Origin of the sequence: Paenibacillus sp. FSL R5-0473, from assembly GCF_038004565.1 — a bacterium.
Taxonomy (GTDB): domain Bacteria; phylum Bacillota; class Bacilli; order Paenibacillales; family Paenibacillaceae; genus Paenibacillus; species Paenibacillus amylolyticus.
In genome coordinates, this window is sequence record NZ_JBBORL010000001.1 from 6,689,882 (window position 1) to 6,871,458 (window position 181,577).

133 protein-coding genes, 14 tRNA genes, 7 rRNA genes and 1 other annotated feature (1 of these 155 cut by a window edge) are annotated in these 181,577 nt (G+C 47.2%); of the genes, 142 read left to right on the top strand and 12 right to left on the bottom strand.

Going from position 1 to position 181,577, the window contains the following annotated elements; genetic code table 11:
- Positions 1–107: the start of a response regulator transcription factor gene (locus MKY28_RS29270; RefSeq protein WP_340937729.1), read on the bottom strand. The gene continues 583 nt to the left of window position 1, outside the view; only the first 107 of its 690 coding nucleotides appear in the window; it begins with the start codon at positions 105–107; its stop codon lies off the left edge, out of view.
- Between the two features lie 20 nt (positions 108–127).
- Complete coding sequence (locus MKY28_RS29275; protein WP_340937730.1) at positions 128–1,339, bottom strand: sensor histidine kinase; 1,212 nt, start codon at positions 1,337–1,339, stop codon at positions 128–130.
- A 211-nt stretch (positions 1,340–1,550) separates the two neighbouring features.
- Between MKY28_RS29275 and MKY28_RS29280 the strand changes: the two genes are divergently transcribed.
- Genes MKY28_RS29280 through MKY28_RS29290 form a run of 3 tightly spaced genes read left to right on the top strand, consistent with a single transcriptional unit; the run spans position 1,551 to position 4,866 of the window.
- A complete protein-coding gene (locus tag MKY28_RS29280) occupies positions 1,551–2,486 on the top strand; it encodes an ABC transporter ATP-binding protein (protein WP_340937731.1) in 936 nt (311 codons plus the stop codon).
- Positions 2,487–2,498: 12 nt separating this feature from the next.
- Positions 2,499–3,695, top strand: a complete 1,197-nt coding sequence (locus tag MKY28_RS29285; RefSeq protein ID WP_340937732.1) for an ABC transporter permease — start codon at positions 2,499–2,501, stop codon at positions 3,693–3,695.
- A complete protein-coding gene (locus MKY28_RS29290; protein ID WP_340937733.1) occupies positions 3,688–4,866 on the top strand; it encodes an ABC transporter permease in 1,179 nt (392 codons plus the stop codon). The genes MKY28_RS29285 and MKY28_RS29290 overlap by 8 nt, the downstream gene beginning before the upstream one ends.
- 100 nt (positions 4,867–4,966) lie before the next feature.
- Here the strand turns inward: MKY28_RS29290 and MKY28_RS29295 are convergent, their stop codons facing one another.
- Together MKY28_RS29295 and MKY28_RS29300 are read right to left on the bottom strand one after the other, a co-directional pair.
- Positions 4,967–5,800 (bottom strand): flagellar motor protein MotB, encoded by an 834-nt coding sequence (locus tag MKY28_RS29295; RefSeq protein WP_340937734.1) that lies wholly within the window; start codon positions 5,798–5,800, stop codon positions 4,967–4,969.
- On the bottom strand, positions 5,784–6,581 hold the full coding sequence (locus MKY28_RS29300; protein WP_036612388.1) for a flagellar motor protein: 798 nt from the start codon (positions 6,579–6,581) through the stop codon (positions 5,784–5,786). The genes MKY28_RS29295 and MKY28_RS29300 overlap by 17 nt, the downstream gene beginning before the upstream one ends.
- Before the next feature lie 169 nt (positions 6,582–6,750).
- Between MKY28_RS29300 and uvrB the strand changes: the two genes are divergently transcribed.
- The 8 genes from uvrB (at position 6,751) to galU (ending at position 24,229) form a co-directional block, all read left to right on the top strand.
- On the top strand, positions 6,751–8,742 hold the full coding sequence (uvrB, locus tag MKY28_RS29305) for an excinuclease ABC subunit UvrB (protein WP_036612386.1): 1,992 nt from the start codon (positions 6,751–6,753) through the stop codon (positions 8,740–8,742).
- Between the two features lie 790 nt (positions 8,743–9,532).
- Positions 9,533–12,391: an excinuclease ABC subunit UvrA gene (uvrA, locus tag MKY28_RS29310; protein WP_076254108.1), complete on the top strand. Its 2,859-nt coding sequence runs from the start codon at positions 9,533–9,535 to the stop codon at positions 12,389–12,391.
- Positions 12,392–12,729: 338 nt separating this feature from the next.
- Positions 12,730–12,942, top strand: coding sequence for a hypothetical protein (locus MKY28_RS29315; RefSeq protein ID WP_017692026.1), 213 nt, complete (start codon positions 12,730–12,732; stop codon positions 12,940–12,942).
- Positions 12,943–13,220: 278 nt separating this feature from the next.
- Positions 13,221–14,390, top strand: a complete 1,170-nt coding sequence (locus tag MKY28_RS29320; protein WP_340937735.1) for a S1C family serine protease — start codon at positions 13,221–13,223, stop codon at positions 14,388–14,390.
- Entirely contained in the window at positions 14,377–16,329 is a 1,953-nt protein-coding gene (locus MKY28_RS29325; protein WP_340937736.1) for a stalk domain-containing protein, read from the top strand. Before MKY28_RS29320 ends, MKY28_RS29325 begins: the two co-directional genes overlap by 14 nt.
- A 496-nt stretch (positions 16,330–16,825) precedes the next feature.
- A complete protein-coding gene (locus MKY28_RS29330; RefSeq protein ID WP_340937737.1) occupies positions 16,826–19,339 on the top strand; it encodes a U32 family peptidase in 2,514 nt (837 codons plus the stop codon).
- A gap of 104 nt (positions 19,340–19,443) precedes the next feature.
- Positions 19,444–23,094, top strand: coding sequence for a DEAD/DEAH box helicase (locus MKY28_RS29335; protein ID WP_340937738.1), 3,651 nt, complete (start codon positions 19,444–19,446; stop codon positions 23,092–23,094).
- Between the two features lie 256 nt (positions 23,095–23,350).
- Positions 23,351–24,229 (top strand): UTP--glucose-1-phosphate uridylyltransferase GalU, encoded by an 879-nt coding sequence (galU, locus tag MKY28_RS29340; protein ID WP_076254112.1) that lies wholly within the window; start codon positions 23,351–23,353, stop codon positions 24,227–24,229.
- A gap of 99 nt (positions 24,230–24,328) precedes the next feature.
- On the opposite strand, the gene MKY28_RS29345 is transcribed toward galU, so the two are convergent.
- Positions 24,329–26,794 (bottom strand): O-antigen ligase family protein, encoded by a 2,466-nt coding sequence (locus MKY28_RS29345; protein ID WP_340937739.1) that lies wholly within the window; start codon positions 26,792–26,794, stop codon positions 24,329–24,331.
- Between the two features lie 108 nt (positions 26,795–26,902).
- Here MKY28_RS29345 and MKY28_RS29350 point away from each other — a divergent pair, with 108 nt between their 5' ends.
- From MKY28_RS29350 to ligA, 22 genes are all read left to right on the top strand, one after another.
- On the top strand, positions 26,903–27,697 hold the full coding sequence (locus MKY28_RS29350; RefSeq protein ID WP_076254116.1) for an ABC transporter permease: 795 nt from the start codon (positions 26,903–26,905) through the stop codon (positions 27,695–27,697).
- A gap of 19 nt (positions 27,698–27,716) precedes the next feature.
- Positions 27,717–29,000, top strand: a complete 1,284-nt coding sequence (locus MKY28_RS29355; protein WP_076254118.1) for an ABC transporter ATP-binding protein — start codon at positions 27,717–27,719, stop codon at positions 28,998–29,000.
- A 15-nt stretch (positions 29,001–29,015) separates the two neighbouring features.
- Positions 29,016–29,897: a class I SAM-dependent methyltransferase gene (locus tag MKY28_RS29360; protein ID WP_076254120.1), complete on the top strand. Its 882-nt coding sequence runs from the start codon at positions 29,016–29,018 to the stop codon at positions 29,895–29,897.
- Between the two features lie 12 nt (positions 29,898–29,909).
- Complete coding sequence (locus MKY28_RS29365; protein WP_076254122.1) at positions 29,910–33,173, top strand: glycosyltransferase; 3,264 nt, start codon at positions 29,910–29,912, stop codon at positions 33,171–33,173.
- Positions 33,174–33,184: 11 nt separating this feature from the next.
- Positions 33,185–34,561: a mannose-1-phosphate guanylyltransferase/mannose-6-phosphate isomerase gene (locus MKY28_RS29370; RefSeq protein WP_076254124.1), complete on the top strand. Its 1,377-nt coding sequence runs from the start codon at positions 33,185–33,187 to the stop codon at positions 34,559–34,561.
- The gene (locus tag MKY28_RS29375; protein ID WP_076254126.1) at positions 34,554–36,320 is read left to right on the top strand and encodes a hypothetical protein; all 1,767 of its coding nucleotides are present in this window, start codon (positions 34,554–34,556) and stop codon (positions 36,318–36,320) included. Before MKY28_RS29370 ends, MKY28_RS29375 begins: the two co-directional genes overlap by 8 nt.
- Positions 36,321–36,341: 21 nt before the next feature.
- Positions 36,342–37,277, top strand: a complete 936-nt coding sequence (locus tag MKY28_RS29380; protein ID WP_076254128.1) for a glycosyltransferase family 2 protein — start codon at positions 36,342–36,344, stop codon at positions 37,275–37,277.
- A gap of 99 nt (positions 37,278–37,376) precedes the next feature.
- Positions 37,377–38,078 (top strand): WbqC family protein, encoded by a 702-nt coding sequence (locus MKY28_RS29385; RefSeq protein WP_076254130.1) that lies wholly within the window; start codon positions 37,377–37,379, stop codon positions 38,076–38,078.
- Complete coding sequence (locus tag MKY28_RS29390) at positions 38,068–38,433, top strand: DMT family transporter (RefSeq protein WP_076254131.1); 366 nt, start codon at positions 38,068–38,070, stop codon at positions 38,431–38,433. Before MKY28_RS29385 ends, MKY28_RS29390 begins: the two co-directional genes overlap by 11 nt.
- Complete coding sequence (locus tag MKY28_RS29395; protein ID WP_076254133.1) at positions 38,430–38,759, top strand: EamA family transporter; 330 nt, start codon at positions 38,430–38,432, stop codon at positions 38,757–38,759. Before MKY28_RS29390 ends, MKY28_RS29395 begins: the two co-directional genes overlap by 4 nt.
- A gap of 40 nt (positions 38,760–38,799) precedes the next feature.
- Entirely contained in the window at positions 38,800–39,927 is a 1,128-nt protein-coding gene (gene rffA / locus MKY28_RS29400; protein ID WP_076254135.1) for a dTDP-4-amino-4,6-dideoxygalactose transaminase, read from the top strand.
- An 18-nt stretch (positions 39,928–39,945) separates the two neighbouring features.
- Positions 39,946–40,689 (top strand): sugar phosphate nucleotidyltransferase, encoded by a 744-nt coding sequence (locus MKY28_RS29405; RefSeq protein WP_076254137.1) that lies wholly within the window; start codon positions 39,946–39,948, stop codon positions 40,687–40,689.
- Between the two features lie 18 nt (positions 40,690–40,707).
- Entirely contained in the window at positions 40,708–41,262 is a 555-nt protein-coding gene (rfbC, locus tag MKY28_RS29410) for a dTDP-4-dehydrorhamnose 3,5-epimerase (RefSeq protein WP_076254139.1), read from the top strand.
- Between the two features lie 24 nt (positions 41,263–41,286).
- Positions 41,287–42,312: a dTDP-glucose 4,6-dehydratase gene (gene rfbB / locus MKY28_RS29415; protein ID WP_076254141.1), complete on the top strand. Its 1,026-nt coding sequence runs from the start codon at positions 41,287–41,289 to the stop codon at positions 42,310–42,312.
- Complete coding sequence (rfbD, locus tag MKY28_RS29420; RefSeq protein ID WP_076254142.1) at positions 42,309–43,175, top strand: dTDP-4-dehydrorhamnose reductase; 867 nt, start codon at positions 42,309–42,311, stop codon at positions 43,173–43,175. The genes rfbB and rfbD overlap by 4 nt, the downstream gene beginning before the upstream one ends.
- A gap of 348 nt (positions 43,176–43,523) precedes the next feature.
- Positions 43,524–44,108 carry a PglD-related sugar-binding protein gene (locus MKY28_RS29425; protein WP_076254144.1) on the top strand — a complete coding sequence of 195 codons (585 nt, stop codon included), beginning with the start codon at positions 43,524–43,526 and terminating at the stop codon, positions 44,106–44,108.
- A gap of 283 nt (positions 44,109–44,391) precedes the next feature.
- The gene (locus MKY28_RS29430; RefSeq protein WP_083685081.1) at positions 44,392–45,381 is read left to right on the top strand and encodes a glycosyltransferase family 2 protein; all 990 of its coding nucleotides are present in this window, start codon (positions 44,392–44,394) and stop codon (positions 45,379–45,381) included.
- A complete protein-coding gene (locus tag MKY28_RS29435) occupies positions 45,378–46,778 on the top strand; it encodes an undecaprenyl-phosphate glucose phosphotransferase (RefSeq protein WP_340937741.1) in 1,401 nt (466 codons plus the stop codon). Before MKY28_RS29430 ends, MKY28_RS29435 begins: the two co-directional genes overlap by 4 nt.
- A 125-nt stretch (positions 46,779–46,903) precedes the next feature.
- On the top strand, positions 46,904–47,779 hold the full coding sequence (locus tag MKY28_RS29440) for a phosphatidylinositol-specific phospholipase C/glycerophosphodiester phosphodiesterase family protein (RefSeq protein WP_339195764.1): 876 nt from the start codon (positions 46,904–46,906) through the stop codon (positions 47,777–47,779).
- A gap of 115 nt (positions 47,780–47,894) precedes the next feature.
- The gene (locus tag MKY28_RS29445) at positions 47,895–48,590 is read left to right on the top strand and encodes a heptaprenylglyceryl phosphate synthase (protein WP_340937742.1); all 696 of its coding nucleotides are present in this window, start codon (positions 47,895–47,897) and stop codon (positions 48,588–48,590) included.
- A gap of 437 nt (positions 48,591–49,027) precedes the next feature.
- Entirely contained in the window at positions 49,028–51,382 is a 2,355-nt protein-coding gene (gene pcrA / locus MKY28_RS29450; RefSeq protein WP_340937743.1) for a DNA helicase PcrA, read from the top strand.
- Positions 51,383–51,669: 287 nt separating this feature from the next.
- Positions 51,670–53,691 (top strand): NAD-dependent DNA ligase LigA, encoded by a 2,022-nt coding sequence (gene ligA, locus MKY28_RS29455; RefSeq protein ID WP_340937744.1) that lies wholly within the window; start codon positions 51,670–51,672, stop codon positions 53,689–53,691.
- Positions 53,692–53,825: 134 nt separating this feature from the next.
- Here the strand turns inward: ligA and MKY28_RS29460 are convergent, their stop codons facing one another.
- Positions 53,826–55,199 carry a molybdopterin-dependent oxidoreductase gene (locus tag MKY28_RS29460; RefSeq protein WP_340937745.1) on the bottom strand — a complete coding sequence of 458 codons (1,374 nt, stop codon included), beginning with the start codon at positions 55,197–55,199 and terminating at the stop codon, positions 53,826–53,828.
- Positions 55,200–55,910: 711 nt separating this feature from the next.
- Here MKY28_RS29460 and MKY28_RS29465 point away from each other — a divergent pair.
- From MKY28_RS29465 to pssA, 12 genes are all read left to right on the top strand, one after another.
- Positions 55,911–57,463: ribosomal RNA gene (locus MKY28_RS29465) — 16S ribosomal RNA — on the top strand.
- A 108-nt stretch (positions 57,464–57,571) separates the two neighbouring features.
- Positions 57,572–57,647, top strand: a tRNA-Ala gene (locus MKY28_RS29470).
- A 154-nt stretch (positions 57,648–57,801) separates the two neighbouring features.
- Positions 57,802–60,727 (top strand): 23S ribosomal RNA (locus tag MKY28_RS29475).
- A gap of 143 nt (positions 60,728–60,870) precedes the next feature.
- A 5S ribosomal RNA gene (rrf, locus tag MKY28_RS29480) occupies positions 60,871–60,987 on the top strand.
- Together the 16S, 23S and 5S rRNA genes with 1 tRNA gene alongside form the textbook arrangement of a ribosomal RNA operon.
- 178 nt (positions 60,988–61,165) lie before the next feature.
- A complete protein-coding gene (locus MKY28_RS29485; RefSeq protein ID WP_340937746.1) occupies positions 61,166–62,341 on the top strand; it encodes a GNAT family N-acetyltransferase in 1,176 nt (391 codons plus the stop codon).
- 461 nt (positions 62,342–62,802) lie between these two features.
- Positions 62,803–63,264, top strand: a complete 462-nt coding sequence (locus tag MKY28_RS29490; protein WP_036671579.1) for a CtsR family transcriptional regulator — start codon at positions 62,803–62,805, stop codon at positions 63,262–63,264.
- A gap of 31 nt (positions 63,265–63,295) precedes the next feature.
- The gene (locus tag MKY28_RS29495; RefSeq protein ID WP_036607138.1) at positions 63,296–63,820 is read left to right on the top strand and encodes a UvrB/UvrC motif-containing protein; all 525 of its coding nucleotides are present in this window, start codon (positions 63,296–63,298) and stop codon (positions 63,818–63,820) included.
- A 28-nt stretch (positions 63,821–63,848) separates the two neighbouring features.
- On the top strand, positions 63,849–64,919 hold the full coding sequence (locus MKY28_RS29500) for a protein arginine kinase (RefSeq protein ID WP_036607140.1): 1,071 nt from the start codon (positions 63,849–63,851) through the stop codon (positions 64,917–64,919).
- A 184-nt stretch (positions 64,920–65,103) separates the two neighbouring features.
- The gene (locus MKY28_RS29505) at positions 65,104–67,566 is read left to right on the top strand and encodes an ATP-dependent Clp protease ATP-binding subunit (RefSeq protein ID WP_036607223.1); all 2,463 of its coding nucleotides are present in this window, start codon (positions 65,104–65,106) and stop codon (positions 67,564–67,566) included.
- A 272-nt stretch (positions 67,567–67,838) separates the two neighbouring features.
- Positions 67,839–69,206, top strand: a complete 1,368-nt coding sequence (gene radA, locus MKY28_RS29510) for a DNA repair protein RadA (RefSeq protein ID WP_036671578.1) — start codon at positions 67,839–67,841, stop codon at positions 69,204–69,206.
- 13 nt (positions 69,207–69,219) lie between these two features.
- On the top strand, positions 69,220–70,296 hold the full coding sequence (gene disA, locus MKY28_RS29515) for a DNA integrity scanning diadenylate cyclase DisA (protein WP_036607144.1): 1,077 nt from the start codon (positions 69,220–69,222) through the stop codon (positions 70,294–70,296).
- A 45-nt stretch (positions 70,297–70,341) separates the two neighbouring features.
- On the top strand, positions 70,342–71,073 hold the full coding sequence (pssA, locus tag MKY28_RS29520) for a CDP-diacylglycerol--serine O-phosphatidyltransferase (RefSeq protein WP_017692048.1): 732 nt from the start codon (positions 70,342–70,344) through the stop codon (positions 71,071–71,073).
- Between the two features lie 126 nt (positions 71,074–71,199).
- Here the strand turns inward: pssA and MKY28_RS29525 are convergent, their stop codons facing one another.
- Positions 71,200–71,595 (bottom strand): hypothetical protein, encoded by a 396-nt coding sequence (locus tag MKY28_RS29525; RefSeq protein WP_017692049.1) that lies wholly within the window; start codon positions 71,593–71,595, stop codon positions 71,200–71,202.
- 173 nt (positions 71,596–71,768) lie between these two features.
- Here MKY28_RS29525 and MKY28_RS29530 point away from each other — a divergent pair, with 173 nt between their 5' ends.
- The 59 genes from MKY28_RS29530 to rpsI all read left to right on the top strand — a co-directional run bounded on the left by MKY28_RS29530 (position 71,769) and on the right by rpsI (position 115,655).
- Positions 71,769–72,854: a PIN/TRAM domain-containing protein gene (locus MKY28_RS29530; RefSeq protein ID WP_100528521.1), complete on the top strand. Its 1,086-nt coding sequence runs from the start codon at positions 71,769–71,771 to the stop codon at positions 72,852–72,854.
- 82 nt (positions 72,855–72,936) lie between these two features.
- Complete coding sequence (gene ispD, locus MKY28_RS29535; RefSeq protein ID WP_076320294.1) at positions 72,937–73,632, top strand: 2-C-methyl-D-erythritol 4-phosphate cytidylyltransferase; 696 nt, start codon at positions 72,937–72,939, stop codon at positions 73,630–73,632.
- A complete protein-coding gene (gene ispF / locus MKY28_RS29540; protein WP_017692052.1) occupies positions 73,629–74,105 on the top strand; it encodes a 2-C-methyl-D-erythritol 2,4-cyclodiphosphate synthase in 477 nt (158 codons plus the stop codon). The genes ispD and ispF overlap by 4 nt, the downstream gene beginning before the upstream one ends.
- Positions 74,106–74,138: 33 nt before the next feature.
- Entirely contained in the window at positions 74,139–75,596 is a 1,458-nt protein-coding gene (gene gltX, locus MKY28_RS29545) for a glutamate--tRNA ligase (RefSeq protein ID WP_036607153.1), read from the top strand.
- 538 nt (positions 75,597–76,134) lie between these two features.
- Positions 76,135–76,794 (top strand): serine O-acetyltransferase, encoded by a 660-nt coding sequence (gene cysE, locus MKY28_RS29550; RefSeq protein ID WP_221825254.1) that lies wholly within the window; start codon positions 76,135–76,137, stop codon positions 76,792–76,794.
- A 42-nt stretch (positions 76,795–76,836) separates the two neighbouring features.
- Entirely contained in the window at positions 76,837–78,237 is a 1,401-nt protein-coding gene (gene cysS / locus MKY28_RS29555; RefSeq protein WP_340028284.1) for a cysteine--tRNA ligase, read from the top strand.
- Complete coding sequence (locus MKY28_RS29560; RefSeq protein ID WP_307415964.1) at positions 78,234–78,713, top strand: Mini-ribonuclease 3; 480 nt, start codon at positions 78,234–78,236, stop codon at positions 78,711–78,713. Before cysS ends, MKY28_RS29560 begins: the two co-directional genes overlap by 4 nt.
- A gap of 43 nt (positions 78,714–78,756) precedes the next feature.
- Positions 78,757–79,503: a 23S rRNA (guanosine(2251)-2'-O)-methyltransferase RlmB gene (rlmB, locus tag MKY28_RS29565; protein ID WP_017692057.1), complete on the top strand. Its 747-nt coding sequence runs from the start codon at positions 78,757–78,759 to the stop codon at positions 79,501–79,503.
- Between the two features lie 5 nt (positions 79,504–79,508).
- Complete coding sequence (locus MKY28_RS29570; RefSeq protein WP_036607162.1) at positions 79,509–80,030, top strand: NYN domain-containing protein; 522 nt, start codon at positions 79,509–79,511, stop codon at positions 80,028–80,030.
- A 171-nt stretch (positions 80,031–80,201) separates the two neighbouring features.
- Positions 80,202–80,846: an RNA polymerase sporulation sigma factor SigH gene (gene sigH / locus MKY28_RS29575; RefSeq protein ID WP_017692059.1), complete on the top strand. Its 645-nt coding sequence runs from the start codon at positions 80,202–80,204 to the stop codon at positions 80,844–80,846.
- A 304-nt stretch (positions 80,847–81,150) separates the two neighbouring features.
- Complete coding sequence (gene rpmG / locus MKY28_RS29580; RefSeq protein WP_072735843.1) at positions 81,151–81,300, top strand: 50S ribosomal protein L33; 150 nt, start codon at positions 81,151–81,153, stop codon at positions 81,298–81,300.
- 17 nt (positions 81,301–81,317) lie between these two features.
- Entirely contained in the window at positions 81,318–81,509 is a 192-nt protein-coding gene (secE, locus tag MKY28_RS29585) for a preprotein translocase subunit SecE (protein ID WP_017692060.1), read from the top strand.
- Between the two features lie 21 nt (positions 81,510–81,530).
- Positions 81,531–82,064 (top strand): transcription termination/antitermination protein NusG, encoded by a 534-nt coding sequence (nusG, locus tag MKY28_RS29590; RefSeq protein WP_017692061.1) that lies wholly within the window; start codon positions 81,531–81,533, stop codon positions 82,062–82,064.
- A 68-nt stretch (positions 82,065–82,132) separates the two neighbouring features.
- Positions 82,133–82,558 carry a 50S ribosomal protein L11 gene (rplK, locus tag MKY28_RS29595; protein ID WP_017692062.1) on the top strand — a complete coding sequence of 142 codons (426 nt, stop codon included), beginning with the start codon at positions 82,133–82,135 and terminating at the stop codon, positions 82,556–82,558.
- 94 nt (positions 82,559–82,652) lie between these two features.
- Positions 82,653–83,345 (top strand): 50S ribosomal protein L1, encoded by a 693-nt coding sequence (rplA, locus tag MKY28_RS29600; RefSeq protein WP_017692063.1) that lies wholly within the window; start codon positions 82,653–82,655, stop codon positions 83,343–83,345.
- A gap of 68 nt (positions 83,346–83,413) precedes the next feature.
- Positions 83,414–83,560: a sequence feature (ribosomal protein L10 leader region), on the top strand.
- 24 nt (positions 83,561–83,584) lie between these two features.
- Entirely contained in the window at positions 83,585–84,088 is a 504-nt protein-coding gene (rplJ, locus tag MKY28_RS29605) for a 50S ribosomal protein L10 (protein ID WP_047841127.1), read from the top strand.
- 73 nt (positions 84,089–84,161) lie between these two features.
- Positions 84,162–84,521, top strand: a complete 360-nt coding sequence (gene rplL, locus MKY28_RS29610; protein WP_017692065.1) for a 50S ribosomal protein L7/L12 — start codon at positions 84,162–84,164, stop codon at positions 84,519–84,521.
- 96 nt (positions 84,522–84,617) lie between these two features.
- Positions 84,618–85,220, top strand: a complete 603-nt coding sequence (locus MKY28_RS29615; RefSeq protein ID WP_047841126.1) for a class I SAM-dependent methyltransferase — start codon at positions 84,618–84,620, stop codon at positions 85,218–85,220.
- Between the two features lie 412 nt (positions 85,221–85,632).
- Positions 85,633–89,178 carry a DNA-directed RNA polymerase subunit beta gene (gene rpoB / locus MKY28_RS29620; RefSeq protein WP_047841125.1) on the top strand — a complete coding sequence of 1,182 codons (3,546 nt, stop codon included), beginning with the start codon at positions 85,633–85,635 and terminating at the stop codon, positions 89,176–89,178.
- Between the two features lie 113 nt (positions 89,179–89,291).
- Positions 89,292–92,906 (top strand): DNA-directed RNA polymerase subunit beta', encoded by a 3,615-nt coding sequence (gene rpoC, locus MKY28_RS29625; RefSeq protein ID WP_036607173.1) that lies wholly within the window; start codon positions 89,292–89,294, stop codon positions 92,904–92,906.
- 204 nt (positions 92,907–93,110) lie between these two features.
- Complete coding sequence (locus MKY28_RS29630) at positions 93,111–93,362, top strand: ribosomal L7Ae/L30e/S12e/Gadd45 family protein (RefSeq protein ID WP_036607175.1); 252 nt, start codon at positions 93,111–93,113, stop codon at positions 93,360–93,362.
- A gap of 150 nt (positions 93,363–93,512) precedes the next feature.
- Positions 93,513–93,935, top strand: coding sequence for a 30S ribosomal protein S12 (gene rpsL / locus MKY28_RS29635; RefSeq protein WP_017692070.1), 423 nt, complete (start codon positions 93,513–93,515; stop codon positions 93,933–93,935).
- Positions 93,936–94,022: 87 nt separating this feature from the next.
- A complete protein-coding gene (gene rpsG, locus MKY28_RS29640) occupies positions 94,023–94,493 on the top strand; it encodes a 30S ribosomal protein S7 (RefSeq protein WP_017692071.1) in 471 nt (156 codons plus the stop codon).
- Between the two features lie 49 nt (positions 94,494–94,542).
- A complete protein-coding gene (gene fusA, locus MKY28_RS29645; RefSeq protein ID WP_036607177.1) occupies positions 94,543–96,621 on the top strand; it encodes an elongation factor G in 2,079 nt (692 codons plus the stop codon).
- A gap of 95 nt (positions 96,622–96,716) precedes the next feature.
- Complete coding sequence (gene tuf / locus MKY28_RS29650) at positions 96,717–97,907, top strand: elongation factor Tu (protein WP_017692073.1); 1,191 nt, start codon at positions 96,717–96,719, stop codon at positions 97,905–97,907.
- A gap of 436 nt (positions 97,908–98,343) precedes the next feature.
- Positions 98,344–98,652, top strand: coding sequence for a 30S ribosomal protein S10 (rpsJ, locus tag MKY28_RS29655; RefSeq protein ID WP_017692074.1), 309 nt, complete (start codon positions 98,344–98,346; stop codon positions 98,650–98,652).
- 46 nt (positions 98,653–98,698) lie between these two features.
- The gene (rplC, locus tag MKY28_RS29660; RefSeq protein ID WP_017692075.1) at positions 98,699–99,322 is read left to right on the top strand and encodes a 50S ribosomal protein L3; all 624 of its coding nucleotides are present in this window, start codon (positions 98,699–98,701) and stop codon (positions 99,320–99,322) included.
- 25 nt (positions 99,323–99,347) lie between these two features.
- Positions 99,348–99,971: a 50S ribosomal protein L4 gene (gene rplD / locus MKY28_RS29665; protein WP_017692076.1), complete on the top strand. Its 624-nt coding sequence runs from the start codon at positions 99,348–99,350 to the stop codon at positions 99,969–99,971.
- Positions 99,971–100,261 (top strand): 50S ribosomal protein L23, encoded by a 291-nt coding sequence (rplW, locus tag MKY28_RS29670; protein WP_017692077.1) that lies wholly within the window; start codon positions 99,971–99,973, stop codon positions 100,259–100,261. The genes rplD and rplW overlap by 1 nt, the downstream gene beginning before the upstream one ends.
- Positions 100,262–100,291: 30 nt before the next feature.
- Entirely contained in the window at positions 100,292–101,122 is an 831-nt protein-coding gene (gene rplB / locus MKY28_RS29675) for a 50S ribosomal protein L2 (protein WP_017692078.1), read from the top strand.
- 71 nt (positions 101,123–101,193) lie between these two features.
- The gene (gene rpsS, locus MKY28_RS29680; RefSeq protein WP_017692079.1) at positions 101,194–101,472 is read left to right on the top strand and encodes a 30S ribosomal protein S19; all 279 of its coding nucleotides are present in this window, start codon (positions 101,194–101,196) and stop codon (positions 101,470–101,472) included.
- A 35-nt stretch (positions 101,473–101,507) separates the two neighbouring features.
- On the top strand, positions 101,508–101,840 hold the full coding sequence (gene rplV, locus MKY28_RS29685; RefSeq protein ID WP_036607180.1) for a 50S ribosomal protein L22: 333 nt from the start codon (positions 101,508–101,510) through the stop codon (positions 101,838–101,840).
- A gap of 15 nt (positions 101,841–101,855) precedes the next feature.
- Complete coding sequence (gene rpsC, locus MKY28_RS29690) at positions 101,856–102,521, top strand: 30S ribosomal protein S3 (RefSeq protein ID WP_036607182.1); 666 nt, start codon at positions 101,856–101,858, stop codon at positions 102,519–102,521.
- 2 nt (positions 102,522–102,523) lie between these two features.
- The gene (gene rplP / locus MKY28_RS29695) at positions 102,524–102,958 is read left to right on the top strand and encodes a 50S ribosomal protein L16 (RefSeq protein WP_017692082.1); all 435 of its coding nucleotides are present in this window, start codon (positions 102,524–102,526) and stop codon (positions 102,956–102,958) included.
- Complete coding sequence (gene rpmC, locus MKY28_RS29700) at positions 102,948–103,145, top strand: 50S ribosomal protein L29 (protein WP_017692083.1); 198 nt, start codon at positions 102,948–102,950, stop codon at positions 103,143–103,145. Before rplP ends, rpmC begins: the two co-directional genes overlap by 11 nt.
- Positions 103,146–103,193: 48 nt before the next feature.
- Complete coding sequence (gene rpsQ, locus MKY28_RS29705; protein ID WP_017692084.1) at positions 103,194–103,460, top strand: 30S ribosomal protein S17; 267 nt, start codon at positions 103,194–103,196, stop codon at positions 103,458–103,460.
- Positions 103,461–103,495: 35 nt separating this feature from the next.
- The gene (rplN, locus tag MKY28_RS29710) at positions 103,496–103,864 is read left to right on the top strand and encodes a 50S ribosomal protein L14 (RefSeq protein WP_017692085.1); all 369 of its coding nucleotides are present in this window, start codon (positions 103,496–103,498) and stop codon (positions 103,862–103,864) included.
- A 39-nt stretch (positions 103,865–103,903) separates the two neighbouring features.
- Positions 103,904–104,257, top strand: coding sequence for a 50S ribosomal protein L24 (rplX, locus tag MKY28_RS29715; protein WP_017692086.1), 354 nt, complete (start codon positions 103,904–103,906; stop codon positions 104,255–104,257).
- A gap of 32 nt (positions 104,258–104,289) precedes the next feature.
- Entirely contained in the window at positions 104,290–104,832 is a 543-nt protein-coding gene (rplE, locus tag MKY28_RS29720; protein WP_017692087.1) for a 50S ribosomal protein L5, read from the top strand.
- A gap of 73 nt (positions 104,833–104,905) precedes the next feature.
- Positions 104,906–105,091, top strand: coding sequence for a type Z 30S ribosomal protein S14 (locus tag MKY28_RS29725; RefSeq protein WP_013312154.1), 186 nt, complete (start codon positions 104,906–104,908; stop codon positions 105,089–105,091).
- A 32-nt stretch (positions 105,092–105,123) separates the two neighbouring features.
- Entirely contained in the window at positions 105,124–105,522 is a 399-nt protein-coding gene (gene rpsH / locus MKY28_RS29730; protein WP_017692088.1) for a 30S ribosomal protein S8, read from the top strand.
- 30 nt (positions 105,523–105,552) lie between these two features.
- Complete coding sequence (rplF, locus tag MKY28_RS29735) at positions 105,553–106,095, top strand: 50S ribosomal protein L6 (RefSeq protein ID WP_017692089.1); 543 nt, start codon at positions 105,553–105,555, stop codon at positions 106,093–106,095.
- A 117-nt stretch (positions 106,096–106,212) separates the two neighbouring features.
- On the top strand, positions 106,213–106,581 hold the full coding sequence (gene rplR / locus MKY28_RS29740; RefSeq protein ID WP_017692090.1) for a 50S ribosomal protein L18: 369 nt from the start codon (positions 106,213–106,215) through the stop codon (positions 106,579–106,581).
- 27 nt (positions 106,582–106,608) lie between these two features.
- Positions 106,609–107,106, top strand: coding sequence for a 30S ribosomal protein S5 (gene rpsE, locus MKY28_RS29745; RefSeq protein WP_017692091.1), 498 nt, complete (start codon positions 106,609–106,611; stop codon positions 107,104–107,106).
- A gap of 13 nt (positions 107,107–107,119) precedes the next feature.
- Complete coding sequence (gene rpmD, locus MKY28_RS29750; RefSeq protein WP_017692092.1) at positions 107,120–107,305, top strand: 50S ribosomal protein L30; 186 nt, start codon at positions 107,120–107,122, stop codon at positions 107,303–107,305.
- Positions 107,306–107,348: 43 nt separating this feature from the next.
- Positions 107,349–107,789, top strand: coding sequence for a 50S ribosomal protein L15 (gene rplO, locus MKY28_RS29755; RefSeq protein ID WP_017692093.1), 441 nt, complete (start codon positions 107,349–107,351; stop codon positions 107,787–107,789).
- The gene (gene secY, locus MKY28_RS29760) at positions 107,789–109,087 is read left to right on the top strand and encodes a preprotein translocase subunit SecY (protein WP_017692094.1); all 1,299 of its coding nucleotides are present in this window, start codon (positions 107,789–107,791) and stop codon (positions 109,085–109,087) included. Before rplO ends, secY begins: the two co-directional genes overlap by 1 nt.
- Before the next feature lie 90 nt (positions 109,088–109,177).
- Positions 109,178–109,822 (top strand): adenylate kinase, encoded by a 645-nt coding sequence (locus MKY28_RS29765; protein WP_036607188.1) that lies wholly within the window; start codon positions 109,178–109,180, stop codon positions 109,820–109,822.
- Positions 109,823–109,825: 3 nt separating this feature from the next.
- Positions 109,826–110,578, top strand: a complete 753-nt coding sequence (gene map, locus MKY28_RS29770; protein ID WP_076320288.1) for a type I methionyl aminopeptidase — start codon at positions 109,826–109,828, stop codon at positions 110,576–110,578.
- A 10-nt stretch (positions 110,579–110,588) separates the two neighbouring features.
- Positions 110,589–110,897, top strand: a complete 309-nt coding sequence (locus tag MKY28_RS29775) for a KOW domain-containing RNA-binding protein (RefSeq protein WP_036607194.1) — start codon at positions 110,589–110,591, stop codon at positions 110,895–110,897.
- 3 nt (positions 110,898–110,900) lie between these two features.
- Positions 110,901–111,116 (top strand): translation initiation factor IF-1, encoded by a 216-nt coding sequence (gene infA / locus MKY28_RS29780; RefSeq protein WP_017692098.1) that lies wholly within the window; start codon positions 110,901–110,903, stop codon positions 111,114–111,116.
- 152 nt (positions 111,117–111,268) lie between these two features.
- Positions 111,269–111,382 carry a 50S ribosomal protein L36 gene (rpmJ, locus tag MKY28_RS29785; RefSeq protein WP_003333770.1) on the top strand — a complete coding sequence of 38 codons (114 nt, stop codon included), beginning with the start codon at positions 111,269–111,271 and terminating at the stop codon, positions 111,380–111,382.
- 20 nt (positions 111,383–111,402) lie between these two features.
- A complete protein-coding gene (rpsM, locus tag MKY28_RS29790) occupies positions 111,403–111,771 on the top strand; it encodes a 30S ribosomal protein S13 (RefSeq protein WP_036607200.1) in 369 nt (122 codons plus the stop codon).
- A 19-nt stretch (positions 111,772–111,790) separates the two neighbouring features.
- A complete protein-coding gene (rpsK, locus tag MKY28_RS29795) occupies positions 111,791–112,186 on the top strand; it encodes a 30S ribosomal protein S11 (RefSeq protein ID WP_017692100.1) in 396 nt (131 codons plus the stop codon).
- A gap of 136 nt (positions 112,187–112,322) precedes the next feature.
- Positions 112,323–113,267: a DNA-directed RNA polymerase subunit alpha gene (locus MKY28_RS29800; protein ID WP_017692101.1), complete on the top strand. Its 945-nt coding sequence runs from the start codon at positions 112,323–112,325 to the stop codon at positions 113,265–113,267.
- Between the two features lie 34 nt (positions 113,268–113,301).
- The gene (gene rplQ, locus MKY28_RS29805; RefSeq protein ID WP_017692102.1) at positions 113,302–113,667 is read left to right on the top strand and encodes a 50S ribosomal protein L17; all 366 of its coding nucleotides are present in this window, start codon (positions 113,302–113,304) and stop codon (positions 113,665–113,667) included.
- Between the two features lie 159 nt (positions 113,668–113,826).
- Positions 113,827–114,600 carry a tRNA pseudouridine(38-40) synthase TruA gene (gene truA, locus MKY28_RS29810; protein ID WP_076216861.1) on the top strand — a complete coding sequence of 258 codons (774 nt, stop codon included), beginning with the start codon at positions 113,827–113,829 and terminating at the stop codon, positions 114,598–114,600.
- Positions 114,601–114,805: 205 nt separating this feature from the next.
- Positions 114,806–115,243, top strand: coding sequence for a 50S ribosomal protein L13 (gene rplM / locus MKY28_RS29815; protein WP_024633564.1), 438 nt, complete (start codon positions 114,806–114,808; stop codon positions 115,241–115,243).
- Positions 115,244–115,262: 19 nt separating this feature from the next.
- Entirely contained in the window at positions 115,263–115,655 is a 393-nt protein-coding gene (gene rpsI, locus MKY28_RS29820; protein ID WP_017692105.1) for a 30S ribosomal protein S9, read from the top strand.
- Between the two features lie 407 nt (positions 115,656–116,062).
- On the opposite strand, the gene MKY28_RS29825 is transcribed toward rpsI, so the two are convergent.
- Entirely contained in the window at positions 116,063–116,254 is a 192-nt protein-coding gene (locus tag MKY28_RS29825) for a hypothetical protein (RefSeq protein WP_076329932.1), read from the bottom strand.
- A gap of 202 nt (positions 116,255–116,456) precedes the next feature.
- Here MKY28_RS29825 and MKY28_RS29830 point away from each other — a divergent pair, with 202 nt between their 5' ends.
- The 4 genes from MKY28_RS29830 to MKY28_RS29845 all read left to right on the top strand — a co-directional run bounded on the left by MKY28_RS29830 (position 116,457) and on the right by MKY28_RS29845 (position 120,346).
- Positions 116,457–117,149, top strand: coding sequence for a phosphoadenylyl-sulfate reductase (locus tag MKY28_RS29830; protein ID WP_076320297.1), 693 nt, complete (start codon positions 116,457–116,459; stop codon positions 117,147–117,149).
- A gap of 23 nt (positions 117,150–117,172) precedes the next feature.
- Positions 117,173–118,342, top strand: a complete 1,170-nt coding sequence (gene sat / locus MKY28_RS29835) for a sulfate adenylyltransferase (RefSeq protein ID WP_047841118.1) — start codon at positions 117,173–117,175, stop codon at positions 118,340–118,342.
- A 68-nt stretch (positions 118,343–118,410) separates the two neighbouring features.
- On the top strand, positions 118,411–119,166 hold the full coding sequence (gene cwlD, locus MKY28_RS29840) for an N-acetylmuramoyl-L-alanine amidase CwlD (protein ID WP_036607212.1): 756 nt from the start codon (positions 118,411–118,413) through the stop codon (positions 119,164–119,166).
- A gap of 79 nt (positions 119,167–119,245) precedes the next feature.
- Positions 119,246–120,346, top strand: coding sequence for an Mrp/NBP35 family ATP-binding protein (locus tag MKY28_RS29845; RefSeq protein WP_340937759.1), 1,101 nt, complete (start codon positions 119,246–119,248; stop codon positions 120,344–120,346).
- 88 nt (positions 120,347–120,434) lie between these two features.
- On the opposite strand, the gene gerD is transcribed toward MKY28_RS29845, so the two are convergent.
- Positions 120,435–121,184 carry a spore germination lipoprotein GerD gene (gerD, locus tag MKY28_RS29850; RefSeq protein ID WP_076254717.1) on the bottom strand — a complete coding sequence of 250 codons (750 nt, stop codon included), beginning with the start codon at positions 121,182–121,184 and terminating at the stop codon, positions 120,435–120,437.
- 125 nt (positions 121,185–121,309) lie between these two features.
- On the opposite strand from gerD, the gene MKY28_RS29855 reads away from it, so the two are divergent.
- Complete coding sequence (locus MKY28_RS29855; RefSeq protein ID WP_340937761.1) at positions 121,310–121,942, top strand: KinB-signaling pathway activation protein; 633 nt, start codon at positions 121,310–121,312, stop codon at positions 121,940–121,942.
- 98 nt (positions 121,943–122,040) lie between these two features.
- On the opposite strand, the gene pdaB is transcribed toward MKY28_RS29855, so the two are convergent.
- Positions 122,041–122,817, bottom strand: a complete 777-nt coding sequence (gene pdaB / locus MKY28_RS29860; protein WP_036607219.1) for a polysaccharide deacetylase family sporulation protein PdaB — start codon at positions 122,815–122,817, stop codon at positions 122,041–122,043.
- Between the two features lie 122 nt (positions 122,818–122,939).
- Here pdaB and MKY28_RS29865 point away from each other — a divergent pair, with 122 nt between their 5' ends.
- From MKY28_RS29865 to MKY28_RS29955, 19 genes are all read left to right on the top strand, one after another.
- Positions 122,940–123,557, top strand: coding sequence for a stage II sporulation protein M (locus MKY28_RS29865; protein ID WP_036607221.1), 618 nt, complete (start codon positions 122,940–122,942; stop codon positions 123,555–123,557).
- Between the two features lie 155 nt (positions 123,558–123,712).
- Complete coding sequence (locus MKY28_RS29870; protein ID WP_017692114.1) at positions 123,713–123,943, top strand: hypothetical protein; 231 nt, start codon at positions 123,713–123,715, stop codon at positions 123,941–123,943.
- A gap of 479 nt (positions 123,944–124,422) precedes the next feature.
- Positions 124,423–125,975 (top strand): 16S ribosomal RNA (locus MKY28_RS29875).
- Between the two features lie 158 nt (positions 125,976–126,133).
- Positions 126,134–126,250 (top strand): 5S ribosomal RNA (gene rrf / locus MKY28_RS29880).
- Between the two features lie 36 nt (positions 126,251–126,286).
- Positions 126,287–126,363: transfer RNA gene (locus MKY28_RS29885), tRNA-Ile, on the top strand.
- Between the two features lie 22 nt (positions 126,364–126,385).
- A tRNA-Ala gene (locus tag MKY28_RS29890) sits at positions 126,386–126,461 on the top strand.
- Positions 126,462–126,669: 208 nt separating this feature from the next.
- A 23S ribosomal RNA gene (locus MKY28_RS29895) occupies positions 126,670–129,595 on the top strand.
- A 78-nt stretch (positions 129,596–129,673) separates the two neighbouring features.
- Positions 129,674–129,790 (top strand): 5S ribosomal RNA (gene rrf, locus MKY28_RS29900).
- Between the two features lie 83 nt (positions 129,791–129,873).
- Positions 129,874–129,949 (top strand) — tRNA-Asn (locus tag MKY28_RS29905).
- A gap of 3 nt (positions 129,950–129,952) precedes the next feature.
- A tRNA-Thr gene (locus tag MKY28_RS29910) sits at positions 129,953–130,025 on the top strand.
- 10 nt (positions 130,026–130,035) lie between these two features.
- Positions 130,036–130,107 (top strand) — tRNA-Glu (locus tag MKY28_RS29915).
- Between the two features lie 7 nt (positions 130,108–130,114).
- Positions 130,115–130,190, top strand: a tRNA-Val gene (locus tag MKY28_RS29920).
- Between the two features lie 9 nt (positions 130,191–130,199).
- A tRNA-Gln gene (locus tag MKY28_RS29925) sits at positions 130,200–130,274 on the top strand.
- Positions 130,275–130,283: 9 nt separating this feature from the next.
- Positions 130,284–130,359, top strand: a tRNA-Lys gene (locus MKY28_RS29930).
- A gap of 6 nt (positions 130,360–130,365) precedes the next feature.
- Positions 130,366–130,446 (top strand) — tRNA-Leu (locus MKY28_RS29935).
- Between the two features lie 10 nt (positions 130,447–130,456).
- Positions 130,457–130,531, top strand: a tRNA-Gly gene (locus tag MKY28_RS29940).
- 8 nt (positions 130,532–130,539) lie between these two features.
- Positions 130,540–130,616, top strand: a tRNA-Arg gene (locus tag MKY28_RS29945).
- 15 nt (positions 130,617–130,631) lie between these two features.
- A tRNA-Pro gene (locus MKY28_RS29950) sits at positions 130,632–130,705 on the top strand.
- An 11-nt stretch (positions 130,706–130,716) separates the two neighbouring features.
- Positions 130,717–130,787: transfer RNA gene (locus MKY28_RS29955), tRNA-Gly, on the top strand.
- A 235-nt stretch (positions 130,788–131,022) separates the two neighbouring features.
- On the opposite strand, the gene MKY28_RS29960 is transcribed toward MKY28_RS29955, so the two are convergent.
- Positions 131,023–131,370, bottom strand: coding sequence for a WGxxGxxG family protein (locus tag MKY28_RS29960; RefSeq protein ID WP_076328832.1), 348 nt, complete (start codon positions 131,368–131,370; stop codon positions 131,023–131,025).
- 577 nt (positions 131,371–131,947) lie between these two features.
- Here MKY28_RS29960 and ppc point away from each other — a divergent pair.
- The 12 genes from ppc (at position 131,948) to MKY28_RS30020 (ending at position 166,445) form a co-directional block, all read left to right on the top strand.
- Entirely contained in the window at positions 131,948–134,740 is a 2,793-nt protein-coding gene (ppc, locus tag MKY28_RS29965; RefSeq protein WP_340937764.1) for a phosphoenolpyruvate carboxylase, read from the top strand.
- A gap of 260 nt (positions 134,741–135,000) precedes the next feature.
- Entirely contained in the window at positions 135,001–135,567 is a 567-nt protein-coding gene (sigW, locus tag MKY28_RS29970) for an RNA polymerase sigma factor SigW (RefSeq protein WP_036614044.1), read from the top strand.
- Between the two features lie 136 nt (positions 135,568–135,703).
- On the top strand, positions 135,704–136,318 hold the full coding sequence (locus tag MKY28_RS29975) for a zf-HC2 domain-containing protein (protein WP_036614042.1): 615 nt from the start codon (positions 135,704–135,706) through the stop codon (positions 136,316–136,318).
- Positions 136,319–136,633: 315 nt separating this feature from the next.
- Positions 136,634–137,470, top strand: coding sequence for a diadenylate cyclase CdaA (gene cdaA / locus MKY28_RS29980; RefSeq protein ID WP_017692119.1), 837 nt, complete (start codon positions 136,634–136,636; stop codon positions 137,468–137,470).
- Positions 137,463–138,956 carry a CdaR family protein gene (locus tag MKY28_RS29985; protein ID WP_076328833.1) on the top strand — a complete coding sequence of 498 codons (1,494 nt, stop codon included), beginning with the start codon at positions 137,463–137,465 and terminating at the stop codon, positions 138,954–138,956. The genes cdaA and MKY28_RS29985 overlap by 8 nt, the downstream gene beginning before the upstream one ends.
- Positions 138,957–139,029: 73 nt before the next feature.
- Positions 139,030–140,370, top strand: coding sequence for a phosphoglucosamine mutase (gene glmM, locus MKY28_RS29990; protein ID WP_017692121.1), 1,341 nt, complete (start codon positions 139,030–139,032; stop codon positions 140,368–140,370).
- 700 nt (positions 140,371–141,070) lie between these two features.
- Positions 141,071–142,903 (top strand): glutamine--fructose-6-phosphate transaminase (isomerizing), encoded by a 1,833-nt coding sequence (gene glmS / locus MKY28_RS29995; protein WP_036668148.1) that lies wholly within the window; start codon positions 141,071–141,073, stop codon positions 142,901–142,903.
- Between the two features lie 1,246 nt (positions 142,904–144,149).
- Positions 144,150–145,433 (top strand): diaminobutyrate--2-oxoglutarate transaminase, encoded by a 1,284-nt coding sequence (gene ectB / locus MKY28_RS30000; RefSeq protein WP_340937766.1) that lies wholly within the window; start codon positions 144,150–144,152, stop codon positions 145,431–145,433.
- 440 nt (positions 145,434–145,873) lie between these two features.
- Complete coding sequence (locus MKY28_RS30005; RefSeq protein ID WP_340937767.1) at positions 145,874–145,996, top strand: hypothetical protein; 123 nt, start codon at positions 145,874–145,876, stop codon at positions 145,994–145,996.
- 126 nt (positions 145,997–146,122) lie between these two features.
- Entirely contained in the window at positions 146,123–161,185 is a 15,063-nt protein-coding gene (locus tag MKY28_RS30010) for an amino acid adenylation domain-containing protein (RefSeq protein WP_340937769.1), read from the top strand.
- A gap of 165 nt (positions 161,186–161,350) precedes the next feature.
- Positions 161,351–164,629 carry a non-ribosomal peptide synthetase gene (locus MKY28_RS30015; RefSeq protein WP_340937772.1) on the top strand — a complete coding sequence of 1,093 codons (3,279 nt, stop codon included), beginning with the start codon at positions 161,351–161,353 and terminating at the stop codon, positions 164,627–164,629.
- Entirely contained in the window at positions 164,619–166,445 is a 1,827-nt protein-coding gene (locus tag MKY28_RS30020) for an ABC transporter ATP-binding protein (protein ID WP_340937774.1), read from the top strand. Before MKY28_RS30015 ends, MKY28_RS30020 begins: the two co-directional genes overlap by 11 nt.
- 17 nt (positions 166,446–166,462) lie before the next feature.
- Here MKY28_RS30020 and MKY28_RS30025 read toward each other — a convergent pair whose 3' ends face one another.
- Positions 166,463–166,594 carry a hypothetical protein gene (locus MKY28_RS30025; RefSeq protein ID WP_340937777.1) on the bottom strand — a complete coding sequence of 44 codons (132 nt, stop codon included), beginning with the start codon at positions 166,592–166,594 and terminating at the stop codon, positions 166,463–166,465.
- On the opposite strand from MKY28_RS30025, the gene MKY28_RS30030 reads away from it, so the two are divergent.
- Entirely contained in the window at positions 166,583–168,175 is a 1,593-nt protein-coding gene (locus tag MKY28_RS30030; RefSeq protein ID WP_340937779.1) for an ABC transporter ATP-binding protein, read from the top strand. The two genes, MKY28_RS30025 and MKY28_RS30030, sit on opposite strands and share 12 nt — an antisense overlap.
- Before the next feature lie 85 nt (positions 168,176–168,260).
- Positions 168,261–181,577: non-ribosomal peptide synthetase (locus MKY28_RS30035; protein ID WP_340937780.1), on the top strand; the 13,317-nt coding region annotated here is incomplete at its 3' end.

The following is a 181,577-nucleotide window of genomic DNA, read 5'->3' on the forward strand; positions in this document are numbered from 1 at the left end:
ACTTTCAGGCTCTCACGAATGAAGTAATCATCGTCTGCGAGAATCAGCCGAATAAGTGGGAGCTGGCCTGAATCATTCTTGTTGTTCACATCATTACGTTCGGACATGAGAATATTCACTTCCTTTTTCAGAGTATATTCAACTGGTTCGTTATTGGAATGCGTGTAATCACTGTATACGGATAAGCCGATTGGATCTCCAACGTTCCTCCCACCATTTGTGTGCGAAGAAGCATGCCTTCCTGTCCTATGCCATTTCGCTTGGAAGAATGAGGATTGATTTTGCCATCATTACTCACACTCATACACACTTCTTGATCCCCGAATACCAACTCCACTGTGATCGAAGAAGCATTTCCGTGTCGCAGGGCATTGGTCAGGGCTTCTTTGGCATTTTTGAACAAAACGATTTGTATGCTGGGATACAGCACATGGGATGGGCCATGAACTTCATAATTTGTCTTCACGCCGGTATCTCTGCCCACTTCCTCTAGGAGACGATCCAGGGCGTAGACTTCGGATGCATAGGAATTAGGTTGCAGTTTGTGCAGTGTGCTGCGCATATCATCCATACTATCGGCCAATTGATCGCGAATCTGTCGCACCATTTCCGTTCCTTGTTCCATATCGAGGGGGAGGGTCAGCAGGGCGGCTTCCGACATCATTTTGGTGCGAATCAGTCGATGCCCGATATCGTCATGAAGCTGTCTGGAGATACGGGTACGTTCCTCTGTCTGAGCCACTCCTTCAAGTTGCTTTGTAAATAACAGCAGCTGCGCACGAGTTTCTTGTAGCTCGTAATGTTTGCTGCGAAGTTCGTCATAGACTTGTTCCAGTTGTCCGCGGCTGTTCGCCGTTCTTGATCCCTGCCAGGACAGAGCAGCTGTGATGAGCAGAAGCAGGTTGCCGAGAACCATCGCAGTTGTCTCTGTGGAGAGTAATGTAGTGTCGGTTGTAGTTAGTGTGGTTAACCCTGGCTGCGATGCCTGTGGGACAGAATAATGCCAATGCAAAGCGACATTGTTAGCGACAAGCTGAATTGCAAACATCAACCATCTCCGACTTCCCTCTAGTCTGTATATATACACGTAGAGCACGGATAGAGAGAGGAAAAACATAAATGGTCCATACGAAGCAATCAGCCAGCAGCTCCAAAGTATTTCGGCCAGCAGCAACAGCCATTGCTGTGTACTTGAACGGTTAAAATCTTTCCACACGGAGAGTACAAGCGCGATGATGATATACAAGGTGTAGATGGCTTCGTTTTCCAAGGGCAGCATCAACATGTACAGTACTGCTGGAACAATAATTAATCCGTATTGCAGAAACCGCATGGGCATATGTAAATGACATCCTTTATATAAAAAGTGGAGTAGAAAATCTCTTGGTAATGCGCCCTTGATTATACCATAAGCAGCATTCGAATCAGGAGATGACTTAAGTCACCTTCGATTCATGACTTTTTGTACCTTCGCTACAGATTGCGATCCGTTACAATACAAATATGAAATCCAGCGGCGGAAGCCGAAACGGAAGAGGGGCGTAAAAGGGATGGGTATACTTGAAGTGGATCATGTTGTGAAACGATACGGCAGCAAGCTGTCCGTGGATCATTTGAACCTTAGCGTTGGCAAAGGCGAGATTTTTGGATTGCTTGGTCCCAATGGAGCAGGAAAAAGTACCACCATCAGCATGATTGCAGGGCTCCTGAATATGGATCAGGGTGAAATCAGATTAGATGGGATCTCGGTCAAGGAGCGACCGCTTGAAGTAAAGCGCAAGATCGGACTCGTTCCGCAGGATCTGGCTTTATACGAAACCATGTCTGCTGCGGAGAATGTGACCTTTTTTGCCAGACTGTATGGACTGCGTGGAAAATTGCTTAAGGAAAGAGTGCAGGAGTCCCTAGAATTTGTAGGGTTGCAGGATAAAGCAAAGGATGCCCCCTCGACCTTCTCTGGCGGTATGAAACGCAGGTTAAACATCGCATGTGCGATTACACATCGCCCGGATCTAATTATCATGGACGAACCGACAGTTGGCATTGATCCGCAATCCCGGAATCATATTCTTGAATCGGTACGGACACTCAACAAGATGGGTTCAACGATCATATATACAAGTCATTACATGGAGGAAGTGGCGGCGATTAGTCACCGGGTTGCGATTATGGATCAGGGGCGAATTATTGCCTGTGGGACTGAAGCAGAGCTGAGAGAACGTGTAGCATCGGAGGAAAAAGTAGTGCTATCCACTTCCGGTATCGGTCCCGACGTCGTGGAAGAACTGAAACTTCACCCCCGTGTGCGGATGGTAGACGTTTCAGAGAATACACTGATCATTACGCTGCCTTCGGCACAGCAGGATCTCCAGGATCTGCTCTTCATTTGCAGCAAACATGAAGTATCCATTCAGTCGCTCAAGGTCGAAGAGCCGGATCTGGAAACGTTGTTCCTCAATCTGACCGGGCGTACACTTCGGGACTAGGGGGAGCGAGAGATGAATATATGGCATATTTGCATCTTTGAATTAAGGCGTATTCTTAAGATTCGATCTGTGGTGTTAAACCTGTTTATTTTGCCGTTGTTACTGATTTTTATATTGGGCACGGCACTTTCCAGTACGATGGGTACGGCGGCGGATGTTATTCCGGATACTGTACGTGTGGGAATCATCCATTTGAATACCGAATCTGGTGGAGGATCAAGTACAGTTAATCAAGCGCTGGATACATTCGTTAAATCCCCGGAAGTGGCTGAGATGGTCAAGGTGCAGAACTTTACGACTGAAGAAGAGGCCGTTCATGCGTTGCGTACCGACAAGCTGGACTTTGCTGTAATGATTCCTTCGGATTTTGAGCAAAACGTGATGATGGGGAAAGAGGCCAGGTTACAGTGGATACGAGGAAAGGACAACACACTTAATACCTTGGGTGAAACTTTGTTCACACGTTTTACGGATGAATGGAACCGACAGATGGCGATTACCAAAGTGCTCGGTCCGGAAGTAATTGCTGCCATGGCCTCTGCTTCGGAGTCCGGTGCGGCGAATTCCACCTCCATTGCTGTCACTAATCCAGGTAAGACAGGTACGGCGTATAGTGCCTCCCAATACTATGCAGCTTCCATGCTGGCGATGTTCATGTTGTACTCAGGCATGACAACCAGTACCAGCCTTTTTGGAGAGCGTGATAACAAAACGTTAATTCGCCTTCAGGCTGCGCCGATAGGTAACGGAGTTATTTTCGCTGGAAAAATTGCAGGCAATAGTCTACTCGCTTTCTTACAAGCAACAACGATCATCCTTATGACATATTGGCTCTACGGTGTAGATTGGGGATCGCATCCTTGGTATATTGTGCTGACTTGTGTATGTATCACATTGGCCTCCATGACCCTTGGTGTAATCGTCGCACTGGTATGCAAAAGCACAGCATCGGCCAGTGCAACCATCCAAGGTATCATCGTTGCCATGACATTTATTAGCGGTGGGTTCACGCCCATTCCAATTTATTTTGTACAACGGCTTAGCGAATTTACGGTTAACCACTGGGCGCTCCAAAGTTTTCTGAGAATGATGCTGGATGCACCTGTACGAGAGATTGTATATAACATTCTAATGTTAGGCGTGGTATGCGCTGTATTACTGTTCATCTCAGGATTGATCTATAGAAAGGCAGGATACCGATATGAATAGTCTACACATCGCCTGGTTGATGATTAGACGTACACTTGGCCGTAAAATGGGCTTCATTACGTTTCTGCTTCTGCCTTGCCTGGTGGTTACAGGAGCAGTTGCTCTATTTGGAAGCGAGCAGAGTACACGTACTGTTATTCCCTATGTCAATGAGGATGGAGGGGTGGCAGGGACATGGATGATTCATGAACTTGCTGGCAAAGAGGAGTATCTGCTCAAACCGATGACAAACGAAGCAGAAGTGAAGGAAGCCATCGCTCAGCAAAAAGGAAGCTCGGGTATCATCATTCCGGCACATTATACGGAGGATCTGTTACAAGGAAAGCCAACCGAGATCCAACTGGTGGAACTGCGTATAAGCGAAGATTCCTATACCCTACGAGCAGCAGTTGAAGGTTTGACGAGCGGATTGTTACAATCTGCTTCAGCTGTTAAGGTGGCGGCAGGTCCTGTCTCAAGTGAGACGGACATACTATCGAGTATACAGAAGCCCTTTGAACAGCTTTTACAGGAGATAGGAAAACATCAGGTTGCTGGTGAAGTCACCGATCTTCAGATTTATCCCAAGCCAGGCCTGAACAATGTGACTGGATTTACAATCATGTTTATGATGGGGCTGCTGACCAGTGCAGTGGCTGTGATAATGGAAGATCGCAGGAAACGTACGATGGCCAGAGTATATACGGCACCCGTCCGTGCATATGAGATTGCGCTTGGTAATTTCCTGGGTAGCTTTGTCATTGGCATGATTCAGATTGTTCTCGTTTTGGGAGTCAGCAGGTGGCTGCTGCATTATGATGCCGGTATTCCTTTTGGCATTCATTTCATCATCTTGGCCGCATTCATGCTGGTCTCCATGGGGATCGCAAGTACCGTGGCAGGATTAATCCGTAATCCCAAAAATGCCAACATGCTGAATTCACTTGTCATTATGCCAACCTGCATGATAGGTGGTTGTTTCTGGCCGATCTCGTTGATGCCGAATTATATGCAAAAGCTCGCCAACTTTGTTCCACAGAAATGGGCGATTCAGGCGGTGGAAACGATCTCTGCTGGTGGTACATTGTCGGATATCATATTGCCACTATTGATATTGTTTGGCATGGCTGCCATTTTGCTGACTGTAGGCTCTGCGATTCTACGCCCTAGCCAGCCAGGAGTAGAGGCATAAGGTAATACGACATAAAAGAAAGCACGCTCTGCTGAATTGAATTCAGTTAGAGCGTGCTTTCTTTGCATAAGGAATGATGCATTATGGGAGATATTGATGATTAAGGTTGAAGTTGACGCAGGACCGTTATTTCAACCCGACGGTTCTTTTGTCTTCCGGCGGCAGTGGTGTTGTCACCCGTTGGGCGAGTATCCGCATATCCGGCATACTGGAAGCCGTCCGGGTTAAGTTTCTCTGTATCCAAAAAGAATCGTAATACAGACAGTGCACGTTCTCCAGAAAGTTCCCAGTTGTCTTTGTACGTGGAGTTGGCCCCGACCGGAATATTGTCCGTATGTCCTTCGATGCTGACAACGGTATTCAGATCCCGAAACAGGCTGGCAAGTTTACTGAGCGTTGGTGCTGCACCATCCTTTAGAGCGGCCTGTCCCTGATCAAACAGGAAGCGGTCACTGAGGGTAATGGATAGGCCCTGTGGCTTGTCCGCAACAAAAATCTGATTTTCCAGTTTATTATCCTCGATATATTGGGTAATCACATTGAATAGATTTTGCAATTCCTGCTCCTGTGATCTGAACTGTTCTTCCCGTTCTGTGAGGGGCTTGTTGTCATCATCTGGTGTTGCAGTCCCTGTATCGGAAGGGTCATTTGAAGGATCTTCACCCTGAACCTCAGATGGTGGAGTCTCTGTAATCGTTTGACCGGGTTTCTCACCGAGTCCCTCACCAAGCTCAAGGATTGAGTCGGACGCATTAAATGTATTTTGTAACGATTGAGTAACGACGTCATATTTACTGGAATCCAGATTGCTCATGGCATACATGATGACAAAAAAGATCAAAAGCAGAGTTATGAGATCGGCATAAGTAATCATCCAGCGATCCCGATGATCGATAGTTTCACGTTTTCCGCGCCGTTTACTGCGCCGACTCATCCAATCCCTCCTTTGCTAGGGGGCGTATATGCTGACGATGCGTAAGGGTGAAGGACTCCAGTCTTTTGCGTACAAGCTGGGGATTCTCACCGTTCTGAATGGCAAGTACACCTTCGAGAAGCATTTCCATGGTCTGTACTTCATCGGCACCTCTGGATTTGATCTTAGAGGCAATGGGCAAAAAGATAAGATTGGCACTGGCGACCCCATACAGGGTTGCGGTAAAGGCAACAGCAATGGCAGGTCCGAGTCCGGTTGGATCGGTCAAACTGCCAAGTACCTGAATAAGTCCCATCACGGTTCCGATGATCCCCATGGTTGGAGCGTACCCACCAGCGGATTCGAATATTTTGGCGTAACCCTCATGTTTTTGTTCAATGGAATCAATCTCCATCTCCAGGATCTGGCGAACCACATCCTGATCGGTACCATCAACAACCATCTGGATACCGTCTTGCAAAAATGGATGCGGATGATCCATAACCTTGCGTTCCAATGCAAGTACACCTGAGCGGCGTGCGATTGAAGACATCTCCACCAGTTCTTCAACCCACAAGCCTGAATCATTATTGTTACGTCCAAAAGCCATACGCAGGGCAGCTGGAATCGTACGAAGGCGATGCGCCGGGAAACTGGCAACCACAGCAGCAATCGTTCCACCGAATACAATTAAAGCAGCCGTTTTTTGCAGGAGACCAGACAATTGGCCGCCTTCCCACAAAAAACCGCTAATGACTGCGGCAATTCCGGCAATAATACCGATAAGTGTCGCAATATCCATAAATTAACCCACTCCTATCTTCATTTCACGTTTGCATCACTAAAACGAACGAGGTATAATTAAACGGGAACAAATATTCCTATTACTATAAGTTTTCCCATATGAAAATTCGGGGAACTTCGACAATATATAGTGACTATTATTTTAGACGATAGGGTGAGATACGGCAATGAGCGATATTATAATGAGCGACAAAACGTTCGAAATCGAGTCAGAGTTTTCTCCCCAAGGTGATCAGCCTGCAGCCATTATAGAATTGGTGAAGGGTGTTCAGGAGGGGAAGAGATACCAGACACTGCTGGGTGCAACGGGTACGGGTAAGACGTTTACGATAGCCCAGACGATAGCCCAACTGCAACGTCCGACGCTGATTATTGCACACAATAAAACGTTGGCAGCGCAGCTTGCAAGTGAGTTCAAAGATTTTTTTCCTAATAACATGGTTGAGTATTTCGTCAGTTATTACGATTATTTTCAGCCAGAAGCATATATCCCGTCCTCCGATACGTATATCGAGAAGGATTCAAGTATTAATGAAGAGATAGACAAACTGCGGCACGCAGCGACAAGTTCGTTGTTTGAGCGCAGGGACGTCATCATTGTAGCGAGTGTTTCCTGCATTTATGGTTTGGGTTCACCGCACTCGTATTCAAGCATGTTGCTGTCACTTCGGGTAGGCATGGAGAAACCGCGCAATCAGATTTTGTCTCGTCTGGTAGAGATCCAGTATCAGCGGAACGATATTAACTTTGTGCGGGGTACATTCCGTGTTCGTGGGGATGTTGTTGAGATTTTCCCTGCCTCCAAGGGTGAACATGCAATTCGGGTTGAATTGTTTGGTGATGAGATCGAGAAAATTACGGAGATTGATGTGTTAACCGGAGAACTGATTGGTGAACGTGAACATATTGCCATCTTCCCGGCGTCTCACTTCGTAACGCAAGAAGAGACAATGAAGGTTGCGCTGGTGAACATTGAGCGTGAACTGGAGGAGCGTCTTGAAGTGTTGCGTGAACAGGGGAAACTGCTGGAGGCTCAGCGACTGGAGCAGCGCACAAGGTATGATATCGAGATGATGAAGGAAGTTGGATTCTGTTCGGGGATTGAGAACTATTCCGGTCCGCTGACTTTCCGCGAACGCGGCGATACCCCATACACACTGATGGATTACTTCCCGGATGACATGTTGATCGTGGTCGATGAGTCTCACGTGACTCTGCCACAGATCCGTGCGATGTACAATGGTGACCAGGCGCGGAAGACGGTATTGGTTGAGCATGGTTTCCGTCTGCCGTCAGCGCTGGATAATCGTCCACTCAAATTCGATGAGTTCGAAGGCAAGATGGATCAGATCATCTATGTATCGGCCACACCAGGCCCGTATGAGATAGAGCATACCGATACGATGGTGCAACAGATTATCCGTCCAACCGGACTGCTTGATCCAATCATTGAACTGCGTCCAACAAAAGGGCAGATCGATGACTTGATTGGTGAGATTAACGACCGGATTGCCAAAGACGAGCGTGTGTTGATCACAACATTAACGAAGAAGATGTCGGAGGACCTGACGGATTATCTGAAGGAAGTTGGAATTAAGGTTCGTTATCTGCACTCTGAGATCAAGACGTTGGAACGGATGGCAATTTTACGTGATTTAAGATTGGGCGTGTTCCATGTCCTAATCGGAATCAACTTGCTCCGGGAAGGTCTCGATCTGCCCGAAGTTTCCCTCGTCGCTATATTGGATGCCGATAAGGAAGGATTCCTGCGTTCCGAACGCTCACTGATCCAAACGATTGGTCGTGCGGCACGGAACAGCGAGGGTCGCGTTATTCTATACGGTGACAAAGTAACGGATTCGATGGATAAAGCGATAAAGGAAACAGAGCGTCGCCGCGCAATTCAGATCGAGTACAACGAGAAACATGGAATTACACCACAGACGATTCGCAAAAAAGTGCGTGATGTGATTGAGGCAACCAAAGTTGCCGAATCCAAGAAAGACTATCTTACAGGCGCAGCCGAGAAGATGTCGAAGAAAGATCGCCAGGCGCTTATTCAGCGCCTAGAGGTAGAGATGAAAGATGCAGCCAAAAACCTGCAGTTTGAGCGTGCTGCCGAGCTTCGCGATGCGTTGCTGGAACTTCGCGCTGAATAAGATACAGCTCATTCATATGCTCCGGTAAAGATGGATCTGTAACAAGAGAACGGCCAATTGGCCGTTCTCTTGTTGAGTAAGGAAATTGATGATATCTACCGATAATAAGAGATGTTGAAATCTTGAATTCAAGTCTATACTGATAGAAATGTTGAAATTGGTTAAAAGGTTTATAGGAAAGCAATTGGGAGTCGAGAGTGCCCCAGTGTTGACCTCGGAGCCGAGCCGAAGGCAATGGCGACCTGACGCGACCAGGGCGAAGCCGAGAGCGTCCGCTCTTGACCTTGGAGCCGAGCCAAAGGCAATGGCGACCTGACGCGACCAGGGCGAAGCCGAGAGCGTCCGCTCTTGACCTTGGAGCCGAGCCAAAGGCAATGGCGACCCTGTCGCGACCAAGGCGAAGCCGAGAGCGTCCCGCTCTTGACCTTGGAGCCGAGCCGAAGGCAATGGCGACCCTGTCGCGAACGTGGCGAAGCCGAGAGCGTCCCGGTATTGACCTTGGAGCCGAGCCGAAGGCAATGGCGACCTGTCGCGAACGTGGCGAAGCCGAGAGCGCACCCTCGCAGTAGAGCGGCCGTATAAGGTTCCGGCAATGAGCCGGAACCTTATACGGAGCCGCGGGCACACGACCACCCTTCACATAGCAAGACCCGACCCCTCACCGTTGCACCGCTTGTTTCGGGTGTCCAGAGGGCTGCGCCCTCTGGGGCCCTCCCTTGGAAGGGAGGGTTTGGGAGGGATCGAAAAGCCTTTAAAGGTTTGGATTAACACACTGAGAGGATGAATACTATTGGCGAGCGATAACATTGTCATTAAAGGCGCACGAGCGCATAACCTGAAAAATATCGACATTACCATCCCGCGTGACCGGTTTGTTGTATTGACCGGCCTGAGTGGCTCAGGCAAGTCCTCGCTGGCTTTTGACACCATCTATGCCGAAGGACAGCGGCGTTATGTAGAATCATTGTCAGCTTATGCACGCCAGTTTCTGGGACAGATGGAGAAACCGGATGTGGATTCCATCGAAGGATTATCTCCTGCCATTTCAATAGATCAGAAAACAACAAGCCGTAACCCGCGTTCCACGGTTGGAACTGTGACCGAAATTTATGATTATCTGCGTCTGTTATTTGCACGTGTGGGCCATCCACATTGTCCAGACCATGGCGTAGAGATCAGTTCCCAGACCGTAGAACAAATGGTTGACCGCATTATGCAATATCCAGAGCGTACCCGGTTGCAGATTTTGGCACCCATTATCTCGGGCCGCAAGGGCGAGCATAAAAGTGTATTTGCTGATGTGTCCAAGCAGGGCTTTGTCCGTGTACGGGTGAACGGGGAACTGCGTGACCTGTCAGAGGATATTCAATTGGAGAAAAATAAAAAACATACGATTGAAGTCGTTGTTGACCGGATCGTTGTTAAAGATGATGTACAGGCGCGTCTGGCCGACTCTATTGAAACAGCACTTAATTTGTCCGGTGGACAACTACTTGTGGACATTATGGGCGAAGAAGAGCTGCGCTTCAGTTCCAACTTTGCCTGCCCGGTGTGCGGATTCAGTATTGAAGAGCTGGCACCGCGGATGTTCTCATTTAACAGTCCTTTCGGGGCTTGCCCGGATTGTGATGGGTTAGGTGTGAAAATGATCGTTGACCCTGATCTGCTCGTACCGGATCGGACTAAGACCATCGAAGATGGAGCTTTTGATGCTTGGACAGGTGGCACATCCACCTATTATCCGCAGTTCTTGAAGTCAGTATGTGAACACTTCAACATTCCGCAGAATGTACCTGTCGAAGATCTGCCAGCTGAGCAGATGAACAAGTTGTTGCAGGGTACAGGTACGGAGAAAATCCGTTTCCGCTATGAGAATGACTTTGGACAACGGAAGGAAGCACTGGTTACCTTCGAAGGTATCGTGAATAACCTGGAGCGTCGTTACCGGGATACAGCATCTGAAGGTATCCGTGAGTTTATTGAGGGTTACATGAGTGCGAAGCCTTGTGGTACATGTAAAGGTCAGCGTCTGAAACGCGAGAGTCTTGCGGTTACGATCAATGATCACAACATGGCCTATGTGACTAGTTTGTCCATTGGTGAAGCTGGCCGATTCTTTGATACATTGGAATTGTCGGAGAAAGAGCAGACAATTGCCAAGCTTATTCTGAAAGAAATCAACAGTCGTCTCGGCTTCCTGGTGAATGTTGGTCTGGATTATCTTACACTAAGTCGTGCTGCCGGAACATTGTCCGGTGGGGAAGCGCAGCGGATCAGACTGGCTACACAGATTGGTTCCAGCCTGATGGGTGTGCTGTATATTCTCGATGAGCCAAGTATTGGCTTGCATCAACGGGATAATGACCGTCTGATCTCAACACTTGCGCATATGCGAGACATTGGTAACACCTTGATCGTGGTTGAACATGATGAAGATACGATGATGGCTGCCGACTATATTATTGACATTGGTCCTGGTGCGGGTATTCACGGAGGTACCATCATGTCACAGGGTACACCGGAGGAGATCATGAACGATGAGAACTCCTTAACCGGTCAATATCTGAGTGGACGCAAATTCATTCCGATTCGTACAGAACGTAGAAGTGTAGGAGACCGTTGGCTGGAAGTACGTGGAGCCAAAGAAAATAACCTGAAGAATCTGAATGTGAAGATTCCTGTAGGTGTATTTACTGCGGTAACGGGTGTGTCTGGCTCAGGTAAATCCACATTGATCAATGAGATCCTCTACAAAACGCTGGCACGTGATCTGAACCGTGCTCGGGTACGTCCGGGTCAACATAAAGAGATTCGTGGTCTGGAGCATATCGATAAAGTTATCGATATTGACCAGTCGCCAATCGGGCGGACACCACGTTCCAACCCGGCTACGTATACAGGTGTCTTTGATGATATCCGGGATCTGTTTGCTCAGACGAACGAAGCCAAGGTACGTGGATACAAGAAAGGCCGGTTCAGTTTTAATATCAAAGGTGGACGTTGTGAAGCCTGCCGTGGAGACGGCATTATCAAGATCGAGATGCACTTCTTGCCGGACGTCTATGTTCCTTGTGAAGTCTGCAAAGGCAAACGATACAACCGGGAAACGCTTGAAGTGAAATATAAAAACAGAAATATTTCCGATGTGCTGGAAATGACGGTTGAAGATGCAACCCAATTCTTCGAGAACATTCCGAAGATCCATCGTAAAATGCAGACACTGATGGATGTGGGTCTGGGTTATATCAATCTGGGACAACCTGCAACCACATTGTCTGGTGGTGAAGCCCAGCGTGTGAAGCTCGCTTCCGAGCTGTATCGCCGCAGTACCGGGAAAACCATTTACATCCTCGATGAGCCGACTACGGGTTTGCATGTCGATGATATCGACCGTTTGCTGAACGTATTACATCGTCTGGTTGATTCTGGGGAATCGGTGTTAGTGATCGAGCATAACCTGGATGTGATCAAAACGGCAGACTATGTTGTTGATCTGGGTCCAGAAGGCGGTAGCGGTGGAGGAACCATTGTTGCAACCGGAACACCTGAGGATATCATCAAAGTAGAAGCTTCCTATACAGGCAAGTACTTGAAGCCGGTTCTGGAGCGGGATACCGAGCGGAGCAAGGCACTGCAATTAGTAGACTAAGGTCCTCTAACCAGTAGTTATATCAATATGAAGTGGCAGTATTGGCTCTTCTTCTCGAAAAGGTAAAGACGTTGGATTACGATCTGATGTGCTCTGCTTCCGAGAAGAAGGGCTTTTCATTTTGAGTTATGCACAGTGTTTCCTTCGGACTAAGGTTATTTCATGAGAGTGTTTACATATGCGTTATGACGAGCATTACAGGAATATTCAGCCAAATTGTCTTTTTTTCATTTTTATGGATGATAGGGCTTGCATTACAAGCAGGGTACAGATAACATAGAGGAAGATATTAGGGTATGCGTTAGCTGTTCAACTATGGTAAGGAGGTCTGTCTATCCATGCTGTTTGCAGAAGCTGCCACGGCGAGTACATCGAATTTTAATGCATTTGATATTTTTGTCATCTTATTTACGATCCTGATTTTCATCGGAGTTGTTCGGCTTCTTCGGGCACCGAAGAAGAATCTGTTTGCGATCGGATTTGCAGTAGTCAGCCTACTGGTATTTCTGATGACAGACTATGCGATGATAACGGGTTGGTTTGCTCAGTAGGAATGCTGCTGAAGTGAATGGAATTTAAGCCAAAAGAGATATGGAGGAACACTTTCCATGGGAGACATGGAGGGTGTTTTTTTTCGTTTATATGGAGCGATTGAACAAGATTCTACCTTCTCTACTAAAATAGGACTTAAAACAATTGTATATCCAGATTCTGTATGATACATTGAGGGATACCGGAATTGCAGATGAGAGAAAAAGAGAATTGATTCAGCGATGAATCCGATGTCGAGTCGCGCAAGAAGGATGTATAGAGAGGGTCAGGTGAGAATATGAGCGTGTTGGGTAAAAAGGGGATAGCCATACTGATGGCTGCTGTACTCTCGATTAGTGTAGCGGCAACGGCCGGTGCAGCTGAATCCAAAGCGGCGATGCAAGCGAAAGTGGTAGACGGTCAAGTCTATGTGAACACCAAGGATCTGCTCGAGGCAGTTGGTGGAAGTGGACAATATGATGCCAAATCAGGAACGTACACGTACAAGGGAAGTGAAGCCATCCCCAAAGTGATCGAAAAGGTATCTCCTTCGGTCGTAGGCATTATTGGGAAATCTACCGAAGTGCAGGACGGTGCAACATCAGACGACCGTTATAATCTTGCACATGGTACAGGTGTCATTATCCGGTCGAACGGATGGATCGTAACGAATGCTCATGTGGTGGACGGATTAACGAATCCGGTGGTCGTAACGACGGATGGCAATACATACAAAATTACGAAAACATACAGTGATGCACTCAGTGATCTGGCTCTAATCAAAATCAATGCCAAATCACTCAAACCGGCGAGCTTTGCCAAAGCTTCACAAACCACTGTTGGAGAAACGGTGATTGCCTTGGGTACGCCGATTTCCTTTTCTTTGCGCAACTCGGCAACGGTAGGGGTAATTAGCGGCTTGAATCGTGGTGTTGAGGCGACCTATCGGTTGATTCAGACCGACACGGCCATTAACCCAGGAAATAGCGGAGGACCACTGGTCAACCTGAAGGGTGAAGTGGTTGGTATCAATTCCATGAAATTCTCTGCAGTAGGCGTAGAGAGTTTGGGGTTTTCGATTCCAGTGGATACCGTTCAATATATCATCGATCAGTTTTTTAAATATGGAAAAATAAAACGTGCAAGTCTGGGGCTACAGCTGGAAGAAAGCTGGTCTGCGATTGTGGGCCTGCCTACAGATGATCCCTTAACGATTACGGGCGTACTGTCTCCAGAAGCCAAGAAAGCCAAAATCAAAGAGGGCGATGTCCTTTACAGTGTCGCGGGCACACGTGTCTCTTCAGTAGTGGATATCAATGAGTTGCTCAAAAAGTATCTACCTGGACAAAAGGTAAAGCTGTTGATGCAATCGGATGGCGATATCGTCACCCGCACGTTAATGCTTGCTGATCGCGCAGACATCGTAGACGAGGAAGATGAAGCGTTCCTTGCAGATGAAGAACAATAAAGCCCGGCGATCAGCCCGGATGGAGAGAGGACGAAAGAACGGAATGAAAAAGTCATGGATACGTGTGCTAAGCACAGGTGTATTAACCGGGATGTTGACCATTGGTGCGGCATTGCCTGTATGGGCATCTGATCTGACAACAAGTGAGCTACGGGTCAAAGCGGGTAGCACGAGCGCCTACATTAACGGCGATAAGCAGGCCATAGCCAAACCGTACAAGGTCAAGGGTGTAACGATGGTGCCTGTTGGTGTATTCAAGAAAGCATTTGGCAGTGAAATCCGGCTGGAGAAAAATGATGTTGTCAAAATCAAGGAAGGTCCGCACACGGTCACCCTAACGATTGGCATTTCAATTGCCTGGGTGGATGGTGTAAAACATGAGATGGGTGCCGCCCCCAAGATGGTGAATGGCGTACTTATGGTTCCACTTCGGCCGGTTGCTGCCGGTATCGGAGCGACGCTAGCTCCAACCAGTTCCGGAGAAATGGTCATTCGTCTGTTGCAAACGGATGATTCGGTGGATGATGAGGATGGTATTCATCCGGATGAAGGCAAAACCAGAATTGGCAACAGTTTTTACGGTTGGTCCATTAACTACCCGGCAGACCTTATAGTTTTCCAGACCGGTGAGCAGGAGCGTATGATGACTTTTGGCGCTGCGGACAACAGTTATTATCTTGAAGTGTATGTCAGCGATCAGGATGTGGCTTTGGATGCAGATGATTTGTTGCAGCAACTTGTCCAGGAGGCCAAACAATCGGGAGATACGGTGCTGGATCGTGAAGCGGTGTCGAAAGGCAAAACTCCTTATGCACGGATTATCGTGAAAGATGTAGACGGCATGTTATGGGAGATGCGACAGTATCTGAGCGAAGGTCGTCAATATGATGTGTACCTCGCGGATTACGAAGCCCTGAATTATAAAGATCTGGGCAAACGTGAAGCGCTGCTCAATTCATTCCAGCCAACCTATGCGGAATCGGATCGAACGATCAAGGACCTGTCCACCGTAGATAATGGCATGCGCTCCGCGTGGAACGATGACTATGGTATTGAATTGAAGATTCCTGCCGGCTGGTCGATCGACAACAATCAGATGATCTATGAAGCCAAGGATGGTGCATATCTGCAATGGCGTGTCACATCGGCGAAGGCAGGTACTACGGTAAAAGACTGGAGCGGCCAACTGGATAAGTGGATGCGGGAGACATTTACACCAGAGAGTTACGAGCCAATTGGTTCATATACGATGGATATCTCGGGAGAGACTTCCGAGGTGAATGAATTCCGTTATAACTTTGGCGGGGGCTGGCAGACCGAGTTCGATGTTCTTTTGCAGAAGAATGGGTATCGATACTATGCAGAGTATACGTTCCCTGAGGAGCAGGTTGCAGATCGGGCATGGTTTGAACGGATTATGAAGAGCGTGGAGATTGATTTTGATACGGTTGCCGATAATTTTGGTCAGCTGGATGAAGATCCTTATTTGACAGACAAAACGAAGACACTTACACGTACGTCCAAACGTTATAAATACAGTGTAGATATTCCGCGTTACTGGACGCCGTATAGTGATCGATTCGAATATTCACCTGTGGTGTACACCTTTACTGGCGGAGAATTCTCCATTGCGGCGAGCGAAGACAAGTCGATCGAGATGACGGTCAGCCAATTGAGAGAAGCCTATGCCGAAGCCACCAAAACCCGTAAGAACTTCAAGTTGCTTGGCAGTGAAGAGCTGACGTTTGCGGGTGTGCCTGCATTTTCCTTTACGTATCATGAGCTGGACAAAGGCGTGCCATATGCGGGTCGTCAGATCGTGTTTGAGAAGGACGGAACAACCTATACGATCACAAGTGGGCTGAATGATGCCAACAAGACAGAAGTTCAGGCGGCAGCCTTGGAAAAAGCAGTGAACTCATTTACTTTTATTAAATAAATGTAGTGGAGCCGGAGGGTCAAAAGACCTTTCGGCTTATTTGTTTTCTGTATAAGATAAATTAAATATTTACACTGGGACGAAGAGTGCAGAACCGATCTGAAGAAGCGAAGCGTGCGCGTTTATCACCAGATTTTTCCCCTTTAGAAAAGGAAATAAAAAAAATCTGGGGGTAACAGCGATCGGAAGATGGTACTGCAATCGAAGTGTCTAGTGTAAATCTTAATGGAAATGAAAATGGTTTTTTCAGGAAAACGTAGAAGAGTCGGTGCAGAAGTGGTACACTATACTAGTTCAGGAGTTATGACTACTGATCTGATGAATAGGAATGACTGTAAGCTTGGAGTTCAGGCAATACAGACATAATAGATAGATATTGTAATACCGTGACAATGCAGGTGTACCCGATAAGGTGCAGTCTTAGGCTTAGTATGTTCAGACGTTTAGGGATATAGGGATGAAATCCGGCGGATAGCCGGTTATGGGGAGGATCTACATGAAAACAGCAACAATACGAAGAGAAGACGTTGAACTTCTGGCACCGGCTGGTGACTGGGATTGTATGCGTTCGGCGGTAGCTAATGGCGCAGATGCAATTTTCTTCGGAGTCGAAAAGTTTAATGCACGGGCACGGGCGAACAATTTCCGTATGGACGAGCTGCCGGAGATAATGGCGTTTTTGCACAGTTATGGCGTAAAAGGTTTTTTGACCTTTAATATATTGATTTTTGAAAATGAATTGACGGATGCCAAAGAACTGATTGACGCTTGTGTCGATGCAGGTGTGGATGCTGTAATTGTTCAGGATTTGGGTTTGGTGAAGATGATCCGCGAGATATCACCGGATTTCCCGATTCACGGTTCAACACAGATGACAATTACGTCTCCGGAAGCGGTAGAGTTTACGAAGCCGTTTGATATGGAACGTGTCGTTCTGGGACGGGAGAACAACCTGAAGCAGATCCAGAAGATCGGTGAGCAGGCAAAACTTCCAATGGAAGTATTTGTTCATGGTGCGCTGTGTGTATCCTACTCGGGGCAGTGTCTTACTTCCGAAATGTGGGGAGGACGTTCGGCGAACCGTGGGGAGTGCGCACAAGCTTGTCGTCTTCCATATGACCTGATGGTGGATGGGGTACACAAACCGATGGGTGATGTAGCCTATCTGTTGTCTCCGAAAGATCTGGCAGCGATTGACCTGATGCCGGAACTGATCGAAGCAGGAGTAACTTCTTTCAAAATTGAAGGACGTCTCAAAACGCCGGAATACGTAGCAAACGTAGTAAGCAAATATCGTAAAGCGATTGACCGTTATTTTGATGGAGATAACACACCGCCAAGCAAGGAAGAAGTTCGCGAATTGCAGCAAAGCTTCTCCCGTGGATTCACACATGGTTTCCTGAGCGGTACAAACAACAAAGAACTGGTGGATGGAACGTTCCCGAAAAGCCGTGGTGTCTACCTTGGTCGTGTAGATCAAGTGTTGCGCGATGGTGTGGTCCTGAAACTGGATGCACCTGTGAAACGTGGAGACGGAATTGTATTTGACGCCGGAGACCCGACTCAGAAGGAAGAGGGCGGACGGGTATACGATGTGCGTCGCAAAGGCGTAAAACTCGAAGGCGAAGCCGAAGAGGGCTGGATCGTTGACGTTGTGCCAGGCCGCAGTGACGTAGATCTGCGCCGCGTGAAAGTTGGCGACAAAGTGTGGAAAACGAATGACCCGGCGCTGGACAAACGTCTGCGTCAAAGCTTCGAGACCGAGAAGCCGTACCGTGTATTCCCGGTGAAGGTGAAGGTCATCGGCAGCCCGGGGCAGCCGCTTAGCACATGGTGGACAGACGTGCAGAAATGCACGACCGTCCGTATTGATTCCGAGATGGAACTGGACATCGCGCAGAAACGTCCAATGACACATGAATTGCTCGAAGAGCAGTTCGGACGTCTGGGAGGCACCGTGTTCCAGTTGGAAGGAATGGACGTCAACTTGCACGGTGACGTCATCATCCCAATGCGCGAGTTGAATAACATTCGCCGTCAGGCGGTAGAACAACTCGCGGGCGAACGCCCTAAACCACCCGTCTACGTCAAACGGGCGGTAGATGTGTACGGCGATTCGGTTAAACCGGCATCTCCAGTCGCTCGCGGTCAAGCAGAACTGACCGCACTCTGCCGCAGCCTGCCACAAGTGGAGGCAGCGATTGAAGCAGGAATCGGTATGATCTATGCCGACTTCGAGTTTATCAAACAGTTCCCGGCAGCCGTGGGAGCTGTGCATGCCGCTGGTCGCAAGATCGCGCTGGCAACACCGCGTATTCATATGCCTGGGGAGAACGGATATCATAACAACATCCTGCGTCTGAAGCCGGATGCGGTATTGGTTCGTAATACAGGCGCACTGTACTTCTACCTGCGCCACCGGATGGAAAACCCGGATGCGAAGCACCCGGAACTGATCGGCGACTTCTCATTGAACATCGCCAATCACAAAGCAGTAGAATTGTTCCTGGAAGCCGGATGTGACTGGATTACGCCATCCTATGACCTGAACATTCAACAAATGGTTGATTTGCTGGGTCACTCCCGTACAAGTCAGACCGAAGTGGTTATCCATCAGCATCTGCCGATGTTCCACACCGAGCACTGTGTGTATTGTACGTTCATGAGTGAGGGTACGGACTTCACGAACTGTGGCCGTCCTTGTGAGGAACAGCGTGCATCACTGCAAGACCGGATTGGCATGTCCCACCCGGTACGTGTGGATGAAGGTTGCCGTAATACGGTGTACAATGCAGTGGAACAGTCAGGTGCCGAGTATCTGACCAACTTTATGGATCTGGGTGTATCCCGTTACCGTGTGGAATTCCTGGAAGAGACACCGGAGCAGGTACGCGAAGTAATTGATCTGTACAACCGCGCACTGCGCGGCGAGATCAGTGGTACACAAGTGTGGAAAACACTCAAAGCAACAAACCAACTGGGCGTTACACGTGGCCAATTGGTGAAATAACGATTGTATGGTACAACAACAGTTACAAGCATGAAGGAACCCCAAACTCTGCTTCAAGGAGCTCTTGGGGTTTTTTTACATCATGACACAGGAGGCGAAGAAGCGTGGCGCCATTCACAATTATGGATATCAAATTGCTGTGCGGGGTCACGGCATTCAAGCGCGGAGAAGATTATAACCAATCTGGCAGGGTGACCAATCTGGTGGTCGGTGAGGATCAGCTTCATTATGAAGCTCAGGTACGTGGATCGGAGCGTTATCAGGTGACGGTGGATATAGATGGATCAGGTGAGATTGTGGCAGGCTGCAGTTGTCCGGGTGACGGCAGGCATTATGACTATTGCAAACATGTCGCTGCTGTCCTATTGGCTATTCACGAATGGGGTGAGCAGCAGGAGCGTAATGCCACGATTGCTTCGGGGAAGACCTCTCCGCCTTCTACAGGCCAAGGAGCCAATACCGGTTCCAGCTCAGGTTCCAAGTCCAGGGTTGGAACGTTGGTCGAAGAAAGCATATGGGAGCGACCACAGTCCGCTTCACAACGAGAGCAACTGAATGATGCTCCAGAGCGTTCTCCGGTTCATTTTGCCCAAGCAGGTCGGCCAAGCTCAGCTTCGGGGTGGGGCCGCTCGGCAGATAAACCTTCTTACCGTACGGCGGATCAGATTCTGTCCATGTTTGCCAAGGATCGGAGACCGCTGCATGGAAATGATCGTAAATACACTGCCCCTGTCAGCCGTTCCTCCCTGCGGGAAGAATTGCAGGTTCAGTTTATATGTAAGCTGACACAGGTTCACAAGGGTGGTGGGAAACTTGCTCTTGAATTGAAAGTGGGTAACAAACGTCTGTATGTGGTGCAGAAAGTGAAGCAATTCCTGAACTGTATCGAGAAGGGCGAGCCAATGTCATTTACCAAGCTGTTCCACTATGATCCATTGATGCATGTTTTCACTCCGCAGGATCAGGCCATTCTCTCGATGCTTATTCGAATGAGACAGAGTGAGGAGGCCTATCGCCAATCCATCTCCGGTTATCTGGGAGCTTCGGACGGACGGGATATACTGATTGCTCCGCTCGTATGGAAGCCATTGCTGGAATTACTACTACAGGCTGACAGCCGGATGGAGGGAACAGGATTTGCCAATGGACCACTCACACTGGGTGAGGGGGTACTTCCTTTATTTTACCGGATCGCCCAGGGAGCGAATGAAGGATATCAGCTTGAAATTTCGGGACTGCGTGAGCTGATTCTTCTTCCTGCTTATGATGCCGCCGTGGTGGAAGGACAGTTGCATATGTTGGAGCCGATGCAGATGCGAAGTCTGGAGGACTTGAGTGGGGCACTCACGTCGTATGGAATCAAGGAAAGCATCGATATTTCGACTCAGCAGGTGGATGAATTCGTACAGCATGTCGTGCCAGAACTGCGTACGCTCGGACATCTGTCCATTGATTCGCAGGTGCGTGAACAGATCGCGGAACCGGAACTTTCACCGAAGCTGTACATCGACTTCTATCGTGAACGTATTACAGCGCGTCTGGAATTCGACTATGAGGTCATGGTTATTAATCCGCTTGCCGAGTATTTGATAGATGAAGAAGAGAAAAAGGTTATTTTGGTGCGTGATCGATACAAAGAACGGAATCTCATTGAACGGCTCGATCGTTCTTTCCTGGAACGTGAGGGTAGCGTCTGGGCGAGCGAACGGGAAGATGCCATCTATGATGTTATGTATCATCTGTTGCCTGAGCTTGAGAAACAGGTAGATATCTATATGCCAAACGCCGTGAAGGCGATGGTGCAATCCTATCCAACACCGCCGAAAGTACGGGCAGATTTGGGAAGAGGATTGGACTGGCTGGAGATTTCATTTGAGATGGAAGGTGTGGACGAGCAGGAGCTTCAAGAACTCATGCGTCGCATTGTGGAAAAGAAACCGTATTTCCGTCTCAAGAGCGGTGTCTTTCTTTCACTTGAAAATGAAGGTGCAGATAGCTTCGCTCACATGGCCGATTCACTTGGGCTGGGAGAAGATGACATCAAGAGCAGCCATATCCGGCTGCCAGCTGTTCGGGCGTTACAATTGCCGGGTAGGGATGAAGTCTCCGCTCATGTGAAATGGGGAGGTTCTCTGAAACGTTTCCTCGATGATCTCCGTGATCCCGAGCGGATGGATTTTGCATTACCAAAAGCGTTGACGCCCATCTTGCGGGATTATCAGAATAGCGGATACCAGTGGCTGCGTACTCTCGCTTATTATCGTTTTGGCGGCATTCTGGCGGATGATATGGGACTTGGAAAAACATTGCAAAGCATCGCCTATATCACAGCGGTTCTTCAGGAGAAGCCTGAGTACAACATTGAACATACGGGCGGTGATAAATACCGGGAGAGCGGATCATTACGGGGCGGTGAAACGTTGGCGACTTCCAACATTGATTCCGAAACTGGGCTCCCATTGGATAAGATGGATTCAGAGAATACGGATGGCCTATGGTCCACGATGCAGCAGGATGGACTGACAATCCGAACGAGGGTCATTCATCCCCCGGTACTTGTCGTGGCGCCTGCCTCGCTAACCTATAACTGGGCTAATGAGTTTGCACGGTTTGCCCCGCATCTGAAAGTCCTGATCGCAGCCGGTCAGAAAGAAGAGCGAGCCAATATGCTTTCTGGAATGGATGAGGCAGATGTGATTGTGACGTCGTATCCTCTGTTGCGACGGGATTTGGATACCTACCTGGGCCGAACCTTTCATACGCTCATTCTGGATGAAGCTCAGGCAATCAAAAATGCTTCTTCTCAGACAGCGCAGGCAGTCAAACAGATTCAGGCCCCGCGTCGTTTTGCACTCACAGGAACACCTGTGGAGAACTCGCTGGATGAATTGTGGTCCATTTTTGAAGCGGTATTCCCTGGGTTGTTTCCAAGTTACAGAAGATTCCGCGACCTTCCTCCGGAACGGATCTCCCGGATGGTGCGTCCGTTTATTCTGCGCCGCTTGAAGAAGGATGTGTTGGAAGAATTGCCTGATCGAATTGAAACGGTACAGCGGTCAGAGCTTACGGTTGAACAGAAGAAACTGTACGCCGCATATCTCTCCCAGCTTCAGGATGAAGCATCGAAGGACATGGAGGATAACGGATTCCAGAAGAATCGTATCAAAATTCTGGCAGGCATCACGCGCCTGCGTCAGTTGTGTTGTCATCCGGCCCTCTTTGTTGAAGGCTATCAAGGCGATTCTGGCAAAATGGAACAGTTGCTTGAAACGGTCGAAGATTGTTTGGCTTCAGGGAAACGAATCCTCATCTTCTCCCAATTTGCGAGCATGTTGAACCTGATTCGTCAGACCCTTGCGGCACAGGGAAGGAATCTGTTCTACCTCGATGGTCAGACACCTGCACAGAGCCGGGTTGAGATGTGTCACAGATTTAATGAGGGCGAAGCTGAACTGTTCTTAATCTCCCTGAAAGCTGGAGGTACCGGATTAAACTTAACAGGGGCAGATACCGTTATATTATATGATCTGTGGTGGAATCCTGCCGTGGAAGAACAGGCCATTGGGCGAGCCCATCGCATGGGACAGAAACAAGTCGTGCAAGTTATCCGTCTGGTTACCGAAGGTACGATCGAAGAGAAGATTTTGGAACTCCAGCAGCGGAAGAAGGACTTGATTGCCGAAGTGATCGAACCGGGAGACGGAGGATCGACGACCTTATCCGAACAGGATATCCGCGAATTGTTGATGGTATAATGGAGTCCAAGCATCGTAGCAATAAGAATCATTAAATATATGAATCTATACAAGTTGAACTAATCATTTACACGAGAAACGTAGAGGACAAAAAAAGCTGGAGAAGCGTAGCGTTCGCCTTTATCACCAGATTTCACCTTTGTAAAAGTGAATTAAAAAATCTGGGGATAACAGCGATCGGAAGGTTGTTCTGTCATCGTAGTGTCATTGTAAATAATCTTTAGTTCAACTTGTTTAGCAAAAGGAGTGGGTTCGTGTGCGTATTCGCAAAGCGATTATTCCAGCCGCAGGGCTGGGTACCCGGTTTCTGCCTGCCACCAAGGCGATGCCTAAGGAAATGCTGCCCATCGTGGACAAGCCAACGATCCAGTACATTATTGAAGAAGCCGTAGCTTCTGGCATTGAAGATATCATTATTGTGACAGGTAAAGGGAAGCGGGCCATTGAAGATCACTTCGATTATTCTTTTGAGCTGGAGCAGAATCTGGCGGACAAACAGAAGTGGGACTTGCTTAACGAAGTACGCAAACCCTCCGAGATGGCAGATATCCATTATATCCGTCAAAAGGAACCGAAGGGACTTGGTCACGCCATCTGGTGTGCCCGCAAGTTTATCGGCAACGAACCTTTTGCCGTCCTGTTAGGGGACGATATTGTGGAAGCGGAACATCCCTGCCTGAAGCAGATGATCGATGTCTACGATGAACTGCAATCTCCGATTGTAGGTGTACAGCCTGTTGATTGGAGCGAGGTATCCCGCTATGGGATAGTGGACGGAGAGTTGCTGACCCCTACCGATGATCGTGTCTTTCGGGCCCGCCGCTTAATTGAGAAACCAAAGACTGAAGATTCCCCGTCTAACCTTGCTATTATGGGACGTTACATTCTTACACCGGATATCTTTGAGATACTAGGTCAACAATCTGCTGGCGTTGGGGGCGAAATTCAGCTAACGGATGCCTTGTCCCGATTGAATGAACAGCGACAAATTCTTGCTTATCATTTTGATGGGTTACGTCATGATGTTGGTGAAAAGTTGGGCTTTATTGAGACATCGATTCACTACGCAATGCAACGCCCGGATCTGAGGGAGGATTTGTTGGCGTATTTAAAGAAGATAGTGGCGTCGAACTAACACATCCCTAATGAATTAGATCACAAAAAAGGTGTGCCCTTTGATGAAGGCAAACCTTTTTTGTGTGGAATTATAGAGGACCACTAGTGCATTTTGTTATTAGAAATTCAGTTCTGCTATCTGTTTAATCTCGTCTGCTTCGTTAGGTGCGACAGCGATAAGCTTATCATATATAGCTTGATCTTGTTGCCCATCCTTCGTTAGAGCGGCAAGGTACCAACGAGCAATTTCACGGTTGGTAGCATCGGTCAGATCCTCTGCAATCCCACCCTTAAGGATAGTAGCTGCTCCAGCAGAATCGTTTAACATGTATTTTATTTTCCCCGCGTTCAGAATCATTGTTGGAGTCAGCTCGAACGGCTGTCCTTGAAGTTGTCCTTCAGGGAGGGTCTGTAGATGTTCTACTCCATCAACAACATGCTGATAGGCTTCCAGACCTGAAGTGAAATAAGATTCCTTCTTAGCTGCATCGCCTTGTCCAAGTGCTTGATAACCAAGATCGAATGAACGGCTTATCAGTGTTTCGTACCAAGCCATATCCCAGACATAATTGGCCGCATATTCTTTTTGGAGTGCATACGCTTGGTCAAACTCACCCTTCAATTCGTCTAAACTTATGAGTTGCTTAACCATACCTTTATTAAAGGGCTCTGCTTCAAGACCACGCTGGAGCAACTGTGCTGAGGCTGTATAGAACTGATCATCTTTTGTTTGCTCATAGCCTTGTTGATACAGGGAAGCCAGCATCAGCAAGGAGTCTGAATGTGTGCTTCGAATCGAAAGATCTTTTTCCAGTGGAGCTTTGATCATCTGGAAGTCTTGGCTCGTTTGAGCTACCTCCTTAGCCTCGTAGGCATATTGATTCGCTTGCAGGAAACGAATAGACATAATGAGCAGAACGATTACAGCTACTCCCGAAATCGAACTGTAGATTCCGCGTGCGGTGGAGTCGCTCATCTTCAATCGACGCATCGGCTTGGGGTCCATGGCAGCAGCCATACCGCCGAGTCCAAGGAATACCAAGATTCCAATAAAGACATAACTCATATTGAAATCGAGAAGGCTCAATACCAGAATGGACATCGATAGAATGAAGTACACAAAATGCGATTCGCGTTCTTCCTCACTCCGTTTTAAATAAGCACGCACATATTGATAGAATACAAAGAGAATAAATGCCATAAAAACAACAAAGCCTATGATCCCGACCTCAACCAGATATTGCATGAAGAAGTTGTGAGCCTGGGCGCTAATATAAGGATTGTTCTGGTACTTCTCATACAAGGCGGTCCAAGCGCCACCGCCCGCACCAATGACTGGGTAGTCTGCAAATAACTTTGTAGCATCTTTATAAAATGTAATCCGCTCCAGCACACTGTGCTGTTGGAAATTGATATTTTCAAGCCGTGTGCTGATGCTATCAGGTAAAATATTTCGCACACTCGTACCGAGCAGAAGCACGGAAACAACAACTGTGAGAATAACCGATCCTAGTGGAATCCATAAACTGGAGCCTTTTCGAGCTGACCAGGATTGAATGCCATGCTCTAGTTGTGGTGCGATCCAACGCTGGATAACCCAACTTACTATTGCCACAATGATGGATGCTGCTAACAGATAAATCCAACCCTTGGCTGCGAGTGAGCCGGAAAATTGTAGTTGCAATTCAAGTCCTGCTGTATTTATTGGATTCAATACAACCAGTGTGCCGATTGCGGCTACTCCGCTATAGATAAACCATAGAATTTGTTTAGCGGGTTTTAACAATAATAACAGTATAACGAACACAATCGGAAGCATGACAAGCCCAGTCCGGGAAAGTGTCAGCAGTAGCGACAAAATAATAGGTACAAGCATAAAACTATGTAGAAACTGCGTGTACACTTTTTTGGAACGGATCATACTAAAAATGGTGATAAATAAAAATGCCATCAGGAATGCGGCGTATGTATTAGGATACTGAAATACTGATGCAAGTCGTGGTCCATTTGAATCATTCCAGATCGCTTGGTTGTATACACCGTTAATAACTCCTGCAGAAAACCACCCCACCAGCTTGCCTGCGAAACTGAAGGCTCCCAGCCAGTTTAACAAACCAAAACCAACAATAACATATGCAATTCCTATTAAAGAAGATTGTATGATATGATTGATTTTGTTGTTTTGAAGCAGGTACATCGTCATCACAAAAATTATCGCATAAATGCACTGGATGAGGATCATATTGACTGCCAAATATTCCGATGCAGCATTGATGAGGGATAGTACATAGGTAAGTGGAATCAATAGCACGGCCACTTTGAGCCAATCTTGCTGTGTTTCTAACTTGATTTGTTTGAAGTAAATGGCCACCCAGATGATAAATAGGAGGATAGTGATTGCAACCGCCCAATAAATGGGAGCTTCAAATTGCAGCAATTGCCCATTGAATAGCGCAACTTGAAAAGCGGACCAGAGTAAAAATAAGATAAGTCCTATGGTTAATGACCTTTTTAGAAGTGGAGACGAACCAAGCGTGGCTTTGTTCGACGTCTTCTTCGTTTTCCCGTATACTGGATTCGACAAGATTGAAGTCTCCTTTGCTTGTAGATACGACATTATTTTAGCATAGGTATGTAAACACCGCTACTTTCTAAAGGCTGTTAAATTTATAGAAATGAGGTTCATGTGTGAATGTTATCTAGATGGAATGATGAGTTTATTACAAAATATAGATTTGTTGCTGAACTTACAAAGAAAGATTTTAAAACAAGATATGTCGGATCTTTTTTAGGAATACTGTGGGCCTTTATCCAACCTATGATTCAAATCATTATTTTTTGGTTTGTTTTTCAAGTTGGATTCAAATCAACACCGATTGATGATTTCCCATTTATATTATGGCTAATTTCAGCTATGATTCCGTGGTTTTTTATTTCAGATTCTATTCAAGGAGCGACTACATCTATTACAGATAATAGTTATTTGGTGAAAAAGGTCGTTTTCAAAGTGAGTCTCTTACCGATTGTAAAGATTTATTCTGCCTTATGGGTTCATCTGTTCTTTGTTGCAGTTATTTTTTTAATGTTTAGTATCTATGGTTACTTCCCGAATGTTTATAATGTCCAGGTGTTATATTATGTTTTTTGTATTTCAGTATTAGTGTTGGGGATTTCTTGGATTACATCATCTTTGATAATCTTTTTTAAAGATATGGGACAAATCGTATCTACAGTTCTACAGTTTGGATTTTGGTTAACTCCTATATTCTATTCACTGGATATTATTCCTCAGAAATATGCTTTTCTTTTGAAAATAAACCCTGCCTTCTATATTATTCAGGGTTACAGAGATACCTTTATTTATAAGTCATGGTTCTGGGAGCATCCAAAACTAACAGTCTACTTCTGGTTATGTACTATAGTTATATTAGTAGTGGGAAGAACCATGTTTAAAAAACTTCGTCCGCATTTTGCAGACGTACTTTGATAAGGGAGAAAATAAAAGCATGAATTCAGATGTTGCTATTAAAGTTGAGGGCGTAACTAAGACATATAAAATATATGAGAATCCTATTGATCGTTTAAAAGAGGGCTTGAATCCTTTTAAAAAAGATTATCATCGAGATTTCAATGCGTTGAATCAAGTGTCATTTGAACTCAAAAAGGGAGATGCACTTGCTATTATAGGTAAGAATGGTTCTGGTAAATCGACACTGCTTAAGATTATAACAGGAGTCCTTACGCCTTCTAGTGGGAAAGTTGCAGTTAATGGGAAAATATCAGCGTTGTTAGAACTGGGAGCAGGTTTTAATCCTGAATATACCGGCTTAGAGAATATATATTTAAATGGAACCATAATGGGCTATTCTAAAGAGCAAGTAGATGAGAAAATAGAGGATATTTTAAATTTTGCGGATATAGGCGAGTTTATTAAGCAGCCTGTCAAGTCCTACTCTAGTGGAATGTTTGCTCGACTGGCTTTCGCTGTTGCCATTAATGTCGACCCAGATATATTAATTGTTGATGAGGCTCTATCTGTAGGAGATATTCACTTCCAGGCTAAATGTTACAGGAAATTTGACGAGTTTAAGGAAAAAGGGAAAACCATTTTATTTGTATCTCATTCACTAGATAGCGTGATTCGATACTGTAACACCGCGATCCTACTTGATGAGGGCCAGCTTATAGATCAAGGTTCTCCTAAAGAAATGGTTGATATTTACAAAAGGATTCTTACCAAAAATTTCACTTCAACTACCACTACTTCTCAACCTGAGGTTCAAATGAATGAAGAGAGAAAAGAGATAAGTACGAACTGGAAACTTGAAATGGACATACATCCTGATTTTATAGACTATGGTGATAAAAAAGCTGAAATTATTGATTTTGGCATGTTTGATCAGTTAAATACATTGAATAATTCTTTTCAAAGTGATGAAATTACAACATTTAGAATTAGAGTTCGTTTTAACTCTAGTGTATCGAATCCTATTTTTGCCTTCGTTATCAAGGACATTAAAGGTATGGAGATTGCTGGAACAAACACGTGGTATAATGGAGAATTTACAGGTGATTACAATTCGGGTGATGAGGTAGTGGTTTCTTTCTCGCATCAACTGAATTTACAAGGTGGTACTTATACATTATCGTTCGGTTGTACGGGATATGAAAATGATGAACTGGTAGTTTATCACCGACTATATGATGTTATTTTTTTTAGAGTTGTTTTATTGAAATCTATCGTTGGAATAGCGGACTTAAATACTAAAATACAACTAGACCGATTATAGAAAGGAGAGTTAACGTTGAAACTCAACCTAGATTACTATAATGGGAAAGATCTTTATAGTGATGGAGAAGTAGAAGATAAACTGCTTCATATAACTAAAAATCATAAGTCCTTTCATAATGTTCTTAAAGAAAATTCCAGTTGGCCTATTCTATACCATCTATCTCCAATTAGATCCAACCTTCTTGAATGGTATCCATTTAATGAAAGAGCGTCTTTACTGGAAATCGGAGCGGGATGTGGAGCAATTACTGGACTTTTAAGTGAAAAGGTAAATAAAGTAACTGCTATTGAACTTTCAAAAAAAAGAGCAGAAATTCTTGCGAACAGATATGAGGACCGTGAAAATATAGAAGTAATTGTTGGTAATTTTGAAGATATACCTTTTGATAGGAAATTTGATTATATTACACTCATCGGAGTGTTAGAGTATTCTGGAAAATATGGGGAGGGGTCCTCCCCATATTTTGATTTTTTGAAAAAGGCAAAATCAATGCTTAGTCCTAATGGGACTCTTATTATTGCGATTGAAAATAAATATGGACTGAAGTATTGGGCTGGAGCTACTGAGGATCATACCGGGCAATGGTTTGATGGTATTGAGCATTATGTGGGAAATGATGAAGTTAGGACGTTCAGTAAAAAAGAGATTGAAGAGTTATTGAAAAAGGCTGGATTTTTTAATAATGATTTTTATTACCCAATGCCGGATTATAAGTTGCCATCTCAAGTGTTCTCTGACAGCTATTTACCAAAGCCAGGTGATCTTAAAATTACACCGAACTTCGACCGTGATAGGTTACTTTTATTTAACGAAAAAATTACCTTTGATAATATAATTCAGAATGAGATGTTTCCTTTTTTCTCTAACTCGTTTCTGATATTTTCGAAAGAATGAGGGGATTGTTTCATGAAAGTTATATATTCTAAATTCAATAGGGAACGGCTGCCCCAATACCAGACATCTACTATTGTGTATATTGATAAGGTGGGGGGGATATTCGCACAAAAAAAAGCTCTGACCAAAGAGGCTTATTCCCATATAAGCAGTATTCACGATAATTATATCAAATTAAGATTAATAATGAATGATATAAAAATAGCAGAATCGCATTTGGAAGAAAATGTTATTACCTTTGAGTATATTAATTCTCCTAGTCTTGATTCCTTATTGTTTGAGGAAATAATAGATGGTAACAAAAACAAGATATTTTCTTATTTGAACCAATACAAGTTGATGGTGCTTCAACAACCGCTTGTTTATAATGAAAGTTTTGAATCCGGAACAACGTTTAAAGAAGTGTTTGGACTCGAACCTCCGTTTTCTAATGTGATGTGTCAAAGGATATCCAACTTGGACTTAACTTTTGAAAATGTAACTCTTGATAAAGGACAATTTACTGTAATAGATTATGAATGGGTATTCGAAATGTTGGTACCTGTAGATTTTATTCTGTATAGAAGTATAAATGAATTTTATGCTAAGTACGCAGACTATCTGAGTCACCTTGCAAAAAAGGAAGAGTTCCTTCTCTTTTTTGGAATAAATTTGGATTATATTCAGATCTTTGAGCAAATGGAAGAAGGGTTCCAACGCTATGTCTTTGGAGAAGGTAGAGAATATCAAAATGCTCAAAGAGTACTAAAAGACACAAGCACTCTAGAAGATGTCCTTTCTGTCCAATTCGAGATTAATAAAAAAGATGAAGAACTACAGCTATTAAATGTAAAACTTAATCAAATTCAGAAGGATGTTTATCAACAAGTTTCTTCGCTACACTCAGAAATATCCTCAAAAGACAACACAATAAACGAGCTTACCAAACAAAGGGGAGAATCTGAGGTTCAACTTGTAGCAAAAGAAAAGGAAATAATGGATTTTAAACAAGAAATAAAAAATAAGGATGGCCACATCAATCAACTACTCGAAAGTGAACGGAAATTAGAGAATGTTTATTCCTCTCGTGGCTGGCGTATTTTAAGTAAATATTACTCTGTGAGAGACAGGGTGGTGCCACAAAATTCAAAGAGAAAGGTATTATTAAAACTTGCTTCAAAAACTTTGAAGAACCCAAGATTAATGCTTTCAAAGCTAAATAAAACAAATTTTAAAAAAATAAAATATTATTTGAATTCTGAAAAACCTTCCCAACTTATGAGTAGAATTGACTCCTATGTTGATCGTCATGATGACAATAACCAACAAACGGAACTGCAACTATATACTGTAACAAACTACGATGAGTTAGAGTTCAACCATTTTGAGAAACCTTTGGTATCTATTATTATACCTGTTTACAATCAATGGAAGTATACGTATTCTTGCCTCGCTTCTATACTGGAAAACACACCGGATCTAACATACGAAGTGATTATAGCAGATGACATGTCCACTGATGAGACAATTGATATTGAGAAAATAGTGAAAAATATTACTATAGTTAGAGATGGGGTAAATAGAGGGTTCCTGCTTAACTGTAATAATGCTGCCAAGTCAGCTCGTGGAAAATATGTGTTTTTTCTAAATAATGATACTAACGTCCAAGCAAATTGGCTGAGTTCTCTGGTAGAACTTATTGAGCCCGAACCTTCGATTGGTATGGTAGGGTCTAAACTTGTGTATCCAGATGGGAGATTACAGGAAGCTGGCGGAATTATTTGGAATGATGCAAGCGGTTGGAATTACGGCCGTTTGGATGATCCTGAGAAACCAGAATACAACTATGTGAAAGAAGCGGACTATATTTCCGGAGCTGCTATTTTGATTAGACACACGATATGGCAGGAGCTCGGAGGATTCGATGAAAGATATGTACCAGCTTATTTTGAGGATACAGATTTTGCATTTGAGGTTAGGCGCCTAGGCTATAAAGTGTTATTGCAACCTAAGTCTGTTATCGTGCATTTTGAGGGTATTTCGCATGGAACAGATACGAGTAACGGCATTAAAAGTTATCAAGTTACTAATAAAGAGAAGTTCATGGATAAATGGAAGGAAGAATTACTCAGAGATCAATTTCCTAATGCTGAACATATTTTTTGGGCCAAGGATCGAAGTAGGAATAGAAAAACCATTGTAGTCGTGGATCACTATGTGCCGCATTATGACAAAGATGCAGGTAGTAGAGCGACGTATTTCTATTTACAGTTATTTGTTTCGATGGGTTTCCATGTGATTTTCATAGGCGATAATTTCTTTAAACATGAGCCTTACACCTCGAACTTACAAGAACTTGGAATAGAAGTCTTATACGGAGACTATTATGCGAAAAATATAAACAAATGGATTAAAAATAATGGAGCCTATATTGATTATGTTTATCTTAATCGTCCACATATTTCTATAAAATACATGGAGACGTTTAAGAAATTCACTTCAGCGAAAATCATCTATTTCGGCCACGATCTTCATTTTCTTAGAGAAATGAGAAATTATGAATTAACGGGAAATACAAATCTTATGAAATCCTCAGAAGAGTGGAAGAAAACAGAGTTTTCCCTATTTAATGATGCTGATGTTATTCATGTAGTAGGTTCATATGAACAATCACTGCTTCAAAATGAGTTCCCGAATAAACCAGTAAGAAATATTCCGTTATTTCCGTATGAACATTCTTATAATTACGCTAAAAAGATTGAGGGCTTTGATGCTAGAAAAGATTTGCTATTTGTTGGCGGTTTTAACCATGCTCCGAATTATGACGGAATCGTATGGTTTTTGGATGAAATTTTCGATAGCATCAAAAGGTATATTCCAAATGTAAAGCTTTATATTGTGGGTTCCAATCCTCCTGATGATTTAAAAGCAAGATCCGCTGAGGATGTAATCGTTACTGGGTTTGTATCCGATGAAGAACTAGAGAGATATTATAATCAGTCCAAGCTTGTCATTGTGCCTCTACGTTATGGAGCGGGCGTTAAAGGAAAAGTAGTCGAAGCGATTTATTATCAAGTGCCTGTTATTACAACATCAATCGGTTCAGAAGGATTGGAAGAGTCTGAGATAGTAATGACAATAGCCAATGATGCGCAGCAGTTTGCTCATTCCGTCATTCAATTGTATCAAGACGAAACGATGTGGAATGCCCATTTCCAAGCATCAGTCCAATATATAGAAAAATATTTCACGCGAGAGGCTGCTAGTAAGATCCTTGCTCTCGATTTTAAAGACTAGGAGATACGAATATGATAAATGTTGTGTTATGCGGAGGGAATGGTACGCGGTTATGGCCGCTGTCTCGAACTTTGTATCCTAAACAATTTAATAAAATGATAGGAGACCGCTCTTTATTTCAAATGACCGCGGAGAGAAATGCCTCCCTTTGTGATCAAACATATATTGTATCTAACGAAGAACAGTATTTCTTGGCATTAGATCATCTTAATGAGTTAGAGATGAAAGCAGATAAATTTATCCTGGAGCCAGTCGGCCGGAATACCGCGCCGGCTATAGCTTTGGCTTGTTTTGCTGCAGAGGAAGATGAATTAGTATTGATTACACCATCTGATCATGTAGTTCAAAATCAGCAAGAATATAATCGTTGTCTTGAAACAGCCAAAGGACTGGCTCTTGAAGGATACATGGTAACCTTTGGGATCAACCCGAATTATCCTGAAACAGGTTACGGATACATAGAAGCGGATGGTCAGGATGTAGTTTCCTTTAAAGAAAAACCAGATCTATTAACTGCTGAAAGGTATTTGGAATCAGGAAACTTTTATTGGAATAGCGGAATGTTTCTATTCAAAGCAGGGGTATTCCTCAAGGAATTAGAGGCCTCAGCCAATGAGATTTATGATAGAACGCTCTTGGCTTTTAACAATGCAAGAGTCCATTACGACACCATTCGTATACTCAAAGAAGAGATGGAGGCCATACCTTCTAACAGTGTCGATTATGCGGTTATGGAGTACAGTACAAACGTAAAAGTGGTCTCTTCCGACATTGGATGGTCTGATCTTGGCAGCTTCGAAGCTTTATATGAACAACTGCCCAAAGATGAGGTAGGCAATTCTTTGGCTGATCATTATATTAGTGTTAATTCTTCACGTAATCTTATCCTGTCAAATGACAGGATGATTGCAACCATCGATGTGGAAGATCTTATGATTGTAGATACGCCTGATGCATTAATGATATCCAAACAAGGGTCTTCTCAAAAAGTAAAAGAAATCGTTACTGAACTGAAACGGAGAAAATCTAATCTTTGCGATAATCATGTTACTGCATACAGACCGTGGGGAAATCATACGGAGTTAGACATTTCACCGAACTATAAGATTAAAAAAGTGGTGGTGAAGCCAGGGGAAAAGCTTAGCGTCCAAAAACATTTCCACCGTAATGAGCATTGGATTGTTGTAAGCGGGACTGCTTTAATTACAGTGAATGGGGAACAGTCCCTGCTTCGAAGAAATGAATCTACCTTCATTCATATGGGCGATGAGCATACGGTCGAGAATCCAGGGAAGATCGATTTACATTTAATTGAGGTTCAAGTAGGGGAGTATATTGGGGAAGATGATGTTATAAGGTTGGAAGGAGAACGAGTTAACTTTGAATAAAAAAACAGGGAATTATCTAATTTTTACAGTTATATCTATACAATTTATTTTATATTTGTTATACGCATATAAGTCTTCAGCTAATATTTTTTTTCAAGATCAATTTGATCAAATACCCATCCTAGATGAGTTTTTCTCAGGAACTCTAACTTTCAATGATCTATGGCGTGCACACTTGGAACATCGGATTCTTGGGTATAACATTATTTCGCTAATGAACGCTATCTTTTTTAATTCTAATACCATGTATGAAATATACTTGGGTGCTGTGTGTTTGCTAATTACAGCATTTATTTTTTATAGAATTTATACAAGTTCAAGTGTCGAAAGAACGATGAGAACAGACATAACTTTTTCTGTAATCATATGTCTTATCTTTAGCTTGATTCAGTGGGAAAATATTGTTCTAAGCATTGGAATGAGTATAATGTTAAGAATGTTATTTTTTCTAATGGTTATGATTTCATTTGATCAGTATTTAAAAAAATACAATAATAAATCTTTAACTGTATTATTAATTTTTATCTTTTTTGCAATTCTGGTGTTTGGGGCAGGATATAGTCCTGCTTTGATTTTGAGTTTGGTTATAACTTTTGCAGTTATTCAGATTTCTGAGCATAAACTTTACGACAAAAGGAAGTGGTTGTTTTTAGGGGGGCTTACTCTTTATTGCATCCTATTATATGCCTTTTATTTCTATGGAATTTATGATGGAAATCATGTGTCGCAAAATACATCTATATTAGATAAGGCGCTAAATATATTAAGCCATCCTATAGATGCTACTAAATTCATCTTCGTCTCGATTGCTTCTAGCGTAATCGGAGTGAGCATATATGAAAAATATTTAAGTATTAACTTTATGATTTTTTTTGGTTTTTCTTTATTTGTTGCATATGTTTACTATATTTATTGTTTTTTCAAAAATAAGATCTATGAACGTACAATAGTGCCTTTTTTACTTATAGTATATTCTTTCATCATATTTGTTTTGATACTAGTTGCTCGCTTTAATTATGGATTAGATTATGGTGTCTCATCAAGATACACAACTGATACTCAATATGGAATAATTGGGTTGTTATGGATGTCTGCTACTATGTCGACAAATAGAAGTTTATCAAGATGGAACGTAAAGAAAATCATAAATCTAATGTTGGTTGCGGTAGTGTTCATTGCTTATTTATTTACTAATATCATTGAGTGGAAAACTTCCCCCTATAGAAAGATATATTTTGAAAACTTACAACAAATCGCACTTAACTATAGTAATTCTAGTAATGATGAGTTGAGTTTGTTCCAAAACCCTAATATAGAGGCTGTAATTAATGGGTTTAGGTTATTAGAAAAGAATCATTTGAATATTTTTTCGGAGAATAATAAAGTGAATTTCTTTAATGAATATCTAACCCCTAAATCGGGATGGTATGAGGAAGAGAATGGTGTAAGATGGACTAAAAAGGAGTTCGAGTTCCTTGTTAGACGGGATAGTATAACTACATTTAGTGAAGCTACCATATCTGGTTATATTCCTCCTGAGCAGAATAATGTGAAAATGTCCATTCTTATTGACGGACAACTCACTTTAGAGCAAGCAATGGATGAAGGAAGCTTTAGTATAAAGTTGCCGCTTAAACCAAACGTTGAATCCAATTCTATAAAAATTAAATTAAATTCCTCATTTACTCCCCAAAAGTCAGGAATCAATAATGACATAAGGGAACTCGGGGTATTGGTTACAAATATAACACCTCGATAGTGTTTAAAAGGAGTATCCTAAATGAAAATATCTATTGTTACTACAATGTACCGTTCCGCCGCCTATCTTCCTGAATTTTATTCAAGAATAAAAGGAAATATCACTAAACTTGGATTGTCCCATGAAATTATCATGGTAAATGATGGTTCTCCGGATAACTCACTAGATGTAGCAGTAAAAATTCAACAACAGGATCCTTGTGTGAAAGTAATAGATTTATCTAAAAATTTTGGTCATCATAAGGCCATTTTAAGTGGACTTTCTTATGCTAGAGGTGATTTGATATTTTTGTTGGATTGTGACCTAGAAGAGGAACCCGAGAATCTGGAATTGTTTTATAATGAATGGTTACGGGGTAACGGAGAATACGATGTTATTTACGGGGTACAGCGCGAAAGAGAAGGGACCTTCTATAGAAGGATCGCTGGGGATTTGTTTTATAAGTTCTTTAATTCGATTTCGGATGAAAAAATCCCTAAAAACCCTTGTACGATTCGTATAATGACTAAACGTTATGTGAGTAGTCTATTGGAGTTCAAAGATCAAAACGTTTTCTTGGCAGCGATGTTTGAAAAAGTAGGGTACAGACAGAAGTCTTATGCCATAAAAAAGACTTACAAAGGCTCAAGTTCCTATAATTTAATTAGGAAGTTGACACTCATGATGGATGGGGTTACTTCTTTTAGCAGCAGGCCTCTTCTGCTTATTATGGCAAGTGGTTCTTTAATTGCTTTTTTCTCGTTCGTCTATGCTATATTTTTAGTGTTCCGAAAGGTGTTTTTCCAATCGGTGATAGGTGGATGGACTAGTGTTATGGTTTCTATATGGTTAATGAGTGGTCTTATTATTTTTTCCGTAGGAGTAGTAGGGGTCTATGTATCCAAAATTTTCAATGAGACTAAAGATCGGCCAGTCTCTGTTGTTAGAAAAGTATATGAACAGGGAAGCAAAACGTGATTGGAATTAAAGGATTGTTTATCCAAATATATGGGATTGGTGTAAATGGGGATAAGTGGGCGTGAATGTTTTAAGTATAAAAATAAGTGAGGATGAATTATGAACAAAGTAGCTGTGCTTCAATCGAATTATTTACCGTGGAAAGGCTATTTCGATATCATTAATGATGTGGATACATTCATCTTCTATGACGATGTTCAGTATACAAAAAACGATTGGAGAAATCGCAATAAAGTCAAAAGCACGACGGGTGCTCAGTGGCTTACAATCCCCGTGAATAATTCGAATGATTCCTTGATCTGTGAAGTGATGTTGCCTAATTCGAATTGGAATGTAAAGCACTATAAAACGATAAGTGCGTTGTATTCAAAAGCGCCGTATTTTAAATTGTATAAAGATTTTCTTGAGCATGTTTATTTGGAACAAAAATGGAGCAGTCTATCCGAGCTCAATCAATATTTAATTCGATATATTTCTAAAGATATATTAGGTGTTTCAACAACGTTTAAGGATTCAAGGGAGTTTAGAAGTGAAGGGAAAAAATTAGACAGATTAATGGAACTGCTCCACAAATCTGAAACGGATCTTTACGTTTCAGGGCCCGCTGCCAAGGACTATATTGACGATGCTCGTTTTGAAGAAGAAGGGATTGAGTTAGTATATAAGGATTACAACCATTATCCAGAATACAATCAATTTCACCCTCCTTTTGATCACTATGTCACGATTTTTGATTTGTTATTCCAGACTGGATCGGATGCTTCCTATTATATTTGGGGCTGGAGAGAAAATGAAATTTGAAATAAGAAAAAGCTATCTTTTCCTTTTATTAAGCATAATTTTTCAATCTACTGCTTCCCTTTTTTCAAAGTTTGCAGCAGATACTGTGGGAGAAGGTCATGTGTTACTGGTTTTTACAAATAGTTATTATATATTGTCTGTAGCTTGCTTGTTTTTTCAAGCCATTTTTTGGCAGCGTACATTAAAGGATCTAGACCTGTCCTTTGCATATCCATTAACTGCACTAAACAATATTATTATTGTTGCCTTTAGCTATTTTTTGTTTCATGAAGAAGTTACTTTTAATAATATAATCGGAGTGCTTACTATTATGACAGGCATCATTATCCTAAATATAAAGAGCGAAAAATCATGATTCTATTGGTTAGTGCCTTATTGATTTTAATCAACAGCTTTGCTCAAATTTTGCTGAAGGTAGGTGCAGTAAAAGGAAAGAAGAATAAGGCTATAGTGTCTATTAATCTTCCTATAGTGGCGGGGTATATGCTCTTCTTGATATCGACCGTGTTGTCGGTATATTTGTTGAAATTCATAGCTTTGAAAAATTTCACTATAATCATTGCACTTAACTATGTGGGTACTCTGCTATTTTCATATATTTTCTTAAAAGAGAGGTTTACTAAACAAAAGATTATTGCAAGTTTCTTCATTATTGCCGGGGTAATTATATTTAATTTATGAGGTTGTTTGATGAATTTAAACGATAGGGGCTTTTTTTCTCATGATACTATTTAATGTACCTGGAGTTACTGGTAAAGAACAAGAGTATATCCAGAGAGTTGTTGAAAATCGCCGGTTTTCTGGGGATGGAGAGTTCACCAAATTAAGCAGCCAATGGATGGCATCTAAATTCGATACGATTAAAACATTGTTGACAACTTCTTGTACCCATGCCCTGGAGATGGCGGCTATATTAGCTGATATTAAAGAAGGAGATGAAGTGATTCTTCCTTCTTATACATTTGTTTCAACAGCTAATGCTTTTGCTTTAAGGGGTGCAAACATTGTGTTTGTCGATATTCGTCCAGATACGATGAATATTGATGAAACATTGATCGAGGCTGCGATAACTACACGAACTAAAGCTATAGTTCCCGTTCATTATGCAGGAGTGTCTTGTGAAATGGACACGATTATGGAGATAGCAAAGAAGTATAACCTGCTTGTTATTGAAGATGCAGCACAAGGGGTTATGAGTCGATACAAGGGCAGGTACCTAGGTAGTATTGGGCATTTGGGTTGTTATAGTTTTCATGAGACCAAGAACTACAATTGCGGGGAAGGCGGGGCCTTACTTGTGAATGATTCATCGTTCGTGGAACGAGCAGAAATAATCAGAGAAAAAGGAACAGACCGTTCCCTTTTTTTTAGAGGTCAAGTAGATAAATATACTTGGGTAGATATAGGGTCTTCCTATTTACCCAGCGAAATAAATGCTGCGTTTTTGTACGCTCAATTGCAAATGGCGGACGTTATTAATGACAGTCGCAAAGAGAGCTGGACTAAATATTACACTGGCTTAGAGCAATTACAACAGGAGGAATTAATCAAACTTCCTTTTATCCCCGTTGAATGTGAACATAATGCCCATATGTTTTATATCAAGTGTAAATCGCTGGAGGAAAGAACACGATTAATTCAATTTTTAAAAAGTAAAGAAATTCAAAGCGTTTTTCATTACATTCCGTTACACTCATCAGCTGGTGGCTTACAATTTGGCAGGTTTCATGGAGTGGATAAATTTACAACTTCAGAAAGCGACAAAATCCTAAGACTTCCAATGTATTATAATATAGATGACAATAATATTGGTAAAGTTATTGAAGCAATATATAATTTTTACCATTAATAGAAGGGTGTTTTTAAAATGAAGGGTATAATTCTTGCAGGTGGTACTGGTTCTCGCTTGTACCCCTTAACTAAAGTAACCAATAAGCACTTACTCCCCGTCGGTAAATACCCTATGATTTTTCATTCTGTTTATAAACTTAAATTGGCAGGGATAGAAGATATACTCATCGTCACGGGTAAAGAACATATGGGAGATGTAGTTAATCTACTGGGCAGTGGTAGCGAGATGAATGTTTCTTTTACTTACAAAGTACAGGATGAAGCTGGAGGAATCGCTCAGGCTTTGAATCTGGCTAAACAATTTGTAGCGAGTGAAAAAATGGTTGTCATTCTAGGTGACAATGTATTTGCGGATGATATAGGACCCTTTGTTGAAAATTTTAAAGCTCAAGCTAACGGTGCTAAAATTCTCATACAGGAGGTTAATGATCCAAATCGATTTGGAGTACCTGAAATCCAGGAAGATCGTATTTTATCTATCGAAGAAAAACCCGAAAAACCCAAAAGTAATTTTGCTGTAACAGGGATATATATGTTTGATCACAATGTGTTTGACATTATAAAGACATTAAAACCATCTGGAAGAGGTGAATTGGAGATCACAGATGTTAATAATGCATATATTGAAAAAGGGCAGCTTACATACGATGTCCTTCAAGGTTGGTGGACAGATGCAGGTACGCATGCATCACTGGCTAAAGCCAATGAACTTGCCCAAGATCTAATTTTTAGCGAAGAGTTTGGTAAACTGAAAATTTAAGTCAGGGGGAACCTGCTCATGAAAGTAACTCCTTTGAAGCTGCAAGGAGCCAGTCTACTGGAACCGATGGTTCACGGGGATCATCGTGGTTTTTTTATGGAAAGTTATAATGATCAGCACATGCAGCAGCATGGACTCAACTACCACTTTGTGCAAGATAACCAATCCTTGTCCGCACAGGCTGGCGTATTACGCGGTTTGCACTATCAGCTAAACCCCAAAGCACAGACGAAGCTCATTCGAGTCATTTCTGGAGGAATCTATGATGTAATTGTAGATATTCGTAGAGGTTCGCCAACATTTGGACAGTGGGAAGGGTTTATTCTAAGTGAGCATAACTATCGACAGTTACTTGTACCAAAGGGCTTTGCTCATGGATTTTGTACTCTCGTACCAAACACCCAAGTCTTGTACAAAGTGGACGAATACTATTCCCCGGAAGATGACCGTGGCATATTATGGAATGATCCGGCACTTGGAATAGATTGGCCTATTTCCAATCCTATTTTATCGGTGAAGGACGAGAAACACCCGATTTTGCATGATGCAGAGATCAACTTTAATTTTGGATAGTGAGATACAGGAGGTTTCGATGTTATGAAGCTGTTCGTTACCGGCGGTGCCGGATTTATTGGAAGCAATTTTGTGATGTATATGCTGCAGAGGCACCCGGATTATGAAATTATCAATGTGGACGCCTTGACGTATGCAGGAAATCTAGAAAACCTGAAGAAACTCGAGGGTAATACGCGGCATACCTTTATCAAAGCTGACATTACAGATACTGTCAAGATGGATCTCCTGATCGGTCAAGGCATAGATGTAGTTGTTAACTTTGCTGCGGAATCACATGTGGATCGAAGCATTCTGGAACCAGATGTGTTTGTGCGGACCAATGTGAATGGTACCCTAGCACTGCTAGAAGCAGCCAAAAAACATAACGTCACCAAGTTTGTCCAGGTATCAACGGATGAGGTCTACGGTTCGCTCGGTCCTACAGGTTTGTTTAAGGAGGAGACGCCGCTGCAGCCTAACAGTCCGTATTCGGCGTCCAAAGCAGGTGGAGACCTACTTGTAAGAGCGTATCATGAAACCTTTGAGCTGCCAGTGAACATAACTCGCTGTTCCAACAACTATGGTCCTTACCAGTTTCCTGAAAAGTTGATACCGCTGATGATATCCCGTGCCTTGGCAGATGAGGCCTTGCCTGTATATGGAGACGGCTTGAATATTCGGGATTGGCTCTATGTTGAAGATCATTGTAGTGCTATCGATCTGGTTATCCACCAGGGACGGGATGGTGAGGTGTACAATATTGGCGGCAATAACGAGAGGACCAATGTGCACATTGTAAAAACCATTCTGGAGCAGCTTGGCAAACCAGAGTCTTTGATTAAATATGTACAGGATCGTCCTGGACATGACCGCAGATATGGCATCGATCCGACCAAAATGATGTCCGAGCTCGGCTGGAAGCCGAAGCACACGTTTGAGACAGGTATCAAGGAGACCATTCAATGGTATCTGGACAACAAAGAGTGGTGGATGCGGATACAATCGGGTGTTTACCAACAGTATTACTCCAAACAATACGGCTCTCGCTTGGGAGATGCGAAGCAATGAAGGTACTAGTTACAGGGGCTAGCGGACAACTAGGACGGGATGTAGTGCTGCTTTTGGAAAAGGAGGGACATTCCGTTCTAGCATGCAACCGTGATCAGATGGATATTACTGATCAATCAAAGGTTAATGACGTCATCGTTTCATATGGACCAGAGGTGGTCATCCATTGTGCTGCTTTTACAGCTGTTGATGCTGCTGAAACAGATACAGATAGAGCTTATACGGTGAATGCGGTGGGAACCCGCAATGTTGCCGTAGCGTCAGAAAAGGTAGGAGCGAAGCTCATCTACATCAGTACAGACTATGTCTTTGACGGTAGTTCGAATAAGCCTTATCAGGAGTATGACAATACCAACCCACAAAGCGTATATGGGAAGTCCAAGCGAGCTGGAGAATTACTGGTACAGACGTTGTCGTCAAGATGGTTTATTGTGCGGACATCCTGGGTATACGGACTTCATGGCAATAATTTTGTCGAAACGATGCTGAAGCTTGGTCAAGAAAAGCCCAAACTGCAAGTAGTCGATGACCAAAAAGGATCACCAACGTATACCGTGGATTTGGTTGGGGTACTACTTGAGCTCATGGTGACGGAGAAGTATGGTGTATATCATGCATCCAACAGCGGGGCCTGCACTTGGTATGAGTTCGCGCAAGCAATTTTTGAGGAAGCGCAAGCTGTAGCGGGGATCTGCATTCAAGCAAAATTAGAGCCATGTACAACCGAAAATTTTCCGCGTCCGGCACCACGCCCACGCAACTCAGTGATAGACCATTTGTCTATTCGGACTAACAGTTTTAACGATTTGCGTCCTTGGCGTGAAGGATTGAAAAGTTTTTTGATTTCAAAATTAAAAGATTAAATCCATCATATTTAGTTGGTACTTTGTTTTAGTAGATCCTCCATGCTTTTTCCGAAGAGGTTAAAGTATGGGAGGATATTAATAAATAGCTACCGTAATCTATAGTTTAGTCACCAAACAAAATGGAGTGTAGTGAAAGAACTTTCTATAGTAGTTATCTTACACACCAAGTCTGGCACTGAGTAAAATGGTTTAGTGTTTGGAAGGCCGTGTAGATTGGGCAAATGGCGTAAGCAAGCTGTTAAAAACAATATATCTTATGCACCTTATTTTTAATGTGGTAAGGACCACGTATGAAATTAATAATATGCCAATATGTTATGGGATTTACTGAGGTGGTGGAAGTTGATGAAGGAAAAAAATGTGATTATTTATGGTTCACAAAGTTTTGCCTGTTATGTTAGAGAACTCGTTCTGGAGTGCGGGCATAATTTTATTGGATTTATTGATGATTTCAATGGAGGGACGGAAGTTCTCGGCTCTTTTGAGGATGTTATCAAAAAATATAGTCCAAATGAATATGAAATTGCAATAGCCATTGGATACAACAATTTGGCAGCCAGGTGGGATGTATACGAGAAAATCATCAATCAGGGTTACGAAGTGGTATCGCTGATTCACCCTAGAGCATATGTCAGTAAATCAGCTAGTATTGGAAGGGGAACCATAATTTCTGTTGGTTCAGTTGTAGATTTCAATGTTCAGTTGGGGGAAGCGAACTTTATTTGGCCAGGTGTAATCATAAATCACGATTCAACAATTGGGGATAATAGTTTCTTTTCACCAGGAGTAAACATTTGCGGGTTTGTTCATGTGGGTAGTAATTGTTTCTTAGGGGCCTCCTCTATAATTATTAACGGAAACACTATAGAAGACAATTCCTTTATTAAAGCAGGAACAACATATTACCAAAAAAGGATAGATAATAAATAAAGTAGGCCTTAATGCAATCCGATACATGCATGAATCCGTATTAGATCAAAATTCAGTTGGCAGAGTTAATAATATGACCAACCTTCAAAGATTAAGTGGAGAATGGTTTGTTTATTTTAGTATGATGTGGTAATTGCGATAGATCTCCTTTCCTCTCTTTCAGAATAATATGCTATACTTTCAATAAATAAGTATTAGTATTAGAATTCATAAAAAGGATTTTTATGATTCGTGAATATCAAATTCTGTTGTTACAGCAAAAAATGTCAGGAGTTTTTACACAATGACTGGATTCATAGGTGCTCCGCGGGTAGGATCGGAAATCAGCAACATAGTTCACCCCCCAGACGCCAGCATCATCATCGTCAACTACAACACCCGTCAGCTGACGCTGGATTGTCTGGCTTCAGTGTATGCTACTCACACCTCCTATCGCCTTGAAATCATTGTTATCGATAATGCTTCGCATGATGGCTCAGTGGAAGCTATCCGTGAGGTTTACCCAAGTGTACAATTGATTGCCAATAACCATAACACAGGCTTCGCTGTTGCCAATAATCAAGGAATGGAAGTAGCCAAAGGACGCTATATCCTGCTCCTCAATTCGGACACGGTCGTTCAGCTGGATACGCTGCAAACGATGATCGGATTCATGGATCGCCATCCTGAGATGGGAGCATCTGGCTGCAAAGTCATCCTGCCTGATGGCTCCTTGGATAAGGCTTGTAAGCGTGGATTTCCTACACCATCGGCTTCATTTTATTATGCATTCGGTATTTCTCGTCTTTTCCCTGATCGGCCGAAGTTTAATCAATATCAACTGGGACATTTGAGCCCGGATGATGAATATCCTGTAGACTGTCTTGTCGGTGCGTTCATGCTAGTGCGGCGTGAGACGATTGAGCAGGTTGGCGGGTTGGATGAGACGTTCTTTATGTATGGAGAAGATATTGACTGGTGTTATCGCATCAAAGAAGCGGGATGGGGCATTTTTTATTATCCGCGTACATATATTGTGCACTATAAGGGCGGCAGTGCTCGTCGTAAACCTTTGAAAATAACGTATGAGTTTCATAGAGCGATGTGGGTGTTCCACCGCAAACACTACGCGAAGAAGTACAATCTACTCAAGAATACAGCTGTGTGGGTGGGCATCTCTCTCAAATTTACTTTGTCCCTGCTGCGCAGCAAATTGTCCCTTCCTTCTCGACAAGGGCAGACTGCAACCCGCATGAGAGCGGAGAATGAAGCATCTTCCGAGGTGAACCCATGATTCGGCGTAATCAACGATTTCTAACTCAATTGTATATTGCGGCTGATTTTGGCGTGATTCAGATTTCATTTTTGCTAGCCTGGTGGCTGAAATTTGAGAGTGACCTGTTAACGAACCAAAATCCACTACCTATAGAGAAGTATATGATGTGGAGCTTGGTTTACGCAGTTCTTACCATTATCACAGGACTGATGTCCTCTCTGTATATAGCCAAGCGAAAAAAACGATTTGTAGACGAACTTTGGAAAATCGTCCAGTCTCATGGCATAGCCTTCTTCATGCTAATGAGCCTGATGTTCTTTTTCAAGGAAGTAAACATCTCTCGTGCATATCTTGCCATGTATATGATTGGCAATATATCATTCACACTGATCTATCGCTATATAGTGAAAGTGCAGCTGAAACGCTTGCGTAAAAAAGGCTTCAATCGTCAGTTTGTGCTCATCCTTGGTGCTGGATCACTGGGCAAGCGTTTCTATGACAACCTTAAAAATTATCCCGAACTTGGATATGAAGTAACTGGATTTATGGATGATTATCGTCACTGGGATCAGAGTGAACAGAAAAGATACAAACCCATTCTTGGCCGAATCGATGAACTGGAAGAGTTCTTGTCTATGCATCTTGTTGATGAAGTCATTCTGGCATTACCTCTGGATGCTCATGATAAGTATTCGCATATTATCAATGTGTGTGAGAAGGCAGGGGTCCGGACACTAATCATTCCTGATTTCTTTGATTACTTGCCAGCACGGCCTCATTTCGACAACTTTGCGGGTATGCCCATGATTAATGTCCGTGATATTCCGCTGGATATTGCGGTGAACCGATTGATGAAGCGAACCTTTGACATAGTGTTCTCGCTAGTGGCGATTCTGTTAACTTCTCCGGTAATGCTCGTTGTCGCGGTAGGAGTAAGATTGACTTCTGCAGGACCAGTCATCTTCAAACAAGAGCGAGTAGGACTTAACCGACGCAACTTCATGATGTTCAAATTCCGCTCGATGAAAGTCATTCCTGAGGGCACAATGGACACAGGGTGGTCCACCAAGAATGACCCGCGACGAACGGCTTTTGGAACTTTTATAAGACGCACAAGCCTAGATGAGCTACCTCAATTTTTCAACGTCCTATTAGGCCATATGAGTGTTGTTGGTCCTCGGCCAGAACGTCCATACTACGTGAATCAATTCCGGGATGAAATTCCTAAATATATGATCAAACACCATGTCCGCCCTGGAATCACGGGGCTGGCACAGAGCAAGGGACTACGAGGAGATACCTCAATCGAGGATCGAATTGAACAAGATATCTTTTATATTGAAAACTGGTCTTTATTATTCGATATCAAAATCATATGGGAGACTATTCGCAAAGGCCTTAAAAATGCTTATTGAGATTCATTATTCATTTAATCTTGCATACCACCAATTAACAGCCGCCTTCGGGCGGCTATTTTGTTTTGCACCTCCTCAATTCGGGTAGTTAGCTAACAAAAAGGTACTGAGGATGTGAATGTGATATGAAACGCATTGCCGCCGTGTTAATACTACTGATCGTTACCGTGGGCACACTCTTTTTCGCCTATGAAAGCGAGAGTGAGGAACAACGGGACGGATTTACCGCTTATAGATTAATCGCCCATGCGATGGGCAGCATTCGTGATCAACCATATACCAACGCCTATGAAGCGATGATTGCCAATTACGAGAAAGGCACACGTGTATTTGAGATCGACTTTATGTTAACATCGGATCGCAAAGCCGTAGCCAGACATGAATGGACCGCTAATATGAGCAAAATGCTAGGACAAGACGAAGAGCTTCCGGAGGATAAACAAGCCGGGGCACTGACACATGATGAATTTATGAATACGCCTATTTTAGGCATGTATCAACCCATGGATGCCGATGGCATTATAGATGTACTGGCCGAGTATCCGGATATGTATATCGTAACTGACACCAAGGAACAGAAGGATGAGGATATTCAGCAGGTGTTAAGATCCCTCGTGGATGCAGCCAAAGAACATGATCCATCCGTGCTGGACCGGGTGGTTGTACAGATCTATAACGAACCGATGCTCGAAACGGTGAAAGAAGTCTATGCATTCCCTTCCATTATCTATACGTTATATGCCACACAGGATACAGAAGCTCAGGTTGTTGATTTTGTACAAAAGAATGATATTGATGCCGTGACTATGCCGGAATATAAAGTAAACCAGAATTTCGTCGCCAAGCTGAATAGTGCAGGCTCAGTCACCTACGTGCATACTATCAATGACACTGAACAGGTGGCTAACTATGAGAAATGGGGCGTGTACGGGGTATACTCGGACGTGCTGACGGAGCAGGAACTGGATGAGATGAATACACGTTTTGCCTGGAAACCGTAAAAATACATGTTTTTCTGTTCCCCTTTTTATACGAACATTGACACTCACTGTCTGCTGACTTAGACTTAGTTTACAAGCTTTTTAGGATGCAGAAGAACCTCTGGAGGAATGTTCGTTGATAGACATGATTAAGCAGTGGAGACATGTATTTAAGCTTGACCCGGACCGGGAGATTACGGACGAAGAACTCGATCTGGTCTGCATGTCGGGGACCGATGCAATTATCGTCGGCGGATCTTCCGGAATTACCTATGATAACACGGTAGACCTGATGTCCCGTGTGCGTCGTTATGAGTTGCCATGCGTGCTTGAAGTATCCGACCTAGAGGCTGTTGTTCCCGGCTTTGATGGCTATTTGATCCCAATGGTCCTGAATGCAACGGACAGCAAATGGATGATTGGGCACCACCAGCAAGCCATAGAGCGTTATGGTTATCTTATTCCTTGGGATCTGCTTATTGCTGAGGGTTATATCGTCCTGAATGCAAACTCCACGGTAGCACGGTTGACTGGTGCAGATACGGATCTTACGACAGGAGCTGCGGTGGCATACGCCCAGGCTGCGGAGCGTCTGCTCAATCTTCCAATTGTATACATGGAGTACAGCGGAACGTTCGGAGATATGGAGCTTGTTGGTGAGACACACAGACAATTGGATCGGGCACACCTTATCTACGGCGGCGGAATTGATGATCCGGAGAAAGCCACGCAAGCTGCCCAGGTGGCAGATACTGTCGTGGTAGGTAACATTGTGTACAGCGATTTAACTAAGGCACTTGAGACGGTGTTGGCTGTAAAAGGAACCATTTAATCGGTTTAGTTTACCATTCCCCCATTTTCCCCTTATGATCTGTTAAAATAGAACTTTGCCCTTACTAATTAAAGAAGTTATATGAGCGTAATGTCGTTTACACGAGAACGAAGAGGAGAGAAGTGAGCTGGAGAAACGACATGCTCGTTAAAAGCTTTCTGTAAGAAAGCTAAATCCTAAGCATACTTCTATTACCTGATTTTGTTCTTTTTTTACTAAGAAATTCGTATAGAGGGACTATGTTTACACAGAAACGGAGAGTGCAGAAGCAATCTGAAGAAACGAAGTGTTCGTATTTATCACCGGATTTTCCCTTTCGATAAAGGGAATCAAAAAATCTGGGGATAACGACGATCGGAAGATGATGCTGCAATCGAAGTTCAAGTGTAATGGATAGATCATTTATACCGACCAACCAACGAAAGGAGCATGCATGCATGCAACCTGTAAATATACATGATGCCGTTGCACGGCTTAACACCCCTCAACGGCAAGCCGTCGAGGCGACGGATGGCCCGCTGCTGATTATGGCCGGAGCCGGCTCCGGCAAGACGCGGGTGCTGACACACCGGATTGCCTACCTTATTGCAACACGGAAGGCACCCCCGTGGGGCATTTTAGCGATTACATTTACGAACAAAGCCGCCCGTGAGATGCAAGATCGTATATCCCAACTAGTTGGTGGCTCCCAAGGCCGCGACATATGGGTATCCACGTTCCACTCCATGTGCGTGCGTATTTTGCGCCGTGACATTGAACGTATTGGCTTTACCTCCAACTTCAGTATTTTGGACTCATCGGACCAATTATCTGTAATTCGTAGCTGTATGAAAGATCAGAATATCGATACCAAGAAATTCGAGCCCAAAGCAGTTCAATCCATGATGAGCACGGCCAAGAATGAACTGATCAGTCCGGAGCAATATGAGAAGCAGTCGGGAGACTATTTCGAGGGTATTGTGGCGAAGGTATATAAGATGTATCAGAAAAAGTTAAGAGCCAACAACTCACTTGATTTCGACGATCTCATTATGCAGACCATTCAACTGTTCAAAGAAGTGCCGGAAGTCCTCGACTTTTACCAAAAGAAATTCCAATACATTCACGTGGACGAGTATCAGGATACGAACCGTGCACAGTACATGCTGTGCCGCATGCTCGCTGACAGTCACCATCACATCTGCGTTGTAGGGGATAGTGACCAGTCGATCTATCGCTGGCGTGGGGCGGATATCAGCAATATCCTGAACTTTGAGAAAGATTACCCTGAAGCAAGTACGATTTTGCTGGAGCAGAACTATCGTTCAACTTCCAATATCCTGAATGCAGCGAATGAAGTGATCGGCCTGAATACAGGGCGTAAACCGAAGAAACTGTGGACGGACAAAGAGGGTGGTTCGAAGATCAAGGTGTACCGTGCGGATTCCGAGCATGATGAGGGGTATTTTGTTACCTCTGAGATTAGTAAAAATGTGAAGAACGGCAAATCCTATCAGAACCATGCCATTTTGTACCGTACCAACGCTCAGTCCCGGGTTATAGAGGAAATTCTGATCAAGTCTGATATTCCGTATCAGATTGTCGGCGGCATCAAGTTCTATGATCGTAAAGAGATCAAGGACATTCTGGCGTATCTGCGCCTGTTATCCAACCCCGACGATGATATCAGTCTTACACGGATCATTAATGTACCAAAACGTAGCATTGGTGATACAACAGTAGCGAAGCTCGCGGCTGCGGCAGGGGAGCGTGGAATTTCTATTTTCCGTGTGCTTCAGGTCGTAGATGATCTTGGTTTTGCTGGTCGTACGCGGAATGCGCTGGTGGAGTTCTATGACATGATCGCTGCGTTGCATCAGATGGTAGAGTATCTGTCTGTAACTGAATTGACCGAGAAGATTCTTGAGATGAGCCAATACCGTCTTGAGATGCAAAATGAAAACACACTCGAATCCCGTGCACGGCTGGAGAACATTGAAGAGTTCCTGTCGGTAACGATGGAATTTGAGAAAAATAATGAAGATAAAACGCTCGTGTCGTTCCTCACCGATCTTGCATTGATTGCTGACATCGACAGCATGAACGATGATGAAGAGGATCAGAGCGACGCGGTTACCCTGATGACCATGCACAGCGCCAAAGGTCTGGAGTTCCCGGTTGTCTTTATCGTAGGTATGGAGGAAGGAGTCTTCCCGCATAGCCGTGCCTTTATGGACAATGAAGAGCTGGAGGAAGAACGCCGACTTGCTTATGTAGGGATCACCCGTGCGGAAGAGCAACTTTTCCTGTCTTGTGCACAGATGCGGACGTTGTTTGGACGTACAACAGCGAACCCGCCTTCCCGCTTCCTGGATGAAATTCCGGATGAGCTGAAGGAAGACACCTCCATGGCTCGTGATCGTTACCGCCGTGGCAGTAGCGGAGGAGGCTCATATGGTGGACGTGGGTTAGGCTCTAGTGGAGGAAGTAACTTCGGTGGTGGCACCAAGCTGTTCGATCACCAAAGTAAAAGCGGTTCATCTGCTACCTCATCCACGCCAACTTCGCGTGTGACCACAAGTGTCTCCCGCCCAACATATTCTACGCCATCCTCTGCTTCCAAGCCGGTAGCTTCTGATGGTGAAGCAGGATTCAAGGCAGGAGATAAAGTGCAGCATGGCAAATGGGGGACAGGCACCATTGTTGCGGTCAAAGGGACAGGTAATGATACCGAACTGCAGATTGCCTTCCCGGCTCCGGTGGGTGTGAAACGTTTGCTTGCCGGATTTGCCCCAATTACGAAAGTAGAATAAGAACGAAACCTCCTTTTGCACGATAACAGAGAGAGCAGAAATAACTTGAAGAAGCATAGCGTTCGCCTTTATCCCCGGATTTCCACCTTTTAAAATGGATTAAAAGAAGTCCGGGGATAACAGCGATCAGAAAGTTATTCTGTTATCGGAGTGTCAGTGTGGATATTCATTCATTGAAATTATGTAGTGATATCAACGATGGAACGTTATTCTGTTATCGGAGTTCACGTGCAATAGGAGTATTCGTTCTACATATATAGATCAAATTAACGGAGGGATGGCCCTGTATGGACCCGATGCACCGGATGGAGCAACTTGTTACCGAGCTGAACCAGCATAATTATCAGTACTACACGATGGATCAGCCACAGATCAGCGATAAGGAGTATGATCTTCTGTACGATGAACTGGTTACGCTGGAACAGGAAAGCGGCATGGTTCTGCCTGATTCTCCAACACAGCGTGTGGGCGGCGAACTGCTCAAGGGGTTTACCCCACATCGCCACTTATCCTCCTTATGGAGTCTGGACAAAGCACAGAATATTGAGCAGCTGCGCAGCTGGAATACCCGTGTACTGAAACTGATTAATGACTATAACAGTAAAAATCCCGATACGCCTTTACCGGAACCAGGTTATGTCATTGAGTTAAAGTTTGACGGATTGACGCTGAACCTGACGTACACCAACGGTGAGTTAGTGCAAGCCTCTACACGAGGGAACGGTACCGTAGGCGAAGGGATCTTGGCACAGGTGAGAACGATCCGATCCGTTCCGCTAAAAATTCCTTATACAAGCGGTACAATTGAAGTACAAGGTGAAGGTATCATGAATCTGTCTGTCTTGGAACGATATAATGAGACGGCGGCAGAGCCACTCAAGAATGCGCGGAATGCAGCAGCAGGAGCGCTGCGTAACTTGAATCCGAAGGCGACGGCTGAGCGTCGGCTAAATGCTTACTTTTATAACGTAGGTTATTCGGATGACATTCAGTTTGCCAATCATCAGCAGATGATGGACTTCCTGCGTGAGAACCGCTTCAAAGTGAATCCATCGATTACTTATTTCCATGAGTTTGATGATGTGATGGAACAATTGGCTGCGATTCAGGAGAACCGGGGTCAGCTGGACTATCTGATCGATGGAGCTGTTATCAAAATTACGGACATGCGCACCCGCGAAGTGCTGGGTTATACCGATAAATTCCCTCGCTGGGCGGTGGCATACAAATTCGAGGCAGAAGAGACCACGACGGTTCTTAACGCTGTGGTATGGAATGTGGGTCGTACTGGCAAAGTAACTCCGCTGGCACGCGTGGAACCGGTTGAACTTGCCGGGGTAACGGTACAGAACTGTACTCTGAACAATGTCGGCGATATTGAGCGCAAAAATCTGAAGTTTGCTCTGGGCACACGGGTCTTTATCCGTCGCTCCAACGACGTCATTCCTGAGATTCTGGGTAAAGTGACGGAGGAGAGTGATGGTGAGGAGATCGTCTTCCCTGAGCAGTGTCCAGCATGTGGATTCCCACTGGAGCAACGCGGAGCGCATCTGTTCTGTAACAATAGACTTGCGTGTAAACCACAAACGGTGGCACGTATTTCCCATTTTGCTTCCCGTGATGCTATGGACATCGAGACGTTCAGTGAGAAAACAGCGATTCAGTTGTATGATGAATTGAACGTACGTGAGCCTGCCGATCTGTATACGTTACAGTTTGATGATCTGGTGAAGCTGGAGCGGTTTGGGGAAAAGAAAGCGAACAACCTTATCGCTGCGCTTGAGCTTAGTAAAGATAGAGACTTGGCTTCCTTCTTATACTCACTGGGTATTCCGAACACAGGTAAATCGACAACGCGCATGCTCGCTGATCATTATCGAGATCTGCACGCCATTATGAATGCAACTGTGGAAGAACTGGTTGAACTACCCGACGTCGGTGGTATTGTGGCAGAGAGCATCGTAAACTTTTTTGCAGATCCGTTTACACAGGCTGCAATTGAGAAAATGCTCAACTTAGGTGTGAAAGCTCAGGCACCTGAGGCACCAGCCGTTGCTGTTGTGGAAGATTCCTTCTTCAGTGGTAAAACGGTCGTCTTGACCGGAACGCTGCATCAATTGACGCGGGAAGAGGCAACGCAAAGACTGGAAGCGCTCGGAGCGAAGGTGACTGGCAGTGTGTCGAAAAAGACAGATTTGGTTATTGCCGGAGAGAAGGCAGGTAGTAAACTAACCAAAGCCCATGATCTTGGCATTCCTACGATTGAGGATGAGGACGAACTTGTACGTCTTTTGAACCCACAGGGTTAAAGTGTAATCAGAGAGTTCATAATGAGGAAAAAGAAAAAAAGCCCCCGAAGACACGAATATGTGATCGGGGGCTTTTGCTATTTATTGAATTATTTTCACAACGAAAGAACGCTCACCAATCTTATCTTATCTCATCATGATCCACTTAAATTGTTAGGGATGCGCTGAGATGCGCCTGTAAGCCATGCATCCTTATCATATCCTCGTTCTTCCCAGTAACCGATATGTTCGCTGTCGATGAGTTCAATACGATTTAACCATTTTACCGATTTATAGGCATACATCTGAGGAATAACAAGCCGCACCGGACCGCCAAGATCAGCCGGGATGGGTTTGCCATCATGCATGACAGCGACCATAATATCTTCCATTTGCGCTTGATCCATCGTAATGGCATCCGTATACACACCATCACCGGAATAAAATTTCACACTGTGAGCTTCCGGTTTGACCCCGGCTTGTTTCAAAAGCTGTGCAAGAGAGATACCTTCCCAGGTATTCTTATATACAGACCAGCCCGTTACACAGTGAAAATCACTAACCTGTACGGTGCGCGTCAGCTTCACGAATTGTTCCCAATTCCAAACCTGTGCCCGTTCAACCAGTCCATCAATTCGGAAAAACCAGTTAGCATTGGAGAAGGACGGTATAGGCGTAACCGTATATACGCGGAAATGACCTTCAGCTCCGCCTCCAATGGGAGGTGAAGAGGCAGACAGCGGTTGTGGTAGAGGAACCATACGGTTAGGGTCGTTTTCCAGCATGCTATCAATACTGTTATCGATCTTGAGATTTCGTCCTACCCAGGATATAAAAGTAGGACCAAGAGTCACGGCGAGGCCAACCCCCACAGCAGAACGGATGAAAGCTCGTCGTGTATACAACGGTTGAGGTCGCTCCTCTGATTTGAGGGGATCTCTCTCGGAACTGCGATCAAACTGGGAAGAAGATATAGCAGCCGGAGTTTCTTTTTCATCCGATATTGAATCAGATGGGTCAGCTGTATTTTGAGTTCGTGTTGAAGTTGTAGTGGTTTTAACCGCACGACGTGCAGGATCCTTTAACCATTTGGTCCGAGTGATGGAGTGATAGATAATATAAGGTAGGCCCACCCAAGTCAGCAGGTCATGGATCAAAAGTGCAGCATTCGACCATCGAGGTCCAGCCAGCTTGAACTGCCATAATACAATACCCGAGAGTAGCCAGCCTACCAGCAGCGCAAGAACAAAGATGGTGTTCACCCTTTGCCAAGGTCTATTACGAAGCTGCTTCCAGTGCTTTCCGGCCAAAATTAAGTAATATACTACGGGTGCCAGCATAGCTAGCCCAACGATGATATGTAGCCATTTTAACCAGACACGTCCAATTCCGAGTATCTCTCGCCAAAAGCCGCCTACCAGCATAAGACCTGTTATAGCAAGGATCACAACAATCCAGGCATTCCACGCATGGATGGAAACCAACTTTTTGCCGTAACCTTTGCGTCTGTTCTTCAACCATTGCTTCAAGTGCGATCACCCCATATAGGTTAGTAATGAGTTTATTCAGAACTTTGATATGTAATAGCTAGCTGTGAATGGAGTACGTGATCTGTGTAAAGGTGCAATGCGAGATGGTTATACGATTGTTCATAGGCTACTTATGAAAGCAGTACACTTGACTGCTTAACCTTATCTCTATATCTATATACCTTATTATAGAGTTTTTGGATCACTTTCTTCAAACCATCAGAAGGGCAGGGATATTTATATCGATCGGTACTCTAACTAAAACTCATCTAGATCATTATTAATTGTGGTTATAGAAGGGAGTATTTATAGAATTGAGTTATTTCTGTTATATGTAATGCACTTTAAGGGTACCCTTCACTTGTTTAGAGAATGTGCTAATCTGTCGAATACAGGTTGGAAACAAGACACCGTAGATGAAGATATCATGATATCAAAAGGTTGATTAAAAATGCTTGCTAAATAAATCACTACGTGATATATTATTTCTTGTCGCTTCAAACGAATGATTGTCATAATCATTTGAAAGATGACGAAAACAAAGTGTTGACAGTAAGTTAGTTAACATGATATGATAATATTCCTGTCCGGTTGACAAACATCAACATAAACGGACATACAAGTTCCTTGAAAACTGAACAAATGGATAGTAACTTTTGATTCACAATGAATCGTCAGATTCAAAATGAGCTTATCGCTCTTTTCAATACTTTATTGGAGAGTTTGATCCTGGCTCAGGACGAACGCTGGCGGCATGCCTAATACATGCAAGTCGAGCGGACTTGAAGAGAAGCTTGCTTCTCTGATGGTTAGCGGCGGACGGGTGAGTAACACGTAGGCAACCTGCCCTCAAGTTTGGGACAACTACCGGAAACGGTAGCTAATACCGAATAATTGTTTTCTTCGCCTGAAGGGAACTGGAAAGACGGAGCAATCTGTCACTTGGGGATGGGCCTGCGGCGCATTAGCTAGTTGGTGAGGTAACGGCTCACCAAGGCGACGATGCGTAGCCGACCTGAGAGGGTGATCGGCCACACTGGGACTGAGACACGGCCCAGACTCCTACGGGAGGCAGCAGTAGGGAATCTTCCGCAATGGGCGAAAGCCTGACGGAGCAATGCCGCGTGAGTGATGAAGGTTTTCGGATCGTAAAGCTCTGTTGCCAGGGAAGAACGCTTGGGAGAGTAACTGCTCTCAAGGTGACGGTACCTGAGAAGAAAGCCCCGGCTAACTACGTGCCAGCAGCCGCGGTAATACGTAGGGGGCAAGCGTTGTCCGGAATTATTGGGCGTAAAGCGCGCGCAGGCGGTCATTTAAGTCTGGTGTTTAATCCCGGGGCTCAACCCCGGATCGCACTGGAAACTGGGTGACTTGAGTGCAGAAGAGGAGAGTGGAATTCCACGTGTAGCGGTGAAATGCGTAGATATGTGGAGGAACACCAGTGGCGAAGGCGACTCTCTGGGCTGTAACTGACGCTGAGGCGCGAAAGCGTGGGGAGCAAACAGGATTAGATACCCTGGTAGTCCACGCCGTAAACGATGAGTGCTAGGTGTTAGGGGTTTCGATACCCTTGGTGCCGAAGTTAACACATTAAGCACTCCGCCTGGGGAGTACGGTCGCAAGACTGAAACTCAAAGGAATTGACGGGGACCCGCACAAGCAGTGGAGTATGTGGTTTAATTCGAAGCAACGCGAAGAACCTTACCAGGTCTTGACATCCCTCTGATCGGTACAGAGATGTATCTTTCCTTCGGGACAGAGGAGACAGGTGGTGCATGGTTGTCGTCAGCTCGTGTCGTGAGATGTTGGGTTAAGTCCCGCAACGAGCGCAACCCTTATATTTAGTTGCCAGCACTTCGGGTGGGCACTCTAGATAGACTGCCGGTGACAAACCGGAGGAAGGTGGGGATGACGTCAAATCATCATGCCCCTTATGACCTGGGCTACACACGTACTACAATGGCCGGTACAACGGGCTGCGAAATCGCGAGATGGAGCCAATCCCAACAAAGCCGGTCTCAGTTCGGATTGCAGGCTGCAACTCGCCTGCATGAAGTCGGAATTGCTAGTAATCGCGGATCAGCATGCCGCGGTGAATACGTTCCCGGGTCTTGTACACACCGCCCGTCACACCACGAGAGTTTATAACACCCGAAGTCGGTGGGGTAACCGCAAGGAGCCAGCCGCCGAAGGTGGGATAGATGATTGGGGTGAAGTCGTAACAAGGTAGCCGTATCGGAAGGTGCGGCTGGATCACCTCCTTTCTATGGAGAATCGTTTCCTGCAACGGAAACATTCAAATAAGCAGGTTCTTAGAATCTGCAACAGCAACACAGTTACTTATCCATTTGTTCAGTTTTGATGGAATTTGAGGGGCCATAGCTCAGCTGGGAGAGCGCCTGCCTTGCAAGCAGGAGGTCAGCGGTTCGATCCCGCTTGGCTCCACCAAACAATTTCATCTATTTGGCTTGTTCTTTGAAAACTAGATATCGAAACGAAACAAACGCGAATTAGAACATTCCTTTAAGCTGATCTTGTGTAAACAAGTGAAGTGTTTTTATAAGGTAGATTGCTGGAGCGACAGCTCGAACACGAGCGCAATGGTTAAGCTACTAAGAGCACACGGAGGATGCCTAGGCGCTAGGAGCCGATGAAGGACGTGGCGAACAACGAAACTGCCTCGGGGAGCTGTAAGCAAGCTTTGATCCGGGGGTGTCCGAATGGGGAAACCCAGCTGGGGTAATTTCCAGTTACACCTAACTGAATACATAGGTTAGTGTGAGGCATACCAGGGGAACTGAAACATCTAAGTACCCTGAGGAAGAGAAAACAATAGTGATTCCGTCAGTAGCGGCGAGCGAACGCGGAGAAGCCCAAACCAGAGAGCTTGCTCTTTGGGGTTGTGGGACGTCTCACATGGAGTTACAAAGGAACCGGTTAAGCGAAGAGGTCTGGAAAGGCCCGCCAAAGAAGGTAAAAGCCCTGTAGTTGAAAGTTGGTTCCCTCCGAGACGGATCCCGAGTAGTGCGGGGCACGTGAAACCCCGTATGAATCCGGCAGGACCATCTGCCAAGGCTAAATACTTCCTAGCGACCGATAGTGAAGCAGTACCGTGAGGGAAAGGTGAAAAGCACCCCGGAAGGGGAGTGAAATAGAACCTGAAACCGTGTGCTTACAAAAAGTCAGAGCCCGTTTTAGGGGTGATGGCGTGCCTTTTGTAGAATGAACCGGCGAGTTACGTTCCCGTGCAAGGTTAAGGTGAAGAGCCGGAGCCGCAGCGAAAGCGAGTCTGAATAGGGCGAATGAGTACGTGGACGTAGACCCGAAACCGGGTGATCTACCCCTGTCCAGGGTGAAGGTGCGGTAACACGCACTGGAGGCCCGAACCCACGCATGTTGAAAAATGCGGGGATGAGGTGGGGGTAGCGGAGAAATTCCAATCGAACTCGGAGATAGCTGGTTCTCCCCGAAATAGCTTTAGGGCTAGCCTCGGAAAACAGAGTCGTGGAGGTAGAGCACTGATTGGGTGCGGGGCCCGCAAGGGTTACCAAGCTCAGTCAAACTCCGAATGCCATAGACTTACTTCCGGGAGTCAGACAGTGAGTGCTAAGATCCATTGTCAAAAGGGAAACAGCCCAGACCATCAGCTAAGGTCCCCAAGTGTGTGTTAAGTGGGAAAGGATGTGGAGTTGCACAGACAACCAGGATGTTGGCTTAGAAGCAGCCACCATTGAAAGAGTGCGTAATAGCTCACTGGTCGAGTGACTCTGCGCCGAAAATGTAACGGGGCTAAACACACCACCGAAGCTATGGCTTGATGCTTTGCATCAGGGGTAGGGGAGCGTTGTATAAGGGTTGAAGGTGTACCGTAAGGAGCGCTGGACATTATACAAGTGAGAATGCCGGTATGAGTAACGAAAAGATCAGTGAGAATCTGATCCGCCGAAAGCCTAAGGGTTCCTGAGGAAGGCTCGTCCGCTCAGGGTAAGTCGGGACCTAAGGCGAGGCCGAAAGGCGTAGTCGAAGGACAACAGGTCGAAATTCCTGTACCACCGTAAGCCGTTATGAGCAATGGGGGGACGCAGTAGGGTAGTGACGCGGACTGATGGATGTCCGTCTAAGCAGTGAGGCTGATGTGTAGGCAAATCCGCACATTGTAAGGCTGAGCTGTGATGGGGAGCGAAAATTATAGTAGCGAAGGTCATGATCTCACACTGCCAAGAAAAGCCTCTAGCCAGGTGATGGTGCCCGTACCGCAAACCGACACAGGTAGGCGAGAAGAGTATTCTAAGGCGCGCGGAAGAACTCTCGTTAAGGAACTCGGCAAAATGACCCCGTAACTTCGGGAGAAGGGGTGCCCCGGTAGTGTGAATAGCACGAGGGGGCCGCAGTGAAAAGGCCCAAGCGACTGTTTAGCAAAAACACAGGTCTGTGCGAAGCCGTAAGGCGAAGTATACGGGCTGACGCCTGCCCGGTGCTGGAAGGTTAAGGGGAGTGGTTAGGAGCAATCCGAAGCTGTGAACCGAAGCCCCAGTAAACGGCGGCCGTAACTATAACGGTCCTAAGGTAGCGAAATTCCTTGTCAGGTAAATTCTGACCCGCACGAATGGCGTAACGACTTGGGCGCTGTCTCAACGAGAGATCCGGTGAAATTTTAATACCTGTGAAGATGCAGGTTACCCGCGACAAGACGGAAAGACCCCATGGAGCTTTACTGCAGCTTGATATTGAATTTGGGTACGATCTGTACAGGATAGGTGGGAGCCTTTGAAACGTGAGCGCCAGCTTGCGTGGAGGCAACGTTGGGATACCACCCTGATCGTATCTAGGTTCTAACCTGGTACCGTAATCCGGTGCGGGGACAGTGTCAGGTGGGCAGTTTGACTGGGGCGGTCGCCTCCTAAAGAGTAACGGAGGCGCCCAAAGGTTCCCTCAGAATGGTTGGAAATCATTCGAAGAGTGCAAAGGCATAAGGGAGCTTGACTGCGAGACCTACAAGTCGAGCAGGGACGAAAGTCGGGCTTAGTGATCCGGTGGTACCGCATGGAAGGGCCATCGCTCAACGGATAAAAGCTACCCTGGGGATAACAGGCTTATCTCCCCCAAGAGTCCACATCGACGGGGAGGTTTGGCACCTCGATGTCGGCTCATCGCATCCTGGGGCTGAAGTAGGTCCCAAGGGTTGGGCTGTTCGCCCATTAAAGCGGTACGCGAGCTGGGTTCAGAACGTCGTGAGACAGTTCGGTCCCTATCTGTCGTGGGCGTAGGAAATTTGAGAGGAGCTGTCCTTAGTACGAGAGGACCGGGATGGACGTACCGCTGGTGTACCAGTTGTTCCGCCAGGAGCACCGCTGGGTAGCTATGTACGGACGGGATAAACGCTGAAAGCATCTAAGCGTGAAGCCCCCCTCAAGATGAGATTTCCCAGTATGTAAGACCCCTTGAAGACGACGAGGTAGATAGGCTGGGGGTGGAAGTGCAGCAATGCATGGAGCTGACCAGTACTAATCGGTCGAGGGCTTATCCAATAGCAAGTTGTAATTCGCATGTTTCGTTTCGAATCTAGTTTTCAGAGAACGATCTCTGAAATGAAAATTGGTACATCACAGAACGTGTGTATGATTTTCAGTTCCATATCTGATTTTAAGAAGCTATGCTTCGACAAATCGCGTTTGGTGGCGATGGCGGAGGGGTTCCACACGTACCCATCCCGAACACGACCGTTAAGCCCTCTAGCGCCGATGGTACTTGGACCGCAGGGTCCTGGGAGAGTAGGACGCCGCCAAGCGAAGAACCACTGCCGATGTTATTCGGTGGTGGTTTTTATTTGTTTATTTTAGGGGATGCGAAAGCATCTCCTATTTGACTTTGTAAGAATCCTCTGACACACTCTAAGGGGTACATATATCACATATCAGGCCATGATTTGGATTGATATAACTCTAGCGAATGGGGTGTAGGACAACATGGAAATTCAGAAATTGACGGTAGATGATTTTGAACCGGCGATGGCACTCTCCGAATATGCTTTTCAAGTAGTAATGAGTGAAGAACAGAAAGAAAAACGGCGGAGTCAATTTTCGTCACAGGATATATGGGGTGTATATGAGGACGGGCAGCTAGGAGCCAAACTTCACATCATTCCTTTTCAAACCTATATTCATGGCAGATCGTTCGAGATGGGCGGTATTGCGGGTGTTGCCACCTGGCCAGAGTATAGACGCAAAGGCTGGGTAGCGGGTCTGCTGAAGCATGCGTTGGAAGAAATGAATCGTAACAAACAGAGCATATCATTCTTGCATCCATTCTCTTTTGGTTTCTATCGGAAGTATGGATGGGAGACGTATGTTGAATTTAAACGTTATAAAGTACCTACAGCTCATTTGCCTCAGAAAAAAGCGACACCTGGAACAATTCGGCGTGGGGATCCGGGCCTCAGCATATTAAAGGAAGTATACAGTGCGTATGCTGAGCGTTATAACGGAACTCTGGTTCGGGATGATGCAAGGTGGGAGAATTCAGTTCTTGTTAATGGGACCAGCCAGAAGGCTGTATATTACGATGAAGCTGATGCAGCACAAGGTTATCTTTTATATGAGGTTAAGGAAAATAAGTTTACCATTAAAGAGATCATCTATCTGAATGAAGAGGCTAGGCTAGGGCTGTGGACCTTCATTGCTAACCATGATTCCATGATCCAGGAAGTTACGTTGCAGGCGCCTGCCAGTGACACGCTTGCCTTCCAATTGGATAACCCACGGATTCAGCAGGAGATTGTACCTTATTTTATGGCGCGTATCGTTAGTGTAGAGCAGTTTATATCCCAGTATCCCTTTGCAAGCCAGGACTCACCGGTGCAGATTGTACTTCAGGTAGAAGATGCCCACGCTCCATGGAATGAAGGGGTATGGCAATTAAACGTGGCAATGAACGGAACGGCGTCCATATGGAAAACATCGGAGCCAATTACTGATGATCAGATCATTAAGGTGGATATTCAATCCCTTACCGCGGTGCTCATGGGATATCGCAGACCAACGGAAATGGCACGAATCGGAAGAATTCACGGACCGAACACAGCAATCAAGGCTTTGGAACAAGCGATTCCTGAACGGGAAACCTATTTGCTCGATTTCTTCTGATGACTATTCCCACTGCTCCATTTAACTTGATTAGCTTATATAGAAATACGGCGTGATTGAAAGACAAATGGACTTCTCCAGCAATTTTGGGGAGGTTTTTTTGTGTCTGGGGAATATTTCGTGTAAAATCGTAAAAAATGAATAGTGACCCCACTTGGCAAAACCACAAAATATGCTATAATGGTTATAAAGTCAAAGAAAGTCAAAGTCAACTAAAGGTTTAATACTTAAGTAGCTTTCTTTCTACAATCTGATGCATGATCGCCAATATACGGGATTCATTTCATCGGAGGATCAAGGGAATGTTAAAGGACCTTCGTGCTTCCTTCGCTCTCCTGTTGGCACCTGTGGAAGCAAGATTCGCTGTTTCCATGATTGGTTAAATGGGTAGAGAAGGTGTACTCTGTGGGGGCGTGTGGGTCCTTATTGACTTAACGTTTCAGACAGTGGAGGATGATTGGATGCGTAATATCTCTGATATTATCGAACGATATCTGAAGAGTATTTTGCATGAAAGTCCCGAAGGAATGGTTGAAATTCAGCGTAATGATCTGGCAGATCAATTCTCATGTGTACCTTCCCAGATCAATTATGTCATCAGCACACGTTTTACACTCGAGAAGGGATACCTGGTAGAGAGTAAACGCGGCGGTGGTGGTTATGTTCGCATACAGCGCATTGAATTACCGGCCCAATCAGCTCTGCATAATCATTTGCACCATAGTATTGGTGAAGAGATCGGGCAGACAGCTGCCGAAGGTCTGATCTATCAATTGGAAGAAGCGCGCTTCTTGAACAAGCGGGAAGCCGGTTTGATGCGAGCTGCTGTATCTAGAGAGGTTATATTGGTCAAACTTCCTTACCGGGATCAAATTCGTGCCAGAATGTTGAAGGCGATGTTAATATCTTTGCTCGGTAAATGAAAACTATCGGGGTCAAAGGAGGTACATCAATATGCTGTGCCAAGAATGCAATAAACGTCCGGCGACACTTCATTTTACGAAGATCGTAAATGGAGAGAAGACGGAATTCCATATTTGTGAGTCATGTGCCCGTGAAAAAGGGGAAATGATCCCTGGAACAGCAGGTGGGTTTTCCATTCACAACTTGTTGTCCGGATTGCTTGATTTTGATCCAGCCGGCAAAAGTGGATCGGCAGGAACACCACCTGCAAAAGCTCTTCAATGTGAAGAGTGTGGTATGACGTACGCACAATTTAGTAAGATAGGCCGGTTCGGCTGCAGTTCATGTTATAAATATTTTGACAGTCGTCTGGATCCTTTGTTCAAGCGGGTTCATGGTAATACGTCCCATGTAGGCAAAGTACCTGCACGAGCTGGTGGTCGCATCAAGGTGAAACGGCAAATCGCTGATCTGAAGCGTGAGCTCCAAGAGAGCATCGCGCAAGAGGAATTTGAAGAGGCGGCCCAGATCCGTGACCAGATCAGAGGACTTGAAAAAGGAATAGCTCAGGAGTAAAGTTTGTCATGAGTAGGAGGGATGCGTAATGCCTAATCTGCGCTTTACAGAGAAGGCGCTCAGCGACTGGATGCGCAGTGATGCGGCTGATTCCGAAATTGTCATTAGCAGCCGTGTCCGGATTGCACGCAACCTTCAGCATGTTCCGTTTCCGATGCTGGCTTCCAATGAGCAATCGGAAGAGGTGCTGAATAAGCTGAGCGAAGTACTTCAATACGATGACGTTCATGCCTTTGGGGATTTTCATACGTTGGATCTGATCGATATTGACGAACTCGACAAACGGGTGCTGGTGGAGAAACATCTCATCAGTCCAAGTCTTGCGAATGAATCCAGGAATGGTGCGGTTATTCTCAGTGAGGATGAGTCAGTCAGTATTATGATTAACGAAGAGGATCATCTTCGTATCCAGTGCCTCTATCCGGGGTTCCAGGTGAAAGAAGCCTGGGAGAAAGCTTCCGCAATAGATGATGCTTTTGAAGCGCACGTGGATTATGCTTTTGATGATCGCAGAGGATACTTAACCAGCTGTCCTACTAATGTAGGTACAGGTGTTAGAGCATCGGTTATGATGCACTTGCCTGCCCTGGTGATGACACAACAGATAGGCCGTATTCTAACCGCAGTTTCCCAAGTGGGATTGACGGTAAGAGGAATATACGGTGAAGGTAGCGAGGCGATGGGTAACCTGTTCCAGATCTCGAACCAGATTACATTGGGACAGACCGAACAGGAAGTCATTGAGAACCTGCATGGTGTTGTGTTACAGATGATTGGTCATGAACGTACAGCCAGAGAACGGTTAATTACCGACTCCAGACTGCGGATTACGGATCGTGTCATGCGTTCTTATGGCATATTGTCTCATGCAGCTATTGTTGATTCCAAGGAAGCTGCACAGCGCTTATCGGATGTACGCCTTGGCGTGGATCTCGGATTGTTGGATGGACTGTCCATCACGGTAATGAATGAGTTGAATGTGATGACACAGCCGGGATTTTTGCAGAAAACATTCGGGGAAGATATGCGCACAGATGAGCGTGACATATACCGTGCTCAGTTGATTCGTGATACGATCAATGCAGCGAAGCAGTCCTAGTTTAGCCTGATATAGTATTGAATTATGGTTTCATGCCGCATTGCGGCTTTTATATAATAAGGCATGTACAAATGCCGAATGACTTTATTCGCAGCACGGCTGCAAACAAAAATGATATGAAGAATACGACGGTTATTTCATTACATGACCTCGTTTTATCCAAAACCATGGAGGTGCAGGAGATATGATGTTTGGAAGATTTACGGAACGGGCCCAAAAGGTGCTCGCACTCGCGCAGGAAGAAGCTGTCCGTCTCGGTCATAATAACATCGGTACTGAGCATATTTTGCTCGGCCTCATTCGTGAAGGCGAAGGCATCGCAGCCAAAGCACTGATCGGCCTGGGACTCGGATTGGAAAAAATTCAGGATGAAGTAGAAACGCTAATTGGCCGTGGCCAAGAGCAACCTACCAACATTGCATATACGCCACGTGCGAAAAAAGTAATTGAACTGTCTATGGATGAAGCTCGTAAATTGGGCCACACTTATGTAGGCACAGAGCATATCCTGCTCGGATTGATTCGTGAAGGCGAGGGTGTTGCAGCACGTGTGCTCAATAACCTAGGAATTAGCCTGAACAAAGCACGTCAACAAGTGCTGCAATTGCTTGGCAGCAGTGAAGCTGTATCCAGCCATAATGGCACACCTGCCAATGTAAGCACACCAACGCTGGACAGTCTGGCACGTGACCTCACGGCATACGCCAGAGAGAATAACCTTGACCCGGTTATTGGACGTAGCAAAGAAATTGAACGTGTCATCCAGGTGCTCAGCCGTCGTACGAAGAACAACCCGGTATTGATCGGTGAGCCAGGTGTAGGTAAAACAGCGATTGCTGAAGGCCTTGCACAAAAAATCATTGCAAATGAGATTCCGGAAACATTGCGCGACAAACGGGTAATGACCCTGGATATGGGTTCAGTAGTCGCTGGAACCAAATATCGTGGTGAGTTTGAAGATCGTCTGAAAAAAATCATGGATGAGATTCGCCAAGCAGGTAACATTGTCCTGTTTATCGACGAATTGCATACCTTGATTGGCGCAGGCGGGGCTGAAGGTGCCATCGATGCTTCTAACATTTTGAAACCGGCTCTGGCTCGTGGAGAATTGCAATGTATCGGTGCGACAACACTGGATGAATATCGTAAATACATCGAGAAGGATGCAGCGCTTGAGCGTCGTTTCCAACCGATTACTGTAGATCAGCCTTCTCCAGAAGAAGCGATTCAAATCTTGCACGGCTTGCGTGACCGTTATGAGGCGCATCACCGCGTGAAAATTACGGACGAAGCAATTGTGCAGGCCGTTAAACTGTCTGACCGTTACATTACAGACCGTTTCCTGCCAGATAAAGCGATTGACCTGATTGATGAAGCGGGTTCCAAAGTAAGATTGAACTCTTACACGATCCCACCAAACCTGAAACAACTGGAAAGCCGTCTGGAAGATATCCGTAAGGAAAAAGACGCTGCAGTTCAAAGTCAGGAGTTCGAAAAAGCAGCAGCTCTGCGTGATACGGAACAAAAAATCCGTGAAGAGCTGGATGTAACGAAGAACCAGTGGAAAGAGAAACAAGGTCGCACCGATTCCGAGGTTACTCCTGAGGATATCGCACAAGTGGTAGCCAGCTGGACAGGAATCCCTGTGAACCAACTGAAAGAAGAAGAGACACAGCGTCTGATGAATCTGGAGTCTATTCTACATGAACGTGTCATCGGTCAGGATGAGGCAGTGAAGTCTGTCAGCCGTGCGGTTCGTCGTGCTCGTGCGGGACTTAAAGATCCAAAACGTCCGATGGGTTCATTCATTTTCCTCGGCCCTACAGGGGTAGGTAAAACAGAACTTGCTCGTGCTCTGGCTGAAGCGATGTTCGGCGATGAAAATGCAGTAATCCGGATTGATATGTCCGAGTATGGTGAGAAGCACTCGACTTCCCGACTTGTCGGAGCGCCTCCAGGATATGTTGGGTACGAAGAAGGTGGCCAGCTGACAGAGAAAGTTCGTCGCAAACCATATTCCGTAGTCCTGCTCGATGAAATCGAGAAAGCACATCCAGAAGTATTCAATATCTTGTTACAAGTGCTTGAGGATGGTCGTCTGACGGATTCCAAAGGTCGCGTCGTTGACTTCCGCAATACGCTGATCATTCTAACATCCAACGTGGGTGCCGAAGCGATCAAACGTAACTCTACACTGGGCTTCACTGCAGTTGTAGATGCAGGAGCAGATTATGACAACATGAAGGGGAAAGTGATGGATGAGCTGAAGAAAAGCTTCCGTCCAGAGTTCCTTAACCGGATTGATGAAATTATCGTGTTCCACTCACTTGAAGAAAAACACATCGCTGAAATTGTTACGCTTATGAGTGAAGAACTTCGTAAACGACTGCTCGAACATGAGGTCGATTTCGAACTCACTGATAATGCCAAGTCTTTCCTTGCGAAGTCAGGCTTTGATCCAGCTTACGGTGCGCGTCCGCTTCGTCGGGCGATCCAGAAGCATATCGAGGACAAATTGTCCGAAGAGTTGCTCACAGGTAACGTAACCAAAGGGGATTCATTGCTCATCGACGAAGAGAACGGTGCACTGTCTGTTACGAAAAAAGACGTGGTCGTTCCGTCCAATGAGGAAATCGAAACTAAATAATATTTAGCAAGCTTTGGAGTTAAACTTCAGCTTGTATTGATCCATAATCCTTAATCAAATCCTTCCCGGCTTCGGCCGGGGAGGATTTTTTGCACTTTGGACAGAAGACGGACATGATTATGTCAGGAACATGTGTAAAGTTTGCAATAATCCTTTACGAAAAATCTCAAACAATGGTAAACTTTTAGTAACCCTGCACGTCAGGGAGTTTGGGTGAAATTCGTCGAATAATGCAAAATGCTGTTATAAAATTAAATTATAGGAGTGCTGAAGTGGCCAAAGTTAAAACCAAGTTTCAATGTACGGAATGCGGCTATGAAGCCCCCAAGTGGTACGGTAAGTGTCCGGGTTGTCAGTCATGGAATTCAATGGTGGAAGAAACAGAGACGGTGGTCAAAACACAAGGGAGAAATTCTCCTCTGTTTGACAGTAAAGATAAACCGCTTCCTATCATAGATATAGATAGCGGTCAGGAACCGCGTGTACAGACTGGAATCGGAGAGTTGAACCGGGTATTGGGTGGCGGAATCGTTCCGGGTTCACTCGTTCTGGTGGGCGGAGATCCGGGTATTGGTAAATCAACGTTGATGTTGCAGACGTCTCATGCTTTGACGCATTCGGGTTTGCGTGTGTTATATGTTTCCGGTGAGGAATCAGTCAAGCAAACCAAATTGCGGGCCGACCGTCTTGGGGCACTCTCTGCCGAGTTGTATGTACTGTGTGAAACGAATATGGAACGTGTAGAGGAAGCGGTGGATCAGATCCAGCCGCATTTTCTGGTCATCGACTCCATTCAGACGGTATATCTTCCCGAAGTTACCAGTGCGCCGGGTAGTGTAGCACAGGTAAGGGAATGTACGTCAAGGTTCATGCGGATTGCCAAAGGCAGAGGCATTGCAACGGTTCTTGTGGGGCATGTTACCAAAGAAGGTGCCATTGCCGGTCCACGTATGTTAGAACATATGGTGGATTGCGTGCTTTATTTTGAAGGAGAACGGCATCATACGTATCGCCTGCTGCGTGCGGTGAAGAACCGTTTTGGTTCCACCAATGAGATTGGCATTTTTGAAATGGGTGAGGATGGACTTCGTGAGGTGGGCAATCCGTCCGAACTCTTTTTGTCGGAACGTCCACTGGGTGTAGCAGGTTCAACGGTAGTTGCCAGTATGGAGGGGACACGTCCTCTGCTCGTGGAATTACAGGCGTTGATCTCAACCACCCATTTCCCTTCTCCCCGCCGTATGGCAACAGGGGTAGATCTGCATCGATTAAATCTGATCATTGCAGTGCTGGAGAAACGGATGGGGATGTTTTTACAGACCCAGGATGCATACTTAAATGTAGCTGGTGGAGTACGGTTGGATGAGCCCGCTGTAGACTTGGCGGTTGCTGTCAGCATTGCATCCAGTTTGAGAGATGTACCGACCAAGCCAGACGACGTCATCTTTGGCGAGATCGGTCTGACAGGTGAAGTTCGAGCCGTATCACGGGCCGAACAACGAGTGAAGGAAGCCGCAAAGCTGGGCTTCAAACGAGTCATTTTACCAGAAAAAAGCTTAAAGGGCTGGAAACATCCTCGCGGGATACAACTGATCGGTGTGAATACCGTGGCAGATGCACTAGCGGTTGCTTTAGATTAGGGGGCATAACAAGATGAAAGATATGAGCCAACTGGATAATATGAATGAGTTGTTAAGGCTGATCGCACCAGGTACACCTTTCCGCGAAGGTCTGGAAAATGTGCTGCGCGCCAAGACGGGCGCACTGCTTGTTGTAGGATACAGCCCTGAAGTAATGGAAGTGGTGGATGGGGGATTCTCGATTAACTGTGATTTCTCCCCAAACTATCTGTACGAACTCGCCAAGATGGATGGAGCCATTATTCTTAGCGAGGATTTGAAGCGTATTCTTTACGCCAATACCCAGTTAATCCCGGATTCATCTATCTCTTCATCAGAGACGGGGATTCGTCACCGGACGGCAGAGCGTGTAGCAAAGCAAACGGGTAAATTGGTGGTATCCATATCACAGCGCCGGAATATCATTACCTTGTATCAGGGAACACTTCGTTATTCCCTCAAGGAAATCGGGGTTATTCTGACCAAAGCGAATCAAGCGATCCAAACCCTGGAGAAATACAAAGCGGTATTAACACAGTCCCTTACGAATCTGAGTGCTTCGGAATTTGAGGAATTAGTAACGATTCCTGAAGTGGTTAATGTGATTCAGCGTACCGAAATGGTGATGCGGATCAAAACGGAAATCCAACGGTACATTCATGAACTCGGGAATGAGGGACGACTCATTTCCATGCAAATGGAAGAACTTGTGGGTACAACGGAAGAAGAAGCCTGGTTATTGTATAAAGACTATGCCCGTGACGACAGTGATGACAAAATCCGTGAAATTATCGTGGGACTGAAAAGATTGTCGGACGATGAGTTGCTGGATGCACATCATATTGTCCGTCTTCTCGGCTATCCATCATCAGCGGCTACTTCTGAGGATTCGGTTGCCCCTCGTGGATTCCGGGTATTAAATAAGATCCCCCGCCTGCCCAATGTTATTATCCATAATCTGGTGGATCAATTCGAACAATTGCCTCATGTTATTATGGCTACAATTGAAGAACTGGACGAAGTGGACGGTATTGGTGAAGTTCGTGCCCGGACCATTAAGGAAGGCCTCAAACGTTTGCAGGAGCAAATGTTTATCGACAGACAGATGTAAGGGTTTGCCTATATAAAGGCTTGAAATGGATGAGGTGAAACAACGATGCTAACCAGATTCATTCCGAATCTCTTTACCCTGGGTAATCTGTTTCTTGGAATGATGGCAATTTTGCTTGCGATTGATGGAAATTACAGTTTGGCTGCCATTATGGTCATTGTAGCGATGCTGCTGGATGGTTTGGATGGCCGAGTGGCACGTGCACTCAATGCTCAAAGTGAATTCGGTAAGGAACTGGATTCCTTGTCTGACATGGTTTCCTTTGGTGCAGCACCAGCCCTGATCATATTTATGGTGTCGTTTCAAGATTCGATGCCGATCCTCGCCTGGATCGCAACAGCGGCTTTTCCGATTTGTGGAGCCATTCGTCTTGCTCGATTTAATGTTCGTCCGGGAATTCCCGGGTACTTCACAGGTCTGCCGATACCGGCAGCCGGCGGGGTACTGGCCACACTGTCCTTGTTCAATAAGGATATTGGCCCGGTTAGCATGATGATTGCTACGTTGCTGTTATCGTATCTGATGGTGAGTTCGCTTAAATATCCCAATTTCAAAAAGGTCGGTTTGCCACGCAAGGCAATCTGGATTGCACCATGGGTTGTGTTATTTGCCATAGCTGTAGCCGTTATTTTCCCAGAGCAGTTATCCAAATTGATCTTTATTCCGCTGGTGTTATACGCCTTGTATGGAATGAAGCATAATGTGCGAACAGCGGCCTCGCGTAGTCGGGCGAAAAAGCGCAAGGATGAGAAATCTTCCCGTCCTTCCGATCGTTAAGTCGCCTTGGGGACAGACACTATACAAAGAAAGCACGTACTCTCCTGAACTGGAGAATGCGTGCTTTTTGTTTATTCAGATCTATTTACGGTAAAAGAGACCCTTACGGACGACATACATATCTTCTTACGACAGATTAAACATCCCTAACGTTGAACACTTCTGTGATTCGTGATTTACGACCTCTTCCATGTTAATGTCCAGCAGATTGCAGAGAGCCGACATGTAGAACAGGTTACGCCCTAGCTCAGAGCTGATGACCTCTCTGCAGTTCTCACACAACTCACCTTCCACATGCGTTTCCAGCAGGCCCTTGGTTTGAGCGATATCGCTCTCCGGGGCATATTTCTGCTTGGTGGCGTGCAGCTCGATGCAGCCGCATTCGGTAATGGCTTTGGACACGGCACGGTTAACAGACGCTCCGGCTTGTCCCGTTTTGGACAGTACATCAATCAGGCTGCGATGACGCAACAACAGTTCAGAAACTTGATCCTGGAAAGCCTGTAAACTTAGCGTACTCATTTTGCCACTCACCTCGGGATATGAATTGAATTCATTATATGCCAATAATTTACCTACTTTCAACTGACGATTGCAACATTTCCAAAAAGTTCTTCCAGATGGGATTAGCAATCTAGGAATTGGATCATACTGGATATAAAGTTCGAGATACATTGAAGGAGGTGCAGGGACTAATGTGGAAAAAAGGCATTTTAACTTTTACAGGATTGTGCGGTGCATGGTTCGGCTACACGGCATATCATCTGGCAGGAAAATCGGTCCCATGGATGGCGGAGTGGATTCAGTCAGCAGGATTACTGGGAGCTGGTATATCGACGCTGCTGGGAGCTGTAATGTTTATGGCTGTATGTAATATTGGTGGAACATTGATGGCAGATAGGCTGCATAGTGGAATTGACTCATTGGCAAAAGTACCTATGAACGAATTGGCTGCAGGTGCCGCAGGTACCGTTGCAGGATTGCTGGTGGCCTTGTTGCTCTACCCTGTTGTGGGATGGATGGGGACGGCAGGAGAAGTGCTGCAAGTAGCGCTGACGGTGATTAGTGCTTATTGCGGTTATACCCTTGCCATGGCGAAGAAAGACGATCTGGGGGCCTTCTGGATGTCTGGACGATGGGGTCATCCCGAGGTGGACGAGGATAGACGGATGGAAGAACATAAAATTCTGGATACCAGTGTTATTATCGATGGGCGTATCGCTGATATATGCAAAACCGGATTTATTGAAGGCACGATCGTAATTCCGGAATTTGTTCTGGAGGAGTTACAGCATATTGCTGATTCATCGGATCTGCTCAAGCGGAACAGAGGACGGCGTGGACTGGACATTTTGAACAAAATCCAGAAGGAACTCGATGTAAAAGTCCTGATCTACGAGGGGGATTTCGAGGAAATCTCCGAGGTGGACAGCAAACTGGTTAAACTGGCTAAAGTGCTTCAGGGCAAAGTGGTCACCAATGACTTTAACCTGAACAAAGTGTGCGAACTCCAGGGTGTATCTGTGTTGAACATTAATGATCTCGCCAATGCGGTTAAGCCGGTTGTTCTGCCAGGTGAGGAGATCATGGTGCAGATCATCAAGGATGGCAAGGAGCATGGTCAAGGTGTAGCCTATCTGGATGATGGCACAATGATCGTTGTGGAGGGCGGACGCGAGTATATCGGCATGATGATGGAAGTGCTGGTGACCAGTGTGTTGCAGACTTCAGCCGGACGAATGATTTTTGCCAAGCCGAAACTGTTGGAAAAAGCCCAATAAAGCGGTATGATGGGTAGTGTATCGTTGAATGATATTGTATATCTTTGGACGATAAACTGACAGACAAGGCAGGGATTGCGGCATGGATAAAGGGTGGGGCGTTGTCATTGTGGCAGCAGGTCGCGGAACCCGGATGGGGACGACCGAGAGCAAACAGTTTCTGTTGCTGCAGGACAAGCCCGTTTTCATACATACGCTTGAGGTATTTGCTGTGCTGGACGAGATCCGCGAGATGGTGCTGGTCACAGGAACCGCAGATGTTGAACGCTGCCAGGATTGGGTAAAAGAATACCAACTGGATTCACGTGTCCGTGTTATCCCCGGAGGGAAAGAGAGACAACATTCTGTCCATAAAGGTCTTGAGGCACTTGGGACGGATTGGGTTCTCGTTCACGACGGGGTACGTCCTTTTGTGAACCATGAGCAGATCAAGGGATGCATGGCGGCCGCCATAGCCGGTGGTGGAGCAGCTGTACTGGCGGTTCCCGTGAAGGATACGATCAAACAAGTGAATGCGGAAGGAGTCGTTACGGCGACGCCAGACCGCAGCAGTCTGTGGAGCATTCAAACCCCGCAGGCTTTTCGTCTTTCTTCCCTGCTCTCCGCCTACGAATCAGCTGAGCAGGACGGATTTCTGGGAACAGATGATGCCATGCTGGCTGAACGTCAGGGAATGTCGGTCAAGGTTGTGGAAGGCAATTATACCAATATCAAATTAACAACGCCGGAAGATTTGAAATATGCTGCGTTTTTGCTGGGGGGAGAGAAGAAGCGATGATACGTGTAGGACAGGGATTTGATGTACATCAGCTGGTAGAGGGACGCCCGTGTATTATTGGCGGAGTAACGATTCCTTATGAAAAAGGTCTGCTGGGTCACTCGGACGCAGACGTGCTGTTGCACGCGATCAGTGATGCCATTTTGGGTGCACTGGCACTTGGGGATATTGGAAAGCACTTCCCGGATACCGATCCGGAATTCAAAGATGCCGACAGCCTGAAATTGCTGGAGCATGTATGGCAGCTTGTGAAGGATCGCGGGTATAAGCTAGGGAATATCGATTCAACGATTATTGCCCAGAAGCCAAAGATGGCTCCTTATATCCCACAGATGGCTGAGGTTATTGCCAAGGCACTGGAAGCGGATGTAACGCAGGTGAACGTGAAAGCAACAACGACAGAGCAACTGGGATTCCCGGGACGGGGAGAGGGCATTGCCGCTCAATCCGTTGTTTGCCTTGTACGTGTGTGATATCATCAATCAATTAGTGACGGAGGGGATCATATGAGCACGGATATTCGTGTGCGTTACGCGCCGAGCCCAACGGGACACCTGCATATCGGGAATGCCCGTACGGCGTTGTTTAACTATTTATATGCCAAACATAATAACGGTAAATTCATTATTCGTATTGAAGATACGGACGTGAAACGGAATATTGCCGGTGGTGAAGAAAGCCAACTGAAATACCTGAAATGGCTCGGAATTGAGTGGGACGAAAGTATTGACGTGGGTGGAGAATACGGACCATACCGTCAAACGGAACGTCTGGACCTCTATCGTAAATATACGCAGGAATTGCTGGATAAAGGTCTGGCTTACCGTTGCTTCTGCACGGAAGAAGAATTGGAGCAAGAGCGCGAGGAACAGTCAGCACGTGGAGAAACACCGCGTTATTCTGGCAAACACCGTGACCTGACTCCAGAGCAAATTAGTGCGTTTGAAGCGGAAGGCCGCGTAGCGAGTATTCGTTTCCGTGTGCCGGAAGAGCGCACATATACGTTTGATGATATGGTTAAAGGCACAATCTCGTTCAACAGCAAGGAATCCGGTGACTTCGTCATTGTGAAAAAAGACGGCATTCCCACATACAACTATGCCGTTGCTGTGGATGATCACTTGATGAAGATCTCCCACGTCCTGCGTGGGGAAGATCACATCTCGAACACGCCGCGTCAACTGATGATCTATGAAGCGCTTGGCTGGGAGCCACCGCAATTCGGTCATATGACGTTGATCGTGAATGAAAATCACAAGAAGCTGAGTAAACGGGATGAGTCCGTTATCCAGTTTATTGAGCAGTATGATCAGCTCGGCTATTTGCCTGAAGCGATGTTTAACTTTATTTCCTTACTCGGCTGGTCGCCGGAAGGGGAAGAAGAGATCTTCTCGCAAGAGCAACTGATCTCCATTTTTGATACGAAACGTCTGTCCAAGAGCCCTGCGGTATTTGATACCCACAAGCTGGCGCACTTGAACAACCACTATATCAAACATGCTGACCCGGAACGTATTGCCGAAATGGCCATTCCGCATCTGCAAAAGGCTGGACGTATTTCTTCCGAGCTGTCTGCTGAACAAAAAGAATGGGCTTATACTCTGGTACACCTGTACCAAGAGCAGATGAATTCTGCCTCCGATATTGTCGAATTGTCGGAAGTATTCTTCCGTTCCAATCTGGAGCTTGAAAGTGAAGGAGAAGCAGTGCTTGCGGAGGAGCAGGTGCCAACTGTACTGAAGGCATTTGCGGATAAAGTACAGGCGAGCGAAGAGTTTACTCCAAGCAAAATGGCTGCATTGATCAAGGAAGTACAGAAAGAAACCGGCTTTAAGGGCAAACAGCTCTTTATGCCAATTCGTGTAGCCTTGACTGGACAGACGCATGGACGGGATCTGAACCAAACGATCGTGCTTCTGGGTCGTGATACGGTGATCGAACGTTTGCTTGCACAAGTAAAATAATCTTAGTCGAAGACATTCCGTTTATTTGGAATCTGAACACAGTCCTACGATGGATAGATTACGTAGGAGGCTGTTGTCAGTCTGAGGCCTTTTCGCTATAATAACAACACAACGAATAATTGATATGATTTATCTAATAGAACAGCAAAGATCGGGAGGAGTAGACTGACCCGTACAGATTCAGAGAGGATGGTCCCGTAGCAAAGAGAGATTTCTTTGGATGCGGTGGCTGTGAACCATCCACTGTCCATCAGTCGAAATGCGCCCGTGAGCTGCACAGCCGAATCCGGCCCCGCCTTTGTCGATCATGACATGGGAAAACGTTAGGATAGGTTGTGACGATTGGTTTCCGTTACCAAACCGCTTGAGGGCTCATTCTATTTAAGAATGGACCGAGCAGAGTGGGACCGCGATAAACGCCTCTGCAGCTAAATGCTGCAGGGGCGTTTTTTTGTTTAGGCGAGTGTGCAGTACACTACCAAGGAACGCGCCGTCCGGTAAGCCGGAGGACGGGAACCTGAACAAGAGGGGAACGAGCATGTTCAAGAAGATCAGATCAGATATCCAGGCGGTGTTTGAAAACGATCCGGCGGCCCGAGGTTGGTTTGAGGTGGTATTTACCTACTCAGGGCTGCATGCGATATGGGCACACCGGATGGCTCATTTTTTATACAAGCGAAGATGGTTCTCGGTTGCCCGGTTCATTTCGCAGGTTAGCCGTTTTATGACAGGAATCGAGATACATCCTGGAGCTACGATCGGAAATCGGTTGTTTATTGACCATGGAATGGGCGTCGTTATTGGAGAAACATGTGAGATTGGCGATGATGTTGTTATCTATCAGGGGGTTACCTTGGGCGGAACAGGGAAAGAAAAAGGAAAGAGACATCCGACCATTGGTAATAATGTGGTTATCTCATCCGGAGCCAAGGTGCTGGGTTCATTTAGCGTGGGGGATCAATGTAACATTGGTGCGAACTCCGTTGTGCTTAAGGAGGTCCCTTCCAATAGTACCGTGGTAGGTATACCGGGCAGAATTGTTAAACAGGATGGCCGACGGGTAGATCGCCTCAGTCAGCAATTGCCCGATCCGGTCGTTGACTCCTTGCGCAGTATGCAAAAAGAACTCGAACGATTGCAGAAAGAAGTACGTACACTGCAGAATGCCCGTGAAAATGAGACTGTGCGTGATACGTGATACAATAAATAAAGGCAGTATAGGATGAAAGGATAAGTGACCATGACGCTTCAGATTTATAATACGATGAGTCGTACCAAAGAGAAATTTGTTCCCCAAGAGCCAGGGAAAGTGAAAATGTATGTCTGCGGACCAACGGTATATGACTACATTCATATCGGGAATGCACGCCCGGTTATCTTTTTCGACACGGTTCGAGGATACCTGGAACAGACAGGACATGATGTGAACTATGTGGTGAACTTCACGGATGTGGACGATAAGTTGATTCGCAAAGCAGAACAACTTGGAACAGACGTTCCTCACGTGGCTGAGAAATTTATTGCTGCCTATTATGAAGACATTGAGGGATTGGGTATTCCCAAGGCAAGCAGCAATCCGAGAGTAACGGAAAACATGCCGCTGATCATTGACTTTATCCGTGAGTTGGTTGAAAAAGGATTTGCGTATGAAAATGGCGGTGACGTCTATTATCGTACAGGCAAATTCAGCGAATATGGCAAACTTTCAAAACAAAACCTGCAGGAGCTGCAATTTGGAATCCGTGTGGGTGTGGACGAGCGCAAAGAGCATCCCGAAGATTTTGTGCTCTGGAAGGCTGCCAAACCAGGTGAGATCTATTGGTCCAGTCCTTGGGGCGATGGTCGACCAGGCTGGCATATTGAGTGCTCCGCCATGGCTAGGGAGTACCTTGGGGATACACTGGACATTCACGGGGGTGGACAGGATTTGCAGTTCCCGCACCATGAGTGCGAATGCGCCCAATCCGAGGTATTAACAGGTAAACCACTTGCGAACTACTGGATGCATAATGGATTCATCCGGATTGATAACGAGAAGATGTCGAAATCACTCGGTAATGGTGTTCTGGTTAAAGACTTGCGGAATCAATATAAACGCGAAGCGATTCGTTATTTCATGTTGTCTACCCACTATCGCAACCCATTAAACTTTACGGATGATACGATGGAGCAGGCACAGAACAGTGTGGACCGGATTGCAAATGCGGTAGGTAACCTGAATCATCGTCTGAATGCGGTGACTGTAGATCAGGATATCACAGTAGAGTTTGCGGCAAGACTCGACCAAATTCGTCAGCAGTATCACGAAAAGATGCAGGATGATTTCAATACTCCTGATGCGATCACTGCGATGTTTGAGTGGGCAGGTGAAGCCAACCAACTGTTGCAGCAAGAAGTAGTTAATGCGGCAGACATTCGCGCGCTCCTCGAGTTGTTCAGTGAATTGAATGCTGTGCTGCGCATCTATACTGACGCAGAGCCAGAACTTCTGGATGAGGAAGTAGAACGTCTGATTGAAGAGCGTGTAGAAGCGCGCAAGTCCAAAAACTGGGCAAGAGCGGATGAAATTCGCGATGAATTGTCTGCACGTGGCATTCTGCTTGAAGATACGGCGCAGGGCATGAGATGGCGGCGCAAATGAGCGAAGGACATCCAAATACACCAAAACAACAGGAGCAGGTCACAGAGGGAGGGTGGTTCCCTTATCCTCCTTCCAGACCTGCGAGGTTGATTCCACCTATTGCACTGGCCTATATTGGTGATGCGGTATATGAGGTAGCTGTTCGTCAATATCTGTTGTCGAAGGCCAACATGCGTCCCAATCATTTGCACCGTAGTGCAACCGGGTTGGTATCAGCGAAGGCACAGAGCCGCATACTTACAACGATTGAGGATGAACTGTCAGAGGAAGAACGGGATATCGTCCGGCAAGGGCGGAATGCCAAATCGGGTAGTGTACCCAAAAATGCAGATGTATTGGAGTACAGACATGCTACGGCTTTTGAATGTCTCATTGGTTACCTCTATAGCAGTGGTCATCATGATCGCATGATTGAACTGATCGGGCTTGGCATTGAGCACGCGGAACAACAATCGCCATCGCCGACAAAAAAATAGAAATTTCAACAAAACAATGCATTACAGAGAGGATCGAACAACGATGGAAGAAGAATGGATCGCCGGTAAACACTCCGTGACGGAGGCGCTGCGTTCAGGCCGGACCATTAATAAAATATGGATTGCCGATACAGCACAGAAACATCTGACTCAACCTATTATCTCGGAAGCTAAAAAACTAGGTATTGTCATTCAACACGTGGACAAGCGTAAGCTGGATCAAACGGTACCAGGCATTCAGCATCAGGGGGTAGTTGCTCAAGCAGCACCTTACGCTTATGTGGAGGTAGAAGACATTCTTGCCGCAGCAAAAGCGAAGAATGAGCATCCTTTCCTGATTCTGCTGGATGAGATTGAAGATCCTCATAACCTGGGGTCCATTTTGCGGACAGCAGATTGCACGGGTGCGCATGGCGTCATTGTACCCAAACGTCGCTCGGCAGCGGTAACCGTGACAGTATCCAAAACATCAGCAGGCGCTGTGGAGTACGTGCCAGTGGCTCGGGTAAGTAATCTTGGACAGACCATCGATCGCCTCAAAGAGGAAGGTGTATGGGTTGTAGGGACAGATGTCACCGCTCACGAAGGTGTCTTTGGTAATGGAGTCTTTACTGGCCCTGTGGCATTGGTAATCGGAAATGAGAACAAGGGGATGGGACGACTTATTCGTGAGAAATGCGATGTGCTTATCAAATTACCAATGCAAGGTCAGATTAATTCCCTGAATGCTTCCGTGGCAGCGGGGGTTGTCATGTACGAAGTGCTCCGCTCGCGTCAAGCGCAGGAATAGAAGGTATGGCTGATTCCCGTGATGTGCTTCTTGTAGACGGGTACAACATGATTGGCGACTGGCCGGAATTAACCAAACTGGCGGAAAGTGGGCTCGAAGAGGCACGTAACAGGCTTCTCTTTCGTCTTGCAGACTACCAGGCTTTCTCCGGCCGTCGAGTCATTGTTGTGTTTGACGCCTACCTCGTGCCTGGACTCGGTAAATCCTTTACTCAGAGCAAAGTGCAGATCTATTTTACAAAGGAAAAAGAGACGGCAGACGAATGCATTGAAAGACTCGTTCGGGAACTAAGCATGCGAAGACGCCAAATCTATGTGGCTACGAGCGATATGGTAGAGCAACATGTCATTTTTGGACAGGGAGCGCTACGCGTATCTGCAAGGGAGTTGCTAATTGAAGTTGAGCAGAACGAAAAAGAATTAAAAAAACGACTGGAAGAAGATCAGGCGAAGACCACGCGTAACACACTCGGGGGTAAGTTAAGTCCCGATGTATTAAAAGAGTTTGAGCGATGGCGCCGGGAATAACAGCACGTTTTTACAAAATTTAGAATATTGAAACTCTTGACATTTATGTTATTGATGTTCTTTTTTAGGCAGAGCGTGGTTGACGGTGTGAGGTACCATCATATATACTGATCCTATATTTCATAGAGTAGAGTAACGGGGTACCTTGCGTTGCAGCCGGAGGGATTGTCTGTGAGTGTCGACCTCAAAGATATCATGTTATCTAAGTATGATTACCAAAGTGACGAAGACATTGTCGAAGCTTTCCGTGAAGGCGAAAGCGAAGCGTTAGAGTTTCTAATTAACAAATATCGTAACTTTGTACGCGCCAAGGCAAGATCTTATTTTCTGATTGGGGCAGACCGGGAAGATATTATTCAAGAAGGAATGATTGGCCTCTACAAATCCATTCGAGATTTCAAAGGGGACAAGCTGGCTTCGTTCAAGGCTTTTGCCGAACTGTGTATTACAAGACAGATCATCACGGCGATTAAGACAGCAACACGTCAGAAGCATATTCCGCTTAATTCTTATGTATCTCTGGACAAGCCTATTTATGACGAAGAGTCTGATCGTACGTTACTCGATGTGATTTGTGGAACCCAGGTCAGTGATCCGGAAGAACTTATCATCAATCAGGAAGAGTTTGTGGGCCTGGAAGATAAAATGTCCGAGATTCTGAGTGATCTGGAACGTAAAGTATTGATGTTGTATCTGGACGGGAGATCTTATCAAGAGATTGCAGTAGATTTGGACAGACATGTGAAGTCCATTGATAATGCACTTCAGCGCGTCAAGCGCAAACTTGAAAAGTACCTGGAAGTTCGAGATAATTAAACACATGTTGTCGTTGACGGAAAAGGCTCGGTGTTTGAGTCTTTTTTTAGTGTCTCAAGTTTATAAAATCTAAGAATGTTTATACTAGTAATCGCTCGGTCCAAGCAGGAGAAGAGAAAAACAGAGATGAGAAACGAATGTACGTTGTACGGAAGTAATACCCAATGAATGAAAGACTATTCTTTCATTGACATGGTTATACCCTTGTGATAAAGTGTTTTAGGTAGGCCTAAATTTATGGCTTTTTTTCAGGATCAATTTAGAGACTCTGCTTGAATGTGGAAGTCTTCGGGAGGTGTACATCATGCGGGTAATTATTACTTTGGCTTGTACTAACTGCAAACAAAGAAATTACACTACGACAAAAAACAAGCGTAATCACCCCGACCGCATGGAGATGAAGAAATTTTGCAAGTTTTGTAACGAGCAGACTTCTCATCGCGAAACCAGATAGTTTTTGGAGGTGTCGGCGTGAAACGAAGTTTCAAATCTCTGATTTCCTTTTTCTCAGAAAGCTGGGCTGAACTTAAAAAAGTTCGCTGGCCTAATCGTAAAGAGCTGACCAACTACACATTGATCGTACTTGGTACTGTTGTGGTTATGACGCTGTTTTTTTGGGTCATTGACATTGGCATCTCCTTTGTGATCGAAGCGATTATTTAAGAAGGGTTCCGGTGGCTTGATATGGAAAAAAGATGGTACGTCGTTCATACCTATTCAGGGTATGAGAACAAGGTCAAAGCCAATTTGGAAAAACGCGTAGAGTCTATGGGCATGGAAGACAAGATATTCCGCGTTCTTGTTCCTATGGAAGAAGAAGTGGTAAACAAGGACGGTAAGAAAAAAACCGTTATGCGTAAAGTTTACCCCGGTTATGTCTTGGTGGAAATGGTACAGACGGATGATTCTTGGTATGTTGTTCGCAACACACCAGGGGTTACAGGATTTGTCGGTTCGACAGGTTCTGGGTCCAAACCAACTGCATTGTTGCCTGAAGAAGTGGAACAAATTCTGAAGCACATGGGAATGGTTGAACCTAAGCCGAAAATTGAGTTCGATCTTAAGGAATCCGTACGTATTAAAGTCGGTCCTTTTGCGAATTTCGTAGGCTCCGTGGAAGAAATTTTGGTAGACAAAAGCAAGTTGAAAGTGCACGTGAACATGTTTGGACGGGAAACACCGCTTGAGTTGGAATACACACAAGTGGAGAAGATCTAGTTTCTTCAAGTTTCTTGTGGGAGGGTTGAAAAACCCGTTAACCACTATTTTGCAAGGAGGTGTCAATCATGGCGAAAAAAGTTATTAAAATGGTAAAACTGCAGATTCCAGCAGGTAAAGCAAACCCAGCACCACCAGTAGGTCCAGCTTTGGGTCAAGCAGGTGTCAACATCATGGCATTCTGTAAAGAATTCAACGCTCGTACAGCTGATCAAGCGGGATTGATTATTCCAGTTGAAATTTCTGTATTCGAGGACCGTTCCTTTACTTTCATCACTAAAACTCCACCAGCAGCAGTTTTGTTGAAAGTGGCAGCTAAAGTTGAAAAAGGATCCGGCGAACCGAACAAGAAAAAAGTTGCTACTGTTAAACGTGATGCGGTACGTCAAATCGCAGAAACAAAAATGCCTGACCTGAATGCAGCAGACGTTGAGTCCGCAATGCGTATGGTCGAAGGTACTGCCCGCAGCATGGGTATCACCATCGAAGACTAATTTTCATAAGAAACATGGCTTCGTAAAACCGGTCGATTCGCGACCGGTTGATGTGGGAGGTATATCCGCTAACACCACAAAGGAGGAATAAAACATGGCTAAACACGGTAAAAAATACCTGGAAGCTGCTAAGCTGATTGACAGCGAAGCAACTTACGAGCCTTCAGAAGCTGTAGAGCTTGTGAAAAAGGCAGCTACTGCAAAATTCGATGAAACAATCGAAGCAGCAGTTCGTTTGGGTGTAGACCCTCGTAAGCAAGACCAGGCTGTACGTGGTGTTGTTGTCTTGCCACACGGCACAGGTAAAACACAACGCGTATTGGTATTTGCAAAAGGTGACAAAGCGAAAGAAGCGGAAGCGGCTGGCGCGGACTATGTTGGTGATGCAGACATGATCAACAAAATCCAACAAGGCTGGTTCGAATTCGACGTCTGCGTAGCGACACCAGATATGATGAGTGAAGTAGGTAAATTGGGCCGACTGCTCGGCGGTAAAGGTCTGATGCCTAACCCTAAAGCCGGAACGGTAACTTTCGATGTAACTAAGGCTGTTCAAGAAATTAAAGCCGGTAAAATCGAATATCGTCTGGATCGTGCAGGTCAAATTCATGCACCGATTGGTAAAGCTTCTTTCTCTTCTGAGCAACTTAATGAGAACTTCAAAGCTCTCATGGAAGCTCTGAATCGTGCTAAACCAGCGGCAGCAAAAGGTGTTTATCTGAAGAATGTTAGTCTTTCTTCCACGATGGGCCCTGGCGCACGCGTGAACGCAGCAGCTTTTAGATAATATCTCTTGACAGGCTTGTCCTGTTTTTGATAAGATATAAAAGTTGTGAGTCCGAGTGACTGACCGTTGACATTTGAATATGCTTGCCGTAGACAGTAGGTGCCATTTGGCTTAATTTCCTGCCGAGGTGTGATTATAGAACTTAGAACGATGCAAATCGATGATGAGTATATATCAAGCCTTCGTGATTCTACGGAGGCTTTTCTTAATGGGATAAATTTGATCAGGAGGTGTACAGATTGGCAAACGCAAAAGTGATTCAAGCAAAACAAGAATCCGTTGATGCAGTAACAGCAAAATTGCGCGAGAGCGTTACAACTGTTGTTGTTGATTATCGCGGATTGAACGTTGCCCAAGTAACTGAGTTGCGTAAGCAACTTCGTGAAGCAGGGATCGAATTCCAAGTGCTGAAAAACTCGTTGCTTCGCCGTGCAGCTGCAGCAGCAGAACTGACAGAACTTGAAAATGTTCTTACAGGTCCTACTGCAATTGCATTCAGCGTAGATGACGTTGTGGCTCCAGCTAAAATTCTGAACGACTTCGCGAAAAAGAACGATGCACTGGAATTGAAAGGTGCAGTCGTAGAAGGTCGCGTAATCGGAGTAGAAGAAGTTAAGGCATTGGCAGAACTGCCATCCCGCGATGGACTCCTCTCCATGCTCCTCAGCGTGCTTCAAGCGCCAGTGCGCAACTTCGCGCTTGCGGTTAAAGCAGTTGCAGAAAAAGAAGAACAAGGCGCGTAAGCAACTTGATCTGAATGCTGCTTAGGCGGCAAATGAATTTAAAAAAAATAATATTATATATGGAGGTTCACTCATGAGTAAAGAGCAAATCTTGGAAGCAATCAAAGGCATGACTGTACTGGAATTGAACGATCTTGTTAAAGCAATCGAAGAAGAATTCGGCGTAACTGCAGCAGCTCCAGTAGCTGCTGCAGGTGCAGTAGCTTCTGCTGAAGCTGAGCAATCCGAGTTCGACGTAATCTTGACTAGCGCTGGTGCTTCCAAAATCAACGTTATCAAAGCAGTTCGCGAAATCACAGGTCTTGGCCTGAAAGAAGCAAAAGAATTGGTTGACAACGCTCCAAAAGCATTGAAAGAAAAAGTTGCTAAAGAAGAAGCAGAAGCGGTTAAAGCTAAGCTTGAAGAAGCAGGCGCTTCAGTTGAAGTTAAATAATTTAGCTATTACAAGCTAAATGAACAAAACAACAAACCCCTTGACTTATATCAAGGGGTTTGTTGCTGTAATTGTAAATGGAAAGTGAGTGAGGGCATGTCCAATCATTATTATTCGGACAAACCGCAAGTGGCGCATGATCGCAGAGCAACTGAAGCGGTTCTTCGCGGATTCAGTCTGCGATTCGTGACGGATGCCGGTGTGTTTTCCAAAAACGGAATCGATTATGGCAGCAGAGTATTGATTGATGCGATAGAGTTGCCATCAGGGGCTCATGTTCTCGATGTGGGCTGTGGATACGGGCCAATGGGTCTTACAGCAGCCAAACTTGTACCGGATGGGCATGTCACCATGATCGATATCAACGAGAGAGCCGTTGAACTTTCCAGGGAAAATGCAAAAGCGAACGGAATTAACAATGTTACGGTATTGCAAAGTAATCTACTGGCTGAAGTGAAAAAGCAAGATTTTGACGTTATCCTAACCAACCCGCCTATACGGGCTGGGAAAGAGACGGTTCATACTATTTTCGAACAGGCACATCGCCATCTGAAGGTAGGCGGTTCGTTGTGGATTGTCATTCAGAAGAAACAAGGAGCCCCGTCAGCGAAAGCGAAATTGGAATCTTTGTTTGGAAGAGTGGAAGAAGTGACGAAGGATAAAGGCTATCGGATTTTCAAAGCGGTGAAATCGGAATAGGTATCTACTAAAAGCTGAATCCGAGTTTGTAAAGTAAGCAGGGGATCATTTTTTTTGCAATAGGACTATTGACTTGAAATTCAGGTCGTGGTATAGTTGTAAAATGTCAGTATTAAGATGCCCTACTTGGCTTTAGCTAACTAAAAATGTCAACCTTTTTTTACGCCGAACGGGCTTATTATGCCTACGTTTGGCGTATAATATGTACATTTTGGGCAAACTGGGGATAAGAATGATTTGGAAAGACATCCGCCGATCAAAGTTGCTCTTTTTTCGAACGACATTTCGAGTAAGGGCTTTTCTTTATTTGTGGATGCATTGCTTTGCTCTGTATGTGTACCATTATAAGGTTACAAACAGAGGTTCGCAACGAAATTTTTAAAGTGAGTAGACATTGAGGGGTGAGTTTAAGTTGGCAGGACATCTTGTTCAATATGGTCGACGCACTCGGCGCAGTTATGCACGAATTAACGAGATACTCGAAGTTCCGAACCTGATTGAAATCCAACAAAAATCCTATGATTGGTTTTTGGAGGAAGGGTTGCGCGAAATGTTCCAGGATATCTCGCCGATCCAGGATTTTACAGGTAACTTGATTTTGGAATTTATCGATTACAGTCTCGGTGAACCGAAGTATACAGTAGACGACGCGAAAGAGCGTGACGTTACGTATGCAGCACCGCTTCGGGTCAAAGTCCGGCTCATTAATAAGGAAACCGGCGAAGTCAAAGAGCAGGAAGTATTCATGGGAGATTTCCCGCTGATGACCAACACGGGCACATTTATTATTAATGGTGCGGAACGGGTTATTGTCAGCCAGTTGGTTCGCTCTCCTAGCGTTTACTTCAGTACCAAAGTAGATAAAAACGCCAAAAAAACGTATACCGCTACAGTTATTCCTAACCGCGGCGCTTGGTTGGAACTGGAGATGGACGCGAAGGATGTTGTTTACGTCCGGATCGACCGTACACGTAAAATACCGGTTACGGTTCTCCTGCGTTCACTTGGTTTTGGCACAGATGCTGAGATTCTGGATCTGCTCGGTAATGACGAATATATCCGCAACACACTGGACAAAGACAACACGGATTCCACGGAGAAAGCACTCATTGAGATCTATGAGCGTCTTCGTCCGGGCGAGCCGCCAACGCTGGATAATGCGAAAAGCTTGCTCGTAGCACGTTTCTTTGATCCAAAACGTTATGACCTGGCTAATGTAGGTCGTTACAAAATGAATAAAAAACTGCACATCAAAAACCGTTTGTTCAACCAGCGCTTGGCTGAGTCACTTGTTGACGCTGAGACTGGTGAGATCATTGCTGAAGCAGGTCAAATGGTTGATCGTCGTTTGTTGGATGAAATCATGCCGTATCTGGAGAAGAGCGTTGGATTCCGCACGTATCACGTGGGTAACGGCGTTTTGGATGCCAATGATATCCCTATGCAAACGATTGATGTGTTCTCACCAACTGAAGATGGTAAAGTAGTCAAACTGATTGCCAATGGAATCATTGACAAGTCCGTTAAAAACGTGACGCCGGCGGATATCATTTCGTCCATCAGTTATTTCCTTAACCTTCTGCAGGGAATTGGTAGCACGGATGATATTGACCATCTGGGTAACCGTCGTTTGCGTTCGGTGGGTGAACTCCTGCAGAATCAGTTCCGTATCGGTCTTTCCCGTATGGAGCGTGTGGTTCGTGAGAGAATGTCTATTCAGGACGCTAACGTAATTACACCACAGGCATTGATCAACATACGTCCTGTTATTGCATCCATTAAAGAGTTCTTTGGTAGCTCTCAGTTGTCACAGTTTATGGATCAAACGAACCCGCTGGGTGAGTTGACACATAAACGTCGTTTGTCCGCACTCGGACCCGGTGGTTTGACACGTGAGCGCGCAGGTATGGAAGTGCGTGACGTCCATCCATCCCACTATGGCCGTATGTGTCCAATCGAGACGCCAGAGGGACCAAACATCGGTTTGATCAACTCCTTGTCTACGTTCGCCCGTGTGAATGAATATGGCTTTATTGAAGCTCCATATCGTTGGGTTGATCCGAAGACAGGTATTGTAACCGAGCAAATTGATTACCTGACAGCGGACGAAGAGGACAACTATGTTATCGCTCAAGCGAATGCGAAGCTGAATGAAGATAGTACATTTGAAGAAGAAGCGATCATTGTACGTTATAACAAACAGTCGGATAACATCCTTACGATGCCGAGTGAGCGCGTTGACTACATGGACGTATCTCCTAAGCAAGTTGTATCCGTCGCTACAGCGCTTATTCCGTTCCTTGAGAACGATGACTCCAACCGTGCGCTCATGGGATCGAACATGCAGCGACAGGCCGTTCCACTTTTGATTCCTAAAGCACCACTTGTGGGAACAGGTATGGAACACAAAGCCGCGAAAGATTCCGGTGTATGTATTGTCTCCGATTATGACGGAATTATTGAACGATCTACTGCGAACGAGATTTGGGTCCGTCGTGTTGAAGAAGTGGACGGTCAGGAAGTTAAAGGCGATATCGTTAAATATAAATTACACAAATTTATGCGTTCGAACCAAGGAACATGCATTAACCAACGTCCGATTGTCAAAAGAGGTGCCGCTGTCAAAGCTGGTGATATCCTCGCTGATGGTCCTTCAACGGAAATGGGTGAGTTGGCTCTGGGACGTAACGTTGTTGTTGCCTTCATGACTTGGGAAGGTTACAACTACGAGGATGCGATCTTGCTCAGTGAAAAACTCGTTAAGGAAGATGTATATACATCCATCCATATCGAGGAGTATGAGTCCGAAGCACGTGATACCAAACTCGGACCTGAAGAGATCACACGTGATATCCCTAACGTTGGGGAAGAAGCGTTGCGTAACTTGGATGAGCGCGGTATTATCCGCATCGGTGCTGAGATCAGTGCTGGCGACATTCTGGTTGGTAAAGTAACACCTAAGGGTGTAACAGAGCTGACAGCAGAAGAACGTCTCTTGCATGCTATCTTTGGTGAGAAAGCACGTGAAGTACGTGATACTTCCTTGCGTGTACCACATGGTACTGACGGTATCGTAGTAGACGTGAAAGTATTTACCCGTGAAAACGGTGATGAGCTGCCTCCAGGTGTCAACCAACTCGTTCGTGTATATATCGCTCAAAAACGGAAAATTTCCGAGGGTGATAAAATGGCCGGACGTCACGGTAACAAAGGGGTCGTGGCCCGCATCTTGCCGGAAGAAGATATGCCTTTCCTGCCAGACGGTACACCGGTTCAGATCGTTCTTAACCCACTGGGCGTACCTTCCCGGATGAATATCGGTCAAGTACTTGAGGTTCACTTGGGTATGGCGGCGATGCAACTGGGTATTCACGTAGCAACTCCTGTATTCGACGGAGCGAAGGAGTATGACGTCTTCGATACGATGGAAGAAGCGGGTATGCAACGTAATGGTAAAACTGTCCTGTATGATGGTCGTACAGGTGAAGAGTTTGAACGTGAAGTTACCGTAGGTGTCATGCACATGATCAAATTGGCACACATGGTTGATGATAAGATCCATGCCCGTTCCACAGGTCCTTACTCACTTGTTACGCAACAACCATTGGGTGGTAAAGCTCAATTCGGTGGACAGCGTTTCGGGGAGATGGAAGTATGGGCGCTTGAGGCATACGGTGCTGCTTATACACTGCAAGAAATCTTGACTGTTAAATCCGATGACGTTGTTGGTCGGGTTAAAACGTATGAATCCATTGTCAAAGGTGAGAATGTTCCGGAACCAGGTGTTCCTGAATCATTCAAAGTATTGATCAAAGAGCTGCAAAGCTTGGGTATGGACGTTAAGATTTTGAGTGAAGATGAGCAAGAGATTGAAATGAGAGAAATGGACGATGAAGATGACGCTGCGAGCGATAAGCTCAGCCTCAACCTTGAGGGTACAGAGGTCGGAGCGGAATAAACCGCTTCGAGCGCATGATGACCGGCGTTTTTCATCAGGCTCACGTCTTGCTCCGGCTTCGGCCGGAGTGGGCGTAACCTAGATTACAGGAATTGGTTAAGGAGGGTTGCTCCTTGTTGGACGTCAACAATTTCGAATACATGAAGATCGGGCTTGCTTCCCCAGAGAAAATTCGTTCTTGGTCCCGCGGAGAAGTGAAAAAACCGGAAACGATCAACTATCGTACGTTGAAACCGGAAAAAGAAGGGCTGTTCTGCGAAAAGATTTTTGGCCCTACAAAAGACTGGGAATGTCATTGCGGTAAATACAAACGCGTCCGTTATAAAGGCGTTGTCTGTGATCGTTGTGGCGTTGAAGTAACACGTGCGAAAGTACGCCGCGAACGGATGGGCCATATTGAGCTCGCTGCTCCGGTATCGCATATCTGGTACTTCAAAGGTATTCCGAGCCGTATGGGTCTTGCTCTGGATATGTCTCCAAGATCTCTTGAAGAGATTATTTATTTTGCATCATATGTTGTAACTGATCCAGGAGAAACTCCACTGGAGAAAAAACAGCTGTTGTCCGAGAAAGAATACCGCAGCTACCGTGAAAAATACGGCTATGGTTTCCATGCTGGCATGGGCGCAGAAGCGGTTAAAAAATTGCTTCAAGACCTTGACATAGACAAAGAGCTCGAGTTCCTGAAAGAAGAGCTCCGGACTGCGCAAGGACAACGTCGTAATCGTGCAATCAAACGTCTGGAAGTTATCGAAGCATTCCGCAACTCCGGCAACAAGCCAGAGTGGATGATCATGGATGTACTTCCTGTTATCCCGCCGGAACTTCGTCCAATGGTACAGTTGGATGGTGGACGTTTTGCAACGTCTGACCTGAATGACTTGTACCGTCGTGTAATCAACCGGAACAACCGTCTGAAACGTCTGCTTGATCTGGGCGCGCCAGATATTATCGTGCAAAATGAAAAACGGATGTTGCAGGAAGCTGTTGACGCATTGATCGATAATGGTCGTCGTGGCCGCCCTGTAACGGGTCCTGGTAACCGTCCATTGAAATCTCTCAGCCACATGCTGAAAGGTAAACAAGGACGTTTCCGTCAAAACTTGCTCGGTAAACGGGTTGACTATTCTGGTCGTTCCGTTATCGTTGTTGGACCTTACCTGAAAATGTATCAGTGTGGTCTGCCAAAAGATATGGCACTTGAATTGTTCAAGCCTTTTGTTATGAAAGAGCTTGTGAATAAAGGGCTTGCCCACAACATCAAGAGCGCGAAACGTAAAGTTGAGCGTGTAAGTCCTGAAGTATGGGATGTTCTTGAAGAAGTAATCAAGGAGCATCCGGTTCTGTTGAACCGTGCCCCTACGCTTCACAGACTCGGTATTCAAGCATTTGAACCGATTCTCGTTGAAGGTAAAGCAATTCGTCTTCACCCGCTCGTATGTACGGCATACAATGCCGACTTTGACGGTGACCAAATGGCCGTGCACGTTCCGTTGTCTGCTGAAGCTCAAGCGGAAGCACGTATCCTGATGCTTGCATCGGGTAACATTTTGAACCCGAAAGACGGTAAACCGGTTGTTACTCCTTCCCAGGATATGGTGCTTGGTTCTTACTACCTCACTATGGATAACAAGGAAGAAAAGGGCACAGGTATGATCTTACGTACAGTTAACGAAGCTGTATCGGCATACCAACGTGGTACTGCTGGTCTGCATGCGCGTGTAGCTATTCCTGTTAAGGCGCTTGGTAAAACAAGCTTCACGGAAGAACAACAAGAAGGAATGTTGCTGACAACTGTCGGTAAAATTATCTTCAATGAAATTTTCCCGGCAAGCTTCCCGTATATCAATGATGCGACTCGTGCTAACCTGTACCAAGGTACTGCAGATCACTCATTTGTATATGAAAAAGGTGCTGATCTCAGAGAAGCTATTATGAATGCTCCTCTGGCTGGCGGTGTCGGTAAAGAATACCTCGGCTCCATCATTGCACGTTGTTTTGAAATTTATCACACAACGGAAACAGCCGTTATTTTGGATAAAATCAAACAACTTGGTTTCACATACTCTACACGTGCCGGTATTACGGTTGCGGTATCTGATGTTATCGTTCCACCTGAGAAGTTTGAAATTCTTAGACAATCTGAGGAAAAAGCACAAATCGTTACGAATCAGTACCGTCGTGGTCTGATTACGAATGAGGAGCGCTATGACCGTATCATTGATATCTGGTCAAAATCCAAAGATGACATCACTGAGATTCTGATGAAGTCCATGGATCGTTACAACTCGATCATGATGATGGTAGACTCCAAAGCACGGGGTAACAAATCGCAAATCACCCAATTGGGCGGTATGCGTGGTCTGATGGCCAACCCATCCGGTCGAATTATCGAACTCCCAATCAAATCGAACTTCCGTGAAGGTCTGACGGTACTCGAGTACTTTATCTCCACTCACGGAGCGCGTAAAGGTTTGGCGGATACAGCCCTGCGTACAGCCGATTCAGGTTACCTGACTCGTCGTCTCGTAGACGTAGCCCAAGACGTAATCGTGCGTGATGATGATTGTGGTACAGATAAAGGCTTTACGGTAAGTCGTATCCAGGATGGTAAAGAGGTTATCGAAGATCTCTACGACCGTATTGAAGGCAGATACTGCTTCGAGACACTTCGTCATCCGGAAACGAAAGAAATCATTGTAGGTCGCAATGAATTGATTGACTCCGATAAAGCAGAAGCGATTATCAAAGCAGGTATTACTAAATTGCAAATCCGCTCCGTCCTCAGCTGCCGTGCAAGTCATGGTGTCTGCAAGAAGTGTTATGGTCGCAACCTCGCGACTGGTAAACACGTGGAGATCGGTGAAGCAGTTGGTATTATCGCAGCACAGTCCATTGGTGAGCCAGGAACACAGCTTACAATGCGTACGTTCCATACTGGTGGTGTAGCCGGAGACGATATTACGCAAGGTTTGCCACGTATCCAGGAGTTGTTCGAAGCTCGTAATCCTAAGGGTCAAGCAACGATCAGTGAAATCGATGGTGTGGTTAAAGAGATTCGCGAAGCGAAAGATCGTCGTGAAATCGAAATTCAAGGTGAAGCGGAATCCAAAGTATACGCCGTTACCTACGGTTCCCGTGTGCGCGTAAGCGAAGGCGCGGAAGTTGAAGCGGGTGACGAGTTGACAGACGGTTCCATTGATCCAAAAGAGATGTTACGGATTAAAGGTATACGTGGTGTACAAAACTACATTCTGCAGGAAGTACAACGCGTATATCGTAACCAAGGCGTAGAAATTAACGATAAGCACGTTGAAGTTATGATCCGTCAAATGCTGCGTAAAATCCGTATCGTAGATGCAGGAGATACAACGCTGTTGCCAGGATCGTTCGTGGATATGCATGAGTACGAAAGAGCTAACAAAATTGCGATTCTTAGTGATAAAGAGCCGGCGGTTGCTAAACCAATCCTCCTCGGTATTACGAAAGCATCCCTGGAAACAGACTCCTTCCTCTCGGCGGCTTCGTTCCAAGAAACTACACGTGTATTGACAGATGCAGCGATCAAAGGTAAAGTCGATCAGTTGCTCGGTCTGAAGGAAAATGTAATCATCGGTAAATTGATTCCTGCAGGTACAGGTATGCACCGTTACCGCAGCATCAAATTTGCTGAGCCAGAAGATGGCCAATCTTCAGTAGAAGAACTTGAGCCAGTTTCGGTTGATTAAATATATTTCTCCTCATTAGAGGAGAGTGAAAGTTTTGTGCGTCAGGAGACGGACGTTTGTATGATACAGGCGGACGAATCCTGATGTACGTAAACTTTTAAAAAATGTTTTAGGATTAGCATTGACAATGCTTGCGCTAGATGCTAATATATCAAAGGTGCGTGGGCAGCTGATTGTACATGGTTCTATTCGGAGGAATACACAATGTCTAATGAAAAAGCCTTGCAAGATGCTCATGTCAAAATAGGTACCAAACAGACCATGCGGATGGTGCAGACAGGTATGGCTTCTGAAGTCTATGTCGCAGAAGATAGTGATCCGCAGCTTACTTCCAAAATCATTGCTTTGTGTGAACAACACAATGTAAAATGCACGAAAGTGGATACAATGAAAAATCTCGGCAAGGCTTGCGGGATTGGAGTAGGAGCAGCTATGGCTGCTGTCGTAAAATCATAGGGTAAGGAACGTTTTTGTCCGAGAACTTTTAAGGATTCTCCAAGGCAAAAACTTTTCATTTGTCTTTTTATGAACCGCCTGGGTCTGTGGACTTAGTGCAAAGAGGTTTATAAAGAAACATGAATATTTGAGGAAGGGGGTGGCAATCACATGCCAACTATTAACCAACTGGTTCGTAAAGGACGTCAAGCAAAAGTTGAGAAGTCAAAATCTCCAGCTTTGCAAAAAGGATTCAACGCTTTGAAACGTGAATCTACTAACATCAGTGCCCCACAAAAACGTGGTGTCTGCACTCGTGTAGGTACAATGACTCCACGTAAACCAAACTCTGCACTTCGTAAGTATGCCCGTGTTCGTTTGACGAACCGTCTCGAGGTTACTGCTTATATCCCGGGAATCGGACATAACCTTCAAGAGCACAGTGTGGTATTGATCCGCGGAGGTAAAGTTAAAGACCTTGCAGGAGTTCGTTATCACATCGTTCGTGGAGCTCTCGATACTGCTGGTGTAAACAACCGTATGCAAGCTCGTTCGAAATACGGCGCTAAGCGTCCAAAAGCTAAAAAAGCCTAAACTATTATAGGCAGATAGCCTGAAAGCCTTCTGGTCTAAGTCTGGAAGGTACAGGATCTGCTGAACAAGAAAGAAAGGGGGATATCCATGCCACGCAAAGGTCCAGTTACGAAAAGAGACGTTCTGCCTGATCCGTTATATAACAGCAAGTTGGTTACTCGTTTAATCAACCGCATCATGATCGGCGGAAAACGCGGTGTTGCTCAAAGCATTCTGTATAATGCGTTCAAGTTGATTCAAGAACGTACGGGTAATGACCCTATGGAAGTATTTGAAGCAGCAATCAAGAACATCATGCCAGTCCTGGAAGTTAAAGCTCGCCGTGTCGGCGGTGCCAACTACCAAGTACCAATCGAGGTGAAACCAGAGAGACGTACTGCTCTGGGATTACGTTGGCTCGTGAACTACTCCCGCAACCGCGGTGAGAAAACAATGGAAGAGCGTTTGGCGGCTGAGATCATCGACGCTTCCAACAACACAGGCGCTTCCGTTAAAAAACGTGAAGATACGCACAAAATGGCTGAAGCGAACAAAGCGTTTGCTCACTACCGTTGGTAGGATTCAGTTCACAATAAAAAAACTTCAATTTTGAAGGGAGACCCATTTCATGGCTAGAGAGTTCTCCTTAAAAAATACACGTAATATCGGGATCATGGCTCATATTGATGCGGGTAAAACCACGACAACTGAGCGGATCCTGTTTTACACAGGACGTACGCACAAAATCGGTGAAGTACACGAAGGCGCTGCGACAATGGACTGGATGGAACAGGAACAGGAGCGCGGAATTACGATTACTTCCGCTGCAACTACCGCTGCTTGGAAAGGCCACCGCGTTAATATTATTGATACCCCGGGACACGTTGACTTCACTGTTGAAGTTGAACGTTCCCTTCGTGTATTGGACGGAGCAGTTGGTGTATTCAGTGCGAAAGAAGGCGTTGAGCCTCAGTCCGAAACCGTATGGAGACAGGCTGACAAGTACGGCGTACCTCGTATCGCATATGTAAACAAAATGGATATCATCGGTGCTGACTTCCTGAACGTTGTATCTGACATGCGTGATCGCCTTCAAGCGAACGCTGTTGCGATTCAACTTCCAATCGGCGCTGAAAATGATTTCAAAGGTATCATCGATATCGTTGCACAAAGAGCTCATATGTACAAAGATGACCTTGGTCAAGATATCGAAGAAACCGACATTCCTGCAGAGTTTGCAGATCAAGTTGAAGAACTTCGCAACGAGTTGATTGAGCGCGTTGCTGAACTGGATGAAGATTTGACAATGAAATACCTGGAAGGCGAAGAGATCACAATTGATGAGATCAAAACCGTACTCCGTAAAGGTGTTGTAGATGTTAAGATCTTCCCAGTTATCTGTGGATCCTCATATCGTAACAAGGGTGTTCAACTGATGTTGGATGCTGTTATCGACTACTTGCCAGCTCCAACAGATGTTGCATCGATCACGGGACATCTTGAAGATGGAACTGAAGCAATTCGTAAGTCATCCGATGAAGAGCCATTCTCCGCATTGGCATTCAAAATTATGACTGACCCTTACGTTGGTAAATTGACATTCTTCCGCGTATACTCTGGTGTTCTTCAATCCGGATCATATGTATTGAATGCCACTAAAAACAAACGTGAGCGTATCGGTCGTATCCTTCAAATGCATGCGAACAGCCGTCAAGAAATCACTGTAGTTTACTCCGGTGATATTGCAGCTGCCGTAGGTTTGAAAGATACAGGTACAGGTGATACACTATGTGATGAGAAAAATCCGGTTATCCTGGAGTCAATGAACTTCCCTGATCCGGTTATCGAAATCGCTGTTGAACCTAAAACCAAAGCTGACCAGGATAAACTGGGTGTTGCTCTCGGTAAGTTGACTGAAGAGGATCCAACTCTTCGTGCTCATACTGACGAAGAAACAGGCCAAACGATCTTGGCAGGTATGGGTGAGCTTCACCTTGATATCATCATCGACCGTATGCGTCGTGAGTTCAAGGTTGAAACTACTGTGGGTAAACCACAAGTAGCTTACCGTGAAACATTCCGTGCTCCAGCGCGCGTTGAAGGTAAATTCGTACGTCAATCCGGTGGTCGTGGTCAATACGGTCACGTATGGGTTGAATTCGAACCTCTCGAGCCGGGTACAGGCAGCCAGTTCGAAAGTAAGGTTGTCGGTGGTTCCGTACCAAGAGAATACATTCAACCTGCACTGTCAGGGATTGAAGAGCAAATGAAAAACGGCGTTATTGCAGGCTTCCCGCTTGTTGACGTTAAGGCTACAATCGTAGACGGATCTTACCATGATGTCGATTCCAATGAGATGGCATTTAAAATTGCCGGATCTATGGCGCTTAAAGCGGCTAAAGACAAGTGTAAACCAGTTCTGCTTGAGCCTATCATGAAAGTAGAAGTAACTGTTCCAGAAGAGTACATGGGTGACGTAATGGGTATGTTGAACTCCCGTCGTGGCCGCATCGAAGGTATGGATTCCCGTAGTGGAGCTCAAATCATCCGTGCTAAGGTACCTCTGTCTGAAATGTTTGGTTACTCTACAACTCTTCGTTCCGGTACTCAAGGACGCGGCGTATTCTCCATGGAACTCTCTCACTATGAAGAAGTTCCTAAGAGCATCGCTGAAGAAATCGTTGCCAAAACAAAAGGCACCGAGTAGTTTTCTCACACTGGATGCAAGTGCATAAGAATTAAATTCGGAGCACTTCATTCAGTGAAAACATAAAATTATAATTTTAAGGAGGCCACGTTCAAATGGCAAAGGCTAAATACGAACGTAATAAACCCCACGTTAACATCGGTACTATTGGTCACGTCGATCACGGTAAAACAACTCTGACTGCTGCAATCACAACTGTATTGTCCAAAACTTACGGTGGTGCTGCAATTGCATTCGACCAAATCGACAAAGCTCCAGAAGAGCGCGAACGCGGTATCACAATCTCCACATCACACGTTGAGTACGAAACTGACACTCGTCACTACGCTCACGTTGACTGCCCAGGTCACGCCGACTATGTTAAAAACATGATCACTGGCGCGGCTCAAATGGATGGAGCTATCTTGGTAGTATCCGCAGCAGACGGCCCAATGCCACAAACTCGTGAGCACATCTTGCTCTCCCGTCAAGTAGGCGTACCTTACATTGTTGTGTTCTTGAACAAATGTGACATGGTTGAAGACGAAGAGTTGTTGGAATTGGTTGAGATGGAAGTTCGCGACCTTCTTAACGAATATGAGTTCCCAGGTGACGATACTCCAATCACTCGTGGATCCGCTCGTGAAGCTCTGGCAAACCCAGATGGCGAATGGGCTCAAAAAATCGTTGAGATGTTCAAAGAGATCGACACTTACATCCCACTGCCTGAGCGTCAAACTGACAAGCCTTTCTTGATGCCTGTCGAGGACGTATTCTCCATCACTGGTCGTGGTACTGTTGCTACTGGCCGTGTAGAGCGTGGTACTGTTAAAGTCGGCGAAGAGATCGAAATCGTTGGTATCACTGAAGAAACTAAAAAATCCGTTGTAACAGGCGTTGAGATGTTCCGTAAATTGTTGGATTCCGCTCAAGCGGGTGACAACATCGGTGCATTGTTGCGTGGTGTTGACCGTACTCAAATCGAGCGTGGTCAAGTACTTGCAAAACCAGGTTCTGTTAAGCCACACACAGAATTCACAGCTCAAATCTACGTTCTGACTAAAGAAGAGGGCGGACGTCACAAACCATTCTTCACTGGTTACCGTCCACAGTTCTACTTCCGTACAACTGACGTAACAGGCATCATCAACTTGCCTGAAGGTACTGAAATGGTAATGCCTGGTGATAACATCACTGTTACTGTTTCCCTGATCTCCCCAATCGCGATTGAAGAAGGAACTAAATTCTCCATTCGTGAAGGCGGACGTACAGTAGGTGCCGGTTCCGTAGCATCTATCCAAAAATAATTTGGCTTAACGCTGAATAAAGCATATGTAACAGTGTACTGGAACGAGTAACATTGTATTGTAACGAAGCTTCGGAAGAGTTCTTTATCCGACATCGGATAGAGAACTCTTTTATTATGTTTAAAGTTCGGAACCTGCGTCATACGAAATGAACATCATTTACGTGTTTAGAAGGATTGGCAAGGCAGCCTGGATATTGAAGATTAACACTGCAATAAACGAAGTCATTTCATCAGAAAAGATAAGTTTAAATGTTTTTCTTAAATATGCTTGCAATACGCCTATCTTTTCTATATAATAATGAATGTTGTTCTGTGACGTTGCGATGATGTGAGAGGTTACTGGCACACCCGGCCCCTTTGCCATGGGAGAGTGGCTAGAAAATTTTCACGGAGTATGTCCGATAAAAAATTGGGCGATAGAAGGAGGGACTAAAATGGCAAAGCAAAAAATTCGTATTCGTTTGAAAGCTTACGACCACAGAATTCTTGATCAATCCGCGGAGAAAATTGTTGAAACAGCAAAACGTTCGGGTGCTGGTGTATCCGGTCCGATTCCGCTTCCTACTGAAAAACAAATCATTACTATTCTTCGTGCGGTGCACAAGTACAAGGATTCTCGGGAACAATTCGAACAACGTACACATAAACGTTTGATCGACATCGTTAACCCGACTCCACAAACTGTGGATGCCTTGATGCGCTTGGATCTGCCGTCCGGTGTAGATATCGAAATTAAATTGTAATATAAGCTACAACAAAGACCATGTATAAAGGAAAAGAGGTGTCAACATGAAAGCAATCTTAGGAAAAAAACTCGGAATGACTCAAGTATTTACTCCTGAAGGTAACGTCGTTCCAGTAACGGTTATCGAAGCAGGCCCTTGTGTTGTTTTGCAAAAGAAAGACATTGAGAACGATGGCTACGAAGCAATTCAAATCGGTTACTCCGATAAGAAAGAGAAAAATGCTAACAAGCCAGAAGCAGGTCACGCTAAAAAAGCGAACACTGCCCCTAAGCGCTACGTTCGTGAAGTTCGCGGTATCAACATCGCAGAATATGAAGTTGGCCAAGAACTGAAAGCTGACATTTTCGCTGAAGGCGAATTCGTTGACGTAACGGGTATTTCTAAAGGTAAAGGTTTTGCCGGCGTTATCAAACGTTGGGGACAAAGCACTGGACCTATGTCACACGGTTCGCGTTACCACCGTGGCCCTGGTTCAATGGGTTCGATCCAAGCTAACCGCGTTCCTAAAGGCAAACGCCTGCCAGGACACATGGGACATGATACTATTACAATCCAACGTCTTGAAGTAGTTAAAGTAGACGCTGAGCGTAACGTGTTGCTCGTGAAAGGTTCCATTCCTGGACCGAAAAACAGTCTCATTAGAGTTAAAGAAACGGTGAAAAAATAACCACTGAAGAAAGGAGGAACACAAAATGCCAAAAGTATCAGTTTACAATGTAGATGGTAGCCAAGTAGGCGAAGTTGAATTGAACGATGCGGTTTTCGGAATTGAGCCGAACCAACACGTTCTGTACGATGCAGTTCTTATGCAACGCGCTTCCCTTCGTCAAGGTACCCACAAAGTAAAAGGACGTTCTGAAGTTCGTGGCGGTGGACGTAAGCCTTGGAAACAAAAAGGTACAGGTCGCGCTCGTCAAGGTTCAATTCGTTCACCACAATGGAAAGGCGGCGGTATCGTATTTGGTCCAACACCACGGAGCTATGCGTATAAACTGCCTAAGAAAGTTCGCCGCTTGGCGATCAAATCAGCCCTTTCATCCAAAGTGCTTGACAATGACATTATCGTTTTGGACGCTCTCACGTTGAGCACGCCTAAAACTAAAGAATTTGCAGCCATCTTGAGTAACCTCAAAGTGGGACGTAAAGCTTTGATCGTAGCTCCTAGCTATGATGATAATGTAGCTCTTTCCGCACGGAATATTCCAGGCGTGAAATTCGTAGCTGCTGACGGTATTAATGTTCTTGACGTGCTTTCGCACGACAAATTGATCATTACGAAAGAAGCAGTTCAGAAGGTAGAGGAGGTGCTCGCGTAATGAAGGATCCTCGTGATATTGTAAAACGTCCGATTATTACGGAACGTACTGCTGACATGATGAACGACTTGAAATATGTATTTGAAGTCGATATCCGTGCAAACAAAACCGAGATCAAAAAGGCAGTAGAAGCTATTTTCAATGTAAAAGTGAAAAACGTGAACACGCTTCGTGTTCCAGCTAAGCCGAAACGGTACGGACGTTATTCCGGATATACTAGCGAATGGAAAAAAGCGTTTGTAACGTTGACAAAAGACAGCAAAACGCTTGAGTTCTTTGAAACTGTATAATTGAATTTTTGAAGTAAGGAGGGAAACCCAGTGCCAATCAAAAAGTATAAACCAACATCCCCGGCAAGACGGAACATGTCCGTTTCTACATTTGAGGAAATCACCACAAATCAGCCGGAGAAATCGTTGTTGGCCCCGTTGAGCAAACAAGCAGGCCGCAACAACCAAGGTAAAATTACAGTTCGTCACCATGGTGGTGGACACAAACGTAAATACCGTATCATTGACTTCAAACGTACTAAAGATGGAATACCGGGCCGCGTTGCTACGATTGAGTATGACCCGAACCGTACATCCAACATCGCTCTGATTCACTATGCTGATGGTGAAAAGCGTTATATCATCGCTCCTAAAGGTTTGAAAGTTGGAGATCAAGTATTCTCCGGACCTGAATCAGACATCAAAATCGGTAACGCACTGCCACTCGAAAACATTCCAGTAGGTACCGTTATCCACAACATCGAGTTGAAACCAGGTAAAGGCGGACAATTGGTTCGTGCTGCTGGTACAGAAGCTCAATTGCTTGGTAAAGAAGAAAAATACGTTTCCGTTCGTCTCTCTTCCGGAGAAGTTCGTCGTATTTTGAAAGTTTGCCGCGCGACAATCGGATCTGTAGGTAACCAAGACCACGAGCTCATCAAAATCGGTAAAGCCGGTCGTAGCCGTTGGTTGGGTAAACGTCCTGAGGTTCGTGGTGTAGTAATGAACCCTAACGATCACCCACACGGTGGTGGTGAAGGTCGTGCTCCAATCGGACGTAAATCGCCAATGTCACCATGGGGTAAACCTACACTTGGTTACAAAACGCGTAAGAAAAATAAAGCTTCTGATAAATACATCATTCGCCGCCGCACGAAGTAATACACACTGTGCATAACTTCGTGAGGCATCTGCGGATGCATAATAGCTATGTTTGAAGGGAGGATCTCCACATGGGTCGCAGTTTGAAAAAAGGGCCATTCATTGATGGCTACATGCTTAAAAAGGTAGAAGAGATGGAAGCTTCAGGTAAGAAGAATGTGATCAAAACCTGGTCCCGTCGTTCTACAATTTTCCCGCAATTCATCGGACACACATTTGGCGTTTACGATGGTCGTAAACACGTGCCAGTGTATGTAACTGAGGACATGGTCGGACACAAACTGGGTGAGTTCGCTCCAACCCGTACGTACAAAGGCCATACTGCTGATGATAAGAAAACAAGAAGATAAATGAATATCTTTAATGTTTGAAAGGAGGTTACACAATGGAAGCAAAAGCACATGCTAAGTTTATCCGGATTGCTCCTCGTAAAGCTCAACTCGTTGTTGACTTGATTCGTGGCAAGCAAGTAGGTGAGGCGGTTGCCATTCTCCGTCACACTCCGAAATCTGCTTCTCCAATCGTTGAGAAGTTGCTTAACTCCGCTATTGCGAATGCGGAACATAACTATTCTTTGGATGTTAACAAATTGGTTATCTCGCAAGCTTACGTGAACCAAGGACCGACAATGAAACGTTTCCGCCCTCGTGCAATGGGACGTGCAAGTCGTATTAACAAACGTACTAGCCACATTACTTTGGTGGTATCTGAGAAGTAGAAGGAGGGGAAATGTGTGGGCCAAAAGGTAAATCCAGTCGGACTCCGTGTCGGAATTATCCGTGACTGGGAATCTAAGTGGTATGCAGGCAAAGACTTCGGTGATCTTTTGATGGAAGACGTGAGAATTCGTGAATTCCTGAAAAATAAATTGAAAGACTCCGCTTTATCTCGTGTAGAAATTGAGAGAGCGGCTAACCGCGTAAACGTAACGATTCACACTGCTAAACCAGGTATGGTTATTGGTAAGGGTGGTTCGGAAGTTGAAAATCTTCGTAACCAAATTACGAAAATTGCTGGCGGTAAAAAAGTACACATCAACATTTCTGAAATTAAGAACCAAGACTTGGACGCTGTTCTTGTAGCTGAAAGCATTGCACAACAATTGGAACGTCGTGTTTCTTTCCGTCGTGCTCTGAAACAAGCAATTCAAAGAACTATGCGCTCCGGTGCTAAAGGTATCAAAACTCAAGTAGGCGGACGTCTTGGCGGTGCTGAGATCGCACGTTCTGAAGGCTACAGCGAAGGAACTGTTCCACTGCACACACTGCGTGCTGACATTGACTACGGTACAGCAGAGGCTCATACTACTTACGGACTTATCGGCGTAAAAGTATGGATCTATCGTGGAGAGGTTCTTCCTACGGCTAAGAAACAAGCTGCTAAGGAAGGAGGCAACTAATCATGTTGGTACCAAAACGCGTAAAACACCGTAAGCAACAACGTGGACATATGAAAGGCCAAGCTAAAGGCGGAACGACTCTGAACTTTGGCGAATACGGTCTGCAAGCTACGGAACCGGCTTGGATTACGAACCGTCAAATCGAAGCGGCTCGTATTGCGATGACTCGTTACATCAAACGTGGTGGTAAAGTTTGGATCAAAATTTTCCCAGACAAACCAATCACTCAAAAGCCTCTCGAGGTTCGGATGGGTAGCGGTAAAGGTAACGTAGAAAAATGGGTTGCAGTAGTGAAACCAGGTAAGATCATGTTTGAACTTGCTGGTGTACCGGAGGAAATTGCACGCGAAGCAATGCGTCTTGCCGCTCACAAACTGCCAATCAAAACGAAGTTCGTGAAACGTGAAGAATTGGGTGGTGAAGCAAATGAAAGCTAGTGAATTTCGCAACCTAACCTCTGCTGAAATCGAGCAAAAGATTGCCGGATTTAAAGAAGAACTCTTTAACCTCCGCTTTCAATTAGCTACCGGTCAGCTGGATAACCCGACTCGCATCCGTGATGTGCGGAAAGAAATAGCTCGTGCTAAAACCATTATCCGTGAGAGAGAATTGGGAATCGGTTAATTAGGGATAGGATGGACAATCCGTCCGTAATCAGGAAGGAGGCCAACAATGAGCGAAGAACGTAACGCACGTAAAGTGCAAACTGGTAAAGTGGTCAGCGATAAAATGGACAAAACGATTGTTGTTGCTGTAGAAACTTACAAAAAACACAACTTGTACCATAAACGCATTAAGGTTACTAAAAAATTCAAAGCGCATGACGAAGAAAACACTGCGAAAATCGGTGACACGGTGAAAATCATGGAGACTCGTCCGCTTTCGAAAGATAAACGCTGGAGACTTACTGAAATCGTAGAAAAAGCGGTTATCATCTAATGCATCAGCAGCATTGCTGAAAGGAGGAATACTAAATGATTCAACCATTTACACGTTTGACTGTGGCCGACAACTCCGGTGCGAAGGAACTGATGTGTATCCGCGTACTCGGCGGTACGGGACGTCGTACAGCTCAAATCGGTGATCTGATCGTTTGTTCTGTTAAACAAGCAACACCAGGCGGCGTTGTCAAAAAAGGTGATGTAGTTAGAGCGGTTGTCGTTCGTACGAAACGTTCTGTACGTCGTAAAGACGGTTCCTACATCGGTTTTGATGAAAATGCAGCGGTTGTTGTAAAAGACGACAGAAGCCCACGTGGAACACGTATTTTCGGACCAGTTGCTCGCGAACTTCGCGATAAAGACTTCATGAAAATCGTTTCCTTGGCTCCAGAAGTTATCTAAAGCTTAATCTCGTGATGTTAGAAACAGGAGGTGTACGAAATGCCAAGAGTGAAAAAAGTTCTGGAATCCCATAACAACAAACTTCACGTTAAAAAGGAAGATACGGTTATGGTGATCAGCGGTAAAGACAAAGGTAAAAAAGGCCGTGTCATCGCTGCTTATCCTCGTGAGAACCGCGTCCTTGTGGAAGGTGTTAACATGGTGAAAAAACACCAGAAGCCTAACCAGCAAAATCCGCAAGGCGGCATTATCGAGAAGGAAGCTCCGATTCACGTTTCCAACGTAATGCACATCGATCCGAAGAGCGGAAAAGTAACCCGTGTAGGTTACAAAGTTTTGGATAACGGTAAGAAAGTGCGCGTTGCTAAACGTTCCGGAGAAATTATCGACTAATTGAACCGAATGAGAAAGGAGGGCTATGATTCATGGCATCAAGAATGAAAGAACGTTACCTGCAAGAAATCGCTCCTGCTTTGATGCAGAAGTTTAACTATACAACGGTAATGCAAGTGCCGAAAATCGAGAAAATCGTTATCAACATGGGTGTGGGCGACGCTGTCCAAAACTCTAAAGTGTTGGATTCTGCAGTAAACGATTTGCAACTGATCGCGGGTCAAAAACCTGTAATCACTCGTGCTAAAAAATCTATCGCAGGTTTCAAACTGCGTGAGAATATGCCTATCGGTGCGAAAGTTACATTACGCGGTGAGCGTATGTACTTCTTCCTAGATAAGCTGCTCAACGTAACGCTTCCTCGTGTCCGCGACTTCCGCGGTGTATCGAGTAATGCTTTCGATGGACGTGGTAACTATACACTGGGTCTGAAAGAGCAATTGATCTTCCCGGAGATCGAATACGATAAAGTTGATAAAGTCCGCGGTATGGATATTGTCATTGTAACAACGGCGAAAACAGACGAAGAGTCCCGTGAATTGCTTACGCAAATGGGAATGCCTTTCGTTAAGTAATGTTGGCATAACGTTTCCGGGTGTCTGGAAAGACTCCCTTTTCTCCGAAATTATTTAGGAGGTGTCAGGCTAAGTGGCAAAAACTTCGATGAAAGTTAAACAACAACGTACACCTAAGTTTAAAGTACGTGCATATACACGCTGTGAGCGTTGCGGACGTCCACATTCGGTCCTGCAAAAGTTCAAAATTTGCAGAATTTGTTTCCGTGAATTAGCTTATAAAGGCCAGATCCCTGGCGTGAAAAAAGCAAGCTGGTAAAAAGTCCTGAACGGGAAGGAGGTTAACTCACAATGACTATGTCTGATCCAATTGCAGATATGCTTACTCGTATTCGTAACGCGAACACTGTTCGTCACGAAACGGTAGAAATGCCTGCTTCAACAATGAAAAAACAAATCGCCGATATCCTGAAGCGTGAAGGTTTCATCCGTGACGCTGAAGTTATCGATGATAACAAACAAGGGATTATCCGTGTTTTCCTGAAATACGGTCAAAATAACGAGCGCGTTATCACTGGTCTGAAAAGAATCAGTAAACCTGGTCTTCGTGTTTACACGAAAAGCAACGAAGTACCTCGTGTACTTGGTGGCCTGGGAATCGCGATCATCTCGACATCTAAAGGTATCATGACGGACAAAGAAGCTCGTCAATCGAAATCCGGCGGAGAAGTCGTTTGCTACGTTTGGTAATATAACGTCACAAGATAGGAGGTGCAACATATGTCTCGTATTGGTCGCAAACCAATCACAGTACCAAGTGGTGTAGACATCACCCTGGACAACACCGTTATTACGGTAAAAGGACCTAAAGGAACTTTGACTCGTGAGCTTCATAAAGACATGAAGGTTACAGTTGAAAATAACGAAATCACAGTTGTGCGTCCTTCCGATAACAAAACTCACCGTTCTTTGCACGGCACAACGCGTAGCGTTGTAAACAATATGGTGAGCGGCGTTACTGAAGGATTCGCGAAATCTCTGGAATTGGTTGGGGTCGGATATCGTGCAAGCAAATCCGGAGATAAAATCGTTCTGAACGTTGGTTACTCTCACCCGGTTGAAATTACACCGGAAGCGGGAATCGAATTCGAAGTACCTTCGAATACAAAAATCATCGTTCGCGGAATTGACAAAGAGCGTGTAGGTGCTTACGCTGCTAAAATCCGTTCCGTACGTGAACCTGAGCCGTACAAAGGTAAAGGTATTAAATATGAAGGCGAGCGTATCATCCGTAAGGAAGGTAAAGCCGGTAAGAAGAAATAAGATTTCTCTTACCGCCTTTGCGCGGCTTTCGGCTTGCTTGCTTCGTGTGTTTCTAATATACCCCGTGGCTTCTGCTTTGAAGCCAGCGAGGTAACCTGAAAGGAGTGAATCTTTGAGATGATTACGAAACCAGATAAAAATAAGGCTCGTCTGAAAAGACACCTTCGTGTTCGTAAGAAAATCCAAGGAACGGCAGCACGTCCTCGTTTGAACGTATTCCGTTCTGGTAAACATATGTATGCTCAAATCATCGATGATGTTGCTGGTGTAACAATCGCTTCCGCGTCTACCGTAGACAAAGAATTGAGCACTGACATCAAAAATGGTGCATCTGTTGAATCAGCTCGTAAAGTTGGCGAACTCGTTGCTAAACGTGCGAAAGACAAAGGTGTTTCCAACATCGTATTTGACCGTAGCGGTTATCTGTACCATGGTCGTATCGCAGCATTGGCTGAAGCGGCTCGTGAAGCAGGACTTGAGTTTTAAGATATTTTTCAAAAGGAGGTTAACGACTTGCGTGTAGATCCGAATACTTTGGAACTGACTGAAAGAGTTGTAAATATTAATCGCGTAGCTAAAGTAGTAAAAGGCGGACGCCGTTTCAGCTTTAGCGCACTGGTTGTAGTCGGCGACGGCAACGGCTGGGTTGGAGCTGGTATCGGTAAAGCGGGCGAAGTACCTGATGCAATTCGCAAAGGTATTGAAGACGCTAAGAAAAACCTTGTACACGTTCCACTCGTAGGAACATCGATTCCTCACTTGGTAACAGGTAAGTTCGGCGCAGGACGCGTGCTGTTGAAACCAGCATCTGAAGGTACTGGTGTTATCGCTGGTGGTCCTGTACGTGCGGTTCTCGAACTTGCTGGTGTAGGTGACATTTTGACAAAATCTCTGGGTTCTTCGAATTCCATGAACATGGTCAATGCGACTTTGGAAGGTTTGTCCCGTTTGAAGCGTGCTGAAGACGTGGCTAAACTGCGCGGAAAATCCGTCGAAGAGCTTCTGGGTTAAGGAGGGAATTCTCATGGCTAAATTAGAAATTACCCTCGTCCGCAGCTTGATCGGACGTCCGGAGACGCAAAGAACAACTGTGAAAACATTGGGTTTGCGCAAAATCAATAGCAAAGTGGTACAAAACGATAATCCTGCCATCCGTGGTATGATTAACAAAGTAAGCCACTTGGTTGCTGTTAAAGAAGTAGAAGCTTAATATCGGGTTAATCCCACAAATCTTTAAGGAGGTGCAACGAACGATGAAGTTACATGAGCTTTCACCATCTCCTGGATCCCGCAAAGAACGTAAACGTCTTGGTCGCGGTCCAAGTAGTGGTACAGGTAAAACATCAGGTCGCGGTCACAAAGGACAAAATTCTCGTTCTGGCGGTGGAGTACGTCCAGGCTTCGAAGGTGGACAAAATCCATTGTATCGTCGCTTGCCAAAACGTGGTTTTGTAAACCCAACTCGCAAAGAATATGCAGTTGTGAATACTGAAGACCTGAACAGTTTTGCTGCGGGTACTGAAGTAACTCCAGAATTCTTGATGACGAACGGCGTAGTTAAAAACGCTAAATCCGGAATCAAAATCCTGGGTAACGGTGATGTCACTGTGAAGCTGACTGTTAAAGCTAACAAGTTTTCTCAATCTGCTATTGAGAAAATTGAAGCTGCCGGCGGTACAACCGAGGTGATTTAATGTTCAAGACCCTAAAGAATATCTGGCGGGTTGAAGATCTGCGCAAAAGGGTATTATTTACCCTTTTTGTACTGATCATTTACCGCATCGGCTCCTTTGTTCCCGTACCGGGAGTTAACAAAGACGTGTTCGAAGCGACAAATTCTGCGGGTAAAGAAGTTTTTGGACTTCTCAATACGTTCTCGGGTGGAGCGCTCTTCCAGTTCTCGATATTTGCGCTCGGGATCGTGCCTTACATCACTGCGTCTATCATAGTACAGTTGCTTTCCATGGACGTTATTCCTAAATTAGCGGAGTGGGCAAAGCAAGGTGAACAAGGTAAGAAGAAATCTGCACAATTGACCCGTTATTTAACGATTGGCCTGGCATTGATTCAAGCGTTTGGTACGTCGATCGGATTCAACCGCTTGTACAATACAGACATGATTCCTAACGCTACATTTGCAGATTATATCTTGATCGCGATTGTACTTACGGCCGGTACTTCATTCCTGATGTGGCTTGGTGAGCAGATCACCGAGAAGGGCATAGGAAACGGGATTTCGATCTTGATCTTTGCGGGTATCCTATCTACGGTGCCTAACATTATCAAACAAACGATCGAATCCGACTTCATTCAACCTGACCAACTGTTTATGAATATTCTTAAAGGTGTTATCATCGCAATTGTTATTGTGTTGATCATCATAGGGGTCATTTACATTCAGCAGGCGATTCGGAAAATTCCGGTACAGTACGCTAAACGTGTCGTAGGTAACAAAATGTACGGTGGACAGAATACACATATCCCGCTGAAAATTAATGCAGCAGGTGTTATCCCTGTCATCTTCGCATCATCGCTGTTGATGTTCCCGACGATCATCGCCAACTTCTGGGCAGATCGCCTTTGGGCACAGTGGATCGGACAGAACCTGACTACACACAAGCCTCTGGGTATGTTGTTGTATGTCGTGATGATCTTCGGTTTCACATTCTTCTATACTTTCGTACAGATGAATCCACAGCAGATGGCTGATAATATGAAAAAGAACGGCGGTTACATCCCAGGCATTCGCCCGGGTAAAGCAACCGAGAAATATCTGACCCGTGTCATGACTCGTTTGACAATGGCCGGTGCCATGTTCTTGGCAGTCATTTCCGTTCTGCCTGTAATCTTGGGGGCACTGTCTGGTTTGCCTCAATCTGCGCAAATTGGAGGAACATCCCTCCTGATCGTTATCGGTGTTGCGCTGGATACGATGAAGCAAATCGAAAGCCAATTGATCAAACGCCACTACAAAGGTTTTATCAATAAATAGGCAATAGGTACCGGTCGAGTGAAGATTTACTTGCCGGCACCTATTGTGCTGTTTGTTGATGTAGGGTAGTCTTGGAGGGAGTGACATAACGTGAACATCCTATTCATGGGCCCTCCGGGGGCAGGAAAAGGAACGCAAGCAGACGTCATCGTGAAAGAGTTCGGTATTCCCCATATTTCAACAGGCGATGCATTTCGTCTCGCGATCAAACAGGGAACTCCCATTGGCATGAAAGCCAAGGAATATATGGATCAAGGATTGCTTGTACCAGATGATGTAACCATTGGCATCGTTGAAGAACGTTTGCAGCAGCCTGACTGCAGAGAAGGTTTCCTCTTGGACGGATTTCCAAGAACCCTTTCGCAAGCAGAAGCGCTCGATGGCATTCTGGATCGATTGAACTCAGGTCTCGATCATGTAATCAACCTGAAAGTGGATCGCAACAAATTGCTCGCTCGTTTGACGGGTCGTCGAATTTGTAAAAACTGTGGTTCCACTTATCATGTGGTATTCAATCCGCCTAAGCAGGAAGGTATTTGTGATAAATGCGCTGGTGAGTTGTATCAACGCTCTGATGATAATGAAGAGAGTGTAGGTACACGACTGGACGAGTATATCAACAAAACAGCACCACTCCTCACGTTCTATGAGACTAAAGGTCTTCTTCGTCAAATGAACGGAGAACAGGATATCGATCAAGTTTCTCAAGAAATCGTGTCCTTACTGAGAGGTTAATTGATGATCATTGGTAAGTCCGAAACGGAACTGGGCTTGATGAGGGAAGCAGGGAGAATTGTTGCGGAAACGCATCGTCTCTTGGCAGAGCATATCGCTCCCGGTATTACGACTGGAGAACTTGACCATATGGCTGATCAATATATCCGCAGTCAAGGAGCTGTGCCGTCTTTCCAAGGTTATAACGGTTTCCCTGCCAGTGTGTGCGCTTCAGTCAATGAAGAGTTGGTACATGGATTTCCCGGCAAACGCAAGTTGAACGAGGGCGATATCGTTACGTTTGACATTGGCGCGCAGTACCAGGGGTATCATGGAGATTCCGCCTGGACTTATCCGGTCGGCCGTATTTCCGAAGAAGCCCGTCGTCTTCTGGACGTTACCGAGGCTTCGTTATACGCAGGTCTGGCGCTGGTAAAACCGGACGTTCGCTTGTTTACAATATCTCATGCAATTCAGAAATATATTGAAGATGAAGGGTTCTCCGTAGTTCGTGAATATGTCGGTCACGGCATAGGCGCAGATCTGCACGAAGAACCACAGATTCCGAACTATGGTCTTCCCGATCGGGGACCACGGCTTAAAGCGGGCATGGTGCTGGCCATAGAGCCGATGGTTAACGTAGGTAGACGGTATGTGAAAACGTTGGAAGATAACTGGACTGTCGTCACGGTTGATGGTAAGTTATGTGCACACTTTGAACACACCGTAGCAGTTACACCAGATGGTATGGAAATTTTCACAAAACTGAATGCGTAGGTGATGAGGCATGAACAGTCAGTCTAATCCGCAGCTCGGTCAACTTGTGAAGATCCGTAAAGGCCGCAATGCGGACCAAGCCGCAGTAATTGTTGCTATAGCGGACGGTAAGTTCGTATATATTGCGGATGGAGACAAACGTAAGTTTGATCAACCAAAGAAGAAGAATCTTCTTCATCTTGAGCTCCAGCCCATGATTAGCAGCGAGGTTGTGAACAGTTTAAACGAGAGTGGTCGGGTGACAAATGGAAAGCTCCGTTACGCGGTTCATTCATTTCTGGAATCCACCAACATTCAAGCTGAAGAGAAAGGAGACTGACTAATGGCTAAGGAAGATGTCATTGAAGTGGAAGGTACGGTTCTCGAACCGCTACCGAATGCAACATTCAAGGTTGAGCTTGAGAACGGTCATCAAATTCTCGCTCACGTTTCCGGAAAACTGCGGATGCACTTTATCCGTATCCTGACTGGAGACAAAGTAGTTGTTCAGTTGTCGCCTTATGATTTAACAAAAGGTCGCATAACTTACCGTAAATAGTAGTAGACAGTTGCAATGAACTGTGAAGCTTATGTAGCGGGTTTTGCCCGGCAAAACTTGCGAAAGCTTCGAAGCCGGTTTTACAATAGTAGAACAAGGTCAATGCTTACGAAGAGGGTTTTGCTTAGCAAAACTTTGAGGAGGTAATTCACATGAAGGTAAGACCTTCGGTCAAGCCGATTTGCGAAAAGTGCAAAGTCATTCGCCGCAAAGGGAATGTTATGGTTATCTGTGAAAATCCGAAACACAAACAAAAACAAGGTTAAAGAAGGGGGTGTAGCGTAAAATGGCACGTATATCTGGTGTGGATTTGCCACGTGATAAGCGCGTTGAGATCGCCTTGACTTATATTTTCGGAATCGGTAAAACGACTTCCCAGAAAATTCTGAGCACAACAGGCATCAATCCGGACACTCGTGTTCGTGATTTGACGGAAGATGAAGTCAGCAAATTGCGTGAAAGTATCGATAAAGAGGTCAAAGTAGAAGGTGACCTGCGTCGAGAAATCTCTTTGAATATTAAACGTTTGACGGAGATCGGTTGTTACCGTGGAGTTCGTCATCGTCGTGGTCTGCCTGTTCGTGGACAACGTACGAAAACGAATGCTCGTACTCGTAAAGGTCCTCGTCGTACAGTAGCGAACAAGAAGAAATAATAAGGGGGGATAAGAGAAAATGGCTAAACCGAAAAAAGTCGTACGTACTAAACGTCGTGACCGTAAGAATATTGAATCTGGCGTGGCGCATATCCGTTCCACTTTCAATAACACTATCGTTACTATTACGGATCCTCACGGAAACGCAATTTCGTGGGCAAGCTCCGGCGGCCTCGGATTCAGAGGTTCCCGTAAATCGACTCCGTTTGCTGCACAAATGGCTGCTGAGACTGCTGCCAAAGCTGCAATGGAACATGGGATGAAAGCCGTTGAGGTTATGGTTAAAGGACCAGGCGCAGGCCGTGAAGCAGCGATCCGCTCTTTGCAAGCTGCTGGTCTTGAAGTTAACCTGATCAAAGACGTAACTCCAGTCCCGCATAACGGATGCCGTCCTCCAAAACGTCGTCGTGTCTAATGAGATTTGCCCCTGCGTGTGGTATATTTCCGGCACAATCTGCTAATAATGGTTGTTTAGGCATACTACTACATGTTTTCGCAAGAGAAGGTAAATGTTTCATAGAGGACCGACGTTTTGAAGGAGGGGTATTGCAGTGATTGAAATCGAAAAGCCGAAAATTGAGACGGTAGACGTCAACGATGATGGCACCTATGGGAAATTCGTAGTAGAACCGCTTGAGCGCGGATACGGTACGACGCTTGGAAACTCGCTTCGCCGAATCTTGCTCTCGTCACTGCCGGGTGCGGCAGTGTCTTCGGTTCAAATCGATGGCGTTCTGCATGAATTTGCTACAGTTCCTGGCGTAATGGAAGATGTAACGGAGGTTATTCTTAACCTGAAAGCTTTGTCGCTTAAGATTCATTCAGACGAGGAGAAAGTGCTCGAGATTGATGCTGAAGGCGAAGGAGCAATTACGGCTGGAGATATCCGTGCTGACTCCGATGTGGAAATCCTTAATCCGGATTTGCACATTGCTACGCTCGGACCAGGTTCGAGACTTCACATGCGTATTTTTGCCAATCGCGGTCGCGGCTACGTCCAGGCAGATCGGAATAAACGCGATGACCAGCCGATCGGCGTCATCCCAGTCGATTCCATCTTCACCCCGATCAGTCGCGTTAACTACGCTGTGGAAAATACGCGTGTCGGTCAAGTGACCAACTATGACAAGCTCACGTTGGAAGTTTGGACTGATGGAAGTATTCGTCCTGAAGAGGCTGTAAGCCTCGGCGCTAAAATTTTGACTGAGCATTTGATGCTCTTCGTGGGTCTTACAGACGAAGCGAAAGATGCAGAAATCATGGTCGAAAAAGAAGAAGACAAAAAAGAAAAAGTACTCGAAATGACGATCGAAGAGCTGGATCTCTCTGTTCGTTCCTACAACTGCCTCAAACGTGCCGGTATTAATACCGTGCAAGAGCTGACTACGAAAACGGAAGAAGACATGATGAAAGTCCGTAACCTCGGACGCAAGTCTTTGGAAGAAGTTCAAGAGAAGCTTGAGGAACTTGGTTTGGGACTCCGTACAGAAGAATAGACAGCCGAGTGCTTGAAGTGAAGGAGGGAAAACAATGGCATACCAAAAGTTGGGCCGTAATTCCAGCGCACGTAAAGCTTTGTTCCGTGACCTGGTAACCGACCTGTTCTTATACGAACGCATTCAGACAACTGAAGCGAAAGCAAAAGAGGTTCGCTCTATTGCTGAAAAACTGATCACTAAAGCGAAAAAGGGAGATCTTCATGCCCGTCGCCAAGTGGCAGCTTATGTTCGCCGCGAAACTATCGATGGTGAGCAAGATGCAATCCAAAAACTGTTTAGCGAATTGTCCGGTCGTTACGCTGAGCGTCCAGGTGGATACACTCGTATCTTGAAACTGGGACCTCGTCGTGGTGACGCAGCGCCAATGGTTTACTTGGAACTGGTAGACCGCGCGTAAAACAGATGAGATGAGGAAAGGGGACAGAATCAACGATTCTGGATTAACCCTTTTTTTCTCTTCATTTCGGAATTCGTGCTGTAATAGAAGCTCCGTAAGGGGCTTCTTTTGCTGTTCGGGATAGGGATATGTATAGTATGGAACAAAGGTGTGGTATTAATGCGAAACTTATGTATGACGTTAACTTATGATGGCACTGCCTATTACGGCTTCCAAGTACAGCCGGGTGGGAATACCATTCAGGATCATCTTGAAGATGCGATTCGTGCTTTAACCGGTGAGAAGGTTAAAATTACAGGTTCAGGCCGAACAGATGCAGGTGTTCACGCCCGCAGACAAATCTTCAATTTTCCTACGGAGTCCCAGATCCCGATTGAACGTTGGTGTATTGCACTCAACTCCAGATTACCCTCCGATATTGTCGTTATTGATGCGATTGAAGTATCGGCTGATTTTCATTCTCGCTATGCAGCGAAAAAGAAAACGTATCGTTATACAGTCAATGCGAATCAATTTCCGGATGTATTCAACAGAAGACTGCAATATCATCATCATGCGAAGCTTGATATTATGGCAATGCAGGAGGGCTTACGACATTTCATAGGGACGTATGATTTTACCTCTTTTGCTTCACGCAAGTCTCAGAAAGAGAATCATGTCCGTTCGGTGTACGAAGCATGGATGGAAGTGGACCGATCAATGTGCAGAGACCATCCGCGCGATCAGGGTGTCATTCACATTTATGTGAGTGGTAACGGCTTTTTGCAGCATATGGTTCGTATCATTGTAGGGACACTGCTGGAGATCGGAGAGGGCAAACGGAAAGCCTCTGATGTACCAAATATGATTGCTGCATGTAATCGATCTGCTGCAGGACCTACTGCAGTTAGCTGCGGTTTAATGCTCTGGGATCTTGAATACAAAAAAGATTGAATTTGGTGAGTGAAAAGCTTAATTAACACTTGCGATTTAATCGCCTATCATGTAATATAAAAGTTGTGTTTTCTTAATGGCTTTCCCACAGCCCCAATTAAGAGTTTCACATCAAATTTACAATCCATCAACACCTAAAGTTATAACTTAACGAACGAAGATAAATGAAAATGATGATTTTGAACATTTTAAGGAGGAACTTTTCATGCGTACTACGTACATGGCGAAGCCTAACGAAGTTGAGCGCCAATGGCACATCATTGATGCTGAAGGCAAAACCCTCGGACGTTTGGCGAGCGAAGCAGCAGCTTTGATTCGCGGCAAACACAAGCCACAATTCACTCCACATGTGGACACTGGCGATTTCGTTGTTATCATCAATGCTGAGAAAATCGTATTGACTGGTAAGAAAATGCAAGGTAAAAAATACTACCGTCACTCAATGCACCCAGGTGGTTTGAAAGTAACTACAGCTGAAGAGATGGTTAAAAACAAACCTGAGCGTATGTTGGAATTGGCTGTTCGCGGTATGCTTCCTAAAACTCGCATGGGCGAGAAAATGAAGTTGAGACTTAAAGCGTACAGAGGCACTGAGCATCCACATGCAGCACAAAAACCAGAAGTTTACGAACTTCGCGGTTAATTAAAAGGAGGACAGTTTCATGGCACAAGTACAATACTATGGGACAGGTCGTCGTAAACATTCGGTAGCACGTGTTCGCCTTGTACCGGGTGAAGGACGCATTGTCATCAATAAACGTGATATTAATGAATACTTCGGTTTGGAAACACTCAAACTGATCGTAAAACAACCACTGAACTTGACAGAAACGCTCAACAACTATGACGTTCTTGTTATTGCTCATGGTGGCGGAATCTCCGGTCAAGCCGGCGCAATCCGTCATGGTATCTCCCGCGCTCTGCTCAAAGCAGATCCGGAATACCGTGCATCCCTGAAAAAAGCAGGATTCCTGACTCGTGACCCACGTATGAAAGAGCGTAAAAAATACGGTCTTAAAGCGGCTCGTCGCGCACCTCAGTTCTCCAAACGTTAATATTAAAAGCCTTTGGCCTCGGTCAAAGGCTTTTTTTTATATTCATGAATATTACGCCATATATTATATTAGTTTGTGCGATAGCTCTCATATCTCTGATGTCTCTCCCCGTGCTTGTGCATTTTTCCTTCATTGCCTTTGCATTGTGCTCTTAATGTCCCTCAATACAGTCCTATAATATGTACGTTGATACATCTACATCTTACTGAACCTCTCTAATCGTTTATATCATTGAATTTGCTCTTACGCTCTCACCCATCGCTCACCACACATTTTATAACAGCTCCTATAAAATCATCGATTAGAACTCACGCCGGATTTTTTGAATACACTAGGCTTAATGTTTTTGCACTTAATTCTTTATTGCAAACCTTATCAGTATTTCTTATGGAAACGATAAAAGTCCCTTACATATCAACAGCTAAAATCCGCAAAGCTGCTCCCCTTAAAACTTTAGCTTTTCTTCCTTCAACTTCAATCGCCCAGTGATTTTTTGATGTTGTTCTTGACGACAAGAACTGTCCAAACCCAGTAACAGCAAAGGTTTCCCAGGCTAAGCGATGTATTTTTACCTGTCTAATGACCTGGGCCAATATCATTGTTTTTATCTCATTAACAGAGAAATGGATAAATTGAACCAAAATATTGTGTAATAGCGGCAATCAAAAAGGGTCAAAAACTGATTTATTTTACCATATGGCAGGCATTGACATCCCCAATGAAAGATTTATACTAAACATAATTCATATTAGATTAGTCGGCTTTAGGTGTATTGAAATGCAGAATGGGGGAAATTCACAGATGAACTTGTTGGAGAAAGAAGATTTGGCACGGACGAAGGCAGAGGAACTGGAACATGCCAGTCCAGAGGATATTATTCGGTATGCTATTGAAACATTCCCAAATATCACTTTTGCATGTAGCTTTGGTGCAGAAGATGTTGTACTTGTAGATATGGTGCAGAAAATCAGCCCATCCACAGATATTTTTTATCTGGATACAGATTTTCACTTTAAAGAAACATACGAAACACGTGATAAGATGCAGGAGAACTACAACCTTGAATTTGTACGTGTGTCACCTAAGATTACTCCAGAAGAGCAGGCAGCTGAGCACGGTGAAGAGTTGTGGAAGTCTGATCCCAATGGGTGCTGTAACATTCGCAAAGTCGAACCGTTAACACGTATTCTTTCTCAGTATGATGCATGGATTACAGGTATCCGCAGAGATCAAGCACCAACTCGTGCAAACTCAAAGAAGGTTGAATATGATTCCAAATTTGGCCTGATGAAGTTTAATCCGATTGCTCACTGGACGACTGAGGATGTATGGCAATATATTCGTGACAATAACGTTGTATATAACCCTCTTCATGATCAGAACTACCCAAGTATTGGTTGTGAGCATTGTACACGTCAGGTTATGCCTGGTGAGGACCCTCGTGCTGGACGCTGGTCTGGTAATGATAAAACGGAATGTGGCCTTCATAAATAATAGATATACAAGGAGCTGACAAGATGACATCGATTCTGCCTCATGGAGGTACGCTGGTTCAGCGTATCGTACAAGGAGAAGAACGGGAGCAATTGTTGCAAGACAGTAATAACTTATCCTCTTTGCTTATTAATACCTGGACGATTTCAGATTTGGATCTGATTGGTGTAGGTGCGTTCTCACCACTTCAAGGTTTCTTGAATGAGGAAGATTACCTTTCGGTGGTGTCTCGCATGCGTCTCGCCGATGGAACAGTCTGGAGTATACCGATTACACTTGCTGTTGACGATAAACAAGCCGCATCCCTCCAGATTGGTGAACGTGTGAAACTTGTTGGTGACCAAGATGGAGTCACTTATGGATTGCTCGAAGTCCAAAGTATATACCAGGTGGATCAGGGTGAAGAAGCCCGGCGTGTATTCAAAACAGATGATCCCGAGCACCCGGGCGTTAAAAAACTGTTGGAGCGTCCTGCAACATACGTAGGAGGTCCAATCCAAGTGTTGAACCGTCCAAAACCTTCGAAATTTGAGGAATTCTATTATGATCCTGCAGATACCCGGAAGATTTTTCAGGAGAAGGGTTGGAAGACCGTAGTTGGTTTTCAGACACGTAATCCGGTCCATCGGGCTCATGAATACATTCAGAAGAGCGCTATGGAGATTGTAGATGCACTCTTCCTGAATCCGCTTGTTGGAGAGACGAAGTCGGACGATGTACCTGCAGATGTTCGGATGAAGAGTTATCTGGTATTACTGGAGAACTATTACCCGGCTGATCGTGCGTTTCTTGGTGTGTTCCCCGCAGCCATGCGGTATGCCGGTCCACGTGAAGCTATTTTCCATGCGATGGTTCGCAAAAATTACGGGTGTACCCACTTTATTGTTGGTCGTGACCATGCGGGTGTTGGTGATTATTATGGAACATATGAAGCACAGGAGATCTTTACTAACTTTACAGCAGAGGAACTGGGGATTACTCCGTTGTTCTTCGAACATAGTTTCTTCTGTACCAAATGTGGAAACATGGCATCCAGCAAAACTTGCCCACATGATAAAGAACATCATATGGCGCTTTCCGGCACCAAAGTACGCGGGTTGCTCCGTGACGGCCAGTGCCCTCCACCTGAATTTACACGTCCTGAGGTAGCTGAGGTGCTGATTGAAGGAATGGCGGAGCAAGTCCGCTCCTAGCGGTATAATTGTCCATCTTGTCCCATATAGATGATTAGAGTCATTTATAGGGACGAGGTGGTTTTTTTATGCGTAAAAATATGGGGAAACACTTTGTAGTCTGGATTAGGCTAAAAACAATCAAAAGGGTCATGTTGAGTCTCTGTCTACTGGCCATGTTAGTGGCGGTAATGTCCTATGAACTGCCTTCCGCTAAGACGTCAGGTTATTGGAGTTTGCCGATGGCGGGTAAAGTCATTGCCATTGATGCAGGACACGGAGGTCCAGATGGAGGAGCGGTAAGTAAACAGGGGGTTATTGAAAAAGATATCAACCTGTCTATCGCCCTGTATGTGAGAGATTATTTGCAACAGGCAGGGGCCTTAGTGGTTATGACACGAGAAATAGACACTGATTTGGCGGAATCGGACACCAAGGGGTACTCCAAACGCAAGACGGAAGATCTGAAACAAAGAGTACGACGGATAGAGGATAAGCAAGCAGATCTCTTTATCAGCATTCACATGAACAGTGTCCCATCCAACCGATGGAGTGGAGCGCAGGTTTTCTATACAACTAACCATCCGGATAACGAAGGTTTGGCTAATTTGCTTCAACAAGAGATGGTTCGTAATCTGGAGAATACAGATCGAATCGCCAAAACGGTGAATACGGTTTATCTGTTACAGGCTCTGAAGATCCCTTCAGCGCTGGTAGAAGTGGGTTTCCTTTCTCATCCGGAAGAGGCACGTATGCTTGCTGACGAAGCTTATCAACGCAAGGTAGCTGCATCGATCTATAATGGAATTCTCAGATATTCCTCAGGAGAACGGCCTAAAAGTTAGTCAGAACAAGAAAGGTAATGATATAATTGGATCAGCATACCTAATTACATGCCAATAGATAAAGCTGAGGTGCTGTCTGATGTTATCAAAAGAACAGATACTTGAACTATTACAGCCATTACAAGAACCACAATTGGGAGTAAGTCTGACCGAACTGGAATGGTTTCGAGATATTATGGTGAAAGAAAATCATGTGGCTCTGACCATAGTGACACTGGAAAATCGACCTGAGGATACAACAGCTTTGAGTGATGCAGCGCGTAATCTGTTGTCCCAGCACGGACTGAAGGATGTACATATTCGTGTGCGTGCAGCTTCTGAGCATGATCGTGAGAGCCTGAATATGGGACAACCCGATAATGAGCCAGATCGGGACGAAGTGCTCGTAAAAGGTCACGCAGCGGGTCTGGATGGACATGAGCTGTTAAGTCCTGACTCAGGTGTTCGTTTTATTGCTGTGGCCAGTGGTAAAGGTGGCGTTGGTAAATCAACGGTAACCGTTAATCTGGCTGCAGCCTTGGCACGTCAAGGCAAGAAAGTGGGCTTAATTGATGCGGATATCTATGGCTTCAGTGTACCCGACATGATGGGGATTGAAGAATATCCGGTCGTTGAAGATGGTGTTATTCAACCGGTTGAACGTTTTGGCGTCAAAGTCATGTCGATGGGCTTCTTTATTCGGGAGAACAACCCGGTAATCTGGCGTGGACCCATGCTAGGTCGGATGCTACGTCAGTTCTTTACGGATGTCCAGTGGGGCGAATTGGATTATATATTACTGGATTTGCCACCAGGTACGGGAGATGTTGCTTTGGATGTGCATCAGATGTTGCCACAGAGTAAGGAAATCATCGTTACCACGCCACATGCAACAGCAGCTTTTGTCGCAGCACGAGCGGGTGCGATGGCTATTCAGACCGATCATGAGTTACTTGGTGTGGTTGAGAATATGGCTTACTATGAGTGTGGCAGTTGCGGAGAGAAGGATTATGTCTTTGGTCGTGGAGGCGGGGGAAGACTTGCGGAAAGTCTGCATACAAGCCTGCTTGCCCAGATTCCATTAGGCACGCCGGATAATCATCCTTCCGAGCCTGATTTCTCACCATCTGTATACAAAGCTGAATCCCGTATAGGGGCTATCTACGATGAAGTTGCCCGGTCCATTGAATCCAAATTCTAATGGTATGAGTGTTATAAATACAAATAAAGCCTGCGTCCATTTGGATGCAGGCTTTTCAGTATCTGTGGTGCGTATTAACACCTACTGTTTATGATCCGCCGCCCGAATCTCCACTGCTTCCACCATCGCCGCCATCACCACCACCTTCGCCCTGACCCTCTTGCTGTCCGCCTTGCTCTTGCCCCTGTTGTCCGCCACTTTCTACTTTGGGTTGCAATTCCTCCTGCACAACCTTTTTAAGCAAAGTGAGTACTTCCATACGGAACAACGGGTTTTGCATCACTTCCTGCATGACAGTCATCGTCTGTTTACGATAATCGGGAGTCTTCGTCATATCCATGAACATCTTGGATACCTCAGGTGACTTCATGATGTCTTCAACAGACTTTTGATATGTGGGATCTTTAATCAATTGCATATGAAGTTGTTTACTTTGTGCGTTGATCACTTTGGCAAATTCACCCGCAAACTGCGGATCGGTCATGATCTTTTCGAATTCCTTCTTATATTCGGGAGCTGTGATGGTATCTTTTACTGCAATACGTATTTGTTCCGAAGATTGCACAGGCATTAACATTTTCATACCAATGGATCCTGAAGCACCACCCGAACCGCCACCTTCTTCAGAACCGCTGCTTCCGCTGGATGAGCTTTGACCTGTAAGAGCTTCTTCCACCGCTTTCTTGCCTTCGTCACTTTTCAAAATATCTACAACCATTGTTTTCATCTCTTTATAACTGCCCTGAGGAGGCGAAGAACTCTGATCTGAACCGCAGCCGGCAAGCATGACGGATAGCCCCAGTACGACACAGCATAGCTGCCACAAAGGCCGTTTCATGTGTACAATCCCTCCTTGATTAGATACTGGATGTAGTATGTGATGGGAAAGGGGGAAATATGTTGAGCAATGATGGTTTTTTGCTGAGAAGGTTGGTAAAATAAACACTCGGGGGTGGAAAACATTTGAATTTACGTAGATGGTTTTTCCTGTTTTGGACAGCCTTGCTTATTGGGGCCGCGGGAGCATTGGGTACAGGATTGATTATGATGCTGGTGAACGGGGAGAAAACAAATGGATTGAATGATTTTCTTCTGTATCTTTTGATCTTATTTGGATCAGGGGTTATGATCAGCGTGTATTCACAAATGGGTTTCTTTGCATATCTGATATTGAATTATATGGGTAAAGGTGTATTTCCAAAGCGCGGTTGGCAGATCGTGCAGATTGTACTAACGGTGTTAGCCCTGCTTGACGTGATGTTTTTACGCCTGTTTGTTGGGGGAGACCGGGAGCGCATATCGGATATTGTGTTAGGTATCATTATTTTGGCAGCTGCAATTGTTACCGCTTACGTTAAAGTAAAGTTGACTCATATCTCTGCGCTCGTACCTACACTCTTTTTCATGATTGCCGTCTCCATAGTGGAGACGATCGGCGTATTACGTATTGATGTGAATGCTGCAACCATATTTATTGTGGTTCCCTTGCTCCTATGTAATGCATACCAAATGCTGATATTGCACAGGCTGGTGGATGTATCGACGAACCGGAGTGTAAGTGGAAAGGCAGAACAGTTGAAAGAAAGCCGAGCATAGAATTCATTTTGCATAAAAAACATACCAAAAAGAGCTAACCTGGTTAGCTCTTTTCAACTTTTAAGCACTTATTTGAGCTATAGCTCATAATTGAGTAATCATTGACCGCTGGCTTGGTCACGAACTTCCTTACCTTCCACACTGGAATGGTTGAGCAACTCAGACACGGTAACAAATTCATAGCCCTGATTTTTCAACTTGTCGATAATTACAGGGAGTGCTTCATGCGTTTGTTTGGAGGAATCGCTTGCATGCAGCAGTACGATGTCCCCTGGATGTGCCTTGCTTACTACGCGATCAACAATGGTCTGTACACCAGGGTTTTTCCAATCTAAGGAGTCTGTATCCCACTGCACAACCTGATAATTCAGACTATTGGCTACCTGAAGCACTCGCTTGTCAAAGTCCCCGTTGGGCAGACGTAGTAATTTCGGTTCTTTTCCCGTTAAATCGGTTAAAATGCTATGAGCTGTCGAAATTTCTTTGCGAATTTCTTCTTCAGTCAGGCTGCTGTAGTTCTCATGTCTGTGACCATGGCTGCCAATTTCATATCCTGCCTCTTTGATGGCAGTAACAATTTCGGGGTGTGTCTTGCTCCAGGGGGAGGAAAGGAAAAAGGTTGCCTTCTGCACTTTATTCTCCTGAAGAACTTTCAGAATTGGCTCCGTCCGTTTATCCCCCCAGCTAATGTCAAAGGTGAGTGCGATTACCTTCTTCTCGGTTGGAACGCTGTAGACGGCGGATGGTGCTTCCTCCGAGAATACGGAGACATTGCCTCTCTCCAGATAGATAATACCGATCGCAAAGATGGCAGCAACGAGGACAATCAGGTACCGTTTAATCTTTTTGCCGCTAAATACATAGAACGAGTTCATTTCAATAAGCGCCCCTCTCCCATAAGAAATGCTTGTTTACTCTCCAATGTATGCTCGTACTGCCCAGTTATTCGTCACTGATCCTTGTTTGTCCATCATTTTAGATTCTACAGGAGGTTATTATGTTAAAATTCAGTACATTTCTTAAAGATCTTGGTTCCATCCGTAGTGCATTAATCTGGTCCGTAGTTTTGTTTGCTGTTGGTATAGGGGCAGGATGGGTGAGTACAGGGCCACTGGAAGAACTGTTGTTGAACCAAATCGGAGGATTACGTGAAGTCAGTGAACGGCTGGAGCAGGGGGGCAATGTGCAATGGAACTTCTTTCTGTTTATCTTTTTCAATAATGCCATCAAAAGTGTACTTGTCATCTATGCCGGTATATTCTTCGGAATTCTGCCTGTCATCTTCCTGCTGATCAATGGGATGGTCCTTGGATTTGTGGTGCACACCACGATGAATTATGGAGCAAGCTTCTATGACATTGTGGTTAAAGGTTTACTTCCGCATGGCATTATTGAGATTCCGGTCATTATCATTGCTTGCGCCTTCGGACTGAAGTTTGGTGGTCTGGTTATCAAAAGCCTTGCACAACTTGGAAGTGACAAGCGAAATACGATGGGTACCCGGTGGAGAGCATTCATGAATAGGACGCTAACGGCATCCTTTTGGGTTGTCATCTTGCTTCTTGTTGCAGCAATCATCGAAAGCACACTTACGTATACTCTGGTGAGAGGATAAAATTTTGTGATGGTTGGCATTCATAAATTTTCAGAAAGTTGACCATAACAATAAAACGGGTTTCAGCAGCACCCACAAAAGCGAGAATGCACGGGGTGTTGCATGAAACTTGTGTAAGTGTGATAAAGAGGCTATGCACAAAAAGGAGAACTCTAATGCTGGGTATGTTGTTTAATGAGAAGGAATGCAAGGAACTGGACTATGTGCTGCGTAAAGAATTAGATGAGATGCTTTTCGATCTAAGTGATAATCGTCTTGACCAAGAGATCAAATATGCTATCGCGAGCCGATATAAGACTGTGTTCCGCATGTATGCACGCTTTGCCCCGCCAAAAGAGTTGTCCAAGTACGCCAGAGGTGGGAAGCTGAAAAAGTCGAAGCCATAATGCTAAAGCTGGTCATATATTCGATTTACAGTAGTGGAAGGGAGGTGCGGCTCTTCATAGCGGGTGCTGTACCTCTGAACTATGAGAATGTGAAATTGCTGAGGGGTTCATACTTTTTGTCGAAAAAGGGTTGACCTTTCTAATTTCATATGGTAAATTAATTTTCGTTCCTTTTTTAGGAGCGGTTCACGGAAACAAGCATGAAAATAAAGCGATTGAAAATAATTGAAAAAATAATGCTTGCAAAGAGAACTTCAACATGATATATTATAAAAGTCGCCGCTGAAACGACGACAATATGAAAAACAGCACTAAATTGAATGTTTGATCTTTGAAAACTGAACAACGAGTGAGTTAACATTCTGCTTGCAGAATGAACGCGAAAGTTTGAAACAAGCCTTGGCTTGAATCGACTGGAGCACAAATGAGATTTTTAATCTCGTCAGATTCAAAATGAGCTTATCGCTCTTTTCAATACTTTATTGGAGAGTTTGATCCTGGCTCAGGACGAACGCTGGCGGCATGCCTAATACATGCAAGTCGAGCGGACTTGAAGAGAAGCTTGCTTCTCGGATGGTTAGCGGCGGACGGGTGAGTAACACGTAGGCAACCTGCCCTCAAGTTTGGGACAACTACCGGAAACGGTAGCTAATACCGAATAATTGTTTTCTTCGCCTGAAGGGAACTGGAAAGACGGAGCAATCTGTCACTTGGGGATGGGCCTGCGGCGCATTAGCTAGTTGGTGAGGTAACGGCTCACCAAGGCGACGATGCGTAGCCGACCTGAGAGGGTGATCGGCCACACTGGGACTGAGACACGGCCCAGACTCCTACGGGAGGCAGCAGTAGGGAATCTTCCGCAATGGGCGAAAGCCTGACGGAGCAATGCCGCGTGAGTGATGAAGGTTTTCGGATCGTAAAGCTCTGTTGCCAGGGAAGAACGCTTGGGAGAGTAACTGCTCTCAAGGTGACGGTACCTGAGAAGAAAGCCCCGGCTAACTACGTGCCAGCAGCCGCGGTAATACGTAGGGGGCAAGCGTTGTCCGGAATTATTGGGCGTAAAGCGCGCGCAGGCGGTCATTTAAGTCTGGTGTTTAATCCCGGGGCTCAACCCCGGATCGCACTGGAAACTGGGTGACTTGAGTGCAGAAGAGGAGAGTGGAATTCCACGTGTAGCGGTGAAATGCGTAGATATGTGGAGGAACACCAGTGGCGAAGGCGACTCTCTGGGCTGTAACTGACGCTGAGGCGCGAAAGCGTGGGGAGCAAACAGGATTAGATACCCTGGTAGTCCACGCCGTAAACGATGAGTGCTAGGTGTTAGGGGTTTCGATACCCTTGGTGCCGAAGTTAACACATTAAGCACTCCGCCTGGGGAGTACGGTCGCAAGACTGAAACTCAAAGGAATTGACGGGGACCCGCACAAGCAGTGGAGTATGTGGTTTAATTCGAAGCAACGCGAAGAACCTTACCAGGTCTTGACATCTGAATGACCGGTGCAGAGATGTACCTTTTCTTCGGAACATTCAAGACAGGTGGTGCATGGTTGTCGTCAGCTCGTGTCGTGAGATGTTGGGTTAAGTCCCGCAACGAGCGCAACCCTTATATTTAGTTGCCAGCACTTCGGGTGGGCACTCTAGATAGACTGCCGGTGACAAACCGGAGGAAGGTGGGGATGACGTCAAATCATCATGCCCCTTATGACCTGGGCTACACACGTACTACAATGGCCGGTACAACGGGCTGCGAAATCGCGAGATGGAGCCAATCCCAACAAAGCCGGTCTCAGTTCGGATTGCAGGCTGCAACTCGCCTGCATGAAGTCGGAATTGCTAGTAATCGCGGATCAGCATGCCGCGGTGAATACGTTCCCGGGTCTTGTACACACCGCCCGTCACACCACGAGAGTTTATAACACCCGAAGTCGGTGGGGTAACCGCAAGGAGCCAGCCGCCGAAGGTGGGATAGATGATTGGGGTGAAGTCGTAACAAGGTAGCCGTATCGGAAGGTGCGGCTGGATCACCTCCTTTCTATGGAGAATCGTTTCCTGCAACGGAAACATTCAAATAAGCAGGTTCTTAGAACCTGCAACAGCGATTCATTTCGGTCCGTCACTTCGGTGTGGATGAAATGAAGAGCACAAGCAACTCACTCGTTGCTCAGTTTTGAGAGCTCAAACTCTCAAACGTTTGGTGGCGATAGCGAAGGGGTTCCACACGTTCCCATCCCGAACACGACCGTTAAGCCCTTCAGCGTCGATGGTACTTGGACCGCAGGGTCCTGGGAGAGTAGAACGCCGCCAAGCGTAACCCATTTTGGGTTCGAATAGTATATGTAATGTGGGCCCTTAGCTCAGTTGGTTAGAGCGCACCTCTGATAAGGGTGAGGCCGGTGGTTCGAGTCCACCAGGGCCCACCATCTATACCTTTAAACTTTATATGGGGCCATAGCTCAGCTGGGAGAGCGCCTGCCTTGCAAGCAGGAGGTCAGCGGTTCGATCCCGCTTGGCTCCACCAAAAAAAAGTTTTACAAGTTTGTTCTTTGAAAACTAGATATCGAAACGAAACAAACGCGAATTAGAACATTCCTTTAAGCTGAACTTGTGCAAACAAGTCAAGTGTATAAAGGTAGTTAAATTGCTTTTGTGATGGTATCGGGTGAGAGCGACTTTTGGCTTTGCGCAAGCAAAACAAGGGAAGCGAGCGACCGAAACCGGAACAAAATGGTTAAGCTACTAAGAGCACACGGAGGATGCCTAGGCGCTAGGAGCCGATGAAGGACGTGGCGAACAACGAAACTGCCTCGGGGAGCTGTAAGCAAGCTTTGATCCGGGGGTGTCCGAATGGGGAAACCCAGCTGGGGTAATTTCCAGTTACACCTAACTGAATACATAGGTTAGTGTGAGGCATACCAGGGGAACTGAAACATCTAAGTACCCTGAGGAAGAGAAAACAATAGTGATTCCGTCAGTAGCGGCGAGCGAACGCGGAGAAGCCCAAACCAGAGAGCTTGCTCTTTGGGGTTGTGGGACGTCTCACATGGAGTTACAAAGGAACCGGTTAAGCGAAGAGGTCTGGAAAGGCCCGCCAAAGAAGGTAAAAGCCCTGTAGTTGAAAGTTGGTTCCCTCCGAGACGGATCCCGAGTAGTGCGGGGCACGTGAAACCCCGTATGAATCCGGCAGGACCATCTGCCAAGGCTAAATACTTCCTAGCGACCGATAGTGAAGCAGTACCGTGAGGGAAAGGTGAAAAGCACCCCGGAAGGGGAGTGAAATAGAACCTGAAACCGTGTGCTTACAAAAAGTCAGAGCCCGTTTTAGGGGTGATGGCGTGCCTTTTGTAGAATGAACCGGCGAGTTACGTTCCCGTGCAAGGTTAAGGTGAAGAGCCGGAGCCGCAGCGAAAGCGAGTCTGAATAGGGCGATGTAGTACGTGGACGTAGACCCGAAACCGGGTGATCTACCCCTGTCCAGGGTGAAGGTGCGGTAACACGCACTGGAGGCCCGAACCCACGCATGTTGAAAAATGCGGGGATGAGGTGGGGGTAGCGGAGAAATTCCAATCGAACTCGGAGATAGCTGGTTCTCCCCGAAATAGCTTTAGGGCTAGCCTCGGAAAACAGAGTCGTGGAGGTAGAGCACTGATTGGGTGCGGGGCCCGCAAGGGTTACCAAGCTCAGTCAAACTCCGAATGCCATAGACTTACTTCCGGGAGTCAGACAGTGAGTGCTAAGATCCATTGTCAAAAGGGAAACAGCCCAGACCATCAGCTAAGGTCCCCAAGTGTGTGTTAAGTGGGAAAGGATGTGGAGTTGCACAGACAACCAGGATGTTGGCTTAGAAGCAGCCATCATTGAAAGAGTGCGTAATAGCTCACTGGTCGAGTGACTCTGCGCCGAAAATGTAACGGGGCTAAACACACCACCGAAGCTATGGCTTGATGCTTTGCATCAGGGGTAGGGGAGCGTTGTATAAGGGTTGAAGGTGTACCGTAAGGAGCGCTGGACATTATACAAGTGAGAATGCCGGTATGAGTAACGAAAAGATCAGTGAGAATCTGATCCGCCGAAAGCCTAAGGGTTCCTGAGGAAGGCTCGTCCGCTCAGGGTAAGTCGGGACCTAAGGCGAGGCCGAAAGGCGTAGTCGAAGGACAACAGGTCGAAATTCCTGTACCACCGTAAGCCGTTATGAGCAATGGGGGGACGCAGTAGGGTAGTGACGCGGACTGATGGATGTCCGTCTAAGCAGTGAGGCTGATGTGTAGGCAAATCCGCACATTGTAAGGCTGAGCTGTGATGGGGAGCGAAAATTATAGTAGCGAAGGTCATGATCTCACACTGCCAAGAAAAGCCTCTAGCCAGGTGATGGTGCCCGTACCGCAAACCGACACAGGTAGGCGAGAAGAGTATTCTAAGGCGCGCGGAAGAACTCTCGTTAAGGAACTCGGCAAAATGACCCCGTAACTTCGGGAGAAGGGGTGCCCCGGTAGTGTGAATAGCACGAGGGGGCCGCAGTGAAAAGGCCCAAGCGACTGTTTAGCAAAAACACAGGTCTGTGCGAAGCCGTAAGGCGAAGTATACGGGCTGACGCCTGCCCGGTGCTGGAAGGTTAAGGGGAGTGGTTAGGAGCAATCCGAAGCTGTGAACCGAAGCCCCAGTAAACGGCGGCCGTAACTATAACGGTCCTAAGGTAGCGAAATTCCTTGTCAGGTAAATTCTGACCCGCACGAATGGCGTAACGACTTGGGCGCTGTCTCAACGAGAGATCCGGTGAAATTTTAATACCTGTGAAGATGCAGGTTACCCGCGACAAGACGGAAAGACCCCATGGAGCTTTACTGCAGCTTGATATTGAATTTGGGTACGATCTGTACAGGATAGGTGGGAGCCTTTGAAACGTGAGCGCCAGCTTGCGTGGAGGCAACGTTGGGATACCACCCTGATCGTATCTAGGTTCTAACCTGGTACCGTAATCCGGTGCGGGGACAGTGTCAGGTGGGCAGTTTGACTGGGGCGGTCGCCTCCTAAAGAGTAACGGAGGCGCCCAAAGGTTCCCTCAGAATGGTTGGAAATCATTCGAAGAGTGCAAAGGCATAAGGGAGCTTGACTGCGAGACCTACAAGTCGAGCAGGGACGAAAGTCGGGCTTAGTGATCCGGTGGTACCGCATGGAAGGGCCATCGCTCAACGGATAAAAGCTACCCTGGGGATAACAGGCTTATCTCCCCCAAGAGTCCACATCGACGGGGAGGTTTGGCACCTCGATGTCGGCTCATCGCATCCTGGGGCTGAAGTAGGTCCCAAGGGTTGGGCTGTTCGCCCATTAAAGCGGTACGCGAGCTGGGTTCAGAACGTCGTGAGACAGTTCGGTCCCTATCTGTCGTGGGCGTAGGAAATTTGAGAGGAGCTGTCCTTAGTACGAGAGGACCGGGATGGACGTACCGCTGGTGTACCAGTTGTTCCGCCAGGAGCACCGCTGGGTAGCTATGTACGGACGGGATAAACGCTGAAAGCATCTAAGCGTGAAGCCCCCCTCAAGATGAGATTTCCCAGTATGTAAGACCCCTTGAAGACGACGAGGTAGATAGGCTGGGGGTGGAAGTGCAGCAATGCATGGAGCTGACCAGTACTAATCGGTCGAGGGCTTATCCAATAGCAAGTTGTAATTCGCGTGTTTCGTTTCGAATCTAGTTTTCAGAGAACGATCTCTGAATGTAAGCTAAGCTATGCGTTTGGTGGCGATGGCGGAGGGGTTCCACACGTACCCATCCCGAACACGACCGTTAAGCCCTCTAGCGCCGATGGTACTTGGACCGCAGGGTCCTGGGAGAGTAGGACGCCGCCAAGCGAACTCTTTCATCATACATAGAAAACAGGCTCTGCATGTGGACGTTGTACGATGAATTGCATTTGCCCTGCAAATGCATATATTCCCTGATAGCTCAGTTGGTAGAGCACTCGACTGTTAATCGAGTTGTCACAGGTTCGAGCCCTGTTCGGGGAGCCATTTGCTCTCATAGCTCAGTAGGTAGAGTGCATCCATGGTAAGGATGAGGTCACCGGTTCGATCCCGGTTGAGAGCTTTGGAAATGGGGCCCGTTGGTCAAGGGGTTAAGACACCTCCCTTTCACGGAGGTAACAGGGGTTCGAATCCCCTACGGGTCATATAGTTGGAGGCTTAGCTCAGCTGGGAGAGCATCTGCCTTACAAGCAGAGGGTCGGGGGTTCGATCCCCTCAGCCTCCACCATATTTTTATTGGGGATTAGCCAAGCGGTAAGGCAACGGACTTTGACTCCGTCATGCATAGGTTCAAATCCTATATCCCCAGCCATTTTAGTATGAGTCATTAGCTCAGTTGGTAGAGCACCTGACTTTTAATCAGGGTGTCGAAGGTTCGAGCCCTTCATGACTCACCATCATATGCGCGTGTGGCGGAATTGGCAGACGCACTAGACTTAGGATCTAGCGTCTTTGACGTGGGGGTTCAAGTCCCTCCACGCGCATCCTTTATTTGCGGAAGTGGCTCAGCGGTAGAGCATCGCCTTGCCAAGGCGAGGGTCGCGGGTTCGATTCCCGTCTTCCGCTCCAATATTTTTGCGCCCTTAGCTCAGCTGGATAGAGCGTTTGACTACGAATCAAAAGGCCGGGAGTTCGAATCTCTCAGGGCGCGCCATTATTTTTTTAGTATCGGGATGTAGCTCAGCTTGGTAGAGCACCTGGTTTGGGACCAGGGGGTCGCATGTTCAAATCGTGTCATCCCGATTTTTGTTTACGCGGGTGTAGTTCAATGGTAGAACTTTAGCCTTCCAAGCTAATAGCGTGGGTTCGATTCCCATCACCCGCTTACAGAATGTAATGAAAGAGCCTTTGCAGATGCAGAGGCTTTTTTATTTTATTTAACGAAATAATCAGCAGTTATTTTATATAATAATTTATGTAAAGTATAATACAGGTTTATTTAAAAAAAGAGCCAAGACCCCTTTACTATCCAAATAGGGAGGTCTTGGCTCTTCTGTTTATCTTTGTGGATGAGCTGCCTCTAAGACGCAGCAGCTATTGTATAGTGAAGAGCGCACAATTTAACGTTCGTTATGGTCCGTTACTCTTTTACGCATGCCAGCTAATCCAAGCAGTCCCAACAAACCAAGCCAGCCCCAATCCATGCCGTTGTCACGGTCGGTTGTTGTGGCGTTTGCCCGAACATTGTTGGTACGATAGTCACCATTGTTGCGGTAGTTTCCATCCATGTTCATATTCATGTTGGAATTAGTGTTTGTGCGGTCCATGTAGTTGGTGTCCTGATAAGACCGGACACGTGAGCCGGTTGTATCCATTCCTTTGGACATATGACCATCAGCAGCAGCAGGGCCAGCCATCGCGGCCACCAGAAGCACGGAAGCAATAATTGTTGTACCTTTCTTCATCATGTGGATTCCTCCTTTTTAGTAAGAGCTACAGATTAATCTGCCCAAGAAGACAAGTACAATATGTAGAAATAGTCTGTTAAGATATACCTTTGAGTCCAATTGAATAACAACATACATAAGAAACTTGCCTAGTAAGCAGACTGTAGTGGGAAGAAAATTATAATTACATCTTTAATTTATTGCGTCACTGTGGTAAAGTATACAAAAGCTTGCTTTGCCGGTCATGTTTCTTTGTATATCATCTGTTCTCAAACAATGAAATTATGCGGTTTAACCTTAATATCAGGTACATCGGATCATATCTAAAAGAACTGTATATTTATGAGTTTTTAAGAATAGGTATGAGACTTTTGATTTATCTAAAGTACGTGAAAAAGGTATCATGCGACAGTATATGACCATTAATTGAAGCAGAACAAGAAAATGAATAAAAAAGCGTGTTTTTGTGCTGTAAATCGGGGATAATCCCCATTTTTTCTAGTAGAAAAATAAAGATTTTCGTACCATTTTATTGTATGATGTTATGAAGGTGTCAAATTTACGTGTACGAATGGAACGATCAGATGGGAGGATAAGCATGACTGAAACTATGGTAACCGCCAGCAAAAGCCAATCCAACAACCTGCTTCGGCGAGACGTGCGGTTCCTGGGCAATATACTCGGAGAAGTTCTTGTCCATCAAGGCGGCACGGAGCTTCTAGATATCGTTGAGAAGATTCGGGAAACGAGCAAATCGTTACGTGCAGAATTTCTGCCAGAACTCTATGCAGAGTTCAAAACGATGATCCAGGAATTAGACTCGGACAATCGTCACCAGGTTATTCGGGCTTTCGCTATTTATTTTCAATTAGTTAATATTGCTGAACAAAACCATCGGATCCGGCGTAAACGGGATTATGAACGTTCTGCTGGGGACGCTGTGCAGCCAGGATCGATTGAGAAAGCAGTACAGGATCTTAAGGAACGTGGACTGTCTCATACAGAGGTGGAAGAGATTCTCGACGATTTGTCGTTGGAACTCGTTATGACAGCTCACCCAACCGAAGCTATGCGCCGGGTTATTCTGGACATCCATAAACGGATATCCGAAGATGTCATGTCACTTGATAATCCTACGCTGACGTTGCGTGAACGTGAACAGTTGCGTGAGAAGCTGCTGAATGAGGTTATTACACTCTGGCAGACAGATGAACTTCGCGACCGCAAACCGACTGTACTTGATGAAGTGCGGAACGGGATGTATTACTTTCATGAAACGTTGTTCCACGTACTTCCGGATGTATATCAGGAGCTGGAACGCTGCCTGAACAAATTTTATCCTGACCATGACTGGCATGTGCCGACGTATTTGCGGTTCGGTTCCTGGATCGGTGGAGACCGGGATGGAAATCCTTCGGTAACTTCAGATGTAACATGGCAGACACTGTTGATGCAACGCAAGCTTGCTTTGCGTGAATACCAACGGATTATGATTGAACTTATGGGCCATCTCAGCTTCAGCACAAACATCATTCATGTATCGGATGAGCTGGTGCAGTCGATTGAGCAGGATCGTAATTCTGTTACATTGAAAAAAGTGGATATCTGGCGGAATGAAAAAGAGCCATACCGCATCAAATTGGCTTATATGATTGCCAAGCTGAACAATGTACTGGATGAAAACAAATTAGGTCAGCCTGACCGTTATCATAGCGCACAGGATTTGATTGATGAACTGATGATTATTGATCGAAGTCTGCGCCATCATTTTGCCGATTACGTAGCAGATACGACCATTCGCAAAATGATTCGTCAAGTCGAGTTGTTTGGTTTCCATACCGCAGCATTGGATGTGCGTCAGCACAGTAAGGAACATGAAAATGCGATGTCGGAGATTTTGGCGAAAATGAACATTGTAGAAGATTATGCGCGTCTGACTGAAGACGGTAAAATCGATCTGCTTGCTCGTTTGCTGGATGATCCACGTCCGCTTACTTCTCCTTATCACCAATACACGGAGGGAACCAAAGAGTGTCTGGAAGTCTTCCGTACCATCAAACGTGCCCAGAACGAATTTGGGAACGGCTGTATCACAAGTTACCTGATCAGTATGACGCAGGGCGCAAGTGATTTGCTGGAGGTTATGGTATTTGCCAAGGAAGTGGGCTTATTCACCAAAGGTCACAACGGTGACGTTGTATCTACACTTCAAGCGGTACCGCTGTTTGAAACGATTGATGATCTACATGCGGCTTCGGACATTATGCAGAAGCTGTTCAACCTTCCTGTATACCGCGCAAGCGTAAAAGGACGGAATGAACTGCATGAAATCATGCTTGGTTATTCAGACAGTAACAAGGATGGCGGCGTGGTTACTGCCAACTGGGAACTGCGCGTAGCGATGAATGCCATCACGGCTGTAGGTAATGAACACGGCGTTAAGCTGAAGTTCTTCCATGGACGTGGCGGGGCTCTTGGACGTGGCGGCATGCCACTCAACCGCAGTATTCTTGCTCAACCACCACATACGATTGGTGGGGGCATCAAGATTACGGAGCAGGGAGAGGTTATTTCTTCCCGTTATTCCCTTCAGGGGATTGCATACCGCAGTCTGGAGCAGGCAACTTCGGCTCTAATCACAGCAGCACTTAATGGGCTTGAGCCGCAAGAGTCAGCATCCGAACGTCATTGGGACAGCATCATCAAAGAGATTTCGGAAGTATCTCTGACGAAATATCAGGATTTGATTTTCCGTGATCCGGACTTCTTCACCTTCTTCAAGGAATCCACACCGCTTCCAGAGGTGGGTGAACTGAATATTGGTTCACGTCCGTCCAAGCGGAAGGGTAGCGACAAGTTCGAAGATCTGAGAGCAATTCCTTGGGTATTTGCTTGGACGCAAAGTCGTTATCTGCTTCCGGCATGGTATGCGGCAGGAACAGGATTGCAAAGTTACTATCAGGATAAAGAGGAAAATCTGGTTGTCCTGAAAGAAATGTATGCAAGCTTCCCATTCTTCCGTACATTAATTGATACGGTACAGATGGCCGTAGCCAAGGCAGATCTGGTCATTGCCAAAGAATATTCAGCCATGACTTCGAACAAGGAAGCCCGTGATCGCATCTACGGTCAGATTGAAGCCGAATTCAAGCTCACAAAAGAGCTGATTCTGAAAATTACGGGAGAAGCTGAAATTCTGGATGATGTACCGGTTATTCAAGAATCCATTCGCCTTCGTAACCCTTATGTGGATCCGTTGTCCTACATGCAGGTTCAACTTCTGAGCGAGCTCAGAGATATGCGTGAACGTGGTGAGGATGATACGGAACTGCTTAGAGAAGTGTTGCTGACAATCAATGGAATCGCTGCAGGACTTCGTAATACAGGTTGATTATCAATTTGTTGTGAATGATGATTATATGTAACAAAGTGCCCATTACTTTGTTAACTAAAAAGCTCCATTCTCTGCTCTACGGAGTAAGAGATGAAACGGGACTCCTGCGGGAGTTCCCGTTTTTACTGTTTTTGGCGGATATTTGTCATACAGTCTTGATTTTTGACCAAAGTTGATTTACGATTTGATTGGTGAATTACAAGTGTGGACGGGTATCAGAAGACGGAAGACCCATCAGCATGTCTGGGGGAATAAGGGTGGACAATTTGGAGAACAGGCTTATTAAACTGGTGCTCAAGGGCGACCAGAGAGCCTTTGCAGAAATCGTTGAACTATATAAGGACAAGCTATTTCATTTGGCATATCGGATGCTGAACAATCGTCATGAAGCTGAAGACGTTGTGCAGGAGACGTTTTTGCGTGTGTTTCGTAATATGGAGAAGTACGATCCGAACCAGAAGTTTTCAACCTGGATCTACCGGATCGCAACGAATCTGTGTATTGACCGACTGCGCAGAAAGAAACCTTCATACTCATTGGATGCTGAACTGAATGATCAGGAAGGATCTGATGGTTATGCGATGCTCCCGAGTGATGATCGTACACCGGAGAGTGAAGCGCTCCTGTCAGAAACGCAGACACTCATTCGTGAGGCCATTGACAGTTTGCCAGCCAAGTATAAGTCCGTTATGATTCTGAGATATTTACAGGACTTGTCGCTACAGGAAATCAGTGATGTGACAGGTATGCCCGTAACAACGATCAAGACACGCGTTCATCGGGGCCGTGATTTTCTACGTAAAAAATTGGAGTATAAGTTATAAATGTTAAGCGCCTTTAAAAATGGGCGAAATTATTTGAAACATATCCGAAACGGATGCGTATGTAATGTATGCAAGTCTTATGCGTGCTTTTTAATGGCACATGGACTAAGTGATTTAAGAAAGGATTGGCTCTCATATGGATTGCAACTCGGCCGTCTCTTTAATGCATGAATGTTTGGATGAGTCGTTGTCCCCGGCCCAGAAGGTTGAACTGAAAAGTCACCTTGTGATCTGTCCGGATTGTCGCATGCGCTTTAAAGAGTTGGAACAGACGGAAATGTTACTCTTTGCCATGAAACACTATTCACCGTCTGCCTCTGATGAGCTGACCAATCGAATTATGAATGCTCTGCCCCAGCCCAAGAGACAGCAAGCATGGCTCAAATGGGTCAAAGGACATCCCGCGCTGACGGCGGCAGCCTTCTTTTTGGTCGTGATGCTCTTTAGCGCCTTGAATTTCTGGAATCAGAATAACGAAATGGTTGTTAAGGGAAATAATCTGGACCAGATCGTGATTCAGGGTAACACGGTTATTGTTCCTGAAGGTAAGTCAATTGCTGGCGATCTTACGATAGAAAATGGAACCGCACAAGTATATGGTGATGTGAACGGCAATCTGACGGTTATCGACGGACAACTGTTTCAGGCTTCAACGGCGCATATTTCAGGTCAGGTGAAAAGTATTGATCAGGCGCTGGACTGGTTCTGGTACAAAATAACCAATATGGTAAATGAAGTGGCTTATCGCTAGAACAGGGTAAAATTCTTCAATGGTATATACCAAGCAGGGTACCTCCAGATTGCATGGGGTACTCTTTTTTTATACGCAAACTTTGTAATTCATGGTAAATGTGATGTTTATGTGCAGTTTGAGACTGCCGTAACTTGCAACCTGAACGTTAACGTTATAACCTAGATACTAAAGAGAACATACTACTACATATAGATAAGCATTTTGCACAAATCAAATAATGCAAAAATGCGGAGACAAAGGATTATATAAAATCCTAATGGGTTAATATGAGATCAGGGTTTACTCATCAATGGGGATAGCGGGGGCTGGCTTATGAATTATTTTGCTGACTTAACGTGGACAGAGTCCATTAAGGACGTTATCGATATATTGATCGTTACCTATATTATGTACAAACTGATTTTGCTTGTGCGGGGGACACGTGCGGTTCAGCTCCTAAAAGGGATTCTGTTCCTTGTGCTGATCTGGGCATTAAGTACGTGGCTAAACTTGTATACGCTCAAATGGTTAATGAACCAGATGTTTACGTTTGGTGTCGTTGCGGTCTTCATTATCTTTCAGCCGGAACTACGTCGTGGTCTGGAGCAATTGGGACGCGGTAAGCTGTTTGGACGTTCAGCGGCAGCGAGTGATGAAGAACTAACCGTGTTAATTGGTGAGATTATTAAGTCAGTTAATTATTTGTCACGGCGTAAAATTGGCGCTTTGGTCGTATTTGAACGTGAAACAGGTCTGAACGATTACACGGAATCGGGCATTAAGATGCACTCTCTGGTCAGCTCGGAGCTGATGATTAACATCTTTATTCCAAATACACCGCTCCATGATGGAGCCGTTATTATACAGGGAAAACAGATTTCGGCGGCAGCTTGTTATTTGCCATTATCAGAGAATCCTTTTATCAGTAAGGAATTGGGAACACGTCACCGTGCAGCAATCGGGATTACCGAAGTTGCAGATGCGATCTGTTTGGTTGTCTCCGAGGAGACTGGACAAGTGTCACTTGCAATGAATGGACAGGTCGTTCGTGATATTAAGGAAGAATCGCTGATTGCCAAACTGTATGAGGAGTTGCGCCCTACATCCAATCTGAAAAAGAATGGCTGGACAACCTTCTGGAAACGGAAGGGAGGACGTAACAATGGATAAGTGGTTTAACAATAATAACTTTGCCAAAATACTTGCGCTTGCGGTGAGCCTGTTGCTCTGGTTCATGATTCATCTGGATGAAGTACCAACCACCCCTACGATTACAACAGGGACAACCAACAAGGTTGTGGAACGTACGGTGCCTGTTCAACCTTATGGATTAGACAGCAACAGCTATGTGCTCACTTCATTAAGTACGGATGAGGTCCGGCTGGAGATTAAAGGACAGCGCTCGATGCTAACATCGATTTTTACGAATGACGATTACAAGGTACTGGTCGATCTGAGTCAGGTGAAAGATGGGTCCAATACACTGCCACTTGTACCTGATTTGCCTTCCGGGGTAGAAGTGGTCAGCATGGAACCTTCCATGGTTACGGTGAACGTAGAAAAATTGGGCACCAAATCCTTCAATGTGAATATTGTACCCGAAGGGGAACCATCCGCCGGATACAGCGCTGGAACGCCCGTAACTGAACCTTCGACGCCGGTTAAGGTAACTCTGCCCGAAGGGCAACTCGAGGCTGTAGCGAAGGTCCAGGGCAGTGTGAGCGTGAAAGATGCCAAGGAAGATGTCATACAGAAAAAAGTGAAGCTTCAAGCATACGATGCTGAAGGCAAGGTCCTTGAAAATGCGATTATAACGCCTCAAACGGTTGAAGTCCGAGTTCCGGTCAATCAGCCCTATACATCTGTACCCTTAAGAATCAAATATTCGGGACAGCTTCCGGAAGGCCTGGTACTCTCCACGGTAGAGCCAAACGTGAAAGAAGTCTCGGTTTATGGATCAGAGGATGCGCTTGCAGGTATACAGTCCTACGACCAAGTAACCCTTGATCTTACACAGTTTGATCAGTCGGGTACATCGACAGTTAACGTGGACTTGACGCCGCCTTCCGGTTTTGAGAAAATCGAGCCTAGTTCGATTCAGATCAAGGTAACCATATCACCATTTGACGAGGCAGAGGAGACAACCAAAGTCTTTCCGAACGTCCCCATCACACTTACCGGTGCGGGGAATGGACTGGAAGGGACGCTGGTTACGCCTCGAAGCGGCGGTCTGAACCTCACACTTACAGGCTCAGCAAGTATGCTTGAGGGTCTGAGTAGTGATGATCTCACGTTAACTGGGGATCTTGCTGGACTTGCGGTCGGAACGCATGAGATCAAGCTTGAAGCCGACCTGCCCCGTTATGCCAAACTGGATGAATCATCCACTGCATTGAGTGCGACGGTCAAAATTAGCGAAAAGGCTGAAGATACCACGACCACTCCTGGCGAAGAACCGACGGACGAGGGAACGGTAGCACCTGACCCAACACCAGCAGAGGTTGAAAATGGGGAAACAGAGCCTGTTCCTGATGAAGAAGAAACGGAATCGAATACGGATACTCAGGATCAGGGTCAACAGGGGAGCACAAGCAGTCGAGGTAATTTAAATAATAATAACAGCGGTACTGGCAGTAAAAGTGGCGCGAATCCGTAAACGTTCTAATTTTAAAATTCTCAAAAAAATAATAATAGTGCTCGTATATGATGCGAATAGAAGGAGTTAAATCATGGGGAAATATTTTGGTACAGATGGTGTAAGAGGGGTTGCCAATAAAGAGTTAACGGCAGAGCTGGCTTACAGCATTGGACGTTGTGGTGGTTACGTGCTTGCAGGTGGTGTGGAAAGACCAAAAGTGGTTATCGGCATGGATACTCGTATCTCGGGATTGATGTTGGAATCCGCACTGGTTGCAGGTCTGTTGTCCATTGGCGCTGATGTGATCCGTCTGGGCGTGGTATCCACTCCGGGAGTGGCGTATATTGCACGTTTGTTGAAAGCTGACGCGGGCGTGATGATCTCGGCTTCCCACAATCCGGTTGAGGATAACGGAATCAAGTTCTTTGGTGGAGATGGCTTCAAGCTGTCTGATGAAACAGAGAACCGGATTGAAGAACTGATGGATGCGGAGACAGATCAATTGCCACGGCCAGTTGGTGGCGGGCTGGGTACTGTAACGACAGATGAAGAGTCCCGTTATCGTTACCTTGATTTCCTGAAAACGACTGTAAATGAATCGTTCTCTGGACTTAAAATTGTTTTGGACTGTGCAAACGGAGCAGCTTATGAGCTGGCACCAAAATTGTTCAGTGAACTAGGTGCAGAAGTCATTGCCATTGGCGCTGAGCCTAACGGCCTGAATATTAATGAGCAATGTGGATCAACTCATCCAGAGAACCTGAAACAAGAAGTGCTCAAACATAAAGCAGATTTGGGTCTTGCTTTTGACGGGGATGCAGATCGTCTGATTGCTATTGATGAGACAGGCGCTGAGGTGGATGGAGACTTCATTCTGTGTATCTGTGGTGATGCGATGAATCGTGCAGGCAAGTTGAAGGACAGTACTGTTGTATCGACCGTTATGAGTAACATCGGATTCTACAAAGCAACAGAGAAACTTGCACTGAAAACAGCTAAAACGGCAGTAGGTGATCGTTATGTGATGGAGGAAATGCGTCGCGGCGGTTACAACTTGGGTGGAGAACAATCTGGCCATGTTATTTTCCTGGATTACAATACAACTGGAGACGGTATGCTGACTGCGATTCAACTCGTGGATACGCTCAAGGCTTCCGGTAAAAAACTGAGTGAACTAAAAGCGCTAATGACCCAGTACCCACAAGTATTGGTGAATGTACGTGTTGAAGATAAGAGTAAATACGAGGGCAATGCTGCAATCGAGCAAGCTATTGCTACAGTAGAACAGCAACTCGGCGATAATGGACGTGTACTCGTTCGGGCTTCAGGTACTGAATCTCTGATCCGTGTTATGGCGGAAGGACCAGATAAAGACGAACTTGAACAATTTGTGTCTCAAATCGCAGATGTGGTGCAAAAAGAGCTGGTATAGGACTGGAAGATGTAAGAGGCTTAATATAACATGATTTAGGACTTATGCATGGATATTCCTGCGTCCCGACCTGATGAGACCATAGGTCTGTTTATCCGGTCGGGATTGTAGGTAAATATGCTAAAATTGTCACAGGTACTTTGCTCCATTGCAAAATGGACCTGACGTGCATATAATGAGTGGAGTCGTCATTCAGACACAGAAAGTGAGGAACGTAAGGTTACAGTTATACAAGCGCCAGAGCTTGGAGTTGCGCGGGATGATGTTGATCAGGATTTCTTCTAGGTTGAAGAACGCTGATTAAGATCAACGGCAATCAAGCTGACGAGGTGGAGGTGTTCGGATTGTTCGGCGGGGACCTCCCGGTGAAGCACCAGAGCCGTAAACCGGATTGCGGAAAATGGATAGGTGACTGTCCACACAACGCGCCGGTGCAGGTGCAAGAGTTAAACTAAAATTCAAATGAATGTGCGTGAAGAGCGTAAACAGTACGCGGACGGGAAAATGATGTACATTCATGATTGCATTCATTACAGCTTATGATGACAGCGGGGCGACACGAGGTCGCTCTGATCATTGATAATTGAATAAGTACCAAGTATTCATGAAACGCTAGGCAATCACTCATTTTTCCGATATGCCGCCTCTGCCTGTTTCTCTTCGTGACACAGTATTCATATACAAACGGAGGAAATAAATTATGTGCGGTATTGTTGGATATATTGGTAATAAGAACACTCAGTCGGTATTGGTTGAAGGATTGAAGAAACTCGAGTATCGTGGTTATGATTCTGCAGGTATCGCAGTATTCACACCGGAAGGTCTGCAAATCACGAAAGCTCTTGGTCGTCTTGCGAACCTTGAAGCCAAGCTGGATGGTGCACCATTGGTAGGTAATGCCGGAATCGGACACACACGTTGGGCAACTCATGGTAAACCATCGGATGAGAACTCTCATCCACACACAGATGGAAGCCAGAAGTTCTCTGTTGTGCATAACGGTATTATTGAGAACTACCTGGATCTGAAGGACGAATTGATGGCTCAAGGTCACACGTTCACTTCCGAGACAGATACTGAGGTTATCTCTCACTTGATCGCACGTGAATACAATGGTGATATCGTCAAAACAGTTCAAAAAGTGATCACGTTGTTGCGTGGCGCATTTGCACTGGGTGTATTGACAGAGCATGAGCCAGAGAAACTCGTAGCAGTGCGTCAAGCAAGCCCATTGATTATTGGTATTGGTGAAGGCGAGAACTTCATTGGTTCCGACATCCCGGCAATTCTGGAACATACACGTAATGTGTACATTCTGAATGATGGTGAAATGGCTGTATTGACACATGATGCTGTCGAATTGATGACGATTGAAGGTAACTTTATTTCTCGGGAAATGATTCGTGTCGATTGGGATGCTGTAACCGCAGAAAAAGGCGGATTTGAGCACTTCATGTTGAAAGAAATTCATGAGCAACCAAAAGCATATCGTGATACTATGCTGGGTCGCATAGATAATGAAGGCAAAAAAGTTCAACTTCCTGAGTTGAAAATGACTGAAGAACAAATTAAAAATATCCGTAACGTTCAAATCATTGCATGTGGTACAGCGTACCATGCAGGCCTGGTTGGACGTACAGTGATTGAGCAATTGGTACGTATTCCGGTTGAAACAGATGTGGCTTCCGAGTACCGCTACCGTTCCCCAATCGTGCACAAAGATACACTTGTAATCGTAGTGAGCCAATCCGGTGAAACTGCCGATACGCTTGCTGCATTGCGTGAAGCACAATCCAATGGTGCACATGTACTGGCAATCACAAACGTAGTGGGTAGCTCCATTGCACGTGATGCAGATGATGTTATCGCAACATTGGCAGGTCCTGAAATTGCAGTAGCTTCTACCAAAGCGTATACTTCGCAATTGATCGCGTTTAACTTGCTTGGTCTGTACCTTGCACAAGTTCGTGGTACTCAATCTGCAGAAGAGATTGAACACACGCTGGCAGCAATGCAAGCATTGCCTGAGCAAGTGGAATCCATGTTGGAGCAAGCGGAAGCAATCAAAGGATATGCAGAGCAAATCTCCAAACATGAACATCTCTTCTTCATTGGCCGTGGTCTTGACTATGCAGTAGCTCAAGAAGGATCTTTGAAGCTGAAAGAGATCTCTTATATTCACTCCGAGGCGTATGCTGCGGGTGAGTTGAAACATGGTACGCTTGCATTGATCGAAGACGGTATCCCTGTTATTGCCCTGGCAACGCAGGAGAACGTACTTGAGAAAACAGTGAGCAACATTAAGGAAGTAAAAGCACGTGGCGCAGATGTATTGGCAATTACGTATGAAGAGCACGTAGCACCATTGCTGAAATCCGTAGACCAAGCGTTTGCGATTCCTAAGACGCTGCCACTGCTTAGCCCTGCTTTGTCTGTAGTTGCGCTGCAATTGCTGGCATACTATGCTTCCCTGGCACTGGGTCATGATGTAGATAAACCACGTAACCTGGCGAAAAGTGTAACGGTTGAGTAAGGTATTCTGTACAAATTAGTTTATTGTCGGATGATATGGATAACGGGTTGATCAAAAGATTCAGTAAACTAATACAGTATAAACAAAATAATGGTCCTGATGACTCTAAGTCATCAGGACTTTTTTGATGTTTCAGGAGGGTGGTTCTAAATATTAGAACCACCTTATTTGTGTTTTTGCATTGTAAATTGCGGTCATTCATTGGACGAAAATCCATCAGATTATAAAGTATCTTAGGAAGAGTATCCTTTTGTAATTCTCACATTTGAAATATTCTTCGTGCACGAATGTAATCAACTTCTTAAAGAGAATCATTAACCTTCGCAACTCGTAAGTGCAAATATATCCCCAAGAAGGATGCGGATCGGGCATAAAAGATCATTTGAATGGTAAAGGAAGATGACTGAACGTGACGGGTACATCTTTCAGCAACTCACAAAATGGTATGCCAAGAAGCAACAATGCGCTCGATGAAGAAGCTTATTACGCGAAGTAAAATTATTGACCGTTCAATTCGGACTCAGAACGCGATTGTAATCTGCATGTAAATGAGTGAAGGACATCGGAAAGCGTATAAGGGAAAACCTCACCTACGGTTTGACGAGGAGGAGCAGAATATATTTACCCTTTACTCTAACAGAGGCGTAGAGAAGAAGGCGTGATACAAAACGATGTCGGCTACCATCCGTGCGGACGCTGTGACCAGTTTCCAGCCAGGCTTTCAGAAATTGGTCAGGTAATCATATTGAAAATTACAAAGTGCAAGGAATCGGAACACCGGCAAAGAATATTTAAAGGGAATATATACCAAATTTACCTGTTAAATGACTGAATGTCAACACTCGTCGAATTCCTTGATTGATGTCAAATCATGCCCAACGTTTCTTTCCATTCACTATTTTTAACGAATAATGTTAACACATAATGTTTTATGAACCAAATTTAACAATATAATTACTATATTTAACAAAAATTTCACTATACATTCTTGTAAATTTTGATATAATTCAACCTAGGTCTTATTCCCTATTATTCTAATAAATGGAATTGTAGGGTTTTTTATACCCATCCAAGCTGTGTGCGAGAGACCAGTATACTGGCTTACCAACAAGCCGGCATGTGGGGACCAACAATTGTGGAAAATGACAGCCTAGAATATGTTGCTCCATGACGTCAGAAGGTTTAGAAAGGAAGGTTCGGAAAGATAGAGCCAACCTTATCCCAATTCCGATGGAGGATGAAGCGAGTGAGCATTTTTGAAAAGCTGGAATCCAACGTAAGATCTTACTGCAGAAGCTTTCCGGTGGTATTCGACCGGGCCAAGGGAGACCTTTTATATTGTGAGGACGGAAGAGCATATATTGATTTCTTTGCAGGTGCCGGGGCACTCAATTACGGCCATAACAACGATTATATTAAAGACCGGGTTCTCGATTACTTGACCTCCGACCGGATTATGCACGGTCTGGATATGTATACAATGGCCAAGCGTGAATTCATCCAGAGCTTCTCCGAGCGGATCCTGGAGCCGAAGAAGCTAAATTACAAGCTTCAATTCTGCGGTCCAACAGGGACGAATGCGGTGGAAGCGGCCCTGAAGCTCGCACGCAAGGCGAAGAAGAGAAGTGGAATATTCGCATTCATGGGTGGCTTCCACGGCATGTCGCTCGGCAGTCTGTCGGCGACAAGCTCCAAGTCCATGAGAGAAGGGGCGGGGCTTCCTCTGGACGGAGTTACGTTCATGCCGCACCCGAGCGGGGCTTTCGCAGAAATGGATACGCTCGGTTATATCGAGAATATCCTGACTGATTCGCACTCTGGAATCGATAAGCCGGCCGCGATCCTGCTTGAAACGGTACAAGCCGAAGGCGGAATTCACGTTGTCGACGCACAGTGGCTACGTGAGCTGCAGCAGCTTTGCCGCAGGCACGATATTCTGCTCATTACAGACGAGATTCAAGTAGGATGCGGCCGGACAGGCGAATTCTTCTCCTTCGAACGTGCGGGGATCGAGCCGGATCTCATTACCCTGTCGAAGTCGATCAGCGGGTACGGCCTGCCAATGTCCCTCCTGCTGCTGAAGCCCGAACTGGATATCTGGACACCGGGCGAGCACAACGGCACCTTCCGCGGCAACCAGCTGGCTTTTGTGGCCGCGAAGGCTGCTCTCGAGTTCCGGGACAGAACCGAACTGGAAGCTCAGGTGAAGCAGAAGGAAGAGTATGTGCGCTCGTTCCTTGATCAAGAAATCAAGCCTCTGCATCCGTCCATCGCCATCCGCGGACTCGGCCTGATCTGGGGCATTGACGTCTCGGGGTTCATGGATGAAGCCGGGGCGAAGCGGGTGACGGATATCAGCTTCGAGAACGGGCTCATCATTGAAAGAGCCGGCAGAGGAGACTGTGTACTGAAGATCATGCCTCCGCTGACCGTCTCGATGGAGCATTTGGCCGCCGGCTGTGAGATTATCAAGTCCAGTATGCAGCGGGTGATCTCTCAGGAGACCAAGGATTTGTTAGTAACGACCTAAGCTTGGCCAAGCCGATGGCCGCCCCCGGCAAGAGGCATGAAAGTGCCTTCCGGAGGGTGTGCGGACTTGATGTTAAGGTAGCGCTTTCACCTAAGTGGAAGGCTTTCTCCTTATGCTCCTGCGGTAACGTCAATCAGCATGGAATTCTCCGCAATCCAAGGGCAGTCCCGTTCGTGCCATACGGAGCATTCCTTGAGTCTCATGCAGTGCCCTCGTTAAATTTAATCGTCAAAAAAAGCTCACTACCCCGCAGCCGAATCTTTACTTATCCACACCAGGGCTGTGGGGGAATAATCAAATCGTACATAGAGTGTATCAATACCCCTTAAACATAGGCTTCGTCAAAGGCAGCTCGGGTACCAAATCAGGAGGTACGGTCGACTTCCTGCTGGACGGCCGGAACCCTGCGGCAAGCCTTACATCGACAGGAGGAACATTCCTTGTCGTCTATCCCCAAATCCAATTCCGAACCCCAAGTTAAACCAAATCCCGTCTTCGGGTGGCTCGTCCGCAGCAATCATATTGAAGCAGAGGAGTCCGAAGCAGCCGCATCTCTTGCGTAGAACGATGTTTGTTGTCCTTTACGCACGGGAGCCGAGCGGTACAGCTGCTAGGCAGAGGATTGCCGCATGCGATCTACCGGGCAATCGAAGCGGTGACGTTGCGCAAGCCATTGATATTGTTGTCAGATGTTTGAAAAAGAGAGGAGCGAGGCTGGAGCGTTGCTTCGGCATATGCTCCGCCGGATTGCTTTTACCGATGAAGAGAGGGGAACGATCCAGATGGCTTTTGAAAAAGAAACGTTGTTTTGGAACGAAAAATTCGGTAGTGACGATTATACCTTGACGCGGTTGCCTTACAGCAAAGCTCCAAACTCCCTGGTGCCCAATGTTAAAACCGTTGGCGGTTCGCTTTCGGAGGAAGCGGCGCAGCGCGTCCTTCAAATGAGCAAGGGTGCTCCGCTGGCTGCTTTTATGATTTTGCTCGCCGGTGTTCAGGCACTCTTGCATAAATATACAGGAGCTTCAGACATTCTGGTCGGCATGCCGGTTGTGCCGAAAAAGGGGGAGACGCATCGATCCGTTAATCATACGGTCATTTTGAAAAACTCGCTTTCGGTGGGGGCAACTTTTAAAACGCTTCTGAGCGAACTGAGGACTTCCTTGCCGGAAGCCATTCAGCATCAACATATTCCGTTCTTGAAAATGACGGAGAAGCTGGATCTGCAATATGCAGAAGGTATACCCTTCGTCCATACGCTAGTATCCCTTAAGGAGCTGCATCTGGACGAAATTGGGCAAAACGTGGTCACAGACTGTTCATTTGAATTCAGTTTAGCCAACGGGACGATACAGCTAGCGCTGTCATATAACGAGCACTTATATGACTCCGAGTTCATGAATCGGGTAGTCGGCCATCTGAATCGCCTGCTGTCCGTGGGGCTTCATGAGCTGGAGCTGGACATCGTGCGAGCGGACATGCTGTCGGAGGACGAAAAATTTCAATTAATACAAAGCTTCAACGATACCGAGAAGGACTATCCTCGTGATCGGACGATTCATCAGCTTGTGGAGGAGCAAGCGAAGCGTGTACCCGAGGCGACTGCGGTTGTTTTTGAGGGGCAGCGGCTTTCATACGCAGAGTTGAACGAACGGGCAAACCAGCTGGCGCGTACGCTACGATCGGTCGGTGTGCTGCCCAATCAGTTGGTAGGCTTGATGGTTAGGAGATCGCTGGAGACGGTCATTGGCATTTTGGCGGTTCTGAAAGCTGGCGGTGCCTACGTGCCGATCGACCCGGAGTACCCGGAAGAACGTATTCGCTACATTCTAGAGAACTCGAACGCGCAGCTGCTGCTGACTCAAAGAGAGCTGTTACAGCAGGTCCCGTTCGAAGGGACCGTATTGGCGCTAGATGACAAGCAGGCCTATAGCGACGATGGCTCGAACCTGGAGGCGGCCAGTGGTCCACATGATCTTGCTTATGTCATTTATACGTCAGGTACAACGGGCAAACCCAAAGGGGTCATGCTGGAGCATCGTGGTTTGGTCAGCTTGAAGTTGATGTTCGCAGACAGGCTGGGCATTACGGAGCATGACCGGATCGTTCAATTTGCGAGCTTGTCCTTCGACGCATCCTGCTGGGAGGTTTTCAAAGCACTCTATTTTGGCGCGGCTTTGTACATCCCGACGGCCGAAACAATTCTCGACAATCGTCTGTTTGAGAGTTATATGAACGAGCATGCGATTACGGCGGCGATTTTGCCTCCGACGTACAGCGCTCATTTGAACCCGGACCGTCTTCCCAGCTTAACAAAGCTTGTAACGGGAGGTTCGGCGGTATCGGCCGAATTCGTGCAGCAGTGGAAAGCGAAGGTTCACTATTTCAATGCTTACGGCCCTACCGAAGCTTCGATTGTTACGACGCTTTGGGATGCGGATGAGCAGCAGCCAGAGCGCAGAGTCATTCCGATTGGGCGCCCGCTGTCTAATCATCAGATTTTCATTTTGGATGCCCACCTGCAACTTGTGCCTCCGGGAGTGGACGGCGAGCTGTGCGTGGCAGGCGTGGGACTTGCGAGAGGTTACCTGAACCAACCGGAGCTGACGGCAGAGAAGTTCGTGGAACATCCGTTTGCGCCGGGAGAACGCCTTTATCGGACAGGAGATCTCGCCCGCTGGCTGCCGGACGGTAATATGGAGTACTTGGGCCGGATCGACCATCAGGTGAAAATCCGTGGATTCCGAATCGAGGTCGGTGAGATTGAAGAGCAGCTTCTGAAGATCGACTCGGTGCAGGAGACGATTGTGATTGCGCGGGAAGGCAAAAGCGGGCAAGAACTGTGCGCTTACCTGGTCGCTAGTCTCCCTCTTACGCTTGGCGAGCTGAGAAGCGCGCTGGCGCAAAAATTGCCGAATTACATGATTCCGGCACATTTTGTTCAGCTTCCGCAGATGCCGCTCACCCCGAACGACAAAATCGACCGCAAGGCTTTGCCTGCCCCGGAAGGAAACGCACTGACCGGCGGCGAGTACGTAGCTCCACGCAATGAAGCCGAGCGGACGCTTGCCGATGTGTGGCAGGCGGTATTGAACGCCGATCGTGTTGGGGTAACGGATCATTTCTTCGAGCTGGGCGGAGACTCGATCAAGTCCATTCAAGTATCTTCGCGGCTTCATCAAGCCGGGTACAAGCTGGAAATTCGGGATTTGTTCAAATATCCGACGATCTCACAGCTTAGCCTGCATGTGATACCGATCGGACGTACCATCGATCAAGGCGAAATTACGGGTGAAACGGCCCTGACGCCGATTCAGCATTGGTTTTTCGAGAGCTCCTTCGCGGACCCGCATCATTTCAACCAGTCGGTGATGTTTTACCGGAAGGATCGGTTCAACGAAGAGACAGTGTATCAGGTGCTGCAAAAGCTGGCCGAGCATCATGACGCCTTGCGTATGGTGTTCTGCAAGACGGAACAAGGGTTTAGTGCGTTAACCCGAGCTATTCAGGATGGTGGGCTGTTCACGCTGGACGTGTTCGACTTTAAGGATGCGGAGAATCCCACGCAGGCTGTGGAAGCGAAGGCAACGGACATTCAAGCAGGCATCGATCTGGAGAACGGGCCTCTCATGAAGGCGGGACTGTTCCAGTGCGAGGATGGAGATCATTTGCTGCTCGCGGTTCATCATGCCGTGGTAGACGGCGTGTCTTGGCGCATTTTGATGGAGGATTTCGCTCTAGGTTACGAGCAGATTGGCAAAAGCGAAGAAATTCGTTTCCCGTCGAAAACAGATGCGTACCGCACTTGGTCCGAGCAGCTGGTTGCTTACGCGCAAAGCCCGGAGATGGCAAAAGAGCGGGCCTATTGGCAGGCTGTTGAACAAATGGCGGTTCTGGCCATGCCGAAGGATATGGAGGCGGACGTTACGACGCAGCAGGACAGCGAATCGCTGTTTGTCCGTTTGGCTCCCGAAGAAACGGAGCTGCTACTGAAGCGGGTTCACCGTGCCTTCAACACCGAAATGAATGATATTTTGGTAACGGCGCTCGGCATAGCCTTACGCAAATGGACGGGGCACGAACGGGTGCGGATCAATCTCGAAGGACACGGACGTGAATCGATCGGAACGGATATCGATATCACGCGTACAGTCGGCTGGTTTACGACCAAGTTTCCGGTCGTCCTAGAGCCGGAAACTGACCGGGATTTGACCTATCAGATTAAACAGGTCAAGGAAAACTTGCGCCGCATTCCGAACAAGGGGCTTGGGTACGGCATATGCCGCTATCTTTCTAAATCGGAGGAAGGCTTGGTTTGGGGCGCAGAGCCGGAAATTAATTTTAACTACCTCGGCCAGTTCGACGATGATGTCAACCAGGGCGAGATCGGCATATCTTCTTATTCCAGTGGCAGCCCGGCTAGCGACCGGCAGGCCCGCAGCTTTGTGCTGGATATCAACGGTATGGTGCTGGACGGTGCTTTATCGCTCGATCTCAGCTACAGCCGGAAGCAGTATCGGAAGGAAACGATGGAAGCCTTCGCTCAGCGGCTTGAGCAAAGTCTCCGAGAGCTCATTACCCACTGCGCAGGCAAAGAGAACACCGAAATGACGCCAAGCGACGTGCAATTTAAAGGGTTGACCATCACAGAATTGGAGCAAATCGCCCAGCGCTCGAGTCATCTCGGGGAAATCGAAAATATTTACTCGCTGACGCCGATGCAAAAGGGTATGTGGTTCCACAGCGCGCTTGACCGGCAAACGGCAGCTTACTTTGAGCAGACGCGGTTTACGATGCGGGGAGCGCTCGACGTCCAGCTTTTTGAGAGGAGCTGGATGGAGCTTGCAAAACGTCATCTGGTGCTGCGGGCGAATTTTGTGAATGGACCAGCGGGCGAGCCGCTGCAAATCATATACCGCGATAAGCCAGTCGGCTTTGAATATGAAGAGCTGCTTCATTTGCAGGTACATGAGAAACAAGCTTACTTGGATGAAAAGGCCGAGGAGGACAAGCTTCGTGGCTTCGACATGGAACATGATGCGCTCGTTCGGTTTACGATTCTGCGCACCGAAGAGCAAAGTTATCACGTTCTGTGGAGTTTCCAGCATATTTTAATGGACGGCTGGTGCCTGGCTCAGCTGACGCAGGAGTTGTTTGAGATATACTCGGCCCTGACCTCTGGGAAGCAGCCAGCGGGAGGTAAAGGATCGGATTATGGCGATTATATCGAATGGTTGGAGAAACAGGACGATCAGGCGGCATCCGGCTATTGGACGGCGTTCCTGGCAGGCTACGAAGGGCAAACCGTACTTCCGGGGCAAAAGGAACCAGCGCCGAGCGGCAGATTTACAGCTGATCACGTCACCGCCGAACTAGGCAAGGACTTGAGCAAACGGATGGACCGGGTGGCGAAACAGCACCTGGTTACAGTCAATACGCTGCTGCAAGCCGTTTGGGGCGTGATGCTGCAAAAATATAACGGAACAAACGATGCCGTATTCGGCAGTGTCGTTGCCGGAAGACCGGCGGAAATCCCGGGCATTGAGTCTATGATCGGGCTGTTCATCAATACGGTGCCGGTCCGCGTCAATAGCGAAGTGGACACCGTGTTCGCCGACCTGATGGCGAAGCTCCAAGAGAGGGCGCTGGATTCCGGGCGATATGATTACTATCCGCTGTATGAAATTCAAGCGCGTAGCGTGCAAAAGCAGAATCTGATCAACCATATCATCGCTTTCGAGAACTATCCGGTGGACGAGCAGATGGAGCAGGCGGGGGACCAGCAGCACGGCGGCCTGACAATTGCTGACGTTCAGATGGAGGAGCAGACGAACTATAACTTCAACGTGACTGTGATGCCGGGAGCCGAGATCGAAATTCGATTCGACTTTAACGCCGAAGTGTTCGATAAAGACAGCATCGAGCGGCTCAAGGGGCATCTCGTGCATCTGCTGGAGCAGGTAACGGATAACCCAGAAATTACTGTGGGCGAGCTGGAACTTGTGACGGAGGCAGAAAAGGCCGACCTTCTCGGACGTTTTAACGACACCACGACGGAATTTCCGCGCGGGCAGACGCTCATTCAATTGTTCGAAGAGCAGGCGGAGTACATCCCGGATGCAGCCGCCATCTCCATGAATGAGCAAGAGATGACTTACCGGGAGCTGAACGAACGTGTCAACCGCCTTGCCCGTACCTTGCGCAACCACGGGATATCCCAAGGACGTCTGGTCGCCATTATGGCTGAGCGTTCCATCGAAATGGTTATAGGTATACTGGCAGCACACAAAGCCGGAGCCGCTTACGTACCGATTGACCCGGAATATCCAGAGGAGCGTATCCGTTTCTTGATAGAGGATTCAGGAGCGCAGGTCATGCTGACACAAAGCCGCTTGCGCGAGCGACTGGCGGGTTTGGACTCGTTGATCTTACTGGATGACGAGTCCTTCTATCACGAGGACGGAACAAACCTAAATCAAGGGATTGAAGCGACAGATCTGGCCTGCGTGATCTATACGTCAGGCACGACGGGCAAGCCAAAAGGCAACCTTGTTTCGCACCGCAACATCGTGCGCGTTGTGCAAAATACAAATTATATCGACATCACCAATCGCGATCATGTCCTCCAGCTTTCGAGCTATTCGTTCGACGGAGCGATTTTCGATATTTTTGGTGCTTTGACCAACGGGGCGCGGCTGGTGCTGGTTCCCCGCGAGACGTTGCTGGAAATTGGTCTACTGGCGGATCTCATCCAGCGCCAGCGCATATCGGTCATGTTTATTACGACGGCTTTCTTCAACGTGCTTGTAGATGTGAACGTCCATTGTTTTCGGGATGTCCGGGCGATTTTGTTTGGAGGAGAGCGTGTCTCGGTTGGTCATGTACGTAAAGCACTCGCCCATCTTGGAGCGGGTAGGCTCAACCATGTGTACGGACCGACGGAAAGCACGATATTTACCACGTACCTTCCGGTCGACTTCGTTGATGAGTCGGCGCTTACCGTTCCTATCGGACGACCAATCAGCAATACGACGGTGTATATCGTCGACAGCCGGAATAAGCTGCTGCCGATCGGCGTGGTCGGGGAGCTATGTGTCGGTGGAGAAGGTTTGGTACGGGGCTACAATAACCGGCCGGAACTGACGGCGGAGAAATTTGTGCACAATCCTTTTACGTCAGGAGAGCGCATGTACCGGACGGGGGATTTGGCGAAATGGCTACCGGACGGCACGATTGAATATGTGGGACGAACGGACGACCAAGTGAAAATCCGTGGCTTCCGCATAGAGCTGGGCGAGATCGAAGCTCAGCTTCAGAAAGTGGAGGGAATTCGGAAAACGACAGTATTCGCGCGGGAAAACGTGTCCGGCGAAAAGCAGCTTTGCGCCTATTATGAAGCGGACTGTGAGCTTCCGGCGGCCGAGCTGAAGAGCATGCTGTCTCAGGAACTGCCGACCTATATGATCCCGGCGTACCTGATCCAGTTGGAGCGTCTCCCGCTGACGACGAACGGCAAGGTAGACCGCCGTTCCCTCCCGGCGCCGGAGGAGAGCTTGCAACCGGGCGAAGGACATACTCTGCCTAGGACTCCGCTCGAAGCCAGCTTGGCTGAAATTTGGAAAAGTGTGCTTGGATTGGAGCACATCGGGGTTCATGACAACTTCTTTGACTTGGGCGGCCATTCCCTGCGGGCAACGACTCTGGTGAGCAAGGTGCATCAGGAGTTGAACGTCGAGTTGCCTCTGCGCGACGTATTCCGCTACTCAACGATCGAACAGATGGCTCTCGCCCTCTCCCGGATTGAACAGCAGTTGTTCTCGGCGATTCCGATGGCAGATGAAAGAGCGTATTATCCACTTTCCTCAGCTCAGAAGCGGTTGTTTATCCTGAATCAGATGGAAGGAGCCGATCAGAGCTACAACATGCCGGGTGTGCTGCTGCTCGAAGGATCGATTGATCATAGCCTGCTGGAGAAAGCTTTCCGCGGACTGATCCAACGTCATGAAACGTTGAGAACCGGATTTGAGGTCGTGCAAGGCGAAGCGGTACAGCGTATTTACGAGAGCGTTGATTTTTCCGTCGTGTGTCGACATGCGAACGAGGAAGAAGCGTCTGCAGTCGTGCAGGCTTTTATCCGACCTTTCGACTTGGCGAAGCCACCGTTACTGCGTGCCGAGCTCGTAGAGCTGGCAGCCGATCGTTATTTACTGATGTTTGACATGCACCATATCATCTCCGACGGGGTTTCGATGGATGTGTTCGTTGAGGAACTCGTTCGTCTGTATGGCGGTGAGTCATTAGAGCCTTTGCACATTCAGTACAAGGACTATGCGGTATGGCAGCAATCGGACGAGCAAAAAATTCAATTGAAACGCGAGGAAGCTTACTGGCTGGACCGTTACCGGGGCGAGCTGCCGGTTCTGGAAATGCCAACGGACTATCCGCGTCCTGCTGTACAGAGCTATGAGGGACATACGCTGACGTCCTTCGTGGACGAGGCAACGAACGAAGGCTTGAAACAGCTGGCCGCTCAAAGAGGAACGACGCTATATATGGTGTTGCTTGCCGCATATACCGTGCTTTTGCATAAATACACAGGTCAGGATGATTTGATCGTCGGAACGTCGATTGCGGGCAGAACGCATGGCGACACGCAGCCTTTGATCGGAATGTTCGTCAACACGCTGGCGATCCGCAATTATCCGGCTTCGGAGAAGACCTTCCTGCCGTATTTGGAAGAAGTGAAAGAAACGACTTTAGGTGCTTACGAGCATCAGAATTATCCGTTCGAAGAACTCGTCGATAAAGTGCAGGTTAGCCGGGATTTGAGCCGCAACCCGCTGTTTGACACGATGTTCTCCCTGCAAAACCTGGAAGAGTCAGAGTTTGAGCTGGAAGGGCTGAAATTGTCCCCGTACCCTAGCGAATATGGTATGGCCAAGTTCGATCTGAGTGTGGATGTTACGGAAGAAAATGGCGGACTGGAGTGCAACTTTGAATTCGCAACGGCTCTTTATAAAGAAAGCACAATCCGGCGGCTGTCGATTCATTTTGGACATTTGCTTGCGGCGATCGTAAGCCGTCCAGATGCAAAGATTGCCGAGCTGGACTTGCTGACGGCAGATGAAAAAGAGCAAATTCTCGGCGTGTTCCACCCGACGCAATCGGAAGTGGCTCCTGTGGCCGCGTTCCACCGACTGTTCGAGGAACAGGCGGAGAGCACTCCGGAAGCAGAAGCCGTTGTCTACGAGAACGATCGGCTGACGTATGCGGAGCTGAACGAGCGGGCCAATCGCTTGGCGACAACGCTGCGTGCAAGTGGAATCGGTCGGGAGGAGATTGTTGGCATTCTCGCCGAGCGTTCGGTCGATTTGTTGGTGGCCGTGATGGCCGTCTGGAAAGCGGGCGGGGCGTATGTACCACTTGACCCGGATTATCCGGCGGACCGCGTGCGGTTTATGCTTGAAGACAGCGGAGCGAAGGTGCTGCTGACACAAACACTGCTGAGAGAGCGTGCTGAAGCTTGGCTCAGCGAAGAGGAACTGGCACTTGCAAAGGTGTTGTACCTCGACGACGAAACGTCATACAGCGAAGAACGGGAGAATGCACCGCTTGGCTCCAGCATGGTTTCCGGTAAAGTCTCCGGCGAGCTGACGGGTGCTGTGAACAGCGATGATCCGAGTCATCTGAAGGTTGCTGGCTTGGACAGCTTCCATGAAGCTCGTCCTGAGGACCTAGCGTACGTGATCTACACGTCGGGGACAACAGGCAAGCCGAAGGGTGTAATGATTGAGCACCGCAGCTTGGTGAACACGGCAGCGGGCTACCGGCGGGAATACCGGTTGGATCAGTTCCCAGTCCGGCTACTGCAACTCGCTAGCTTCTCGTTTGACGTGTTCGTGGGTGATATCGCACGCACGTTGTATAACGGAGGCACCATGGTCATTGTACCGAAGGATGATCGGATTGATCCGTCTCGCCTGCACCACTGGATAGAGCGGGAGCAAGTGACGATCTTTGAATCAACACCAGCACTGATCTTACCGTTTATGGAATACGTGCACGAGCAAGGGGTGGAGTTGAGCGGGATGGAGCTGCTCATCACAAGCTCGGACAGCTGCAGTGTGGCGGATTACCGGACCTTGCAGGAGCGTTTTGGCTCATCGTTCCGCATTATTAACGCCTACGGCGTGACGGAAGCGGCAATTGACTCCAGTTTCTATGACGAAGAATTGAAGGAGCTGCCGCAGACAGGCCATGTGCCGATTGGCAAAGCGTGGCTGAATGCGAATTTCTACATCGTGGATGCACAACTGAACCCAGTACCGGTCGGGGTGTTGGGCGAGCTGGTTATCGGAGGAGTCGGCGTGGCACGAGGCTACTTGAACCGTCCAGAGCTGACAGAAGAGAAGTTTGTAGACAGTCCCTTCACCGCTGGTGAGCGGCTGTACCGCACAGGAGACTTGGCGCGGTGGATGGAGGACGGCAACGTGGACTTCATCGGCCGAATCGACAACCAGGCGAAAATCCGGGGCTACCGGATCGAGGCGGGTGAGATCGAGTCGCAGTTGCTGCGGGTGGAAGGTGTGCGCGAAGCGGTGGTGCTGGTTCGAAGTGATGCGAACGGTCAGAAGGCGCTGTGTGCGTATTACACGCCGGATACCGGTGCGAAGCTGTTGGTGAACGATCTGCGCAGTGCGCTGGCACAGGAGTTGCCGGGTTACATGATCCCGTCGTACTTCGTGGAGCTGGAGCGCTTGCCTCTGACACCGAACGGGAAAATAGACCGGAAGGTGCTGCCAGCGCCGGAAGGGGAAGCGGGAAGCGGAACGGAGTACGTCGCACCGCGCAATGAGCTGGAAACGAAGCTGGCGGCGATTTGGCAGGAGGTGCTGGGGCTTGCGAAGGAGATTGGTGTTCACGACAACTTCTTCGACATCGGCGGCCACTCCCTGCGAGCGACAACGTTGGTCAGCAAGATTCATAAAGAGTTGAACGTGGATCTGCCACTGCGCGACGTGTTCCGCCATTCCACGATCGAGAGCATGGCTACCACCATTTCTCGGCTGGATCAGCAGATATTTGTTTCCATTCCGGTGACGGATGTCCGAGAGGTGTACCCGCAATCTTTTGCTCAAAAACGTCTCTTTATTCTGAATCAGCTGGAAGTTGCGGAGCTTAGCTACAACATGCCGGAAGCGATGCTGCTGGAGGGTGCTTTGGACCGGGCAAGGTTCGAAGAAACGTTCCGTAAGCTCGTGGCGCGGCATGAAATGTTGCGCACCGGGTTTGAAATGGTGGATGGAGAAGCATCACAGCGGGTTTACCAGGACGTGAATTTTGCGGTGGAGTTCTATCAAGCGGATGAGCAAGAGGTCGAAGCGGTGGTTCACGGTTTCGTCCGTCCGTTTGACTTGGCTAAGCCACCGCTGTTGAGGGTAGGCCTTGTTGAGCTGGCTCCGGAACGCCATATTCTGATGTACGACATGCATCATATTATTTCTGACGGCGTTTCAATGGAAATCTTTGTTGAAGAATTCGTGCGTTTGTATGGTGGAGAGCAATTGGAGCCGCTGCGCATTCAGTACAAAGACTACACCGTTTGGCAGCATTCGCAGGAGCAGCAGGAACGGCTTCAGCATCAGGGGGCGTATTGGCTGGACATGTTCCAGGGCGAGCTTCCAGTGCTGGAAATGCCGACCGACTATCCACGTCCGGCTGTACAGAGCTACGAAGGTCAAACGCTGGAGTTTTCCTTCGACGCTTCAAAAACCGGCGGCCTGAAACAGCTGGCTTCGGAAACGGGCACGACGCTGTTTATGGTGCTGCTTGCGGCGTATAACGTGCTTTTGCATAAATATTCAGGTCAGGAAGACGTAATCGTTGGTACGCCGATTGCCGGAAGGAATCATGGAGATGTGCAGCCGTTGATCGGGATTTTCCTAAACACGCTGGCGATTCGCAGTTATCCGTCTTCGGAGAAAACATTCCTGTCATATCTGAACGAAGTCAAAGAAACAACTCTGCGTGCCTTTGAGCATCAAAACTATCCGTTCGAACAATTGGTGGACAAGGTGCAAGTCACCCGTGACTTAAGCCGTAATCCGCTGTTCGACACGATGTTTACGATGCAAAATACGGAGAACGAGCAATTTGAGCTGGAAGGGCTTCGCCTGATTCCTTATCCGAGCGTACTTGATACTGCGAAGTTTGATATCAGCTTGGATGTGGGCGAGGAGAACGGCGGCTTGGATTACAGCTTTGAATATGCGACAGCTCTTTACAAAAGGGAGACGATTGAACGGCTGGCAAAACATTACGAGCAGTTGCTCCTGACAATTGTAAACCGTCCAGATGCGAAGATTGCCGAGCTGAACTTGCTGACAGCAGAGGAAAAAGAACAAGTTCTCAATGCGTTTAATCCAGCGCAGCTAGAAGCGGCTCCTGCGGCTACGTTCCACCGTCTGTTTGAGAAACAGGCAGAGTGTACGCCGGAAGCGGAGGCCGTTGTGTATGAAAATAACCGCCTAACGTATGTGGAGCTGAACGAGCGAGCGAACCGCTTAGCGGTCACGCTGCGTGCAAGTGGCATCGGCCGGGAGTCAATCGTTGGCATTCTCGCCGAGCGGTCGGTGGACTTGCTGGTGGCCGTGATGGCCGTCTGGAAAGCCGGCGGGGCGTATGTACCCCTCGACCCGGATTATCCGGCGGACCGCGTGCGGTTTATGCTCGAAGACAGCGGAGCGAAGGTACTACTGACACAAACGCCGCTGCGAGAACGTGCCGAGGCCTGGCTCCGCGAAGAGGAGCTGGCGCTGATGTCGGTGCTGTACCTTGACGACGAAGTGTCGTACAGCGAAGATCGGGCAAATGCTCCGATGTGCTTTGATCAAGGCTCCAACATGGCTTCCAGCCGGGTCTCTGGCAAACTAACGGGGGCTGTGAACGGTGCGGATCGGAATCATCTGGATGTTGTGGATGATGTTGATGTTGATGTTGTTGGCATGGACAGCTTCCATGAAGCCCGCCCAGAGGATCTGGCGTACGTGATCTACACATCGGGAACGACGGGCAAGCCAAAAGGTGTGATGATCGAGCACCGCAGCCTGGTGAACACGGCGGCGGGTTACGGGCGGGAATACCGATTAGATCAGTTCCCGGTGCGGTTGCTGCAGCTCGCCAGCTTCTCGTTTGACGTGTTCGTGGGCGACATTGCCCGGACGCTGTACAACGGAGGCACGATGGTGATTGTGCCGAAGGACGACCGGATCGATCCTTCTCGTCTGCACTACTGGATAGTGCGGGAGCGAGTGACGATCTTCGAATCAACACCAGCACTGATTGTACCGTTTATGGAATACGTGCACGAGCAAGGGCTGGAGTTGAGCGGGATGGAGCTGTTGATTACGAGCTCGGATAGTTGCAGTGTGGCGGATTACCGCACCTTGCAGGAACGCTTCAGCTCGTCGTTCCGCATCATTAACGCTTACGGTGTGACGGAAGCGGCGATCGACTCCAGTTTCTATGACGAACCGCTGACGAAGCTGCCGCAGACAGGCCATGTGCCGATTGGCAAAGCGTGGCTGAATGCGAAATTTCACATCGTGGATGCACATCTGAACCCGGTGCCAGTCGGTGTGCTGGGCGAATTGGTTATTGGCGGAGTCGGTGTGGCGCGCGGGTACTTGAACCGTCCAGAGCTGACGGAAGAGAAGTTTGTAGACAGTCCTTTCACCGCTAGTGAGCGGCTGTACCGCACAGGAGACTTGGCGCGGTGGATGGAAGACGGCAACGTGGACTTCATCGGGCGGATCGATAACCAGGCAAAAATCCGGGGCTACCGGATCGAGACGGGTGAGATCGAGTCGCAGCTGTTGCATGTGGAAGGTGTGCGCGAAGCGGTGGTGCTGGTTCGAAGTGATGCGAATGGGCAGAAGGTGCTGTGTGCGTATTACACGCCGGATACTAGAGCGAAGCTGGCAGTGAACGATCTGCGCAGTGCCCTGGCTCAGGAGTTGCCGGGGTATATGATCCCGTCGTACTTTGTGGAGCTGGAGCGTCTGCCTCTGACACCGAACGGGAAAATAGACCGGAGGGCGCTGCCAGCGCCGGAAGGGGAAGCGGGAAGCGGAACGGAGTATGTCGCACCGCGCAATGAGCTGGAAATGAAGCTGGCGGTGATTTGGCAGGAGGTGCTGGGGCTTGCGAAGCAGATTGGCGTTCACGACAACTTCTTCGACATCGGCGGTCACTCCCTGCGGGCGACGTCACTGGCAGGCAAGGTATTTAAGGAACTAAACGTCAACCTCCCGCTGCGCGACGTATTCCGCCACTCGACGATTGCGGCGATGGCCGAGGCGATCGCCCCGATGGAACGGCGGGAGCATGAGGCCATTCCTCAAGCGGAGCAGAGAGAGTACTACCCTCTGTCCTCCGCGCAGAAACGGCTGTTCATTCAGCACACGCTGGATGGAGCAGATCAGCTTTACAACATGCCGGAACTGGTGCAGGTGGAAGGTGAGTTTGATTTAGACCGGTTGGAAGCCGCCTTGCGGAAATTGATAACACGGCATGAATCGCTGCGCACCGGTTTTGAAATGATGAAGGGCGAAGTGGTTCAGCGGATATACCCACAGGTCGATTTTGCTATCGAGCACCATCAAGCGGATACAGAGGATTCAGATCAAATCGAGCAGATCGTCCGCAACTTCGTTCGTCCGTTTGATCTCGGCCAACCGCCGCTGCTGCGCGCCGGGGTCATCGAGCTGGAGCCGCACCTGCGTATTCTCCTTTTCGATATGCACCATATCGTGTCCGACGGTGTATCGATGGCGATTGTGATGGAGGAGTTCTCGAGTTTCTACGCCGGAGAACAGCTGCCACCCCTGCGCATTCATTACAAGGATTATGCCGTTTGGCAGCAGTCGAAGGCCCACCGAGAGCGAATCGGGCGGCAGGAAGCATACTGGCTGCAAACCTTCGAAGGCGAGCTGCCCACAGCGGACCTGCCGATGGACTACGAACGGTCTGCCGTTCGTAGCTACGAAGGCGCGCATGTGGAGTTCGACGTCGAAGCTTCTCTCTCTGCGCAGTTACGCGAATTGGCTGCCGAGTGTGAAAGCACACTGTTCATGGTGCTGCTTGCGGCCTATACTGTGTTGCTGTCCAAGTACAGCGGTCAGGAGGACTTGATCGTGGGCACCCCGGTGGCTGGAAGAACTAACGCCGATTTGGAGCGGGTCATCGGCATGTTTGTTAATACGCTGGCGCTCCGTAATCGTCCGTCTGGCGACAAAACGTTCTTGTCCTACCTGGAAGAAGTGAAGGAAACGGCTTTGGGTGCTTTTGAGAACCAGGATTATCCATTCGAGGATCTCGTGGAGCGTTTGAATGTGAAGCGGGAGCCGGGCCGCTTCCCGTTGTTCGATGCCGTTTTCGACTTGCAAAATATCGAAGAACGAGACGCCGAACTGGAAGGGGTCAGCCTGAAGAATTACGAGCTTGACCATTTGGAGGAAGCGAAGTTTGATCTGACGCTGTTTATGTATGAAAACGAAGGGGCATTGAGCGGGGGCTTCTTCTACGCCACCAAGCTGTTCAAAGAAACGATGATCCGCACCTTGACTGAGGATTACCTGCGGGTACTGTCTCAAATTGCAGAAAATCCACAACTCGAGCTAAGCCGAATCGAATGTCATAAACCGGCGGCAGGCGCAAAGAGTGCCGTCGATACGATCGAATTCGCGTTCTAATAATACAAGCGCGCTCCACCGTCAACCGAAAGTGGTGAGCATCCAAGAAAGACGGCGAACAACTTGCAAGTCCGTAAATCAAGCCCGTAAACGCGCAGGTCGAAAGCAAGCCTTTCCAGACCTGCGTCGGGGTATGCGGTCACTTCATTTTTAGGGGAGGTACGAATGAAATCTTTATTTGAAAAGGAAGAACGGTACTGGAGCGGCAAGTTTGACGCAGATGATAGCCTGAGCTTCCTTCCATACAGTCAATCCTCCAAATTATTCGAGGGCGGGGAATCTGCGGCAGAGCCGGACTTGCTTCACCGTACTCTGCCGAGCGAACTCTCGGAGAGAATCATTGGCCTCGCCAGCGGTTCGGATTTGGCTCTGTACATGATTGTTTTGGCAGGAGTCAAAAGCCTGCTGTTCAAATATACCGGGCGGGACCCAGTGCTTGTCGGCATGCCTTCGTATAGCGCAGACCAGGGCGAGACGCCGCCGCATGACATCTTGGTGATCAAGACATCGGTAAGCAGCCAGACTACGCTGAAAACGCTGCTTGGGGGCATCAAAGGCTCCATCGGCGAGGCGCTGGAGCATCAGCACCTGCCTTTTCGAAAAATGGTGGAGCCGCTCCATCTGAACTATACGGGGCATGGCCTCCCGGTCGTCAACACCATCGCATCCTTCGCCCCGATTCATCCTGGACCGCTGGGTAACCGTGTGGCGGCTGATACCGTTTTTCGCTTCGACCGCCAAAACGACTCCATCAAGCTGGAAATAAGCTTTGACGGACAGCGGTACGAGCGGGCATTTATGGAGCAGGCGGCCGACCATCTTGTTCGGTTGCTGTCCATGCTTTTATTTCAGCCGGATCTGGAGCTTGGACAAGTCGATATGCTGTTCCCAGTCGAGAGGGAGATGCTGCTCAAGGGATTTAATGACACCGAAACCGAGTTCGAGCGGGGGAAAACGATTCATGGCTTGTTCGAAGAACAGGCGGAGCATCGCCCGGATAACGTGGCCGTCGTCATGAACGAGCGGCAATTGACCTACCGCGAGCTGAACGAGCGATCCAACCGCCTTGCGCGGAAGCTGCGGGAAAAAGGAGTAGAAGCAGACCAGCTGGTAGCAATTCTGGTCGAACGCTCGCTTGATATGGTCGTCGGCATTCTGGCAATTCTTAAAGCGGGCGGAGCCTTCGTGCCTGTCGATCCCGACTACCCGGAGGAGCGCATCCGCTTCATGATCGAGGATTCAGGCACACCGTTATTGCTGATTCAAAAACATCTGCACGAGAAGACCGACTTTGAAGGAACACGCCTTGAATTAGACGATTTTGTTTGGGGCGATAGCGGGGCGGAATCCACTGGTGTGCTGGATGCTTCGAATCTGGAGCCGGCCAGCGGTCCGAATGATCTGGCTTATGTCATCTATACATCAGGTACGACGGGCAAACCCAAAGGGGTCATGCTGGAGCATCGTGGTTTGGTCAGTTTAAAGCTGATGTTCGCGGACAGGCTGGGCATCACGGAGCATGACCGGATCGTTCAATTCGCCAGCCTGTCATTCGACGCGTCCTGCTGGGAAGTGTTCAAAGCGCTCTATTTTGGCGCGACTTTGTACATCCCGACGGCCGAGACGATTCTCGACAACCGCCTGTTCGAGAGTTATATGAACGAGCATGCGATTACGGCGGCGATTTTGCCTCCGACGTACAGCGCATATTTGAACCCGGACCGCCTTCCCAGCTTAACGAAGCTTGTAACGGGAGGTTCGGCGGTATCGGCCGAATTTGTGCAGCAGTGGAAGGAGAAGGTCCACTATTTCAATGCTTACGGGCCTACCGAAGCTTCGATTGTTACGACGCTTTGGGATGCGGTTGAGCAGCAGCCGGAGCGCAGAGTTATTCCGATCGGGCGCCCGCTGTCCAATCACCGGATTTTCATTTTGGATGCCCACCTGCAGCTTGTGCCTCCTGGAGTGGACGGAGAGCTGTGCGTGGCAGGCGTGGGGCTTGCGAGAGGTTACCTGAACCAACCGGAGCTGACGGCAGAGAAATTTGTGGAACATCCGTTTGCGCCGGGAGAACGCCTTTACCGGACGGGAGATCTCGCCCGCTGGCTGTCGGACGGCAACATCGAATACCGGGGGCGGATCGATCATCAGGTGAAAATCCGCGGCTACCGGATCGAAATCGGCGAGATTGAAGAGCAGCTGCTGAAGATCGCCGCCATGCAAGAAACGGCGGTGCTCGCCCGCGACGACGCAAACGGCCATAAGCAGCTTGTTGCTTATTACGTTGCGGAAACGAGGCTGGCGGCGCATGAACTCAAGGAGCAGCTCGCCAAGCAGCTTCCAGGATATATGATTCCTTCGTACCTCGTGCAGCTTTCGCGGATGCCGCTGACTCCGAACGGGAAAATCGACCGCAAAGCGCTACCCGCGCCAGAGGAAGCCGCCACTGGAAGAACGGAATATGTCGCGCCGAGAACGCTGCTCGAGATGAAGATTGTCCGTGTTTGGCAGGATACACTTGGCATTCCACAGGTTGGCGTAAAGGATAACTTTTTTGAGCTGGGAGGCAATTCCTTAAGTCTGATTAGGCTCGTTCAAGCCGTTTACGATGAAACGGGCATCGAGATACCGCTGAATCGCCAATTCCATCATGTAACCGTTGAAGCCATGGCTTTTGGAGAGGAAGATCTGGGTCTGGATAAAGGGGGAGACTCCTTCATTAAGCTAAATAAAACAGGGGATCTGAACGTGTTCTGCTTCCCTCCAGGCAGCGGCTTCGGCATCGGTTACCGAGAGCTTGCAAGCAGACTAGACGGCCGATTCGTGCTTTACGGCATTGATTTTATCGACGATGTCATCGATTACGAGGCCATGCTGAACCGTTATGTGGATGAGATTGTTCGTATCCAGCCTGAAGGACCCTACGTGTTGCTCGGTTACTGCTTCGGAGGCAACCTGACGTTCGAGGTAGCCAAATCGATGGAAAGAAGAGGGTATTCCGTAACGGACGTGCTCATGGTGGACTCATGGATTAAGGACGCACTCACACCTTATGAAACGTCTGAGAAAGAGCTTGAAGAGATGCTTGCGGATTTCGACGAAGAAGAGAAGGAATTAATGAGCAATCCGCTCGTGCGGGAGCGTGTTCATCGGAAGATCAAAGCCACATTGACGTACGAAGCGCAGCTTATTAATTCAGGAACGATAACTGCCCGGATTTACGAACTGATTGCGAAGGACAGTGAAGCGTTCCGCCTGGAGCACCAGTTGCCGTCCTGGCAGAGGGCAACGACGCAAGCTTACGCCGATTACCGGCTGGAGGGCGCACACGAGGAGTTACTGGAACTCGCGCGCGTGGACGAAACGGCCGTTGTCATCCGTGACATCTTAGTGCAAATCAAGCAGCAGATCGAAGCGGAGGCAGGGGTCCTGCATGGGAGCTGACCGGCAGACGTCTGTTCAAGGACAAGGCACAGCGGCGCCTTCCAAGCGCCGAACCGCTTATGCCACCTGGAAAGCGTTCCGCTGGCTGATGTCCTATGTAAGCCGTCACAAAGGCTGGATGATCGTCGGTATCCTGTCCGCAATTGCCGCCGCGGTTATTGAGATATGGACGGGACGTTTGGTCGAGCAGCTGACCACACAGGCCGAGAATGGGGCGGGGCCTATCGTTCTGCAGATCGTGTACACGGTCTTTGTGGTCATCTTGATCGGTGTGCCGGCGAAGTTTTTCATGAGCTTTGGTGTGGAGCGAAGTAGTGCCTCTGCGGTGCGGGATATCCGCAACCATGTCATGCGTCATATCGGCAAACTTCCGGTCCCCTATTTGGAAAAGCAACACTCCGGCGACGTATTGTCGCGGATCAACAACGATCTGCAACTCATCCAGCAATTTATGATTCGGGACCTCGCCCAGTGGTTTTATCATCCGCTATTATTTATCGGCTGTTTCGCTTATTTGATGTATCTCCAATGGGAGCTGATGCTGTACAGCCTGCTGTTATTTCCCGTAGCACTGCTGGTTTCCCAATGGATCGGCAAGCAGTTGGAACAGTTGACGGAGGAAGCCCAGGCGAACATGGGCCGAATGAACGTCAACCTCCAGGATACGCTTGGGGGGATGCCTATTGTAAAAAGCTACCTGCTATCCGGTATGTTATCTCGCTCCTACCAAGTGCTACTGCAATTGACGGCTCAAAAAAAGCTGGCCGTGAAAAAGCGGGAAGCCTGGGTCAACCCGCTGCTTTCTACGTTGATGATTAGCCCGATCATTTTCGCCGTCAGTTACGGAAGCTATTTGATCTACAACGGGCAGCTAGGCGCGGGAGAACTGATCGCCTTCCTGTACTTGCTTAATCTGTGTCTGGAGCCGCTGGAGCATATTCCCGAGCTCATCACGCGCACGTTCGAAATGACCGGTGCCCTGAGAAGGGTCTCCGAAATCGTCGAGCAGCCGACCGAAACAGAAAATGGCCGTTTGCTTCCAAAAGCGAGTGCCGCCCCCATCCAGTTTCAGAACGTAACCTTCGGGTATGAAGAAAGTTCCCCGATTCTGCGGAATGTTAACTTCTCGGTGCCGGAAGGCAAGACGATTGCGCTTGTCGGAGCGAGCGGCGGAGGGAAGAGTACGGTGTTTAAGCTGGTATGCGGCTTTTATCCACTTCCGGAGGATCAGGGCGAGATCCGCGTGTTCGGAAGCCTGATCCACGGTGCAGATCCGGAGCAGCTTCGGTCGCATTTTTCCGTGGTAACCCAAGATTCATATTTGTTTAGCGGTACGATCGCCGAAAATATCGGCTATGGGCGGCAAGAAGCGTCGATGGACGAGATTATCGAAGCCGCCAAAGCCGCTCAGGCTCATTCTTTCATTATGCAGCTTGAGGACGGTTACCAGACGTATGTCGGAGAGCGCGGCGGGTTTTTGTCCGGTGGGCAACGGCAGCGCATTGCAATAGCTCGGGCGTTTCTGAAGGATGCTCCCGTTCTGCTGTTGGACGAGCCCACATCGGCACTTGATCCGGAGTCGGAAAGCGCGGTTCAGGAAGCGTTGGGCGTATTGATGAAGCAGAGAACGACCATGGTTATTGCCCACCGGCTTTCTACGGTACAAAACGCCGATGAAATTTGGGTTATGGAACAAGGAAGTATTGTCGAAAAGGGCACTCATGAACAATTGCTCGAGAGGAAGGGACTGTACGCCCAGTCGTATTACCAGGAGTTTACCGAGTCTGCCGAACGCAGGGAGGTGTCGTACACATGAAAAAGGGCGGAAGGCTATCACAAGTGAAAGAACTCGGCTACTTGCTGACGTTTATGAACCGCAAGCGCAAAACCCAGTACGCGATTGGCCTTGCTGTAACGGCGCTCACTCAGACATTGTTTCTGATCGCCTTCAGCTTGGTCGTACATAACTTGGTTGATTTCGCCGTGTCCCGAGATACGTCCCTGATGGTAGAAGCTTTTGTTATTTTGGGCGCGGCCCTGTTCCTGGAAAATATAATTTCTCCCTGGTTCATTTACTTATACCAGCGCAGTGTCGAGCTGACTGTGCTGAATATCCGCAAACGTCTTTATGACAAGCTGTGCCGGGTGCGGCCGAGATTCCTGGAGCAGAACCACCATGGGGACTTGCTTTCGCGAGTGAACAACGACGTAACGACCGTTGAGTTTACATTCTCGCAGGTTTACTTCGTTTTGCTGCTTCAAGTTGTCTTCTGCATCGGCTCCATTGTCTCTATGGCGGTGATTGATTGGCGGTTTGCTGGCGTATCCTTCGTCATTCTGCTGCTGTCCTCTCTGGTCAGCCTGAAATTTGCACGGGATATCCGCGCTTTGTCCGAACAAGGCTTGCGTACGCTCGGTAAAATGACCGAAAAATTCAAAGATTTTATGGGCGGCATTCAAATTGTGAAGTTGTTCCGCATCCGCACGATTTACGGCCAGTACGAGGCGTTGAACGAACAAATGACGCAAACGCTTCGGCAAACGGCGAAAAAGAATGGTATGCAGGCTGCGGTGAACCATTTTATCAGCTACGTCACGTTTTGCGGCATCATCGTCATCGGCAGTCTTCTATATGCCTACGGATTGATGGGAATGGGAAGCGTCGCCGCTCTGGCAGTTTTGCAAGTGAATCTGACGCACGCCTTGTTGAACTTGGGGATGGTTCTGTCGATGACCCAAAATTCGCTCGCGGGTGCTCACCGGATTCAAGAGGTACTAAGCGAGGAAGAGGAACCGGAGCGTCTGGGATCTTCTCATAGCGAACTTGTATCGGAGGCTGCGGTGGAGTTTCGCGATGTGGAATTTTCCTATCAGACAGATAAAAAGGTGCTTGTCGACATGTCCATGCAGGTGTTTCCTGGTCAGGTCGCTGCGATCGTGGGAGCCAGCGGCAGCGGCAAAAGTACGCTGATCAAGCTGCTGCTCGGCTTTTATCCTGTGGACAGCGGAGATATCCTGCTTCAGGGTAAACCGTTCGGCCATTACACGCTGGAAGAAATCCGCAGGCAGATTGCATATGTTCCGCAGGAACCATTTTTGTTTACCGGCACGATTGAGGAAAATATCCGTTATGGCAACCCGGATGCAACGGATGAAGAAGTGGTTGAAGCGGCCAAAGCGGCGTACGCTCACCATTTTATTCAGGAACTTCCTGAACAGTATAAAACGCCGGTGGGAGAGAGAGGAGCGTCGTTGTCAGGTGGACAAAGGCAGCGAATTGCGATCGCCCGGGCGATTCTCAAAAACGCCCCGATTCTACTGCTGGACGAAGCGACTTCTGCATTGGATAACGAATCCCAGCATTGGGTACAGCAAGCTCTGAACGTATTGATGAAGGGGCGCACCACCATTCTGATTGCTCACCGTCTCAGCACTGTGGAACATGCGGATTTGATTACGGTCATGAATCAAGGAACGGTCGTGGAACGGGGCCGCCATCAGGAACTGCTGGCGCTCGGAGGTTACTACGCGCGGCTGTACGGCTAGACCCGCTTTTCGGCGGGCGGCTTCCTGCTGATATTCAGGTATAAAGCCTATCTACAAACAATCTCTAATACGGGAGTGTGTCGATGTGAGAGAGAATACGAACAAGCAATATGGATTAACGCAAGCCCAGCGCCGGATATGGTTCATGGAAATTATGAATCCGGGCACATCCATCACGATGCTTTCCGCGACCTACCAGATTACGGGCGAGATCGACACCAAGCTGCTTGAGCAAGCGGCGGCAGAGATTGTCAAAACCTATGACGCTTTCCGAATCCGCATTAGCGGGGATATGCAAAATCCAACGCAGTGGTTCGAAGAACTGGAGAATGTCCAAACCAGGATAAGCCACCTCGAAATAGGCACAACCGAACAATTCTATGCTTGGGTGAAAGAAGTAACCGAAAAACCGGCGAGTGTGTTCGACGAACACCTCTATCAATTTACGATGATCCATTTTGCGAACGGCCAAGTATGGCTTAATTTGACTATAAATCATATCATCGCCGATGGCTTGTCCGTCACTGCTTTGCTGCATGCGGTGATGGAAAAATACCTGGAACTGCGCAATGGCATCTTCAGCAGTTACCAGGCCCCATCCTATCTGGATTATATTTCAACTGAGCATGAATATGAGCAATCGCAGCGTTATCAAAAAGGCAAGGAATATTGGCTAACCAAGTACAACACTTTGCCTGAAACGAGCGGCATTAAATCAGTTCCGCCATTCTCGATTGGCAGCGAATCGAATAAACGTTCCATCACTTTGGATGGTTCCCGCTATGACCGCATTCTGGCTTTTAGCGAACAATATCAGGTTAGTTTATATACGTTATTTTTGTCCGCCATGTACGTCTTATTGTATAAGCTGACCGACAGCACCGATGTTCCAGTCGGCACGGTGTTTGCCAATCGCACCAGCAAGAAGGAAAAAGAAACGATCGGTATGTTCGTCAGCACTGTGGCTACGCGGATTAGTCTGAATCCAGTTGGGTCCGTGCTTTCCTTGATCCAAACGGTTTCCAAGGAAAATACGGCGGATCTGCGGCATCAGAAATATCCGTATAACCAATTGATTCAGGATTTACGCGAACAACACGGCCGCAACGATCTTTCGGAGTTGTTCCGCACGTCTCTGGAATATCTACCTTTGAAAATCGTGGAGTACGAAGAAATCAAGGTACGTCTGGAGGCTCACTTTGCTAGACACGAGATGGACGATCTACTGCTGCGCTTCGACCATATGCTGAATGAAGGCCATGTCATTCTCCATGCTTCCTATCGTACCGACCTGTTCGAGACGACCGAGATTGATCGCATTATGGAACAGTATGTAACCGTTTTGGACCAGTTTCTTGAGACTCCCGAACTGCGGGTGCGCGAGATTTCTCTGTTGAGCGATGAGGAGAGACACCGTATTCTGGACGTGTTTAACCCGCCGGTGGCAGCACTGAGCGAGGGAATAGCGTTTCATCGGTATGTCGAAAAGTTTGCCCGAGACATTCCGGATCACCCGGCAGTTGTTTACATGGACAAAAAGCTGACTTACGGCGAATTGAACAAACGCGCTGAGCGGCTGGCTGCGCTCCTTCGTGAACAGGGAGTGGGCAGGGAGACGATTACGGGGATCTGGGCAGAGCGTTCGGTGGAACTTCTGGTCGGTGTGCTCGCCGTATGGAAAGCCGGCGGAGCTTATGTACCGCTGGACCCCGATTATCCGGCGGAGCGGATTGAGTACATGCTCAGCGATAGCGAAGCATCGGTGCTGCTTACGCAGCGTCATCTGTTGGAGGGGGCCGGAGGTTGGCTGGCCGATGACCGGCTGAAGCTTCAAGCTGTCTATGCGATGGACGATGAACAGATGTATAACGGGGATACCTCAGCCATGGAATTTGAATCTGCTGACAGTGCCCCACAAGACTTGGCTTATGTGATTTACACCTCCGGTACGACGGGACGTCCAAAAGGCGTCATGATCGAGCATGGTAGTCTCATGAATACGGCGGATGCGTACCGCCGTGAGTACCGGTTGGATCAGTTCCCGGTGCGGTTGCTGCAACTGGCGAGCTTCTCGTTTGACGTGTTCGTTGGAGACATCGCGCGGACGCTGTATAACGGAGGAACGATGGTAATTGTGCCAAAGGATGACCGGATTGATCCGAACCGCTTATACGGCTGGATTCGGGACCAAAACATTACGGTATTTGAATCGACGCCTGCGCTTATCCTGCCGTTCATGCAGCATATTTATGAAGAAGGGCTGGACGTCAGCTCCATGCATTTGCTGATTACCAGCTCGGATGCTTGCAGTGTCACCGATTACCGATTGCTGCAGGAAAGATTCGGCGGACAATTCCGTATCATCAATAGCTACGGCGTTACCGAAGCGGCCATTGACAGCAGCTTTTACGATGAGCCGCTGGACAAGCTGCCATCGTTGGGTCATGTGCCGATCGGCAAAGCCTGGCTGAACGCCCGGTTTTACATTGTAGATGCCGGGTTAAAGCCGGTTCCTGTAGGGATTCCGGGGGAGCTTGTCATCGGCGGCGCCGGGGTGGCGCGCGGGTATTGGAACCGTCCGGACCTAACCGCCGAGAAGTTTGCAGACAGCCCGTTTGTGCCTGGAGAACGTCTGTATCGGACAGGAGATTTGGCCCGCTGGCTGGAAGACGGCAACGTTGACTTCATCGGCCGGATCGACTATCAGGTGAAAATTCGCGGGTTCCGGATCGAACTCGGCGAAATTGAAACGGCCCTGCTCAGTTTCCCGGGGGTCAAGCAGGCTGTGGTGACTGACCGTACGGATGAGCAGGGGCAAAAGTATTTGTGCGGTTACGTGGCGGGGGATGTTTCCTTGCAACTGAGCGATCTGCTGTCCCAATTGAAACAAGAGCTGCCTGCGCATATGGTTCCGGCCCGGTTGGTGTCTCTTGATCAGCTTCCGCTCACACCGAACGGCAAGATTGACCGTAAAGCGCTACCTGAGCCGACCGGAGAGATAGAAGCCGGCCGTGAGTATGTGGCTCCTCGCACAACGCTGGAAACAAGACTTGCTCTTATTTGGCAGCAGGTGCTGGGTATTGCGCGAGTTGGAGTCCAAGACGATTTCTTTGACCTGGGTGGTCATTCCTTGCGGGCCTCCGCGCTTGTTTCCAAGATTCGAAAAGAGCTACAAGTCGAGGTTCCGCTGCGGGACGTTTTCCGCTACACCACGATCGAACAGCTTGCCCAAAGAATTAGCGGTTTAAAGCAGCAGGAAACCTATGAGATTACAAAGGCGGCAGAGATCGAGTACTATCCGGTTTCATCCGAGCAAAAGCGTCTGTACGTCCTGCGCCAGCTTGACGCGGCCGAGCGTAGCTACAATATGTCGGCGGCGCTTCTTCTCGAAGGCAAGCTGGACCGCACGCGCGTAGAGTACGCATTCCGGGCGTTGATTCAGCGCCATGAGACGCTGCGTACTGGGATCGAGCAGGTTCAAGGCGAGCTTGTGCAGCGCATCTATGACGAGGTGGAGTTTGCTGTAGATTATTTCCAGGCGAGCGAGCTAGAAGTGGACCATGTGGTGGAAGCATACTTTCACCCGTTTGATCTGACAAAGCCGCCACTTCTTCGCATCGGCCTGATCGAAGTCGCCGAGGATCGCCACATCCTGTTGTTCGATATGCATCACATCGTCTCGGATGGCATCTCGACAGCATTGCTTTTCGACGAGTTCAGCCGCCTGTATCGTGGTGAGGAGCTGGCTCCGTTGCGTATTCAATACAAAGATTATGCCGTTTGGCAGCATTCCGAAGCCTACGGGCAGTTGATCCAGCCGCAGAAGGAGTACTGGCTGGAACAGCTGTCGGGCGAGTTGCCTGTATTGGAACTGCCGACGGACTTCCCGCGGCCTGCGGTGCAAAGTTTTGACGGCCGGACCGTGAAGTTTGATATTGGGAAAGAACGGACGGAAAAGCTGAAAGAACTGGCCGCACGGACGGGCACGACCCTGTACATGGTGCTGTTGTCTGCTTACTCGATCCTTATGCATAAATATTCGGGTCAGGAAGATCTGATCGTGGGAACGCCGATTGCCGGAAGAACGCAGGAAGAAGTGCAGCCAATCGTAGGTATGTTTATCAACACGCTTGCCATTCGCAGCCATCCGGAGCGTTCCAAGCCGTACCTTAAGTACCTGGAAGAAATGAAGGAAATCACACTCGGGGCTTTTGAACACCAAAATTATTTGTTCGAAGATTTGGTGGAAAGTCTTCATATACCACGCGCGACCGGCCGGAATCCGCTCTTTGATACGTTCTTCTCCCTGCAAAATACGGAGAATGAGCAAATTGTCATCGAGGGGCTGGAGCAATCGTTTTATCCGTTGGAAAACCGAACGTCCAAGTTCGAGCTGCTTCTGGATATTTCGGAACTGGATGGCCAGCTCGAATGCCGGTTGGAGTACGCTACGGCTTTGTATAAACAGGAGACCGCGGAGCGGTTCGCCAGACATTATGACAAGCTACTCGAAACTATCGCAACAGCGCCGGAAGGGGATATTGCTTCGCTGGAAATGCTAACCGAGCAGGAAATCCGTGAACTGGTGCGCGGTTTTAATGATTCGGAGGCAGACTACCCGCGTCAGCAGACGATTCATGGCTTGTTCGAAGAGCAGGCGAAGCTTTACCCGGATAACGTGGCCGCCGTCATGAATGAGCGGCAGCTGAGCTACCACGAACTGAACGAGCGATCCAACCGCCTTGCGCGTAAGCTGCGGGAGACAGGAGTCGAAGCGGATCAGTTGGTAGCGATTCTGGCCGAACGTTCGCTTGATATGGTCGTCGGCATTCTGGCGATTCTCAAAGCGGGTGGAGCCTACGTGCCTGTCGATCCCGACTACCCGGAGGAACGCATACGCTTCATGATTGAGGATTCGGGCGCACCGTTATTGCTGATTCAAAGGCATTTGCATGAGAAGACCGACTTCGCAGGAACGCGCCTTGAATTGGACGATTTCGTTTGGGGCGACAAAGGGGCGGACTCCGCTGGTGCGCTGGACGCTTCGAATCTAGAACCGATTTCCGGGCCGGGTAACCTGGCTTATGTCATCTACACATCGGGAACGACCGGCAAACCCAAAGGCACGTTGATTGAGCATAAAAACGTCGTGCGCCTTTTGTTCAACGACAAGAACCTGTTCGACTTTGGGCCGTCCGACACGTGGACGTTATTCCACTCGTTCTGCTTCGATTTCTCCGTCTGGGAGATGTACGGAGCACTTCTGAATGGAGGAAAGCTGGTTATCGTACCGCCACTTACGGCGAAAAATCCGGCCGAGTTCCTGGCACTGCTGAGCTGCGAACAGGTCACGATTTTGAACCAGACGCCAACATATTTCTACCAACTGCTGCGTGAGGTTTTAGCGGACCATCCGTACAATCTGCGGATTCGCAACGTCATCTTTGGCGGCGAAGCACTCAGCCCGCTGTTGCTCAAGGGTTTCAAGACGAAGTACCCGGAGACAAAGCTGATCAATATGTACGGTATTACCGAAACGACGGTTCACGTGACGTATAAGGAAATTACATGGATCGAGATGGAGGCGGCAAAGAGTAATATCGGCAAGCCGATCCCGACGCTGAGCGTGTATGTTCTGGATGAAAACCGTCGTCCTGTTCCGATCGGCGTAGCAGGCGAAATGTACGTGGCCGGTGAAGGCCTGGCAAGAGGATACCTGAATCGACCGGATTTGACGGCGGAAAAGTTCGTTGATTCCCCGTTTGCGGAGGGGGAAAAACTGTATCGCTCAGGCGACTTGGCGGCATGGCTACCGGACGGCAACATTGAATACCTCGGCCGGATCGACCATCAGGTCAAAATCCGCGGGTACCGGATCGAGCTGGACGAAATCGAGACGCAACTTCTGAACGTGGAGGGCGTGGAAGAAGCGGTGGTGCTCGCCCGTCAGGACAACGAGGGAGAGAAGGCACTTGTTGCCTACTTTGTTGCAGACCGGACGCTGACAGTCAGCGAAATGAGAACCTCGCTGGCACAGGGAATGCCGGGATACATGATCCCGTCGTATTTCGTGCAGCTGGAGCGCATGCCGCTGACGTCTAACGGCAAAGTGGACCGCAAAGCGCTGCCGGAGCCGCAAGGTAGCCTGCAAACGGGCATCGAACACGTAGCCCCTCGTAACCTTATTGAGTCCCAGCTTGTACAGATCTGGGAGGAAGTGCTGGGTTACTCCGGCATTGGAATCCTGGACAATTTCTTCGAGCTCGGAGGGCATTCCTTGCGGGCGACAAACCTTGTCAGCAAGATTCGTAAGGAAATGAACGTTGAACTTCCGCTGCGCGATGTGTTCCGCTATATGACGGTGGAATCGATGGCCGGGGCTATTGCCAGCTTGGAAGAATCAGAGCACAGCTCCATTCCAAAAGCGGAAGAGAAAGCATACTATCCAGTTTCCTCTGCGCAAAAAAGGCTGTATGTCCTGCACCAGCTAGATAGCTCGGAGCTGAATTACAACATTCCGAGCGCCTTGCAATTGAAAGGGACTTTGAACGAGGCCAAAGTGGAAAAGGCGCTGACTACTTTGGTGGCCCGGCACGATATGCTGCGCACCGGTTTTGAAATCGTGAATGGAGAGCCGGTTCAGCGTATTCATCCGCTCGTAGATTTCAAGGTCGAGAAGCTTCAAGCAAGCAAAGATCAGGTCGCGGCCATTCTGGAAGGCTTTATTCAGCCTTTTGACTTGACCCAGCCGCCTTTGCTGCGCGTCCTGCTGATCATACTTGAAAAAGAGAAATTCCTGCTTGCGCTGGATATGCATCATATTGGTTCCGACGGTCTTTCCATGGACGTGCTACTACGCGAATTTGTGGGGCTTTACAATGGGGAAGAATTGCCGGAGCTGCGGATTCAATACAAGGATTACGCCGTTTGGCAGCAATCCGACGAGCAATGTCAGCGTATCAAACGGCAGGAGGAATACTGGCGTGGGGTATTCAGCTCCGAGCTTCCGGTTCTTGAGCTGCCTCTTGACTTTTCCCGCCCAGCCGTCCGGCAGTTTGACGGTCAAACGCTCACGTTTGCGCTGGATGCGGAGAAAAGCGAAGCTCTAAAACGGCTTGCCGGAGATTCGGGGGCGACGCTGTACATGCTTCTGCTGGCTGCTTACTCCGTATTGCTTCATAAATACGCGGGACAGGAAGATATCGTAGTCGGCACTCCGATTGCCGCTCGTTCTCACGCCGACCTGCAACCGATTATCGGCATGTTTGTCAATACGCTGGCCCTTCGCTTGGGTCCAACGGCAGAGCGGACGTTCCTGGATTACTTGCAGGATGTGAAGGAAACGACGCTTGGAGCCTACGAGCACCAGGACTATCCGTTCGAGGAGCTGGTAGAAGCTCTTCAGGTGAGCCGGAATTTAAGCCGGAATCCGCTGTTTGACACCATGTTTTCTTTGCAAAAGCACGAAAGCCTGGATTTAGCCCTGGAAGGTTTGCAATGGTCGCTGTTTGACATCGAGGAAAAGAGAGCAAAGTTTGATCTTAGCCTGGATATCGTGGAAGAGGGTAACGAGCTGGTTTGCAAGATCGAGTACGCTACCTCGTTGTTTAGACAGGAAACGATGGTACGGCTGGCGGGTCATTACGAGCAGCTTTTGGCATCGATCCTGGCTCAGCCGGGTGCGAGGATCTCGGATTTGAATATTTTGAAGGACAGCGAAAAGCATGATTTGCTGGTCGGGTTTGCCGTGTCGTCTTCGGCTCTGGCGAAGCAATCCGCCTCAGAGGGTCCAGGCTTGGAAGCGGATGAGTCGTGGAGAGAGAGAACGATCCACGAGCTGTTCGAGGAGCAAGCAGAGCGAACGCCGGAGCAGGTGGCCGTTGTCTATGAGGACAGCCGTCTGACTTACCGGGAGTTGAACGAGCGGGCGAACCGGCTGGCGCGATCCTTGCGTGCCTCTGGCGCGCAGGCCGATCAGCCGATCGCGATCATGGCCGAGCGCTCGCTGGAGATGATTGTCGGCATCTATGCGATCTTGAAGGCCGGGGGCGCCTACGTGCCGATCGACCCACAATTCCCGCAGGAGCGTATTCGCTACATGCTCGAAGATTCGTGCGCTAGGCTGCTGCTGATTCAGAGCCATTTGCGGGAAAGCGCGTCATTTGCCGGGACAGAGCCACTTGGTGGTCTATCGCTCGTCGATCTGAACGATCCATCCGCGTATGACGAAGACGGCTCGAATCTGGAGCTGGCCAGCGGACCGGAGCATCTGGCCTACGTCATTTACACATCGGGCTCGACAGGCAAGCCCAAAGGCGTCATGGTGGAGCACCGTCCGGTGATCAACCGGCTGCTGTGGATGCAGAATGCATACCCGATCGACTCCAGGGATACGATTCTGCAAAAGACGGCGATCACCTTCGACGTTTCCGTGTGGGAGCTGTTTTGGTGGGCTTGGACGGGGGCCAAAGTTTGCTTGCTGCCGCCGGGCGGAGAGAAGAATCCCGAGACGATTCTGGACACGATCGAACGGCAATCCGTCACCACGATGCACTTTGTGCCGTCGATGCTGCACGCCTTCCTCGAATATGTCGAGCGTCAGCCGAGTGAAGATCTGGGTAACAAGCTGTCTTCGCTGAAACGGGTGTTTGCAAGCGGGGAAGCGCTGGCGACATCGCATGTGAGCCGGTTCTGGCAGTGGATTTCGTCATCCGTGAATCAAGCGCAGCTGATCAACCTTTATGGGCCTACGGAAGCGACGGTTGATGTCTCGTACTACGATTGCGGACCGGAAGAGGCGTATGTATCGGTGCCGATCGGCAAGCCGATCTCGAACATCCGGCTGCATATTGTCAAGGAAGGGACGACAGCGCTGCAGCCGATCGGCGTGCCGGGCGAGTTGTGCATCGCGGGCGTAGGTCTGGCTAGAGGCTACTTGAACCGTCCCGAGCTGACCGCGGAGAAATTCGTAGAGTGTCCGTTCGCGCCGGGCGGGCGGATGTACCGGACGGGCGATCTGGCCAGATGGCTGCCGGACGGCAACATCGAGTATATGGGCCGGATCGACCATCAGGTGAAAATCCGCGGGTACCGGATCGAACTCGGCGAGGTGGAGGCGCAGGTCCTGAAAGCGGCGTCCGTACAAGAGGGGGTTGTCATCGCCAGAGAGGACGAAGCCGGTCAGAAGCAGCTCTGCGCGTACTTCGTGGCGGACAAGCCGCTTGCGGCGAGCGAGCTGCGAAGCGCGCTGGCGGAGGATCTGCCTGCGTACATGATTCCGTCCTACTTCGTGCAGCTGGAGCGGATGCCCCTCACACACAGCGGAAAGCTTGACCGCAAGGCGCTGCCCGCACCGGAAAGCAGTATGCTCGTTGGAACGGAATACGTGGCGCCCCGGACGGCGGCGGAGCAGACGTTGGTTGCGGTGTGGCAAAAGGTGCTGGGAACGGGTCGTCCGATCGGCGTGATGGACAATTTCTTCGAACTCGGCGGGGATTCAATTAAATCGATCCAGGTGTCGTCCAGGCTATATCAGGCCGGGTACAAGCTGGAAATTAAGCATTTGTTCAAATATCCGACCGTAGCGGAATTAAGCCCGTATCTCCAGTCGGTCTTAAGACGCGCCGATCAGGGGGCAGCTAAGGGAGATACGGGGCTGACGCCGATTCAGCGCTGGTTCTTCGAGCAGTCGTTCGCCGAGCTGCACCACTTTAACCAGGCGGTGATGCTGTACCGGGAGGAAGGCTATGACGAAGCGGCGCTTCATCAGGCCGTGCGGAAGCTGGCCGAGCATCACGATGCGCTGCGCCTCGTCTTCAGCCGGACCGAGAGCGGGTATGCGGCATGGAACCGGGGCATCGCGGAAAGCGACGGCGAGCTCTACAGCCTGGAAGTGATCGATTTCCGTGGAATGACGGACTGCGCGCAGGCGATCGAAGCCAAGGCGAACGAGCTTCAACGCAGCATTGACCTGCAGGCAGGGCCTTTGCTGAAGCTCGGCTTGTTCCGCTGTGCGGATGGAGATCATCTGCTGATCGCGATCCACCACTTGGTAGTAGACGGCGTATCCTGGCGGATTCTGCTTGAGGATTTTGCTGCCGGCTATGAGCAGGCGCTGCAAGGGCAGCTGATCCGTCTGCCGCTCAAAACGGACTCATTCCAAACGTGGGCGAAACAGCTCGCTGATTATGCGAACGGTCCGGCGATGGAAAGCGAGAGAGCGTATTGGCAGCATATCGAGCAATTGACCTATGAGCCGCTTCCGAAAGATTTTGAACAAGGCAGATCCAAGCTGAAGGACAGCGGGATCGTGACTGTCCGCTGGACGGCGGAGGAAACCGAACAGCTGCTGAAGCAGGCACACCGTGCTTACCATACAGAAATGAACGATTTGCTGCTTGCTGCGCTGGGCCTCTCAGTACAAGCTTGGAGCGGTCAAGAACGCGTGCTGGTGAATCTTGAAGGCCACGGCCGGGAAGAACTTTTGCCAGATGTGGACATTACACGTACGGTAGGCTGGTTTACAAGCCAATTCCCTGTCGTTCTGGAGCCGGGTCACGTCCAGGAGCTCGGTCATCAGGTGAAACAGGTGAAAGAAAGCTTGCGCCGCATTCCGAACAAAGGAATCGGCTACGGCATCCTGCGTTATTTGTCGGCGCCGCATGACGGCGAGCGCTTTGCTTTAGAGCCGGAGATCAGTTTTAACTATCTGGGTCAGTTCGACCAGGATTACGAAAGCAGCGGCTCGCAGCCTTCTCCGTTCAGTCTGGGCTCCGATTCAAGCCCGAATGCTGTGATGAATTATGTCCTCGATATCAACGGTATGGTATCGGAAGGCGTGTTGGAACTTACGATCCGTTATGGGGAAACCCAGTATCAACGGGAGACGGTTGAGCGCCTGGGTACCCTGCTTCAATCGAGTTTGCGTGAAGTCATCAGCCATTGCGTATCGAAAGAGCGGCCGGAGCTTACGCCTAGTGACGTACTGCTTCAAGATGTGACGGTGGAGGAACTGGAGCGGCTGTCCGAACATACGACGGCACTCGGCGAACTGGAGAATGTATACACCCTGACTCCGCTGCAAAAAGGGATGTTGTTCCATAGCTTGCTGGATGCCGATTCGGAAGCCTACTTCGAACAGGTGACCTTCGATCTGTATGGAAGCCTGAATGTGGAAGCCTTCACCCGCGGATTGGATACGCTGGTACAGCGAAATGAGGCGCTGCGGACCAATTTTATTACCGGCTGGAGAGACGAGCCGATTCAAGTGGTATTCCGCGAGCGGAAGTGTGAAGTGTACTTTGAAGATATTCGCTCGGCAAGAGATGAACACCCGGAGAAGACGATAGCCGATTTTGTCAGCGCGGATAAAGCGAACAAGTTCGATTTGGCCCAAGGCTCTCTGATGCGCGTTACAGTTTTGCGTACGGGCGACGAGTCCTACCAAGTGATCTGGAGTCACCATCACATTTTGTTGGACGGCTGGTGCATGTCCTTAATGATCAAGGAAGTGTTCGACACCTACTTCGCGTTCCAGGAGCAACGGACGCTGGAGCTTCCTCCGGTTACCTCGTACTCTCGGTATATCGAATGGTTGGAAGCTCAAGATGCCGCGAAAGCTTCGCGTTACTGGTCCAAGTATTTGGCGGGTTATGATCAGCAGACCAAGTTGCCTCGGGAGAAAACAGGGCTGAAGCAGGGCGCTTTTGAAGCAGCTGAGATCGATGTGGAACTCAGCAAGGAACTGACTGGGCAAATCGAGCGGGTGGCGCGCCAGCATCAGGTGACGCTTAATACATTCATGCAGACCGTATGGGGACTGGTTCTGCAGGTATACAACAACAGCGAAGATGTTGTATTTGGCTCCGTCGTATCCGGACGTCCAGCGGAGATTCCGGGTATCGAAAGCATGATCGGTCTGTTTATTAATACGATCCCCGTCCGTATTCAAGGCAAAGCCGAGGAGACGGTAGCCGATATTTTGAGAAAAACCCAGGATCAAGCGCTGACATCGGGAGCTTACGAAACGTTCCCGCTGTTCGAAATTCAGTCGCTGAGCGAGCAAAAGAGCGACTTGATCAACCATATTATGGTCTTTGAAAATTATCCGATGGAAGAACAGATTGAGCAGGTTGTCGGCGGAGGACAAGAAGCGCTGAAAATCGCTAATATCCAATCGCCGGAACAAACGAACTACGATCTGGACATTACCGTCATTCCGGAAGAGCATATTTTGCTGAGGTTTACGTACAATGCACTGACATTCAGAGAGCAAGACATCAGGCAGATCCACGGTCATTTTGCCCGTGCATTGGAGCAGGTTGCGGCTAATCCGAATGTTCGTGTACATGAGTTAGAGCTTTTGACGGCGGCGGAAAAAGAAGAAATTATCGGTGTGTTTAATCCGGTGCAGCCGGAAGTGGCTCCTGTGGCAGCGTTCCATCGACTGTTCGAGGAACAGGCGGAACGCACGCCGGAAGCGGAGGCCATCGTATACGAGAAGGATCGGCTGACGTATGCGGAGCTGAACGAGCGGGCGAACCGCCTGTCGACCACGCTACGTGCAAGCGGAATAGGCCGGGAGACCATCGTTGGCATTCTCGCCGAGCGTTCGGTCGATTTGCTGGTGGCCGTGATGGCCGTCTGGAAAGCGGGCGGGGCGTATGTACCGCTTGACCCGGATTATCCGGCGGACCGCGTGCGGTTCATGCTGGAAGACAGCGGAGCGAAGGTACTGCTGACACAAACGCTGCTGCGAGAGCGTGCCGAATCCTGGCTCGGCGAAGAGGAACTAGCACTGGAGAAGGTGCTGTATCTCGATGACGAAACGTCATACAGCGAAGACCGAGCGAATGCACCAATGGACTTCGGCCAAGGCTCCAGCATGGTTTCAGGTCTGATCTCCAGCGAGCTGACGGGTGCTGTGAACGACCGTAATGAGAGCCATCCAAATGATGTTGATGTTGTCGGTATGGGCAGCTTCCATGAAGCCCGTCCTGAGGACTTGGCGTATGTCATCTACACGTCGGGAACGACGGGCAAGCCAAAAGGCGTGATGATCGAGCACCGCAGCCTGGTGAACACGGCAGCGGGTTACCGACGGGAATACCGGATGGATCAGTTTCCGGTAAGGCTGTTGCAGCTCGCCAGCTTCTCGTTCGACGTGTTTGTGGGCGATATCGCGCGGACGCTGTACAACGGAGGGACCATGGTGATTGTACCGAAGGACGACCGGATTGATCCGTCTCGTCTGCACTACTGGATAGAGCGGGAGCAAGTGTCGATCTTTGAATCAACGCCGGCACTGATCGTGCCGTTTATGGAATACGTGCATGAGCAGGGGCTAGAGTTAAGTAGTATGGAGCTGTTGATTACAAGCTCAGACAGTTGCAGTGTGGCGGAA

Excerpts from the sequence above, each read along its gene's own strand:
- MKY28_RS29275 (WP_340937730.1), bottom strand. The coding sequence starts at position 1,339 with ATGCCCATGCGGTTTCTGCAATACGGATTAATTATTGTTCCAGCAGTA.
- MKY28_RS29280 (WP_340937731.1), top strand. The coding sequence starts at position 1,551 with ATGGGTATACTTGAAGTGGATCATGTTGTGAAACGATACGGCAGCAAG.
- MKY28_RS29285 (WP_340937732.1), top strand. The coding sequence starts at position 2,499 with ATGAATATATGGCATATTTGCATCTTTGAATTAAGGCGTATTCTTAAG.
- MKY28_RS29290 (WP_340937733.1), top strand. The coding sequence starts at position 3,688 with ATGAATAGTCTACACATCGCCTGGTTGATGATTAGACGTACACTTGGC.
- MKY28_RS29295 (WP_340937734.1), bottom strand. The coding sequence starts at position 5,800 with ATGAGTCGGCGCAGTAAACGGCGCGGAAAACGTGAAACTATCGATCAT.
- MKY28_RS29300 (WP_036612388.1), bottom strand. The coding sequence starts at position 6,581 with ATGGATATTGCGACACTTATCGGTATTATTGCCGGAATTGCCGCAGTC.
- uvrB (WP_036612386.1), top strand. The coding sequence starts at position 6,751 with ATGAGCGATATTATAATGAGCGACAAAACGTTCGAAATCGAGTCAGAG.
- MKY28_RS29315 (WP_017692026.1), top strand. The coding sequence starts at position 12,730 with ATGCTGTTTGCAGAAGCTGCCACGGCGAGTACATCGAATTTTAATGCA.
- MKY28_RS29320 (WP_340937735.1), top strand. The coding sequence starts at position 13,221 with ATGAGCGTGTTGGGTAAAAAGGGGATAGCCATACTGATGGCTGCTGTA.
- MKY28_RS29325 (WP_340937736.1), top strand. The coding sequence starts at position 14,377 with ATGAAGAACAATAAAGCCCGGCGATCAGCCCGGATGGAGAGAGGACGA.
- MKY28_RS29330 (WP_340937737.1), top strand. The coding sequence starts at position 16,826 with ATGAAAACAGCAACAATACGAAGAGAAGACGTTGAACTTCTGGCACCG.
- MKY28_RS29350 (WP_076254116.1), top strand. The coding sequence starts at position 26,903 with ATGTTATCTAGATGGAATGATGAGTTTATTACAAAATATAGATTTGTT.
- MKY28_RS29355 (WP_076254118.1), top strand. The coding sequence starts at position 27,717 with ATGAATTCAGATGTTGCTATTAAAGTTGAGGGCGTAACTAAGACATAT.
- MKY28_RS29365 (WP_076254122.1), top strand. The coding sequence starts at position 29,910 with ATGAAAGTTATATATTCTAAATTCAATAGGGAACGGCTGCCCCAATAC.
- MKY28_RS29370 (WP_076254124.1), top strand. The coding sequence starts at position 33,185 with ATGATAAATGTTGTGTTATGCGGAGGGAATGGTACGCGGTTATGGCCG.
- MKY28_RS29380 (WP_076254128.1), top strand. The coding sequence starts at position 36,342 with ATGAAAATATCTATTGTTACTACAATGTACCGTTCCGCCGCCTATCTT.
- MKY28_RS29385 (WP_076254130.1), top strand. The coding sequence starts at position 37,377 with ATGAACAAAGTAGCTGTGCTTCAATCGAATTATTTACCGTGGAAAGGC.
- MKY28_RS29390 (WP_076254131.1), top strand. The coding sequence starts at position 38,068 with ATGAAATTTGAAATAAGAAAAAGCTATCTTTTCCTTTTATTAAGCATA.
- MKY28_RS29395 (WP_076254133.1), top strand. The coding sequence starts at position 38,430 with ATGATTCTATTGGTTAGTGCCTTATTGATTTTAATCAACAGCTTTGCT.
- rffA (WP_076254135.1), top strand. The coding sequence starts at position 38,800 with ATGATACTATTTAATGTACCTGGAGTTACTGGTAAAGAACAAGAGTAT.
- MKY28_RS29405 (WP_076254137.1), top strand. The coding sequence starts at position 39,946 with ATGAAGGGTATAATTCTTGCAGGTGGTACTGGTTCTCGCTTGTACCCC.
- rfbC (WP_076254139.1), top strand. The coding sequence starts at position 40,708 with ATGAAAGTAACTCCTTTGAAGCTGCAAGGAGCCAGTCTACTGGAACCG.
- rfbB (WP_076254141.1), top strand. The coding sequence starts at position 41,287 with ATGAAGCTGTTCGTTACCGGCGGTGCCGGATTTATTGGAAGCAATTTT.
- rfbD (WP_076254142.1), top strand. The coding sequence starts at position 42,309 with ATGAAGGTACTAGTTACAGGGGCTAGCGGACAACTAGGACGGGATGTA.
- MKY28_RS29425 (WP_076254144.1), top strand. The coding sequence starts at position 43,524 with ATGAAGGAAAAAAATGTGATTATTTATGGTTCACAAAGTTTTGCCTGT.
- MKY28_RS29430 (WP_083685081.1), top strand. The coding sequence starts at position 44,392 with ATGACTGGATTCATAGGTGCTCCGCGGGTAGGATCGGAAATCAGCAAC.
- MKY28_RS29435 (WP_340937741.1), top strand. The coding sequence starts at position 45,378 with ATGATTCGGCGTAATCAACGATTTCTAACTCAATTGTATATTGCGGCT.
- MKY28_RS29440 (WP_339195764.1), top strand. The coding sequence starts at position 46,904 with ATGAAACGCATTGCCGCCGTGTTAATACTACTGATCGTTACCGTGGGC.
- pcrA (WP_340937743.1), top strand. The coding sequence starts at position 49,028 with ATGCAACCTGTAAATATACATGATGCCGTTGCACGGCTTAACACCCCT.
- ligA (WP_340937744.1), top strand. The coding sequence starts at position 51,670 with ATGGACCCGATGCACCGGATGGAGCAACTTGTTACCGAGCTGAACCAG.
- MKY28_RS29485 (WP_340937746.1), top strand. The coding sequence starts at position 61,166 with ATGGAAATTCAGAAATTGACGGTAGATGATTTTGAACCGGCGATGGCA.
- MKY28_RS29490 (WP_036671579.1), top strand. The coding sequence starts at position 62,803 with ATGCGTAATATCTCTGATATTATCGAACGATATCTGAAGAGTATTTTG.
- MKY28_RS29495 (WP_036607138.1), top strand. The coding sequence starts at position 63,296 with ATGCTGTGCCAAGAATGCAATAAACGTCCGGCGACACTTCATTTTACG.
- MKY28_RS29500 (WP_036607140.1), top strand. The coding sequence starts at position 63,849 with ATGCCTAATCTGCGCTTTACAGAGAAGGCGCTCAGCGACTGGATGCGC.
- MKY28_RS29505 (WP_036607223.1), top strand. The coding sequence starts at position 65,104 with ATGATGTTTGGAAGATTTACGGAACGGGCCCAAAAGGTGCTCGCACTC.
- disA (WP_036607144.1), top strand. The coding sequence starts at position 69,220 with ATGAAAGATATGAGCCAACTGGATAATATGAATGAGTTGTTAAGGCTG.
- pssA (WP_017692048.1), top strand. The coding sequence starts at position 70,342 with ATGCTAACCAGATTCATTCCGAATCTCTTTACCCTGGGTAATCTGTTT.
- MKY28_RS29525 (WP_017692049.1), bottom strand. The coding sequence starts at position 71,595 with ATGAGTACGCTAAGTTTACAGGCTTTCCAGGATCAAGTTTCTGAACTG.
- MKY28_RS29530 (WP_100528521.1), top strand. The coding sequence starts at position 71,769 with ATGTGGAAAAAAGGCATTTTAACTTTTACAGGATTGTGCGGTGCATGG.
- ispD (WP_076320294.1), top strand. The coding sequence starts at position 72,937 with ATGGATAAAGGGTGGGGCGTTGTCATTGTGGCAGCAGGTCGCGGAACC.
- ispF (WP_017692052.1), top strand. The coding sequence starts at position 73,629 with ATGATACGTGTAGGACAGGGATTTGATGTACATCAGCTGGTAGAGGGA.
- gltX (WP_036607153.1), top strand. The coding sequence starts at position 74,139 with ATGAGCACGGATATTCGTGTGCGTTACGCGCCGAGCCCAACGGGACAC.
- cysE (WP_221825254.1), top strand. The coding sequence starts at position 76,135 with ATGTTCAAGAAGATCAGATCAGATATCCAGGCGGTGTTTGAAAACGAT.
- cysS (WP_340028284.1), top strand. The coding sequence starts at position 76,837 with ATGACGCTTCAGATTTATAATACGATGAGTCGTACCAAAGAGAAATTT.
- MKY28_RS29560 (WP_307415964.1), top strand. The coding sequence starts at position 78,234 with ATGAGCGAAGGACATCCAAATACACCAAAACAACAGGAGCAGGTCACA.
- rlmB (WP_017692057.1), top strand. The coding sequence starts at position 78,757 with ATGGAAGAAGAATGGATCGCCGGTAAACACTCCGTGACGGAGGCGCTG.
- MKY28_RS29570 (WP_036607162.1), top strand. The coding sequence starts at position 79,509 with ATGGCTGATTCCCGTGATGTGCTTCTTGTAGACGGGTACAACATGATT.
- rpmG (WP_072735843.1), top strand. The coding sequence starts at position 81,151 with ATGCGGGTAATTATTACTTTGGCTTGTACTAACTGCAAACAAAGAAAT.
- nusG (WP_017692061.1), top strand. The coding sequence starts at position 81,531 with ATGGAAAAAAGATGGTACGTCGTTCATACCTATTCAGGGTATGAGAAC.
- rplK (WP_017692062.1), top strand. The coding sequence starts at position 82,133 with ATGGCGAAAAAAGTTATTAAAATGGTAAAACTGCAGATTCCAGCAGGT.
- rplA (WP_017692063.1), top strand. The coding sequence starts at position 82,653 with ATGGCTAAACACGGTAAAAAATACCTGGAAGCTGCTAAGCTGATTGAC.
- rplL (WP_017692065.1), top strand. The coding sequence starts at position 84,162 with ATGAGTAAAGAGCAAATCTTGGAAGCAATCAAAGGCATGACTGTACTG.
- MKY28_RS29615 (WP_047841126.1), top strand. The coding sequence starts at position 84,618 with ATGTCCAATCATTATTATTCGGACAAACCGCAAGTGGCGCATGATCGC.
- MKY28_RS29630 (WP_036607175.1), top strand. The coding sequence starts at position 93,111 with ATGTCTAATGAAAAAGCCTTGCAAGATGCTCATGTCAAAATAGGTACC.
- rpsL (WP_017692070.1), top strand. The coding sequence starts at position 93,513 with ATGCCAACTATTAACCAACTGGTTCGTAAAGGACGTCAAGCAAAAGTT.
- rpsG (WP_017692071.1), top strand. The coding sequence starts at position 94,023 with ATGCCACGCAAAGGTCCAGTTACGAAAAGAGACGTTCTGCCTGATCCG.
- fusA (WP_036607177.1), top strand. The coding sequence starts at position 94,543 with ATGGCTAGAGAGTTCTCCTTAAAAAATACACGTAATATCGGGATCATG.
- tuf (WP_017692073.1), top strand. The coding sequence starts at position 96,717 with ATGGCAAAGGCTAAATACGAACGTAATAAACCCCACGTTAACATCGGT.
- rpsJ (WP_017692074.1), top strand. The coding sequence starts at position 98,344 with ATGGCAAAGCAAAAAATTCGTATTCGTTTGAAAGCTTACGACCACAGA.
- rplC (WP_017692075.1), top strand. The coding sequence starts at position 98,699 with ATGAAAGCAATCTTAGGAAAAAAACTCGGAATGACTCAAGTATTTACT.
- rplD (WP_017692076.1), top strand. The coding sequence starts at position 99,348 with ATGCCAAAAGTATCAGTTTACAATGTAGATGGTAGCCAAGTAGGCGAA.
- rplW (WP_017692077.1), top strand. The coding sequence starts at position 99,971 with ATGAAGGATCCTCGTGATATTGTAAAACGTCCGATTATTACGGAACGT.
- rpsS (WP_017692079.1), top strand. The coding sequence starts at position 101,194 with ATGGGTCGCAGTTTGAAAAAAGGGCCATTCATTGATGGCTACATGCTT.
- rplV (WP_036607180.1), top strand. The coding sequence starts at position 101,508 with ATGGAAGCAAAAGCACATGCTAAGTTTATCCGGATTGCTCCTCGTAAA.
- rplP (WP_017692082.1), top strand. The coding sequence starts at position 102,524 with ATGTTGGTACCAAAACGCGTAAAACACCGTAAGCAACAACGTGGACAT.
- rpmC (WP_017692083.1), top strand. The coding sequence starts at position 102,948 with ATGAAAGCTAGTGAATTTCGCAACCTAACCTCTGCTGAAATCGAGCAA.
- rpsQ (WP_017692084.1), top strand. The coding sequence starts at position 103,194 with ATGAGCGAAGAACGTAACGCACGTAAAGTGCAAACTGGTAAAGTGGTC.
- rplN (WP_017692085.1), top strand. The coding sequence starts at position 103,496 with ATGATTCAACCATTTACACGTTTGACTGTGGCCGACAACTCCGGTGCG.
- rplX (WP_017692086.1), top strand. The coding sequence starts at position 103,904 with ATGCCAAGAGTGAAAAAAGTTCTGGAATCCCATAACAACAAACTTCAC.
- rplE (WP_017692087.1), top strand. The coding sequence starts at position 104,290 with ATGGCATCAAGAATGAAAGAACGTTACCTGCAAGAAATCGCTCCTGCT.
- rpsH (WP_017692088.1), top strand. The coding sequence starts at position 105,124 with ATGACTATGTCTGATCCAATTGCAGATATGCTTACTCGTATTCGTAAC.
- rplF (WP_017692089.1), top strand. The coding sequence starts at position 105,553 with ATGTCTCGTATTGGTCGCAAACCAATCACAGTACCAAGTGGTGTAGAC.
- rplR (WP_017692090.1), top strand. The coding sequence starts at position 106,213 with ATGATTACGAAACCAGATAAAAATAAGGCTCGTCTGAAAAGACACCTT.
- rpmD (WP_017692092.1), top strand. The coding sequence starts at position 107,120 with ATGGCTAAATTAGAAATTACCCTCGTCCGCAGCTTGATCGGACGTCCG.
- rplO (WP_017692093.1), top strand. The coding sequence starts at position 107,349 with ATGAAGTTACATGAGCTTTCACCATCTCCTGGATCCCGCAAAGAACGT.
- secY (WP_017692094.1), top strand. The coding sequence starts at position 107,789 with ATGTTCAAGACCCTAAAGAATATCTGGCGGGTTGAAGATCTGCGCAAA.
- map (WP_076320288.1), top strand. The coding sequence starts at position 109,826 with ATGATCATTGGTAAGTCCGAAACGGAACTGGGCTTGATGAGGGAAGCA.
- MKY28_RS29775 (WP_036607194.1), top strand. The coding sequence starts at position 110,589 with ATGAACAGTCAGTCTAATCCGCAGCTCGGTCAACTTGTGAAGATCCGT.
- infA (WP_017692098.1), top strand. The coding sequence starts at position 110,901 with ATGGCTAAGGAAGATGTCATTGAAGTGGAAGGTACGGTTCTCGAACCG.
- rpmJ (WP_003333770.1), top strand. The coding sequence starts at position 111,269 with ATGAAGGTAAGACCTTCGGTCAAGCCGATTTGCGAAAAGTGCAAAGTC.
- rpsM (WP_036607200.1), top strand. The coding sequence starts at position 111,403 with ATGGCACGTATATCTGGTGTGGATTTGCCACGTGATAAGCGCGTTGAG.
- rpsK (WP_017692100.1), top strand. The coding sequence starts at position 111,791 with ATGGCTAAACCGAAAAAAGTCGTACGTACTAAACGTCGTGACCGTAAG.
- rplQ (WP_017692102.1), top strand. The coding sequence starts at position 113,302 with ATGGCATACCAAAAGTTGGGCCGTAATTCCAGCGCACGTAAAGCTTTG.
- truA (WP_076216861.1), top strand. The coding sequence starts at position 113,827 with ATGCGAAACTTATGTATGACGTTAACTTATGATGGCACTGCCTATTAC.
- rplM (WP_024633564.1), top strand. The coding sequence starts at position 114,806 with ATGCGTACTACGTACATGGCGAAGCCTAACGAAGTTGAGCGCCAATGG.
- rpsI (WP_017692105.1), top strand. The coding sequence starts at position 115,263 with ATGGCACAAGTACAATACTATGGGACAGGTCGTCGTAAACATTCGGTA.
- MKY28_RS29825 (WP_076329932.1), bottom strand. The coding sequence starts at position 116,254 with ATGATATTGGCCCAGGTCATTAGACAGGTAAAAATACATCGCTTAGCC.
- MKY28_RS29830 (WP_076320297.1), top strand. The coding sequence starts at position 116,457 with ATGAACTTGTTGGAGAAAGAAGATTTGGCACGGACGAAGGCAGAGGAA.
- sat (WP_047841118.1), top strand. The coding sequence starts at position 117,173 with ATGACATCGATTCTGCCTCATGGAGGTACGCTGGTTCAGCGTATCGTA.
- cwlD (WP_036607212.1), top strand. The coding sequence starts at position 118,411 with ATGCGTAAAAATATGGGGAAACACTTTGTAGTCTGGATTAGGCTAAAA.
- MKY28_RS29845 (WP_340937759.1), top strand. The coding sequence starts at position 119,246 with ATGTTATCAAAAGAACAGATACTTGAACTATTACAGCCATTACAAGAA.
- gerD (WP_076254717.1), bottom strand. The coding sequence starts at position 121,184 with ATGAAACGGCCTTTGTGGCAGCTATGCTGTGTCGTACTGGGGCTATCC.
- pdaB (WP_036607219.1), bottom strand. The coding sequence starts at position 122,817 with ATGAACTCGTTCTATGTATTTAGCGGCAAAAAGATTAAACGGTACCTG.
- MKY28_RS29865 (WP_036607221.1), top strand. The coding sequence starts at position 122,940 with ATGTTAAAATTCAGTACATTTCTTAAAGATCTTGGTTCCATCCGTAGT.
- MKY28_RS29870 (WP_017692114.1), top strand. The coding sequence starts at position 123,713 with ATGCTGGGTATGTTGTTTAATGAGAAGGAATGCAAGGAACTGGACTAT.
- MKY28_RS29960 (WP_076328832.1), bottom strand. The coding sequence starts at position 131,370 with ATGATGAAGAAAGGTACAACAATTATTGCTTCCGTGCTTCTGGTGGCC.
- ppc (WP_340937764.1), top strand. The coding sequence starts at position 131,948 with ATGACTGAAACTATGGTAACCGCCAGCAAAAGCCAATCCAACAACCTG.
- MKY28_RS29975 (WP_036614042.1), top strand. The coding sequence starts at position 135,704 with ATGGATTGCAACTCGGCCGTCTCTTTAATGCATGAATGTTTGGATGAG.
- cdaA (WP_017692119.1), top strand. The coding sequence starts at position 136,634 with ATGAATTATTTTGCTGACTTAACGTGGACAGAGTCCATTAAGGACGTT.
- MKY28_RS29985 (WP_076328833.1), top strand. The coding sequence starts at position 137,463 with ATGGATAAGTGGTTTAACAATAATAACTTTGCCAAAATACTTGCGCTT.
- glmM (WP_017692121.1), top strand. The coding sequence starts at position 139,030 with ATGGGGAAATATTTTGGTACAGATGGTGTAAGAGGGGTTGCCAATAAA.
- glmS (WP_036668148.1), top strand. The coding sequence starts at position 141,071 with ATGTGCGGTATTGTTGGATATATTGGTAATAAGAACACTCAGTCGGTA.
- MKY28_RS30010 (WP_340937769.1), top strand. The coding sequence starts at position 146,123 with ATGTTTGAAAAAGAGAGGAGCGAGGCTGGAGCGTTGCTTCGGCATATG.
- MKY28_RS30015 (WP_340937772.1), top strand. The coding sequence starts at position 161,351 with ATGAAATCTTTATTTGAAAAGGAAGAACGGTACTGGAGCGGCAAGTTT.
- MKY28_RS30020 (WP_340937774.1), top strand. The coding sequence starts at position 164,619 with ATGGGAGCTGACCGGCAGACGTCTGTTCAAGGACAAGGCACAGCGGCG.
- MKY28_RS30025 (WP_340937777.1), bottom strand. The coding sequence starts at position 166,594 with ATGTACGACCAAGCTGAAGGCGATCAGAAACAATGTCTGAGTGAGCGC.